This is a genomic window from Ruegeria sp. G12, from assembly GCF_056533565.1.
On sequence record NZ_JBQFOO010000001.1, the window covers coordinates 113,352 to 335,489 of the forward strand.

A 222,138-nucleotide genomic window follows, 5' to 3' on the forward strand; every position below is an offset into this window, starting at 1 on the left:
CGCGGGAAGAGGCCGAGAATGCGATGAAGTCGATGATCGACCGCTGGCTGGCCGACCGCGATTTCGTCACCCGCGAGGAATTCGATGCCGTCCGTGCGATGGCCCAGAAAGCGCGCGAGGAAAACGCGGCACTCGAAGCGCGCATTGCAGCGCTTGAGGCGAAACTGGACAAATAACGCCCTTTCCAAGGATTCGATGAGATCAAATCGCCGTGCAATCCGTGGTTGGATTGTGCGGCGACGTGAATCTTGCCGCCTTGCAGAATTTAATCAAGACAAAGCTGCACGGGACGCCAATATTTTGATCGGCGTTGCCATTCGTCCACAACTTATTGCTGTTATCCCCAATAATTAGGGTTGTCAGAACCAATCTTGCATCGCACCATATTTAGTACAAGCCTACGGGGGAAGCCCGGCTTGTAGAGCAGGCAACTAGCGCTGGGGCGCTGCCAGCCCCAAAATGCTAGAGAGTAGTGAGGTGGCATTATGGCCCTTTCCGAGCAGTTTCTAGAAGAAGACCTTCATCCAATCGATATTGTTGAACATCTGGCTGAACATCACGACTGGGATTTCGACCGCATCGGCGACGATCAGATCGCCATGGCGGTTGAAGGGCAGTGGCGGACATACTCCATCACTCTGGCCTGGTCCAATTATGACGAAACACTGCGCATGGTGTGCTCGTTCGAAATGGAACCGCCGAACGAGCGTGAATCCGAACTGTACGAATTGCTCAACAGAATGAACGACCAGTGCTGGGCGGGGGCCTTTACCTATTGGGCGAACCAGAAGCTGATGGTTTATCGCTACGGTCTGGTGCTTGCAGGCGGCCAGATGGCTAGCCCCGATCAGATCGACACGATGATCACCGCCGCCGTCATGAGCGCCGAGCGCTACTACCCGGCGATCCAACTGGTGACATGGGGCAACCGGACACCCGAAGACGCGATGCAAGTCGCCATTGCAGAGGCCTACGGCCGGGCGTAAAGCTTTGCCCCGAACCATTACGTCAGGGGAGGGGCAAACCAATGGACATGTCTCGCGTGGCCGAGCAGGGTCTGGTGCTTTTGGGGTGCGGAAAGATGGGGTCCGCAATGCTGGCGGGTTGGCTGGAACACGGCCTGCCCGCCGCTTCCGTTTGGGTGATTGATCCCTATCCCTCGGATTGGCTGAAAGCGCAGGGCGTCAATATCAACACACCTCTGCCAGAAGCGCCTGCTGTGGTGCTGGTGGCCGTCAAACCGCAGATGATGGGCGAGGCCTTGCCCGCCATTCAGGCGCTGGGCGGTGGCGGGAGCCTGTTCATTTCGGTGGCTGCGGGCACATCGATTGCCACTTTTGAGAAGGTTCTGGGTGCGGGTACACCCATCATCCGTGCGATGCCAAACACGCCTGCCGCGATACGTCAGGGGATCACCGCTGTGATCGGCAACGCCCGGTCTTCGGCAGATGATCTTGAGCTTGCCGAAAACCTTTTGTCAGCCATTGGCGAAACTGTGCGTTTGGATTCGGAAACACAAATGGATGCCGTTACCGGCCTCAGCGGGTCAGGTCCGGCCTATGTCTTTCACCTGATCGAAACGCTGGCCGCTGCCGGTCAGGCGCAGGGGCTGCCGCATGATCTGGCGATGAGGCTGGCCAAATCCACCGTGGCCGGGGCAGGGGCGCTGGCGATGGCGACCGAGGAAGACCCCTCGCAACTGCGCATTAACGTGACCTCGCCCAATGGCACCACGCAGGCCGCTTTGGAGGTGCTGATGCACGAGGAAGAGGGTTTTCCAGGCCTGCTGCACCGCGCGGTCAAAGCCGCAACCGACCGATCTAAGGAGCTGTCCCGTGAGTGAGATTACCTTTGACGAGTTCCTCAAGGTCGACATCCGCGTGGGCGAAGTCACCCGCGCCGAGCCCTACCCCGAGGCCCGTAAACCCGCGATCAAGATGTGGATCGACTTTGGCGATGAGATCGGCGAGCGCAAGACCTCAGCCCAGATCACCGCGCATTACGAACCGGCAACGCTGGTGGGAAAGCAGGTGATGGCGGTGGTGAATTTCCCGCCGCGCCAAATCGGCAAATTCATGTCCGAGGTGCTGGTGCTGGGCCTGCCGGATGAAAACAACGAAATCGTTTTGATCGGCCCGGATGGCAAAGTGCCAACCGGGGGAAGGATGCACTGATGAAGCTTCTGATCGCCCGCCCGATGACCGCCGCTGTCGAGACCCGCGCCAAGGCCGAGTTCGATGTCGAGTTCCGCAGCAATACTCTGCCAATGACGCCAGATGAAATGCGGCGCGCGTTGACCGAGTTCGATATTGTGGTGCCAACGCTGGGCGACTTGTTCTCGGCGCAGGTTTTTGCGGACGTACCGGAGCCCCGCTGCAAGCTGCTGGCCAATTTCGGCGTCGGGTACAACCATATCGACATGAACGCGGCCCGCGCCGCAGGCGTGGCCGTGACCAACACGCCGGGCGCCGTTACCGACGCCACCGCCGACATCGCCATGACCCTGCTGCTTTCCACCGCCCGCCGCACGGGCGAGGGCGAGCGGCTGGTTCGCAAGGGCGACTGGCAGGGCTGGCACCCGACGCAGATGCTGGGTCATCATGTAACCGGCAAGCGTGTCGGCATTGTTGGGATGGGACGCATCGGTCAGGCGATTGCACGACGGTGTCATTTTGGCTTCGGGATGTCGGTCGCCTATCATTCGCGCAACGCCAAGGATGTGGATTTCCCTGCCGAGTACGTCCCGGACTTGAACGCCCTGGCCGCAGCAGTGGATTTCCTTGTGATAGCGGTACCCGGAGGCGCAGAAACACAGCACCTGATCAACGCGCAGGTGCTGCAGGCCATGAATCCGACCGCCATTCTGATCAACATCGCACGCGGCGAAGTCGTGGACGAAGCCGCTCTGATTGCGGCTTTGCAGGCCAAACAAATCGCAGGTGCGGGTCTGGACGTCTATGAGTTCGAACCAAGCGTCCCCAAGACCCTGTGCGACATGGAAAACGTGACCTTGCTGCCGCATCTGGGCACCGCAACCGAAGAAGTACGCACCAGCATGGGGCACATGGCATTGGACAATGTGGCGGCCTTTATTGCGGGAACGGACCTGCCGAATCCGGTCTAGGCCCCCACAGCCTCGCGCCAGTGTTTGCGGCAGAGCGAGACATAGGTCTCGTTCCCGCCGATCTGGACCTGTTCGCCTTCGGTGATGGTGTTGCCGTTCTCGTCCTGACGAATCACCATCGTGGCCTTGCGCCCGCATTCGCAGATCGTGCGCACCTCGCGCATTTCATCGGACAGCGCCAGCAGGGCAGCGGAACCCGGAAACAGCTTGCCCTGAAAATCGACCCTCAAGCCATAAGCCAGAACGGGAACCTTCAGGTCATCTACCGCACGGGCCAGTTGCCAGACCTGATCCTCGGACAGAAACTGCGCCTCATCCACAAACACACAGGCAACGCGACCTTCGGCTATTCGCGTTTCGATCATCGAAAAAACGTCGTCATCGGGACGAAACGTATCCGCCTGCTCTGAAATCCCAATGCGCGAGGCGATCCGTCCGACACCCGCACGCTTATCCATGGCGGCGGTCATCAGATAGGTGTCCATGCCCCGCTCGCGATAGTTGTGCGAGGCCTGCAGCAACACGGTCGATTTGCCCGCGTTCATGGTGGAGTAGTTGAAATACAGCTTTGCCATGCGGCGGGTCTAGAACGCCGGGGACAAAGGAACAAGTCATCAATAGCTTGAGGGAAGCGACGTCGCCATTACAGCTGCGAAGACCGAGCACACGCTCTATGGGGATGGAGTCCCCGCGCTCGCAACAGCGACGCCGTCGGCCAACATGTGGCCTAAACGTTGTGAAGACTGAAATCCCGTCCCACTATCACTCGTTACCGGCAAGAACTGCCGCCACTCACTCACAAAATCCCCCGCATATCTGAGGGATAGTCAATTTATGGCATTTCAATTATGACTGGAGTATGGGAAATTTTCCTTCCCTTTCCCCTAAATCAAATGCGTGGGAAAGGGCGCGCGGGTAACAAAGGTAAAACGATGGCAGATATTGGGGCTTATCTGAAAAAACACACGGAATCCTTGGTGAAGGATGTCGGGATCGAGGCCGCGTGCGAGATCACGGGCAAGTCAAAGGCCACGTTGGGCCGGTATTATTCCGACAATGCCGAACATGCCGACCGGTTCATGCCCGTGGACGCGGTTGCCCGGCTTGAAAACGCGGCGAATTATCCGCATGTGACTTCGGCCCTGGCGGACCTGAAAAACATCACCTTGTCCTACGATGGCCGCAACACCGAAGCGCCCCGGACCGGAGGGGTGAACTCGGACGTTATCGCGCTGAGTCAGAGGTTTGCCATGCTGATGACCGAATATCAGGCCGCCATCGAGGACGGGATCATCACGGTGAACGAGGCCAAACGGCTGCTGAAGGAAACCAGCCTGCTGCAGCAGGTGCTGATCGAGATGAAGCTGCATCTGGAAGAAGAAAGCGTCAGCCAGCCCTGATTGTGGCGTTGGCAGAAGGGCAACCACTGACGGTGGTTCGGCAGTAAAGTTCTGCCTCAATTATGTCACTTCGGTCTCATAGACAGGCCTGCGAGCAATATCGCCAAGGCAGGATGACATGCAGAATGTCCCGTACAGACTCGTGACGGACAAAACCACGTGCAGGCTTTTCGTGGTCGCCTTTGTGGTGCTTGCCGGTCTGATGACGCTCGGCGGGTACGTTCAGGGCCCAGATGATATCATGCGCTGGGTCGCGGTGTCCGATCTGCTGGACGGGCAGGGTTGGTTCGATCCCTATCAGCATCGGCTGGGACCGGACGGTGGCACATTGATGCACTGGTCCCGCCTGATCGATGCGCCCATCGCTGGGATTTACGTGCTGAGCAGCGCGGTTTTGTCGCCCGAGGCTGCCTATCAGTTCACGGCCTTCCTGTGGCCAACATTGTTGGCCGGGTTGCTTTTGTGGGTTTTCGCGATCATCGGCGGCGCTCTAGGGGGCCGCGAGGGGGCCGTGTCCGCTCTGGTCATGGCTGTGATTGCGATCAACAGTTCGGGCAAATTCGATCAGTATTCCTTTGATCACCACGGGTTGCAGGTCTTGCTGTTTGTATCTGCGGTGATGTTTTTCACTCTCCGCAAGGATATCCGACACGCGGGCCTTGGGCTGGGCGTGTGTCTGGCATTGTCCCTGTCCATCGGCACGGAATCGCTGGCGCAAATCGGGCTGATCGGCCTGTTCGTTGGGGTTGATTGGATCTTGTCCGGCGAAACCAGCCGTCGCCGTACAATGGAATTCGGGGCCGCGATGGCCGGGACGCTGTTGGCGGCGGCGGTGGCGACAACAGCGCGCGAGAGTTTCTTTTTTCCTGGCTGCGATTCCTTGACACTCAGCGTAGCCTTGCCAGCAGGCGCGGCGGCGCTTGGGCTTTTGGGGGCTGCGGTCTTTGCTTCTGGCTGGTCGGTTTGGGCCCGGTTCTGGTGCTTTGCGGCGGTTGGCGCGCTTGCCGTGGGCTTGGCATACAGCGTCGCGCCCTATTGTCTTGAGAACCCGATCAACCAGATGTCGCCAGACATGCGCACCTTTTGGCTGAGCCAGGTGACCGAGGCCCAGAATGTCAGCGTCTTCATCCAGCGACATGCAGGGGAAACCGTTGCGCTGATCGCGATCTCTGTCTTCTCGATGATCGCTGCGGGGGTTTTTGCCTATGGGTCGGACAGAAAGTTGGAGTATCTCTTGCTGCTCGGCCTGATCGCCATCGCGTTTGTTCTGTTCCTGTACCAGTCCCGTATGATGACCTTTCTGGCCCTGTCGATGGTGGCCGTGCAGGCGCAGGTGTTGCGGGTGATCTACCAGAGATACCGGGCCAGTGGTCAAAGGCTGTTCGGCATCCTGCTGGTTGCGTTTGTCGTTCTGATGTCTCCGAAAACCGGGGCAAGCCTTGAAAAGCACTTTACCGCGCGAGCGGAAACCGTGCCGGAGACCGGCGCGGCACAGACCAGCGCGTATGCTTGCACCACAGTTCAGGCCACTCGCCCGTTGGGCGATCTGGAGCCCGGCCTGATCCTCGCCGATTTCGACTATGCCTCGTACATCCTGCGCGACACGGATCACTCGGTTCTGGGCGGGAATTACCATCGGAATGAGGCCGGAAACCTCGCGCAGATTGATCTGTTCCGGTCCGAATCTCGCGACACTGGCCCGCGCCTTGCCGAGTTGGGCATCGACTACATTCTGGTCTGCGAGGCCAATGCGCGGACAGAATACTGGTCGTCGGTGTCCGAAGGTGACGGGTTTCTGGCGGGGCTGCTAAGCGGCGATCTGCCGGACAATGTGACCGAACTGCCCCGCGCCGAAGGGGCCGTGTTTCGCATCTACGCCGTAAACGGCTAACCGCGCCGTTTCACAATCACCGACCCGACCGAATAGCCCGCTCCGAACGAACAGATCAGACCGATATCGCCATCGCTCAGATCATCCGAATATTGCGAAAAGGCAATGATGGACCCGGCGGACGAGGTGTTGGCGTAGTCCTGCAGAATGTTGGGCTGTTCGCCGCCTTCGGGCTCGCGGCCCAGAACCTTCTTGCCGATGAAATCGTTCATCGTTTTGTTGGCCTGATGCAGCCACAGGCGTTTCAGGTCGGTGTTGGCGACGCCCTCGGCCTGCATGTGATCGCTGATGTGTTTGCTGACCATGGGTAGCACTTCCTTGAACACCTTGCGCCCGTTCTGCATGAACTGCATGTCGCGCCTGTCGATCACCCCGTCGGGGCGCGAGCGGCGTAGGAAGCCGTTGTTATTGCGGATATTGTTGGAAAACGCGGTGGCGCAGCGGGTCGAGAGGACCTCGAAATGCGGGCCAGTTGCGTCTTCGATCCGTTCGATCAGCGTGGCTGTGGCCACATCGCCAAAGATGAAATGACAATCCCGGTCGCGCCATTCCAGATGGCCCGAACAAATCTCGGGGTTCACCACCAGCGCCGCCCGGACTGAACCGGACCGCACCATATCCGCCGCCGCCTGAATGCCGAAGGTGGCCGAGGAACAGGCAACATTCATGTCGAACCCGAACCCGCCGATCCCCAGCGCCTGCTGAATCTCGATGGCAATCGCCGGATATGCGCGCTCATGGTTCGACGCCGCGCAAATCACCAGATCGACGTCGTCGGCCTTGCGCCCCGCCTGCGTCAGCGCCTTGTTGCAGGCATCCACCGCCATTTCGGTCATGATCCCGGGCTCATCATCACTGCGTTGGCGCAGTAACGGGTGCATGACATCCGGGTCCAGCACGCCGGATTTGTCCATTACATACCGGTTCTGAATGCCCGAGGCTTTGAGGATGAACTCCTCTGACGAATGCTGCATCGGTTCCATCTGCCCCGCCGCAATCGCATCGGCGTTCCGCGCGTTCTGCTTGTCGGCATAGGCGTTGAAGGCCTCAACAAGCTCGGCGTTGGTGATGACGTTCTCGGGCGTGAAAACACCGGTTCCGGTGATGGCGGGCGTGTACATGGCGGGTCCTGACTCGCTTGGATTCGCTCAAAATGCAGCCTTGGCAGGGTTTGATCAAGGTATGTTGACCCGAGGGCAATGGGCGTGGCGGCAGGAATTCACCTTCATGTCTTGAATAGTTCAGAAAATGAAGTATATGGCGGCAGGACATTGCGCGAGAGGTCCCATGCCGGACGACACAAGCAACAGGCTGGATCAGCTGACGCCCGAGATACAGGCGATCATGGGGGTCTATGCCCTATATTGGAAACTGGAAGAGACGTTCGAGTGTATCGAAACCGAGCTTAGCCACCCGGAATGCCACATGCTGATCAAGCTGGATCAGCCCAAACGCATGGGCGTGTTGGCAGCCGATATGCTCAGCGTTCCGTCCACCATTACGGCCACCGCGGATGCGCTGGAGCAGGCCGGGTACCTGACCCGCGAGAAAGACCCCGCCGACCGCCGTGCCTTGCTACTGGTGCTGACCGACAAAGGCCATGACGCCCGCGACATGCTGGTGGCCGAGGCCGGAGAACTATTTCACCGGGCCTCCGGTCTGAATGCCGAAGAAACCGCCCAATTCGCGCAACTGGCGCGCAAAATCCGTGACAATGTTCTGAAAACCGGAATTCCCGAGGGATTAACAAAATGAAACTGCTGACCGCTCTGGGCCTTGCGATGGCCGTTCTGGCAACCCCGATGGCCGCGCAGGAGGTTTCGAAACCCGTGAAGCTGATGCTTGTGCGCGAGACCGAGCCCGGCTTTTCGCGCCAGTTCTTTGGCCGTGTCGCAGCGCGGCAGACGGTGGATTTGGCCTTTCAGGTGCCGGGTCAGATTGTCGAGATGCCCGTGACCGAGGGTTTTGTCATTCCCAAGGATGACCTGATCGCGCGTCTGGATCAGGAACCGTTCGAACTGCGCCTGAGCCGCGCGCGGCTGCAAAAGGAACAAGCCGACCGGACCGTCGCCCGACTGTCCCGCCTGCGGGGCACCACGGCCAGCCAGGTGGCGGTCGATGACGCCGAGACCGAGGCGCAACTGGCGGCCATCGCCCTGCGCGATGCCGAATACGAACTTGAACACGCCACGCTGACGGCCCCCTTCGACGCGCTGGTGTCCAGCCGCGCGGTCGAGGCGTTCACCACAGTGTCCGCAGGCACCCCGATTGTCCGCCTTCACGACATGTCCGAATTGCGGATCGAGGTGGACGTGCCCGAGATTCTGTTTCAACGCTCGGGCCAGCAGGATGACATAACTCTCACCGCCAAATTCCCGGTCAGTGATGAGGTATTTCCGCTGGAAATCCGCGAATTCGACGCCGAATCCTCCAGCGTCGGGCAGACCTATCGCATTCAGTTCGGGCTGACCCCGCCCGAGGGGTTGCAGATTCTGCCGGGGTCCTCGGTGACGGTCAACGCCAAGGTGCGGGACGGGCGCGTGGGCATCATCGTGCCCGCGACTGCCATCGTTGCCGATGCCGCTGGTGAGCTGGGGGTCATGGTCTTTGACCCGGTTGGCGCCGATGAAGGGACCGTGAAGCGTGTGCCTGTGACCATCGAGCCAACCCAGACCGGCGATGTGCGTGTGCTGAGCGGCCTGTCGGATGGCCAAGAGATTGTGGTGGCAGGCGGCGCTGCGCTGACCGATGGTCAGACCGTGCGCCGTTTTACCGGTTTTTCGAACTAAAGGGGCGGGCAGATGAAAATTGCGCGCGCTTCCATTGACCGGCCACTTTACACGTGGCTGATCATTCTGATCGCCCTGTTCGGTGGTATCTGGGGGTTTCTGTCGCTGGGGCGGCTGGAAGACCCGGCCTTTACCATCAAAAACGCGGTCATCATCACGCAATACCCCGGCGCCACCGCCGAGCAGGTCGCGCTGGAGGTCTCGGAACCGCTGGAATCGGCGATCCAGCAGATGGGAGAAGTAGATACCATCACCTCGGTTAATCAGCCGGGCGTGTCGCTGATTGAGGTTGAGATTCAATCTACCTATGACGGCTCTGAACTGCCGGACATCTGGACCCGCCTGCGCGCCAAAATCCGTGACGCGTCCCGCAGCCTGCCCTCGGGTGTCGGTGCGCCTTACGTCAATGACGGGTTCGGCGATGTGTTCGGCCTGTTTTACGCCGTCACCGCCGACGGCTTTTCGGACGCGGAAAAGCACGAACTGGCGACCTTCCTGCGTCGCGAGTTGCTGACCGTGGACGGCGTCGCCGACGTCGAGGTTCAAGGCCTGCCGGAAGAGGCGATTTTCATTGAACCGGATCTGGCGATCTCGGTGAACCAGAACGTGCCCATTCAGGCGCTGAATGAGGCCATCGCCAACGCGGATTCGGTCAATTCATCCGGTTCCCTGAGGTCCGGCAATGACCGAACGACCATCCTGACAGCAGAAGGCTCCGACAGCGTGTCGGCGATTGCGGGGTTGTCGGTCGGCTCGCAGGGGCAGGTGATCAACCTGTTCGACATGTCCAACGTGTACCGCGCCCGCCAGACCGATCCGCAGGTCATGATCCGGTTCAACGGGACCGAGGCGTTCACGCTGGGCATCGCAGGGCTTTCAACGGAAAACATCGTCGAGGTCGGAAAGCGCGCCGACGCCAAATTCGCCGAGCTTGATCCGAGCATCCCCTTCGGTGTCGAGATTCTGCCGATCTACCAGCAGCATGTCGTGGTCGAACAGGCCTCGAACGATTTTCTGGTCAACCTTGCGATGTCCGTGGCCATCGTGGTGGCCGTTCTGGGCATCTTCATGGGCTGGCGGGCGGCTATCGTGGTCGGCTCGACCCTGTTGCTGACCGTTGTGGGCACCCTGTTGTTCATGGCGCTTTTCTCGATCGAGATGGAGCGGATTTCGCTGGGCGCGCTGATCATCGCGATGGGCATGCTGGTGGACAACGCCATCGTCGTGGCCGAGGGGATGCAGATCGCCATGCTGCGCGGCAAATCCTCGCGCGATGCGGCGGAAGAGGTCGCCTCGAAAACGCAAATCCCGCTGTTGGGGGCGACGGTGATCGGCATCATGGCCTTCGCGGGAATTGGCCTTAGCCCGGATGCGACCGGCGAATTTCTGTTCTCGCTTTTCGCGGTGATCGGCATCTCCCTGCTGCTAAGCTGGGTGCTGGCGATCACCGTGACGCCAATGCTAGGGCATTACTTCTTCAAGCAGGGCAAGGCGGGTGACGTGGACGCATACAGCGGGATTCTGTTCCGCATCTACGGCGTCATCCTGCATTGGGCGCTTCGATTCCGCTGGCTGGTGGTCGCCGGGTTGGTTGCCGTTACAGTCGCCTGTTACGCCGGTTTCGGGCTGGTGAAACAGCAGTTCTTCCCGGATTCGAACACGCCGCTGTTCTTCGTGCATTACAAACTGCCACAGGGCACGCCGATTGCGCGCACAAGTCAGGATATGGCGGTTTTCGAAGACTGGCTGAACGACCGAGACGATGTGGTGTCCGTGACAACCTTTGTCGGGCAGGGCGCGACGCGGTTCATGCTGACCTACTCGGCCGAGGACCCGAATCCCAGCTACGGCCACATGATCATCCGGACCGAGACGCTGGACGATATCCCGGCGCTGCAGGCCGATCTGGAAGCCTTCGGAACCGGGCGCTTCCCCGAAGGTGAGTTCCGCACCAAGCGTCTGGTCTTTGGCCCCGGCGGCGGCGATCCGATCCAGGCGCGGTTCTCGGGCAGCGACCCGGTCGTGCTACGGCAACTGGCCGAAGAGGCGGTGCAACGGATGGCCGCAGCTTCCCCCAACGCGCTCAATATCTATCAGGACTGGCGCGAGAAAGAGCTGGCCGTGCGCCCGATCTACGCCACTGAACGGGCGCAGACGGCAGGTGTCAGCCGCGAGGATATCGCTGCCACCCTGCAGTTTTCGACCGATGGCATCAGCGGCGGTGTCCTGCGCGAACGCGACCGCCTGATCCCGATCATCATCCGGCGGGCGGCGGATGGGGATTATTCGATCGTCGATCAGGTGGTGTATTCCGATCAGTCCGAACGCTTCGTACCTGTCGAGCAGATGGTGGACGGGTTCGAATACGAGGCGCTGAATACGCTGGTGCATCGCAGGGACCGGGTGCTGACCATCACTGTCGGTGCCGATATCCCGCCCGGTATCACAGCGGCGCAGGTGCATGCCGAGGTGCGCGATGCCATCGAAGCCATCGACCTGCCGCCGGGCTACAGGATGGAGTGGGGCGGCGAGTATGAAAACTCGCGCGATGCGCAGGAGAGTCTGGGCAGGCAATTGCCGCTGAGCCTGCTGATCATGGTGCTGATCTCGGTGCTGCTGTTCAACGCGCTGCGTCAGCCGATCATCATCTGGCTGCTGGTGCCGATGTCGGTCAATGGCGTCGTCATCGGCCTGCTGGGAACCGGCCTGCCGTTTACCTTCACGGCATTGCTGGGGCTGCTCAGCCTGTCGGGGATGCTGATCAAGAACGGCATCGTTTTGGTCGAGGAGATCGACCTGGTCCGCGCCACCGGAAAACCCCTGCGCGAGGCGATTGTCGAAGCATCCGTCTCGCGTCTGCGCCCGGTCATGCTGGCGGCGATCACCACCATTCTGGGGATGGCACCGCTGCTGACGGATGCGTTTTTCGTGTCGATGGCGGTGACGATCATGGGGGGTCTGGCCTTTGCCACGGTGCTGACAATGGTGGCCGCGCCGGTGTTCTACCTGCTGTTTTTCGCGCGCGATGAACGGCGGGTGGCACAGGCCGCCTAAAGACCCGCTTTCGTCAGATCAGCGGGACAAACGGCACGTCACAGGCGGCTAGGGCGGTAAGAGCGGCGATAGCCAGTAGAATGCGCATCTTGGTGGTCCTTCTGCTCGATTAGCCAAAAAATGAGCGCCCGCTGACAAAACGTCAACGGGCGCAAATATTTTCCTGAATGATGCGCGCTTTGCGGCTCAATGCGCGTGGTTAACCCTGCAGCGACTGCACCTCGACATCCCCTTCGGCCTGGGCCTTGATCGCCAGCGCGGCGGCGTGGCTGGCGGCGGCGGTGGTGAAGTAGGGGATCTTGTCATACAGCGCGATTGAGCGGATGGACTTGCTATCCTCGACCGCCTGTGCGCCCTCGGTGGTGTTCATCAGCAACTGAACCTGACCGTCTTTCAGCATATCGACCACGTCTGGGCGGCCTTCATACACCTTGTTGACCACGTCGCAGGGCACGCCCTGATCCGCCAGCCAGCTTTGGGTTCCGCGGGTCGCGACCAGTGCGAAGCCTTGCCCGACCAGAACCTGCGCTGCCTCGAGCATAGCGGGTGTCTTGTCGGCGTCCTTGATCGAGATAAACGCACGGCCCGACGAAGGCAGCACCATGCCCGCCCCCATCTGCGCCTTGAGGAAGGCGCGCGGGAAGTCGTGATCCCAGCCCATCACTTCACCGGTCGAGCGCATCTCGGGGCCGAGGATCGTATCGACGCCGGGGAAGCGGGCGAAGGGTAGCACCGCCTCTTTCACCGAGAACCACGGCATGTTCGGGTCGGCCAGTGTCATCTGGTCGACGACTTTGTGGTCCTGTTCCTTGTTGTAGGCGGGACGCTGCGGGAAGTTCGACAGCGGCTCGCCCGCCATCACCCGCGCGGCGATCGAGGCGATGGCGCTGTCGGTGGCCTTGGCCACGAAAGGCACGGTGCGGCTGGCGCGGGGGTTGACCTCAATCAGGTAAATCTCGTCATCCTTGACCGCGAACTGCACGTTCATCAGGCCGACTACGTTCAGCGCGCGGGCCAATTTATGCGCCTGATCCTCGATCTGCGCCAGAATCTCGGGGCTGAGCGAATAGGGTGGCAGCGAGCAGGCCGAGTCGCCCGAATGCACGCCCGCCTCTTCAATATGCTGCATGATGCCCGAGACGTGAACATCCGTTCCATCACACAGCGCATCCACGTCCAGTTCCACCGCGCCGGACAGATAGCTGTCGAGCAGCACGGGGCTGTCGCCGGAGACCACCACGGCTTCGTTAATATACCGTTTCAACTGGTCCATATCGCGCACGATTTCCATCGCGCGGCCGCCCAGAACGTAAGAGGGGCGAATGACCAGCGGGAAGCCGATTTCCTCGGCAATCTCAAGTGCCTGTTCATCGGTCGAAGCGATGCCGTTCTTGGGTTGTTTCAGACCCAGCTCATTGACCAGCGCCTGGAAGCGTTCGCGGTCTTCGGCCAGATCGATCGCATCAGGCGTGGTGCCGAGGATCGGGATGCCTTCGTTTTCAAGCGCGTGGGCCAGTTTCAGCGGGGTCTGGCCACCGAACTGAACGATGACGCCGTGCAGGGTGCCGTTTTCCTGCTCTTTCATCAGGATTTCCATGACATGTTCAAAGGTCAGCGGCTCAAAATATAGACGATCCGAGGTGTCATAGTCGGTGCTGACCGTCTCGGGGTTGCAGTTGACCATGATGGTCTCGTACCCCGCATCGGTCAGCGCGAAACAGGCGTGACAGCAGCAATAGTCGAACTCGATCCCCTGACCGATCCGGTTCGGGCCGCCGCCGAGGATGACGACCTTTTTGCGGTCACTCGGGCGGGCCTCGCATTCAACTTCGCCCATCATTGGGGCTTCATAGGTCGAGTACATGTAAGGCGTCTGCGCTTCGAATTCGGCGGCGCAGGTGTCGATGCGTTTGAAGACGGCTGAAACGCCCAGATTGCGGCGGGCGCGGCGGACATTGGCTTCGTCGCGACCGGTCAGATTGCCCAGACGCGCATCGGTGAAGCCCAGCATTTTCAGCCTGCGGATGCCGTCTTCGGTCATCGGCAGACCATCTTTGCGGACCTGACGCTCGGCTTCGATGATTTCGCGGATACGGGCGAGGAACCACGGGTCGAACTTGGTGACGCCGAAGATTTCGTCGTCGGTCAAGCCATGACGCATCGCCTGAGCAATCGTGCGCAACCGGTCCGGCGTCTGTTGGCTGATCGCCTTGATCACGGCGGCTTTGTCGTCGGCCTCATCCCAAACGCCCACGCTCAGGCCGGGGATTTCGATTTCATCAAACCCGGTCAGACCCGATTCCATCGAGGCCAACGCCTTTTGCATCGATTCGTGGATGGTGCGGCCGATGGACATGGCCTCACCCACCGATTTCATCGCGGTGGTCAGGTAGGGTTCCGAGCCGGGGAATTTCTCGAACGCGAATTTCGGGATTTTTGTCACGACATAATCGATGGTCGGCTCGAACGATGCCGGGGTGACCTTGGTGATGTCGTTGTCCAACTCGTCCAGCGTGTAACCCACGGCCAGTTTCGCGGCGATCTTGGCAATCGGGAAACCGGTTGCTTTGGAGGCCAGAGCCGACGAGCGCGACACGCGCGGGTTCATCTCGATCACGACCATGCGGCCATCATCTGGGTTGATCGCCCATTGCACGTTCGAGCCACCGGTCTCGACGCCAATTTCACGCAGAACAGCGATCGAGCCATTGCGCATGATCTGGTATTCCTTGTCGGTCAGCGTCAGGGCAGGGGCCACGGTGATCGAGTCACCCGTATGCACGCCCATCGGATCGACGTTTTCGATGGAACAAACGATGATGGCGTTGTCGGCAGTGTCGCGCACCACCTCCATCTCGTATTCTTTCCAACCCAGCAGGCTTTCATCGACGAGGATCTGATTGACGGGTGAGGCATCCATGCCCGAGCGGCAGAAATGGATGTAATCCTCGCGGTTATAGGCCACACCACCGCCGGTTCCGCCCAAGGTAAAGGCAGGGCGGATGATCGCGGGCAGGCCGATCTCTTCCAGCTCATCCAGCGCCATCTGCACACCCGCATCCAGATCGGTCGAGCCGTCTTCCTTGCGGGGCGCGGTTACGATGGTCGCCTTGGGGTTTTCCAGCCCCAACCGATCCATCGCCTCGCGGAATAGCTTGCGATCTTCGGCCATTTCAATCGCGTCGCGCTTGGCACCGATCATCTCGACGCCGAACTCCTCGAGCACGCCCATCTCTTCCAACGCCAGCGAGGTGTTCAGGCCGGTCTGCCCGCCCATGGTGGGCAGCAGGGCGTCGGGGCGTTCTTTCTCGATGATCTTGGCGACCACCTCGGGCGTGATCGGCTCGATATAAGTCGCATCGGCCAGACCGGGATCGGTCATGATCGTCGCGGGGTTCGAGTTCACCAGAATGACCCGATAGCCTTCCTCGCGCAGCGCCTTGCAGGCCTGAGCGCCGGAATAGTCGAACTCACACGCCTGACCGATAACAATGGGGCCCGCCCCGATGATCATGATCGACTGGATGTCGGTTCTTCTCGGCATGGCCACGTTCCTTCGATTATCCGCGAGTCAGGGCACCGCCCCAGCGCCCAAATTGTCCTGCGTTATAGGGACCGCGCGAAAAGGTGCAAGAGGGATCGGAAACAGGGATGAAATTGCCGCTTTCCCCCCTTTCCCTTGGCGGCGTATTCTCTATACCGCGCAGCACGGCAAATGAGGATGCACTTGCGTATTCGATTTGATCAGGGGCCTGCCGGTCCGGGAACCTTTTTTGACCGGCCATCCCACATAATCCGCGCGGATCAGCCGGAGGACGTGCCCCAGGCCTTGGCGGCGCTGGATGCTGCACGCGCCGATGGGGCATGGATCGCCGGGTATGCCAGTTATGAGCTCGGTTATGCGCTGGAGCCGCGCCTGAACGCTCGCATGCCGCAGGATCGCCGGTTGCCGTTGCTGGTTTTTGGGGCGTATGACGCACCAGTGCAATCCGACCTACCCAAAACGGGTGGCGGGATTTCCAGCTTCAAGCCACGCTGGGACGAGGCGCGCTATAAGCATGCTTTCCAGACCGTACATGACGCCATCGGCGCGGGGGATATCTATCAGGCCAACCTGACCTTCCCGATTGATCTGACGGTCGATGGCAACAGCGGCGCGCTCTATTCCGCGCTGGCGGCGGGTCAGCCTGTCGGCCACGGTGCGCTGGTCGAACAGGACGGATTGCCGGACCTGCTGAGCCGTTCACCCGAACTGTTTTTTCGCACCGATGAAACCGGGCGTATCGAAACCCGCCCGATGAAGGGCACTCAGCCCCGAAGCGAGGATATGGCCGAGGACGCCCGGAACCGCAATTTCTTGTCGACCGATCCAAAGAACCGGGCTGAAAACCTGATGATCGTCGACCTGCTGCGCAATGATATCAGCCGCGTGGCATTGCCGGGCTCGGTCCATGTGCCGGAACTGTTCAAGGTCGAGACCTACGCGACAGTGCATCAGATGGTCTCGCTGGTGCGGGCGCAGTTACAAGTTGGGGCCGAACTATCGGAAATCCTGACGGCCCTGTTCCCCTGCGGGTCAATCACCGGTGCGCCCAAAATCCGCGCGATGGAGATTCTGGCCGATCTGGAGCCTTGGGCACGCGATATCTACTGCGGCACCATCGGTTGGGCCGCCCCCGATGGCCGGTCCGAGTTCAACGTGGCCATCCGCACGCTAATGGTCGAGGATGGACGCGCCACGCTGAACGTGGGCGGCGGTGTGGTCTGGGACAGCACAGCCGCCTCGGAATATGAGGAAGCCTTATGGAAAGCCCGCTTCGCCCGCCAGTTGAGCCTGATTTCCGCCTGATCGAGACGCTGGCCTATAGGCCGGATCAGGGATTTGTGCGCAAGACCCGGCACCTGGATCGCATGGCCCGGACGGCGGATGCTCTGGATCTGCCATTTTTGCGGGCGCAGGCTGAGGCGGCTCTGTCCCCGGTTTCCAGCGACGGCGATTTGCGCTGCAGGTTGACGATGGACGCCGCTGGCGCATTTGAGCTGACCACCGCTCGTTTGGCGGAAAATCCGGCCAAATGGAGATTGGGGATTGCCGACAAACGACTGAATTCTTCGGATATCTGGCTGCACCACAAAACCACCCGGCGCGCGGTCTATGATGACGCTCGCGCCGCGATGCCCCCAGAGATCGACGAGCTTTTGTTCCTGAACGAGCGCGATGAATTATGTGAGGGCACGATCACCAACCTGTTTCTTACGATGTCCGACGGGCGCTGCCTGACACCGGCGCTGTCCTGCGGCTTGCTGCCCGGTATTCTGCGCGAAGAAATGCTGGAAAAATACAACGTTACGGAAGCCAGATTGACCTTGACCGATCTGCGAAACGCACGAACTGTCCACATGGGAAATTCATTGCGCGGGCTGATCCCGGTGGAGTTGGTGAACCAGTGAGCAAAGACAGCACAATGGTCGGACCGCCGGTCGCGATGCTCCGGCTGCGGGTGGAGTTCGGCCTGTTTTACATCGCCGCCCCACTGGTTATTGCAGTGTTCTTCCCACCCGACTGGATGTTCCCGGCGCTCTTTGCCTTTACCGGGCTGGGGATTGTGCTGCTGAACTGGACGCCGGGGTTTCGCTGGGCGGAACTGCGATATGAATGGGCGAACTGGTCCTGGCGCGAGTTGCTCGCCTTTACGCTCATCATGGCGGCATTTTGCACGGTGCTCATTCAGATCACCCGGCCCGAGGCCGCCTTTTTCCTGCTGCGACACCGGCCCGAGATGCTGGCCATGATCTGGATCGGCTATCCGCTGGCCTCGGCCTTACCGCAAGAGCTGCTGTTCCGGTCCCTGTTCTTCCGCCGCTATCACGCAATCCTGCCTGATGGCCGCCGGGCCTATCTGCTGAACGCGTTCGTGTTTTCCTTCGCCCATCTGATGTACTGGAGCTGGATTGTCGCCGTGATGACCTTTGCCGGAGGGATGCTGTTTACATGGGCTTACCGTCAGCGCGGCTCGTTTGTATTCGCGGTGCTGCTGCACGCGATCGCGGGCAATATCATCTTTGCCGTCGGTTTGGGCGTCTATTTCTACTCGGGCAACGTGCAAAGGCCGTTTTGACGGCGCGACCCGCCTTGACTTTCCAGACCTGACAGGGTGTATCGGCGCGACGAATTCTGCGCCCGAAGGGATATCTCCATGCACGCCTATCGCAGCCACACCTGCGCCGCTCTGACCGCCGCCAATGTCGGTGAAACCGTCCGCCTGTCGGGATGGGTGCATCGGGTCCGAGATCACGGTGGCGTGCTGTTCATCGACCTGCGCGATCACTTCGGTGTCACGCAGGTTCTGTGCGATGGCGACAGCGCCGCCTTTGCCGAACTTGAGAAAGTTCGCTCCGAGTGGTGCATCCGCATCGATGGATCGGTCAAGGCGCGCGACCCGGAACTGGTGAACCCGAAACTGCCTACCGGCGAGGTCGAGGTTTACGTGCGCGAGTTGGAAGTGCTTGGTGCTGCCGACGAACTGCCGCTTATGGTCTTCGGCGATCAGGAATACCCCGAGGAAACCCGCCTGCGCTATCGCTATCTGGACCTGCGCCGCGAGGCGATGCAGCGCAACATGACCCTGCGCTCGGACGTTGTGGCCTCGATGCGTAAACGCATGTGGGATCAGGGGTTCCGCGAGTATCAAACGCCGATCATCACCGCCTCGTCCCCCGAAGGCGCGCGCGACTTTCTGGTGCCGTCGCGCCTGCATCCGGGCAAGTTCTACGCCCTGCCGCAGGCCCCGCAGCAGTTCAAGCAGTTGATCATGATGTCGGGCTTCGACAAGTATTTCCAGATTGCGCCCTGTTTCCGCGATGAAGATCCGCGCGCCGACCGCTCGCCCACCGATTTCTATCAGTTGGACCTTGAGATGTCCTTTGTCGAGCAGCAGGACGTGTTCGACACGATCCAGCCCGTTCTGACCGGCGTTTTCGAAGAGTTCGGCGGTGGCCGCAAGGTCGATCAGGAATGGCCGCAGATTTCCTACAAGGATTCGGCCCTGTGGTACGGCACCGACAAGCCCGACCTGCGCAATCCTATCAAAATGCAAGTGGTCTCCGACCACTTCCGCGATTCTGGCTTTGCGATTTTCGCAAAGCTGCTGGAGCAAGACGGTACTGAAATCCGCGCCATCCCCGCGCCGGGTGGTGGCAGCCGCAAATTCTGCGACCGCATGAACGCCTTTGCGCAGAAAGAGGGTCTGCCCGGGATGGGCTACATCTTCTGGCGCGATCAGGGCGAAGGCCGAGAGGCCGCAGGGCCTTTGGCCAAGAATATCGGGCCTGAGCGCACCGAGGCGATCCGCCAGCAACTTGGGCTGGATGTGGGTGATGCGGCGTTCTTCCTGGGCGGCAAGCCCAAGGCCTTTGAAAAGGTCGCAGGCAAGGCGCGGGATGTGATCGGCGATGAGCTAGGCCTGACCGAGAAAGACCGGTTCGCCTTTGCATGGATCGTGGATTTCCCAATCTATGAACAGGACGAGGAAACCGGCGCGATCGATTTTGAACACAACCCGTTCTCGATGCCGCAGGGTGGCATGGAGGCACTGCAGGGCGATCCGCTGGATGTACGTGGGTATCAGTACGACTTGGCGTGCAACGGCTATGAGCTGGTGTCGGGCGCAATCCGGAACCACAAGCCCGAGATCATGCTGAAAGCCTTTGAACTGGCAGGCTACGGCAAGGATGAGGTCAAATCCCGCTTTGGAGCCCTGTTCAACGCCTTCCACTACGGCGCACCGCCCCACGGGGGCTGTGCTGCGGGCATCGACCGGATCGTGATGCTGTTGGCGGATGAGGCGAATATCCGCGAGGTCATGATGTTCCCGATGAACCAGCGGGCTGAGGATCTGATGATGGACGCGCCGTCCGATCCAACCTCGGACCAGTTGATGGAACTGGGTCTTCGGATCATCCCGCAGGACTAAGAGAGCTGCCCGCCGCGTGCGGGCGGTTTGCTTTCTGGGGACCGGAAAAACGCTGTTTCAGACGAGTGCGCGTGAGACCGCGTCGGGCGGCAAAATGCCGCTGGCCCCGTACCCGTGCAACTTCTAAGGTCGAGAAACGCACTAACCTAGCTGTTTCCCCAACCCATTCCGGTTCTCCCGAATGGTACGGGCGGCTTTGCGTGTTTGACGGTAGAGCCACAGACATAGAAGCGATGCGGCGACGAGGTAGGCGGCGGCCATCTCAGATTGCCTCGCGCCGTTCCAGCCTGCTTTGCACGATCCCGGCCAGTTGCGCGGCCTCGGCGGTGATCGGCGTGCCCTGTGCCCGGGACACTGCAAGCTTTCGGGCGGCTTCAGCCAGAACGGCATCATCAGCCTCACGCGCGACGCCGCGCAGGAACTGTGTAGCGTAATCCAGGGTGCGTGGATCATTCGGGCCTGCCAGAATATCAGCGATATGGGCCATATCATCCTGGTACGCCATCGGGTCCGGGCGGATCACCTCATCCCGCACAGCATGAAGATCGCCGGGGCGGCGATCCTCGGGCAGAAGCTCCAGGATGGATTTCTGAAAATACGCCATTGATTTTAGCGGTTTGGGCAAAAACCCATCGGCCCCGGCCCGGCGCGCATCCGCCTTGGCGCAATCATCGCCGGACATGCCCAGAATGACGCCGATCCGGGGCGAGGCTTGGGTCAGTTCCTCAATCAGGTCCGCGCCCGAGCCATCCGGCAGGCCCATATCCACCAGAATGACCGACGGGCGGTAAATCTGCAGATGGCGTCGGGCCGATTTCAGGCAGTCGGCGCGCCGAATTCTGGCCCCGCTGTGTAGACACATAAGGCGGATCACGTCGCACGCATACCGGCTGTCTTCGACAACCAGAATGGTTTGGCCCAACAGGGGCCGCGTTGCGGTGGGCGTGGCGATAGTGGTGGCGAAAGGGCCCGAATCGTCCATGGCAGATCTCCTATCCAGCAGATGCCTTACGCTAGGAACTTCTGGCTAACACAGGGTTAACGGGCGATTTGGCGCACTTGTCCTTTGCCGGGTCTGCCCCCATAACCCATGCAACAAAGGACAGAGGAGAACATCATGATCGGTCGTCTTAACCACGTTGCCATCGCCGTGCCGGACCTTGAGGCCGCGTCCGAGCAGTATCGCAGCGCGCTGGGTGCCAGCGTGGGCGCGCCGCAGGATGAACCCGATCATGGCGTGACCGTTGTGTTCATCGAACTGCCCAACACCAAGATCGAACTGCTCTACCCTCTTGGCGATGACAGCCCGATCAATGGATTCCTCGAGAAAAACCCCGCCGGTGGCATCCACCACGTGTGCTATGAGGTCGAGGATATCCTCGCGGCCCGCGACCATCTGAAGGAAACCGGCGCGCGCGTGCTGGGCTCTGGCGAGCCCAAGATCGGCGCGCATGGCAAGCCCGTGTTGTTCCTGCATCCCAAGGACTTCAACGGCTGTCTGGTCGAACTGGAACAGGTTTAAACCCCTAACCCCGGAGGGTCCGACATGACGATCACAGCCGCCTTGGTTCTGTTCGCGGTCATCTGGTTCATGACCTTGCTTGTGGTGCTACCCATCCGCATCAAAACCCAAGGCGATCTGGGTGAGATCGTGCCGGGTACCCATGCGGGCGCGCCGGAGGTTCACCACATGAAGAAGAAGCTGTGGATCACCACCGGCATTTCTGTGGTGCTCTGGGCGGTGATTGCGGGGATTATCGTGTCGGGCGTGATCTCGGTGCGCGATTTCGACTGGCTGAATCAGTTGGAACCGCGCTAGGCGCTGTCAGGCCCTGCTGGCTGACAAGCTGTGGTAGATATGGGTGAATGTGGCGGCTCCGATGATCGGGATCACCAGATTTACCAAGGGAACCGACAGCGGGATGGCCATCAGCGTTCCCGCAATCCAGATGGTTGTCGAATGCTTTGCCCGCAACTTCCGCGCCCCGTCGCGGCCCAAACGGCGCATGGCGGCCAGCGTGAAGTATTCTCGGCCCAGCAGGAACCCGTTCATGGCCCAGAAGATGAACGGCGCAAGCGGGGTGAAGATCGCGTAAAGTATCAGCGCCAGCAGGTTTGCAACGATCAGAACGCCCAGAAAGCTCAGACCGTCCCGCACCGCCTCGGAGACCGGAATGCGGCGGGCCGGGGGCAGGGTTTTGTAGTGCTTGTCCTCGACCGCCTGCGCGACCTCGTCCAGAAAGATCGAGGTTATGGCCGAGGCGACCGGAACCATCAGAAACACCGGCAGCACAAGCACCAGAAAGATGCCCGAATAGTTCAGCACGTCGTTCAGCCACGGCACGACACCGACGAAGGGCAATGAGATTTCATTGCCCGATAGCGTGTTGATGAACCAGATCGCACCCGCGCAAGCGACCACCAGCAGCAGGATCGTCAAGCCGACACCGCGCAGCAGAACAGCGCGAAATTTGGGATCGCCGATTTGTCCCAACGCCGAGAAGAAGGCGTTCAGGATGATCATTCAGATACCCACTGAGTTAATGCCGCGACGTCCGGACGGGGACGCTCGGGTGGGGTCCTGCTTTCGGTCGCGATGTGGATCAGGCCCGCGACGCGTTCATTTTCGGCCAGACCAAGTGCCGTCCTGCAGAACTCGCGGTCATGCGCTTGCCAGCCCGACAGCCAGTTGGCCCCCCAACCAGCAGCCAGCGCAGCGTTCAGCAAGGCCAGACAGACCGCCCCTGCGGAATAGGTCTGTTCGATGGCCGGAACTTTGTCGCTGGGCTTTTGCACCTCGATCACCGCCACTGCCAGTTGCCCCATATCGAACTGACTGCGCGTTTTCGCGATATCCTCAGCGCTTTTGCCCAACGCGATGCCGCAGTCTTCGGTCAATTGCGCCAGACGCGGCATGGCCTCTTTTTCCAGCACAATAAAGCGCCAGGGTTCCAGCTTACCGTGGTCGGGGCTGCGCGCGGCAGCGGTGAGCAGGGGCAGCAGTTCCTCGCGTGTGGGTGCCGGAGCGATCAGCGTTTTGGCCGGGCGTGACCGGCGCGACTGCAGAAATTCCAGAGCGGCCGGGTTTTTCAGGGACATATGTTAACTTCCTTTACATGGGCAGTCTGTAAGTTGGTCAGCATGGCCCCCGATTCAAGGGCAAACTGGCGATTTGCCCAGATCATTTTCATTCCGGGACCGGTCATGCAAGGGTGTTGAAAAAAGCGGGGGCAATATGGCCAGGTCACGACTGCGAAATTTGCCGGACTTGCGCAGCCTGGCCCGACGGGGCGCTGAGCTTCCGGTCAGAGTGACGCCGAAAGCTGCGCAGGATCGGGCGACGCTAGAAGGTGAGCAACTACATATCCGGGTCACGGCACCGGCTGACAACGGCAAGGCCAATCAGGCCGTCCGCTCCATCCTGGCGCAATGCTTGGGTGTCGCCCCATCAACGCTGACTCTGAAACGGGGGCAGACCAGCCGCGACAAGGTTTTTGTCTATGACCCTTAGTCCTGCGTTTCCCGCAACTGATACACGCCCTCGGGCAGGTCCAACGCCGCGGCCAGATCGCGCACCTGTTCGGGCGAGAGGGTGATTTTCTGTACCTGATCCGTTCGCGGGTCCAGTTGTTCCAGCGTGACGCATTCGGCGAAGTTGTTGATGACCACATCCTCCTGCAAAGGCTTCTCGCCTTCGTCGATCAGAGTAATGACGGTCGAGTCGAATTCATGCTCAATCGAAAACATACGGGCAGAGTGCCGGTGGACGCCGCGCAATGCAACCCGTTGGCAACCGATCAGGCGTGGCCCCGCATGGATCACCGCGCTATGGTGGCTGGGCGGCAAGACTGACCGGAAGGGGTCCTGATGACACGTGCGATCTTCTTGGCAGTCCTGTTGCTGCTGGCAGCTTGCGATTCGGGGGTGCTACGCGTTCTGCCCGCCGAGGATTGGGAATCGCGTTCGGCGGATTCTCAGGTCACGACCGAGACGTTTCGCGAGGTCAGCCGCGCCATCGGGGCCGAGGCCCGCACCCAGTGTCTGCGTCAGGCGCCATCCGGGAATTGCGACTTTCGGATTTTAGTAGACCTGAACCCGCGCGCGCCTGCCAACGCCTTTCAGACTTTGGACGAAAACGACCAGCCCGCCATCATTTTCACCCGCTCGATGATAAGCTCGGCGCAGAATGCGGATGAGCTGGCGTTTGTAATGGGGCACGAGGCGGCGCATCACATCCTGGATCACATCGAACGGCAATCCCGAAACGCCAGTGAAAGTGCGGCCCGGTTCGGTGAACTGGCCCGATTGCACGGGGCTGATGAAGCCGGGGTGGAAGAGGCGCAGAAGCTCGGGGCGCAGGTCGGCGCGCAGATTTATTCCCAGGACTTTGAGCTTGAAGCGGATCAGTTGGGCACAATTATCACCTATAAAGCGGGTTATAACCCGTTGGTCGGGGCAAAGTTCTTTGACCGAATTCCAGATCCCGGTGACCGGTTCCTCAGTTCGCACCCGCCCAACGCAGACCGTGTTCAAATCGTTCTGGAAACAGCCGCGCAACTGGGGCTGACGCAATGACCACCCTGACGCGATTGGGGGTGATTCTGACCGATCGCGGGTCAAAATATGCGGTTTCGGGCGCGCATGTCACGAGTCGGGCCGAGATCGACGTGGTGCTAGGTGATCTGAAATCGGACAAAAGCTATGCAAAGGCCACGCATAACACCTGGGCCGCGACCCTGCCGACCGGGGCGTTGAAAGCGGATGACGGGGAAAGCGGTGCCGGCATGGTGATCCTGCGGATGATGGAGCGGGAAGGTCTGGACAATCACGTGATCATTGTCACGCGCTGGTCCGGTGGCAAAAAGCTGGGCGGCGACCGGTTCAGGCGCGTGCAGGACGCAACCCGCGCCTATCTGGACCGGGTCGGTAAGGTCAATTGACCTGAGTCAAAGGATCAGTCGAACAAAACCTGTACCCTGATCGTGACGCGAGACGTGAGAGGATTCCGCATGGCCAGTCAGAGTGTTCTGCGACTACACGCCGGTTTGGTCGATGATATGGCCAGAATGCTGGACGTTGATCTGGAACAGGCCGCGATTGGCGGTCAGGTGAGCATTGATCAGATTTCGGATGCGGTTTTGCGGTGCACTGACTGCCCGAACCCTGGCCATTGCCAGCAGCTTCTGGCGCAGGAACCCACCCTTGGACAAGCGCCAGAATACTGCCGAAACCGCGAGCTACTGCATAAGCTGATGCCATAGGGGACCCGCCATCATGCCGCATCTGGGAGAAGTCATGGCACATATCCGCCTTGTTTTGCGGATGGGTCAGGCGACCGGGACAGACATCGTCGCGGCGCACCGCAAGGGTCACCTGAGCCAGCAGGATTGGGCCGGAATGATCCGATCCTGCCAGGGATGCGCATGGGCCAGCCAGTGCCCCGAATGGCTGGATGAACACGAAACCGCTTTTGATGCGCCCGAACACTGCCCCAACCGGACCAGGTTCGCAGCGCTGAAAGCCTCAGGATAATGAGATCGATGATGCCAAAGGATACCCTTGGAGACGTCGAAAAACACTTTTGGCTGACCCGGTCCGTCGCCCGTTGCATCGGCGTGTCCCTGACCGAGGCGATGGCCGAAAAGCGGCTTTCGCCAGAATGCTATGCCGGGATGGTCACGAAGTGCCGGGCGTCGCAATGTAGCGCACACTGCGAAATCTGGCTATCCGAGCAACAGAATGTAGCCGCGTCCGCGCCCGAGTTCTGTGCCAACGCCGACCAGCTGAACGCGTTGAAATAACCCCTACAGCTTGGAATGCGACCCGTCGCAAAGCGGCGATTTCGACGAATGCTTGCAGCCGCAAAAGAAGACTTTTTTGCTGGCGTCGGCGGTAAACTTCACCGGCTCTATCCCAGTTCCCTTGTGCGATCCGTCGCAAAAAGGCTGGTTGCTGGACTTGCCACAGGCACACCAGAAATAGGTCTTCCCCTCGGTCACCTCGACTGGAAAAGGAGAGGTTTGGGCAATAATCGGTGTGTCGGACATGTGGCGTCTCCGTCTTTGGCTGATGTCTTTAATCCAGTGTAGAGCGCCGCGCCGAAAAGGGTAGCACGCGCGATGCAACCCAGCCTGATAACCGGAGATTCGAGCGTGGTTCCGCCTCAGATCACGGTTTCGTGATCAAGTCTGTTGCCAGAAAGACCAGCAAGTCTTATCCTGAGACTGGCCCCGAAAAACTGGTCAATATCAGAAAATTAATAGAGGATTGACGGACATGAAACTGAAATTCGCTGCCCTTGGCGCATTCGCTCTGATCCTGACGGCCTGCGCGCAGCAGGAAGAGCCGACCCCCGTTTTCGTTCAGCCCAGCTATGACAAGGCCGGCAACGCAAGCTGCCCGGGCGGGTATGAACTGGCCACGACCGAGGCAGGCCAGACCGTCTGTAACCCGGTTACCCAGTAAGCTCTTTCGCAGGCGGCCCGACTGTGGGCCGCCTGCCTGCTTCGGAAAGTAATGCCGCCTGTTGGGCGGTTTTTTCTTGCCTGATCGGAGTGCGGGCATGATCCTTCAATCCCAATGACACGCACCAATACCCAAGGCCGATGCAGTACTTTTTCACCCGACTAAAGGACCGTACCCGCTGGAGCTGGCAGGGCCTGCGCGCCACATGGCGCGATGAGTATTCCTTTCGCTCGTGGGGTTGGGCCAACCTTGTGTCAGTGGCGCTGGTTCTGTGGCTGCCCGTCGGGTCAGCCGAGCGGGCGCTGATCATCGTGCTGGGGCTTCTGGTGCTGGTGGCCGAGCTGTTCAACACCGCGATTGAGCGCGCGGTGGATTTCACCTCGACCGACCAGCACCCTCTGGCCGGTCAGGCCAAAGACGCCGCAAGCGCAGCGGTCGCCCTGACGGCCATTGCGGCCGGTGCAGCCTGGGTGGTGGCCCTGCTCGATTTGTTCTGACGGTGCCTGCCGGGTCAGTATTTTCTGAAACGGTACTTCTTCTTGATCCCAAGCGACCTGCGCCCGTAACGCTTGTTTGACTTGTGCGGATAGCGCCCGAACTTGTGCCGTTTCAACCCGGAACGATGGTGTTTCTTAACCGTCTTCCGGTGGTGAACCCCGTGCTTTTTAACGGAATGTTTGGTCTTGGGCACAAAATAGTGGCGTTTTATCGGGTGCTGACTGTGCAGCTTGATGCCCGCGTCCTTACCGCCCACGATGATAATGGCCGCGCTTTTCTTTTCGATATGATGCGCAACGGCGGCTGAGCCGGTAAGAGACGCAGCCAGCACAGACAGCGCGCATATTGAAGCGATTGGAAATCTGCTGAACATGACACCCTCCGTTTGGTTTCATGTCCAATATCGGTACGGGGGGCGGCGCTTACCAATAAACTCGGGTCACGCTTTTCTCAGACCGCTTGTTCAGACCAGTTTGCCCCACAGGTCGTATTCCCCGGCCTCGTCAACCTCGACCGAGACGATGTCGCCGGGTTTGAGATGCGCGAAACCCTCGTCGATGAACAGGTTTCCGTCGATCTCGGGCGCGTCTGCCTTGGTGCGGCAGGTTGCGGCCTCGTCATCGACCTCATCCACGATAACCTGGATGGTCTGACCGACCTTTGCCTGCAGTTTGGCCTCTGAGATCGCTTGCGCCTTTGCCATGAACCGGTCCCAGCGGTCCTGTTTGACCTCGGCAGGAACGTGATCGGGCAGATCGTTCGACCGCGCGCCATCGACGTTCTCGTATTGGAAGCAGCCGACGCGATCCAGTTGTGCCTCGTCCATCCAATCCAGCAAGGTCTGGAACTCGGCCTCGGTCTCGCCGGGATAACCCACGATAAAGGTCGAGCGCAGGGTGATATCGGGGCACACTTCGCGCCACGCGCGGATCTCATCCAGCGTTTTGGCCGCCGCTGCGGGGCGTGCCATGCGTTTCAGAACGTCCGGGTGGGCGTGTTGGAACGGGATATCCAGATAAGGCAGCACATTGCAGCCCGCATCCGCCATCAGCGGGATCAACTCGCGCACATGCGGGTAGGGGTAGACGTAGTGCAGCCGCACCCAGGCATCCAACCGCGCCAATTCACGCGCCAGATCGGTGATGTGGCTGCGAACCTCGCGGTCCTTCCACGGGTTCACATCGTATTTGCGATCCAACCCATAGGCCGAGGTATCCTGCGAGATCACCAGCAACTCGCGCACGCCGTTATCGACCAGCTTCTCAGCCTCGCGCAGAACCGCATGGGCCGGGCGGCTGGCCAGTTTGCCGCGCATGTCAGGGATGATGCAGAACCGGCATTTGTGGTTACAGCCCTCGGAAATCTTGAGGTAACTGTAATGGCGCGGGGTCAGTTTCACGCCGCTGGCGGGCAGCAGGTCGACAAACGGGTCCGGGTCGGGCGGAACGGCCACGTGAACCGCATCCAGAACCTGCTCGTATTGATGTGGGCCGGTGACGGCCATGATGCGCGGGTGGTGTTCACGGATATAGTCCGGCTCCGCCCCCAGGCAGCCAGTAACGATGACCTTGCCGTTTTCGACCAAAGCCTCGCCAATTGCATCCAGCGACTCGGCCTTGGCGCTGTCGAGGAACCCACAGGTATTCACGATCACGGCATCCGCCCCCGCATAATCGGGCGAAATGCCGTATCCTTCGGCACGCAGGCGGGTCAGAATACGCTCGCTATCGACCAGCGCCTTCGGACAGCCCAACGAGACCATGCCGATGGTCGGCTGGTTCGCGCGGGGCGCGTCGGAAATCCGGGCGGCGGGCGCCAGGTCGGGGCGGAGGTTCGGCGGGTTCGTGGTCATGGCGCGGCATATAGTGGGGAAAGCTTCCCCTTGCAAATGTCGCGCGCGGTTTGAATGATTAATTCAAACAAGCCAAAAGGCGGAGAGCAGAAAATGAAGTGGCTGTTGCGCATCCTGTTTATTCTTGTGGCCGTGTTCGGGCTGGTCGTCGGGGCGCTGCTTCTGATGCCGGGCGACAAGCTGGCCGCCATTCTGACTGAACAGGTGCGCGCCGAAACGGGCCGGGACCTGACCCTGTCCGGCGATGTGAAGATTTCCTTCTGGCCGATCCTTGGCATGGAGACCGGCCCCGTGACCTTTGGCAACGCCGAATGGGCCGGGCCCGAACCGATGCTGAGCGCCGACAGCCTTGCCGTTGGCGTCGATGCTGCCGCGTTGCTGTCGGGCGATCTTAAGATCAAACGCGTGTTTGCCGAGAAACCACTGCTGCGGCTGGAACTGTCGCGAGGGCGCGGCAATTGGGAGCTGCGCGTTCCTGTCGCCGCCACGACCACCTCTGCCGGTACAAGCAGCGCCGCGCCGCAGGACTCTCGCCCTGTGACTTTGGACCGGCTGGAACTGACCAACGCACGGCTGATCTATATCGAAAACGGCGTAACCAAGATGGATTTCGCCGGGGTCAACCTGTCGGCCAGTTGGCCGGATGTGACCGCCCCGATGGTGATGGCGGCAAATATGGCGGTGCCCGGCGGGGCAGTGCAAGTCGACCTGAAGCTGCCGGACCTGCCCGCGTTTTCTTCCGGTGCTGTCACGCCGCTTGACCTGAAACTGCAGGCCCCGGGCGGAGAAATCGGGTTTGACGGGCGCGTCAACATTGCCGGGGAGATGGACGGCAAAACGCAGGTCGTGGCCAGAAACACCGAAAGGATGCTGGCCGCGTTTGGTCAGGCCGGAGTCAGCGTTCCACTGGGGTTAGGGCGCGTTGCGGATGTCTCGGGGCAGATGACATACACCAAAGATGGCCGCGTCTCGCTGCGGGATATGGTGGCGAATCTGGACCATAACCGTTTTGCGGGTGAGGCCGATATCGTGATCTCGGACCCGCCGCATATCACGGCCCGTCTGGACGCCGGAGACCTCGATCTGTCCCGGTTTGCCGAACCCGCTGCAGGTTCAGGTGGGGGGTCGGGGGGCGCATCAACAGCCGATGGATGGTCAACGGCCCCGATCGACGCCTCTGCCCTTGCCCTGGCCAATGGCAACATCCGCCTGACGGCCAAATCCATCGCTGTCCCTGATCTGACCCTCGGCCCCAGCAATCTGACGCTGAGCCTCGACCGGTCGCGTGCGGTTCTTCAAATGCAGCCCGCCACGCTGTTTTCCGGGCAACTGACCGGGCAGGTCGTGGCCAACAACCGCAACGGCCTGTCCGTTGGCGGCAATTTTCAGGCCAGCGGGTTGGATATCCAACAGGCCCTGTCTGCGCTTGCTGGCGTCGAGCGCCTGTCCGGCACCGGATCGGGCAGCTTCGAGTTTCTGGGCGTCGGACAGACCGAGCAGCAGATCATGAACTCGCTGTCCGGCAAGGGACGTCTGGATGTGGGCAAGGGCGTGATCGCGGGTTTTGATCTGGACCGCCTGATGGGGCAGGGCGGCGGCTCGGGCGGAACCACTGTGTTCAACAGCCTGTCGGGCAGTTTCACCATCGACAAAGGTGTGATGACCAACAATGACCTGCTGATGCTGCTGAACAACTTCCGCGCCGATGGCACCGGAACCGTGGGGCTGGGCGCGCGCAACATCGACTACCTGTTTACCCCGGTTGCCCTGCGCGCCAATTCCGGCAAGGGCATATCCGTGCCCGTGCGCATCGTCGGCCCGTGGAGCAACCCGTCGATCCGGCCAGACCTGACCAAGGTCATCGAGGCCGCCGCCGAGGGCAAGATCAAAGAGCTTGAGGGCGACGCCAAGCAAAAGGTTCTGGACAAGGTCGGCAGCGAGTTGGACACCACGGTCACAGACACCGGTCAGATCGAAGACGCCCTTAAGAAAAAGCTTGAGGAAGAAGCCAAGAAAGGCCTGCTGAAATTGTTTGGTGCCGACTGAGCGGCACCAAACAGGTTCAAAGATCAGATGGTCTGGTCGTAGTCGCCAACACCGGGCTCGGTGCGGATGACAGCGTCGATATCGGCGAAAATCGCGCGCATCTCGGCCTCGCTCTCGCTGCTTTCGCAGACGACAACCAGATTAGGCGTGTTCGACGAGGCGCGCACCAGACCCCAGCTGCCATTGTCGAGAATGACCCGCGCGCCGTTGACGGTGACCACCTCTTTGATCGCCCGGCCCGCAAAGGGTTCACCTGCGTCGCCCTTGGCGACCAGCTTGTCGACGAGGCGCTTCAGGATGTCGTACTTCTCGGTATCGGCGGCATAGGGTGACATGGTGGGGGTGGACCATGTTTTAGGCAGCGCCTTGCGCAGGTCCGACATGCTTTTGTCCGGGTTGCGGTCCATCAGCTTGCAAATCTCGACCGCCACGCGCATGCCGCAGTCGTACCCGCGCCCGATGGGTTCGGCCAGAAAGTAGTGGCCCGACTTTTCAAACCCGGCCAGAGCGCCGATTTCCTTGACCCGCCGTTTCATATGGCTGTGGCCGGTTTTCCAGTAATCCGCCTTGACCCCATGCGCCTGCAACTCGGGGTCGCTGGCAAACAGGCCGGTGGATTTCACATCCGCCACAAAGGTCGAGCCCGGATGCAGCCGCGCCAGATCGCGCGCCATGATGACGCCGACCTTGTCGGCAAAAATCTCTTCCCCCTCATCATCGACAACACCGCAGCGGTCGCCATCCCCGTCAAAGCCAAGCGCCAGATCGGCCCCGCTGGATTTCACGGTGTCGGCCATGTCGTGCAGCATCTCCATGGCCTCGGGGTTGGGGTTGTAGTTCGGGAAGGTGTAGTCGAGCCGGTTGTGGCTGGGCACGACCTCAACCCCGATCCGTTCGAAAATCTCGGGCGCAAAGGCCGAGGCAGTACCGTTGCCCGTGGCGCAAACCACCTTGAGTGGGCGGGACATTTTGAAATCGCCGACCAGATCGTCGATATAGGCCTCTTTCACGCCCTCGACGAACTCATACGCGCCGCCGGGGCGGGTGACGCCTTCGCCGTTCAGGACGATGTCGCGCAGTTCCGACATTTCATCTGGGCCATGGGTCAGCGGGCGGTCGAATCCCATTTTTACACCGGTCCAGCCATTCGGGTTGTGGCTGGCCGTCACCATCGCCACCGCAGGCACATCCAGATGGAACTGCGCGAAATAGGCCATGGGGCTGAGCGCGGGGCCGATATCCTTGACCCGAATCCCCGCCTGCATCAGGCCGAGGATCAGCGCGTTTTTGATCGACAGCGAATAGTCGCGATAGTCATTGCCCACCGCAATCACCGGCGCGATCCCGCGCTTATGCATCTGGGTGCCCAGCCCCAGTCCAAGGGCGGTCATGCCGGGCAGGTTGATCTCATCGGGGTATTTCCAGCGCGCGTCATATTCGCGGAACCCGGTGGGTTTGATCATCGCGTCGCGCAGAAAGCTCCAGGTGTTGGGTGTCACCTCAGGCAAGGGTTTGGTCATAACTGGTCTCAATCGTTAAATTTGAATCGGATTCGCTTTGGCGAGCGCATCAAAGCGCATCAATGTGTCAATCAATTGGCCCATCTGATCCAGCGGGATCATGTTGGGTCCGTCCGAGGGCGCGGTGTCCGGGTCCTGATGGGTTTCGATGAAAACAGCGCCGATCCCCAAGGACACCGCCGCCCGCGCCATCACCGGCGCGAATTCCCGCTGCCCGCCCGAGGACCCGCCTTTGCCACCTGGCTGTTGCACCGAATGGGTTGCGTCCATGACAACCGGATAGCCGGTTTGCGCCATCTGCGGCAGCCCGCGCATGTCGGCGACAAGCGTGTTGTAGCCAAACGAGGTCCCCCGCTCGGTCAGCAGGATGTTCTGGTTGCCGGTGCTTTCGATTTTGGTGACGATATTCGGCATTTCCCACGGTGCCAGGAACTGACCCTTTTTGACGTTCACCGCCTTGCCTGTGTTCCCGGCAGCCAGCAGCATGTCGGTCTGGCGGCACAGGAATGCGGGGATTTGCAGAACGTCCACAGCCTCGGCCGCGATGGCGCATTGAGCTTCGGTATGGACATCGGTCAGCACAGGGATGCCCATCGTCTTACGGATATCGTCCAGCACCTTCAGCCCGGCGTCGATCCCCATACCGCGTTTGCCGGACAGCGAGGTGCGGTTGGCCTTGTCATACGAGGCCTTGAACACATACTGCGCCCCCACGGCATCGCAGGCCTCTTTCATGGTGCCAGCGATCATCTGGGCGTGATCCGCAGTTTCAAGCTGGCAGGGACCGGCGATGAGGGTCAGCGGAAGGTCATTGCCGACCGTCAGGTCGGAGATTTTTACATGTTTCATGTGTCTTACGAGGATACCTGTTCACGAAGGACCGACGCGGTAAGCGAGATCATCAGGTAGATACCAGCAAACAACAGGAAAGCCAAAATCGTATTTTCGAACTTGCGCGGATAGGTCGGTTCCTGACTGGGTACCGGGTTGACCGAGACGGTCAGATAGCGCACCTGCCGGTTGGCCTCGGTCCGGGTGGCCTCCATTTGCTGCATGGCGGTTTGCAGCATCAGGTCTCGGGCAGCCAGATCGGCCTGCGCCATTTGAATCCGGACGCTCAGCCGCGCCAGCGAGTTTTCGCCTGCCGAGGCGTCCAGCATCTCGGCATTCAGTTCCGCAAGCACCTTTTCCAGCCGGGCGATATCGGCGCTGACGCCGTCGACCTTGGCCTTGTTTGGGCGCAGGTTGTCATTCAGAGCGGCCAGTTCCAGTTCTTTGTCCTGCAGCAGGATCTCGATCTCATTGATGCGGCCTCGTAGGCCTGCAATCACGTTTTCAGGGTCCAGCACCGCGCCTTGCAATTGCAGTTCGATCAGATCCTCCTGCGCCTGCCTGCGGGCACCCTGAGCATCCTCAAAGCTTTGCAGAGCATCGCGCATCTGGTCCGAGCGCTTTTTCTCGGAGAGGGCATTCACACGCTCTTCGGCGTAAGAAATCAGCCGCTCGGAAAACGCGGTCGAGGTCAGCGCATCGGGGGCGGCGACCTCCATCCGGATGACGCCTTCGGTCGGGTCATAGCCGATGGTGATCATGTGTTTGAACAGTTTATAGGCGTCTTCCAGCGTCGCATCCGGGGCCAGCCGTTGGATCGGGTCGATCCAGTCCTGTTTGAACACTTCAGAGAATCCGGCGTCCTGATCCAGCAGCAGCAGCGCCTCTTTGGATTCCAGGAAGGACTGCACGGAAATCGAATCCTGCGTGGTGGCGAATTGGGTTCCGGCCAGAAGGCCCCCAATGCTGCCGGGGCCGCCATCCGCCTGCAGGATCAGAAATTCGGAATCGCTGGCGTACATCGGGGTCGCGATGCGGTAGAAATAGAAACCAACTATGAAGGTCGGCAGGAATACAAAGACAGCCAGACGCGCGAACAAGGCAAACAGCTTGCGGCGGCGACGCTTGGCAATGTCCTTCTGAATCTGGCCGATTTCCAGATTGCGGCGATCTGCCGGGCTCATTTCGGGCCCCGGCAGGTTTTTGGTTTCTTCCCGGATGGTTTGCGGCAGTTGGATATTTACCTTGTCTTTTGCCGCATCCTCGGGCCTTTTCTGCGCGGCAAGATCAAGCAAGTTTGTCCGTTCAAACGGGTCGATGCCCTGTTTCCGCAGCAGGCGCACCGCGTCATAGTCCGAGGTCGCCGCCAGCCCGTGTTTCTGCGCCAGCCGCCGGGCGACGCGCAATTGGCGGCCCGTCAGGCCCTCGCGCTTGATCTCATCCAGCTCGGAGCCTGCCTGCGGCTCATTCGCGGCGGCAGGGCCCTGCGTTGCACTGCGGATGCGCGCCATCGCCTCGGACCGCGCTTCGGCGCTGCCCTCGGTCTGCGCCTTGCGCCGCCAGTTGTATTTCTTAACCTTGGGTTTCGTAGTCATATAACTGTTTTGCCTCTTCCAAGGTTTCGAACATGTAAAGCTGCCCGTCCAGCAGAACCGCGGCCTGCTGGGCGAATTTTTCCAGCGTTGCGGGGCTGTGGGACACGATCACCAGCGTCGTGGTCCGCAGCCGTTCCTGCAGGATCGAACCCGCTTTCTTGTTGAACTCGACATCCGTTGTCGAGGGCATGCCCTCATCAATCAGGTACATGTCGAAATCCAGCGCCAGCATCAGCGAAAAGGTGAACCGCGCCCGCATGCCTGACGAATAAGTCGCCAGCGGTTGGTTGAAATACTCGCCAAGGCCGCACAGCCAGTTACAATAGGCCTCAACATAATCCGGGTCCATGCCGTAGATTTTGGCGATATAGCGTGCGTTTTCCAGCGCTGACATCTTGTTAGAGACGCCGCCGGTAAACCCCATCGGGAACGACACGCGGCAGTCGCGACGGATGACCCCTTCGTCGGGTTTCTCAAGCCCGGCCATCATGTTGATCAGCGTGGTTTTTCCGGTTCCGTTCGGGGCCAGCACGCCCAGCGATTTGCCAAGCTCGATCCGGAATGAGACCCTGTCCAGGATCACCTTGCGGCTGGTCCCGGTCCAGAAGGACTTGCTGACATTCTCGAACTCAAGCATTCACGGCCTGCTGCTCATTTTCTTTTTCGCTCTTATGGACGGCGATGAAGCGATAACCTTACCGGCCCATATTGGCCACATTATGTCGAATTTTGAAACAAATGATCAATGCGCTCGGCTGGTGTTGACCAATCGCTCATCGGGTCGGGTGTTGGACGACGGGGACATAGCGCTTATCTGTTTCAGGTACCATGCTCTGACCCTAGTTCAGGAAATCTTGAGATCAGATGAATTCTTTGGCCCGTGAGATCAGCGCCTGCCGGTTATGCGCCGACCAGTTCGCCGAAACAGCCACCGCCCACCAGCCCCGGCCTGTAGTTTGGTTTCGACCGGGCACTCCGATCCTGATCGCTGGTCAGGCCCCTGGCGCGCGGGTGCATGAGTCGGGCCAGCCCTTCACCGACCCGTCCGGGGATCGTTTGCGCGATTGGTTGGGGATTGATGACACGGTTTTCTACGACCGCGCGCGCGTTTCCATCGTGCCGATGGCCTTTTGTTTCCCGGGTTATGATGCGCGCAATGCCGACCTGCCGCCGCCTGCGATTTGCGGCAAGACGTGGCATGACCGGGTGATGCAGGAACTGGGACAAGTGCCCTTGACGGTGCTGGTGGGCGGACACGCGCACAAATACCATCTGGGTGCGCGCACCTCGGTCACTGAAACCGTTCGGAACTGGCGGGACCATGGGCCGCGGGTCTTTGCCTTGCCTCATCCCTCGTGGCGGAATACGGCATGGCTTAAGAAAAACCCGTGGTTCGAGGCCGAGTTGCTGCCGGTTCTGCGCGCTCGGGTGCAAGAGGTACTGAATGACTGAGACCACGGCGCTGGACACAGCCCATGCCGCGATGACGGCCACCCCACAGGACGATGCCGCCCGGCTGAGGTTCTTCGAACGGCTGGCCGACAGCGAGCTGTTCCTGATGCTGACGGAAGAGGCGCAGGGCGACAACATCTCACCCGAGCTGTTTGACGTGGCCGATGGGCGCTTTGTGCTGGCCTTCGACCGCGAGGATCGGCTGGCGCAGTTTGCCGGACGTCCAGTGCCCTACGTTGCGCTTTCCGGGCGGGTGTTGTCGGCGATGTTGGCGGGGCAGGGGATTGGGTTGGGGTTGAACCTTGAAACCGCGCCGTCCTCGATGCTGATCCCGTCCGAGGCGCTGGGCTGGCTGGCTGAAACACTACAGCATAGGCCGGAAGAGGTTCAGGAAAGACTTGCGGAATTCCTGCCGCCCGCCGGTCTTCCCGATACGCTTTTGGCGGCTTTGGATGCCAAACTCGCAACGGCGGGCGGTTTGGCGCAAGCGGCATATCTGGTGGCGACTAAATCGCAGGACGGTGCCGCCGGGCACATGCTGGGGTTCGTCGGGGTGGTCGAAGGCGCAGAACCCGCGCTGGCCAAAGCCGCGTCCGAGGCATTGACCTTTTCGGGCGTCGAGGCAGGCGCAATGGATGTCGGATTCTTCGCACCCGAGGACACTGTCGCCGCGTTGTTGGCCAAAACCGGTTTGCGGTTCGATCTACCGCAGCCCGAGCCAGCCAACCCGGTGCGCGAGGCGCCCGGAAGCAACCCGGACAAACCCCCAGTTCTCAGGTAAACCCACGCGGCACCTATCGCGCCGCGAGGTTCAGTGTCATTCCGCCGCCGGTTCCAGCTTGTCCTGTGTGCGGGTCTCGAAATCGCTGGCCTCGTGACGCTCGTGCAATTGCATGTGGGGCTCACCGAAGGACCGGTTGACCATACGGCCACGCTGCACTGCGGGGCGTTCGTCGATCATCATGGCCCAACGCATGACGTTCTTGTAGGACTCAACATCAAGAAACTCGGCTGCGCTGTAGAGACGCCCCAGAACCAGTTGCCCGTACCACGGCCAGATCGCCATATCTGCGATGGTGTAGTCTTCGCCCGCGATATAGGTTTTGTCGGCCAGTTCCCGATCCAGAACATCCAACTGGCGCTTGGCCTCCATCGCGAAGCGGTTGATCGGGTATTCCCACTTCTCGGGCGCGTAGGCGTAGAAATGCCCGAACCCGCCGCCCAGATACGGCGCGCTGCCCATCTGCCAGAACACCCAGTTCATGACCTCGGCGCGTTCGGGCCCCGATTTCGGCAGGAAGGCGTCAAACTTCTCGGCCAGATGAAACAGGATCGAGGCGCTTTCGAACACGCGCACCGGGTCATCACTGGACCGATCCCACAGGGCAGGGATTTTGGAATTGGGATTCGCCCCAACAAAGCCCGAGCTGAACTGGTCGCCTTCACCAATGTTGACCAGCCAGGCGTTGTATTCAGCGCCTTCATGGCCAAGGGCCAGCAGTTCTTCCAGCATGACGGTCACTTTGACGCCATTGGGGGTGGCCAGTGAATAAAGCTGCAAAGGGTGGCGTCCGACCGGCAGGTCCTTGTCATGGGTAGCACCGGCAATGGGCCGGTTGATATTTGCGAACCGCCCGCCGCTTTCGCTGTCCCATGTCCAGACCGCCGGGGGGGTGTAAGTGGTTTGATCGCTCATGTGGTGCCTTTCTTGCGACTGCCGGGGCCGCGAGCCCGGCCTTTCTAGAGCTAATGCCCTAAAAGCCAGAGTCCAACCCATCAATCGAGCCAGTTCTGTAATAAACCTCGCATAAAATACCCATCCCGGTCACAGCGGCGCGAGGGGGACTACGCAGCGGACAGGAATCGCTTATTGTCTTGTCAGTCATGCCGGTACGGCACTCTGAAACAAGTAAAAGGAATGACCCCATGAAACGCTTTGCCCTGTCTCTTGCGACGGCACTGGTTTTGGCCGTGCCGGCATTTGCTGGCCCGCAATATGTCGATGGCACCGGGTTTGCCGTGTCGGGATATGATGTTGTCGCCTATCGCGACCTTGATCAGGCTGCTGTTGGACAGGCCCAGCCCGAAGGTGTGCGCGGCAACGCCGATATCACCGCAGAATATAACGGTGCCACCTGGGCCTTTGCCACGGAAGAAAACCGTGACAAATTCCTGGAAAACCCGGCTTATTACGCGCCGCAATATGATGGCCATTGCGCCTATGGCGTATCGCGTGGCGGCAAGGTTCCGGCCAATCCGAACCTGTGGCGGATCGTCGATGACAAGCTTTACCTGAACATCACCGATGTCGTGGTCGGCTTCTTCGAAGAAGACATCCCCGGCAATATCAACCTGGCCGAAGGCAACTGGCCGGGCATTGAAGGCGCGGCGGCTTCGACCAATGTCATCCCTAAGTTTACCTCGGAAGGCCCCGTGGCCAACTAAGGCGCGGGTCGCCTGTCCCAGCCCGGCTCTCCCCCCGAAAGAGCCGGGCACTTTCGTGGCCGATCACGCGCTCAGCCAGAATTCGTCACGGGTTTCCTGATCGGCCTCGAACCTGATCCGTACGCTTTTTGCGCCCGGAAATTTTCGTTCCCGGATCGTGTCGGGCACAACCACCTCGCCTGAACCGGAATCTTTAGACTGGAAGCTCAGGACTTCAGTTTCGATGGTGCGCCCGCCGGTCAAAACCGAGGTCGGCAGCGCCACGCGGTTTGCACCAGTGCAGACCGGGGTGGTCACGAAATAGGTCAAGTGGCGGCCGAAACAGCCCACCGCGTCTGGCACGTGATCCGATGCGATTTGTGTCTGATCTTCCGATCCGGCGTTATTTGCCTCGGGGTTGTGCGCCAGGGCCCGGTCCGCGCCAAGCATGGCTTTGCAGGTCGCGATATCGTCCTGCGGCAATTCCACAAGACGTTTCTTCAAACGCGGTCTGCGCGGCATCCGCGCCGCAGACCCGGCCGCGCCTTTGACCGTCAGACCTTGCTTGCGCAGGAAATCATAGGCCGCCTTGGCGCGGGAGAAATTCGCACAATTCCCGCTGGTATGATCGGGATGTGCATGAAAGGCGATCTGTCGCCAGGCGTCCCGGATATCGTCCGCACTGGCATTGGGGTCCAACCCAAGATCCGCCAGCGCATCACGTCGCGCCCTGATCTTATCGACAGGTTCCATAACCAACTCACTCATTAAACAACACAATTTCACTTTGTCGAATGTTGGTGCTTTGTCAAATTTTGCCTGAAATTTAAGCAGTTGCAGAGAACAATGGCGCGGCGGCGCAGGGATTGTCAGCCACGCTCAGCAGACTAGCGCGCGCGGATGCAGGTGATTTGCCATTGTCGAACACAAAAAACACCCGGATCGCAGGGCGATCCGGGCAAGTACAGGGGAGTTCGGGGCTCAGGCGACGTTCTGCAGTTCGGCCTTGGGCGTGATTCCCAGCGCGAAACAGACGTCGCGGGTCAGCTCCGGGCGGTTCAGCGTGTAGAAATGCAGCTTGTCCACACCGCCTTCGATCAGGTCTGAACACAGCTCGGTACAGATTGCGGTGGCCAGCAGGTCTTCGCGATCATCGCGCACCGCTTTTCCGAAGGCATCTTCAAGCCAGCCCGGGACACGCGCGCCGCAGCGCTTGGCGAAACTGCGAGTGCCCTTCCAGTTCTCGATCGGCAGGATGCCGGGCACGATCGGCTTGTCGATCCCGGCCTTGGCGCAGGCATCGCGGAAGCGGAAAAAGGTCTCGGCCTCGAAGAAAAACTGGGTTAGCGCCTCGTCGGCGCCAGCATCCAGCTTGGCCTTTAGCCAGTCGACATCCGCCGCCGTGTCGCGGGCTTCGGGGTGTTTTTCAGGGTAGGCGCCCACGCGGATGTTGAATTTGCCGGTCTCGGCCAGCGCGGATATCAGTTCGATCGAGTTTGCAAACCCCTCGGGATGCGGCTTGAACCGGTCCTGACCGCTCGGCGGGTCGCCGCGCAAGGCCACGATGTCCTGAACGCCCGCTTTCGCAAAGGCATCGGCAATCTCCAGAGTTTCCTGGCGCGAGGCATCCACGCAGGTCAGATGCGCCGCAACCGGCAAGCCCGAAGACTTGTGCAGGGTCGCAACCGCATCTCGGGTCAGTTCCCGCGTGGCCCCGCCTGCGCCATATGTCACCGAGACAAAGCGCGGCTCCAGCGGGGCAAGGGTCTGAACCGTGTCCCACAGGCGGAATGAGGCCTCCAACGTCTTGGGCGGGAAGAATTCGAAAGAGATATCGGGTTTGATCATCGGTGCCTCACTGGATGCGCTTGCGCCCTTGTGCCATGGCGGGCAATGTGAGACAAACTCATATTCTTCAAGAACAACATGAGTCCGATGAGAGATGCATATTGAGTTTCGCCACCTGCGGACAATCAAGGCGATCCATGAATGCGGCGGTTTGGCCCGTGCGGCGGATCAGTTGAACATCACCCAATCCGCGCTGAGCCATCAGATCAAAGGGTTAGAGGATCAGGCCGGGGTCGAATTGTTTCTGCGCCGGTCAAAGCCGATGAAACTGTCCGCCGCGGGCCTGCGCCTGTTGCGTCTGGCCGAGCAAATTCTGCCGCAGGTCGAAGCGGCGCAACACGAGTTTTCCTCGCTGCGCGATGGGCGGACCGGCAGGATGCATATCGCCATCGAATGCCACGCCTGTTTCGAATGGCTGTTTCCGGTGCTCGAATCTTTTCGGAAATCCTGGGGCGATGTGGATGTCGATATCCGTCCGGGGCTCGCGTTCGACGCGCTGCCTGCGTTGCAAAAAGAAGAGGTCGATCTGGTGGTCTCGTCGGACCCCGAAGACCTGCCCGGTGTCGAGTTCGTGGAACTGTTCGACTATAACGCCGTGTTCGTCGCGGCCTCGGCGCATCCGCTGGCCGAGAAAGAATTCATCGAGGCCGAGGATTTCCGGGGGCAGACCTTGATCACCTATCCGGTTGAACGCACTCGGCTGGATGTGTTCAGCCAGTTGCTGATCCCCGCGCGGGTCGAGCCAGCCTCGATCCGGCAGGTGGAATTGACCGCCGTGATCCTTTTGCTAGTGGCGTCGAACCGAGGGATTTCCGTGTTGCCCGACTGGGTGGTGCGCGAGGTCAAGTACAACTCGGATTACGTGACGCGCCCGCTCACCAAAGAGGGCATCACCCGCCGCCTTTATGCCGCCGTCCGGACCGAGGATCTGGAAAAACCCTTTGTGCAGGAACTGGTGAAACTGGCCCGGGACGAGGCCCGCAAGCTACAGGCCCAGTAACAGCGTTTTCCGCCGGGCAGCTATGCGCATCATTCCTCTTGGCAAGGGCGCATTGCCCCAGTATACGCGCGGTTTGACCGGACAGGAGCCTTTGGACAATGGTTGGCAGTGCAAACCTCAACATCATGATCAAGGCCGCGCGCAAAGCGGGGCGTTCTTTGGTCAAGGATTTTCGGGAAGTCGAGAACCTGCAGGTGTCGATGAAAGGCGCGGGCGATTTCGTGTCAAAGGCCGATATCGCTGCCGAGGCTATCCTGAAGGAAGAACTGCTGGGTGCCCGCCCGACCTATGGCTGGCTGGGCGAAGAAGGTGGTGGTCAGGACGGTGAAGACCCGACCCGCCGCTGGATCGTCGATCCGTTGGACGGCACCACTAACTTCCTGCACGGCCTGCCGCATTGGGCGGTCTCCATCGCGCTGGAACATAAAGGCAAGATCGTCGCCGGTGTGATTTACGACGCCGCCAAGGACGAGATGTACTTTGCCGAAAAAGGCGAGGGCGCGTGGATGAACGACACCCGCATCCGCGTCTCTGGCCGTCATCGCATGATCGAGTCGATCTTTGCGACCGGTCTGCCCTTTGGGGGGCGGGCTGACCTGCCTGCTACGCTGCAGGATCTGGCCCGTCTGATGCCCACCTGCGCCGGTGTGCGCCGCTGGGGTTCCGCTGCGCTGGATCTGGCTTATGTCGCCGCCGGTCGGTACGAGGGCTACTGGGAGCGCCGCCTGAACGCCTGGGACGTGGCCGCCGGGATCATCATAGTCAAAGAGGCAGGCGGGTTTGTGCAATCGCTGAACTCTGACGGCAATGTTCTGGAAGACGGCGATATCATCTGCGCCAATGAACCGATCTTTGACACGTTCGCCAAGGTGATCCGCGGGTAATCCCCGGCGCTATCTGCGCGGCACCCGGGGGATACGGGATCGGGAGAGTCTGTATTTGGCCTCGGGGTGGGGCGGATGGCCATGCGTGCGGTTCCAGAACTGCGGGCCGCCGCGTTTCAGCCATAGCGGTACGCAAAGAACCAGCCCGACGATGAACCCTCCGGTATGCGCCCAATAAGCCACGCCGCCCTGATCCGGGTTGCTGGCCAGGCTGCCCACGAACTGCATGCCCAGCCAGACTCCCAGCATGACGAATGCCGGGATCGAGAAGACGCGGAAATAGACGATCAGGATCAGCAGGATATCCACCTGCGCCTTTGGGTAGAGCAAAAGGTATCCGCCCATGACGCCAGCGATGGCTCCGGACGCGCCGATTGTGGGGACGGTGGAATAGGGCGCGGTGATCACGTGGATCAGGCCCGCCCCAATCCCGGCAACGAGGTAAAAGAGCAGAAAGGGCAGGTGGCCCATCTCATCCTCAAGGTTGTCGCCGAAGATCCACAGAAACAGCATGTTCCCGGCCAGATGCATCCATCCGCCATGCAGGAACATCGAGGTCACGAAGGTCTCGAACGCCACGCCATCGCTAATCCGCGCTGGGATGATCGCATAGTCGAAATACAGCCGGTTGATCAGCGGAGCGTCATTCATGATCCCGACATAGCTGAGGAAGATCAGTATGTTCGCGGCCATCAGCGCGTAAACGACGTAAGGTGTCCGCCCCGAGGGGTTATGGTCGCGAATAGGAAACATGGCGCGACGCTGGGCTTTTCCCTGCCCAGCGTCAAGGTCTGCTTACGCCGCACCCCCAAGAAGGGCCGCATTGCCGCCAGCGGCTGTGGTATCGACGCACACGTGGCGTTCCCCCAGAACTCGGGCGCGATCCGGCAGGCCGGGGATCAGCGGCAGGATCGGGCCGTTTCGGCGGGACAGGTGCGCTTCGATCTGGCGCGCGGTTTCGTCGTCGCCCCACCAGAGAACCCCCGAGATGCCGGTCAGGTTTTCCAGTCGATGCAGGTCTGTCATCCCGGTCGCCTGAATGGCGGTTCCGCCGAGCGCCAACACGGCCTCAGCCTGCGCGCGGGCGGCGGTTTCGCCGGGTCCCATGCACAGCAGCGGCGGGCGCGGGAATTCCGTCAGCCGGTTCGATTCGCCGGTCGGCCCAGGCAGCAGGCGCGAGGTTTCGGGGGAGGGTTGCCCCTTCGGCGCGGGGATGTCTGCTGTGGCCTCCCATGTCTCGTCCGAGGTCTGACGATCCGGCGCGCAGAACCGCGCCATGTAGTTCGGACCGCCCGCTTTTGGACCGGTGCCCGAAAGACCTTCGCCTCCGAAGGGTTGCGAGCCGACAATGGCCCCGATCTGGTTGCGGTTGACATAGATGTTGCCCGCATGGATGGCCTCGGTCACGTGCTGCACCCGGTCGTCGATCCGCGTGTGAAGGCCGAAGGTCAGGCCGTAGCCGGTTGCGTTGATATCGGCGATAACCTGATCGATCTCTTGCGATTGGAAGCGGGCGACATGCAGGACGGGCCCGAAAACCTCACGCTCCAGCGCGGCGATGCCGGGAATTTCGATCAGCGACGGGGCAATGAAGGTGCCCTCGGGCGGGAGGCCAAGTTCCTTGAGCACGCGCCCCTCGGCGCGCGCCTTTGCGACGTGATCCGCAATCCCTTGTCGTGCCTGTTCGTCGATCACCGGCCCGCAATCGGTTGCGATAAGCCACGGGTCACCCACCTGCAGCGCATCCATCGCGCCTTTCAACATGGTCAACACATCGTCGGCGATATCCTCTTGCAGGTACAGGCAGCGCAGGGCCGAGCAGCGCTGACCGGCGGATTGGAACGCGCTTTCGATGATCGACTGGACGGCTTGTTCCGGCAGGGCGGTGCTGTCGACGATCATCGCATTCAGACCGCCGGTTTCCGCGATCAGCGGCGTGCCGGGGCGCATATGCTCGGCCATCGCCGCCCGGATTTTCAGCGCGGTCGCGGTTGAGCCGGTGAAGGCCACCCCGTTCACCCGATCGTCCGAGGTCAGGGCCGCGCCAACCTCCGGCCCGCCCGGCAGCAGTTGCAGCGCATCGCGCGGCACGCCGGCCTCGTGCAGCAACTGAATGGCCCGATGGGCTACCAGAGGAGTTTGCGGCGCAGGTTTGGCCAGAACCGCGTTGCCAGTGGCAAGGGCCGCCGAAATCTGTCCGGTAAAAATCGCAAGCGGAAAGTTCCAGGGGCTGATGCAGGTGAACAGCCCTGCGGGTTTCGCGTCGGGGATATTGGCGGCATAGTAGCGCAGGAAATCGACCGCCTCGCGCAATTCGGCCACGGCATCGGGCAGGGATTTTCCGGCCTCGCGCGCCAGCAGGGCAAAAAGCTCACCGTAATGTGCCTCATACAGATCGGCGGCGGCATTCAGGGCGCGGGCGCGTTCCTCGGCAGGCGCTTGCCACGGGCTGGCCGTGGCCAACGCCAGTTCAACATCCGTCGCGCTGGCCGGGGCAACCGAACCCGGCCTGTCCTGCGGTCGGGTCGGGTTGACAACAGGCTCATCTGCGCCCGGTTTCGCCTTTTCCGACAGCAACGGCCGCGCGTACCAGTGATGTGCCCGGAATGGGTCACGCGCACCATCGATCCGGTCGAGCGTCGGCGTGTGTTTCAGATCGAACCCGACAGAGTTGGGACGTTCGGGCTGGAACAGTTTCGGCCCCGTTGGCAGAGGGGCCGGGGGCGTCTGAACCCCAACAAAGGGGTCGGCGGCAACCTCCTCGGGCGGCACATTTTCATCGACGATCTGATTGACGAAAGATGAATTCGCCCCGTTCTCCAACAGACGGCGTACCAGATAGGCCAAAAGGTCCCGATGCGCACCGACCGGGGCGTAAATCCGGCAACGGGTGGTCTGCTTGTCCATCACGATCTGATGCAGCGTCTCGCCCATGCCGTGCAGGCGCTGGAACTCGAACGGCTGGTCATCGGCCATATGCAGGATCGCACTGACCGTGTGGGCGTTGTGGGTGGCGAATTGTGGATAGATGCGGTCGGTCATGCCCAGCAGCTTGCGGGCATTGGCGATATAGGACACATCCGTCGCCGCTTTGTGGGTGAAGACCGGAAAGCCGTCGACCCCTTCAACCTGCGCGCGCTTGATCTCGGTATCCCAGTAAGCGCCTTTGACGAGGCGGACCATCAGCTTGCGGTCATGGCGCTGTGCCATGTCATAGAGCGTATCCAGAACCAGCCCGGCGCGCGGGCCATAAGCCTGCACCACGATGCCGAAGCCGTGCCAGCCCGCCAAGGCGGGTTCGGCCATGACCTCTTCGATGACTTGCAGGGACAGCGACAGGCGGTCCGCCTCTTCCGCGTCCACGTTCAGGCCCATTCCGGCGGCCTTGGCCAGCAGCGCCAGCGCGCGCAGGCGGGGGACCAGTTCGTCCATCACCCGTTCTTCCTGCGCCAGCTCATAGCGGGGGTGCAGCGCCGACAGCTTCACCGAAATCCCCGGGTTGGCGCGGATGTCGTCGTGGGTGCAGGCCTCGGCAATCGCGGCAATGGCGCGGGAATAGGACAGGTGGTAGCGCGCCGCATCCGCCTCGGTCCGGGCGGCCTCGCCCAGCATGTCGTAGGAATAGGTGTAACCCTTCGCCTCCATCCCGCGGGCGCGGTCCATGGCAGACTGGATGGTTTCGCCCAGAACAAACTGACGGCCCATTTCCTTCATCGCGCGCCCGACGGCGGTGCGGATCACGGGCTCACCCAGCCGTTTGATCGCCCCGCGCAGCGCGCTGACGGGCGAGGTTTTGCCCTCGTCCAGAACCTTGCCCGTCAGCATCAGCGCCCAGGTCGAAGCGTTGACCAGCGAGGACGAAGATTGCCCCAGATGCTTGCCCCAATCGGACGGGGCGATCTTGTCCTCGATCAGCGCGTCGATGGTTTCCGCGTCGGGCACACGCAACAGCGCCTCGGCCAGACACATCAGCGCCACGCCTTCGTCGGTGGACAGGCCGTATTCCGCCAGAAACACCTCCATCATTCCCGGTGAGGTGCTAGAGCGGATGTCGCGCACAAGCTGGGCGGCGGCGTCGCAGATGGCGCTGCGGTCGGCGTCGGTCAGCGCGGATTGGGTGATCAACGCGTCAAGAACGGCGGCTTGATCCGCGTAGGTCTGGGAATCAATCTGGGTGCGCAGGCTGTGGGACATGTCTACTCCGAGGCTTTTTTGCACTATAGCCACCAATTGCCGGGACAATCGCCCTAAGAAGGTGATACCTTGGGCTAATCGACTGAAATTCAGGTGATAGGCAATGCAAAAAGACTTTCCGGGCCTCGACCGGTTCGATCAATCCATCCTTCGGGTGCTTGCGGAAGATGGCCGCGTGTCCGTCGCGGATCTGGCCCGCCGGATCGGGCTGTCGAAATCGCCGACACAGGCCCGGCTGAAACGGCTTGAGGCAGAGGGGTTCATAACCGGCTACCGGGCCATGCTCGATCCGATTCGCCTTGGACTGGACCACGTGGCCTTTGTAGAAGTGCGTTTGTCGGACACCCGTGAAAAGGCATTGCAGGAGTTCAACATGGCCGTCCGCCGGATCGCCGAGATTGAGCAGGCCCATATGATTGCGTCCAATTTCGACTATCTGCTCAAGATACGCACGGGGTCGATGTCGGAATACCGCACGGTTTTGGCCGAAAAGATTTCATCGCTTCCGCATGTCGCCAATACCTCGACCTTCGTGGCGATGGAGGCGGTGAAAGAGACCGGCTTGCTGGGGACACCCGACAGCCCGAGTTGACGGATGCAGATCAAGCGCCATCATAGGGGGATGAAGTGGATTGCCCCCATCCTGATCGCGCTGGCAACCGCAGCCGAGGCGCAGGACTGCCCCACCGCGCCGGACCATATCGGCGGCGTTGATGCGCTGATTGCGCAGGTTCAGCAGGCCGAGTCGCAGGGCGATGCCAGGCTGATCTCGCAAAAGATGTGGGAATTGTGGACCGACGCGCCGGACGCCAAATCCCAGACGTTGCTGGATCGCGGTATGGCGCGGCGCGAGGCGTGGGACCTGACTGGAGCCTTGGGCGAGTTGGATCAACTGGTCGCCTACTGCCCGAATTATGCCGAAGGGTACAACCAGCGCGCCTTTGTGAACTACCTCAGGCAGGATTTCGCCTCGGCCCTGATTGATCTGGATGCTGCGTTGGAATTGTCCCCGAACCACGTGGCGGCCATGAGCGGTCGGGCGCTGACCCTGCTGGGCCTGAACCGTCTGGCCGAGGCGCGCGATGCGCTGTCCGATGCGCTTGAGTTGAACCCGTGGTTGTCCGAACGGGCCCTGCTTGCGCCCGGAGGTCCGCTGGAGCCACCGGGGCAGGACATCTGAGCGTCCCGGCAGTGCTCGATGACCGGTGCTCGAAATGACCCCCGGATGCCATTTCGGTTCTTGACGCCCCTCAGAGCATGGATTACTCAGCCCAGACGCTGAGCGGGTATAGCTTAATGGTAAAGCCCCTGCCTTCCAAGCAGGCTATGTCGGTTCGATTCCGTCTACCCGCTCCACCTCAGCCCCTGAAAATCCTGCGTCAAATGGCCCTTGTCGGTCCTTGATTTGTGTCGTTCAGCTTGACCCGGCGAGTTGCTAAAGCCAAGAAGCATGCACCCGGAGAGAAACTCAGCGCAAAGGCCAGACATGGCTAGAAATACAGCCGCCAGCCCAGCAACCGCCCCAGCCCCCGGAGCCAGCGAGGAACGCGCGGGCTCAAAAAAGCTGGGCGTTCTGGCCTCGCTCTGGCCGTTCATGAAGCCCTACAAGCTGTTGATGGCGGGGGCGACGCTGGCGTTGATCCTGACCGCCAGCATGACGTTGACCCTGCCATTGGCTGTCCGCCGCGTGGTGGACAATTTCCGCATTCAGGATGGCGAACTGCTGGACTGGTACTTTCTGGCTGCGCTGGGCATTGCGGGCATTCTGGCCGTGGGCACGGGCATCCGCTACGCGCTTGTGACCCGGCTGGGTGAACGCGTGGTGGCCGATATCCGCAAGGCCGTGTTCGACCGTGTCATTGGCATGAGCCCGGAGTTTTACGAACGCATCATGACGGGCGAGGTGCTGAGCCGAATCACCACCGACACCACGCTGATCCAGTCAGTAATCGGGTCCTCGGTATCCATCGCGCTGCGCAACATGCTGATGTTTATCGGCGGGCTGGTTTTGATGCTGCTGACCTCGGCCAAGCTGACGGCGATGGTGTTGTTGCTGATCCCGCTGGTTGTCGTGCCGATCCTTGTGCTGGGCCGACGCCTGCGCGCGATCAGTCGCGAAAATCAGGACTGGATCGCAGCGTCCTCGGGCAATGCGGGCGAGGCGCTGGGCGCGGTGCAGACCGTGCAGGCCTTTACCCATGAACAGGCCAGCCGCAAGCAGTTCGGAGAGATGACGGAAACTTCGTACGAAGTTTCCCTGCGCCGCATACAGACCCGGGCGGTGCTGACCGTCATCGTGATCTTTCTGGTCTTCTCCGGCATTGTCGGCGTGCTGTGGATGGGCGCAAACGATGTGCGCAATGGTGTGATGACCGAGGGCGTTCTGATCCAGTTCGTGATCTATTCGATCATCATGGCCGGATCGGTGGCCGCCCTGTCAGAAATCTGGAGCGAACTTCAACGCGCCGCCGGGGCCACCGAGCGTCTGGTCGAGTTGCTGAATGCGCAGGATACCGTAACAGATCCCGCCAAGGCCGGAGCCTTGCCCGCCCCGGTGCGCGGGGAAATCCGGTTCGAGGATGTCACCTTCCACTACCCCTCGCGCCCCGATGTCGTGGCGCTGGATCATATGTCGCTGCAGGTCAGCCCCGGTGAGACGGTGGCCTTTGTCGGCCCCTCGGGTGCTGGCAAAACAACCGTGATCCAGATGATCCAGCGGTTCTATGACCCCAATGCGGGCCGTGTCACGCTGGATGGCCAGGACCTGCGCGACCTGGACCGTGCCGATTTCCGAACTCATATGGCGCTGGTACCGCAGGACCCGGTGATCTTTGCCGCCTCGGCGCGGGAAAACATCCGCTTTGGTCGTCTGGACGCCACAGATGCCGAGGTCGAAGCCGCCGCCCGCGCCGCCGCCGCGCATGAATTCATCGCAAAACTGCCCGAAGGCTATGACAGCTTTGTGGGCGAACGGGGCGTGATGTTGTCGGGCGGGCAAAAGCAGCGCATCGCCATCGCCCGCGCCATTCTGCGCGATGCGCCGGTGCTGTTGCTGGACGAGGCGACCTCGGCGCTCGATGCGGAAAGCGAACGCGCGGTGCAGGGTGCGGTGGATCAGATGCGCGCTGGGCGCACCACGCTTATCGTTGCGCATCGGCTTGCTACGGTCAAAAAGGCCGACCGGATCGTGGTGATGGATGCCGGGCGGATCGTGGCGCAAGGCACCCATGCCGATCTGGTAGCGCAGGATGGTCTCTACGCCCGTCTGGCCCGTCTGCAATTCACCGATGGTGTCGCGGCGGAATAACCTGACGTAGGGACAGCGCGCGTTTCGTCGCAGCGTCATTCTACTTTTTCCGCCAATCCCTCGCTAAACCCTTGCTTGCGCAACTTCAGATGTGGTCCCATCCCTTTGGACAACAGGACCACGCCGTGCGCGTGGGAGAATAATAACGGGGAGGAGCCACATGGCCTTTGTGGGTCTTGAAGACAAAACACGGATCGAGCAGGAGATGTCCTGGGAAGATCGCGACCTGCCGGTCACGTTCCATCAATTGCTGTCCCGGACAGCCGGGAAATTTCCAAACCACAAGGCGATCAGCTTCCAACTGCTGTCGGGGCCCAATGACAAGGCCGAGACGCTGACATGGTCCGATCTGCTGGGCAAGGTCAATCAGGCTGCGAACCTGTTCCGCTCGCTGGGTGTTGGGGAAAAGGATGTGGTAGCCTATGTGCTGCCCAATTGTAACGAAACACTTGTCACGATGATGGGCGGGGCCGTGGCCGGGATCGTGAACCCGATCAACCCGCTGCTTGAACCCGAACAGATCGCCGCCATCCTGCGGGAAACCGGGGCCAAGGTGGTGGTGACGCTGAAATCTTTCCCGAAAACGGATGTCGCGCAAAAGGTGGAAGAGGCGGTGCGTCACGCGCCCAAGGTCAACACGATCCTCGAGATTGACCTGAACCGGTATCTGACCCCTCCGAAATCCTGGCTGGTGCCGTTCCTGCGCCCGAAAATGGGTGACAAGGAAAAACTGGCCCATGCGGATTACAAGGATTTCAGTCAGGAGCTTGCCAAGCAGCCAACCACGCTGAGTTTTGAGGACAGCACTGAAGACCGCGTCGCCTGTTACTTCCATACCGGCGGCACAACCGGCATGCCCAAGGTGGCGCAGCACAAATATTCCGGCCTGATCTACAATGGCTGGCTGGGCAACACGCTGCTCTTTGACGAAAACGACGTGATCATGTGCCCGCTGCCGATGTTCCACGTCTTTGCCGTGCATGTGATCGTGATGGCTGCTGTGTCCTCGGGCGCGCATGTGATCTTCCCGACCCCTGCCGGGTATCGCGGCGACGGGGTGTTCGACAATTTCTGGAAGCTGATCGAACGCTGGAAGGTCAGTTTCATCATCACCGTCCCGACGGCGATTGCCGCCAAGATGCAGCGCCCGGTCGATGCGGATATCTCCTCGGTGAAAACCGCGTTTTCGGGGTCCGCCCCGCTGCCGGTCGAACTGTTCCGGCGGTTCGAGGAAGCAACCGGCGTGACCATCGTCGAAGGCTATGGCCTGACCGAGGCCACCTGTCTGGTGTCCTGCAATCCGGTGGATGGCGAGAAAAAGATCGGCTCGATTGGCATTCCGTTCCCCTACACGGATGTCAAAATCCTTCAGGACGGGCCGGATGGACCGGTGGAAGCCGCGGCGAATGAAATCGGCGAGATTTGTATCTCGAACCCCGGTGTCTATGCGGGCCACACCTATACCGAGGTGGATAAGAACACCAACCTCTATCACTACGACACATACCTGCGCACGGGCGATCTGGGCCGTTTTGACGAAGACGGCTACCTGTGGATCACGGGCCGCGCCAAGGACCTGATCATCCGCGGCGGGCACAATATCGACCCCGCCGAGATCGAAGAGGCGCTGCTGGGCCACGATGCCGTTGCCTTTGCCGGCGCGATCGGTCAGCCCGACGCCTATTCGGGTGAGGTGCCTTGCGCCTTTGTCGAACTGGTCGATGGTGCATCGGTGACCGAGAAAGAACTGATGGACTACTGCCATGTCCACGTGCACGAACGCGCGGCGCAACCCAAGCATATGACCATTTTGGATGAGTTGCCCAAAACCGCTGTCGGCAAAGTGTTCAAGCCGGACTTACGCAAACAGGCGATCACGCGTGTCTACAACGGCGCGCTGGAAACGGCGGGTGTCGATGCGCGGGTCGTCTCGGTCATCGACGACAAGAAACGCGGCCTTGTCGCGCAGCTTGACGCGAACGGCTCCTCCGAGGACGATGTCAGCAAAGTGCTGGGCACGTTCACCCGGCCGTGGGAGTGGGCTGCCTGACCGGGAGGGGCTATGGACTATGAACGTCTGATTGATGAGGACACCTGGGCGTTCATAAGGCGAACGGCTGAAAGCTATCCCGACGACGTGGTCGATCTGCCAATGGCCGAACAGCGCCGCGTCTATGAGAAGCTCTGTCAGGATTTTCGCCAGCCCCGGCCCAAAGGCGTTGCAACACAGGACCGGTCCGCCGATGGCGTGCCTGTCCGTGTCTACACCGCCGGAGACCCCACTCGAACCGTCGTCTATTTCCATGGCGGCGGTTTTGTTTTGGGCGGGTTGGACAGCCATGACGATATCTGCGCTGAAATCTGTGCGCAGACAGGGTATCGCGTCGTTTCGGTGGACTATCGCCTGTGCCCCGAACACCTCCACCCCGCGCAGTTCGACGACAGCCTGATCGCGGTGAACTGGGTGGCCAGTGAATTCAGGGACCCTTTGGTTCTGGCCGGAGACAGCGCCGGGGGGAACCTTGCCGCCGCAGTCGCTCATGCGACCCGAGGGGACCTGAACCATGTTCTGGGTCAGGTGCTGATCTACCCGCTTCTGGGGGGCGACACCGACAAGGGTTCTTACGTGGATCACGCCCATGCGCCATCGCTAAGCCGCGAGGATGTTCTGTATTACGAAAAAATCCGATGCGGTGGAGAGGTTCCGGTGAATGATCCGACCTTTGCCCCGTTACAGGATACCGATTTCTCGGGCCTGCCGCCGACGGTTGCCGTAACCGCCGATTGCGACCCGCTGCGCGATGATGGTGCGGTTTATTGCGAGAAGATCGTTGCCGCAGGCGGGCAGGCGCATTGGATCAACGAACAGGGCCTGATCCACGGCTACCTGCGCGCGCGAACGACGGTAGCGCGCGCCGCGGCCAGTTTTGAACGGATCTCGGTCGCGATTGAGGCGCTGGGGCAGGGCATCTGGTCCTACGACTAGATGTCCCGCGCGTTATCTCAGGAACGGTTCGGCCTTCATTGTGTCCGCAATCGGCGCGCCCAGTCTGCTCAGGATCGTGGGGGCCAGTTGCAACTGGTCGATCACTGCGTCCGCATCCGGCCCCGTCGCATCGCCGAAGTAATACAGCGCTGTTTCCTGCTGCAACGGACTGCGCCCGCCGTGATGCCCGCGCTCGTCCTGACCGTGATCGGCGGTGACGATGACCTCGTACCCCAACTGCCGCCAGCGAGGGATGAAGGGGGCCAGCATCTCATCCATGACGAAACAGGCGTGATCCATCTCTTCGCATTCGTGGAAGAACCGATGCCCCATGCTGTCCAGCGTCGAGGTATGCACGATACCGTAATCCAGCCCGAAGCGCAGGCACAGGTTGGTGAGCTGGGCGAACAGGTCCAGATCGCAGGGCGTCATCTGATTGGCCTTGCCATAGCCTGTCATGGTGTGAAACCGGCCATGGTTGATGGTCTTGCTGTCCGGCTCGTCATATTCGACGTCGCGAACGTAGTCGAAGGGATGACGGTTGAAGAACTGCGACCAGAAACTGTGGGTGACGGCGCCTGTCACGCCCTCGGCTTCGCGCACTTGACTGAACACATCCTTGTGGCTGAGGCGAAAGACGTTGCCATTGCCGGTGCACCCGTGCTCCTGCGGCGTGACGCCTGTGTGGATCGAGGCATAGCAGCTGGCCGAGGTCGACGGCAGGACCGAGCGCAGTTTCCACACCCGCGCCTCACCCGAGTCGACCCAACCTTCGAGGTTGCCGAACAGACGGCGAAAATTGCGCCACGGGACGCCGTCGAGGATGATCAGAAGCAGTTTGCGGTCCATGTCATGGCCCTTTGGTCAGAGGTCTTTCGGCCGACCATAGGCGGGGCTAATCCTGCATGGTCGCCAGTTCGCGCCTGCACTTGTCTGTTTCCGACGCGAACCGATGTTTGGAAAACAGACGGTTTACTGGCGTATCGCCACGACCAGATCCATTACGTTTGTACCTGTCGGCCCGGTGATCAAAAGCGCGCCCGCCTTGTCCAGAAAACTGCCGCTATCTGCCGCCTGCAAAGCCTGATCCGCGCCATCGCCCCAGGTTGATCCGTCGATGATCCCGCCAGCCGCGTTGGTCGGCCCATCGGTGCCGTCAGTGCCGCCGACGATCACCGTCAGCCCCTCGGTCCCCGATATCTCGCGTGCCAGCGCGAGGGCCAGCGCCTGATTGCGCCCGCCATTGCCGGGATTTTCCGGCAGAACCACGGTGGGTTCACCGCCAAACACCATCACACCTGCCTGCATCTCGCGTAGTTTCGGGCCAAGGCGCGCGGAAACCGCCAGATAGTCGTCATGCATCGCCTCTTCATCGGTCAACACAGTCAGCCCGTTCTCTTGCGCCGCTTTAGCGGCAGCCGCGCGGGCATGGGCGTTCGACGCGATGATCTGCGTTGTGGCCTGAAAATCATACGTTTCGGGCAAAGCGCCGATCCCCGACCCGATAACGCCAAGGTCATCGCCCGGCACGTCTGAAATGGCCAGAACGGTCGCGCGCGCGCCTTTGAAATGCGACAGCAGCCCGCCGCCCTTGATCCGCGACAGCTTGCGCCGTTCGGCGTTCATCGCCTCAATATCCAGGCCCTGTGACAGCAACTGTTGGTTCAAAACCTCCAGATCGGCCAGAGACTTTCCGTCGATCAAGTCCTCGGCCAGGGACGACGCGCCTCCGGACACCAGCAACAGCAGATGCGTACCAGGGCCCATGTCCTCGACCGCACGGCGCAGGGCGCGCCCACCGGCAAGGCTGCGGTCGTCGGGGACGGGGTGCGAGGCTTCGATGACCTCGACACCTTCGGGCAGATCGCGCCCGTGATCGTCCTTGGTCACAACCAGCGCAGGGATATCGCCAAAATGGTCCAGCGCGGCGCGCGCCATAGCTGCGGCGGGTTTGCCGACCGCCAGAATCCGGTCCGGTTTCGGAACGCCCGGCAATGCCGCCTTGGTCGCCGTGTAGCCGTCGACAGCCGCCACCCCGGCCCGCCAGAATTTGAGTGCTTGGTCCGCAAGGTTCATCACGTTTCCATCCAGATCGTTACCGGCCCGTCATTGACCAATTCGACGGCCATATCGGCCCCGAATTGCCCCGTTTCGACCGCAATACCATGTGAGCCCAGCGCTTGGGCAAAAACTTCATAAAGGTGCTGGCCCTGATCGGGCGGCGCGGCCTCGGAAAACCCGGGCCGGTTGCCGCTGGAGGTGTCTGCAGCAAGGGTGAATTGGCTGACCACAAGGGCCGAGCCGCCGACGTCCAGAATCGACCGGTTCATCTTGCCCGCCTCATCCTTGAAGATGCGCAGTTTGGATATCTTGGCTGCAAGCCTTTCGGCCTGTTCTTCCCCGTCCCCGCGCATGGCGCAGACGAGGATCATCAGGCCCGGTCCTGATTGCCCGATCACGGCCCCGTCGACCGAAACCTTGGCGTGCGAAATGCGTTGTAGTAGGGCGCGCAACGTGATCCTCCGATGGTGTGTTTTGGGTTGGCGGTGGCTATTCGCGCCAGTCCACGATCTCGGCCAGGGTGGCCCGATCCGTTCGAAAACTGTTGGCGGGGTGGTCCGTATCCGAATAGCCGAAGGAGATGGCGCACAGTATCAGCCGATCCTCGGGGATTTGGAAATAGCGCCGCAGAAACGGGCTGTAGCTGGCAATCGCCGCCTGCGGGATGGTCGCAACCCCAAGGGCCTGCGCCGCCAGAGTGAATGCGGTGACAAACCCGCCGCAATCCATCGCGCCGTAAGCGCCCAGTTCCGCCGGGCTTGAGACAATCGCACAATGCGGCGCGCCGAACAGCGAAAAGTTCTGCATCATCTGCCGGGCTGAGCCTTCCCGGTCGCCCCGTTCCACACCCACAGCCTCGTACAATGCCCACCCGCAAGCGCGGCGGCGGTATTGATAGACGCCGGAATAAGAGGTCGGAAAGGGCAGGTCCGGTGCCGGAGCGCCTGTTCGCGCCTCATTCTGCATCGCCTGGCGGAACCTGTCGGTTTCCTCGGCACTGGTGACCACAACGTGCCACGGTTGCGCATTGCACCAGCTTGGAACGCGGGCGGCACTGGTCAGGATTTGCTCGATCTGCGCCCGTGGCACGGGGTCAGGCCTGAACGCCCGGCAGGAATGCCGGCCCTCAAGAAGCGTATTCAAAACGGAAATCGTCACGACTGTTTTGCCCCCAATCCTTCGCGGCGGAGGATGGCGGCTGGCCCGGGGATGTTCAAGTGCTCGATTGGCCCTATTGCTGCCCTGTCGCCAGCAGATATCCGGCACCGGCGGCAACCAGAAGGCCCAGAACCACCGCGATGGTGATCTTGATCGCCGACCACGGCCGCTCTCCCTGCACGCGGCCGGTGCGGCCGTTCACCACGAAACGGAACGTCTGGCCGCGATACTTGTAGGCGGCCATCCAAACCGGCAGCAGGATATGTTTGAACGTCACATCCCGAACATCGGTTTCGAGCATATGGATACGCTGTCGATCCCCGCCGATGTCGAACCGCACGTCGCGTTCGATCACGCGGGCCATATGTTGCCGCGCCTCAGCGTAGCCGTCTTTCAGTTCGACCGTATAGGCCTCGGCCCGGAACCCGGCCAGATATTCCGGCTGATAGGGTTCGAGCGCGGGCAGGTCCCAGGGCTCCAAAGCGTCGGTATAGGTTTTGGGCAACGCGCGCGAGGCCAGCACCAGCACATCGTCAAACATCCGCGCAACCCGGCCCGATTTGGGCGTCCAGCGCACTTTTGGCACCATTTGCTGCACTTGTTTGCCATCGCGCATGACCGTGCGGGTTTCATGGTAAACAACGCCGCGCTCGCCGTGGTAGCGCGACTGTGTGTCGGCATCGAAGGTCCAGTAGGGAACATAGATCCCCTGCATCCTGCGCCCCTTTCGGGCGTAATCTTTCAACCCGTTGGGGGCAAACCACAGACCGCCCAGCCAGTCGCTCATGGCGGTGTGGGCCTCGCGTTCATCCAGGGCGAAGGGCAGCACGCCTTTGGGTTTGATATGCCGGTTCACGCCGGTATCCGTCACGACTGGCGTTGCGCAGAACGGACATTCGGCGGCGTGTGTGTTGGGGTCGAACTCGACCTGAGCGGCACAGTTCGGGCAATTCAGAACGCGGGTTTCCTCGATCTCACTGTCAGGCAGGCGGTCGGCGATGGCGGCGTCGAAATCCAGTTCGCGCAGGCTGGCACCGCCCCATGGACCCGCGTCAATCGGCTCGGAATGCCCGCAATGGTCGCAGGTGAGCGTGCCGTTCACGGGATTGAATCGGTAGTCACCGCCACATTGCTCGCAGGGGAAACGGTGTTCTTCGGTCATTAAGCGATACCTGCCAAATCGCGCGATCCGGGACCGATGAGGGCGCGAATGATTAGGGCGACGATGATGCAGGCCGCGATGAACCAGCCGGATTGCTGGGCCAGCAACCACCATCCATAGGGAGTGAGAATGCCATCTATCTGGCTGATCGAGTCTCCGCCGCCAATTTGTGACGAATAGTTTGGGTTCAGCGATTTCATCAGGCCCAACACCCTACCAAATCCAATGCTGATCAGCGTCAATACAAACCCTATACACGCCCCCCAGATAGCCGCGCGAAGATAAGAAATGTTTGTGGTCATCAGGCGCCGCATGAATGGAGCAACGACGACCCACGCCGCGATTAATGCAATGGGTAAGCCAAAGATTGCAAATAAGGGAAGCAGATTTCGAACACCGCTCCAGTCCCCAGCTCTGATGGCAGCAATGACAAAAGGCAAACCAATCGTAAACGACCAGCCCAAAATGGCGGACAGGTTGACCGCCCAAACATATTGACGATCAGTATAGGCCTTATGGACTGGCTTTGTCGTCACGCCTCATGCCCCCGGCGGAGGCGGCGGCAGGATGGTAAACAACTGCGCCAGTTCCTGCACGTCGCCCGCTTTCTTCCAACCGTCCTGCCCGGCGGTCCATACTTGGGTGTCGCGCGTTAACTGCCCCTCGGTGGCCATCCGCCCCATGCGGGCTTTGGAAAACGGGCCGCTGGTCTGTCCATCCACCGCGATATGCCAGACATGCTCAACCGGCGGCGGGGGCGGCGGTGCCGCATGTGCTGCCGGTTGCGGGGCAGCGGGGGCGGGCGGTCCCCACGGGCCGATTGGCTGACCCGCTGCCATGTTCGACATCTGCTGCGCCATCGCCATGCCCATTCCCATGCCAAGACCCGCGCCCATGCCACCGCCCTGACCGGGGTTGTTGGCGGCTGCGGTCATCGCCTCGGCTGCGGAATACTGGGTGAACTTGCCCAGATCGCCCGCCAACCCCATCGAGGTGCGCTTGTCCAGCGCGGCTTCGACGGCGGGGGGCAGAGAGATGTTTTCGATATAAAACTCAGGCATCTCCAACCCATAGCTGTCAACGACCGGAGACACCTCAGCAGCGATCAGTTTGCCCAGATCGGCGGTATTGGCCGCCATATCAAGCACCGGAATACCCGAGCCTGCGATCACGCGGCTGAATTCCTGCACGATGATGTTGCGGATCTGAAAGCTGATCTCGTCCATGGTGAATTCGCCATCGGTGCCGACGATCTCGATCAGGAACTTGGCCGGGTCCTTCACGCGCACGGTGTAGGTGCCAAAGGCGCGGATGCGGGTCGGGCCGAATTCCGGGTCGCGCAGCATGATGGGGTTCTTGGTGCCCCATTTCAGGTCGTTGAACCGGGTTGTATTGACGAAATAGATCTCGGACTTGAAGGGCGACTGAAACCCGTGATCCCAATGCTGCAGGGTCGTCAGGATCGGCATGTTGTTGGTTTCGAGCATATACAGACCCGGCGTGAACACATCCGCCAACTGCCCCTCGTGCACGAACACGGCAGCCTGACCTTCGCGGACGGTCAGCTTGGCGCCGTATTTGATCTCATGCCCTTCGCGCTCGAACCGCCAGACCATCGTGTCGCGGGTGTCGTCGACCCAATGAATGACATCAATGAATTCTCCGGTTAGAAAATCGAAAATTCCCATAAGGACTCTCCTTGTCTTGGGGTCAGAGCGGCTGCCCCATCAATTCGCGTGCAATGATCCGAACAACGGGCCGGGCCTGATCGACGGTTACGCCGGGTTCTAGCCGTTGATCGTAGAGCATTGTCAGAAGTTTCTCGTCATGACTGGTCAGCAGTGCAAACTCGTCATCATCATTGAAGATCGACGGTCTGGCCGCTGGGCTGTCATTGGGCAGGCCCAGGCCTTGGGCGATTTCCTCGTGAATGCAGCTTTGGCGCACCAGATCGGGCAGTTCCGCGCGGATCAACGTCACAGCGCGCACGTAGCGATAGGGCGAGGCGCTGGTGGCCGAGGCAAAGACAAAACAGTCGAAATTGGCGCGCGGGTTGGCCACCAGCTCCAGCGAGGCCTGACTGATATTCGGAATCAGCTGTTTCAGCCGCGACACCACATAAGCGCTGTCATCCTTACCTGCGAAAAACACGTGGAAATTTGCCTTGCGGCTAACGACCGAAACCGGGTGACCGGTCAGTCGGGCCAGACGGTCGGCATAGGATTGCACCTGCGCTGCGTCCTGATCCCGTGTGGCGGGGAGGACCGAGGGCCCGAACTCGGTCTGGATACGCACCGGCCCGGACCAACGGCTGAGCTGCCCGTCAGTCTGGCGCGATCCGACCGACACGGCATGATCGGGGTATTCGCTGTAAAAGGCGATGACCTCGAAATTGCGGGCCAAATCGTCGGCATCATAGGGCGTGTCCGGCCCTCCACCATCGGTGCGCAGCAGACCTCGGGTCACAAGGTCTCGTTCGACGCGCTTATAAAAGCGCGCCAGATCCTGACTGGCAGCAGAGGGCGGAACATAGGCATTGGGGGCCGGGGGAGGAGCCACGGGGCGCGGTTCCGGCACCAGCGACGCCGTGAGCGTTTCGTCGCAATTGGCCAGTGCCAAAAACGCAAGACACCCAAGGGTCAGTTTAAGGTACCGAAATGGCCGCACGCTTTGCCCGCCTTAGCCCGGCACTGCCGTACCGGAATTGTCACCGATCCCATCCTTGCGCGCCTTGGCAGCGGCCAGCGTGTCGCGCAGTTCGGTCTCCATCTTCTGCAATTCGACCTCGGCGGCGGCGCGTTTGGCCTTGCCCTCATCGGCGATGGCGAGGCTTTCGTTGATCGTGCCGATCAGGTCCGCATTGGCCTGTTTCACGGCTTCGATGTCGAACACGCCGCGCTCCATCTCTTCGCGGATCATCTTGTTCGACTCGCGAAGATTGGCGGCGTTCGAGGTCAAAAGCTCGTTGGTCAGATCGTTTGCCTCACGCACCGCGGCGGCGGCCTCGGCGCTGCGCTGGATGGTGACGGCCTGCGCCAGTTGCGTCTCCCACAACGGCACCGTGTTCACCAGTGTCGAGTTGATCTTGGTCACCAGCGACTTGTCGTTTTCCTGTACCAAACGGATCGACGGCAGCGACTGCATCGTCACCTGCCGCGTCAGTTTCAGGTCATGCACCCGGCGTTCCAGATCGTCGCGTGCCGCGCGCATGTCGCGCAGTTCCTGCGCCTTCATCACCTGTTCTTCTTCGGGCGCGGCCTGAACCTCGGCTTCTTTTTCGGGGATGTCGTGGCTGTCCAACTCGGTCAGCTTTTCCTCACCCGCCGCGATGTACAGCGCCAGCTCATCATAGAAGCCCAGCGTCTTTTCATAGAGCAAATCCAGCGATTTGATATCTTTCAGCAGGGTATGTTCATGGCCCAGAAGATCGTCGGTGATCCGGTCGATCTGCCCCTGCACCTGTTCGTACTGGGCGGTGAACTTGGCGAAAGGCGCGGCTTTGCCCATCAGCCGTTCCCACCAGCTTTGCTTGCGCCGCACGTCCAGTTCGCTGACTGAAAAGCCCCGGATCGTGGTCACAATATTGCGCAGGCTGTCCCCAGCGGGGCCCACATCCTTGTTGCGCACATCCGCCAGCATGGCCTGGCTGATCTCTTGCAACTCGGCCTGTGCCGATGACCCGAACGCAACGATCGAGTTGGTGTTGCCCATGTCGATCTCGTCCATCCGCTTGCGGATTTCGGCGCTGACCGGCTCGTCGGCTTCCTCAAGCGAGATAACCTCGGCCTGCGGTTCGGGCAGGGCAACAGCCGTGACTTCCTGCACGAGTGTTTCGGCTTCAACGGCTTTGTTCTTGATCTCATCGGACATGGGGATAATCCTCGCTCAAATATTGGCCGGTCAGTCCAACCGGACGCCTTCGCGTTGCAGCCTTTCGCGCAACACGTCAATTTCAACCGTCAGATCGCTGCGGTCATCCAAAAGCATCTTGCGCGTACGCGCGGCGAAATTCTGTTCCAGATCGTCAAGCAGCGCCGTGTAGTCCGCCAGCGCTTGCGCATCCCGCGTGCGGGCATAAACATCGGCGAACTTGACTGTCGCGTCGCGTGCACCCTGCAGATAAACAGTCAGGTATTTGCGCGCCCCGGCCAGATCGCGGGGGTCTTCTTCGACCGTGCGGAACAGGTCGCGGGCTGTGTCCTGAAACCGCTCGACCCGCGCCTCGACCCGGCGGTCGCCTGCGCGTTTGATGGCGTCCGTCATCTCGGACAGGTGCTTTTCGGCATCTTCGACCACGCGGGCGACGCGGTCTTGCTGAAAGGTATCGACGCCCTCCATGCCCTTGTCTTTCATCGGATCGAGGCCAAAGGACACCGAATGCAAAACCGTTGCTGCCGCGCCAAACAGGACCGGGGCCAGCAGGCTTACCTGTGCGACGGTTTCGGCGTTCAGGTATTCGGTCCGGTAAGAGGCCAGCGCCGCGCCCAGACCGGTCAACACGCTTGCAAAAATCTTTCGCGGAAAAGCGGGGCGTCGTGCTGTGCGTCGTGCGTTATAGGCGGCCTCGGCCCGCAACCCTTCGCGCAGCAGAAATGCCGCAGCCGTCAGCAGGCCCGCCGCGATCAGGCCGATGGTCATGCCAATCGCACCGTCATTCAGCGACAGGAACACCAGAGGGACTGCAGGCAGAAACAGGATGTTGACCCGCGCACCAGCAGGTTCGACGCGTGCGCCATCGAACTGCCCGCGTTGTGGCGGATCGCCGGGCGAGGCATCCCCTTGCGGGCTGTATTTGCCACCATACCGCTTGGCCATGCCTTACAAGCCCCCCAGAAGGCCAGTGCAGACGCCCAGCAACAGCACCAGCAGGGCCACGTAGGCCAGTTTTTGCACTCCGGTCCCGGACATGACGCCCCCCAATAGCAGCACTCACGGAAAATTTAGGGGATGCGAGGGCTTGGCGCTAGGGGGAAGGTTGCCTAACCCGCATCACTTGCGGGGTTTCTTGCCCACCGATGCCCGTTTTCGCTGCGGTCGGACAGGGCGTTTACCCGGGTTGTCGGGTTTGGCCTCGGCATCCAGCCCTAGCTGGTCGCGCATGACGCGGCGGCGAATCTCTTCCACCTCGCCGGGTTTCAGGTTGCCCAGTTGGAATGGACCGTAAGACACGCGCAGCAGGCGGTTTACGTTGAAACCGATATCCTCCATGGCGCGGCGAATCTCACGGTTCTTGCCTTCGCGCAGACCGATTGTCAGCCAGGCATTGGCCCCTTGCTGGCGATCCAGCGAGACCTCCATCGGCAAAAACCGCTCGCCTTCGATCACCAGCCCTTTGCGCAAGGGGGCAAAATCTTCGTCCTTGGGCCGCCCGTTCACCCTTACGCGGTATTTGCGCAGCCAACCGGTCGAGGGCAGTTCCAGCTTGCGCTTGATCCCGCCATCATTGGTCAACAGCAGCAGACCTTCGGAATTCAGGTCCAACCGCCCGACGCTCATGACGCGGGGCATGTCTTCGGGCAGGTTGTCGAAAATCGTCGCGCGGCCTTTTTCGTCGCGGGTCGTGGTCACTAGCCCCGACGGTTTGTGATAAAGCCACAGGCGCGACGGTTCAGGTTCGGACACCGGTTTGCCATCGACCGCGATCTTGTCCTTGGCGGTGACATTCAGCGCGGGGCTGTCGATGACCTTGCCGTTCACCGCAACGCGGCCTGCTTCGATCATGCGTTCCGCTTCACGGCGCGAGGCGACACCGGCGCGCGCCAGCACTTTGGCGATCCGGTCGCCGGGAGGAGGGGTTTTGTTCATCCGCAGCCCATAGCGCATCCCGTCGCCTTGCGAAAGCCGGGTTTCTGATGCAGTCAGGGGCATGGTGTTCAGATCGCATATGGACAAGGCGCTGGAACAGGCGCGCGCGGCCGCGGATCGTGGCGAGGTGCCGGTGGGTGCCGTCATCGTGCTGGGCGACCGGGTGGTCGCGGCGGCAGGCAACCGCACGCGCGAGTTGAACGACCCCACGGCGCATGCTGAGATTCTGGCTCTGCGCGCGGCCTGCGCCGAGGCCGGGTCGGAACGGCTGCCGGATCATGACCTATACGTCACGCTGGAGCCTTGTGCGATGTGCGCCGCTGCCTTGGCCGCCGCGCGCATCCGTCGGGTGTATTATGGTGCTGCTGACCCGAAATCAGGTGGCGTGGCCCATGGCGCGCGCGTGTTCACGCACCCGCAGACCCACCACAAGCCCGAGGTCTATGACGGGATTGCCGCCCAAGACTGTCAGGCTTTGCTGCTTGAGTTTTTCGCCGAAAAGCGGACGGTGAAGTGATCCGTCGCTAATCCCAGTCCAGACGGTAGATCGTCTGCTGCCCGCCGAACCCTTTCAACTGCACTGATTTTGGCGTGCTGAAATTCAGGCCGGGGACGGTTCCCAGCAGCAATCGGGTAACATCTGTCACGTGGATCTCGTTCGGCCCGCTTGCACTGGTCACCCGCGCCGCCTTGTTGACGACCGAGCCGAAGAAATCCTCATCGCGCTGGATGACATCGCCGGTATGAATGCCGATCCGCAGGCCCAAGGGCGTTTCCGTTGCCGCCTTGTTGTCCCTTTGGACCTCAATAGCCGCATGAACCGCGTCCTGAACCGACCGGAAAATCGACATGGTGCCATCGCCCAGCGATTTGACCAACCTACCCTGATGCCGGTCGATCATTGTCTCGGCCCGTTCGAAATGGCCCGAGATGACCTCGGTCCATTTCTGATCCCCCAATTGCCGCGTCATCGCGGACGACTCCGCAATGTCGGTGAACATGACCGAGGCTACCCCTTCGGTCTGATCTTGCGTGAATCCCTGTCGCGCGGCCTCGATCAGAGCGTTCAGGGCATCGTGGTCTACCCCCATCTTTTCAAAGTTCGAGGTCGGGTTCGAGACATGCAGTTGAACCAGTTTCCAAATGCCGTTTTCGAGATGCAGAACAAAGGTAAACCTGTGCCGAGACGAGATGCCGTTGGAGGCAAACGACAGCGTGGCCTCGCAGTGGGCCCAGCCCACGTCGCCGCATTCAAAGGCTTCCGTTGCATGTTCTTGCCAGTCGAACTCGGGTATCTCTTTTGTGTGATCGGCAAAGCCCTGACGGATCACTTGCCCGGACCAGGATTCATTGTCGTCCGACCCTTGATAACGCAAGTGCTCGGATGTCGAGAGCATGTTCACCAAAACCGCACGGTCCCTGGCATGAACCGCCTGATTCCACCGACGAACAACAGCGACCAGTTCTGGGGAAGGGGTGATTTTGCCGGTCATAACCGCGTTACAGCGTGATCGGCCGCATGATTTCCGGTTCAATCACGTCCACACCCGGCAACCCGTCAATCAATGCCTGCGCCGACTGCTCCAGAATGGGGAAAGTTTTGTAGTGGCACGGAATGACGGTTTTGAAGTTGAAATACCGTTTCGCCGCGTAGGCCGTCGCTTTCATGTCCATCGTGAAATGACCGCCAGCGGAGAGGATACCGATATCGGGTTTGTAGTAATCCCCCATCCACTCCATATCCGCCATGATGTCGGTGTCGCCCGAGACGTAAAGCATGTGACCCTCAGCCGCGATCATGAACCCGACCTCGCTGCCGCCGGTGCGTAAACCATCGGGGGTGGAAAACGTCGAGCTGTGCGACGCGGGCACCATCGTCACCTTGATGCCGTTCAGATCGACCGTGCCGCCCTTGTTGAAGCCCACGGTCTCGACGTTTTCGGTTTCGCTCCAGAACCCCATCAGGTCGTACTGGCCGACAATCGGAACGCTCAGGGTTTTGGCCAGCGACAGCACATCGGCCACGTGATCGAAATGCGTGTGGGTCAGCAGGATATGGGTCGCGCCCTGCAAAGCGGCGTCATGCTGCGCGTCTGACAGAACCGGGTTGCCCGTCAGCCATGGGTCGATCAGCAGCACCTGACCTTCGGTTTCGATGCGGAAACTGCCGTGGCCCAACCAAATGATGTTCATCAAAAAATTCCTCCCGAACTGACTGTTGGCACCAGCCTAGCATCCGCTATGTAAATTTCCATGGACTGGATGCAGCAAATCGACGGGTATTGTGAGCGTTTGTCGCCCACCTATTGGGCCGAGCCGGTGAACGCGGTGACAAACGCGGCGTTTTTGATCTCGGCCTTTGTGATGTGGCGACGGGTGCGGGGGCAGGCTATGCCGCTGGCGATGGCGCTGGTGGTTGTTTTGGCTTGCATCGGGATCGGCAGCTTTCTGTTCCACACCCATGCGCAGGTTTGGGCGGCGCTGGCCGATACCACGCCTATTCTGCTGTACATCCTGATCTACATTTTTGCGGTGAACCGGGACATTTTGCGGATGTCCACTGCGCGGGCCTTTCTTGTGACCTCGCTGTTCTTTCCCTACGCCGCCGCGACGCTGCCGCTGTTCCGGCTGGTGCCGGGGCTCGGGGGGTCGGCGGCCTATGCGCCTGTGCCTTTGCTGATCCTGATTTATGCGGCGTTTCTGCGCAAATCACAGCCCGATTTTGCGCGGGGGATGACGATCGGGGCGGGGATACTGATCGCTTCCATTACATTCCGCGCTCTTGACCTTCCGTCCTGCGATCAAATCCCGCTGGGGACGCATTTCATGTGGCATATCCTGAACGCGATCATGCTGGGCTGGATGATCGAGGTTTACAGGGTCGCGATAGTGAAATCCCGTTTTGGCGGCGCTAATCCGGCAACTTACGCGCAACGTAGAAGCCATAGCTGAAGTAGTCGGCGTAAGACTTGTACAAGTTGAATTCGGCCTCTTCAGTCACAACGATTGCCTTTGCCTGTTCCGAGTGATTGTGTCGTTGCAAAAATCCCTCGAAGCGCTGCTGCATGGGGTCGTAGTAGTTCCGCAGCCAGCAGTCTTTCGGAAGGGCGAAGTAGCCCAGCAAAGCATACCCGCAGGCCTCCAGTTGCGCGATCTTGGCCGATGCCGTCGCCACCCCGGCATACTGTTGTTTCCAATGCTGGGTTAGTTCCTGCGGGCGCTCTGCGGTCAGCCATGTCAGTTCCGACACCGCCAGAATACCGCCGGGTTTCAGGAACCGCCGCCAGCTTTGGATGCCGGTCTCGAACCCGATATTGTAGATCGCCCCTTCCGACCAGATGGCGTCCAGAGACCCATCGGAAAAGTGCAGGGCGTCCATCGAGGCTTCCACCGTATGGATGCGATCTGACAGACCGGCACCCTCGGCGCGGGTGGTCAGTTTGTCCAGAAACGGCTGTAGAAAATCCACTGCGGTAACCGTTGCGTCCAGGTCCTGCGTCAAAACCAAAGCGGCGGCACCCGTTCCACTGCCAATATCGGCGATCTGCAGATTGCGCCCAATGCCGAGGCCGGACAAGGCAATCGCCATCCGCGTCTGTTGCGCGCCGCCCGGTCCCTGCCGATCACCATCCCGATGCAGGTCCAGCAGCAGTTGGATTTCGTCCTCCACCCCGCGTCAGCTTTCAAACGCAGCGGCGAGGTCCTGCGGCAAATCGAACTCTGCCAGCACCCGCGCCCGCCCGTCCGCCGACATCTTGCGGGCGGTCTTCTCAACAATGCTCTGGATCTTCTCGGCTGAGTGCTTTTCCGCAAACGGGGCAAAATACCATTTCAGGAACACAAAGCAGATGACATCCTCCAGCGCCTGCACATCGGGGTCCCGCTTGATCCCCTCCTTCCGCAGCATCCGGCCCGCCGCCTGAACCTCATCGTCGGAATACCCGGTGTCCCCCATCATTCCCATGACCACCTCGGCATGATGCACGCCCTGCGCCCGCCGCCATGCCAGATAACCGGCGCGTCCTTCGGGGTATTCGTTGCGCGCCAGTTTCCAGCGTTCCACATGCTGCCCGCGCGCGGCGATCTGCAGCGGGTCCGATGCCTCGGGGAACAGGCGCTCCAACTCGGCGCTCATGCGCTGACCATAGAGCAGATTAGCAGGCTGGCCGTCTTCAACCGAGGGGTCTTTTTGGTTGGCCGCATCAATCGCGTCCAGAACTGCTTGCTTTTGCGCGCTCATTTTTGGCTCCGTTGGCTTGCCGGACCTGCGGTGCGGTCCGGTTGACATACAAGGTCATCGTAACGGGTGGCTGCGGCAAGCGCAGCACCCAATTGTTGAAATTGCGGGCGCTCGACCGCACAAAACGGCAGCGCAACCAATCCGAATTCAGCGCGGTGGCTTGACCCATGGCATAGTGGCCTTGCGGGTGCTGCGGCAGACGGGTAAACGCCCTGTCTAAGCGTATATGAGGTTTTCCGATGTCGATTGACCAAAGCACCGCCGCCAAGGTGGCCAAACTGGCCCGGATCAAGGTCGAGGATGACGCGCTGCCCGCGCTGGCGTCCGAATTCAACACCATCCTCGGGTTCATCGAGCAACTGAACGAAGTGGATGTGGACGGCGTCGAGCCGATGGTCTCGGTCGAGCCCATGCGCCTGAAACGGCGTGAGGATGTGGTGACTGACGGCAACCAGCAGGACAAGGTTCTGGCCAACGCCCCCGACGCCCGCGAAGGGTTCTTCGCAGTCCCCAAAGTGGTGGAGTAAGACATGAGCGATCTGAACAAACTGGGCCTGGCCGAGGCTCGCGATGCGCTCCGCAAGGGCGATGTGACCTCGGTCGAACTGACCGAATCCTGCCTCAAGGCAATCGATGGCGCCGATGCGCTGAACGCCTTCGTCCACAAGACGCCCGAGCTTGCGCTGGAACGCGCCAAGGCTGCGGATGAACGGATCAAGGCGGGCGACGCCCCGTCGATGTGTGGTCTGCCCATCGGCATCAAGGATCTGTTCTGTACCAAGGGTGTGCCGTCGCAGGCGGCGTCCAAAATTCTGGACGGGTTCAAGCCGGAATACGAATCCACCGTCTCGCAGCAACTGGCCGATGCCGGTGCGGTGATGCTGGGCAAGCTGAACATGGACGAATTCGCCATGGGCTCGTCCAACGAAACCTCGACCTATGGCAATGCTGTCAGCCCGTGGCGGCGCGGCAATGACGATGCGCAACTGACACCCGGGGGCTCGTCGGGTGGGTCTGCTTCGGCTGTGGCCGCTGATCTGTGTCTGGCCGCGACGGGCACCGATACCGGCGGCTCGATCCGTCAGCCCGCCGCTTTTGTCGGCATCACCGGGATCAAGCCCACTTATGGCCGCTGCTCGCGCTGGGGCATCATCGCGTTTGCGTCCTCGCTGGATCAGGCCGGTCCGATGACCAAGAACGTGCGGGACGCGGCGATCATGCTGGAAACCATGTGCGGCCACGACGCCAAGGACTCCACCAGCGCCGATCTGGCCGTCCCGAATTTCGAGGCGATGCTGACCGGTGACATCAAGGGCAAGAAGATCGGTATCCCCAAAGAATACCGCATGGACGGTATGCCCGCCGAGATCGAAAAACTGTGGTCCGACGGTGCCGCGATGCTGAAAGACGCAGGCGCTGAGATCGTCGATATCTCGCTGCCGCACACCAAATACGCGCTGCCCGCATACTATGTGATTGCGCCCGCCGAGGCGTCCTCGAACCTCGCCCGCTATGACGGCGTCCGCTATGGCCGCCGCGCGCATCTGGCGCAGGGCGACGGCATCACCGAGATGTACGAAAAGACCCGCGCCGAAGGCTTCGGTCACGAGGTTCAGCGCCGTGTCATGATCGGCACCTATGTACTGTCGGCAGGTTTCTACGACGCCTACTACAACCGCGCCCGCAAGGTCCGGACCCTGATCAAGAAAGACTTCGAAGACGTCTTCGCCGCAGGCATTGACGCCATCCTGACTCCGGCCACGCCCTCGGCTTCGTTCGGATTGGGTGAAATGACCGAGGCCGATCCGGTGCAGATGTACCTGAACGACGTTTTCACCGTGACGGTCAACCTTGCCGGTCTTCCGGGCATTTCGGTGCCTGCGGGTCTGGACAAGCAGGGCCTGCCGCTGGGTCTGCAACTGATCGGACGGCCCTGGGATGAAGGCGATCTGCTCAACACCGCTTATGCGTTGGAAGGCGCGGCGGGGTTTGTGGCCAAGCCCGGCAAATGGTGGTAAGCCTCGGGCAATGCACAGAACCGAAACGGAGCCAATGAATGCGGTTTAAGCTTCTGGTCCCAGCCGTCGCGCTGGTTGCTGCCTGCAATACGGTCGCGCCGGTCAGCAATCCCGGCTTCAACACGCCGGAATATCAGGCCCAGCGCGAGGCGCAGTTGGCCGGGCAGGGGGTTGGAGGCAATCCGTTGCTGTCGCCCGTTGATGTGTCGCAGGAACCGCTGGGCGCCCCGGGCTCCGTCTCGACCTTGCCGACGGCAACAGGTGAGAATGCGGATCTGGCAAACCAGACCGCCGCCGCTCTGGCCAGCACGTCCACACAGGTCACCGAGCCGGTCGCGACCCCCACCAACACCGCGATCTCGGACGAGCAGGACTTCGCAGCCGTCTCCGAACGCCGCAGCATCGAATCCGATGCCGCCCGGATCGAGCAGAATCGCCAGACCTACGAAGTTGTCGCGCCCACCGCAGTGCCCGAGCGCGGGTCCGACGGTCAGCCCAACATCGTGCAATACGCGCTGAACACGTCAAACCCGGTGGGCACCCAACTCTACAGCCGCGCCGGTTTCAACCTGCAGGCCAAGGCCCAGCGGAACTGCGCCCGCTTCCCCTCGCCGGATCAGGCCCAGATCGAGTTCCTGTCCAGCGGCGGCCCGCAGCGCGACCGTAAAGGCCTTGACCCGGACGGCGATGGCTACGCCTGTGGCTGGGACCCAAGTCCGTTCCGCAGTGCCGTCAGCAACTGAGCCGCTGCCACCGATCTGGCACCCGTCACCCAATTTCGGCCCGCGCCGGGATGGGCTGACCCCGTCGCTTGTCGTCCTCCACTACACCGCGATGAAAAGCGCTCAGGCCGCGCTGGACCGTCTATGCGATCCACAGGCCGAGGTTTCGGCCCATTACCTGATCGGCGCAGACGGCACTCTCTGGCAAATGGTGCGCGAAGAAGACCGCGCCTGGCACGCCGGGGCAGGGGAATGGCACAGCCAGACCGATATCAACTCCCGCTCTATCGGGATCGAATTGGATAACCGCGGCGATCACCCGTTCTCACACCCGCAAATGGCGCGGCTGGAACACCTGCTGCCCTCGATCATGAAACGCTGGTCCATCGCGCCTGAGGGTGTGATCGGCCATTCAGATATGGCTCCGGGCCGCAAATTCGACCCCGGCCCCCGGTTCGACTGGCAACGGCTGGAACATCAGAATCTCGCCGCCCGCCGCGGATTTGGCGAAGGCTCACACGCCCCTTCGACAGACCAATTCCGCAAACTTGCCTACGACGCAGGTTTCACCGCCGAAACTGACGACGATACTCTTCTTGCATCGGTCCGCCTCAGATACCGCCCATGGGCCAAAGGCCCGCTAACCCCAGCCGATCTCGCCCCGCTCAACCCCAAAACCTGATCCGCTCTTCATCTGGCCAAAAATATCCCGGGGATGAATTGACCGCAGGCCAAGAAGGGGCTGGCCCCTTCTCCTCGCCAGCCACCCTTGACGACGCCGGGCCCAAAGCCTACCCAACGCCTGCGCGGAGGGCCGGATGGCCGCTTGGGGTAAACCCGAGAGGAAAGTCCGGACTCCACAAGACAACGGTGCCGGGTAACGCCCGGGCGGGGCAACCCGACGGAAAGCGCCACAGAAATCAGACCGCCGCACGTTTGCGGTAAGGGTGAAACGGTGGAGTAAGAGCCCACCGCGCCTCTGGCAACAGGGGCGGCACGGCAAGCCCCACCGGGAGCAATGCCAAATAGGGTCCCCGCGCGGGCCGGTCGGTGCAAACCGATACCGCCGCTAAGCCTGTCTTGGCCCAGAGGGACCGGGTTGGCAGCTAGAGCCGCGCAGCAATGCGCGGCCCAGAGGAATGGTCATCGAAGGGGGCAACCCCGGAACAGGATCCGGCTTACAGGCCCTCCGCGCGTATCGGCCCTTTAGCGACCGGGCGGTGCATATGCGCCGGTCAGTTTCGCGGCCTTCTTGGTGACGGCGGCAAAATCTTTCGCCTTCCACGCACGTACCGTCTGCACATTCGATACAGCGCCCGAGGCTGCAACGGCCATGCCAATAGCCACTGCATCGGTCCCGTCCGGCACCTCGCTAATGACAACAACGTCGTTGTCTCCGGTGGTCATGTAAAACGCCAGGAGCTTGCCGCCGACCTTCTTCAGCAATGCCCTGACGGGCCCGGTCCGGTCCTTGGGCTTTTTCAGCATGCCCCGGACACCTTCCTGAGAATAGGACGCATAAGTGATGAAAATGGGCATAGATACCTCCTGTTACGCAATTTGACTGAGGACCTGTAATTCGGCCGGTCCCTTGGCCTTTACGGGCGCCACAGCGCGCCGCATCTCAATTGTCCGCGACCTGAAGAATGTCGCGGATCAGCATGTTTCATTCCTCTCAGGTGGGACAAACAACGCCCCCAATAAAACGCCGTGTGCAACAACTCTGCCGACAGAGGGTGATGCCTGTTGCTGATGCCTCGAAGATCAAGCCCGTCTGGCAAAATAAGAATAACACGCAGACATATCACGAAACCGTAATCTGTTCAATTGAACCTACCGATTTGCAAGCCTGGGCTGATCCGGCGCTAGGCAGCAAATCCCTCTGGTGGTTTGCTTCCCGAGCTGGATCAGCGCCGGGTTTCTCATAACTCATTCAGATGTTACCTTTTCAAGCAACGGACACAGTATTCATTGGGAGGATTGTCATGAGCTTTATGAAAGCGCTGGCCTCGGTCGCCGTTGGATTTGCCGCTGCAAAAGGGTTGGAAAAATACCAGAAAATGGGCGGTATGGCTGGCCTGCAGAATATGATGCAAGGGAGCGGTGGCGGCTTTGGCATGGATCAGCTTGGCAAGATGGCCGAGCAGTTCGGCATGCCCGGCGGTGCCGCTGGTCTGCAAGAGATAATGGGCAAGTTCGGCATGGCCAACCCTGCCGGGGCTGCCGGTTTGGGCGGGCTGATGAACGCCATGCAAGGCGCGGCCAAGACCGGTAGCCAGCAGACGTTGGACATGATGGAGACGGTTTTTGGCGGAACTCCGGGCGGGGCCGCGATGGAGGAGCAGGCCAAGCTGATGCTGCGCGCGATGATTCAGGCGGCCAAGGCCGACGGAGAATTGGACCAGCATGAAAAGGAAACCATCCTTGGCGAACTGGGCGACGATATCAGCGATGAAAAACGCGCCTTTGTTCAGGAGCAACTGGATGCGCCGATGGATGTGATGGGTTTGGCCGCCGATGCCGGGGCCCCGCTGAGAACGCAGATCTACGCGACCTCGCTGGCGGCGATTCGTCTGGATAACGCGCGTGAGGCCACATATCTGAAGCAATTGGCGACCGCTTTGGGCCTGTCGGATGCCGAACGGGACAAAATCCATACCTATATGGGGGCTCCGACCCTGCCCGGCTAAGGCAACTCAGCGCCCACTGGTTTCATGGGCGCGATTGCCCTTGACATGGGCGGTGCAGCGCGTAAAAGCGCACGCTCATAGGAATTCAACCGAAAGGCCCCTGCCTTTTCGGACGCAGGAGATAACCATGGCGAAGCCGACGACAATCAAGATCCGTCTGAACTCGACCGCGGGCACGGGCCACTTCTACGTGACCAAGAAAAACGCGCGGACCATGACCGAGAAAATGACCGTTCGTAAATACGACCCGGTCGCTCGGAAGCATGTCGAGTACAAAGAAGGCAAGATCAAGTAATCTGCCTTTTCCATCGAACATCAAAAAGGGTTCTGTCTTGGGCAGAACCCTTTTTCTTTGCGCCATTGCCGGTCACGCTGCGGCTGCTCGCCGGGTCACGCTTACATCTGTCCGTTGCACGGGCGCATCAGCGTCGGGCGTAATCGGTTTGCGGGTGGCTTGCTTTTTGCAACCGGCTGCCAGTACGGTTCAGCAACCCGCCACAAAATGTTGACCGCCATGAAAAAAATCTTGTTATCCACAGTCGTCATTCTGAGCCTTGCAGCCTGTGAGGACCCGTTCAACCGGGAAGGCGTCGGATTTACCGGAATTGATGGCGAACCGAGCACCATTTCCGATGTTCAAGGCGCAGTGGCCTTTGTCCCGCCCGAGATCAACATCCCGGCCGAACTGGCCCTGTTGCCCACCGTCAACGTCTCGTCCGACGAGGTTGATCCGTCGAAGCTGGCAAGCGTCGCCATCGACAATGGCGGGCGCACGGACACGACCGCGGTTCAGCTGTCCGGCAGCGACACCACCCTGTTCCTGAGCACGGTCAGCGTCAACGGTACGCTGTATGGGGTGCTGCGCACGCTGAACAACAGCACCCGCGTCGACAATTCGATTGGTGCGATCTTTGGCGAAGAGACCGAGCGCTTTACCGGGTGTCTGCCCGCTGGCGATGTCTTCCGCAAGGGCGGTTCCGAACGTAGCTCGGGTTTTGCGGTGCCGCTGAATTGTAGCTGACGCGATCTGAAGTTTTAAGAAAAAGCCCTCGCCGATGCTGGCGGGGGCTTTTTCTTTTGGAAGGTCGCTCGGGTAACGATACCCAAAAGAAAAGGGCGGGACCTGTCGGACCCGCCCTTTCTCAGTCGTATGAGTGTTCCGCGTTATTCGCGGTTGCCCAGCAGTTGCAGCAGGAACATGAACATGTTGATGAAGTCCAGGTACAGGCTCAGCGCGCCCATGATGGCGGCTTTGCCCAGCCATTCCTGATCCCCGGCATGTGCCATCTGCAGGTAGGTGGTCTTGATCTTCTGTGTGTCATAAGCGGTCAGGCCAGCAAAGATCAGAACGCCCAGAATGGACACGGCGAACATGATCGCAGGCGACTGCAGGAACAGGTTGATGATCATGGCGACCACCAGACCGATCACGCCCATCATCAGGAACGTGCCCATGCCCGACAGGTCTTTCTTGGTCACATAACCGTACAAAGACAGGCCCGCGAAGGCGATTGAGGTTACCAGAAAGACCTGAGCGATCGAGATGCCGGTGAAGGCCACGAAAATCCAGCTCAGCGACAGGCCCATGACCGCCGCGAAGACATAGAAGAACAGTTGCGCGCCAGCCGCGCTCAGGCGGTTGATGGCGGCACCGAAGCCAAACACCATGGCCAGCGGGGCGAACATGATGATCCAGCCCAGAAAGTTCGGGCTCAGCGTGACCGGGTCACGGAAAACCGACAGCAGTTGCGGGCTGGAGCCAACGGCCCATGCCACGGCAAATGTGATCAGCATGCCCACGGACATTGTGCCGTAGACTTTGTTCATATGGGCGCGCAGGCCCTCATCAATCTCGGCGGCGCGCGCGCCGGATGCCGTCCGGATCGTGTCGAATTGTGCCATCAAAGGGTCTCCCTTCACATAATTATAGTACGCCTCGGCGAGGCCAGGCGCTTTCCCTGCAAATATCGGCAACTGCAGGCGGTGTTTCAAGAGTTTCCGGGCCAAAACCGACTAAAATACGCAACAAAAATGGCGACCTGTGTCCACGGGTCGCCATTTATGCGCTACGGCTCTGATTTTCCGCTATTTCTGCCAGAATTGAGGGGCATCCCAAACCGGTCGCCGAAGTTCGGCTTCGACCTCTGCGCGGGTCACGCCGATGTCTTTCAGCGCGCGATCGTCCAGCCGGGCCAAGTGGCGACGCTGCCGCATGATCGCGAATGCGCGCTTGATCACGTTCAGACCGGACTTTTTCGCCGGCTTGCAGGGGCGTTGGATTGCAATTTGTGTCATTGAAATTGTCCTTTCCGCAATTTGAGATGATTCTTCCATCTATCATCAAGTTCCTTGATAAATATGAGGGGCTGTGACATATTTTAAAAACGAATATTTATGATAACATGCATAAAGGATCGTGAAGATGCGAAACCTGGACATCACCACCTTGCGCTCTTTCGTGGCTGTGGCGGATCAGGGCGGCGTCACCCGAGCGGCAGGGTTTCTGCACCTGACGCAGTCAGCGGTTTCGATGCAGCTGAAACGGCTTGAGGAATTGCTTGATCTGGAATTGCTGGACCGTAGTGGCCGGACCATTGCGCTGACCGCCTCGGGCGAGCAGTTGCTGGCCTATGCGCGGCGCATGATTGCCTTGAATGATGAGGTGATCTCAAAGCTCACCGATCAGGCCTATGAGGGTGAGGTGGTGCTGGGTGTTCCGCATGACATTGTGTACCCGGCGATCCCAAGGGTTTTGCAGCGTTTCAACGCGGATTTTCCTCGGGTGCGGGTGCACCTCGTGTCCTCGTACACGCTGCAACTGAAAGAGATGTACACGCGCGGCGAATGCGATCTGATCCTGACCACCGAAGCTGCCGCCAGCGACGAGGCCGAGACCATAGCGGAACTGCCCCTGCGCTGGATCGGGGCACCGGGCGGGTCGGCATGGCGCAAGCGGCCCATTCCTATTGCCCTGGGGCGGCGCTGCATGTTCCGCCCACAGGTGATCGCAGCGCTGGATGGGGCGGGCCTGTCGTGGGAATTGTCGGTCGAAACCGAAAACGACCGCACCATCGAGGCGACGGTCAGCGCGGATCTCGCGGTCTATGCCGCCCTCGACGGGACCGAGGCGGCGCATCTGGAGCAAATCGACTCGGGCGGCATTCTGCCTGAATTGCCGGGCCACGTGATCAACCTGTATGGCGGAAAACCCGGTCGCAACGCGGTGGTCGAGGCTCTGGCCGCGCTGGTGCGGCAGAATTTCCGCATGCTGGGAAGTGGGCAGCTTCGGGCCGTCGGATGAGAGCCGTCAGGGCGTAATCACGATTTTCCCGGTCGATTTCCGCTCTTTCAGTAGCCGCATGCCCTGTTCGACGTCGGTCAGGGGCAGCACATGGCTGATATGGGGGGAGATTTTGCCCTCGGCATGCCAGCGGAACAGGGTCTGAAAACTGTCCTGCACAATCTGGGGGCGGAAGTTCAGATAGCCGCCGATGTAGAAGCCGATGACAGTCAGGTTTTTGACCAGAAGGTGGTTCGCGGGTATCTGCGGCACATCCCCGCCCGCGAAACCGATGGGCAGAAGACGCCCCTCGGGGTTGGTGGCGCGAAAGGCGGCCTTGAACACGTCGCCACCGATGGCGTCATAGACCACATCTGCACCGCCCAACGCTTTGACCCGGGCGCGCAGGTCCTCCGAGTTGTCGATCAGGTGATCCGCGCCGGCCGCCTTGGCAACCGCCAGCTTGTCGTCGCCACGCGCCTGCGCAATCACCGTGGCCCCCATCAGCTTGCCGATCTCAACCGCAGTCAGCCCTACGCCGCCCGCCGCGCCTGTCACCAACAGGGTCTCACCCGGTTGCAACCGGGCCCGGTGATCCAGCGCGAGATGGCTGGTGCCATAGGCGATCTGTATGGCGGCGGCGTCTTCGAAACCGGTCGAATCGGGCAGGGGGATCACCCGGTCGGCGTCGAAGACCCCATACTCGGCCAGCCCGCCCTGTCCGCAATAGATTGCGACCCGGTCGCCTATGGTCAGGTGGGGCACGTCGGGGCCGAGCGCGTCGATGATGCCCGCGACCTCCATTCCTTGGGTAAAGGGCACGGGAGGGGTATCCTGATAAGTGCCTTTCTGCATCAACAGGTCCGCAAAGTTCAGCCCGCAGGCCCGAATGGCAACCCGCACCTGCCCCCGATCCGGCGTGGGGAGGTCAATGTTACATAGCTCCGGACCCGTTTCCGGGGACTGAATGCGATAAGCCAGCATCTGGGCGCTCCGTCCTGTTTTCCGGGGCATGGGGACGTGGCGCAGCGGCATTGTCAACACGTAAGCGGTGACAGGTTCCGGGCGGTGCGCGCCATGTGCAGACACGGCGCGCGTGCACGCAAACGGGTTGGTGTTTCAATGCGACACAACCCTAAACCTCAGTTCATTCGAGGCGATTCAACCAGCTTGAAAAAAAATCAAAAAGAGGCATTATAGGGTCTTAGTGCTGTTTCGGGGGGCGGTACGGTCCGGATTAGCGAGTGGTTAACTGCACCTCGCTAATGTTGCGATTACGGACATCGCGCATTCCCGTACAGATGTTTAGGTAGTAAAGGAGAATACCAATGACCCATCACGTCGATGTCCATGTGGGCAAGCGCGTCCGGCATCGCCGCTGGCTGATTGGCATGACCCAACAGCAGCTGGCGCAGCAAGTTGGTATCAAGTTTCAACAAATCCAGAAATACGAAACAGGTGCCAACCGGATCAGCGCATCCCGCCTTTGGGACATCGCCGAGGCATTGGACGTTCCTGTCAGTTTCTTCTTCGAAGGGCTGGAAGAAACGCAGAAGGGCGATTCGGACAAGAAGTCGGTGCCTGCCGATCTGATGGGGGATAAAGAGGCGCTGGATCTGGTCCGCTCCTACTACGCGATCCCGGAAAATCAGCGCCGCCGTCTGTTTGAACTGGCGCGGGTTCTCAGCGACGTCGCCTGACAGTAAACCCTTGACACTGCGGGGTGCAGGCCGCACGGGTGGCGTATGCAACAGAGCCCTTTAAGTGATCTGGAAACAGCCGAAGAAATGGCCGACGCAGCCCGCGCGGCCATTCTTCCGTATTTCCGGCAGAGCAATCTTGAAACCGCGAACAAACTGGCTGACGGGTTCGATCCCGTCACCGAGGCTGATCGCGGCGCGGAACAGGCCATGCGTGCGGTGCTGGCTCGCCACCGCCCGGATGACGGTATCTTTGGTGAAGAGTTCGGTCACACCCAAGGCAGCAGCGGGCGCACTTGGGTGCTGGACCCGATTGACGGAACCCGTGCCTTTATCAGCGGGACGGCCAGTTGGGGTGTTTTGATTGCACTTTCCGATCAGGACGGACCGGTCATGGGCGTGATTGATCAGCCCTATATCGGGGAGCGGTTCGTGGGCACGTCGGATGTCGCTCAGGTCACGGGCCCGCTAGGGACGACCGAACTGAAGACACGCCCAACAGAGACACTGGATCAAGCCATCCTGTTCACCACTTTCCCCGAAGTCGGCACACCCGAAGAAGGTGCAGGCTTCCGGGCCGTGTCTGAACAGGTGAAACTGACGCGCTATGGCTTGGATTGTTACGCTTATGCCCTGCTGGCCGCCGGTCAGATTGATCTGGTGATCGAGGCCGGGCTGAACGCCTATGACATTCAGGCCCCCATCGCGGTCATTCAGGCGGCGGGCGGTGTTGTCACCGATTGGCAGGGCGGCCCTGCCCATAACGGCGGCCGCGCTCTGGCGGCGGCCAACCCAGACATCCACTCCGCCGCGCTGGAGATCCTGCGCCGCTTCTGAAATCTGTTGCCGAACCGGGGACGGGCGGGTAGAAATCACCCGGTCGGTTCTTGGGCCCGTTTTCCGCCGACCTGAGCACTCCTTGCATGAGACGGGCAAATGCAGGAGGGCACAAATGTCTGAAATTCTGATTAAAAACGCCGATTTCATCCTGACGATGGATGACCAGCGGCGCGAACTGTCTGGCGCGGATATCCTGATCCGCGATGGGCAGGTCGCGCAGATCGGCGCTGGTTTGACGACGACGGGGGAAACTCACGATGCGTCAGGCTGCGTGGTAACGCCGGGGCTGGTGAACACCCATCATCACCTCTACCAAACCCTGACCCGCGCGGTTCCGGGCGGGCAGGACGCTCTGTTGTTCGGCTGGTTGCAGACGCTCTACCCGATTTGGGCGCGCTTCGGACCGGATGAGATGTTCACCTCGGCGCAGATCGGTCTGGCGGAGCTGGCCCTGTCCGGCTGTACCCTCAGTTCCGATCACCTGTATCTGTACCCCAACGGTGCGCGGCTGGAAGATACGATCCACGCCGCCGCAGAACTCGGGTTGCGGTTTCACCCAACCCGCGGCGCGATGAGCATCGGCGAAAGCGACGGAGGCCTGCCACCAGACAGTCTGGTTGAGGCGGAAGAGGACATCCTGAACGATATGATCCGCGTGGTGGATGCCTTTCACGACCCCGTCGAAGGATCAATGTGCCGGGTGGGTCTGGCCCCTTGCTCTCCGTTCTCGGTCAGTCGGGACCTGATGCGGGACACGGCGCTGTTGGCACGTGACAAAAGGGTGATGCTGCACACGCATCTGGCCGAAAACGATGAGGATATCGCTTACTCGCAAGCCCAGTTTGGCTGCCGCCCCGGCCAGTATGCCGAAGACCTGGGCTGGACCGGCGCGGATGTCTGGCACGCCCATTGCGTCAAGCTGGATGGGGCCGAGATCGCCCTGTTCGCCAAAACCGGAACCGGCGTGGCCCATTGCCCCTGTTCAAACTGCCGTCTGGGCTCCGGTATCGCGCCGGTGCGGGTTATGCGCGACAGCGGCGTGAAGGTCGGGCTGGGGGCAGATGGCTCGGCCAGCAACGACAATGGCAATCTAATGCTGGAGGCGCGGCAGGCGATGTTGTTGCAGCGCGTCGCGAACGGTGCCGATGCCATGTCCGCCCGCGAAGCGCTGGAGATCGCGACCCGAGGTGGTGCCGATGTTCTGGGCCGTCCCGATTGTGGGCGGCTGATGCCTGGTAAACGCGCCGACATCGCGATCTGGGATACGCGCAGCATCGAAAGCGCTGGCAGTTGGGATCCCGCCGCGCTGCTGCTAGCTGGGCCGATGAAGGTCAAACACCTGTTTGTCGAAGGGCGCCAGATCGTGCGGGACGGGCAGATCACAACAATCGACCTGCCGCGCGCCATCGAAACTCACAACCGCCTTGCGCGCGCGCTTGCACAATAGCGGGATCCGTCCTTCATCTGGCTAAAAATATCCCCGCCGGAGGCATGCGCCGCAGGCGCATTCAGCGCGCGACCTGCTGGCCGTTGATCCAGACCTCAGCAATGGACCGATCATCGCCCATCATGATGGTCGGGAACACCGCCTCCCACAGGGTCTCGGCATGGACCTCGCGCTGGGCGATGTCGGGGGTCGAGGCGAGGTCGAGGACCACCAGATCGGCCTCCATCCCCGGTGCGATATTGCCGATGCAATCCTCCATCCGCAACGTGCGGGCAGAACCGACAGTGCCCAGCCACAGCAGCTGCGCCGGATGCAGCGGGCGACCGCGTAGCTGCCCGATCTCATAGGCGGCGGCCATCGTGCGCAACATGGAAAAGCTGGACCCGCCACCGGTATCAGTGGCCAGACCGACGCGGTGGCCGTCATGGATCAGACCGTTCATGTCGAACAGGCCCGAGCCGATGAACGTATTCGACGTGGGGCAGTGGATCAGCGCCGCATCCACTTCGCGCAGACGATCCCGCTCGCGGTCTTCCAGATGGATCACGTGTCCATACAGGCCGTTCTGGCCCAACAGGCCGAATTTCTCATAGGTGTCCAGATAGTCACGGGCGTCAGGGAACAGGGACCGGACCCATTCGATCTCATCGGTCTGTTCGCTCAGATGCGTTTGCATCAGGCAATGGGGATGCTCGGCCCAAAGCGCGCCCATCGCCTCAAGCTGTTCCGGCGTGGAGGTCGGCGAAAACCGGGGTGTGATGGCGTAGGACAGCCGGTCGACGCGGTGCCATTTCTCCAGCAAGGCCTCGGATTGGTCATAGGCGGTCTGGGCGGTGTCGCGCAGGCCCTCGGGCGCGTTGCGATCCATGCAGGTTTTGCCCGCCACCACACGCTGGCCGCGCTGTTGTGCGACCGAGAAGAACGCATCGACGCTTTCGGGATGGATCGTGCAAAAGCTGCACATGGTCGTGGTGCCATGTGAAGTGGTCAGGTCCAGATACCGGTTGGCGATTTCCGTGGCATAGTCGAAATCGCCGAACTTCATCTCTTCGGGGAAGGTGTAGCTGTTCAGCCAGTCGATCAGGCGTTTGCCCCAACTGGCAATCATGGCGGTCTGGGGGTAGTGCACATGCGGGTCGACAAACCCGGCCATGATCAGCCGGGGGCCACAATCCCGAACATCAGTGTCGGGGTGCGCGCGGGTCAGCGCGTCGGCAGAGCCCAGCTCGGCAATGCGCCCGTCCTCGATCAGGACCGCCTCATCTATCCGGGTGGCATCGGTCGGTTCACCGTCGAACGGCGATCCGTCAAAACTCAGTACGCGCCCTTTCAAAAGCGTCTTTTGCGCCATGTGCCCTGTTCTCCGACTGTTTGGAACCGCTTGGCAGCATAGGGGGGCGAAAGATGTGGGTAAATCGGCGCATTGTCATTGTTTTTCGGTAGCTGCTTCTTCTAATTAGGGGCCAATGGCAAAGAAAACGGGAGCAGCACATGACAACCGGCATTGATGATCCCGTCACCGATCCTGCAAGCGACGAAGATGCCTATGCGCTGGACCAGCGGACCGTGGCCGCGATCTTGTACGCAGTGGATGTCGAGGATCGCGACAAGCTTGTCGAGTTGATGGAGCCGCTGCACGCGGCCGACATCGCCGACCTTCTGGAACAGATCAACCCCTATGACCGGGGCCGCCTGATCCGCCTGTATGACAAGGAATTCGACGGCGATATCCTGTCGGAACTGGATGAGGCCGTCCGGGAAGAAGTCATCGGCATCCTGAAACCGGACGTTCTGGCTGAAGCCGTGCGTGACATGGAAAGCGACGATGTCGTTGACCTGCTGGAAGATCTGGAAGAGCCGCAGCAGGAAACCATTCTGGACGCGCTTGAGGATTCCGAGCGGATTGCGGCGGAACAGGCGCTGTCTTACCCCGAGAACTCTGCCGGGCGTCTGATGCAGCGCGAGGTCGTCATGGCCCCCGAGCATTGGACTGTCGGGCAAGCCATTGATTTCATGCGCGCCAATGACGATCTGCCCGAGCAGTTCTACCATGTCGTTCTTATCGACCCGCGTCTGAAACCCGTTGCGCAAACTATGCTGGGCAAGCTGATGGCGAACCGGCGCGACGTGCCGCTGCTCGATATTACGGAAGAGGAATTCCATGTCATCCCTGTCGATCAGGATGAAGAGGATGTGGCCTATGCCTTTAACCAGTATCACCTGATCTCGGCCCCTGTGGTCGATGCGGATGGCCGTCTGGTCGGGGTGATCACCATCGACGACGCGATGGTCGTGTTGGATGAGGAATATGAAGAGGACATGCTGCGCCTTGCTGGTGTCAGCGACGAAAGTTCGATCTCGGACAGTGTCGCCGCGACCAGTCGGCGGCGGTTGCCTTGGCTGGCGGTGAACCTGTGTACGGCGATCTGCGCCTCATTGGTGATCTCGCAGTTTGAGGCCTCGATTGATCAGCTGGTGGCACTGGCGATTTTGATGCCGATTGTGGCGTCGATGGGGGGCAATGCGGGCACCCAATCCTTGACCGTCGCGGTGCGGGCGCTGGCGACACGCGACCTGACGCCTGCCAACGTGATGCGCGTGATCCGGCGGGAATTGCTGGTCGGGCTGCTCAATGGCCTGTGTTTTGCCATTGTCTTGGGAACAGTGGGGATGCTGTGGTTTGATTCACCGCTGCTTGGGGTCGTGATCGGGGCGGCACTGGTCGTAAACATGATCATCGCGGGCTTCGTGGGAACGGTAGTACCTGTGGTACTGGATCGTCTCGGCGCTGACCCGGCGCTGGCATCCGGTACCTTTGTGACAACGACGACCGACGTCATGGGGTTCTTCCTGTTCCTGGGGCTTGCAACTGTGGTGCTTCTTTGACCGATCTCACCGAAATCAAAGCGGCTGCGCGCAAGGCTGCGTTCGCGCGCCGCAAAGCCGCCTTCGATGCGCGCTTACCCGGCGGGGCTGGGCGTTTGTCCGAAGTTCTGGCGGGCTATCGTGGCGTGCCCCTGTCCGGCTACATGCCGATCCGGACCGAGATCGACCCGCTGCCCGCTATGGCCGAGGCCTCGGCCTATGGCCCAGTCGGCGTACCGGTGATACAGGCCGCCGGTCAGCCGCTGCGCTTTTCCCGCTGGACCCCGGACGGTACGCTGAAAGACGGCCCCTTCGGAGCCCGCGTGCCCGAGGTCGATGATTATTTCGACCCCGAGATTCTGATCGTGCCGCTGGTGGCTTTCGACGCGCGCGGCGGCAGGCTGGGCTATGGCGGCGGGTTCTATGACCGCACGCTTGAAGGGCTGCGCGCCAAACGATCCACACTGGCCATCGGCTTCGCCTTTGACGCGCAAGAGGCTGACGACCTGCCGCTGGAACCGACCGATCAACCGCTGGACATGGTTATCACGGAAAGCCGGGTGCTGACGTTCTAGTTTTCGAAATGGCTGCGCAGGTAGTCCCAGGCGTCTACCTCGGACCCGTCCTGCAGAACGCAGACGCCGTATTCGCTGCCATCGTCATTCTTGCGGATCTGATATTCTCCGCCGTTTTCAAGACAGAACGTGGCCGCCGGGTTTGCCATTGTAGTCGTGGTTTTTTGCTCAGCCAGAGCGGTCTGACCTGCCAGCAGGGCGAGTGCGGTTGCTGCGATGAATTTCATACCAATGCTCCTAACCGGAATGTTCTTGTTCAGATTGGCATTTCTGCATGTGATTGCAAGCGGCTTGCGCGGCGTAGAAATTGCACGGTTCCGCCTTGTTATTGCCCAGCACACCCCATAGGACCGCGATTATGAGGATTTTGTTTCTTGGCGACGTTATGGGCCGGGCAGGGCGCGCGGCCGTGCAACAGCATTTGCCGCGTCTGCGCGACGAATGGCGGCTGGATTTTGTTGTGGTCAATGGCGAAAACGCCTCGAACGGAATGGGCCTGACGGGGGACCACGCCAAGCTGCTGCTCGAGGCCGGGGCCGATTGTCTGACGCTGGGCGATCACGCGTTCGACCAGAAAGACATGCTGCAATTCATTGAGAAAGAACCGCGCATCGTGCGCCCGGTGAATTTCGCCAAAGGCGCGCCGGGCCGGGGGCATCGCCTGTACACCGCGCCAGGCGGGCGCAAGGTTCTGGTGGTTCAGGTGCTGGGTCAGGTGTTCATGAAACGGCCCTTTGACGATCCGTTTTCCGCGATCGAGCCGATCCTGAAATCCCATCCGCGCGGTGGGCAGGCCGATGCGATTATCGTGGACATGCATTGCGAGGCGACGTCCGAGAAAATGGCAATGGGCCACTATTGCGACAAACGCGCCAGTCTTGTGGTGGGCACGCATACCCACGTGCCCACCGCGGATTCTCAGATTTTGCCCGGCGGCACCGCCTATCTGACCGATGCGGGGATGTGCGGCGATTATGACTCGGTCATTGGCATGGACAAGGTCGAGCCGATGCGCCGCTTCATCACCGGCATGCCCAAGGCGCGGTTCACCCCGGCCAATGGTGAAGCGACGCTGAGCGGCGTGTTCGTTGAGACCAACGATCAAGACGGCAGTGCAAAATCTGTGCATATGGTACGCGTCGGCGGGCGGCTGGAGCAGGCGGGGCCGTAAAGGCTTGCTCTGCCCCGCGCAATGCGGGAAACTACCCGTCAGGCGCTTGGGCCAGGGTTCGGACAGAATACCACGAATGCAATTCCTTCCACTGACAGACACTGGTGGCGCAATTCTCGCGCTGATGATCGTCGCGGGCATGTTCATCATGTTCCTGCGCGAGGTCTACCCGACCGAGGTGGTGGCCATTGGCGGCGTGTCCCTGATGTTAGTCACCGGTATCCTGCCCTACCAAAGCGCCCTTGCGGTGCTGTCAAACCCCGCGCCGTGGACCATCGCCGCGATGTTCATCATCATGGGGGCGCTTGTGCGAACGGGCGCTTTGGACGCCTTTACCTCGACGGCGCAGAAACAGGCGCAGGTGAACCCGCGCATCGCCATTGGCTTGCTGATGGCTTTTGTCGTCGTGGCCTCGGCGGTGGTGTCGAACACGCCGGTTGTGGTGGTGATGATCCCGGTCTTCGTGCAGATCGCGCGAACGCTGAATGTCCCGGCTTCGAAACTGCTGATCCCGTTGAGCTATGCGGCTATTCTTGGTGGCACGCTGACCCTGATCGGGACCTCCACCAACCTGCTTGTGGATGGTGTGGCCCGCGCACAAGGCATGCAGGCCTTTACGATCTTCGAGGTCACGCCGCTGGGCATCGCTCTGGTCATCTATGGCATGATTTACTTGCGCTTCATCGCGCCGCGTTTGTTGCCGGACCGGGACAGCATGGCCTCGCTGCTCAGCGACCGGTCCAAGATGAAGTTCTTTACCGAGGCCGTAATCCCGCCGGAAAGCAACCTGATCGGGCGTGAAGTCACCGGCGTGCAACTGTTCAAACGCCCCGGCGTGCGCCTGATTGACGTGATCCGGGGCGATGACTCGTTGCGGCGCAATCTCAAGGGGGTTGAGCTGCAGGTGGGTGACCGCGTCGTTCTGCGGACCGAAATGACCGAATTGTTGAGCCTGCAGAGCAACAAGGAACTGAAACGCGTCGATCAGGTCTCGGCTGTCGAGACCAAGACGGTCGAGGTGCTGATCACCCCCGGCTGCCGCATGGTCGGGCGCACGCTGGGCATCCTGCGCCTGCGCAGGCGGTATGGTGTCTATGTGCTGGCGGTGCATCGCCGCAACCAGAATATCGGTCGCCAGTTGGATGATCTGGTGGTCCGGGTGGGCGACACGCTGCTGCTTGAGGGCTCGCCGGCGGATATTCAGAAACTGGCCGCTGATATGGATATGGTTGATGTGACACAACCGTCCGCCCGCGCATTCCGCCGTAGTCATGCGCCGATTGCAATTGGCGCGCTGGTCGGCATTGTCGCTTTGGCCGCGCTGGGTGTGGCACCGATCTTGCTGTTGTCGATCCTGGCGGTTGCCGTGGTTCTGCTGACGCGCTGCATCGACGCGGATGAGGCGTTTTCCTTTGTCGAGGGCCGCCTTCTGGCGCTGATCTTCGCGATGCTGGCCATTGGTGCTGCGCTGGACAGTTCCGGCGCTGTAATGCTGATTGTCGAGGCGGTCGCGCCGGGCCTGAGCGCCCTACCGCCGTTCCTGATCATCTGGGCGGTTTATCTGCTTACATCGGTGTTGACCGAACTGGTATCGAACAACGCGGTGGCTGTTGTGGTGACGCCGATTGCCATCGGGCTGGCGCAGGCGGTGGGGATCGATCCGCGCCCGCTGGTTGTTGCGGTGATGGTCGCGGCTTCGGCTTCGTTCGCGACGCCCATCGGCTATCAGACCAACATGATGGTCTACGGGCCGGGCGGGTACAGGTTCACCGATTTCATGAAGGTCGGCATTCCGCTGAACCTGACCGTTGGGCTGCTGGCCTCGTTTCTGATCCCGTTGATCTGGCCGCTGTGATATCGGCGCAGACCCGCCGGTTGCCCGCGTTCAGCCTTGTAAATGGCGACGGACACACAATCTTTTGTGAATATGATGCTTTAAACAGGAGTTGATCATGCTCGGAACCGGACGTGCCGTTGTGGCCAGTATCGCGATGTGGACGACCCTGGGCGGTGCAGGTGTCGCAGGAACGGTTGCGGGGTCGGCGACCTTTCTTGAACGCATCGCTGTGCCGCAGGATGCCACGCTTTATGTGCAACTTCAGGATGTCTCGCTGGCCGACGCCCCGGCCGTGACGCTTGCCGCACAGCGCTATGCGTTGGACGCAGTGCCCGCGCAGTTTGAACTGACTTACGATGACGCGCTGATCAGTCACAGCCAACGGTATGTCCTGCGCGCCTCAATCTCGCAGGGGCAGACCCTTCTGTTTACGACTGATACGGCCTATCCGGTTCTGACGGACGGGGCCGGGAACTCGGCCGATATGACGCTGGTGCAGGTTCAGGCGCAGGGGGCTGCGATGCTGGAAAACACGGAATGGGTTACCGCCGGATTGAACGGCACCCCGATTGAAACCGAGAAACGGCCCGAACTGTCCTTTGCACAAGGCGGGGCGTTTTCGGGCAGCGGAGGCTGCAACCGGTTTCGCGGCCAGGCCGAGATTTCGGGCAGCCGGATCGAATTCCCCGACAACATGGCCGCCACGCTGATGGCCTGCCCGCCACCGCTGGACGAGGTCGAGCGTCAGTTTATGCAGGCCCTGCAAAGCGTGACCACCTATGCGGTGCAGGGCGACGCTTTGGCGTTGCTGGATGCGCAGGGCGAGCCGGTTATCAAGATGGTGCGCAAGCCGTAAGCGTATCAGGCGACGGCGCGGGACCGTCCCGCGTTGCGGCCCGAGAAGATGCAGCCGCCCAGAAACGTGCCCTCCAGCGCGTTGTATCCGTGATAGCCGCCTCCGCCGAAGCCCGCGACCTCACCAGCGGCGAACAGGCCGGGGACGACCTTGCCGTCTTCGCCGATCATCTGGCTGTCGAGGTTGGTCTGCAACCCGCCCAGCGTTTTGCGGGTCAGCACGTGCAGCTTGACCGCGATCAGGGGGCCGTTGGACGGATCGAGGAACCGGTGCGGCTTGGCCGTCCGGATCAGCTTGTCGCCCCGGTAATTGCGCGCGGCCAAAATCGCCATCATCTGCGCGTCTTTCGAGAACGGGTTGTCGACCTGCGAATCCCGCGCCTCGATCTGGGCACGCAGATGCGCCTCGTCAATCAGGCCGCCGCCCAGATGGTTCATGCCGTTCACCAACTCGGTCAAGGTGTTGGCGACAACAAAATCCTCGCCCTTTTCCTTGAACGCCTCGACCGGCCCCGTCGATTTGGACCCTGACAGGACGCGTTGGCGGATCACCTCTTTCCAGCTTCCGGATGTGAGATCTGGGTTCTGTTCGGACCCCGACAGGGCGAATTCCTTTTTGATCACCTTCTGGGTCAAGACGAACCAACTGTATTCATAGCCGGTTTTCAGAATCTCGCGCAGCGTGGCCAGTGTGTCGAACCCCGGTAGGCAGGGAGGTTGCAGCCGGTTGCCACGCGCATCGAACCACATCGAACTTGGGCCGGGTATAATGCGGATGCCATGGGCGGGCCAGATCGGGTCCCAGTTCCGCACGCCTTCGGTATAATGCCACATGCGGTCGCCGTTGATCACATGCCCGCCGGCCTTTTCGCTGATGCCGATCATCCGGCCATCCACGTGAAACGGAACGCCGGCCACCATGTCTTTTGGCGGCTCACCCAATCGCTCTCGAGGCCAGTTCTTCCGCACCATCTCGAAGTTGCCGCCAATTCCGCCCGAGGTGACGATGACCGAGGGCGCGTAGACTTCGAACTCGCCGACCTCATCCCGGTTGGTCTTGCCGCCGCGTTGGGCGGTGTCATCGGCCAGAACCTCGCCCGAAACGCCTTTGGCTGCACCGTTTTGCATGATGATATGGCTGACCTGATGACGGAATTTCAGCTGGATCAGCCCGGCGCTGACATGTTCCTGCACCCGGCGGATGAAATGTTCCAGCACACCCGGGCCAGTGCCCCACGTGATGTGAAACCGAGGGACCGAGTTGCCATGACCATCCGCATAAGATCCGCCGCGTTCGGCCCAGCCCACCACGGGGAACCAGCGCAGACCCATCTGGTGCAGCCACGGACGCATCTCGCCAGCGGCGAATTCAACATAGGCCTGCGCCCATTTGCGGGGCCATGCGTCGTCGTCCCGGTCGAACTGTGCGCTGCCCAACCAGTCGCGCAGGGCCAGATCGTGGCTGTCGCGGATGCCCATGCGGCGCTGTTCGGGGGTGTCGACCATGAACAACCCGCCGAGGCTCCAGAACGCCTGCCCGCCAAGGAAATGTTCGGGCTCCTGATCCACGATGATCACGCGTTTGCCGCGATCACCCAGTTCTGCCGCCGCCGCCAGACCGGCAAGCCCGCCGCCGACCACAATCGCGTCTGCTGTGTTGTTGGTCATGGGCTGTCCTTTCAGCGGCTGCGGAACCAGAGGATGAAGGGGGTTACGACCACATACATTGTGATCCCATAGACGGCTGCAGGCACAGCCAGAGGGCTGAATCCGGTGGTGGTGCCAGTGATCAATGCCGCCAGTGTAATGCCGAGGGCCGAGTTCTGGATGCCGGTTTCAATCGACACTGTCTTGGCCTCATCCCATGACAGGTTGGCGGCGCGCGACAGCCCAAGGCCGATCAACAGCAGGGCGATGTTCAGGGTGATCAGAGCCGCGCCGATTGAGCTGAGGTTCTCGATAAAGAACTGCCAGTTTCCGGCCAAGGCGACGGCAACGATCAACACGAACAAGATCGCTGCAAGTTTAGACAGCGGCGCGTCGATCCGCAGTGCGAAATTGCGCGCAAAGTGGCGCAAGCTGACGCCAATCGCGACGGGCAGGGTGGTGATCAGGAACAGCGCGGTGGCCAGCGACCCGATCGAAACCTCGGGCGCGGCTTCGCCCATGAAATGCCCGATGGACCACGCCGCCAGCACCGGGACCGTCACCATCGACAGCAGGCTGATCACCGCGGTCAGGCTGACGGACAGGGCCACGTCGCCCCTGGCGAATTTCGACAGGATGTTGCTGGTCACGCCGCCGGGGCAAAAGCTTAGCAGCATGACGCCGACCGCGATCTCGGGCGACAGGCCAAACAGCTTGGCGGTGGCAAAGGCGGCCAGCGGCAGCAGCAGAACCTGACTGATCGCGCCGATGGCAAAGGGATAGCCGCGTGTCAGCACGCGGCGGAAATCAGCGGCCTCAAGCCCGAGGCCTAAGGACAGCATGATAATCGCCAACGACAGGGGCAGGCCGACATTGATAAGCAGGTCCAAGAACAACCCCTCCCAAAGCTGTTTGGATCAACCTATGCGAGGGGCCAAGCGACAGGCAACCGCTCCGTTAGGTCACCCGTACCGTTCGGCAAACCGCCGCAAGATCTCACCGGGTTGGGTGACGTCCGCCGCGTGGCACATATCTATCAAACCCTGCGCGTCTTCGGGCCGGAAATAGCCGTGATCCTTGTAGATATGGATGCGTTCTTCGAAATCATGCGCATCGGCCTCGGGGTGGAATTGCGTGGCATAGACGTTCTGCCCCCAGCGGATCATCTGAAACGGGCAGGGGTCCGAGGCGATCAGGTGCACGCAGCCGTCGGGTAGGGACTGCACGGCCTCTTTATGACCGACAAAGGCCTCGAATTCAGGCTTTAGGCCAGTGGTCAGAGGGTCCTGCGCGCCATCTTCAGTCAGGCGGCAATCGGAGGGGCCGACCGGCTCGCCATATTGCCGTTTGCTGACATCCCCGCCCAGATGCGCTGTGAGGATACCCAAGCCGTAGCAGCAGCCCATGAACGGGTGATCGCGCGCAGTGATCTGCGGCATCAGCCCCATGATCGCACCTTCGATCTTGGCATCCAGGCTGGATTTCGTCGCCGGATCGTCACTGACGCAACCGGGCCCGCCGCCGACGATGACGCCTGCATAGTCGGTCACGTCCAGACCGTCGGGCAGATCCTCGCAATCCAGACGGATACGATGGGTCTGTGCAGGGATAAGCCCGGTCTTGTCGAGAATCGAGGCATATTCGGCGTCCGAGGCATCCGTCTCGGGGCGCAGTTGCAGGATCAGAAAGCGTTTCATGTGCTGCCTTTACCCGTCAAAGCGGCCAGAACACAAGGATGGCCGGAACCGATACCGCGACTATCAAGATTTCAAGCGGCAGGCCCATGCGCCAGTAATCGCCGAACCGATAGCCTCCGGGACCCAGAACCAGCGTGTTGTTCTTGTGCCCGATGGGCGTAAGGAAGGCAGCCGAGGCCGCCACGGCGACGGTCATCAGGAACGGGTCGGGCGACACGCCCAGTGTCTGCGCCATCTGTATCCCCACCGGGGCTGCGACTATGGCCGTCGCGGTGTTGTTCAGAACATCCGACAGCGTCATGGTGACGACCATCAGGACGGTCAGAATGGCCCAGGCGGGCAGGCCGTCCGTCAGTTGCACCAGCGCATTGGCGATCAACTCGGTCCCGCCCGAGGTCTCGAGCGCGCTGCCCAAAGGGATCATCGAGCCCAGCAACACCACCACCGGCCATTCGATGTGGTTGTAGATGTCGGCGATGGGCATGATCTTGGTCAGCACATAGGCAATCACCACCAAACCAAGCGCAACGGGCAGATAGATCAACCCGACACTGGCCGCCAGAACAGCTGCCGCGAAAAGCCCGATGGCCAGCCACGCCTTGTCATTTGCGGTGACATTCAACCCGCGCTGCGCCAGCGGCAGGCAGCCCAGCCACTCGGTCACATCCGCGCCCCGGTCGCGGGGGCAGAGCAGCAGCAGGATGTCGCCCGGTTCGACCTCGGTCTTGCGCACCTGCTCGGTGATCCGGCGGCCTTGGCGGGAAATCCCCATCAGAACGGTGCTCTGCCGCCACGCAAGCCCCAATCCTTGCGCGGTGCGGCCTGTGATGCGGGCGCTTTCGGGGGCCACAACCTCGATCACTTCAAGGCCCTCACCCTCGGCGGTCAGCAACTCCTGACGGCGTGTGTCCGAGAAATCAAGGTTCAGCGCGGCGCGAAACTCGTCCAGCGCCTCGGGCCGGGCTTCCAGAACCAGCGCGTCGCCCTCTTTCAGCGTGGCATGGGCAGAGCGCCCATAGCGCCGCTTGCCGTCGCGGATCAGGCCGATGATGGCCACGTCAGACTTTTCGGCAGCCTCGTAAAGCTCACTGACGCGCTTGCCGATATGGGGCGACTCGGGCGGTAGGGTCAGCTCGGCGATATATTCGGCCAGCGCCTCGGACGTTTCATCCTGCGGCCCCCGGTTGGGGATCAGACGCCAGCCGATCAGCGAGACAAAGGCCAGCCCTGCGATGGCGGCCAGACCTCCGACCGGGGCGAAGTCAAACATGCGGAACGGCTCGCCCAGAGTTTCGGCCCGGATCGAGGCGATGACGATGTTGGGCGGGGTACCGATCAGCGTCGCCATGCCGCCCAGAATGGTGGCAAAGCTCAGCGGCATCAGCGTCAACCCCACCGACCGGCCCGCCTTGCGCGCGGTCTGAATGTCTACGGGCATGAGCAGCGCCAGCGCCGCGACGTTGTTCATGAAGGCCGAAAGCACTGCCCCGATCCCACCCATCAGCGCGATATGCGCGCCCAGGCCGCGCGAGGCATCGACCAGCGTTCGTGTGATCAGAAACACAGCCCCCGACCGGACCAGCCCGGCAGACACCACAAGCACCAGCGCAACAATGATCGTCGCGGGGTGGCCGAACCCGGCAAATGCGTTGTCGACGTGCACGACGCCCGTCACCACGCCCACCATCAGCGCCGCGAATGCCACAAGGTCATAACGAAACCGGCCCCACAGAAGCAGTCCAAACACGGCGATGAAAAGGGCAAAAAGAATGATCTGATCGGTCGTCATGCGGTCACCATACCGCGCGCCGAGGTCTGAGCAAGCCGCTCTCTTGATCCCGCCCCCCGCAAACGTCTATATGAGCGCCGAATACGCAATCACTATCACGAGGACGCAACATGGCAGGCCATTCCAAATGGGCCAACATCCAGCACCGCAAGGGGCGTCAGGACGCCGCGCGGTCCAAGCTGTTTTCCAAACTGTCGAAAGAAATCACCGTCGCCGCCAAGATGGGCGACCCCGATCCCGACAAGAACCCGCGCCTGCGTCTGGCCGTCAAGGAAGCCAAGTCGAACTCGGTCCCCAAGGACGTAATCGACCGGGCGATCAAGAAATCGGTTGCGGGCGAAGGCGACGATTACGAAGAAATCCGGTACGAGGGCTACGGCCCCAACGGCGTGGCGGTGATCGTCGAGACGATGACCGACAATCGCAACCGCACCGCATCTACCGTGCGCTCGACCTTTTCCAAGAACGGCGGCAATCTGGGCGAGACCGGCTCGGTCGGCTTCATGTTCGAGCGCAAGGGCGAGGTGGTGTACCCGGCGGAGGCAGGCGATGCGGACACGATCTTTGAAGCCGCTATCGAAGCCGGTGCCGAGGATGTCGAAAGCTCGGAAGACGGTCACATCATCTGGTGCGCCGATACCGATCTGAACGATGTGTCGAACGCGCTGGAAGGCGCGCTAGGCGAATCCGAATCCACCAAGCTGGTCTGGAGGCCCACCACCACGACCGAACTGGGGCTGGACGATATGCAAAAGCTGATGAAGCTGGTCGATGCGCTGGAAGATGACGACGACGTGCAGCGCGTCACAACCAATTTCGAAGCCACGGATGAGGTCATGGCGCAGCTTTAAGCCGTGTTCTACGCTTTTCGAAAGCCCGGCCCGTGCGGTCGGGCTTTTGCATTTGGCCGTCTGCGCCGAACTCGTTAAGTTTGAAACCGAAGACGCAGCGACATAAAAACACCGGAAATTGCGCGCAGATTGCAGGCTGATGGCGACGAGTACACCTGATACGGCAAAACGGAACGTCCCGGTTCTGACCGGGCAGAGCATCCTGTCCCAGGTCGCCTGGACGCTGGGCAGCCCCTCGGTCGTGTTGCCGTTTCTGGCTGTGTCTTTCGAATTGCCAATCTTCATCGCCGGGGCGCTGGTCTCGGTTCGGATGGTGGGCAGCATGATCGCGGATGTGTTTCTGGCCCAGACCATCGCGGCCCAGCCCCGGAAAAAGCGTGGCGTTGCCCTGACCGAGGTTGCAATCGGGGCCTGTCTGGTTCTGGCCATCCTGATCGCGGCAACGGGCGTGGTGCCGCTGATCGCCGTGGCGTTCATCGCCGTGTTCTTTCTGATCGGCCTGATTGACGAGACTCAGAACCTGATGCTCATGGATCTGCTGGGCGATCATGTCCAGTCGAAATCAAGAATGGTGATGCACTATATGCAGCTAGGGGCCGGAGGGCTGGGGGCCATTGGCCTTGCGCTGTTGCTCCATAAACTGACGGCAGAACACCCGCCCTTTGCGCGTCATTCCACCGTGATCGCCGTATCCGTTGCGTTCTTTATCCTGTCCGGCCTGACAATCATGGCCATGTCCGAGACCTCGGGACGGGCAGACAATACCGATGGTGACAAGACGCAAAAGCTCTCCCTTTCCGCCAGCTTCCGCGCAATCCGCAGCATGTTCGAGCACGCCTGGTTCCGGCGCTATTTGATTATGCGAATGCCGCTGGTCGTCGTGGCTTTGTCCGTGCCTTTCTTCGCCCTAATCGCAGCCGAGTCTCATCACAGTTCAGCCAAGGGCCTGACGGCTGTGATCGTGTCTTCGGCGTCGGGCTATCTGGTTTCAGCGCCCCTGTGGCATCTGGTCAACATGAAATCCCATCGCGCGGTCATGGTTACCGGGACGCTGATGGTGGCGGTGACGGGGATCGTGCTGCTGGTTTTCCACTATCTGCACCTGGATCACGACGTCCACCTGCATGCCATCGCCCTGTTCGTTGTCACGGTTGCGGTAACGGGGATCAGCAGCGCGCGCAAACTGTATTTCCTGGACGTAGCCCCCAAGGATCAGCGGGTGCAGGCCTCGGCGGCGATCAAGAGCCTGGCCCGGATCAGCGCGGTTGTCCTGTCGGCGGCGCTGGCGGGTATCGCTCATTTGAACGAGGTCGCACTGGCCGTCGCATTTATTGTTCTGGCCAGTGTTGTCGCCAGTTTCGCCTGCTATCGTGTCGTCGTACCGCAGGCCGGAAAAGCGGCGCAGGCGTAAGGGTATTACAGGGTTGGCGGAATCAGCGCACGTGCGGCCGCGTCCCGGACCGCCAGCGTCAGCGGGGCCAGTGCCGGGGCCAGAATGCGCCCCACCTGCCAAGTCAGGTCAACATCCAGCTCAGCATCGGGCACGATAGGGCGCAGTTGTCCGGCCTCTATCGCATCGCGGGCCAACTCTTCGGGGTTCATCCCCCATCCCATCCCGGCAATCGCCGCCTCGACGAAGCCCCGTGAGGAGGGCAGATAGTGCGAGGGTGGCGAGATGCGGCTGCCCGTCCATGCCTCCATCCACGCTTTCTGCAAGCTGTCTTTGCGGCTGAAGACAAGACAGGGCGCGCGGGCAAGGGTTTTGGCGGTCACGCCTTCGTTGAACCAGCGGTCGATGAAATCGGGGCTGGCGGTCGGCAGGTAGCGCAAAGCGCCCAGCGGGATGGCGTCGCATCCGGTGACCGACTGGCCACCGACAGTGACGGCGGCGCTCACCTCGCCGCGCCGCAACCATTCCGCCGAATGATCCTGATCATCGATCACCAGATCGAACAGCATGTCCGACACCTGCGCCATGGCTTTGATGAACCATGTGGCCAGACCGTCGGCAGGCACCGCGATCCGCACCCGCGTGGGTCCCGGCCCTCGCTGCAGCGTCAGCTCGCGGGCCAATTGCGCCTCGAGCAGGCCGATATCTTCGGCGTGCTGCGCGATGCGCAGACCTGCGTTGGTGCCGGTGCAGGGTGGGCCGCGGTGGATCAGGGACGTGCCGACACGGTCCTCCAGCGCTTTGATCCGTTGGGAAATAGCCGAAGGTGTGACGGATAGCTCAGCGGCGGCCGCATCGAAGCTGCCATGCCTCAGTATTGCAGAAAGCGCTCCGATATGGTGCGGGTCCAATAGCATTAGAACAACTTAATTCAGGTTAACATCTTTAATTTGATAGAACGCCTGCCGCGCTTTAGTCAATCGTTCTAAACGCAGGAGGTTGCATGTCCACATCCCTAATTGCCGGTTTTGCGCTTGGGTTTAGCCTGATCCTCGCCATTGGCGCGCAGAATGCTTTTGTATTGCGGCAAGGTCTGCGGCGCGAGCATGTCTTTGTCCTGTGTCTGACCTGCGCCGTCTCCGACGCCATACTGATCGCGGCCGGAGTGGCCGGGTTCGGAACGCTGGCGCAGGCCGCGCCCTGGTTTGAGCTGGTGATGCGCTATGGCGGGGCACTGTTTCTGACGTGGTATGGTCTGCGCAGCCTGTGGTCGGCGTGGCGCGGTGGCGCAGCGATGGATATTGGCGAAGGCCCCCGGACCAGCCTGCGCGCAGCCTTGTTGACGGTGCTGGCCTTCACCTGGCTGAACCCGCATGTCTATCTGGATACGGTTGTTCTGATCGGCTCGATCTCAGCGCAATATGACGACCGGCTCAGTTTTGCGATTGGCGCAATGCTGTCCAGCTTCGTCTTCTTCTTCTCGCTCGGATACGGGGCCCGAATATTGTCCCCGGTCTTCACGCGACCGCGCGCGTGGCAGGGTCTGGATGTCGGGATCGGCGTTGTGATGCTGAGCATTGCCGTCAAACTTGTTATCATGTGAAGGGTTGTCCCCGCCGGGGTTTCGGTGTTGAACCGATGGCATGACGACTGTCGCCGCCTCTCGACCGCTTGCGGGCATGTTCTGGATGTTCACCGCCGGGCTGTCCTTTGTCGGGATGACGGCGCTGGTCAAGTCACTGGGCACGTCGATGGACCCGATTCAGGCCGGGTTCCTGCGATATGTTTTGGGGCTGGTCTTTCTGCTTCCGGTTCTTCGGCTGATCGTGACCACACACCTGACGCGCCGACAACTTACCCAGTTCGGAGTGCGCGGGGCGGTTCACGCGGTGGGGGTCATGCTGTGGTTCTTCGCCATGACACGGATTCCCTTGGCCGAGGTCACGGCAATGAACTACATGACCCCGGTTTACGTCACCCTGGGGGCGGCGCTGTTTCTGGGCGAAAAGCTGGCCTTTCGCCGGATGGCCGCGATTATGGTGGCGCTGATTGGCGTTGTGATCATCCTCAGACCCGGTTTCCGAGAGGTCTCGGCCGGGCATCTGGCGATGCTGGGCACGGCTTTAATGTTTGGCGCGTCCTACCTGTTGGCCAAACGGTTGGTGCGGGATGTGCCGCCGTCGGTCGTGGTGGCGCATCTGTCGATCTGGGTGACGCTGGCGCTGACGCCTTTTGCGATTGCCGTGTGGACGCCGCCCAGCCTGCACGATCTGGGGGTGCTGTTTCTGGTCGCGTGCTTTGCTACCGCAGGCCACTATTTCATGACACTGGCCCTGCAGGCGGCCCCGGTTGCCGTGACGCAGCCGGTGACATTCCTGCAACTGATCTGGGCCACCGTGATGGGTGCGGTGGTGTTCCACGAAGGGGTCGACATTTGGGTCGTGGCAGGCGGGACACTGATTCTGGCCGCCGTCAGCTTTATCTCCTGGCGCGAGGCGGTGCTGAAACGCCGTGAGGTGACGCCTCCGAGCGTCGCCCCGAACTGCAGGCCCGGGCCTGAGATACGTTATTGATTGACGAGTCAATAAAGATTCCCTAGCCTGCCTTTCCGTAAAGTCTGGTCAGGGGAACGCGATGCCTAAAGTCGGAATGGAGCCGATCCGCCGCGAAGCGATCGTTCGCGCAACGATTGCCGAACTGGGCGTGCAGAAATCGCTGGATGTCACTGTCAGCCAGATCGCCAAACGCGCGGGCATGTCCAGCGCGTTGGCGCATCATTATTTCGGCGGCAAGGACAAGATATTTCTGGCCGCGATGCGCCAGATCCTGTCCGATTTCGGCGACGTAGCCCGGGCCGAGGTTAAATCTGCCCCACCCAATGAACGAGCGCAGGCGATCATCCGCGCTTGCTTTGCGCCCTCATGCTTTACGCCTGACGTGATCGCCGCGTGGATGACTTTCTATGTGCTGGCTCAGACCAATGATGACGCGTTGCGCCTGTGGCAGGTTTATCAGTCCCGCATCCGCTCGAACCTGATTTGCGCTTTGCGCCCCATCATCGACGATCCGGTCGAGGCGGCGGAAAACATGATCGCCATGATCGACGGGCTGTATATCCGCGCCGCCCTCAGCGCCCCGGAAGAGCCGCAACTGGCCGTGAACCACGCGATGCGTGTCCTCAACACTCTGCTCGAGGCTGGAAAATGACAAAACCGAACATTCTGATCCTGATGGTGGATCAGCTCAACGGCACCCTCTTTCCCGACGGTCCCGCCGACTGGCTGCATGCGCCGAACCTGAAGAAACTGGCCGAACGGTCAACGCGGTTTGCCAACGCTTACACCGCCTCGCCTTTGTGCGCTCCGGGTCGGGCCAGCTTCATGTCGGGCCAGTTGCCCTCGCGCACCGGAGTCTATGACAACGCCGCCGAGTTCCGCAGCGATATCCCCACCTACGCGCACCATCTGCGCCGCGCGGGTTACTACACCTGCCTCAGCGGCAAGATGCATTTCGTCGGCCCCGACCAGATGCACGGGTTCGAGGATCGCCTGACCACCGACATCTACCCCGCCGATTTCGGTTGGACGCCCGACTATCGCAAACCGGGTGAGCGGATCGACTGGTGGTATCACAACATGGGCTCGGTGACGGGCGCGGGCGTCGCCGAAATCTCGAACCAGATGGAATATGATGACGAGGTCGCCTATCACGCCAAAGCCAAGCTCTATGATCTGGCGCGTGGCAAGGACGGTCGCCCGTGGAGCATGACCGTCAGCTTCACCCACCCGCATGACCCTTACGTGGCACGGCGCAAATACTGGGATCTCTACGAGGATTGCGCGCATCTGGAGCCTGAGGTCGCGGACCTCGGCTATGACAACCAAGACCCGCATTCCAAGCGGATTTTCGATGCCAATGACTGGCGCAGCTTTGACATCACACGGGAAGACATCCGCAAATCCCGCCGCGCCTATTTCGCCAATATCTCTTATCTGGACGACAAGATCGGCGAAATCCTTGAGGTGCTTGAGACCACGCGGCAAGAGGCGATCATCCTCTTCGTCTCGGATCACGGCGATATGCTGGGCGAGCGGGGGCTGTGGTTCAAGATGACCTTCTTCGAAGGCTCCTCACGCGTGCCGCTGATGATTTCGGCCCCGGACATGCCCGCAGGACGTATCGAAACGCCGGTTTCGACAATCGACGTGACCCCGACGCTGGGCGCGCTGTCGGGCGTTGACATGGCCGAGATCGCGCCGTGGACGGACGGAGAAGATCTTGTGCCGCTGGCGCAGGGTGTTGAACGCACCGCGCCGGTCAAAATGGAATACGCCGCCGAGGCATCCTACGCGCCGCTGGTCTCGCTGCGCTATGGCAAATGGAAATACAACCGTTGCGCGCTGGACCCTGATCAGCTTTTCGACCTTGAAACTGACCCGCATGAACTGACCAACCTTGCGGACAAGACCGAACACGCTGGGACCCTGCAAACGCTGCGCGCCAAGTCCGAGGCTCGATGGGACCTTGACCGCTTTGATGCCGACGTGCGCGCCAGCCAGGCCCGCCGCTGGGTGGTGTACGAGGCGCTGCGGCAAGGCGGATATTACCCGTGGGATTACCAGCCGCTGCAAAAAGCGTCGGAACGGTACATGCGCAACCACATGGACCTGAACATCGTCGAGGAAAGCCAGCGCTTCCCGCGCGGCGAATAACCCCTTCATCTTTTCAAAAATACTCGCGCCCCGCGCGGGACCGGAGACACGATAATGGAAGCAGACTTTGTCATCGTCGGCGCGGGGTCCGCCGGTTGCGCGATGGCCTATCGCCTCAGCGAGGCCGGGGCGTCGGTGTTGGTGATCGAACATGGCGGTTCGGATGCCGGGCCGTTCATCCAGATGCCCGCCGCGCTGAGCTATCCGATGAACATGTCGATGTACGATTGGGGCTACAAGTCCGAGCCTGAGCCGCATCTGAATAACCGCGAATTGGCCTGCCCGCGCGGCAAGGTGATCGGCGGGTCGTCCTCGATCAACGGGATGGTCTACGTGCGCGGCCACGCCCGCGATTTCGACACCTGGGCCGAGATGGGGGCCGATGGCTGGTCCTATGCGGATGTGCTGCCCTATTACAAGCGGATGGAAACCTGGCACCATGGCGGTCACGGGGGCGACCCGACATGGCGCGGCACCGATGGTCCCTTGCATGTGTCGCGCGGCCCGCGCGAAAACCCGCTATTTCAGGCCTTTGTCGATGCGGGCCAGCAGGCAGGCTATGAGATCACCGGCGACTATAACGGCGAAAAGCAGGAAGGCTTCGGCCCGATGGAGCAGACCGTCTGGAAAGGGCGGCGCTGGTCGGCGGCAAACGCGTATCTGAAGCCCGCATTGAAGCGGAACAACTGCGATATTGTCCGCGGCCTGGCCGCGCGCGTCGTGATGGAAGACGGGCGTGCGACCGGAGTGGAACTGGTGCGCGGCGGTAAAACCGAAATCATCCGCGCCCGGCGCGAGGTGGTTCTGGCCGCCTCGTCGATCAACTCGCCCAAGTTGTTGATGCTATCGGGCATCGGCCCGGCTGCGCATCTGGCCGAGCACGGTATCGACGTGGTTACCGACCGACCCGGCGTTGGCGCCAACCTTCAGGACCATTTGGAGCTTTACATCCAGCAGGCCTCGCTGCAGCCGATCACGCTCTATAAGCACTGGAACCTGTTCAGCAAGGGTTTGATCGGGGCGCAGTGGCTGTTCACCAAAACCGGGCTTGGAGCCTCGAACCAGTTCGAAAGCGCGGCGTTTGTGCGATCGAAACCGGGGGTTGAATACCCGGATGTTCAGTATCACTTCCTGCCCATGGCCGTGCGATACGACGGTCAGGCGGCGGCAGAGGGGCACGGGTTTCAGGCCCATGTCGGCCCGATGCGCTCGCCTTCGCGCGGGGCGGTAACGTTGCGCTCGGCCCAGGCCGAGGACGCGCCGGTTATTCGTTTCAACTACATGAGCCATGAACAGGATTGGGAGGACTTCCGAACTTGCATCCGCCTGACGCGCGAAATCTTCGGCCAGGACGCGTTCAAGCCTTTTGCGGGCAAAGAGATCCAGCCGGGGGCCGAGGTTCAGACCGACGAGGATCTGAACAGCTTTATCGCCGAACATGCCGAAAGCGCCTATCACCCCTGCGGAACCTGCCGGATGGGTCGGGCCGACGACCGGTATGCGGTGGTTGATCCCAAAGGGCGGGTGATCGGAGTGGAAGGGCTGCGCGTCGCTGACAGCTCGGTCTTTCCGCAGATCACCAATGGCAATCTGAATGCGCCGTCGATCATGGTGGGCGAGAAAATCTCGGACCATTTGCTGGGTCGGGATGCCTTGCCGAAAGCCAATGACCGCCCGTGGATTCACCCGGCCTGGGCGACAGCCCAGCGTTAACCTTTCTTAACAGACCCAGTTGAATGCGCCCGCTTCCGGGCGCATATCAGGGATATGTTAAGACTTTGTTTGGTTTTTGTTCTGGCTTTTCCAACCTTTGCGGCTGCCGCTGATCTGCTCAAAGGGCAGGTGGATGTCATCGATGCGGATACGTGGGACGTTGGTGGCGTCCGGGTGCGCCTGCACGGCATAGATGCTCCGGAACTGGATCAGACCTGCCGTGATGAAAATGGCTCTGACTGGCCCTGCGGGGCGTGGGCGACCTCTGTCGTTCGTAAGCAGTTTCAGGGCAGCATGGCGCGGTGTGAACCGCTGGATCGGGATCGCTATGGCCGTGTCGTTGCGCGGTGTTACGTCGATGGCGCGGATGCAGGCCGGCAGTTGGTTCAGGGCGGTCTGGCCTTTGCGTATCGTAAATACTCGGATGCGTACGTGGCCGCCGAAAACGCCGCAAGGTCCCGCTCAGCTGGGCTGCATGCCTCGCAGGTTCTGTTGCCGTGGGTGCATCGGGCGGCGGGGCAGACGGTGACCCAGCCTTGCAAGATCAAAGGCAATATTTCGTCCAGGGGCGAGAAAATCTATCACGTGCCGGGCCAGCGCTATTATTCGAAAACCAAAATCAACGCCAGCAAGGGTGAACGCTGGTTCTGTTCCCGGGCCGAGGCTCGGGCGGCCGGGTGGCGGGCGTCCAAACGCTAAATTCCTTCGATGTCAGGGGCCATTTGATCCGGGTCAAGGTGACGGCTCCGAGATGCTATTACCATTGATTTGCAACGATAAATGAAGGAGCGAACAGGAATGTCCCACACCCCGCATGAACTGGCCGAAGAATTCCCCGACAAGGTCGAACTGATGAGCCAGCTCAAGCAGTCGGACGCGCATTTTGCCCGTCTGACAGACGAATATCACGAGGTTAATCGCGTCGTGCACAAGGCCGAAACCAATATCGAGCCGATGGAGGAACTGGCAGAGGTTGAACTGCGCAAGAAGCGGGCAGGTCTCAAGGATGAGATCTGGGCGATCTTGTCCAGGGCCTGAGCAAGGGGCGGGGGCTCTGCCCCCGTCGCGGCACGCCGCGACTCCCCCGAGGTATATTTGAACAGAAGAAGATCAGGTGACTTCGTAGGGCAGCGTGCCGCGGGTATGGGTGTCGATTGTCAGGCGGCGCTCCAGCGGCGGAACCGAGCGCTGGTGGCAGGTCTGCCGTTCGCAAATGCGGCACGAGATGCCGATGGGCTCGTATGCGCTGGCGTTGTTGATGTCGAGGTTGTCCGCATAAACCAAAGCCGGAGCGTGGCGCACTTCGCATCCCAGCGCGATGGCGTAGCGCCGGACAGGTGCGCCGAACGACCCGCCTGATTTCGACACGTCCCGCGCCAGAGAGATGTAGCGTACCCCGTCTGGTGTTTCGGCAAGTTGTTGCAGGAAGTGACCGGGGGTTTCAAAGGCGCGGTGCACGTTCCACAGCGGACAGGCCCCACCGAAGCGCGCGAACTGCAGGCGTGTGGCCGAGTGGCGTTTGGTGATCGTGCCCGCCTGATCGACGCGCACGAAGAAAAACGGAATGCCCTTTGCGCCGGGTCTTTGCAGCGTGGACAGGCGGTGGGCGACCTGCTCGATCGAGGCACCGAACCGGTTGCTGAGCAATTCGAGATCATGCCGGTCTTCCTGCGCGGCGGCCAGAAAGGTCGCGTAGGGCATCAGCGAAGCCCCGGCAAAGTAATTTGCCAGGCCGATCTTGGCGATTGACCGGGCTTCGTCACTCTGGAACTTGGCGAAGTCCAACGTTGCTTCCAGCAGTTGGTCCTGATTGATCAGCGCCATCTGCAGCAGCAACTGAAACACTTGCGTCTGAGGTGCTGCGCGTGAGGACAGGCGCAGGATTTTGCTTTCGGTGTCATAGCTCCGCAGCGGGGCCATATCCGTGAACATGACCTGAATGCCGCGCTCGGACAGGCCAGTCAGCGCCGCCTGACGGACGCCGCCAGAGCCGTCAGCGCGTCGTGCGAACAGTTCCGCCGCGCGGTCCACCGCGTCGATGTAGTTGTCGCAATAGTGAAAGAAGTCGCGCACCTCTTCCCAGGGGCTGGCCTGAATGCGGGCGTCTTCGCGGCCCAAAGCCTCGTCCAGTGAAGCAAGGCGTTCATGGGTCTGGCGGTAGGTCCTGTGCAGCTCGATAAAGGCGCGGGCAAGGGCGGGGGCATTGCTGGCCGTAAGGCGCAGGTCGGCAAGCGGTGGGATGGCATCGGCAAAGACCGGGTCCGCCAAAGCCTCGCGCATGTCCGACACCAGGCGTTCGCTGTCGCCGGTGCTGAGCTCGGTGACATCCATGCCGAATTCCTGCGCCAGCGCCAGTACGACCGTGGTGGATATCGGACGGTTATTGTTCTCCATTTGGTTGGCATATGGGAGCGACACGCCCAGCTTGGCGGCGAATTCTTTTTGAGTCAGGGCCAGGCGCGTGCGCATCTCGCGCAGTTTCGCCCCTGCATAGAGTTTCTGGGTTGCCATGCGGTGCCTTTGCAACTTTTCTTTGAGCGCAAGCTAACTTTGCAAAGCCCGAAGGGCAAGCGGCGTTACAAGCCCAGTTGCCGCTCGCGCCAGACAACGGTTGCAATGGCGCAGATGGCCAAAACAGCGGTGGCAAGCATAAGCCATAGCAGCGGCATGGCACCGGTCTCTCTGGTCAGTAACGCCCCGGCCAAGGCGCTCAACCCTGCGCCGCCGCCCAGCATGATCGCCCCGCTCAGCCCTGATGCTGTTGCCGCCAAATGAGGGCGCACGGACAGCGCGCCCGAGGTGGCGTTGGGAATGGTCATGCCGTTGCCGATGCCCACAAAGGTCATGAAGCCGAAAAAGCTGAGCGCGGTACCCATCCCGGCCAGAAACAAAACGGCCGAGATTGCCACGCCTGCCGCATTCAGCCAGCACCCCCAATACACCATCCGGTTCACGCCGAAGCGCACCGAATATCGTCCGCTGATGAAGTTGCCCAGAAAGTATCCCACCGCCGGTGCACCGAAATAGACGCCGACCTCAACGGCTCTGAGGCCGAACAACTCGGTGCCGATAAACGGCGCGCCGCCGAGATAGGCGAAGAACGCGCCCGAGGAAAACGCCGAGGACAGCGAATAGCCCCAGAACCTGGGGGAGGTCAGCAATTCGGGGTATTCCCGGAATTGCTGCAGAAGGGTCTTCCCGCTTTTGGCCGAGGTTTCTCCAAAATCGGTGAAGGTCAGGAATAAGGCCAGCGCGCCCACTGCGAAGGGCAGCCAGAAATTGGCTTTCCAGCCGAAGGATTCTTCCAATACGCCGCCGATAGCTGGACCGATCATGGGAACAACTGCCATTCCCATCGTGACATAGCCGATCATCGAAGCAGCCTGATCCTGATCATACAGGTCGCGCACAGCCGCCCGGCTAAGAACAATGCCGACCACGACAACGGCCTGGCACATTCGGAAGGCCAGAAAAACCTCGGCATTTGGGGCGTAGATGCAACCAAGGGTCGCCAGCAGAAACAGCGCCAGCCCCCACAGCAAAACCGGTCTGCGCCCGGCCTTGTCCGCAATCGGGCCGATCAGGATTTGCAGGGCTGCGTTCACCAGAAGATAGAGGGCGATCGACAGCTGCATGACCTTGTAATCGGTGTTGAAATACAGGGCCATGTTGGGCAGGCTTGGCAGGAACAGGTTCATGCTCAGGGCGGACAGCCCGGAAAGCAATACAAGTGTGGTTATTGTGGGTGGGGTACGGTGAACCGAGGACAAGCTGAACTGCATGGTTCACATGTATAGTCAGCGTGCTGACGAAAGCCAGACACCTAAGTTGTATCATGCTGAAACTTAGCAATTTTACACTTTTCACAAGTTGAATTGCTAAAATTATGCAAATTTGCCGAAAACTTCTTTGGGGTCCGGGGCGGAACAGGTAGGGTCCGTCCAAATTTCAAAGGGGACTATCGCCATGAAAGACATCCTTTCCGAGCTTGAAGACCGCCGCAATGACGCCCGGCTGGGTGGCGGGCAAAGGCGGATCGACGCGCAGCATTCGCGTGGAAAGCTGACTGCGCGCGAGCGGGTCGAGCTGTTGCTGGATGAAGGCAGCTTTGAAGAGTTCGACATGTTCGTCAGCCATCGCTGCACCGAGTTCGGAATGGAAAAACAACAGCATGCCGGGGATGGGGTCGTCACCGGCTGGGGCACGATCAACGGGCGCATGGTCTATGTGTTCAGTCAGGACTTCACGGTTTTTGGCGGCTCGCTGTCTGAAACTCACGCCCAGAAGATCTGCAAGATCATGGATATGGCGATGCAGAACGGCGCGCCGATCATTGGGATCAACGACTCGGGCGGGGCGCGAATCCAGGAAGGCGTGGCCTCGTTGGCCGGATATGCCGAAGTGTTCCAGCGCAATATCACCGCCTCGGGCGTGGTGCCGCAGATCAGCATGATCATGGGGCCATGCGCGGGTGGTGCGGTTTATAGCCCGGCGATGACCGATTTCATCTTCATGGTCAAAGACTCGTCTTACATGTTCGTGACCGGACCCGATGTGGTGAAAACCGTCACCAACGAGGTCGTGACGGCCGAAGAACTGGGCGGGGCTTCGACCCACACCAAGAAATCCTCGGTCGCCGATGGCGCATTCGAAAACGATGTCGAGGCACTGGCCGAGGTACGGCGTCTGGTCGATTTTCTGCCGCTCAACAACCGCGAGAAACCCCCGGTGCGTCCGTTCTTTGACCAGCCAGACCGGGTGGAAACGTCGCTGGACACGCTGGTGCCGGACAACCCGAATACGCCCTATGACATGAAGGAACTGATCACCAAAATTGCGGATGAGGGTGATTTCTACGAAATTCAGGAAGATTTCGCCAAGAACATCATCACCGGCTTCATCCGGCTGGAAGGTCAGACTGTCGGTGTTGTCGCCAACCAGCCGATGGTTCTGGCCGGGTGTTTGGATATCGACAGTTCGCGCAAGGCGGCGCGGTTTGTGCGCTTCTGTGACTGTTTCGAGATTCCGATCCTGACGCTTGTGGATGTTCCGGGCTTCCTGCCGGGAACGCAGCAGGAATATAGCGGCGTGATCAAGCACGGTGCCAAGCTGCTCTATGCCTATGGCGAGGCGACGGTGCCAAAGGTCACCGTGATCACCCGCAAGGCCTATGGCGGCGCATATGTGGTTATGGCGTCCAAGCATCTGCGCGGCGATTTCAACTATGCCTGGCCGACTGCTGAGATCGCGGTAATGGGTGCCAAGGGCGCGACCGAGATCATCCACCGCGCGGATCTGGCAGATGCGGAAAAGACGGCTCAGCACGTTGCGGACTACGAAGATCGTTTCGCGAATCCCTTCGTCGCCGCCGAGCGCGGTTTTGTGGATGAGGTGATCATGCCGCAGTCGACCCGCCGCCGTGTGTCCCGCGCGTTCGCAAGCTTGCGAGGCAAGCAGTTGAAGAACCCGTGGAAAAAGCACGACAATATTCCGCTGTAATCCTGTTTGGGGTGGCGGATGCCGCCCCAGACCAATCCCGGAAAGGTCAAGTGGGTTGTTAAACAAAAACCTCAGACTGAGGCATGTTTGACAACAGCCGCCAAATAGACGAATGATCCGTCTCGTCAGACATAGAACTGCGCAGGCCAACAGCACTGCGCGCGCGACCCCGGAAGGAGGAGCCTGCCAGTGGCGGGTCCGGGGTCGCGCCATATGTTTGATGATCTCGATTCTCGGCTCATCTGCGTCGGCCCAAGCCTTGCTGCCTGTCCCATCGGGGCAGCCTGTGGAGCTGAGCGACGTTCTGTTGGACAACAATCCCGGCGAGCTATGGCTGCGGTTCCGCTTTATCGCGCCTAAGATAGGTGCGCAGGTTGGTCGGATCGGTCATGACGTGGCCTCGAACGATATGGAGCATTTGTGCCAGACACTGGCCGTGGCCTATGTCGCAAAGCATCAACTGGAACCGGCGCGCGTGGTCATCTCTTTGTCTGATCGTCCGGTGGAATTTGGCGATGCCGCTCCGGATGCAACCCAGTTTTTCGAAACCTATCGGCTGGATCAGTCCGGATGCATCTGGGAGGGGCTTTGGTGACATACGTTCATGAGGCCATGACATTTCGGACAAGCGATGCAGCTTCGGAGGTGCGCGTTATGAATTCATCCCTGTGCGGCTGCCGTTTCTCTTTCAAGCTGAACCTATCGGGAATTGGGAAGCTGACATGCTGAAACATCGCGGATTTCCCGGACGTCTGCCCGGCACCGACTATCAGTTCACCATTCGTCGGGCTAATCCCAAAGGCGTCACGCCGCTAACCCGTCGCGAGCGGTTTCGCGACCGCAAACCGGCAGATCGACGCGCCGACGCGGCGTTCTTTGAGGCATTGTGGGAACATTTCGGCGATCAGCCATTCGAGCGGGGCAATCTGGATGCGGGCCGGCTGAGCTGGCTGTTCGAGCGCGAGGTTGTACCGGCCGAAGACCCCTTTGATGCCGCCAGCTACGACGCGCTGTTAGTGATTGATCTGGACGCGGCGCGGCAATCCTTCCCCGATATTTTCGACAGAATGGGCTGAGCGTGAACGCGGCTGTCGCATATCATCGCGCGGGCATCGCCCCGTCGAAGACCCCGCCCCAAAGGGGGCAGGGCCGTGTTATGCGTTCAGAAGTTCAACTGCGCCGCAACCTGAACCCGGCTGGCGTCAAAATCCTGACCCGAGATCGTGTCATTGCGTTCGCCATAGATGTACTCGGCGCTCAGTGTCAGCGACTCGGTGGCCTGGTAGAAGGCGTTGACGTGGATCGTCTCAAGCTCGGTAAAGGACAGGGTGCCGGTCGAGGTCGGCAGGTCGTAGTCCTCGTAGCCGTAGGCGATACCGACGTTCCATTTCTCACCCAGTTGTTGCCGCAGTTCGACGGTGAAACCGTCGACGTCGTTGGCCTCGCCACCGACAACCGCATCACCCAGACCGATCAGCCAGGGGCCAAGTGCCTCACCCGTAACGTAGTTGACCTGGAACAGGCCGCCTTCCCAAAGACGGGCCGAACCCGACAATGTCAGACCGGTTTGGTCAACCTCGACACCGCCACCTTCGGCTTTACCGTACAGCACGGCGCCACGGGCAATGTAGGTACCATCGTTGTATTCCGCAGAGGCGGTGAAAACGGGGTCATCCGAGTTCGAGCCGCCGACATTTTCTTCGATCGAGATTGCAAACTCGGCGTTGCTGCCGATTGTGTTGGTATAGCGAACCTGCGGGACACGGGCAAAAGCGATACCCACTGGACCGTTGAATTCAACCGAGGTCGGATAGGTGTCCAACGGTTGGAAGTTGGTCCAGAACTGACCGATCAGCCATTCGTCGCCAATGCGGATATTGGCATGGCGCAGACGCAGTTCGGCGGCACCACCGCCTGCGAACAGGTCAAGTTCCAACTGGCCGCCGATATCACCGATGGCACTGGGCGTTGTGGTCAGCAAACCGATCCGCGACTGACGGACGGTAGCACCAAACGTGCCGCTTGTGGCAGCCGAGGGCTCGCCCACAACGTTCACGAACGCAGTGTCGCCCTGGTCGAAGTCAAAGTCGTAGAAGAAGTCGGCTTTGACATAGCCGTACACGTCAAGCGTGGTGTTTCCGATCCTGAATTCGCCGGGGGTCGAACCGGGCCCTTGGGATTCGAGGGCTTCGATGCGCAGGCGCAACTCATCCAATTCGGCCTGAGTCCCTGCATCCTGGGCAAAAGCGAGCGTGCTGGTCACACTAAACGCAGAGGCAGCAAGCAGAATTGCCTTTTTTCTCTTTATAATCATATGGGTGTTTCCTTGTGTGCGAGTGTGCACACGCAAAATTTCACGCAAATGTCAGCGAGGGAAATCACGAGAACGGGACGAAAGTCACGCGACTTCTCAAGGAAAAGTGCATTGGAATCGCTTAGAAATCACGGCTGGGTGAACAGGTCGGTTAACCGTCTGCATGGTAATGAGATTTTTGTCGGAAGTCACAGCAAGCGCCGTGATGCTGCATGTGCAAAAGAGCGCTGTCACAGCTCTGCGTGTAACAGAAACGTGACAGATCAGGGCGGTTGCACCCGGTTCGGTTCACAAATCAGTGTCGGCACGAAGTTGCGCGGATTTCAGCCCAATGGGCGGTTTCCAGCCGGAAAATCTCTTGGAAACAATACTGTGTTTGCGGCTTCGATTGTGCTGTGCATTCTGATCGGGCCGTGCGGCTCTACTTTGCCTGCGTCGCACATGCACCTACTATTCCGTACCCCTTCCTTCCGCGGGCAGGCTTGTGTTCCCCACAATGTCCTGTCCGCGTTTTTCTTTGGGTGCGCCCCACGCCCGGACTGGCGTAATCCTGCGCAAAACCTGCGAATTCGGCCTCTGATATTGAATAACAAGGGCTTGTTCCGGCAAGTGCACGTCAGTGAATCAAGAAACCTGAAGGGGCAGATAACATGCAATTCTCACGACTCATTCTTGCCGTGGCGACCTGTGCGGGCCTTGCCGCCTGCGGCGACACCACGGGTGAGCAGGCAATTCTGGGCGGCGGCGCAGGCGCGGTTGGGGCGGCAGTCCTCAACGCCGATCCGCTGCTGGGCGCAGCCGTCGGTGCTGCGGGCAACGTGCTCTACTGCAAGACGCAGAACACCTGTAACTAAACCAAGTTTTTCCGGGGCGCGCGCCGTCCCGTCCGCCATCGCGCATCACGCCGTCGTGGGGTCACCGCCCCGTGGCGGCGTTTTGCGTTTCCAGAACACCAAGACAAAGGACGTTCCATGTTCAACAAGATCCTGATCGCCAACCGGGGCGAGATCGCCTGCCGGGTCATCAAGACCGCCCGCAAGATGGGTATCGGCACCGTCGCAATCTATTCGGATGCGGACAAGAACGCGCTGCATGTCTCGATGGCGGACGAAGCGGTGCATATCGGCCCGCCGCCGGCCAACCAGTCGTATATCGTGATCGACAAGGTCATGGATGCCATCCGTCAAAGCGGCGCGCAGGCGGTACATCCGGGTTATGGCTTTTTGTCCGAGAACTCGAAATTCGCCGAGGCGTTGGATGCTGAAGGTGTTGCGTTCGTCGGGCCTCCGGTCGGTGCGATCGAAAGTATGGGCGACAAGATCACCTCGAAGAAGATCGCGCAGGATGCGGGGGTTTCGACCGTGCCCGGTTATATGGGTCTGATCGAAGATGCCGATGAGGCCGTGAAAATCTCGAACGACATCGGTTATCCCGTGATGATCAAGGCCAGCGCTGGGGGCGGCGGCAAGGGGATGCGGATTGCGTGGAACGATGACGAAGCGCGCGAGGGCTTCCAGTCCTCCAAGAACGAGGCCGCGAATTCCTTTGGCGACGATCGGATCTTCATCGAGAAATTCGTAACCCAGCCGCGCCATATCGAAATTCAGGTTCTGTGCGACAGCCACGGCAACGGCATCTATCTGGGCGAGCGTGAATGTTCGATCCAGCGCCGGAACCAGAAGGTGGTGGAAGAGGCCCCGTCGCCCTTCCTTGACCCCGAGACCCGCAAGGCGATGGGCGAACAGGCGGTCGCCTTGGCCAAGGCCGTGAACTATGCCAGCGCCGGGACGGTGGAATTCATCGTCGATGGTGAGAAGAACTTCTACTTCCTTGAAATGAACACCCGCCTGCAAGTGGAGCACCCGGTGACTGAACTGATCACCGGCGTTGATCTGGTCGAACAGATGATCCGCGTGGCGGCTGGAGAAAAACTGACCATCACGCAGGACGACGTGACCCTGACCGGCTGGGCCATCGAAAACCGCCTCTATGCCGAGGACCCGTATCGCGGCTTCCTGCCCTCGATCGGTCGTCTGACCCGCTATCGCCCGCCGCAGGAAACGGCTGCTGGCCCGATGCTGGTCAATGGCAAATGGCAGGGCGATGCGCCCGAAGGGCCTGCGGCGGTGCGCAACGATACCGGTGTCTATGAAGGCGGCGAGATCAGCATGTATTACGACCCGATGATCGCCAAACTCTGCACATGGGCCCCGAGCCGTGATCAGGCGATCGAGGCGATGCGCGTGGCGCTGGACAGTTTTGAGGTTGAGGGCATTGGCCACAATCTGCCCTTCCTGTCGGCGGTGATGGATCATCCGATTTTCATCAAGGGTGACATGACCACCGCCTTCATCGCCGAGGAATACCCGGACGGCTTCGAAGGCGTCGAACTGCCCGAGGCTGACCTGCGCCGCATCGCCGCCTCCTGCGCGGCCATGCACCGGGTGGCCGAGATTCGCCGCACCCGCGTGTCGGGTCGGATGGACAATCACGAACGCAAAGTCGGCTCGGATTGGGTTGTGACCCTGCAGGGGCATGAGTTTGCGGTTGGTATAGATGCGGACAAGGACGGCTCGACCGTGACCTTTGCGGATGGCACCGCGATGCGCGTCGCATCGGATTGGACGCCGGGTGATCAACTTGCGGTGCTGGATGTGGACGGCAGCCCGCTGGTTTTGAAGGTGGGCAAGATCTCGGGCGGGTTCCGCATCCGCAACCGGGGCGCGGACGTGAAAGTGCATTTGCGCACCCCGCGTCAGGCCGAACTGGCCCGGCTGATGCCCGAGAAACTACCGCCGGATACCTCGAAAATGCTGCTCTGCCCGATGCCCGGCCTTGTTGTGACGGTCGATGTGGAAGTCGGTCAGGACGTGCAGGAGGGGCAGGCGCTTTGCACCATCGAGGCGATGAAGATGGAAAACATCCTGCGTGCCGAGAAGAAGGGCAAGGTCGCCAAGATCAACGCCGGTGCGGGCGACAGCCTTGCCGTGGACGACGTGATCATCGAGTTCGAGTGATCATGACCGCGCTTTTGTCATATCCCAGTTGCTTCCCGGCGCCTGTCGCCGGGGGCCGGGGGCGTGGCGAAAGCGCTCAGCCGCCCTCGCGTCGTTCGCGGATCTCGCGTTCGCGCAGGGGGGTCTTGTCGATGGACCGGCCAATCTCGCGCACGCTCCACGGGGAAGGTTTGCGCAGCTTGACCACCCCGTCCTTGTCGACAAACACCATCTGGAACCCGCGCGGGCGCAGCTGCGACCGGATCGGGGACCGCGCCGAAGGATCGGTATCGGTCAGCACGACCACATCGCGATCCCGCATGGCCGCCTCGCCTTGGGTCAGCATGTCGATCTGTTGCTGGAACCGGGGGTCTGCGGGGGTGTCGGCAAAGACCACAATGGGCCGGTTGACCCACAAAAACTCGTCCAGCGTGCTGTCACCTGCGGGGCGCACAAAAGCGTCGTCCGCAGGGGCAGACCCGTCCGCGGCCAGCGCGGCCAGAGGGAATAGTGCCGAGAAAACAAGGGCAAGCGTGCGTGTCATGTGGCCTCCTGTTCTATTGAATATAGCCACTGATCAAACGAATGCGACCGGCGAATTGCACGCATCGCTCAAAATTTCGCGCTTGGGCCAATTGGCTGGGCGTTTTTGAACATCTGCGGAAGGTATGACCCCGCGATCCGAACCGACGAGAGGAAGTTGAAATGACCGATATGAAGGACTGGCAAGCGCTGGCTGAGAAAGAGCTGCGCGGGAAACCATTGGACGATCTGACCAAGGAAACGCTGGAAGGCATCGACGTCAAACCACTCTATACGCAGGCCGATACCGCTGATCTGCCGCATATGGGGTCTTTGCCGGGGTTTGGTCCGTTCACACGCGGGGTCAAGGCCACGATGTATGCAGGCCGTCCGTGGACGATCCGGCAGTATGCGGGCTTTTCCACGGCTGAGGAATCCAACGCTTTCTACCGCCGCAATCTGGCCGCCGGGCAGCAGGGGGTTTCGGTGGCCTTCGATCTGGCGACGCACCGCGGCTATGACAGCGACCATCCGCGCGTTGTGGGCGATGTGGGCAAGGCTGGTGTGGCCATCGACAGCGTCGAGGACATGAAGATCCTGTTCGACGGCATCCCGCTGGACAAGGTCTCGGTCTCGATGACGATGAACGGCGCGGTGATCCCGATTCTGGCGAATTTCATCGTGGCGGGTGAGGAGCAGGGCCATGATAAATCTGTCCTGTCCGGCACCATTCAGAACGATATTCTGAAAGAGTTCATGGTGCGCAACACCTATATCTATCCGCCCGAGCCGTCGATGAAGATCATCTCGGACATCATCGACTATACCTCTAACGAGATGCCCAAGTTCAACTCGATCTCGATCTCGGGCTATCACATGCAAGAGGCCGGGGCGAACCTTGTGCAGGAACTGGCCTATACGCTGGCCGATGGGCGCGAGTATGTGCGGGCGGCGACGCAGGCCGGGATGGATGTAGACAAGTTCGCGGGGCGGCTGTCCTTCTTCTTTGCCATCGGCATGAACTTCTTTATGGAAATTGCCAAATTGCGGGCAGCGCGGACGTTGTGGCATCGGGTGATGACGGATTTCGGGGCGAAATCCGAGCGCTCCAAGATGCTGCGGACCCATTGCCAGACCTCGGGCGTCAGCCTGCAGGAACAGGACCCCTATAACAACGTGATCCGCACCGCCTATGAAGCCATGAGCGCGGTACTGGGCGGCACGCAAAGCCTGCACACCAATGCTCTGGACGAGGCGATTGCCCTGCCCACCGATTTCTCGGCCCGGATCGCGCGGAACACGCAGTTGGTTTTGCAAGAGGAAACCGGCGTGACCGATGTGGTCGATCCGCTGGCCGGGTCTTACTACATCGAAAGCCTGACCAACGAACTGGTCGAAAAAGCCTGGGCCCTGATGGAAGAGGTCGAGGAGATGGGCGGCATGACCAAGGCCGTGGCCAGCGGCATGCCCAAGCTGCGCATTGAAGAAAGCGCAGCGCGGCGTCAGGCGATGATCGACAAGGGCGACGAGGTGATTGTCGGCGTCAACAAATACCGCAAGGAGCAGGAAGACCCGATCGATATTCTGGATGTCGACAATGTCGCCGTGCGCGAGGCGCAGGTTGCCCGGTTGGAGCGCATTCGCGCGACCCGCGATGACGCGGCCTGCCAACAGGCTCTGGACAACCTCACCACCACCGCCCGCGAGGGCGGCAACCTTCTGGCCGCCGCGGTCGAGGCCGCCCGCGCCCGCGCATCCGTAGGAGAGATCAGCATGGCAATGGAGAAAGAATTCGGCCGCCACCGCGCCGAGGTGAAAACTCTGGCCGGCGTCTATGGCGCGGCTTACGAAGGCGACGAAGGGTTCGCGGCGATCCAGAAATCCATCGAGGATTTCGCCGAGGCCGAAGGCCGCCGCCCGCGTCTTCTGGTGGTCAAGATGGGGCAGGACGGCCATGATCGGGGGGCCAAGGTGATCGCCACGGCCTTTGCTGATATCGGGTTTGACGTGGACGTTGGCCCGCTGTTCCAGACGCCTGCCGAGGCCGCTCAGGACGCGGTGGATAATGATGTGCATGTGGTCGGAATTTCTTCGCAGGCGGCGGGCCACAAGACACTGGCTCCGCAACTGGTTGAAGAGCTGAAAAAGGCCGGGGCCGAGGATATCATCGTCATCTGCGGCGGAGTCATCCCGCAGCAGGATTATCAGTTCCTCTATGATCACGGGGTCAAAGCGATCTTTGGGCCGGGGACGAATATCCCCGAGGCGGCGCAGGATATTCTGCGTCTGATCGGCGAAGCGCAAGCGTAACGCGGGGCAGGGGGCTGTCTGCCCCCTCTTTGCCTTGCGACAAATTCACCCCCGAAAGTATTTTCAAACAGAAGAAAGGCGCGGCTGTGGCTTGCGCCCCTTTGTTTGATGGATAGGGTTGTTGGGGTGGAGGGTGTTATGGAACTGGATCATATTGCGGTGGCTGGGGCCACTCTGGCAGAGGCGGCGGCGTATGTGGAAGAGGCGCTGGGGGTTCCGTTGCAGGAGGGCGGAAAGCACGAGAAGTTCGGCACGCATAACCGGCTGCTTGGTCTGAAGGGTGGGCTGTATCTTGAGGCTATCGCCATTGATCCTGACGCGCCTAACCCTGAGCGGACCCGATGGTTTGATCTGGACCGGTTTGAAGGAGCGCCCCGCCTGACCAACTGGATCTGTCGGGTCAGTGATATTGAAGCCTCGCTGTCGGTGTTTCCCGATGGCACCGGGCAGCCTATTGATCTGAGCCGTGGTGCGTTGCGGTGGCGGATGGCTGTGCCGCCCAGTGGGCGTCTGCTGTTTGACAACCTGTTTCCTGCGCTCATTCAGTGGCAGGGCGATCTGCATCCGGCTCAGATGTTGCAGGACAGTCTGTGCCGGTTGCGTCGGTTGGTGGTGTATCATCCCGAGGCTCTGGCATTGGCGCGGCAATTGGGTGAACTGGACCATGTGGTGTTTGATACCGGCCCCACTGCTTTGCGGGCGGAATTCGAGACACCGCACGGCTTACGCGTGTTGGAATGAGCGTTCGTCAGGCCCGCGTCGGGGATGCTGAGGCGATTGCTCAGATCACCAACGCAATCATCCGCGATACGCTGGTGACATTCACAACGCAGGAACGCAGTGCCGAGAGCATCGCGGAGGATATCCGGGTGCGTGGCCCCGGTTATCTTGTCGCCGAATTGGACGGGCAGGTGGTGGGCTTTGCCAGTTATGGCCCGTTCCGCGCCGGTCCGGGCTATGCCCATTGCCGCGAGCATACGATCCAACTGGCACCCGAGGCACGGGGTCGTGGACTGGGGCGGGCTTTGATGGTGGCGTTGGAAGCTTCGGCCCGTGCGGAGGAAGTGCATGTTTTGGTGGCCGGGATTTCTTCGGCCAATCCCGGAGCCATAGGGTTTCACGCTGCAATTGGTTTTGCCGAAGTGGGTCGGATGCCCGAGGTCGGATTCAAATGGGGTCAGCGCCTGGATCTTGTGTTGATGCAGAAAATTATTGCGTCCGGGTGATCTGTCGCACCTGACAGTCCTGGATTGGAACGCTAGGGTACGCCCATGTCGATCTGGACCCGCATATCAGATGCGCTCAGCGCGCTTGCCCAGGGCGAGAGCCTTGCCGCTGTTTTCGAAAAACTGCGCTCACCGCCCGAACGGTCGGTGGCGTTTACCATCGCGGTGATCGCGCTTGGGGCTAAAATGGCCAAAGCCGACGGGCAGGTGACGCGGGATGAGGTCACGGCCTTTCGCGACGTGTTCCAGATCGCCCGTGAGGATGAAGAAGGCGCGGCGCGGGTCTTCAACATGGCCCGAACCGATGTTGCGGGCTATCAGGATTATGCCCGCAAGATCGCGCGGATGTTCAACGAGGACAGCACCACTCTGTGTGATCTCATGGAAGGTCTGTTCCATATTGCGATGGCCGACGGGTTCTATCACCCCAACGAGAATGAGTTTCTCGAGGAGGTCAGCCAGATTTTCGGCCAGACGGACGCTCAGTTTCAGGCGTTGCGGGCGCGGTTTGTGCCGGATGCGCCGAAAGACCCCTACACTGTTCTGGGTGTGCCGCATGACATGCCGCTGCCCGACATCCGCAAGGTCTGGCGGCAACTGGTTCGTGACACCCATCCCGACGCCATGATGGCGCGGGGTGTGCCCGAGGAGGCCATCCGACTGGCCGAGAAGAAGATGATCGACATCAACCGCGCCTGGGACGAGATCAACGGCGCACAGGCCTGATCGGATGCGGTTGGCGACCTACAATATCGAATGGTTCGCCAATCTGTTTGACCGGGATGACAAGCTGATCGTGGATGATAGCTGGTCCGGTCGGCACGACGTGACAAAGGCGCAGCAGGTCGAGGCGATTGCCAAGGTGCTGACCGCGATTGACGCGGATGCGGTTCTGATCGTCGAAGCTCCGAACACCGGAAAGCGCCAGAATACTGTCCGGGCGTTGCAGGAATTTGCCGAGGCGTTTGGTCTGCGTACCTCGAACGCGATCATGGGCTTTCCCAATAACACGCATCAGGAACTGGCGCTGCTTTACGATCCAGACGTATTGAACGCGCGTCACGATCCGCAGCAGAATCAGAATGCGCCCCGGTTTGACGGGGACTTCCGGATTGATCTGGACGTGGATGCGACCGAGGATGTGGTGCGGTTCTCAAAGCCCCCAATGGAACTGGCGGTGGAGACACGGGCGGGTTTCGCGTTCCGCTTGATCGGCGCGCATCTGAAATCCAAAGCGCCGCATGGGGCTGAAAGCCGGGATGAAGCCATCCGCATCTCGATCGCCAACCGGCGCAAGCAACTGGCGCAGGCGATCTGGTTGTCCCGGCGGGTTGCAGCGCATGTGGCGGCGGATGAGCCGGTGATCCTGTTGGGCGATCTGAACGACGGGCCCGGTCTGGATGAGTTCGAACATCTGTTCGGTCGTTCCTCGGTCGAAATTTTGCTGCAGGCCGGGCTGTTTGACCCCCACGCGGTCACGGCGCATGGTCCGCGTCCGGGCTCTGTGCCATCGACCGCGCGGTTTGCCCGACCGAAAGAGGGCAAATTTCTTGAGGCGCTTCTGGATTACATCATGGTCACGCAGAACCTGCGCGCGCGCCGCCCCGCGTGGCGCATCTGGCATCCGTTTCGCGATACCGGTTGTTGGTCGCAGCCGGAATTGCGGGAGGCGTTGCTGACGGCTTCGGACCACTTCCCCGTGACGCTGGATATTGACCTGTGACCTTTCAAGCCATCCCAAGCTGGCCTATATTTTAACCATGAGACATGTCCTGATGATCGGTGCCGTTTCCGCTGCCCTTGCCACGTCCACCCTTGCGCAGGAAGACAGCGGCAAATCCCTGATGGAGCAGGGGGCCGAACTGTTCTTTGAGGGCCTGCGGGAAGAGATGTCGCCCACCTTGGACGAATTGCTGGGGCTGGCCCAGAAATTCGGCCCGGCGATGCAGTCATTCTTTGAGGAAATGGGGCCCGCACTGGCCGACCTTGCCGGAGAGATCGAAGACTGGAGCGTCTACGAGGCACCCGAGATACTGCCGAACGGGGATATCATCATTCGCAAAAAACCTCCCGAAGAGCCCTCGGAGGAACCCGATCAGGCCGAAGAGGCCCCCGATGACGGTCTGACCGATATCTGACCCGGCTCTCAGCCCTTGATGATCACGCGGGTTTCGGATTTCAGCGCGGTGGACAGTGAATTCAGCCTCGCCTGGGCAACCTCGCTGAACAACGGGCCAGCGGCTTTGGGCAGGAACAGTTCAAGCTGCCGTTTCTTCGGGTAGAACCGCATGCGCGCCATATTGGCGTTGTTGTGCATCCAAAGCATCGCGCCGAACCGCATCGCCTTGCCCAGAATCTCGGCTTGTTTCTGCGCGGGTTCGTCCAGCAGGTCGTACAATTCGGTGAACCGGTTCCCCTCGCGTTTGTTGCGATAGCGGTGTTGCAGGGCCAGCCCGATGAAGATCCGTTCCGAGTGTTTCAATCCGCCCAGATTGGCACGGGTTACGTTGTCAAAGCACACCTCGGCCCGGTAGTCGGGGTGCGCGCGCCAGCTGACGTCATGCAACAGACAGGCCGCCTTGATCAGCCGGACCCGCGCCGGTGGGGCGGATTTGAACAGCGGCATCACGAACTCGTACAGATGGCGGCCAAAGCCGGGCAGGCGGGCATCTTTGGCTTCGGAGAACCGGCTGGCCTCGATCAACGGGTCGCGGTCGCGCTGTTCCTGCGACATCTGTTCATACAGCAGCCCTTCGCGGATACCGTAGCTTGAGATTGCGATGTCCTTGGGTTTAAACGTCCGGATCAAACGGGCCAGCACATCCATCGCGTAGGGGATCAGCGCCATGCGAGACCCCGAAACACCAGCCTTGCTGCGCAGTTTTTCGGGATCGTTGGCTTCGATGAATTTGATGGTCTGATGCACCTGTTTGGTGGTCATGCGGTACTCATGCAGCACGTTCAGCGGATACCCCCGGCGCAGCATATCCAGTCGCGCAAAGGCACGCCAACTGCCGCCGACAAGAAACAGGCGGTCCCGCTGCTTTCCCATCTCGCCACGCAGCTCTTCCATCGTGGATTTGATATGCGCCTTTCGGGCTCGCCGCCCGCCCTTGATGTCGCGCAGCTTGAGCGGACCAAGGGGCGAGGTCATGCGGCGGCCCACCTGACCGTCCCCGATCTCGGCCAGTTCCATCGACGATCCGCCGATATCGCAGATCAGGCCATAGGCACCGGGCCAGCCCAGCAGAACGCCTTGGGCAGAAAGGCGAGCCTCTTCCTGACCATCGATCGTTTCAACATCCAGACCGGTCTCGTCTTTCACCTGTTTGCAGAAATCGGGGCCGTCTTTCGCCTCGCGCACGGCGGCGGTCGCCACCACATGCAAACCGGGCAGGTCCAGATCGCGGGCGAGTTGCTGGAACCGCAGCAGCGCGGCCAGAGCACGTTCGCGCCCCAGCGGGTTCAGACGCCCCGTTTCGGACAGGCCCGCGCCCAGTTCGCACATGACTTTTTCGTTGTAGAAATAAGCGGGTGAGCGGGCAGCACCATCAAAGATCACCATCCGGACCGAGTTCGATCCAACATCGACAACCCCAACCCGCGAAAGCGCCCTTGCCCCCGGATCATCGAATAGAGGTTTTCCGAAAGGTCCCCAATCGGGAATGTCGGTTTCGACGGTCTGTTCCATGTCTTTCCCAGATGATCCGGCCTCAGGATGCGAAATCGCCGGTTGTGGGTCAATCATTCGTATCGTCCTTGTCGGGATCGGCATTCAGCACCCGAACCGCCAGCGCCCGGGTGATGTCGCGCTTTTCCGACAGGGCCAGGTGATCCAGTTGCGCGACCACATTGGCGGCGGTTTCAAAGCGGCGATCCATATGTTTGACCAGATAGGCGATCACCTCGGGGCCGGGGTTAAGCTGCCGGTCCAGAAAGAGTTTCGCCAGCACCGCGCCCAGCAGCGCATCGTCGGGCGGATCAAGTGCAACATGGTGCGCGCCTTCGACCCGGCTTTGCAGATCGGCCAGCGGCAACTGCCAGAATTTCGGAACCAGACGCCCGGTCATCAGAAGGGAATGCCCCTCGGCCAGAACAAGGTTGTGCAGGTGGAACAGAGTTTTCTGCTGCTCCATGTCATCCGCGATCATCGGCACGTCCTCGACCGCGATTGGCATGTGGCACAGGTCGGGCACATCCTCGTGGCGCAGGTCCGCGGCTTTGATGATCCGCCCGCCGGTTTCAGCCGCCCAGACATGGGCCAGATGGGTTTTGCCCGCGCCCGCCGGGCCGGTCAGAACCAGCTTGTTGCCGGGCCATGAGGTTGCCGAAATCATCGCCACTGCCAGCGCGTTGGCGGGGGAGACAAAGAAATCCTCTCGCCCCAGCGCGGTCTTGGCTGGCAGATCGAAGCTGAGTTGCAGGGCCATTTACGTGTCGTCCTGATCCTGACCTTCAAGCCCGGTATAAAGGCGGCTGTCCAGATAGACCGAGGTCGCAAACCGCGCCAGAACCCCAAGCGCCGCCGCGACCGGCACCGCGACAAGCATCCCGACAAAACCAAACAGCGCGCCGAAGACCGACAGTGCCAGCAGCAGCCAGACCGGGTGCAGGCCGACGGAACTGCCGACCAGTTTGGGGGTCAGGAAATTACCCTCGGTCACCTGACCAACGGCGAAGATACCGGCCACCAGTCCCACATGGGCCCAATCGCCCCAGAACTGGAACAGCGCCAGCCCGATGGCCAGCGTACCACCGATCAACGCGCCCAGATAGGGGATGAAGGTCACCAGCCCGGCGATGAAGCCGACGATCAGGCCGAATTGCAGCCCCACCAGCATCAACGCAACGGCGTAGTAGGTTCCGAGGATCAAACAGACCGTCCCCATGCCACGCACGAATGAGGCCAGAACCGCGTCAATCTCACTGCCCAGCCGTTTGATGGTCGGGGCGTGGTCGCGCGGCAGCAGTTCTCCGAGCCGGGCAATCATGCGATCCCAGTCCAGCAGCAGGTAGACCGCGACGACCGGCACGATGACCAGCAGGACCACCACATTGATGGCCGAACCAAGCGAGGTGACGACCGATTGCAGCACATCGCCGGTCTTGGATTTCAGCGTATTGCCCAAGGACACCAGAAACTGATGCGAACTGGACTCGCGGTCCAGAATGGACGGGAACTGTTTCTCGATAAAGGCGCGCAGCTCTTTGAACAGGCTGGGCATCACGTCGATCAGGTCAATCAACTGCGTCACCAGCGCGGGCACGACCGCCAGAATCGCAACCACAAAGCCCAGCACGCCGACCACGGTGATAATGCCGGTCGCCGCCATGCGGGACAGGCCCAGCTTTTCCAGCCGATCCGCGACCGGGTCCAGAAAATAGGCAATGGCTCCACCGATCACAAAGGGCAGCAGAACATCGCCAAGTGCCCACAGGATCAGAACAAAGATCACCGCAGCGATGCCCCAGTATCTGAGCTGATCCTTTACAGGCAAAGCCATGTCCGTCCCCTTGTTCAGGCGCTTCCAGATGTTCTTGGCCCAAGGGGCGAACCGATGCAAGCGGTTCATGGGGCCGTGTAGGGGCGATCCGTGGGGTGAGGGTTATAAGGACTGGCCTAAATCCGATCCAACAGGCCGGAACCTGTAAAAACGCCAATGCGCGATTGCCCCCGGCGGGGGTTTGGCATAATCACCTGAATGTTGAAGTTTCACCTAAAAGGTTACGAAATGCGCCTCAGCCGTTACTTTCTGCCCGTTCTCAAGGAAAACCCGTCCGAGGCTCAGATCGTCAGCCACCGGCTGATGCTGCGTGCCGGGATGATCAAGCAGGCATCCGCAGGGATTTATTCCTGGCTGCCGCTGGGCTTCAAAGTGCTGCGCAAGCTGGAAAACATCGTGCACGAGGAACAGGCGCGGGCAGGCCATATCGCGATCCAGATGCCGATCCTGCAATCGGCGGATCTGTGGCGCGAATCCGGGCGCTATGACGGGTACGGTCAAGAAATGCTGCGGATGAAGGACCGGCATGACCGGGATATGCTTTTCACGCCGACCGCCGAAGAACTGGTGACCGACATCTTCCGCGGCCACGTCAACAGCTACAAGGACCTGCCGCTGACGCTCTATCAGATTCAGTGGAAGTTCCGCGACGAAATCCGTCCGCGTTTCGGCGTGATGCGGGGGCGCGAGTTCTACATGAAGGACGGCTACAATTTCGACCTGACCAAGGAAGACGCGCTGCACGCATACAACCGCCATCTGGTCAGCTACCTGCGCACCTACGAACGCATGGGCCTGCAGGCAATCCCGATGCGCGCCGATTCAGGCCCCATCGGCGGCGACTACACGCATGAATTCCTTGTTCTGGCCGACACCGGTGAATCCGAGGTTTTCTATGACAGCGCCGTCACCGATCTGACCTTCGGCGACCGTGTGATTGACTATGACAGCCGCGCGCAATGTCAGGCGATCATGGATGAGTTTACCTCGAAATATGCCCGCACCGATGAGACGCATGACGAAGCCCTGTTCAACCAGATTCCGGAAGAGCGCCGCCGCGTGGCGCGCGGGATCGAGGTTGGGCAGATTTTCTATTTCGGGACCAACTACTCCGAGGCGATGGGCGCAACCGTGCAAGGCCCCGACGGCAAGCCGGTTCCGGTCCATATGGGCAGCCACGGCATCGGTGTCAGCCGCCTGATCGGCGCGATCATCGAGGCCAGCCATGACGACAAGGGCATCATCTGGCCCGAAGGCGTGACACCGTTCCACTGCGGCATCGTCAACCTGAAACAGGGCGATGAAGAGGCGGATGCGGCCTGCGAAAACCTCTACAAAGCGCTGACCGCGCTGGGGCTTGAGCCTTTGTACGATGACCGTAACGAACGGGCAGGGGGCAAGTTCGCGACGATGGACCTGATCGGTCTGCCCTGGCGCATCACTGTCGGGCCGCGCGGGTTGAAAAACGGCGTCGTCGAACTGACCAGCCGCCGCACCGGCGAAAGCGAGGAACTGAGCCCCGAGGCCGCCGTCACCAGAATCGCCGAGATTTATGAGCACATCGCCTGATCCAGTCGACGCGCCGCTGATCTCGGTCGTCACCGCGACCTACAACCTGCTGTCGCAAGGGCGACAGGACAGTTTTTGCCGCGTCATCGAGTGCATGGCGCGGCAGAATTGTGCGCAGGCGGAACATGTGATTCAGGATGGTGCCTCGTCGGATGGAACCGTCGGGTTCATTCAGGACCTGACCGCCGCCGCGCCGCGCACCCGGGTCATCACCGAACCCGATGCCGGGCTGTATGACGCGATGAACAAGGGCGCGCAGGTCGCGCGGGGCGAATACCTGCTATTTCTAAACTCCGACGACTCTCTGGCGTCGGATGGCATTCTGAACATCGCGGCAGACAGGCTGAAGGCGACCGGGCCTGATTTCCTGTACGGCTCGACCGTGCAACGGTTCGAGGACGGTACCGAAAAGCCCTTTCACCGGATGTCGCTGAAAGCGATCCTGCAACGCATGCCGTTCTGCCATAACTCGGTGTTCATCAAGCGGGATGTGTTCATGGCTCTGGGCGGGCATGACACGCAGTACCGCATTGCGGCGGATTACGACCTGATGCTGCGGATGATCGGGGCTGGGTATCGGGGCGAGCGGATGGAGGACGCGGTTTCCCTGTTCTGGGACAGGGGGGCGACCAGCGACGATACCACAACCGGTCAGGATTATGCGCGGGTCTGGGTGAATTACTACGCGGGGTTCAAAACTGCGCGCGGCCTGACCGAGCAGGATTTCCTAAAGTTCTACCAGCGCGGCCACATGCCCGCAAAACTGATGAATGAACTGTTGCGCCGATCCGATACGCTTGACGCCATCCGGGTGGCTGCTCGTCACAGCCTGTCAAAATCCCTGCGTCGGTCGGTTCAGTTCTGGCGCAGGTTTTAGCTGTGGCCGTTTGTCGGCCGAGAGATCAGCACCTCGCCATCCGCGCCGTTGCCGCGCGCCACGACGATGGGGCGTCCCATGCGTCTGACCAGATCCCGAAGTTCGAAGCCCAGAAAGCGTATCCCGCAGACCCGCGCGCCGGTGGCGCGATCGGTGATGCACAGCCGTCCTTCGCGGAAGGCGAGGCGGTATCCTTTGTCCTTGAGGACATCCGCCAAGTTCGCCCAACTTGCCGCGGTGGCAAATATCGGGCGGATGGCTGCGCGCAGCAGGGCTGCGCTTTCACAATCCAGTTCAGATGCTGCCTTGTGGGCCAAAATCGGGCCCGAACCTTTTGTACTCGTATGCACTAACATGAGCGACCCCCGCTCGTTAAATGTGTTCCCCCGCAAATAGGGTGACAAAGTTTCGCTAAATAAGCAAAAGACGAAATAAAATTGCTTATAAATATGTTGCAGTTTGAATTCAGTCGCTCACGCGACGGCTACATTGACTTCATAGCTGAAACAATACGGCCCTGTCTGTGAACGGCATCACAACCAGCGGTATAATCGCCGCCCTTAAATCTCTTTTTACCAGAACTGCCGTCAGCGACTGAAAACTGATTCGCAGCTTTTTTTTGCTCTGATTGCGGCGTCCATAGCGCGCCCGAAGCCGCTCGGGCCCACTACCGGCTTGACCATCCGGTGAAATGCCGAAAGGGTCCCCGCACGCAACAACCGCCGGAGCAGGCATGGCCAAGACCCCCCCGCCTTTTGCCCCTTTCGAATGGAAGATCGCATGGCGCTACCTGCGCGCGCGCCGCGCCGAGGGCGGGGTCAGCGTGATGACGTGGATTTCGCTGATCGGGATCACGCTGGCTGTCTTTGCCCTGATCGCGACGCTTGCGGTCCGGTCCGGGTTCCGGTCCGAATTCGTAGGCACCATTCTGGGGGCGAACGCCCATGTCACGGTCTATTCCTCGGGCGAGATCGACGCGCAGGGGCGGGTGGACCGCACCATGCCCGACTACGAACAGCAGGCCGAGCGCATCGCGCAAGTTCCGGGGGTTCAGCGCACCGCGCCGCTGGTCAAGGGGCAGGTGCTGATCACCAACCGTGACCGCAGCAGCGGGGTCGAGGTGTTTGGTATCCGCCCCGACGATCTGCGTGATCTGCCCGGCGTGGCCCAGAGCGAGCAGGCGGTCGGCGATCTGTCGCAGTTCCAGACCGGCGAGGATGTGATCGCCATCGGATCAGGCGTGGCGCGCAGTATCGGGGCGACGGTGGGGGATACGGTCAAGCTGACCTCGCCCAACGGGGTCAAAACCGCCTTTGGCACCTCACCGCGCGTGAATGCCTATCGCGTGGTCTATGTGTTCTCGGCGGGCCGCTATGACATCGACCGGACGCGCGTCTATATGCCGTTCTCTCAGGCACAGGGGTTTTTTAACCGCGAAGGCGTCGCCGATGAGATCGAGGTGATGGTCGAACGGCCAGAGAACCTGACCCCGATCCTGATCCCGATCATCGAGGCCGCAGGCGAACGCAGCCAGATTTGGACCTGGCAGGACGCCTCGGGCGGGTTCCTGCGTGCGTTAGAGGTCGAGGACAATGTGATGTTCATCATCCTGTCAATCCTCGTTCTGATTGCGGCGATGAACATCGTCTCGGGCCTGATCATGCTGGTGAAAAACAAGGGCCGCGATATCGGCATTCTGCGCACCATTGGTCTTAGCGAAGGCTCGGTCCTGCGGGTCTTTTTCATCTGTGGCGCGTTCACCGGCATTATCGGCACGGCGATGGGGGTCATCCTTGGGTGCCTGTTTGCGATCTATATCGATCCGATCTTTTCCTTCGTGAACTACGTGATGGGCGGCGGCGTTTGGGACCCGTCAATTCGCGGCATCTATGCCTTGCCGGCCGAGTTGCATCTGAGCGATGTGCTCAAGGCGATCGGGCTGTCGCTGGGTCTGTCCTTCCTTGTCACCTATTTCCCCGCCCGCCGCGCGGCGCGGCTGAACCCGGTCGAGGCGCTGCGCTATGAATGAAGTGACATTGCGGCTGAGCGGCCTGACCAAGACCTATCTCAAAGGCACGCCCGGCGAAGTTCAAGTCCTGCGCGGCGTCGATCTGGACCTGCGCGCCGGTGAGGCGGTTGCGCTGGTGGCCCCCTCTGGTGCGGGCAAATCCACCCTTCTGCACATCGCCGGGCTGCTGGACACGCCGGATGAGGGCGCGGTCGAGATCGTGGGCCAAAGCGCGACGGGCAAGGGTGACCGGACCCGCACGGCGCTGCGGCGTCAGGATGTGGGCTTTGTCTACCAGTTCCACCACCTGCTGCCGGAATTCACCGCGTTGGAGAATATCACGCTGCCGCAACTGGCCAACGGTGTGTCCGAAAAGGCGGCGCACGAAAGGGCGATGGCTTTGCTTGATCGCGTTGGCGTTGCGCCACGCGCCGGACACCGGCCAGCGGCCTTGTCCGGCGGTGAACAGCAGCGCGTTGCTTTTTGCCGCGCGTTGGCAAATGCGCCGCGGGTTCTACTGGCGGATGAACCCACTGGCAATCTGGACCCCGAGACCTCGGATCAGGTGTTCGACGCGCTGATGTCGCTGGTCCGGGACGAAGGCCTGTCGGCTCTGATCGCCACCCACAACATGGATCTGGCGGCGCGGATGGACCGGATGGTGCGGCTTGAAGGCGGCATGCTTAGGCCAATTGAGTGATCGCCACGCCAACCGCCATCACCGTGATCCCGCCCGCGCGCATCCATGTCAGCGGCGTGACCTGAGCACCGAACAACCCGAAGTGATCAATCGCCGCCGTGCTGATCAACTGGCCCAGCAGGACAAAGAACACCGCGTTTCCAACCCCGAAATGCGGGGCGACATGGGTGATCGACAGAACGTAGAAGGCGATCAGAACACCCGCCAGCAACAGGTGCTTGGGGGCCTGCGCCACTTTGGACAACGCTTCGATTCCCGGAAAAAGCAGCATCACGATCGCGGATGAGCCAAAGGCGATGGCAAACAGAACCACAGCCGCTGCGGTGGGTGAGCCGATCAGCTTCCCCAACGCGGCGTTCAATGCGGCAAGGATCGGAACGCCGATTCCGGCGGCCAGCATAATGGCTGCGTATTGTGTCATGGCCCGAACCCTCTCGCGTTGCCTTCGTTGATCTGGATCATTGCGCCAAGCCGGTCGTCGGGCAAGCCTGCAAATGTCAATCTTGACAGGAGGATGCGATGATCAGAGCGGTACTTTGGGCAGGTCTAATCGGTTGCGGGACAATGGCAGCAGCACAGGAGGCGGACACGGGGGCCGAGCTGTATCAGCACTATTGCGCAACCTGTCACGGGATCGAGGCGACAGGCCATGGTCCGATGGCGGGCGTTCTGGTGATCCAGCCGACCGATCTGACCAAGCTGGCCGGTGAAGATGGCGTGTTCCCCACCGCCCGCGTTGTCGCCCGGATTGACGGGCGCGATCCGCTGGTCAGTCACGGCAGCCCGATGCCGGTCTATGGGCCGTACTTCGACGGGCAGGACACCGCGATCAAAACACCCGAGGGCCAGCCGATCCTGACCAGCCAGCCCATCGTCGATCTGGTCGCCTATCTGAAAACCATTCAGGTGAATTGAAGCCTTAGCTGCAGATGCCCTGAATTTCGGCATCGCTCCAAGGAATGACCACATCGCGCTCGCGGCCCTTTTCGGGCAGCGGCGACAGGTCGAAATGCGCGCCCAGCATCTCGTGCAGCCTTTGCGTCCGCTTGGCCTGCGGGTCCAGCGCGCGGCAGCACACATATTCCTCGACAATCGCACCCTGCTGCTCGAACCCGTAGGACAGGAAATCGGGCGAGGTATCCAGATCGAACAGATAGGGGTCCTTGCGCCCGCCATGTTCAAATGCCGCGCGCAACGGGTGATAGCCGGTGGTCTTGCGGTTCTGCCACTGCCAGACATGGGTCAGTTCATGGGCCAGCAGCATCGCGGCGACCAGATTCATCTCGTCCGGAAAATCGGACATGTAGTCTTCTACATACCACCCGTCAGAGAAATAGACCTTGTTGAACAGCGCGACGGCTGCGGGTTTGCCGGTGAATTCACCCTCTTCCATCGGTGGCAGGATGCGTTCGCGGCAAGCCAGTCTTGGCCGCGCCTCGCGGAAATAGGTGATCTCGGCCACTGGCGCGCCATCGACCAGCCGGACGCGATCCAGGTTCAGCGTGTCGCCCTGCACGGTGGTGGCAAACGCGCGTTCCTGCTCTGTCAGCGGGCGACCGCAGGACGACAAAAGCAACAGGGCCATAAACAGCACGCGCAAAACCATGGGATCAACCCTAGTGCGAGGCAGTCAATCCGCAAGCCGATTTCATAAACTCATCGCGATGACGCGGCTTATTTCCGTGAGGCCCCGCCCGGACTGATCCATCCATGTATTGAACGCCTCCTGCACGGCGGCCATCGCTTTTTTCGAGGTCGCAGGCTTATCGATCACGCCCTCGGCAATCAGACGGGCGGTGACATCCTGCGACAGGATGAAACTGTCGCGCCCGGCAAACCGCATCGCATATTGGGCCGAGGCCCCGCCCAGCCGCGATCCACGCTTGGCGAGCATGTCCAGCAGGCCGATGTAATCGGTTGAGGGCCAGCCGCCCAGCACCTGACCGACCCCGCCTTCATCGCGCAGTTCCAGTAGGAAGGCTGCATTGTCGCGGACGGTGGCGATCTTGGTTCCATTGCGCACGATGCGGGTGTCCTGCAGGAGCGAGTCGAACTTTTCGTCATCCATGAAGGCGCAACGCCCGACGTCGAAGCCGTCAAAGGCGGTTTCGAACCCGTCCCATTTGTTTTCGATGACCTTCCAGTTGAAACCCGCCTGAAAGATGCATTTGGTGAGTATCGACAGCCAGCGATCCTCGGGCATCGCCGCAAGTTCCGCTGCGCTTTTGGGTTTGCTCAGCTTTTCGGCCAACGCCTCCGGTCCGCCGTGGCGGTTTGCGGCCATTTCGAAAATCTCGTCAAATGAATGCATGATCGTCACCCTCCGTCATAAATGTTTTCCTTTTGTTCCCCATTAGCAAGCATTATTTTGGCTGCGTGCAGGTGAAAGCCACCGGTGCGCTGGGCGAATGTCAGAATTTGTCAAAGAAAACCTCGACAAATGGGCGTAAACAGGTTTGATTGACTCGTCAGTCAATATTTCTTGCCGAACGGTTGGGGATTGCGACGGGCCGGGGGGACAGTATCGCGCGGGGCGTCAGTAATTGGGTCCGGCGGGATTTTGCGGGCGTAAGAAAACTGATCGCTTTCCTTTTCCGGCAAAAATTGTGCATGTTGCGACATGGTAATGTCGCAAGGCAGATCTGCCGATGGGCTGTGCTTGCCGGGATGTGCAAAAGAAAGAAGAAGACAGGGAGAAAAGCCATGAAAAAGTTAAGCGTAAGCCTTCTGGCCATCGCCGTCGCCGGGTCGGCCCATGCCGCCGACATGGGCGCGGTGGACGAGCCGATCAAACTGGCGATCAACGAATGGACCGGTCAGCACGTCACCACCCATGTGGCGGGAGAGATGCTGAAGGCCGCAGGATACAACGTCGAATACGTCACCGCCGGGATGATGAACCAATTCCAGGCGCTGGCCGATGGCGACATCGACGCAACGCTGGAAATCTGGTCGTCCAACGTGTCCGACGAATATGCCAAGAAGATCGACGAAGGCACCGTGGTCGAGATCGGCGATCTGGGCCTCGACGCCAAGGAAGGCATCGCCTACCCGGCGCATGTCGCCGACCTGTGCCCGGGCCTGCCCGCATGGGAGGCGCTGAAAGACTGCGCGCAGGTCTTCGCCACAGCAGAAACCCTGCCCGGAGGCCGTCTGGTCGACTACCCGGCCGATTGGGGCACCCCCGGCGCGGATCGCATGACCGGTTTGGAATTGCCGTTCAAAGCGGTGCCTGCGGGCTCCGAGGGCGCTTTGATCGCCGAACTCCGCGCCTCGACCGAGCGCAAGTCGCCGCTGTTGATCACCTTCTGGCAGCCGCATTGGGCGATGTCGGCCTATGACGTGCAGTTCGTCGACCTGCCTGCGGGTGAAGAGGCCTGTTTCAACGATCCGGCATGGGGCCCGAACCCCAACGCGGTCAACGATTGCGACTTCTCGCCCTCGCGCATCTTCAAGGCCGGTTGGAGCGGTATGGCCAACAAATGGCCTGCCGCCTATGAAATCCTGTCGAACTACCAACTGGCGGTCGAAGACCAGCAGCCGATGATGGGCGCAATCGACGTCGACGGCGGCTCGGTCGAAGAGGTCGTCGCTGCTTGGATGGCCGAGAACGAGGGCAAATGGCGCCCCGTCGTTGACGCGGCAACCCAGTGAGCTGACATCAGTGACTGACGCAAAAACGCCAGCCATCGCCTGCCGGAACCTCTGGCAGGTGTTTGGCCCCGGCGCAGACAAGGCCCTGACCGACGCGCTGTCTCGGTCAGGGAATGACGCCGACCAAGCCGCCGCCGACTTGCGAGAAGGTGGGTTCATTCCCGCCGTTCAGGATGCCAATTTCGAGGTGCAGGAAGGCGAGCTGTTCGTCATCATGGGCCTTTCCGGCTCAGGCAAATCGACCCTGATCCGCTGCATCTCGCAACTGCTGCCCGGTACGGGCGGAGAAATCCGAGTGGATGGCGAGAATGTCATGGGCGCGTCCAAGAAGGTGCTAACCGATCTGCGGCGCAAAAAGCTGGGCATGGTGTTCCAGCATTTCGGCCTGTTCCCGCATATGACCGTGGCCGAGAACGTGGCCTATCCGCTGCGCGTGCAGGGTATCGGCAAAAAGGAACATCTGGCGCGGGCGCAGGAAGTGATCTCGCTGGTCGGTCTTGAGGGACGCGAAGACAGCTTTCCCCGGCAGCTTTCGGGCGGTCAGCGGCAACGCGTCGGCATCGCGCGGTCTTTGGCCGTGAATCCCGATATCTGGTTTCTGGACGAGCCGTTCAGCGCCCTCGACCCCCTGATCCGCCGCCAGTTACAGGATGAATTCCTGCGCATTCAGGCGACGTTGAAGAAATCCATCGTCTTCATCACTCATGACATTCAAGAGGCCCTCAAGCTGGCCGACCGCATCGCCATCATGCGTGACGGAAAGATCGTCCAGATCGGCACGCCCACGGATATCGTGCTGCGCCCGGTGGATGATTATGTGCGTGAATTCTCGAAGGACGTGGCCAAGGGCCAACACGCCAAGGTCGCCTCGGTCATGCGGGATGAGGCTGAATGCGGACCGGATGATCCCGGTCTGACGACCTCAATGACGCTGGACGCGGCGTTGGCGCATTGCATGGAATTGTACGAACCCGTGCCAGTGCGTGACGCTGAGGGCAACATCGTCGGCACCGTGCACCCCTCTGATCTGGCGGCTGCATTGCAGGTGGACGACGCATGACGGCGCTGGACATCCCCGCGCAGCAGGCGCGCCTGACCGCAGGGGCGCAGGCGGCGCTGTTCACCGTGATCGTTGGCGCGGTATGTCTTGCGCTGGAGGGCGTAGCCCCGTGGCTGGTCAAATGGCCCGCCGCATGGGAGCTGCCCGCAACCCAATGGGTCGGGGTGTTTCTGGACTGGTTCCTGAACGGTATCAAACCGGCCATGCGGTTGTTCTCGGACCTGATGACCTATCCGATGAATGCCGCCAACTATGTGCTGGGCAACACGCCTTGGCCGATCCTGATCGGCATCGTCACCGCGCTGGGTTGGTATCTGGGCGGCTTGCCGATGGCGGCGCTGGGCTTTATCGGCCTCAGCTTCGTATTGGCCTCGGGCTATTGGGCCCAGAGCATGAACACGCTGGCCCTTGTCGCTGTGTCTGTGCCCGTTGCTCTGATCATGGGCGGCGCGATTGGCATTCTCGCCAACGAAGTGCCACGGGTGAAAGCGTTCGTGCAGGCCGTGCTGGACATCATGCAAACCGTGCCGACCTTTGCCTATCTGACGCCGCTGCTGCTGCTCTTTGGCTTCGGCCCGGTGGTCGGTCTGATCGCCTCGGCTATCTACGCCGCGCCGCCCATGGCGCGCAATGTGATGCTGGGGCTGGAACGGGTTGAGCCCGAGATCAAAGAGGCCGCCATCATGTCCGGCGGCACCCGATTCCAGCAACTGTTCCAAGTCGAAATCCCCGCCGCCACGACGCAGATCATGGTCGGTGTGAACCAATGCCTGATGGCCGCCCTGTCCATGGTAATCATCGCAGCCGTCATCGGAGGCTTCAACGATATCGGGTGGGAGGTCCTGCTGACCATGCGCAAGGCGCAGTTCGGCGAATCCCTCATGGCCGGTCTGGTCATCGTGGTCTTTGCCGTGGTGATCGACCGGATGAGCGGCACTCTGGCGACCGAGCGCAAGCGCTATGACAGCCGCGTGGTCTGGGCGATGCTGGGCTTTGCCGTGTTGTTCACCGCCGCCTTCTGGGCGTGGTTGCCGAACCCGTCCGAACTGACCGTGTTGGACCCGATGGCCGCGGCCATCGACAGCGGCCTGACCGCGTTCACGCAGGCCAACGGGCCGTGGCTGGATGCGCTCAAGAACAACTCGCTGTTCTACGTGCTGCTGCCGCTTCGGATCGGGCTGGATCAGGCGGTACTGCCCTTCACTTGGGGCTTTGCTTGGACGCCCACGATGAGCTACGCGCTCTTTGCCGGTGCTGCCACCATCGCGCTGCTGATGGCATGGCGCGGGCATCTGACCGGAGGCCTGATCGTTCTGATCCTGATCGGCATGCTGGAAACCGGCATCGCAAACCTGCCATGGCCCTTCGTCCTGACCGGTGCTGCCGCGCTGGGCTGGGTCGCGGGCGGCTGGCGTCTGGCCGCACTGTCGGTGGGTCTGCTCTGCACCATCCTTGTCTCAGGTCTGTGGGAGCGTGCCCTGCTGTCGCTCTACCTCAGCGGCGCGGCGGTGTTTTCCTGCGCTGTGGTCGGCGGGCTGATCGGTCTGGCCAGCGCGGTCTGGAAACCGGTCTGGACCATCGTGCGCCCGATCTGCGACATGCTGCAGACCATCCCTCTGTTCGTCTTCCTGATCCCGGTGCTGATGGTGTTCCAGATCGGAGAGTTCTCGGCCTTCCTTGCCATCTGCGCCTATGCCATCGTCCCGATGATCCGCTACACGCGGCACGGGCTGGTCAATACACCGGACGAGATGATGGAGGCCGCCATCTCCAGCGGCGCGACTGAGTGGCAGATCATGCGCGACGTGCGCGCGCCCTATGCCGCGCCGACCATCCTGCTGGGGCTGAACCAGACCATCCTCTATGCCTTTGCGATGCTGGTGATCGCGGCGCTGATCGGCACTACCGGTCTGGGCCAGTCGATCTATCTGGCGCTGGGGCAGGCGGATGTGGGGCTTGGTATCTCGGCCGGGGCGGCCATGGCGATCCTCGCGCTGATCGCCGACCGCATGGTGCAGGGCTTTGCCGAAGAACGCCGCAAGGCGCTGGGCCTCTAGGACAGGGGGCATCCCCCCTGTTCCCACTTGATTTCGAACAAAGACCAGCGCTCGGGCATCCCCTAAAACCGGGCGCAACACGTTCGGAGACAACCATGACCGGCTGGGGCCTATTCCTCGCAGCACTTGCCACGTTCCTGCTGAGCCACATGATCCCGGCCCGCCCGGCGGTGCGCGGCTGGCTGATTGGCACGTTGGGCCGTACCGGCTATTTCACCGCCTATTCGCTGGTCTCGCTGGCCGTACTGGGCTGGCTGATCATCGCCGCCGCCAACGCGCCCCATGTCGAGGTCATCCCGCCGCTGACCCTCTTTCGCTGGGCCCCGTTGCTGATCATGCCCGTCGTCTGCTGGCTGGCCATCGCAGGCCTGTCGATCCAGAACCCGTTTTCCTTCGGAGGGTTAGGGCACCGCCCCTTCGACCCCGAAAACCCCGGCATCCTGCGCACCACCCGCCATCCGATCCTTGCGGCGCTGATGCTCTGGGCCATTGCGCATCTGCTGGCCAATGGCAGCCTGTCGCATGTCATCCTGTTTGGCCTGTTTGCCGGTTTCGCCGCGATGGGCATGGCCCTGATCGACCGCCGCACGGCGCGGCAGATGGGGTCAGAATGGCATCGCCTGTCCCGCAACACCGCGCGCCTGTCCTTGCGCGCGCCCCGCCCGTGGCCGCACCTCTGGGTGTGGCTGACCGCCATCGCCGCCTATGCGGTTCTGCTTCACCTGCACGCACCTGTGATCGGTCTTTCCCCCTTGCCATAAGCAGGGGAGTGGTCGGGCGGGTCCTGGCGTGCTATCTGGAATGTCACACTTTACTATGGGGTCTCTGAATGTACCTGGCCTATGTCACAACAACCGATCGCGGCGCGACTGACCTTTTGCTCAGCGCGGTTGCCGAAGACTTGCAGAATTCCGGTGCCAAACTTGCCGGAGTGGTGCAAACTAACACTGAATGCGTTGACAGCACCAAATGCGACATGGATGTCCGGGTGTTGCCCGAGGGTGAGACGATCCGTATTTCCCAATCTCTGGGCACCCAATCGCGCGGCTGCCGTCTGGACCCTGCGGCGCTGGAACAGGCGGTTGGGTATGTCACCGCTTCGCTGGACGATGGGCCGCAACTGCTCATCATCAATAAGTTCGGCAAGCATGAGGCCGACGGGCGCGGTTTCCGCCCTGTCATCGCTGATGCACTGGCACGGGACATTCCTGTTCTGGTCGGTGTGAACGGGCTGAACCTCGATAAGTTTCAAGAGTTCACTTGCGGTGAAGCCGAGTTGCTTGCTTCGGATCGGAAGACCATCACGGAATGGTTCAACCGTATTGCCGTGGAACGCACGCAGGCGGCCTGAGACGCTGACGGGCAATCTGTTCGGGCGCGTTGCACCCTGTCTAAATCCATCTCTCAAAGTTGATGGGTGGCATCCTGCCGTCTATTGATTTTTGCCGCGCGCAAAGATTATGTAAAATTAAGGCAAGATCGCCGCGGTACTGAGGACGATGACCAAGATAAAGAACATGGAAGAATTTGCGGCGGTCAGCGGAATATCCCGCCCGACCGTGTCGAAATACTTCCACGACCCCGACAGCGTGCGGGCGACGACACGGGCGCGGATCGAGGAAGCGTTGGAACGCTTTGACTATCGCCCGAACATCTATGCCATCAATCAGAACAGAAAACTGACCAAGAATATCGGCATCGTGGTGCCCTATCTGGCCGATCCCTTCTTTGCCGAGATCGCCCGATATCTGGAGCAAAGCTGTATCGCTGCGGGGTACCGTCCGTCGCTGTTCAGTTCGCATGGCGAGCAGAAGCTTGAGAATGAAATCCTTGACAGCCTCCGGTCGCTGAAGCCTGCTGGCGTGCTGCTTGCGCCTTTGGGCCGGGCCTCGGACCGGGCGCAAATCGAGAAGTTTTGTGACAATGTGCCAACCGTTCTGTTCGACAGCAACCTCGATGGGCTGGGGGCGGCGTTTGTCGGGTCGGACAATTTCAGCTTTGTCTCGCAGACTGTGGAATACATGACCCGCACCGGTGAACCGCCGTCGTTTTTTGAAATGCGCACCCCGGCGAATCCCAACGCCAACAAGCGGCGCAAGGCCTATGAAGACGTGATGCAGCGCCTCGGGTTTGAGCCGCACGTGATCAAGATCGACGGTGAGGGCTGGGCCTTTGAAGAGATCGGACGCCGGGGCGCGGCAAAAGTTCTAGAAGCGGGCGAACTGAGAACGGATTCCGTTCTGTGCAGCAATGATCGCCTGGCGATCGGGTTCCTTGCCGCCTGTTACGAGCAGGGGATTCGGGTCGGCAGAAAGAAGGATTGCTCGTTACGTGTCGCCTCGAATGACGATCATCCGTTCGCGAAATTCACCTGCCCGTCGCTGACCACCGCCGCGCATGACTACGACAATGTGGCCGGACGCAGTGTCGAGACTCTGTTCGAACTCATTGAAAGCGGGGGGAAATTCGACGAGAGGGCGGAGACTCTGTTTCCGGCTCGGCTGGTTTTGCGGGAGTCGGCTTAGTCAAAATTTAACGCGCGTAAAGTTTTTATTGACGCCGCGACAAGTTCCAGTCTACCCTTCCTGTACAGCATCCAAGCTCAGGGAGGACAGGGATGTATCTGAAGAACGCACTTCGTGCGGCGACAGCGTTGACTTTCGTCGCAACGGCAGCGGCCCACGCGCAATCCATCACAATCGCCACCGTGAACAACGGCGATATGATCCGGATGCAGGGCTATACCGACAAATTCACCGAGGCGACCGGTATCGACGTCGAATGGGTGACGCTGGAAGAAAACGTGCTGCGTCAGCGCGTGACCACCGACATCACCACCAAGGGTGGTCAGTTCGACATCATGACCATCGGCATGTACGAAACGCCGATCTGGGGCGCGAATGGCTGGCTGGTGCCGCTGGAAGGCATGTCCGCCGAATATGACGTGGACGACATCCTGCCTGCTATGCGCAACGGCCTCAGCAATGACGGCACGCTTTATGCCGCCCCATTCTACGGCGAAAGCTCGATGGTGATGTATCGCACCGACCTGATGGAAAAGGCCGGCCTTGAAATGCCAGATGCTCCGACATGGCAGTTCATCCGTGAAGCGGCGGCGGCAATGACCGATCGCGACAACGACATCAACGGCATCTGTCTACGCGGCAAGGCTGGTTGGGGTGAGGGCGGCGCCTTCATCACCGTGACCGGAAACTCGTTTGGTGCGCGCTGGTTCGACGAGGACTGGAAGCCACAGTTCGATCAACCCCAGTGGAAAGAGGCTCTGACCTTTTTCGTGGACATGATGAATGAGTCTGGCCCGGCGGGATATGCCACAAACGGTTTCAACGAAAACCTGTCGCTCTTCCAGCAGGGCAAGTGCGGCATGTGGATCGACGCCACTGTTGCAGCGTCTTTTGTGACAAACCCTGATGACTCGACCGTGGCCGATCAGGTTGGCTTTGCGCTTGCACCAAATTCAGAAGGTGTTGACAAGCGCGCCAATTGGCTTTGGGCATGGGCGCTGGCCATCCCGGCAGGCACGCAGCAAGAGGACGCCGCCAAGCAGTTCATCGAATGGGCAACGTCCAAGGATTACATCGAACTGGTGGCTGAAAACGAAGGTTGGGCCAATGTGCCTCCGGGTGCGCGGACATCGCTGTATGAGAACCCCGAATACCAGAAGGTGCCGTTCGCCCAGAAAACGCTGGATTCGATCCTTGCAGCCGATCCGGATAACTGCTGCGCACAACCGACGCCCTATGTTGGCATCCAGTTCGTCGCGATCCCGGAATTTGCAGGTATCGCCACGCAAGTGAGCCAAGAGTTCTCGGCGGTCTACGCCGGACAGCAAACGGTGGAAGAGGCGTTGGAAAAAGCGCAGGCCTTCACCGCTGAAGAGATGGAAGCCGCAGGGTACTGAGGCATCCTCCCACGCGGGTGGACAGGTTTCTGTCCCCCGCTCCCCACTTCCACAACGCGCATTTTTCTCGCAGGCTTGTATGTGCCTGAACAGAGAGGTCTTGTCTCATGGCTACTCAACATTCCCGATCCGTTGCGCGCCTGATGATGGCACCTGCAGTTGTACTGCTTCTGGGCTGGATGCTCGTGCCGCTGACGATGACGCTGTATTTTTCCTTCAAGAAGTATCTGCCGCTGCGCGGGGGTGATCTGGGCTGGGTCGGGTTCGACAACTACGTCCGATTTGTCTCATCCAGTTCGTTCTGGCCTGCGGTGCAGGCGACGCTGATGATCGTTGGCGGCGTGCTGGTGATCACTGTGGTTCTGGGCGTCCTGCTGGCCATGCTGCTGGATCAGCCGATGTGGGGGCAGGGCGTTGTTCGTATCCTTGTCATTGCGCCCTTCTTCGTGATGCCGACCGTGTCCGCGCTGGTCTGGAAGAACATGTTCATGGACCCGGTCAATGGCCTTTTGGCGCATCTGTGGCGCTTCTTCGGGGCCGAGCCGATCTCGTGGCTCTCTGAGGCATCCATGACCTCGATCATCATGATCGTATCGTGGCAGTGGCTGCCCTTTGCGACGCTGATCCTGTTGACGGCTATTCAGTCGCTGGACAGCGAGCAACTCGAAGCCGCTGAGATGGACGGCGCGCCGGTGCTGAAACGCTTCTACCATATCGTCCTGCCGCATCTGAGCCGCGCGATCACCATCGTGATCCTGATCCAGACGATCTTCCTTCTGTCGATCTTCGCCGAGATTTTCGTGACCACCGGCGGTGCGTTCGGCACCCGTACACTCACCTACCTGATCTTCCAGCGCGTACTGGAAAGCCAGAATGTCGGCCTGGGATCAGCCGGAGGTGTCTATGCCATCATCCTTGCCAATATCGTTGCGATCTTCCTGATGCGCATCGTCGGCAAAAACCTGGACGCGTGAGGAGGTAACGATCATGGCCCGCGCCGTCACAACACAACGTAAAACAATCAACACCGCCATTGCCTGGGGTATCGGTCTGCTGATCTTCTTTCCGATCCTCTGGACCATCCTGACCAGCTTCAAGACCGAGGCGCAGGCGATCGCGAGCCCGCCCCTGTTCCTGAATTTCGACTGGACGCTTGAGAACTATGCCATCGTGCAGGAACGTTCGGACTATATGCGGTTCCTGTGGAACTCGGTCATCATCGCAGGCGGCTCGACCATTCTGGGGGTGATTATCGCGGTGCCCGCCGCATGGGCGATGGCCTTTGTGCCCTCGAAACGCACCAAGGACATTCTGCTGTGGATGCTGTCCACCAAGATGTTGCCTGCGGTCGGCGTGCTGTATCCGATCTATCTGTTGTTCATCCGTCTGGGTCTGCTTGACACGCGCGGGGGGCTGGTCGTGGTACTGATGCTTATCAACCTGCCGATCATCGTCTGGATGCTCTACACCTATTTCCGCGAAATTCCGGGAGAAATCCTTGAAGCCGCTCGGATGGACGGGGCGACGTTGAAAGAGGAAATCCTCTACGTCCTGACGCCCATGGCCATCCCCGGCATCGCCTCGACTGTGCTGCTGAACTTCATCCTGGCGTGGAACGAGGCGTTCTGGACCCTCAACCTGACTGCCGTCGACGCGGCCCCGCTAACCGCCTTCATCGCCAGCTATTCCAGCCCCGAGGGCTTGTTCTTTGCCAAGCTCAGCGCGGCCTCGACCATGGCGATTGCTCCAATCCTGATCCTCGGCTGGTTCAGCCAGAAACAACTTGTCCGCGGCCTGACCTTCGGCGCTGTGAAATAAGGAACACGATACATGGGACGCATTCAACTCAAGTCCGTGACCAAAAGCTTCGGCGACGTACAGGTCATTCCCCCTCTGGATCTGACCATTGAAGATGGCGAGTTCACTGTCTTCGTCGGCCCCTCGGGCTGTGGTAAATCCACGCTTCTGCGCCTGATCGCGGGATTGGAGGATATCACCTCAGGCTCCATCGACATTGACGGGGCGGATGCCACCGACGTACCACCTGCCAAGCGGGGGCTGGCGATGGTGTTCCAGTCCTACGCCTTGTATCCGCACATGTCTGTCCGTAAGAACATCGCCTTTCCGCTGCGCATGGCCAAGCTGGATCAGGCCGAAATCGACAAACGCGTCGAAGGGGCGGCCAGTGTCCTGAACCTGTCCGACTATCTGGACCGCCGCCCTGGTCAACTGTCAGGCGGTCAGCGCCAAAGGGTTGCCATCGGTCGGGCCATCGTGCGCGAACCGGCCGCGTTCCTGTTTGACGAGCCGCTGTCAAACCTCGACGCCGCCCTGCGCGTGGGCATGCGGCTTGAGATCAGCGAATTGCACGAACGTCTTGAAACCACGATGATCTACGTGACTCACGATCAGGTCGAGGCGATGACCATGGCCGACAAAATCGTGGTCCTGCAGGCCGGTGTGATCGAGCAGGTCGGCAGCCCGCTGGAGTTGTATCGCACCCCGCGCAACCTGTTCGTCGCGGGCTTCATCGGCTCGCCAAAGATGAACTTCATCGAGGGTGAAGAGGCCGCGAAACACGGCGCGCATACCATCGGCATACGCCCCGAGCACATTGCTGTCTCCGAAAGCGAGGGTGAGTGGTCCGGGGTTGTCAGCGTCTCTGAGCATCTGGGGTCCGACACCTTCTTCCACGTCCACGAAACCGGTCTGGCCGAAACCATCACAGTCCGGGCTGATGGCGAGGTCGGTTTCCGCCACGGAGATCGCATTCACCTGACCCCGCGCGCGGACGTCATCCACCGGTTTGATGCGCAAGGGCTGAGGATCGAATGAAGCGGCTGGCCGGCAAAACCGCCCTTATCACAGGTGCCGCGCGTGGCATCGGGCTGGCTTTTGCCAAAGCTTACGTTGCCGAAGGCGCACGTGTAGCGCTTGGTGATGTCGACATCGACCGGGCGCAACAGGCGGCTGCTGAAATCGGCGAGGCCGCCTTGGCCGTCGAGATGGACGTGACTGATCAAAGCAGCATCGACCGGGCGGTCGCGCAAACGGCTGCCGCGTTTGGGCCCATCGACATTCTGATCAACAACGCGGCGATTTTCACCGCCGCGCCAATCGTAGAAATCGACCGCGCCGACTATCAGCGCGTCTTCGACATCAACGTCGCGGGCACCCTGTTCACGCTGCAAGCGGTCGCGCGTCACATGATCGACCACAAGGTCAAAGGGCGGATCATCAACATGGCCTCGCAGGCAGGGCGGCGCGGGGAACCCTTGGTCGCGGTCTACTGCGCCAGCAAGGCGGCTGTAATCTCGCTGACGCAATCGGCGGGTCTGAACCTGATTGGGCAGGGGATCAACGTGAACGCCATCGCTCCGGGCGTTGTGGATGGCGAGCATTGGGATGGCGTCGATGCGTTCTTTGCAAAACACGAGGGCAAGCAGCCGGGGCAAAAAAAGCGCGAAGTTGGCGCGGCGGTGCCCTATGGGCGCATGGGCCGCGCGGACGACCTGACCGGGATGGCGGTGTTTCTGGCATCGGACGAGGCCCGTTACATCGTCGCCCAAACCTATAATGTCGATGGCGGAAACTGGATGAGCTGATGACACCGGCGGCGCACGTACATACTCCGATCAGGCTGGGGCGCAGCCGGTTGTCCGATCTGTCCGCGACCGTCAAAACGCCGCGCTACCGGCGCGAGGACCTGACGCCGGGCATCGTCCATATCGGTCTGGGCAACTTCCACCGCGCCCATCAGGCTTGGTACATCCATCAACTGATGCAGCAAGGCAGGGCGCAGGACTGGGCCATCATCGGCGCAGGCGTGCGCGCCTATGACGCCGGGATGCGGGACAAGCTGATCCGGCAGGATTGTCTGACGACCCTGATCGAACTGGACCCGGCGGGCATCTCAGCCGAAGTCACCGGGTCGATGATCGACTATCTGCCGATTGAGGCCGGAAACGACACCTTGATCCGCCAGATGTCCGATCCGGCCATCCGGATCGTGTCGCTTACCGTGACGGAGGGCGGCTATTATCTGGACGCCAATTCAGGTGAATTCGACACCGATCACGAAGACATCCGCCATGACGCGCAAAACCCCCGACAGCCCAAGACGGTGTTCGGGGCCATCGTGGCGGCTCTGACGCTGCGCCGTTCTGCGGGTCTGCCGCCCTTCACCGCAATGAGCTGCGACAACCTGCAGGGCAACGGGGTGATCCTGCGCAAATGCGTTCTCGGCCTCGCCCGGCTGTCGGACCCCGATCTCGCCGATTGGATTGAGGAAAACGGGGCCTTCCCGAACTCGATGGTGGACTGCATCGTGCCCGCCACCACGGATCAGGTCTTTGCCCAATGCCGGGATCTGGGTATCGATGATCTGGCACCGGTCACGCATGAGAATTTCCGCCAATGGGTTATCGAGGATGATTTCTGCGCCGGGCGGCCACCTTTGGAAGAGGTCGGAGTTACGGTCACGAACTCCGTCCACGCCTATGAGGCGATGAAGCTGCGCATTCTAAATGGCGGCCATCAGCTTCTGGCCAATGCTGGGGAGATTCTAGGCGTCCCAACTATCTCGGCCTGCATGCAGGATGCTGGAATCTCAGGGTTTTTCCGCAAGGTTCAGATCGACGAAATCGCGCCGTATGTTCAGGCGGTTCCGGGTATGCCTCCGTCAGACTACCTGAAGCTGGTCGAACGCCGCTTTGCGAATACGGCCATTCACGACACAACCCGCCGCGTCGCCTTCGACGGCTCGGCCCGCCACCCGGGTTTCCTGCTGCCATCGCTGCGCGATGGGCTGGCGGCCGGGGCCTCTGTCACCGGACTGGCCCTGGCCGAAGCGCTCTGGGCCCGGATGTGTGTCGGGGTGCGAGAGGACGGAAGCGAGATCGCGCCCAATGATCCGATGTGGGCCGATTTGCAGGCTGCAGCACAGGCCGCCAAACAGGACCCGCAGGCTTGGATGGCGGGAACAAACCTTTACGGCGAATTGGAAAGCGATGCCCGTTTTGCTAAGGCGTTCGCGACGTGGCTGCCCGAGATTTGGCGGGATGGCTGTCGGGCAGTAATCGAAAGATACCTGCAAAAGGCTCACTGACGGACCGGCCTTAACCCTCCTGCGCAGGCCGCGCACGCACTTGATTGATCGCACAGGCGGTATCTTCCAACGCTTCAACGAGCGGCAGGCAGCGTGCTTTGACGCAGCCGAGTGCGATTGCGGCCGCCATAAAACGACATTCTTGTATCGAAGCTGCGTGAAGAATGGTGGGCGACCCTGGAATCGAACCAGGCGTGCGTCTCCGCGAGGGAGTTACAGTCCCCTGCCACACCTTGCGGCCTGTCGCCCACTGTCAGGCGTTGCACCTGACGTGGAGGCGTGATTACTAGCGCACCAAAGGAGCGTCAACAGGAAAATTTCGCTTTGGCGCAGGAAACCGAATTCCCGGCCCGGAGGCCTTGAAATGAAGAAACCCAAGTGGGTCGTCGAGAAGGAACAGGCGCGCAAAGCTGCCGCAGCAGAGACCGTCTGGCTGTTCGGTCTCCACGCCGTGCGCGACGCGCTGATGAACCCGAAACGGCAGAAATTGCGCCTGATCGTGACCCGCAATGCGCGGGATAAACTGGCTGATGCCATTGATTTTGCGGGGATTGAAGCGGAAATGGTCGATCCGCGCAAATTCACCGCTCCGATCGATCCGGGCTCAGTCCATCAGGGGGCCGCGCTTGAGGTCAAGCCGCTGGACTGGGGTGGGCTGGCCGAGAATTGCATCGGGCGCGAACACCCTCGGATCATTCTGCTGGACCGGGTGACCGATCCGCATAATGTGGGGGCGATTCTGCGCTCGGCCGAGGTGTTGGGGGCCAGTGCCGTGATTGGCACCCGCCACCACTCGGCGCCTGAGACCGGGGCGCTGGCCAAAACCGCGAGCGGCGCGTTGGAACGTCAGCCGTATCTGCGGGTGCGCAATCTGGCGGACGCCATTGTCGAACTGCAGAACATGGGGTTCTTGGTTCTTGGACTTGATGGCGAGGCCGATGAGACCATCGAAACCACTCTGGGCGACCAGCGCGACCGCCCGGTGGCGCTGGTGCTGGGGGCGGAGGGGCCCGGGTTGCGGCAGAAGACCAAAGAAACCGTGGATCATCTGGTGAAAATTGACGCAGCCGGAGGGTTCGGGTCGCTGAACGTCTCAAACGCGGCGGCAATCGCCCTATATGCATCCCGACACAGGTAACAGGAGGTCGCCATTCCCAGCCCCAAGAAAATCGCCACCTGCTGCTATTGCGGGACCCGCGCCGCGCTGGTTTTGAAAGGCAAGGAACGGCACGAGCTAAGCTGTTCCAATTGCGGCGCGCCCTTGCATGACCTGAAGATGCTGCCTCGGAAAAAGGTGGCTGAACGCCCGCAATATGTGGAAGGCGTTGGGCTTAGAAGGCCAAAACCCAAGAAGAAAAAGAAGAAGAAAAGCCTTTGGTCGCGCGCGATGGAGGAAGCCTGGGACGTGGTCGAAGATATCTTTGACTGAACAGAATCGGGCGGGGTCAAAAAGCGTTCACAACCCTGTTAACGGGGGTTTAATGCAGCCTAAAAAGTTGCAGTTTGTTGGCCTGATATCGTGATTCTGAACTTGTTATGCTGACCCGACGTTCTCTTTCCGGCGCGCTATTCGCCCTTTTCCTTGGTTCTGCGGCCTTTGCGCAGGATGTCCCTGTTTACTTCGCGTCCGAAGGGGCCGCGATGGACGGGTACGATCCTGTGTCCTATTTCAGCGGCGATACTCCGGTCAGGGGGCAGCCCGAAATTGCGGTGACGTGGAAAGGAGCCGAATGGCATTTCGCGTCGCAGGAGAACCGGGAGTTGTTCGAGGGCAACCCGCGCGCCTTTGCGCCTCAGTTCGGGGGATACTGTTCCTACGCCATGGCCTATGGGATGCTCAAAAGCACCGACCCACAGGCGTGGCAGGTTGTGGATGGGCGCTTGTACCTGACGCATTCGCCCGAGATCGAGCAGATGTGGCAGGACGATCGCGCCGCATACATCCACATGGCCGAGGAAAACTGGCCGTCGGCCCTGTATGCCGAGTAGGCGAATCTCCGCTTTTCGTGACTTGTCATCACAAAAATGCGCACCCCCTCTTTTTTTCGCCCAAATTATGCCTAAATGTCACAGTGACCGCGGAACGGAACTGCCGCGGGTCATTTCACTGTCCCTCGTTCCAACAACTGGCGCCCAAGGTATCTTGGGCGCTTTTTTCTTTTCGGGACAGTGCTTAGGATGCGGCCATGCCTGAGTATTCCGACGAGTTCCTGAAAACCATCCTGACGCGCACCAAAACCGTAGCGGTAGTCGGCGTGTCGATGAACCCGGTGCGGCCCAGCTACTACGTGGCGCGGTATCTGTCGCTGAAAGGGTTCACGGTCATTCCCGTCAATCCCGGTCATGCGGGCAAGGACCTGTTTGGTCAGACGGTTCGGGAAAGCCTGTCCGCGATCAGTGAGCCGGTCGACATGGTGGATATTTTCCGCCGGTCCGAAGCGGTCCCGCCCATTGTCGATGAGGCGCTGCAGGCCTTTCCCGACTTGCAGACGATCTGGATGCAAATCGGCGTCGAACATGACGGGGCAGCATCCACGGCGCAGGCGCGAGGCGTCGATGTGGTCATGAATCGGTGTCCCAAGATCGAATATCAGCGCCTGTTCGGAGAGTTGCGGATGGGCGGGTTCAGCACCGGGATCATATCCTCAAAGCTGCAGACTTAACCCTCGTAAGGCTTCAGCCGCGCTACCTGTTCCTGACGGCGCTTTTCCAGAACAACGTCACGCGGTACCCAATCATACCGGGTGTCTTCGGCCAGCGGTGACCAGTGCAAAACCCCCCCATAGCGCCATGGGTCCAGTACCACGCCTTCGTACATCGAGTCGCCCTTGCGACTGATGATGGCGGTGCTGTGGTCGATGCGGAACGGGTTGTCCGCGTTGGCGATGGCGCGGTGGAGGGTCAGCGTGTCGAAGTTTTCCTGGCTCAGGCGCCGTTCGATATCTTCGGCCCAATGCCAGCACAGGCCCCGTGGCCGCAGGCCATTGTTGACCTTGGCATTGTGGATCAGCGGCGGGTCGGTGATTTCGTATTCCTGCACCAGTTGCGCGGTATATGCATAGGCGATGCGGGCAGCACGGTCCGCTTCCTCGGGATCAATGCCCGGGCCAAGGTCGCGAATCTCAACCGCCAGTCGTTGCACCTCATCCCCGGTTGGAGGCGGCGGCGTGGCGCATGCCCCCAGCAGGGCAAGGGCCACCACTAGCGCCAAAGCTCTGATCATTGCGATGCCCTTTGCCTTTTGAACCGCGAGCCCCGATCATAGAGGGCAGGGCGGTTTGACGAAAGCCTGCCGCTTATCCTTTTGGGCGGGCGGCCTTTTCGGCGATCCCGCTGGTGCCCTGCCGACGGGCCAGTTCAGCCAGCACATCATCCAGCGCCACGTCGCGCGCGGCCAGCATGACCAGCAGGTGATAGAGCACGTCTGCCGCTTCCGAGGTCAGCTTATCGCGGTCTCCTTTGACCGCTTCGATGATCGCCTCGATGGCCTCTTCCCCGAATTTCTCTGCACATTTCTCGGGGCCTTTGGCCAGCAGCTTGGCGGTCCAACTAGAGTCCGGGTCAGTGCCTTTGCGGGCCTCAATCGTGGTGGCCAGATCGTGCAGGATGCTCATGTCAGCCTCATCGGAATGCCAGCGGCGGCCATGTGTTCCTTGGCCTCGCGGATGGTGTATTCGCCGAAATGAAAGATCGAGGCCGCCAGCACCGCGCTCGCCCCGCCCTTGGTCACACCCTCGACCAGATGGTCCAGAGTGCCCACGCCGCCCGAGGCGATCACCGGCACGTCAACCGCGTCGGAAATCGCACGGGTCAGAGGCAGGTTGAACCCCGCCTTGGTCCCATCCCGGTCCATCGACGTCAGCAGGATTTCCCCCGTACCCTTGGCCACAACGGTCCGGGCGAACTCCACCGCATCAATGCCGGTGGGTTTGCGCCCGCCATGGGTGAAAATCTCCCACTTGCCGGGGCTGACGGTCTTGGCGTCGATGGCGCAGACGATGCACTGGCTGCCGAACTGGTCTGCGGCCTCGGCAATAACATCCGGGTTCGCCACGGCGGCCGAATTAAAGCTGACCTTATCCGCCCCCGCCAGCAGCAAGGCGCGCACGTCATCCTTGGTGCGCACGCCACCGCCTACGGTAAGCGGCACAAAGCACTGTTCCGCCGTCCGCTGGACGACGTCGAACATGGTGCCCCGGTTTTCATGGGTCGCGTGAATGTCCAGGAAACAGATCTCATCCGCGCCGGCGGCGTCATAGGCCTTGGCCGATTCCACCGGATCGCCCGCATCGCGCAGGCCGACGAAATTGACGCCCTTGACCACGCGGCCATCGGCGACATCCAGACAGGGAATGATGCGGGTTTTCAGCATGATGTGTCCTTTGTTCGGGGGCACCTCTACCGGCAAAGCCCCGCCGATGCCAGACTTGTGATTGTGATCTGCCGCGAAGCCATGGAAATTAGAGGTGAAATTCACGAAAAGGAATTCTGTTATGCGACATCTTCTGCTGGCATCACTCTTCACAATCGGAGGCACCCTGTCCGCCATGGCTGACGACATCATCAAGGTCCAGACAAACAAATCCGTGGTCGAGGCGCTGGACGCGCTGGAAGCCGCCGTTGGCAATGCGGGCGCGACCGTCTTTGCCCGCATCGACCATGCAGCAGGGGCCGAAAAGGTTGGCACGCCGATCCCGCCCAATCAGGTGCTGATCTTCGGCAACCCGGCTTTGGGCACCCCCGCCATGCAGATCGACCCGCGCGCCGGGCTGTTCTTGCCGCTGAAAGTGCAGGCCTATCAGGACGCAGATGGTCAGGTCTGGCTGGCCTATGAAGACCCGAAAGAGACGATGGATGAGCTTGACGAGGTCGAGAAATCCCCTGTCATCGAGAAAATGCGCGGTGCTTTGGCGAAACTGACCGGTGCTGCCGCGCAGTAACTCAGCTCAGGGCGCGAATGGCCTCAGCCAGGTCAATCGCGCCGTCATACAGCGCGCGGCCTGATATCGCGCCGTCCAGCGCGACGCCGCAATCGCGCAGGGCGATCAGGTCGTCCAGCGAACTAACGCCCCCCGATGCGATCACCGGGATCGAGACCGCCTGCGCCAGCGCCGCCGTAGCCTCGATATTCGGGCCCTGCATCGCGCCGTCGCGGTTGATATCAGTGTAGATGATCGCCGCGACGCCTGCGTCCTCGAAGCTGCGCGCCAGATCGGTGACTTGCACGTCGGTTTCCTCGGCCCAGCCCTTGGTGGCGACCAAGCCGTTGCGCGCGTCAATGCCGACGGCGACCTTGCCCGGGAAGGCGCGGGCCGCTTCTCGCACCAGATCGGGGTTCTCGACCGCGACGGTGCCCAGAATGACCCGGGCCAGCCCCTTGTCGATCCAGGTCTCGATCGTCGCCATATCGCGGATGCCGCCGCCCAGTTGTGCGGGCACGTCGCAGGCTTTCAATATCGCCTCGACGGGTGCTGCATTGACCGGTTCCCCCGCAAAGGCTCCGTTCAGATCGACCAGATGCAGCCACGCGCACCCTGCCTCGACAAAGGCGCGGGCCTGCGCCGCCGGGTCTTCGTTAAAGACGGTGGCCTTGTCCATTTCACCGCGCAGCAGGCGCACGGCATTGCCGTCTTTCAGATCGATAGCGGGGTAGAGGATCATGTCGGGCGGCCCTATATCACTGTTACACGCCGGCGATATCGCACAGGCGGGGCAGGGGCGCAACGCGACGCAAAGTCAGTCTTGCCCGGTGCCCAACCGCAGGCCAGACTGGCCGGAAATACAGGGAGAAAACTATGAAGACTATTACTCTTGCCGCAGCGTTTGCCGCGATGGCCACTGCAGCCATTGCGGATGATCCGGTGGATGGCCTTTGGAAAGTCGGGCCGGGCGACTCGGGTGGATTTGTACACGTAACCATCTCGGAATGCGGCAGCGCAATCTGTGGCACCATCGATACCGCCTTTGATAAGGATGGCAATGAGGTGCTGGATTACCCCAATTTGGGCAAGCAACTCATCTGGGACATGATTCCCGAAGGCGACGGGACCTATGACAACGGCAAGATATGGAACCCGGACAACGACAAGACCTACACGTCAAAAATGACGTTGGATGGCCAGAACAAACTGACCGTCAAGGGCTGTGTCGCGGGTGGTCTGATCTGCAAAGGGCAAACCTGGACGCGAATTCAGTAACCGCTTAGGGGGCCCAGGTCAGGAAATTCCCGATCATCCGCAGGCCCACATCCTGACTTTTCTCAGGGTGGAACTGCATCCCAACCATCGTGTCGCGGCCGACCACGGCCGTGACCTCTTGCCCATAATCCACATAAGCCAGCCGCTGCGCCGGGTCGGTGACGCGGAAATGGTAGGAATGCACGAAATAGGCGTGATCGCCGGATGTCACGCCGCCGAACACCGGATGGTCGCTTTCCAGCACCAGATCGTTCCAGCCCATATGCGGCACCTTCAGCGCAGCATCTGACGGCTCGATCCGAACCACATCCCCGGCAACCCAGCCCAGTCCATCAGTTTCGGCATACTCATGGCCCTTCGAGGCCATCAACTGCATGCCAACGCAAATGCCCAAAAACGGACGGCCTTTCTGCTCGACCGCCTCGACCATCGCATCATAGATGCCCTTGTGGCCCCGCAACTCTGCCGCGCAGGCTGGAAAAGCCCCGTCGCCAGGCAGCACCAAACGGTCCGCCCGCGCCACGACATCAGCGTCCGAGGTCACGACAACCTCGCCCGCATCGACCTCACGCGCCATGCGCTGAAACGCCTTTTCTGCCGAGTGCAGATTGCCCGACTCATAATCAATGATCGCAGTCAGCATGGTACGGCCCAGTTCTTCTTCTTGTTCCAAATACGGCGGGGTGAATTGGCCGAAGGCCAAGAGGGGCAGCGCCTCTCACGCCAACAACCTACAAAGCGCCCTTGGTCGACGGAATCGCATCCGCCTTGCGCGGGTCGGTCTCGACCGCGTCGCGCAACGCGCGGGCGACGGCCTTGAAGGCGGCCTCGGCGATGTGGTGGCTGTTGAAGCCGTGCAACTGGTCGATATGCAGGGTGATGCCGCCATGGGTCGCCAGCGCCTGAAAGAACTCGCGCACCAGTTCGGTGTCGAAACTGCCGATCTTCTGCGTCGGCAGGTCCACATTCCAGATCAGGAACGGACGCCCCGACAAGTCCAGCGCACAGCGCACCTGTGCGTCGTCCATGGGCAGGTGGCATTCTCCGTACCGGCGGATACCCTTCTTGTCGCCCAAAGCCTGCGCCAAAGCCTGACCCAGCGCGATGCCGGTATCCTCGACCGTGTGGTGATCGTCGATGTGGTAATCGCCCTTGGCCCGGATCGTCATGTCGATCAGCGAATGACGCGCCAACTGGTCCAGCATGTGATCAAAGAACCCGACGCCGGTCTCGTTGTCATACTGGCCGGTGCCGTCCAGATTGACCTGAACCGAGATCTCGGTCTCGGCGGTCTGACGGCTGATCTGAGCGCTGCGCATGGGCGAATTCCTTTTGCTACAGGGGCGCTTATAGACGCGGACGGGCGGCCTATCCAGACCGGTTTCAGCCTTCGCCGCAAACTGTTGCAGGGGATTGCACCTGCGCCCGCCCCGTGCCAGCCTGCGGGCAACTCAAATCAACAAGGTCCGGCCCATGTCCACCTGCGTTTTCATCCAGATCCGCTGCAAACCCGGCTCTACCTACAAGGTGGCCGAAGACATAGCCCTGCGCGAGATCCACTCAGAGCTTTATTCCACCAGCGGCGAATATGACTTGCTGCTGAAACTCTACATCCCCGAGACCGAAGATGTGGGTCATTACATCAACGAAAACCTGCTGGTGATTCCGGATATCGAACGATCCTTGACCACGATGACCTTCAAGGCGTTCTAGCCCAGCTCAAACGTCGTCACGCCGAAAATCCGGTCCAGATCGATATCCGGCTGATGATCGGAATACATCCGGGCGGTTTCGAACACCTTCTCAAGCCCCAGCGCATCCGCCAGCGCAAAGGCGGCGGCGTTGGGCTGCGGCATGTCGATGAACACGTCATGCGCGGCGTGATCGTCGGGGATGGCTTGCAGCACCGAGGCCAGCAGGGCCTGCGCAATCTCGGCGTTATCCGCAAATAACGGCCCGATCTTGTACCCGCTCTGACAGGGGCGCAGGGTCGCATAGCCCCTGATCACCCCACCCTCGGCAAACACGCGCGAGGCATGGCGGGACGCGCTCAGCCAGTCGCGCAGGAAGATGTCGCGCGGGGCCGGGAACATCTGCCGGTCATAGGCGGCCAGATCGTCCGACAGCCCGTCCAGCGCCGTGACCTGCGCCGACGGTTGCGCCCCAAGCGCGGCCAGAATCCCGCGTTTGGTTCCGCCAAAACGATAGTTGTTATAGGCAAAGGTAAACCCGGATTTGCGATAATTGTCCTGCTGCTCGACCACCCCGTCCAGACCCATATTGCGGCCCTTGCAATGGGCCAGCGCATGGCCTGCGATCTCAAGCCCGTGGCCGTGATGGCGGAACTCGGGCTTGACGATGTAGAACCCCAGAAACGAGAACGCATCGTCATAATTCACCGCCGAGACCGAGGCGATCATCTCGTCCTCAAGAAATCCGCCCAGAAACCCCTCGGGGTCCGTTGGGCGAAAACACTCGGCATCGTGGACACCCGGGTTCCACCCCTCGCGGCCCGCCCAATCGACGGCGTGCTGCACTTCGGTGGCGGTGAGGGGGCGAATGACATAATCCGACATGAGCGTAGCCTTGCAATCTGCGTTGCAATCAACATGGCGCAACGCTCAGCAAAGAACCAGCATGTTCGGGAATGGTTGGTATCTGGAGCGGGCGAGGCGATTCGAACGCCCGACCCTAACCTTGGCAAGGTTATGCTCTACCCCTGAGCTACGCCCGCATCAGATACTATGTCGGTCCAAAGACCTCTCAATGGAGCGGGCGAGGCGATTCGAACGCCCGACCCTAACCTTGGCAAGGTTATGCTCTACCCCTGAGCTACGCCCGCGCCGTTGAGTGAGGAGGGATTTATAAAGTCCCACGCAAGCCTGCAAGCGGAAAACGCACCTGCAGGAAAATTTCTTTTCTTGCGACGGAATTCAGCCGGACCTGCGTTGAACCTCTAGACAGGGCTAAAAAGTTCGAGGTGACAGGTGAAAAACAAAGAGACATTCAAAATCGCGACCTTGGCTATTCTGATGGCCGTCGCCGCGATTGTGACCCATGTTGTGCCGGAACCGGAGGCCAACGTTCAGTTGTGGCAATCGGCGAGTACGGTGATGTCCGGGCGTCTGGCGGGGTGATACCCTGCCACCCGACCGACCATCGTTCAGAGCGCCATCACCAGATTGATGATGGCTGCAATCAGGATGGCTGTGAAGGTCAGCACCATGCCGATCTGGCGCAGAATGACGACCTGAGGGGTCTTGCCAAACCCATAGGCATGGCACAGCCGCCCGGCCAACAGGCACAACCCCAGCAGGTTCACCAGCAGGCCGCCGGCCCCCTGCAACTCGACCATCGCGATCAGCAGCAGCGCGAAGGGCGCGTATTCGGCAAAGTTGGAATGGGTCCGCATCGCCTTGAGCATCGCAGCATCGCCAGAATCGCCATAGGAAATCTTGTGGCTCCGCCGGGTATTGATGACCCAGCCGCTGAGGCCGACATAGATGATCGCCAGCAGCGCGGCGTAGATCGGAGTGATCGACAGCATTTTTCCCTCCCTGGTCACGAAACAGGCCGCCCGGATGTCCGGACGGCCCGCAGATCAGTCATTAAACTAGATCGGTCACTCCAGTTCGACCAGTAGGTCCTTGGCGTCAATCTGGCCGCCCGGCTGCACGTGGACGGCTTTGACAACCGCGTCACGCTCGGCGTGGATGCCGGTTTCCATCTTCATCGCCTCGATGGTCAGCAGCAGGTCGCCCTCGTGTACTTCCTGACCGGCGGTCACGGCCACGGTGGCCACAACCCCAGGCATCGGCGCGCCGATATGGTTGGGATTGCCTACCTCGGCCTTGGGCCGTTGCGCCGTTGACGCCTTGACCAGACGGTTCGGCACCCGGATCACGCGGGGCTGGCCGTTGAGTTCGAAGAATACTTTGACTTCGCCTTTCTCATCGGTCTCGCCAATGGCCTGACAGCGGATTTCCAGCGTCTTGCCGGGGTCGATCTCGGCGGTGATCTCTTCGCCCGGCTCCATGCCGTAGAAGAAGGTGCGCGTGGGCAGGGTGCGGACCGGGCCGTAGGTCCGGTGGCGGCCCATGTAATCCAGGAACACCTTAGGGTACATAAGATAGCCGTTCAGGTCTTCGTCATCGACCTCTTTGCCTTCCATCTGCTTGGACAGATCGGCGCGCGTTGCCTCAAGATCGACCGGCGCGACATCCTTGCCGGGGCGCTCGGTGTTGGGAACCTCGTCTTTCAGCACCTTCCGGATGATCGTGTCAGGGAACCCGCCCGGAGGCTGACCCAGATTGCCGCGCATCATATCGACGACCGAGTCAGGGAAGGCCACGTCCGTCGTCGGGTTCTCAACATCGTCGCGGGTCAGGCCCTGGCTGACCATCATCAGCGCCATGTCACCAACAACCTTGGATGAGGGCGTCACCTTGACGATATCGCCGAACATCTGGTTCACGTCCGCATACATCTGAGCGACCTCGTGCCAGCGTTCCTCAAGCCCCAAGGACCGCGCCTGTGCCTTGAGGTTGGTGAACTGGCCGCCGGGCATTTCGTGCAAGTAAACCTCGGAGGCCGGGGCCTGCAGGCTGGATTCGAACGCCGCGTACTGGCCGCGCACGGCCTCGAAATAATCGCTGATCTCGCGGATCGCCTTGATGTCCAATCCGGTGTCACGCTCGGTATGGCGCAGGGCCTCGACCACCGTGCCCAGCGTTGCCTGGCTGGTGTTGCCCGAGAAGCTGTCCATCGCGCAATCCACCGCGTCCACACCCGCCTCGGAGGCCGCCAGAATGGTGGCACTGGCGATGCCTGCAGTGTCGTGGGTGTGGAAGTGGATCGGCAGGCCAACCTCTTCCTTCAGCGCCCGGATCAGGATGCGGGCCGAGGCCGGTTTCAGCAGACCGGCCATATCTTTCAGACCCAGCACATGCGCGCCTGCGTCGCGCAGTTCCTTCGCCATGCCGACATAGTATTTCAGGTCATATTTGGCGCGATCCGGATCGAGGATATCCCCGGTGTAACAAACGGTGCCTTCACAGATCTTGTCGTTCTCGACCACCGCATCCATCGCCACGCGCATGTTCTCGACCCAGTTCAGCGAGTCGAAGACGCGGAACACATCGATATTCTGCGACGCCTGACGGACAAACTCCTGCACTACGTTGTCGGGATAGTTGGTATAGCCAACCCCGTTCGCCCCGCGCAGCAGCATCTGGGTCATCAGGTTCGGCATCCCTTCGCGCAGGTCGCGCAGGCGTTGCCACGGGCATTCCTGCAGGAACCGATAGGCCACATCAAAGGTCGCACCGCCCCAGCATTCAACGCTGAACAACTGCGGCAAGTTCGCCGCATAGCTGGGCGCGACCTTGATCATGTCGATCGAGCGCATCCGGGTTGCCAGCAGCGACTGGTGGCCGTCCCGCATTGTGGTGTCGGTGATCAGCAACTGTCGCTGCGCCTTCATCCAGTCGGCCACGGCCTGCGGGCCCTTCTGCTCCAGCAGGTTGCGGGTGCCCATTTTGGGCTCACCCTTCAACGCTGGGGGCTTGGCCTCTTTCAGGTCCGGCCGGGGCATCGGGCGGTCCTTGGTTTCAGGATGCCCGTTCACCGAGATGTCGGCGATATAGGTCAGAACCTTGGTGCCCCGGTCGCGGCGCTTCTTGAACTGGAACAGGTCTGCCGTCTCGTCGATGAACTTGGTAGTGTATTCATTCGACAGAAAAGTCGGGTGTTTCAGCAGGTTCTCGACAAAGGCGATGTTGGTGGAAACGCCGCGCACGCGGAATTCGCGCAGCGCGCGGTCCATCCGCGCAATGGCCTTTTCGGGGGTCGGAGCCCATGCGGTGACCTTGGTCAGGAGCGAGTCATAATACCTGGTGATTACCCCGCCCGCATAAGCGGTGCCGCCGTCCAGACGAATGCCCATGCCGGTGGCCGAGCGATAGGCGGTGATGCGGCCATAATCGGGGATGAAGTTGTTCAGCGGGTCCTCGGTGGTCACGCGTGTTTGCAGGGCGTGGCCGTTCAGGCGGATGTCGTCCTGGCTGGCTTTGCCGGTGGCTTCGGCCAGGGTCTTGCCTTCGGCGATCAGAATTTGCGCCTGAACGATATCGATGCCGGTGACTTCTTCAGTGACGGTATGTTCCACCTGCACCCGGGGATTGACCTCGATGAAGTAGAATTTGCCCGAGTTCATATCCATCAGGAACTCTACCGTGCCTGCGCATTCATAGTTCACATGGGCGCAGATGCGGCGGCCAAGTTCGCAAATCTCGGTCCGCTGTTCGTCGGTCAGATACGGGGCTGGGGCGCGTTCAACCACCTTTTGATTGCGGCGCTGGACCGAGCAGTCGCGTTCATAGAGGTGATAAATCTCACCATGTTTGTCGCCCAGAATTTGCACCTCAACATGGCGGGCGCGGGTGATCATCTTTTCGAGATAGCCCTCGCCGTTGCCAAAGGCGGCCTCGGCCTCGCGGCGGCCTTCCAGCACTTTTTCTTCCAATTCGTCTTCCGACAGGATCGGGCGCATGCCGCGCCCACCGCCACCCCAGGACGCTTTCAGCATCAGCGGATAGCCGATCTCGGCGGCTTCTTTGCGAATGGCATCCATGTCATCGCCCAGAACCTCGGTCGCGGGGATGACCGGAACGTCAGCGGCAATTGCCACCTTCCGCGCGCTGGCCTTGTCGCCAAGCGCGCGCATGGTTTCGGCCTTGGGACCAATGAAGGTGATGCCGTTTTGCACACAGGCGTCCACGAAATCGGGGTTTTCTGACAGCAGGCCATAGCCGGGATGGATCGCGTCTGCGCCACATTCCTTGGCGACACGGATGATTTCATCAATGCTCAGATAGGCGGCAACCGGCCCCATTCCTTCGCCAATCCGATAAGCCTCATCCGCTTTGAACCGGTGCAGGCCCAGCTTGTCTTCTTCGGCAAAGACAGCCACGGTGCGTTTGCCCATCTCATTCGCGGCGCGCATGACGCGGATGGCAATCTCGCCCCGATTGGCGATCAGGATCTTTTTGAAGTCAGTCATTTCTCGTCCCGGTCCTGTTAGTTTGGCCGTATTGGTGGGCGGACAATACGCGCAGGTACAAGGGTTCTTCTGGGCAGAACCGGCATGTTACCGCTCGCAAACGCCGCTTATATGCGCAAGCTTAATACACACGCTGCGCTGCAGCATCAATCCTGATGTCCGGGCAGCGCATCTTTTCCAAGGTTTGAACACCCAATTGGCCCATATTGGCGAGGATATCCTGACGCAGGATATCTGTAACATGTGCTGGCCCATGCTGCCCCAGCGCCGCCAGCCCATACAGAAACGCTCGGCCCAGCATGACGAAATCCGCCCCCAGCGCAAAGGCGCGCAGAAGGTCCAGCCCGCCCTCGACGCCGCTGTCGAAGATCAGGGGCAGGTCCGTGGCCGAACGGATTGCGGGCAGGACGTCGATGCTTGCCGGAGCTCCGTCAAATTGCCGCCCACCGTGATTCGATATCCACAGGGCGTCAATTCCAGCCTGTTTCAGCCTGTCGGCATCCTCGGCGCGCAAAACGCCTTTGACTATGAAGGGCCCTTCCCAGTTGTCCCGCAACCACTTGACATAGTCCATGTCCGGAGATGTGCGCAGCAGATATCCGATATGCGCCGTCGGGGGCAGATCCACCGAGTTGTCGATGTATTTGTCCAGCGTGCGCATATGCGGCACCCCGCTTTGCGCCATCCCGATGGCCCAGGCCGGGCGCAGGGCAATCTGGGCCAGCAGGCGGGGCGTCAGTTTGGGCGGCTGCCGTAGGCCCGAACGGGTTTGCCGCTCACGCCGTGAGGCCACGGGAACATCCGCCGTCAGAACCAACGTGCGGAACCCGGCCTCTTTGGCCCGGCGCAGCATGTCGGTGCGTATCTCCGGGTCTCGCGGTGGATAAAGCTGAAACCAGGCGTCCTCACCGATATGCGGGGCCAGATCCTCGGGTGTCTGACTGGCGACGGTGGATAAGGTATAGGGAATTCCCGACGATTTGGCGGCGCGCGCCAGATGCCCTTCTGCATCCGGCCAGACCAGCCCGGACATGCCAATCGGTGCAATGCCGAAGGGCAGGGGATAATCCTGTCCCAAAAACTGCACCCTGGTACTGTAATCCAGTTCGCCATGCAGGATCGATGGTGTGAACCCGACCCGGTCCAACGCATCGCGATTTCGTTGCCGGGCCTGTTCCGCCCCGGTTCCGCTGTCAATGTAGTCCCAGACAAACCGAGGCAACCTGCGCCGCGCGCGGCGCTTCAAATCTGCGATACCGGGATAAACACTGTGCAGGTCCATGGGGATTGATCCGACCTGCACCGCGATTCGGCAAGGTCTCAGGCGGCAGACGCCGGAGGCCGGGTCTTTGTTGCCACGTTTTCATGGGTCTTGGCTTGGTCTTCCGGGCCCGATCCGTTGGCCACCTGAACCTGGTTGCGCCCCTTGTCCTTGGCGGCATACAGCGCATCATCCGCGGCCCGCATCAAATCCTGCGGCATCGCCCCATGCACCGGATAGTGCGCCACCCCGACCGAGATGGTGATGCGCGGCAGCGACTTCTCGCCATACCGGACCGAGACCGCCTCGACCGCCTGCCGCAGCTGCTCGGCGCGGGTCATGGCGTCGTCGGGGCTGTTGTCGGGCAGGATCAGCATGAACTCTTCCCCGCCGATGCGGCAGGCGATCTCATCCCGATCGCAGCCCTGTTCCAGTGCCGAGCCCACCGCCCGCAGGACCATATCGCCCGCGTCATGGCCGTGTGTGTCGTTGAATTTCTTGAAATGATCCACATCCACCGCAATCAAGCTCAGCGCGGCGCCTGTCTGCTGGCTGCGGCTAATCGATTTGCGCAGCGTGTCGGTCATGTGGCGACGGTTGAACAGCCCGGTCAGCGGGTCGCGCACCGACTGGTCATGCAACTGATCGCGCATCTGCACATTGGCAATTGCCATGCTGATCTGTTCCGCGCACAGCCGCGCCAGCTTCTTGCTGTCGTGAAACGCCGTGCCGCTGCCTTCATGCGCGCGCAGATGCAGCAAGCCCACCGTTTCACCATGGGCGAGAATGGGGAAGCAGAAATAGGGCCGCCCGTCATGCGGTTCGGCATGTTCGCAGACGAAATCAATCTCGGACGCTCCGAATTCATAGGTCCGCCCGCGGCGCAGGCCCCAGCACCCCTCGGGGTGGATATGCGCCTTGTGCGACCCGCCATTCCAACTGGCACAGCCATCCAGCACATCGCGCGAGTTCGAGTACACATACACGCTGCCCTCGGCCTCGGGCAGGATATGGGTCATGAAACGTGACACCATATCAAAGAGCTCATCCAGAGACCGGCTGGATTGCAGCCATTCATTCAACTCTCCCAGCAAGCGCACCTCGCGCGCCAGCCGCAACTGATCGTCCATCAGCTCCCGCTCTTTGATCGCGCGGTTTTTCAGGCCGCGCAGCTGCAGCCGGTTGCTGCGAAACACCACCGCCGCAACCGTCAGGATGGTGCCGATCATCAGGCAACCGACCAGCGCCAGCAGCGGGCGGATCTGCCCCAGAAGCGCAACCCGCAGGTCGCTGACATCGGTGAAGAACTGCACCGCGCCCAGATAGGCCCCGCCATTGGTGACCGGGGCCACCGTCTCGGCCACGTCCCGGGTCTGGTCCGACCGGCTGAGCGCGGCGGTCTCGGCATGCAGCACCTCCAGCGCGGATTGCTGCGACAGCGCGTAGAAAATACGCCCTTTCAGCGTGTCGTCGCGGCGGTCGACCGTCAGGGCGGGCGCGTGGCTGTGCGGTCCGGCCGAGGACCAGATGGCGCGCCCGGTCGCATCATAGACTTGCATCCGGAACACATCCGTCGCCCCCAGAAACCGTTTGAGGATGGTGGCCTCATCCGCGTTGATCTGGCCGGTCGAGAACTCAAGCTGAAAATCGGGCATCAGCACCGAGATATGGCTTTCCCAGACCTCGGCCCGGTGCCGCACCTCGGCCTCGATCATGCGATCGACCAGCGGATCGGCCCCTTTGACCGAGATCCACCCGGCAAGCCCGACAACACACAACAGGCCCGCGCCCGTGATCAGACGTACAAAGACACGCCCCAGAGTTTCTTTCTTTCGACCGTCCACCGAACCAATCCCCATATGCTCCTGCCCACAAGGTCGGGGGTTTTCTTTGAAAAATCGTTAAGGTGCGGCCTTGCCCGGGCCATCCGGTTGCGAAATTTTATGAAATTGAGCGCGAACAAGCCGTGAACAAACCCTTCCCCTCGGCGCTGATCCGGCGTAGTTTGGACCCATGAGCAGTTTTGACGAAATGGACGCCTTCGAGGGCGCATCGCTGTCGGCGCGGGCGATGCCTGCGGCCTCGGTGGACTATCTGAGCGACCTCAACCCGGCGCAGCGCGAAGCGGTGGAACGGCTGGATGGCCCGGTGCTGATGCTGGCGGGTGCCGGGACGGGCAAGACCAAGGCGCTGACCGCGCGGATCACCCATCTGCTCAGGACCCATCGGGTGCGCGAGAATGAAATCCTCGCCGTGACTTTCACCAACAAAGCCGCGCGCGAGATGAAACAGCGCGTTGGCCGCATGCTGGGCCGCCCCGCCGAAGGGATGCCGTGGCTGGGCACATTCCACGCGATCTGCGTCAAGCTGCTGCGGCGTCATGCGGAACTGGTGGGGTTGAAATCGAACTTCACCATTCTGGACACAGACGACCAGAAGCGGTTGCTGAAACAGCTGACGCAGGCGGCCAATATCGACGACAAACGCTGGCCAGCGCGGATGCTGGCCGGGATCATCGACGATTGGAAAAACCGAGCGCTCACGCCCGACAAAGTGCCCGCCGCGGATGCGGGGGCCTTCAATCACAAGGGCATCGAACTTTACGCCCAATACCAGACGCGCCTGCGCGAGTTGAACGCGGTGGATTTCGGCGACCTGCTGCTGCACATGGTCACGATTTTCCAGACCCACCCGGACGTGTTGGAGCAATACCAGCGCTGGTTCCGCTACATCCTAGTGGACGAGTATCAGGATACCAACGTCGCCCAGTACCTCTGGCTGCGCCTGCTGGCCGGGGGGCACAAGAATATCTGCTGCGTGGGCGATGATGATCAGTCGATCTATGGCTGGCGCGGGGCCGAGGTGGGCAACATCCTGCGGTTTGAAAAGGATTTTCCCGGCGCTTTTGTGGTCCGGCTGGAACAGAACTATCGCTCGACCCCGCATATTCTGGCGGCTGCGTCGAATGTGATTCGTGGCAATGAAAGCCGCTTGGGCAAAGAGCTTTGGACTGACCGACAAGAAGGCGAAAAGGTTCGCCTGATCGGCCATTGGGATGGCGAGGAAGAGGCGCGCTGGATCGGCGAGGAAATCGACGCGATGCAGGGCGGGACGCGGGGTGTGCGGCCGATGAACCTCGATGAGATCGCCATTCTCGTGCGCGCCTCGCATCAGATGCGGGCGTTTGAGGATCGGTTTCTGACCATCGGCCTGCCGTATAGGGTGATCGGCGGCCCTCGGTTCTATGAGCGGATGGAGATTCGCGATGCCATGGCCTATTTCCGGCTGGTGGTCAGCCCCGAGGATGATCTGGCCTTCGAGCGGATCGTAAACACGCCCAAACGCGGCCTTGGCGACAAGGCGCAGCAGACCATTCAGGTGGTGGCGCGGGAAAACGGTGTGTCCTTGGTCGAGGGCGCGCGGATTGCGGTCGATAACGGGTTGATCAAGGGCAAAGGCGGCAAGGCGCTGCGCGAGTTGATCGACGGGTTGGCGCGGTGGAATGCGATGACGCGCGGACCTCGGATCGAAGTGGATGATGATACGGTGATCGACGATGGCGTCTCGCCCATCCGCTATGGCGCGCCCGAACACACGCATATCGAGCTGGCGCAGATCGTTTTGGACGAATCCGGCTATACGGCCCATTGGCAGAACGAAAAGACGCCCGAAGCCCCGGGGCGGTTGGAGAACCTCAAGGAACTGGTCAACCAGTTGGACAATTTCGAGAACCTGCAAGGGTTCCTGGAGCATGTCAGCCTGGTGATGGACAATGAGCAGGACGGCGACGGGGCCAAGGTCTCGATCATGACGCTGCATGCGGCCAAGGGGCTGGAGTTTCCCGCCGTGTTCCTGCCGGGGTGGGAGGACGGGTTGTTCCCGTCTCAGCGCTCGATGGACGAATCCGGGCTCAAGGGTTTGGAAGAGGAACGGCGGCTGGCCTATGTGGGCATCACCCGCGCGGAAGAGGTCTGCACCATTTCCTTCGCGGCCAACCGGCGGGTGTTTGGCCAGTGGCAGAATTCCATGCCCTCACGCTTTATCGACGAATTGCCCGAGGATCATGTGGAGGTCCTGACGCCTCCGGGCCTTTATGGCGGCGGGCAGGTTACAGCCAGTATCGAGACCCGCGCAGCCGAGGCGAACGTCTATAACTCGCCCGGCTGGAAGCGGATGCAGGCGCGGCAGGGGCAGTATGGGATGTCTCAGCCCAAGGAAAGCCGCAATACGGTGATTGATGCGACCGCGGTGGCCAGTTTCACGCTGGGCGAGCGGGTGTTTCATCAGAAATTCGGCTATGGCGCGGTGACGGGGATCGAGGGCGACAAGGTCGAGGTCGATTTCGACAAGGCAGGGACGAAGAAAGTGGTGTCCCGTTTCCTGGCGGCCAAGGACGACGTGCCGTTCTGACCTCTAGAGTCCTTCGACCAGCACCAGATTCGCCGTTGCTGTCTTTTGCCTGATCTTGGCCAGCGCAACATAGTCCGGATCGTCTTTCCACGCGCGGGCTGCGGCCATGTCCGGGAATTCCATCAGGACGATTCCGTTTTCTGCCCAACTGCCTTCGATCACCTCGACGGGTTTTGACGAAATGGTCAGCAGGCGACCGCCGTGCCTGTCAAAGATCGGCATGAAGCCTTCCAAGTATTTCTGATAGCCGTCCGGGTCGTGAATGGAAATCTGGGCGATGAAATAGGCGGCCATGAGAGACTCCTGATAAATCGTTCACGGCCCCAGCTTACATCTTGTGTGCAAAAAACGAAAAACGGCGGTTCCCAGGGAGGAGGAAGGGGAACCGCCGTTCTTTTCTACATCAAGGCAGGGAGGAGGAGAGCCCCGATGTATACGAACCCGGGTTTGAGCCCGGTATGAGGAAGACGCGGCGACGTCAGGGAGGAGGAGACGTCGCCGCGTGCTTTCAACATCAGGGCAGGGAGGAGGAAGCCCCGATGTGTCAGGTTCCGGCGATCAAGGCCGGTATAAGGTGCGGCAACGTCAGGGAGGAGGAGAGACGTTGCCGCTGATTACAGACCCAGGGAGGAGGAGGGTCTGATCTCAGTTGTCTTGCTGGCGCTTAGCGCGCCGAGAAGTCTTCGACCGCCTGAACGGCCAGGCTGCGGATCATCGAACGGTTCAGGCCCAGGTCGGCCAGTTCGCGGTTTGACAGCGAAGACAGTTCGTTAACCGTCTGGCGGTACAGGCGATACCGTGCGATCCGTGTTTTTGCCGCCTCGATCACCGATGCAAACCCGCTTGCATGTGTGCCCTTCAGCACCGAGGTATTGGTTGCCACTGCCATGTCCGTCATCCGTAAAACTTGTTGTTGCCGGTTCAGTCCGGCGCTTGCTTGAGATTGAAAATAGGCAAATGCTGCAATTGCACAATAGGCCGCGTTATCAATGCTGCTATGCAGCAAATGCATGGTTATCATGGGGTTGAGCGTCGCTGACTGAATAAGCCTTAAAAATATATGATTTCTGGTCCGTAGGTGAGGTCTGGATGTTCAGTGATTTCTGTTGGCGCAAACAAAACGCCCCATGTTTGGGCGCATTTTTCTAAAATTTGTGCATGTCGAATGCAGGGATTTTGACCAGCTTACGTAAGGTAAATCCGCGTCCTGAGCTGTGTGGGAAACCATGGGCCGAGGTTCTGAGTCGTGCTTTTTCGCGCGTTGAGGGCTCTTGATTCGGGTGATTTCGGGTGGGAATTGTCCGCTCAGGCTAACCTTTTTCACGGGTTCTCAGATTTTCGGGAATTTATGGGAAAAATTGGTCACGCGACTTTAGTCCCATATGTTGTGTTTAAAGTTCCACTTCTGCACATATAAGGTGTATTGGTTTAAGTTTCCTTTTGAAATGGGAGTGTTTAAACTGACTCTGTGCTCATGTGGAATAAAAATTCCTGTTGATTTCCATGATTTCCCATGTCATCCCTTAGATACCCGATGAGGGCGAGGACAGTTAAAGGGGCACCAAACGACCCCGGACCAAAAGAAAAACAGGTTTCGTACAGGCATCTCGCTTTCATCACTCAACAGATCCGGCGCGCGGGCGAGCAGACATCCCCCCAGGTGGCGCGTGCAGCTGGACATCCCGCTTAGCGGGTCAATGCGGCGGGTTGATCAGTGGCAGCAGATCAACCCGCCGTTTTTCATCCGGGGGGAACGTGAATTTTAAGGTGGGGCGCAAGCGAAAGGGACAGTCGTCTTGGCGCGCAGGTTCAGAGGTGAAAGCCACCATAAGGTGGACACGAAGGGCAGGGTCTCGATCCCGGCCTCGTTTCGCCGTGTGCTTGAAGCGTCCGATCCCAACTGGCAGCCCGGTGACAATCCTGAGCTTGTGATTGTCTATGGCGACCATCGCCGCAAATACCTTGAATGCTATACCATGCAGGCGATTGACGAGGTCGACGCCAAGATCGACGCTTTGCCGCGGGGCTCGATGCAGCGCCGGATGCTGCAGCGTCTGTTCCACGGTCAGTCCTTCCCGACCAATGTTGATGAAACCGGTCGTCTGGTCCTGCCCGCCAAGCTGCGTACCAAGATCGGCCTTGAGGGCGAGGCGTTCTTTATCGCCGCCGGGGACACGTTCCAGATCTGGAAACCCGAGACCTATGAGGCCGACGAACTGGCTGCGACCGAGGAATGGCTGGACGATCTGCCTGAGGATTTCGATCCGATGCAGTATCTTGACGGCATCGGGGATGGGTGACGGCATGGCCGGCGCTCAGACCTCATCGAACCCTCACATCCCTGTTCTATTGCGTCCGTTGCTGGCTGCCGTGGCACCCGTGTCTGGCGTCTGGCTGGACGGCACATTCGGCGCGGGCGGCTATACGCGGGGTTTGCTTGAGGCCGGGGCCGAGAAGGTCATCGGGGTGGATCGCGACCCTCTGGCTTTTGACATGGCCGCCGATTGGGTCGGGGATTATGGCGACCGGCTGGTGATGCAGCAGGGTGTGTTTTCGCGGATGGATGAGTATGCGCAGGACCTCGATGGCGTGGTGCTGGACCTTGGTGTCTCGTCCATGCAGTTGGATCAGGCCGAACGCGGCTTTTCTTTCATGAAAGACGGCCCCCTGGATATGCGTATGAGCCAGCAGGGCGAAAGCGCCGCTGATCTGGTGAATACGGCGACCGAGGTGCAACTGGCTGATATCCTGTTCCATTTCGGCGAGGAACGCGCCAGCCGTCGCATCGCCAAATCCATCGTCAAGGCGCGGGCCGAGGAACCGATCACCACGACTCTGCGTCTGGCCGAGATCATCGAATCCTGCCTGCCGCGTCCGAAGCCGGGCCAATCGCACCCGGCAACGCGCAGCTTTCAGGGGCTGCGGATCGCGGTCAACGCTGAATATGAAGAACTGTTTCAGGGCCTTATGGCGGCTGAGCGCGCTTTAAAGCCGGGCGGGCAGTTGGCCGTTGTGACCTTTCATTCTATCGAGGATCGGATGGTCAAGCGGTTCTTCCAATCGCGCGCAGGCAAGACGGGTCGGGCCAACCGCTATGCGCCTGAGATGGAACAGGAACTGCCGCAATTCACGCTCAAGACCCGCAAGGCCGTGGGTCCGGATGAGCCGGAATTGCAGGAAAACCCGCGCGCGCGCTCGGCCAAGCTGCGCGTGGCGATACGAACTGAGGCTCCGGCGGGGGAAATTGAGGCCCGCGCCATCGGGATGCCGCAACTTGGGGGAAGGGCGAGATGAAGAGTGTTTTGTATGTGTTGACTGCCTTGGCCGTGTTCGGACTGGCGCTGTGGGCGTATCAGGAGAATTACCGGACCCAGCAGGTGGTGAAAGAAACCCAGAAGCTGCAGCGCGAGATCGGCGTGGCGCAGGTGCGGCTGGCGGTTCTGAACGCCGAATGGGCCTATCTGAACCGCCCCGACCGTCTGCGCGAACTGGCCGATCTGAACTTTGAACGTCTGGGCCTGTTGCCCCTGCGCGCCGAACAGTTTGGCCGGGCCGACCAGATCGCTTATGCCGAGGACCCGGACCTGCCCATTGTCGATCCGATTGAATTGCAGGCCATCACCAATATTCAGGCGCTGGGCGAGGTGCAGATCCCATGACCCGCACGCCGTTGCGCCCTCTGGCCCGTGTCCTCGACGCCCGCGCGCGGGGGGAGAACCCCAAGGCCATTGAGCGCGAGAACATTCGCCAGCGCCACGAGGATATGAAAGACCGCGCCCGCGCCCGCGCCGAGGGGCGGTTGCTGGTTCTGGGCCTGTTCTTCTTCTGCGCCTTCTCCGTAGTCGGTGTTCGCATGGGTATGCTGGCAACATCCGAGGCGCAGGAGCCTCTGGCCAGCGCGCCGGGTGCCGCCATCGCCATGCAGCGCGCCAATATCGTGGATCGTGAGGGGCGCATTCTGGCGACCAATCTGGATACCTATTCCGTCTATGCCCAGCCGCCCTTGATGATTGACCCGGTGGCCGCTGCCGATCAACTGGTTGCAATCTTCCCCGATCTGGAAAAAGAGCGTCTGGTCAAAGACTTCACTGGCGAACGCAAGTTCCTGTGGATCAAGAAGCGCATCTCTCCCGAACAGAAGCAGGCCGTCCACGACATCGGCGATCCAGGCATTCTGTTTGGCCCACGTGAGATGCGCCTGTACCCGAACGGTCGTCTGGCGGCGCATATTCTGGGAGGTTCGGGTTTCGGCCGCGAAGGTGTGAGCGCCGCTGAAGTGATCGGCGTCGCAGGCGTCGAGAAACAGTTCGACGACTACCTGCGCGACCCGGCCAACGGCAACAAACCGCTGCAACTGTCGCTGGACCTGACCATTCAGGCCGCTGTTGAGCAAGTGCTGTATGGCGGCATGAAGATCATGAACGCCAAGGGCGCGTCGGCGGTTCTGATGAACGCGCATACCGGCGAAGTTGTCTCGGCGGCTTCGCTGCCCTCCTTTGATCCGAATGACCGCCCGCGCCCGCCGACCTCGGGCTTTGATCCGTCGGACAGCCCTCTGTTCAACCGCTATGTACAGGGCGTGTACGAGTTGGGCTCGGTGTTCAAGATTTTCACCGCTGCGCAAGCGGTGCAACTGGGCCTGGTGAACTCGAACACCATCATCGACACGTCCGGCCCGATGAAGATCGGGCGGTTCCCGATTGGCGAGTTCAACGGCAAGAACTATGGCGAGATCAGCGTCGCGGACGTGATTGTCCACAGCTCGAACAGGGGCACCGGTCGGCTGGCACTGCAGATCGGCGCAAAACGCCAGCAGGAGTTTCTGCGCGCGCTGGGCATGTTCGAACCCACGCCGTTCGAGATTGTCGAGGCGAAGGGCGGGGAACCGCTCAAGCCCAAGAAATGGGGTGAGTTGAGCACCGTCACCATCTCCTACGGCCACGGCCTGTCGACCAGCCCGATGCATCTGGCCGCCGGATACGCGGCGATTGCCAATGGCGGGCATTATGTCAGCCCGACGATTCTGCGGAAGAACGGCCCTCAGTACGGGCCGCGGGTGCTGTCGGATAGCGCGGCATCTCAGGCGCAGAAGATGTTGCGCAAGGTTGTCACCGACGGCACTGCCAGCTTCGGCGATGTGGCGGGCTATGACGTGGCGGGTAAGACCGGCACGGCAGACAAGCCCAAGCCGCGCGGGGGTTATTATGATGACAAGGTGATTGCCACTTTCGCCACGATCTTCCCGGCTTACGATCCGAAATTTGTGCTGATCGTTACGCTGGATGAACCCTCGATCGTCGCTTATGGCGAAAAGCGTCGGACGGCTGGCTGGACGGCGGTGCCGGTGGCGGCGGAACTGATCGGGCGCATCGCCCCGTTGCTGGGTTTACGTCCCCGGCTTGAGCCTGAGGCGGGCGCTGCTATAACCCTGACCTCAAATTAGGCTGTCCAACAGAGGTGGGTCATGGGCGCAAGGACAAAGAAACTAAGCCAACTGGCCCTGACCGCGCGCGGCGGTGCCAATCCTGACATCACCGGGCTGGCCGTTGACAGCCGCGAGGTCAAAGACGGCTACCTGTTCGCAGCGCTCCCCGGCACGCGGGTTCATGGCGGCGAGTTCATTCAGTTCGCATTGCGCATGGGTGCAGCCGCAATCCTGACCGATGCCGACGGGGCTGCGATTGCTGCCGACGAACTGGCCAATTCGGACGCCGCGCTGATCGTGGTCGAAGACCCACGTCAGGCGCTGGCCGGATGCGCTGCGCTGTGGTTTGGCGCGCAGCCGCAGACCATCGTGGCCGTGACCGGAACAAACGGAAAAACCTCGGTCGCGTCCTTCGTGCGGCAAATCTGGACCGAGCTTGACCACGCCGCCGTCAACCTCGGCACCACCGGGGTCGAGGGCGCATGGACCGCTCCGCTGGCCCACACCACGCCCGAGCCGATCACCCTGCATCGCTGCCTTGCAGAGGCGGCCGAGAACGGCGTGACCCACGCGGCGATGGAGGCGTCATCGCACGGGTTGGAACAGCGCCGTCTGGACGGGGTGCATCTGACGTCGGCGGGGTTCTCGAACTTCACGCAGGACCATCTGGACTATCACGAAACGTTCGAGGCTTACTTTAATGCCAAGGCGGGTCTGTTCGACCGGGTTCTGCCGCAGGACGGAACGACTGTGGTTAACCTCAGCGATCCCAAGGGCGCGCAGGTTCGGAAAATCGCCGAGGCGCGCGGGCAGGAGGTTCTGACCGTTGGGCTGGGCGATGCCGACTTGTGCCTGATCCGCCAAAGGTTCGATGCCACTGGTCAAGACTTGCGCTTTTCGTGGCAGGGCAAACCCTTCCAGACTCGCCTGAATCTGATCGGAGGGTTTCAGGCCGAGAACATTCTGCTGGCCTGTGGTCTAGTGATCGCCACCGGGGATGATCCGGAGCGGGTGTTCGAGACCCTGCCGCACCTGACAACCGTGCGGGGCCGGATGCAACTGGCCGCGACCCGCGAAAACGGCGCGGCGGTGTTCGTGGATTACGCCCACACGCCCGACGCGGTGGCCACCGCGCTGAAAGCGCTGCGCCCGCATGTGATGGGTCGCCTGATTGCCATCGTCGGCGCAGGCGGCGACCGCGATGCCACCAAGCGCCCGCTGATGGGGCAGGCGGCAGCAAGGCATGCCGATGTGGTTTTTGTCACCGACGACAACCCCCGCAGCGAAGACCCCGCCACCATCCGCGCCGCCGTTATGGAAGGCGCGCTCGGGGTGGACGCGACCGTCAGTGTGACCGAGGTCGGCGACCGCGCCGAGGCTATTCTGCGCGGCATCGACGCCCTGCAACCCGGCGATGCGCTGCTGATCGCTGGCAAGGGCCATGAAACCGGCCAGATCGTCGGCGATCAGGTGCTGCCCTTTGACGATGTTGAACAAGCCAGCATCAGTGTCGCGGCTTTGGATGGGAGAGTCGCATGACGCTTTGGACTGCCGCCGAGGCTGCTGAGGCGACCGGAGGACGCGCCACAACCGACTGGCAGGCCAATGGCGTGTCGATTGACACCCGGACTCTGCAACCCGGTGACCTGTTCGTCGCCCTCAAGGCCGCGCGGGACGGGCATGATTTCGTGGCTCAGGCGTTGGAAAAGGGCGCGGGGGCGGCGCTGGTGTCGCGTGTTCCGGAAGGCGTTTCCGAGGACGCGCCGTTGTTGATCGTTGAGGACGTGCAGACGGGGCTTGAGGCGCTGGGGCAGGCCGCCCGTACCCGCACTGATGCGCGGGTGGTTGCGGTGACCGGCAGTGTCGGCAAGACCTCGACCAAAGAAATGCTGGCCAACATACTGGAGACGCAAGGAAAAACCCATGCCAGCGTGGCAAGTTACAACAATCATTGGGGCGTGCCGTTGACGTTGGCGCGGATGCCCCGTGATACGGAATTCGCCGTGATCGAGATCGGCATGAATCACCCCGGCGAGATCGCTCCGCTGGCCCGTCAGGCTCGCCCGCATGTGGCGCTGGTTACGACGGTTGCGGCAGTGCATCTTGAGGCGTTCGACTCGGTTGCCGGTATCGCCCACGAAAAGGCGGCAATCTTCGATGGGCTGGAAACTGGCGGTGCGGCCATCGTAAACGCGGATATCGAACACGCGGACATCCTGCGCCAGATTGCGCGGGAGCAGGGCGCGGGGATCGTCGATTTTGGTCGTGAGGCCGCGGTCTATCGTCTGAAGGATGTGACGCAAGGATCGGATTCGGTGCACGCGAATGCGTCGGTCGGAGACGCGCAGATCAGTTTCGACGTTCAGTCGGCGGGCATGCATTTCGCCATGAACGCGCTGGGTGCGCTGGCGTCTTGCGTCGAATTGGGTGTCGATCTGGAGGAGGCCATCGACGGCCTGCGCCAGTGGTCGCCCGTCAAAGGGCGCGGCGTGCGCGAGACGCTGCCGCTTGCAGGTGGGCAGATCGAGCTGTTGGATGACAGCTATAACGCCAATCCAACCTCGATGGAGGCTGCGCTGGACGTGCTGGCCGTGTCGCAAGGCGACCGCCGGATCGCTTTTCTGGGGGACATGAAAGAACTGGGCGCGCAGGAACACGCTATGCATGCGGATATGGCAAAGGTCGGGGCGATGGCGAAGGTCGATCAGGTTCACTGCATCGGTCCACTGATGCAGGCGTTGCACGACGCGCTGCCGGACGACAAGCGCGGTCTTTGGTTCGACACCAGCGCCGAGATGGCCGAACACTTACCGGAGCTTATTCGGCCGGGCGATACTGTTCTTGTCAAAGGCTCGCTCAGCATGGCGCTGGCGAAGATTGTTGACGCTCTGCGGAAAATGGGGCAAGGGGGCGCGCTTGATTGATGCCCGTACCCGCGACCGCTGCGTGAGAAAGGTTTTGCGATGCTCTATTGGTTGACCGCCTTGTCGGACGGAGGGGATTTCTGGAACCTCTTCCGTTACATCACGTTCCGCGCTGGTGGTGCCTTTATGACCGCGCTGGTCTTTGGGTTCCTGTTCGGCAAACCGCTGATCAACGTGCTGCGCAAGAAGCAGGGCAAGGGCCAACCGATCCGCGATGACGGGCCAGAGGGGCATTTCTCGAAAGCCGGAACGCCGACGATGGGCGGTTTGCTGATCGTGGGCGCGCTGGTGACATCGACGCTAATCTGGGCGCGGTGGGACAATCCCTATGTCTGGATGGTGCTGTTCGTGACGCTGGCATATGCCGCCATCGGGTTTGCTGACGATTACGCCAAGGTGTCGAAGCAGAATACCCAAGGCGTATCCGGCAAGATGCGGCTGGCGCTGGGCATCATCATTGCGGCGCTGGCGGCGTTGTGGGCCACTTTGCATCACCCTGACGCGCTGCAAAGTCAGTTGGCGGTGCCGGTGCTGAAAGATACGCTGATCAATCTGGGGATTTTCTACATCCCGTTCTCGATTGTGGTGATCGTCGGGGCCGCGAATGCGGTGAACCTGACTGACGGGCTGGACGGGCTGGCGATCATGCCTGCGATGATCGCGGCCTCGACCCTCGGGATCATCGCCTATGCGGTGGGCCGCGTCGACTTTACCGAATATCTGGACGTGCACTACGTGCCGGGAACGGGTGAGATTTTCATCTTCACCTCGGCGCTTTTTGGCGCGGGGCTTGGATTCTTATGGTACAACGCCCCTCCGGCGGCTGTGTTCATGGGCGATACCGGGTCACTGGCGCTGGGTGGTGCCTTGGGCGCAATCGCCGTTGCCACCAAGCACGAGCTTGTGCTGGCCGTGGTGGGCGGCTTGTTCGTGGTCGAGGCGCTGAGCGTGATCATCCAGGTGCTTTACTTCAAACGAACCGGCAGGCGCGTGTTCCTGATGGCCCCGATTCATCACCATTATGAGAAAAAGGGCTGGGCCGAGCCGACGATTGTGATCCGGTTCTGGATCATCTCGCTGATCCTGGCGATGGTTGGGTTGGCGACGCTGAAAGTCCGGTAGCTCTCCCGCCAGGTTCGGCGGACCTGCGGTCCGCTTGCCACCTGTTGGGCCGGGCTCGCGCTGGCGCGCGAGCCTTTGGCGCTCTTGCCAATCCGCGTGTCTTCGGTGCAGTGTCGCGGCGCATTCGAATACATGGACAAGGTGGGCAGCATGATCCCGGTCAAAGGGTTTTCAGGGCAGAAGGTTGCGGTTCTGGGGCTGGGCCGGTCGGGTCTGACGACGGCGCGGGCATTGCGCGCAGGCGGGGCCGAGGCGATCTGCTGGGATGACAACCCCGCGGCAAGAGAGGCGGCAGAGGCCGAGGGCTTCCACTGTGCCGATCTGCGCCGACACGGCGCGTTTGACGGGATCGCGACGCTGATCGTGTCGCCGGGTATTCCGCATCTCTACCCCGAACACAACCCGGTTGTGGCCGCCGCGCTTGAGGCGGGCGTGCCGGTGGACAACGATATCGGCCTGTTCTTCCGCTCGTTCTCTGGCCCGGAGTGGAACAACTTTGATACGCCGCCCCGGGTGATTGCCGTGACGGGTTCGAACGGTAAATCCACCACGGCGGCGCTGATCCATCACATTCTGACCGCAGCCGGGCGCGAGGCGCAGCTGGCCGGGAATATAGGGCGCGGGGTTCTGGATATCGACCCGGGCTCGGACGGGTCGGTGGTGGTTCTTGAACTCAGCAGCTATCAGACCGAACTGGCGCGCTCTCTGACGCCGGATGTGGCGGTTTTCACCAATCTCTCGCCGGATCATCTGGACCGCCATGGCGGGATGGGTGGGTACTTCGCCGCCAAGCGCCGCCTGTTTGCCGAAGGCGGACCCGACCGGGCCGTGATCGGTGTGGATGAGGCTGAGGGGGCCTTTCTGGCCGGGCAATTGTCCGAAGGGCCAGCGGATGACCGGGTGATCCGTATCTCGGTCGCGCGCAAACTGACCGGGCCGGGATGGCAGGTTTTCGCCCGCAAGGGATTTTTGTCGGAGTACCGCAAGGGCCGCCAGACCGGATCGATCGACCTGCGCGCGATCAAGGGACTGCCCGGTACTCATAACCACCAGAACGCCTGCGCGGCCTATGCGGCCTGCCGGTCGCTGGGTCTGGCACCGCGCGTGATCGAGGATGCGCTGCACAGCTATCCGGGCCTTCCACACCGCAGCCAGATCATCGCCGAGGCCAAGGGTGTGACCTATGTGAACGACTCCAAGGCCACCAATGTGGACAGCGCGGCCAAGGCGCTCAGCGCGTTCAAAAAGATCCGCTGGATCTGCGGTGGGCTGGAGAAAGAGGGCGGGATTGCCGCCTTGAACGGGGCCGCGACCGAGGTTCTGAAAGCCTATGTGATTGGCCGCGAGGCCGCGAAATTCGCCATGCAGCTTGAGGCGGACGCGCAGGTCTGCACCACGATGGAGGCCGCCGTCGAACAGGCCATGGCGGATGCAGAGCCGGGCGAAACTGTGCTGCTGGCCCCGGCTGCGGCCAGCTTTGACCAGTACGACAGTTTTGAAAAGCGCGGGGACGACTTCACGGCGCAGGTGCGACAAAGGTTGGCATAGTCCCGTTCTTGCAATCACTTGCCGGTCACTTAAGTTTTTTAGCTATCAGCTTGACGCGCATCGGGATTTGGGATTGCGTCAAAGGCAGTTCAAAAAAGGGGTGCCGGATATGTCTGCACGCAAGTTTTTCTTTGTCCTTCCTGTGGTTGCGCTGGCCGGGGCCTGCGCCAATACCGGGGCGAATTATGTCCCGATCATCGACGGTCCGGTCGGGCCGAACTATCAGTCCGATCTGGCGAACTGTCAGGCTTTGGCGCGCACGCAGCCGACGCTGGACAGCAATACCGCAGGTGCTGCGGCCATTGGCGCGGCCGGTGCGGCAGCAACCACGGCGATTATCGACAACAGCGCCAGCGATCTGGGTCGCGCAGCGGCTGCTGGCGCGCTGATCGGTGCCGGGGCAAGCGCGGTCAACAACACGCAGAACCAGGCCGTGATCGTGCGCAACTGCATGCGCGGACGGGGCTACAACGTCGTAGGTTAACGCGCCGCGATGGCCGTTCCGGCGGCGTGGCCCGAGGACCACGCCCACTGGAAGTTGTAGCCACCCAGCCAGCCGGTGACATCCACCGCTTCGCCAATGACATAGAGGCCGGGGACCTCCCTGGCCTCCATCGTTTTCGACGACAGATCATCGGTGTCGATCCCGCCCAGCGTGACCTCGGCGGTGCGGTACCCTTCGGTGCCCGATGGGGTTAGCTGCCAGTCGGACAAAGCGGCGGTGAAGTCGGTCAGCGCCGCGTCGGACTGGTCGGCCAGATTGCCCTGCATGGAGATTTCATTGCTCAGGTACTCCACCAGCCGCGCGGGCAGGTGACGAGCCAGTTCGGTAGTCAGCGCCTTGCGGCCACCGCTTTGTCGCTGATCGCGCAGCAGGTCGTAGAGCGGCAGGTTGGGGATCAGGTTGACCCGGATCGCTTCACCCTCGCGCCAGTAGGAGGACAATTGCAGCACCGACGGGCCGCTGAGGCCGCGATGGGTGAACAGCAGCGCCTCGTCAAAGCTGGTGCGGTCGTTTGACAGCCGCGCGGGCAGAGAAACGCCGGACAGGTCCTTGAACCGGCCCTCGGAAAAAGTGAAGGGCACCAGCGCGGCGCGTGTCTCGGTCAGGCGTAGTCCGAATTGTCGCGCGATGTCATAGGCCAATCCGGTCGCGCCCATCTTGGGGATCGATTTGCCGCCGGTGGCCAGCACCAGATTGCGGCAAGTGAGGGGGACGCGCTGCTCCTCACGCTCGACCTCCAATGCGAAGCTGTCTTCGGTCTTTCGCAAGTCCTTCAATTCAGTCCGAACCCATAGCTTAGCCCCGGCACGGTCCATTTCATCCAGCAGCATCTGGATGATCTGTTTCGAGGACGCGTCGCAGAACAATTGTCCCAGCGTTTTCTCATGCCACGCGATGCCATGGCGGTTCACCAGATCAACAAAATCCCACTGGGTGTACCGCGCCAGAGCGGATTTGCAGAAATGCGGGTTCTGCGACAGGAAGTTGGCAGGCCCCGCATACATATTGGTGAAATTGCACCGCCCACCGCCCGAGATGCGGATCTTCTCACCCGGAGCCTTGGCGTGGTCGATCACCAAAACACGCCCGCCGCAATGGGCCGCGCACATCATACCGGCTGCCCCGGCCCCTAGGATGATCGTGTCATAGGTCATGCGCGGGGGATGGCGGGGATTGCAGCGGAAGGCAAGGAAAAGTCGCGGACATCATGTGGTCTGGCCGCGGTTGCTGAACTCAGCGTGTTTGCCAGCCGTTGGAACAAGCGACAGCCACCGTGAACCGCCAGCCATCCTCTGTTTTTCGGGCCACATAATGCCCATCAATAGCCTCAAGCAGCGATCCGTCGTGCTTCAACCTGTTGACGTCTTTTGCGTCCACAATGGCGATTCCGTCACCGCAAAGTTGGGCCTCAACGGCACCAATTGTTGTGTGGCTAAACCCGGCCTGTTCCAGCCCGTCGAACACCTTGGTAAGTAGCGCGACCAAAGCTGCCCGGTCGGGCAGGGCGATGGCCCCTGCGGGAAGAATGAACATTGCAGGTTCGTCAAAACAGGCCGCAACACCTTCCAGATCACGGTTATTCCAGCAGGTCAGGTACTCAGAGAACAAATTTTGCGCTTCGCTGGAAATACTGCCCATATGAACCTCCGGTAACAAACTAACTTGTGAGGTTTACTGTACCGGGAGTGTCCCACAGGAACAACGCAGCGCAATTTCTCCGATCCCCGTCATTTCCCTAGCCGAAACCCCAAAACCCCTGTAAACTCTCAAACAGATCCCGAAAACGGGACGTGAACGAGGCAGAGAGTGGCGGTATCTCATGACTGAGATGGTGTATGGCGCGGTCCGGGACACGCGCGGCGAACCGATTCTACCAAAGTGGTGGCGGACGATTGATCGCTGGACGATGTCCTGCGTGCTGATCCTGTTTGTCATCGGGCTGTTGCTGGGGCTGGCGTCATCACCGCCGCTGGCCGGGCGCAACGGGTTCGATCCGTTCCATTATGTCGAACGGCAGGCGCTGTTTGGTGGGCTGGCGTTGATTGCGATGCTGCTGACCTCGATGATGTCGCCGACACTGGTGCGACGTCTGGCGGTGCTTGGCTTTTTGGGGGCCTTTGTGGCGCTGGCCTTTCTGCCAGTTTTTGGCACCGATTTCGGTAAGGGCGCGGTGCGGTGGTACTCGCTGGGTTTCGCTTCGCTGCAACCGTCGGAATTCCTTAAACCCGGCTTTGTGGTCGTCGCCGCTTGGCTGCTGGCTGCTTCGCAAGAGATCAATGGCCCGCCGGGACGGCTTTGGTCCTTTGCGCTGTGCATGGCGATTGTGGCGATGCTGGTGCTGCAACCCGATTTCGGACAAGCCTGTCTGATCCTGTTCGGTTGGGGCGTGATGTACTTCGTGGCAGGCGCGCCGATGCTGCTGCTGGTTGGCATGGCGGGCGCGGTCGTGCTGGGCGGCATGCTGGCCTATTCGAACTCGGAACACTTTGCGCGCCGGATTGACGGGTTTTTGAACCAAGAGGTCGATCCGACCACCCAGCTTGGCTACGCCACCAACGCCATCCGCGAAGGTGGGCTGTTTGGTGTTGGCGTGGGTGAGGGGCAGGTGAAATGGTCTCTGCCCGATGCCCATACGGATTTCATCATCGCTGTCGCGGCCGAGGAATACGGGCTGATCCTGGTGCTGATCATCATCGCTCTTTACTCGCTGATCGTTGTGCGGTCGCTGCTGCGGCTGATGCGGGAACGCGATATGTTCATCCGACTGGCCGGGACCGGTCTGGCCTGCATGTTCGGCGTGCAGGCGATGATCAACATGGGCGTCGCCGTGCGCCTGCTGCCCGCCAAGGGCATGACGCTGCCCTTCGTTAGCTATGGCGGCTCGTCGCTGATCGCAGGCGGCATCGCGGTGGGCATGTTGCTGGCCTTCACCCGCACCCGCCCGCAGGGCGAGTTGGGCGATATTCTGCGTGGACGCGGCTGATGCCCTACCTTCTGATCGCGGCGGGCGGCACTGGGGGGCATATGTTCCCCGCGCAGGCTTTGGCCGAGGCGATGCTGCACAAAGGCTGGCGCGTGCGTCTTTCCACCGACCCGCGCGGCGCGCGCTATACTGGCGCGTTTCCAAAAGGCGTCGAAATCGTCGAGGCCTCTTCGGCCACCTTCGCCCGTGGCGGTCTGGCCGCCAAGGCGTTGGTGGGGCCAAGGATCGCCGGTGGCGTCACCAGCATGGCAATTCAGATGATGCGAGACTGGCCAAATGCGGTAGTCGGGTTTGGCGGATACCCCTCGATCCCCGCGCTGGGGGCGGCGACGCTGCTGAAAGTCCCACGCATGATCCATGAACAAAATGGCATTCTGGGGCGGGTGAATCAGTTGTTTGCAAACCGTGTCGCCCAGGTGGCCTGCGGCGTCTGGCCCACCGACCTGCCCGAGGGCGCAAAGGGTATTCACACCGGCAACCCCGTCCGCGCCGCCGTGCTGGAACGCGAGGCGGCCCCCTATATTCCGCCGGGCGAATACCCGATGTCGGTTCTGGTGATGGGCGGCTCGCAAGGTGCGCGCATCCTCAGCGACGTCGTGCCGGGGGCCATTGCTGCCTTGCCCGAGTTCCTGCGGTCCTACATCCGCGTTTCACATCAGGCCCGCGATGAGGACGGTGAGAGGGTCACAGAATTCTACCGCGAAAACGGCATCATGGCCGATGTTCAGCCGTTCTTCGATGACGTCCCCCGCCGCATGTCCGAGGCACAACTGGTGGTCAGCCGCTCGGGCGCGTCGAGTGTTGCCGATATCTCGGTCATTGGCCGCCCGTCGATCCTGATCCCCTTTGCCGCCGCCGCAGGCGACCACCAAACCGCCAATGCGCGCGGGCTGGTGCAGGCGGGTGGGGCGATCATGATCCCCGAAAACGCCCTTGACGTTCCCGCGCTGACAGAGCAAATGACCACGGTTTTCACCAACCCCGAAGCCGCACAGAAAATGGCCCACGCTGCCTTGTCGGTCGGGGCGCCTGACGCGACCGAGCGTCTGGTCGCCCTTGTCGAGCAACTGGCGCAGAAGGAGACCTCATGAATCCAGCAACCAAACTGCCGCAGGACGTCGGGCCGATTCACTTTGTGGGCATCGGCGGGATCGGGATGTCGGGCATTGCCGAGGTGCTTTTGAACCTGGGCTACCGGGTGCAGGGGTCAGACCTGAAGACCTCGAAGATCACTGACCGGCTGGCCGCGCTGGGGGCCGAGATTTTCGAAGGCCAGCGCGCTGAAAACCTGCAGAACGCTGCCGTTGTCGTGGTCTCGACTGCAATCAAGCCAGGCAACCCGGAACTGGATGAAGCCCGCGCCCAAGGCCTGCCGGTGGTGCGCCGCGCCGACATGCTGGCCGAACTCATGCGCCTGAAATCCAACATTGCCATCGCCGGAACCCATGGCAAGACCACCACCACCACGATGATGGCCGAGCTGATGGTTGCCGGGGACTTTGACCCCACCGTCATCAATGGCGGCGTCATCCACGCCTACGGCTCGAATGCCCGCATGGGGCAGGGCGAGTGGATGGTGGTCGAGGCTGACGAATCCGACGGCTCGTTCAACCGCCTGCCGGCCACCATCGCCATCGTCACCAATATCGATCCCGAGCATATGGAACACTGGGGCGATTTCGACCTGCTGCGCGCGGGCTTTGATGAGTTCGTCTCGAACATTCCGTTCTACGGCCTTGCCGTCTGCTGTACCGACCATGCCGAAGTGCAGGCGCTGGTCGGGCGCATCACCGACCGTCGCGTGCGCACCTATGGCTTCAACGCGCAGGCCGATGTGCGGGCCGAAAACCTGACCTATAAGGGCGGCGTCGCGCATTTTGACATTCACCTGCAATACGAAGACAAGGTGATCGAAGGTTGCACCCTGCCGATGCCTGGTGACCACAACGTCTCGAACGCGCTGTCCGCCGTGGCCGTGGCCCGCCATCTGGGCATGAAAGCCTCGGAAATCCGCGACGCGCTGGCCAATTTCGGCGGCGTCAACCGCCGCTTCACCAAGGTCGGAGAGGTGGGCGGCGTCACCATCATCGACGATTACGGCCACCACCCGGTCGAGATTGCCGCCGTATTGAAAGCGGCACGACAGGCGACCGAAGGCCGTGTGATCGCCGTGCACCAGCCGCACCGCTATTCCCGCCTGTCCAACCTGTTCGAAGACTTCTGCACCTGTTTCAATGATGCCGATGTGGTCGCCATCACCGATGTCTTCGCCGCCGGAGAGGACCCGATTGAAGGGGCCTCGCGCGATGATCTGGTGCAGGGCCTGATCCGCCACGGCCACCGCCATGCGCGCGGACTGCTGGACGAAAACGACCTTGCCCGCCTTGTGCGCGAACAGGCCCGTCCGGGGGATATGGTCGTCTGCCTCGGGGCCGGTACGATCAGCGGCTGGGCCAATGGATTGCCGGATAGATTGCTGGAAAAACAAGCGGTTTGACCGCCTTCTTCGCATGGCGCTCAACCTGAGAGTGTGATACTCTTACCGCAGAGCCTCAGCCCCCGGAGCGAGCGTATGGACTATTCGATGATCTTTGCTGCCCTCTGGGTCATCTGCGCCACCGTGGTTGCCTTGCTGCCGATGCGCCTGCAGTTCCCACCGGGGTTTGCTTTGCTGATCTGCGCACCGGCGCTGATCGTCTGGCTGGGCTATGATCACGGCTGGGTCTGGTCGGTTGTGGCGTTGGGCGGCTTTGTTTCGATGTTCCGCCATCCCATCCGCTATTACTGGCGCAAATGGTCAGGCCGAGAGATCGCGGAATGAGCTGGTCCATCACCCTCGCCGCCGCTTGGGGGATTGCTGCGAATGTGCTGGCGATGATCCCCAGCAAAGACAACCACTGGACGCGGGCGTATATCCTGATTGCCGTGGGCATCCCCATTCTCGGCTATGTCACCTACGAGAACGGCCCCTGGATCGGCCTGATCGTGCTGGTCGCAGGCATGTCCGTGCTGCGCTGGCCGGTGATTTACCTGACCCGTTGGACAAAGGCGAAAATGCAGGGCATGAAGGCGGCCAGAAAGTAACGGCCAGTCTCAGGAGGGCCCCCATGGTCGACATCGCCACCTTCGCCTATCTGCCGCTGATCGCGCTGATCTTCGGGGCCGTTGCAGGCTTCGTTGCGGGGCGCTGGATTGGCCTTAGGGGTGTGCTGTCGCTGATTGGGTTGGCCTCTGCCGTTGCGCTGGTGCTGATCGTGATGCTGGCCGGTGTCGGAACCGGCGAAGAAGAACAGGCCTTCGGCCCCTTCGTCTGGCTGACCGGCGCGGTTCTGCCCTTCCTCTTTGCCGCCATCATGGGCGGCGTAGGCGGGCGCAGTCTTGCGGCGCGGGCAGGCGGATGAGTGATCTGCCCACCGTCCGGGGTCGCCTGACTAAGGCGCGCCCGCTCAACGACCTCACATGGCTGCGTGTCGGGGGGGTTGCGGATTACCTGTTCCAACCCGCCGACATCCAAGACCTGCAGGATTTCTTGCGCGACCTGCCTGCCGATGTGCCGGTCTTCCCCATGGGCGTTGGCTCGAACCTGATCGTCCGCGACGGAGGCCTGCGCGCCGTGGTGATCCGGCTGGGGCGTGGGTTCAACACGATGGCCATCGACGGCAATACCGTCACCGCCGGGGCTGCCGCGCTGGACGCGCATGTGGCGCGTAAGGCGGCGGATGCGGGGGTTGACCTGACCTTCCTGCGCACCATCCCCGGGTCCATCGGCGGCGCGGTGCGGATGAACGCAGGCTGCTATGGCAGCTACACCGCAGACGTTCTGCAAAAGGCCACCATCGTCACGCGGGGCGGAGAGGTCAGAGACCTCTCACCCCAAGACCTCAACTTCCGCTACCGCCAATCCGACCTGCCGGAAGGCGCGGTGCTGATCTCGGCCACGTTCCAAGGCCCCAGCAGCGACCCCGCCGAGCTACACGCCCGCATGGAAGCGCAACTTAAGAAACGCGACGAAACCCAGCCCACCAAAGACCGCAGCGCTGGTTCGACCTTCCGCAACCCCGCCGGGTTTTCCTCGACCGGAAAAGCCGACGATGTGCATGACCTCAAGGCGTGGAAAGTAATTGACGACGCGGGCATGCGCGGCGCCACCAAAGGCGGCGCGCAGATGAGCCCCAAGCACTCGAATTTCCTGATCAACACCGGTGACGCCACCGCCGCAGACCTTGAAGGACTGGGCGAAGAGGTGCGAAAAAAGGTTTACGAAACAAGCGGCATCACGCTAGAGTGGGAAATCATGCGGATCGGCGATCCGCTGACAGAATAAAGCCCCAGCCGTCAGACCAAAACAGGCAAATTCAGGCGACGGAACAAAGGCATAAACGCAGTACGGACCACCACATAAGGTCCGGGGACATTGAGGCGCACGTTGGGTATGTCGAGCAGGACAAACCCCAAAGTGGCGGTATTGATGGGCGGCCCCTCGGCGGAACGCGAGGTGTCTCTCAGCAGCGGGCGCGAATGCGCAGCCGCCCTTGTGGGACAAGGCTTTGAAGTGGTCGAGCTGGACGCAGGTCCCGACCTCTATGCGCGCCTATTGGACATCAAACCAGATGTGGTTTTCAACGCCCTGCATGGCCGCTGGGGCGAGGATGGCTGTGTGCAGGGCCTGCTGGAATGGATGCGCATTCCATACACCCATTCCGGCGTTCTGTCCTCGGCCTTGGCGATGGACAAGCAGCGCAGCAAGGAAATCTACCAGACCGAGGGCCTGCCCATTGTGCCCAGCGTGATCGTGCCCAAGGTCGAGGTGATCGAGGTCCACGTGATGGAACCGCCTTACGTGGCCAAACCCAACAACGAAGGCTCCAGCGTCGGTATCTATATCGTGCACGAAGGCTCGAACGGACCGCCGCAACTGTCCGATGATATGCCCGACCACATCATGGTCGAGAAATACGTCGCAGGCCGCGAACTGACCGTGACCGTGATGGGCGACCGCCCCCTGACCGTGACCGAGATCATGACCGATGGCGGCTGGTACGATTACGACGCCAAATACAAACCCGGCGGCTCGTGGCACGTGCTGCCCGCTGACATCCCGCAAGATATCTTTGACCGCTGCATGGACTATGCGGTCAAGGCCCACAATGCTCTGGGCTGTCGCGGCGTGACCCGCACGGATTACCGCTGGGATGACAGCCTCGGCGCGGATGGTCTGTTCCTGCTGGAAACCAACACGCAGCCGGGCATGACCCCGACCTCGCTGGTGCCCGAACAGGCCGAGCACATCGGCATGAGTTTCGGCCAGCTCTGCGCCTGGATGGTGGAGGACGCCTCATGCGACCGCTGACCGCCACCCGCGCGCCGGTGATCCACCGGACCAAGGCCCTTGCCGGGCCAGATGCCGAATTCGAAACCGCCGAGACGCATGAGGCGCAGCCCCTTCTGCGCTTGCGGGGCGCGAAGATGTTTGGCCGCAATGGAGGTCGGTCTGACCCTGCGCCGTCACGGCTCAGCTACCGGTTCCAACGCTGGATGCTGACGCCTGGTATTCGTCTGGGCGTCAAGCTGGGCGTGCCGATCTGCGCCGTTGCGGCAGCGATTGGCATCTACTTTGCGTCCCCGGACCGGCGCGAGGCGGTCAGCGCCTATATCGCCGACATCCGCACCTCGATTCAGGAGCGGCCGGAATTCATGGTCAACCTGATGGCCATTGACGGCGCGGGCACCGATCTGGCCGATGATATTCGTGAGGTCGTGCCGCTGGATTTCCCGATCAGTTCCTGGGATCTGGATGTCGAACATATGCGCGATACGATTTCCGGTCTGGACCCGGTGAAATCCGCGACCGTGCGCATCCGCCCCGGCGGCATCCTGCAGATTGACGTTGTCGAGCGGCAGCCGGTCATTGTCTGGCGGACCCGCGACGGGACCGAGTTGCTGGACGAAACCGGCGTACATGTGGATCAGACCGCCTCGCGCAAGGAACACGCGCATCTGCCCCTGATCGCAGGCAAGGGCGCTGATCAGCATGTGGGCGAAGCACTGGACCTGTTCCGAACCTCGCGCAGCCTTGGCGACCGCGTGCGCGGTCTGGTGCGCGTGGGTGAACGGCGTTGGGATCTGGTGCTGGATCGCGGGCAACGCATCATGCTGCCCACCGATCAGCCGGTACGGGCGCTGGAACGCGTGCTGGCAGTGAACGAGGTGCAAGACCTTCTGGAACGCGACGTGGCGGTGGTTGACATGCGCCTTGGGCAGCGGCCGACGATCAGAATGACCAAAGCCGCCAGCGAAGACTGGTGGAATACAAAAACAGATGTGAGTAGCGGGCAGTAACGACCATGATGACCGATCTTTATCAGTCCCAACGGGCCATGCGGCAGATGCGCAGACAGGCGATGCAGCGGGGCGTTGTCGCCATTCTGGACATCGGCAGCTCGAAAATCTCGTGCCTTGTGCTGCGTTTTGACGGCACCGGACGGCTGAGCGACGATAACAGCATCGGGTCATTGGCAGGCCAGACCGGGTTCCGCGTGATCGGGGCCAGAACCACCCGCTCGCGCGGTGTGAAGTTCGGCGAGGTCACCGCCATGCAAGAGACCGAGCGCGCCATCCGCACCGTTCTGCAGGCGACCCAGAAGATGGCCGATATCCGCGTGGATCACGTGATCGCTTGTTTCTCGGGCGCGAACCCGCGTTCTTACGGGCTGGACGCTCAGGTCGATCTGGAAGGCCAGGTGGTGTCCGAGGCCGAGGTTGGTCGGGTTCTGAATGCCTGCGACGTGCCGGATTACGGCGCGGGGCGCGAGGTGCTGCATGCCCAGCCGGTGAATTTTGCACTCGACAACCGATCGGGCCTGATCGACCCGCGCGGGCAGATGGGGCAATCGCTGGCTGTGGATATGCACATGCTGACCGTGGATGCGGTGGCGATCCAGAACATCGTGCGCTGCATCAAGCGCTGTGATCTGGAACTGGCGGGGATTGCGAACTCGGCCTATGTGTCCGGCATTTCGTCGCTGGTCGAGGATGAGCAGGAATTGGGCGCGGCCTGTATCGACATGGGGGGCGGTACGACCAGCGTGTCGATCTTCATGAAGAAACATATGATCTATGCCGATTGCGTGCGCATGGGCGGCGATCACGTGACCGCCGATATCTCGATGGGGCTGGGCGTGCCGACAGCGGTGGCCGAACGCATCAAGACCTTCAACGGCGGGGTGCACGCCACAGGTGCCGATGACCGCGACCTGATCGACATCGGCGGCGATACCGGCGATTGGGAACATGACCGCCGCACCGTCAGCCGCGCCGAGTTGATTGGCATCATGCGCCCTCGGGTCGAGGAAATTCTGGAAGAGGTCCGCGTGCGTCTGGATGCCGCCGGGTTCGACCATATGCCCAGCCAGCAGATCGTTCTGACCGGCGGCGGCAGCCAGATCATGGGGCTGGACGGGCTGGCCACCCGTATCCTGGGGCAGCGTGTCCGGCTAGGCCGCCCGCTGCGTGTGCATGGCCTGCCGCAATCGGCAACCGGGCCGGGGTTCTCATCCGCCGTGGGCCTCAGCCTGTTTGCGGCGCATCCGCAGGATGAATGGTGGGATTTCGAGATCCCGGTCGATACCTACGCGGCGCGCCCGTTCAAGCGCGCCGTCCGGTGGTTCCGTGACAATTGGTGAGACACTGCGCCGCGGCCTCCTCGGCGCTTGCTTACTGCCGGGATGGGCTGCGGCGCAAACCGTGATCTCGCCCGAGGCGTTTCTGGACGCCGTCCTTGGCAAAACGGTGACGTTTTACGAAATCCGCAGCGGTGATCTGGTGGGGACCGAGCAGTTCCTGACCCGCACAACCTCGGTCTGGCGGGAAGAGGGCAGGGGCTGCGTCTATGGCCAGATCACCACGCCACACGGCCAGATCTGCTTTCTCTATGACAATGATCGCGACGGTGTCCCGGTGTGTTGGTGGCCATTCGTGCATGAAGATCGGCTTATGGTCCGGCTCGCCTCGCTTACCGATGGAGAAATCCAGGAGGTGCGCAGCATCACCGAAAACGGCCTGAACTGCCCGAGCGCCCCGATAAGCTGAAGAAACCGGTTGCAGCCCTTGGATTTATCCCTAAAAATATCCACAAGGCCCGTCAGAGGCCCCGCGGCAGGACTTTGAGCAGTTTTCCGCAGTAGTAATGCCAAGGATTGCAGCGTGACGCAGTGGGTGAAACTGCGCACCGATCTGGTTTGTCTTGTAGTGATCCGCGTTGTTTCCGCTATATCTCGCGGCGGTCGCGAAATGCCGCTGTCCGATGCCTTATTTCCTCCATATTTTGTGGAATCACGCGATTTTTGACGTGACCTTTTTGCATATCAGCGGTAGGATCGAAGGCGGATAGGTAAGAAAAACACCGCTTTGGCGGGACATAAATACAGGCGGACAGAGCATGACATTGAATCTTTCGATGCCCGGGCACGACGAACTGAAGCCTCGGATTACAGTATTTGGCGTTGGCGGCGCGGGTGGGAACGCTGTCAACAACATGATTGAGAAACAACTGGACGGCGTTGATTTCGTTGTCGCCAACACCGACGCGCAGGCGCTGCAGCAAAGCCAGTCCTCGGCACGGGTGCAACTGGGCGTGAAAGTCACCGAAGGTCTGGGGGCAGGGGCCCGCCCGACCGTTGGGGCGGCCGCCGCAGAAGAAAGCATCGAACAGATCGTCGATCATCTGGCCGGTGCGCATATGTGTTTCATCACCGCCGGTATGGGCGGCGGCACCGGCACCGGGGCGGCTCCGATCATCGCGCAGGCCGCGCGTGAACTGGGCGTGCTGACTGTTGGCGTTGTCACCAAACCCTTCCAGTTCGAAGGCGCCAAGCGGATGCGTCAGGCCGAGGACGGCGTTGAATCGCTGCAAAAGGTCGTCGACACGCTGATCATCATCCCGAACCAGAACCTGTTCCGTCTGGCCAACGAAAAGACAACGTTTACCGAGGCGTTCTCGATGGCCGATGACGTTCTATATCAGGGCGTTAAGGGTGTGACCGACCTGATGGTGCGTCCGGGCCTGATCAACCTCGACTTTGCGGACGTTCGCGCCGTTATGGACGAAATGGGCAAGGCGATGATGGGCACTGGTGAGGCGACCGGCGAAGACCGCGCCATTCAGGCCGCCGAGAAAGCGATTGCCAACCCGCTGCTGGACGAAATCAGCCTCAAAGGGGCCAAAGGCGTTCTGATCAACATCACCGGTTCGCACGACTTGACCCTGTTCGAACTGGACGAGGCCGCCAACCGCATTCGCGAGGAAGTGGACCCCGAGGCCAACATCATCGTGGGCTCGACCCTCGACACTGCAATGGAAGGCGGCATGCGCGTTTCCGTTGTGGCCACCGGCATCGACGCCACTGAAAAGACCGAAGATGTTCCGGTTGCGCGCCGGTCCATGTCGGCCCCGCTGACCCGCACGGTTTCCGCAGAAGAGCCTGAGCAGGAAGAGGTAGCTGCCGCCGAGCCCGAAGAGAAATCGGACATCGCACCGTCGCTCTTTGAAACCGTTGATGAGCCCGAGCGTGACGATAGCTGGCACGCAGATAAGGTTGCGTCCGCCAAGCAGGACGATGACGGCCTGCCGCCCCCGGCCTATCAGCCGCGCGTGGCCGAGTTTGAACCGCAGCCCGAGCCTGCTGAACCCGCGCCGGAAAGCTATGTCGCGCAGCGCACCAATACCGCTGGAAACCCCTCGCCCGAGGCACTGCAGCGTTTGCAGGCTGCGGTCCAGAACACCCCTGCGGGCCAGCAGCGCATGACCACACCCCGGTCGCCGGAACCCGCGCCGCAACCGCAGGCCGGGCAGCAAGAACGTCGCGGTTTCGGCTTCAATAAGCTGATCGACCGGATGACCGGCCATGCCCCGGATACCCCTGCGCAACCGCCTCGTCAGCAGCCCACAATGCGCCAGGCTGACGCTACGGCACCTGCGCATGATGAGGCTGACCCGGATCAGGAGCGGATCGAAATTCCGGCCTTCCTGCGCCGCCAGGCCAACTGATCGCGGTAACAAATTAGGGTCAAAGGGTCGCCGTTTGGCGGCCCTTTCTCGTTTGTTTCCATCGTCTTACACTGTTGTCAGCAGGGTTTTGCCGATCTGTCACATTCATGTTTCATTCGGTTGCAAAGAGTGAGTTGAGCCTGAGCCGACACTTCCTTAACTGAGTGTCCAACACAGCCCTCGCTGGCTGCACACCACTCGCTGAGGCCAATTTTGCAACATACGCTCAAATCTCCGGTTACGTTCAAAGGCGTCGGCCTGCATGGCGGTCAGCCTGCAACCATGGTTCTGAAACCGGCTGCTGCCGGTCACGGCATCTGGTTCAAACGGACGGATATCGAGCTTGGCAATGCCCTGATCCCCGCGATCTATGATGTGGTCGAACGCACTCCGCTGTGCACCCGTCTGGTGAATGATGCGGGGGTTTCGGTTTCTACCATTGAACATATCATGGCTGCCCTGGCCGGTTGCGGTGTGCATAACGCGCTGATCGAGATTGACGGGCCGGAAGTGCCGATCATGGACGGGTCGTCCATCGATTTCGTGCGCGGGATCATGGCTAAGGGTGTCCGCCGTCAGGCCAGCCCGGTTCTGGCGTACGAAGTGCTGAAACCCGTGACCGCATCGCGCGAGGGGGCAAGCGCGTCGATTGCGCCGGCAGACGGTTTGATAATTGATTTCCACATCGATTTCGAAGACGACGCCATCGGCAACCAGACCAAGACACTGGACATGCGCAATGGATCCTTTGCCCGTGAGCTGAGCGATTGCCGCACCTTCTGCCGCCGCATCGATGTCGAAGCGATGCGTGAAAACGGGTTGGCCCTGGGCGGTACGCTGGATAACGCCGTGGTCGTGCAAGGGGACGAGGTTTTGACTCCGGGCGGTTTCCGCCGCACGGATGAGGCCGTGCGCCACAAGATGCTGGACGCTCTGGGCGACCTGTATCTGGCAGGCGGTCCGATTCTGGGGCATTTCACCGGCGACAAGTCGGGTCATTCGATGACCAACACGCTGCTGCGTAAATTGTTCGAAACACCCGGCGCGGTGCGCCCGATCCTGTGCACGCCGGAACAGGCGGCGCGTCTGCCGGGGCAGGGTCTTGTTCTGGACGAAATTCCGGAAGTTGCCTGACCTGATCAACTCTGACGACATTTACGCCAGAGCGTGGATAAGGCGTTTTGCACCGGAAATATCTATGCTAGACCAAGGCCTGATCCGGGGCGCGCCCCGTTAGGTAAGACGACAAGGATGGGCGGTATGGTTGGCAGCAAAGCGGCAGTCAGATTCGCAGGTGCGATTCTTCTGGCAGCAGTGTTGGCGGCGTGCAGCAGCAAAGGTGCGGACCGCGATCAAAATCTTGAAGGCTTCACGCCGGAACAGATTTTCACCCGAGGCGAATTCGAACTGTCGCAGAATCGGTCAGACGACGCGGCGTGGTATTTTTCCGAGGTCGAACGCCTTTACCCCTATTCCGACTGGGCCAAACGCGCGCTGATCATGCAAGCGTTCTCGTATCACAACGACAAGAATTACGAAGAAAGCCGCGCCGCCGCGCAGCGGTACATCGACTTCTACCCAACCGACGAAGATGCGGCCTATGCGCAGTACCTGCTGGCGCTCAGCTATTACGACCAGATCGATGAAGTGGGCCGCGATCAGGGCCTGACCTTTCAGGCGCTGCAGGCCCTGCGGACCGTGATCGAGGTGTATCCGGACAGCGAATACACCACCTCGGCCGTTTTGAAATTCGATCTGGCCTTTGACCATCTGGCAGGCAAAGAGATGGAGATCGGACGCTATTACCTGCGTCAGGATCACTACACCGCCGCCATCAACCGCTTCCGCGTGGTTGTTGAGGATTTCCAGACCACATCACACACGGCTGAGGCGCTGTACCGTCTGGTCGAGGCCTATCTGTCACTGGGCCTGCTGGATGAGGCGCAGTCGGCGGGTGCGATTTTGGGCTACAACTACCAGTCCACGGAATGGTATGACGATGCCTACAAGCTGCTGACCTCGCGCGGGTTGGACCTCAAGAGCCGTGGCAACAACTGGCTGTCCACGATCTACCGTCAGACCATCAAGGGTGAGTGGTTGTAACCGCCATGGCTAAGGCCGAGGGACGCTAAAGACCCGATGCTGCGCGCCCTTGATATCCGCGACATGCTGATCATCGACCGGTTGGAGCTGACCTTCCAGCCGGGCCTGAACGCGCTGACCGGCGAGACCGGCGCGGGCAAGTCGATCCTGCTGGATTCTCTGGGCTTCGTGCTGGGCTGGCGCGGACGCGCCGAACTGGTCCGTCAGGGGGCCGCTCAGGGCGAGGTCGTGGCCGAATTCGAACTGCCGGAAGATCACCCCGCCCATGTGGTTCTAGCCGAGGCCGGACTGCCCGGCGGCGACGAATTGATCCTGCGCCGCATCAACACCGCCGAGGGCCGCAAGACCGCATGGGTCAATGACCGACGCTGCTCGGGCGAGGTGCTGCGTGCGCTGTCGGAAACCCTGATCGAACTGCACGGCCAGCACGATGACCGCGGCCTGCTGAACCCGCGCGGCCACCGCGCCATGCTGGACGCTTATGCCGGGGCCGGGGACCATCTGACCACTGTCCGCGAGGCGTGGACCCAGATGTCCCGCGCCCGCAAGGCACTGGCCGAGACCGAGGCCACGCTGGCCACCATGCGCGCCGAGGAAGAATTCCTGCGCCATTCCGTGGGCGAACTTGACCAGCTTGACCCGCAACCGGGCGAGGATGCCGACCTCGACGCCCGCCGCCGCATGATGCAAGGGGCCGAGCGCATCCGCGACGACGTGGCCCGCGCCTTTGCTCTGCTGGGCGGCGACGGGGCCGAAGGCGCGATGGCCGACGCCGTGCGCTGGCTCGAAGGCGTCTCGGACAATGCGGGAGGGCAGCTTGAGGAACCCATCGCCGCGCTGGGTCGCGCCCTGATCGAACTGGGCGAGGCGCAGGACGGCGTCAACACCTGCCTGCAGGCGCTCGATTTCAATCCCGCGGAACTGGAACAGGCCGAGGAACGCCTGTTCGCCATCCGCGCGCTGGCCCGCAAACACGACGTCGCCCCCGACGATCTGGGTGCCTTTGCCGATACCCTGCGCGACCGCCTGAACCGTCTGGACGCGGGCGACGCTGACCTCAGCGACAAACGCGCCGCCGTCGACGCGGCGCAGGCGGCGTATGACAAAGCCGCCACCGCGCTAAGAACCGCGCGCCAGACAGCGGCCAGCGCGCTGGACCAAGCAGTCATGGCCGAACTCGCGCCCCTGAAAATGGAACGCGCCGTGTTCCGAACCGAGATCACGCCCGCCGACCCCGGCCCCGAAGGCACCGACGCCGTGGCCTTCACCGTCGCCACCAACCCCGGCGCGCCCTCGGGTCCGCTGAACAAGATCGCCTCGGGTGGTGAACTCAGCCGCTTTCTGCTGGCGCTCAAAGTCTGCCTGACCGGCGAGAATAGCGCCCGCACCATGATCTTTGACGAGATCGACCGCGGCGTCGGTGGTGCTACGGCAGATGCGGTGGGCCGCCGTCTGGCATCGCTGGCGCAAGGCGGGCAGGTGCTGGTGGTCACGCATTCCCCACAGGTCGCCGCCCGCGCCGCGCATCATTGGCGGGTGCAGAAACAGGTGACGGGCGATCAGACCCTGTCCACCGTCATCCCGCTGGCGGATCCCGACCGCGTCGACGAAATCGCCCGCATGGTCGCTGGCGACACCATCACGGATGAGGCCCGCGCCGCCGCCCGCGCCCTGCTCGATGCCTGAGGCGTAACACCCGCCAACAATCCCCCGTGAACCGACTTTTCTAAGGCCGCCGAGTGGCTTACTAAGGGATATGTATTGATCTCCCGAGGGCCGATGACCCAGTCAACCCGCACCGTTCTGCGCAACCAGTTGAATCAGGCTTTGGCCGCGATCCGGGATGCGTGGCAGGTTATGCGCCGACGTGGGCCCAGCCAGATCCAATTCTGGTTCATCGCTCTGGCCATCGGGGTTGCGGCCGGGTTCATGGCGCTTGGGTTTCGCAAGGGCATCCAGGCTTTGCAGGCCTATATCTACCGCTCCGAAGATGTCTTTTTGCTGCATAGCCATGCCGAGAAGCTTCCGTGGATTCTGGTGTTCATCACCCCGGTAATCGGGGGGCTGGTTGTGGGGATTATCCTGCATAAATTCACCGATGATGGCCGCGTGCGCTCAGTTGCCGACGTCATTGAAGGATCCGCCGTCACCGATGGCCGGGTAGAGACCAAGGCCGGGATCGCGTCTTTCTTTGCCTCGCTGATCACGCTTAGTTCCGGCGGCTCAACGGGGCGCGAGGGGCCGGTGGTGCATATGGCCGGGGTCATCTCGACCTGGGTCAGCAACCGCATCCATGCCGACGGGATCACGGGGCGAGACCTGCTGGGCTGCGCGGTGGCCGCCGCCGTTTCCGCCAGTTTCAACGCGCCCATCGCTGGGGCGATTTTCGCGCTTGAGGTTGTGCTGCGCCACTTCGCCGTTCACGCCTTTGCGCCGATTGTCATCGCCTCGGTCGCGGGGACGGTGATCAACCGGCTGGAATATGGCGACGTGACCGAGTTCGTTCTGGAAACCCCCGGTTCGCTGCAGTTCTACGTTGAACTGCCCGCGTTCCTGATCCTCGGGCTGATCTGTGGGCTGGTTTCGCTGATCCTGATGCGCTCGATCTTCTTTGCCGAGGATATCGGCTCCCATGTTCAGGCCCGCCTGTCCCTGCCGCGCTGGCTGCGACCCGCTGTGTCCGGGGCCATGCTGGGCCTTCTGGCGATCTGGTTCCCGCATATTATCGGCGTTGGGTATGAGACGACGATCCGTGCGCTAACCGGCGATTTGGTGCTGACCACGGCCATCCTGTTTGCCGTTGTCAAGACGGTGGCTGTTGCGATCACGATGGGTGGACGCATGGGCGGAGGCGTCTTCTCGCCCTCGTTGATGATCGGAGCCCTGACCGGGCTGGCCTTTGGTCTGATCGCCACCGGTTTGTTGCCAGATGTGTCGGGCACCCATACGCTCTATGCCTTTGCCGGGATGGGCGCCGTAGCCGCAGCGGTTCTGGGTGCGCCGATCTCGACCACGCTGATCGTGTTTGAACTGACTGGGGACTGGCAGATCGGTTTGGCCGTGATGGTCTCGGTCTCGATGTCCACCGCGCTGGCCTCGCGCCTAGTGGACCGGTCGTTCTTCCTGACCCAGCTCGAGCGGCGCAATGTGCATTTGGCTGCCGGACCGCAAGCCTATCTGCTGGCGATGCTGCGGGCGGGGACGGTGATGCGGCCGATTGGCGATGCCCGGTCCATCACAAAGGACGAGGCGCTTGAACTGATCAATCAGGGCCTTTGCGTCAAGGCCAGTGCCACGCTTGAGGCTGCGATGCCCTATTTCGACCGCGAGGATATCCCCTGCATTCCCGTTGTCATCGTGGACAGTGACGGGCAGGAGGAACCGGTGGGCGCGCTCTATCACATCGACGCGCTCAAGGCGTATAACCGCGCGCTGGCAGCTACCGCGGCCGAGGAGCACTCCTAGCCCCGATACACGCTCGCGGCGTCTCCCAGGTAATTGTCCCACGCAAACCAGTACGAGATATGGCCCGCCACCCGTGGCAGCCGCGTTCCGTCGGGGCCGATTAGTGCCTCTTCGGTCATGGTCCACTTGCCGCCTGCCTGATCCACCAGACCTCCATCTGCAGCCTTGAAGCGGTTTGATTTGCGCTCATAGGCCCGCACCGCGCGTTTGTCGGGGTTGCCAACCAGAACCAGCGGGCGGTCGGCGATCGCGTCGTTGATCACGCGGGTCCGGCTGAACGCGTCCAACGGCCACGCCCGCGCGGCACCAAACTGGCGGATGGCGAAGATGTAGTCCTTTTGCCGATGCTGGGACTGATCCACCAGCGCCGGGAACATCAGGTTGGGCGAGGCGAAGTAGTCGCGATACACCACCCCCGAGCCATAGTTGCGCCTATGACCGGTCCTGAGCGACAGAACCCTGGTGTCGGGATGCGAGCTCTTCCAGCTTTCCCATGTGGTAATCACAACCGGGCGCTGTTTCAGCGTGATGCCGCTGCCCACCAGCGGGCCGACAACCGGCTTGCCGGTGTACTGGTTCCACAGCGAATGCGTCTGCCGGTCAAACATCAGCTTGTTCGAGCGATACAGGAACCCGGACGAGCCAAAGACAAAGGGCTTCCGCCGTGCCTGCACCTGTGTTTCGAACAGGATGCCAGACCCGCAGAGCGTGCAATAGGCCAGCGCCACGGGAACGCCGCCGATCACCTCGTTGAACATCTCGTGCCAGCCCATGATCCGCAGCGGATAGGCGCGCACATCGCCGTTGATGGCGACCCCGAAGACAAGATCGCCGTCCTTCAGGTAGCTGGCATCAGAGGCGGAGATCAGCGCCGGATTGTCCAGCGAAGGGATGCCGTCCTTATGCACCCCGCCCCATGTAATCTCCTCCAGCCGGATTTTCATCTTGTCACGCTGCAGGTATTGCGGCCGCAGGAACAGGTCGAAATCCGAGTCGATCCCCAACAGAACCTCACGCTTGAACGGGATCAGCGAGGGGTGAGGCACCACCTGCGGGTTACGTTCCTGCCAGAGCATCCATTCAAACCAGTCGGTACCGAGGTTTTGCCCGCTCAGCGCCTCCATCACCTCGGCGATGTCGTCCCGCCGCCGGTCGGAATAGCGCATCGCCGTCAGCAGGCCCGGAACCACATCCGGGTTCCCGCGATCTTTCAGATAGGCCATGCTGTCTTCGAACTGGGTTCTGCTCAGGAACAGCGTGCTGCGCAGCGCCTCGAGCACCGGGTCCTGCTGGGCCCAAAGCGCGCCCGGCATCAAGGCCCCGGCACCCACCATTCCTGCAAAGCCACGACGTGAAATATCCATGACACCCTCCGATCACATCCCACGCCAGTTTGCCCTCTGTCGCGATCACGTGCATGCAACAGGTGCGTGAGCGGGACGCAAGCCAGCCATTTCACCGCGCCGGGGCATGCGGCGGTTGCATCCCGTAGCTAAATTTGAAACACCAACCATGTCGTTGACAGGGTCGAGATACATGCCCAACAGCCAGATCGCTGCACGTCTTCTGTTCTTACTCCTGTTGTTCTGCGGGACGATTTGCAGTTCGATGATCATCCCGTTCATGGGCTTTTTTCTGGTCGAAGGGTTGGGATATCAGCCCTGGATCATAAGCGTGTATTCAGTGCTGGCTGTCAGCCTGACAATCGTTGCCAACAGGCAATTCGCCCGGCGCATTGATGATGGGGCCCGCGTCTTCCCCCTGATCGGGCTCGCCGCGCTGGGGTTTCTGACGGCCTGCCTCGCCCTGTCCTTGTCGCCCGCGCTGTGGACCGTGATGACCGTCGGCGTGATCGGCTTCGGCATCAGCTCCAGCGCCGTTTCGACGATGTTCAGCCTGGGCGGCAGCATCGCCGAGCGCCACAATATCGAGCGCAGCCGTTTCAACGCCTATATGCGCGCCACCACATCGACGGCCTGGATGATCGGGCCAGCGGTGACGTTTCTGGTCGCCGATCGGTTCGGGGCCAACAAAGTGTTCATGGTCGCGCTGAGCGTCGCCCTGATCTGGCTGGCCTTGTGGTGGACAACGCTGCCACGCTACATTGCGGCGAAGGCCAAACCGGCCTCAGCCACGTCCGGCGCTGCGGCACCGTCGCGGGGCCTGTGGCTGGCAGCAGGGTTCGTGTTCTGCCTGTCGCTGGCGCATTCGCTGACATTCACATCCCTACCGATCTTCTACGTGCAAGAGGTCGGTTTGCCCGGCTACGCCCCCGGTTTGGCCTTCAGCATCAAAACCTTTGTCGAGGTTTTGGCCATTTTCAGCACACCGATGATCATCGCGCGGTTCGGCATGCGCCCGGCGCTGATCGCAACAACCCTGCTGGCGGTGGTGACGATCCAGTTGCTGGCCGCCGTGCAGACCTTTCCACAGATGCTCGCCGGGGCAGCGCTAGAGGGGCTGTATTATGGCTTCTACGCCAGTCTCGGCATCAGCTACGTGCAGTCCTTCGCCAAGGACCGTCCCGCGCATGCGACGGCTGTTTACTGGAATACGCTGATGATCACCGGTCTGCTGGCGGGCCCTGCGGTGGGGCTGATCGCGCAAGCCTATGATTTCCAGATGGTGGTACGCGTTGCGTCTGGCGTTGCCCTGGTGGCTGCGGTCACCCTGATCGCGAGTCGCCCAAAGGAGAAGATGACGGTTTAGATTTGCTCGACCTTGACCGAATCCGCCGGGTAAAAGGCCAGATACTCTTTGATCTCGCCAACCGCCGGGATCGGGTCCTCATAGCTCCACGCGGCATTTTCAGTGACCGAAGACTTGTTCACGATGGAAAAATGCACCGCATCCCCTTTGTGAGGGCAATGGGTGACCTTGTCCGTCCGGTCCAGAAAGGCCATCGCAATGTCCGAGCGGGGAAAATAGATAACAGGCTTCAGATCGCCTTCTTCCAGCACCAGAGCGTTGCTCGTTTCCCCCAGAATTGCGCCGCCGGAACGGACGCTCCATTTGCCTGCTGCCTTTTGGATCGTAATCTCGGTCATATATGCTCCTTCCCTCGCGAATGTCTGGCCTTTCGTCTGCCCATTCTATGTTACAGTTTGGTGTCAGATCGGCGCAGTTGCGGCATCCAACCACAGTTGCGCGTCAAGGCCCAGCCTTGGTCTGACTTTTTCCGCAACGTCGCTGTGATAGGCGTTCAGCCAAATGCGCTCTTGGGCCGTCAGCAAATCGGCTACGATCAGGCGGCGGTCGATGGGCACATAGGTCAACGTGCGCCAGTTCAGCATCGCGCGCTCGGTGTCGCCACTGGGCAGGGCGGGGGCCTCTTGCACGACCACAAGGTTTTCGATGCGGATGCCAAAGGCCCCCTCGCGGTAGTAGCCCGGTTCGTTCGACAGGATCATACCCGGTTCCAGAGGTACGTGGCTGACCTTGGACAGGCGCTGCGGGCCCTCATGTACGCTCAGGTACGCGCCGACCCCGTGCCCGACGCCGTGGTTGAAATCCTGCCCGGCCAGCCACAAGGGCGCGCGGGCGATGCATTCGATGTCGCGACCGGCCAGACCCACCGGCCAGCGCTGCATCGACAAGGCGATCATGCCCTTCAGAACGCGGGTGAAACAGGCTTTTTCCTCGTCGCCGACCTCGCCAATGGCAATGGTGCGCGTAATGTCTGTGGTCCCGTCCAGATACTGTCCGCCACTGTCCAGAACCAGCAGATGGCCGTTCTGCAGCTTGCTGTCGGTTTCCTCGGTCACGCGGTAATGCATGATCGCGCCGTTGGGTCCGGTGCCCGCGATGGTATCGAACGAGATATCCTGCAGGACGTTGTCCTTTCGGCGGTTATCCTCAAGCCGAGTGACAACCTGCGTTTCGGTCAGGCTGCCCGGTGCCTGCCCATCCAGCCAGCACAGGGTTTCGACCACCGCCACCGCGTCGCGCAAATGCGCCTCGGCGCTGCCCGCGATCTCAGCCGGGTTCTTGCAGGCCTTGGGCAGCGCGCAAGGGTCGCCGCCGCCTTCCATCCGGTCCCCCAGAGCATCGGCCACGATCTGAGGCAGGGTGTTGAGATCGACCTGCACCTTGCCTTCCAGCGCTGCAACCGCGCCCAGAAAGCTCTCGGGGTCGATGACCGAGACCTGCTCGCTAAGATGATCCCGCACCTCGGTCAGCTTGGCGGCGGCCATGAACAGATCGACCCGCCCATCGGCATGCAGAATGGCAAACCCGTGCGCGACGGGGTTATAGGCAATGTCCGAGCCGCGAATGTTCAGCAGCCACATGATCGAATCCGGCAGCGTGATCACCGCATAGGATTTCCCCGCCTCTCGCAAAGCCTTCGCCAGTCGCGCAATCTTGCTTTCAGCCGTCTCGCCGGCAAACTCAATCGGATGCGCCTTGACCGGGTTCATCGGAGGGGCAGGCTGATCCGCCCACACCCGGTCCACCAGATTGTCACAGGGCACAAGCTGGACGCCGGAGCCTTCCAATTCCTTGCGGGTGCTGGAGATCTGACCTGCGGCATGCAGCCAGGGATCAAAGCCTACCTTGCCGCCGTCCGGCAGTTGCTCGTTCAGCCAGGCGCTCAGGCTGACATCCGGCCACGGCACCGGCGTAAAGTCGTCGGCTACCTGAGCCTTGACCTGCGTGCGATACCGCCCGTCGATGAACACGCCGGCCACGTCTTTCAGAGCAACGCAGAACCCGGCTGATCCGGTAAACCCGGTCAGCCACGCCAACCGCTCGTCCCGAGGGGCCACATACTCACCCTGATGCGCATCCGCACGCGGGATCAGAAACCCGTCCAGACCTTCACTTGCCAATTCCGCCCGCAGCGCCGCCAACCGAGGCGGGCCCTGTTCCGGGCGCGCAGTCACTTTGAAGGATTGGAACATCTCACACCTCATGCAAATGGGGGGCTGACCCCTTCATCTTTTTGGAAAATACTCCAGCCGGAGGCAAGGCCAGCTCTAGCTGGCCTTTTTCATTCCCATCACCCGCGCTCGCGCTCGCGGATCGCTGTCGAACAGGGCGGCCAACTGTTCCGTCATCGCGCCCGCCAGTTGCTCGACATCCGTGATCGTCACCGCGCGGTCATAATACCGGGTCACATCGTGCCCAATCCCGATTGCCAGCAACTCGACCATTTTGCGCTTTTCCACCATCGCGATCACGTCACGCAGGTGCTTTTCCAGATAATTCGCCGGGTTGACGCTGAGCGTTGAATCATCGACCGGAGCGCCATCCGAAATCACCATCAGGATCTTGCGCTGCTCACGCCGCGCCAGCATCCGGCGATGGGCCCATTCCAGCGCCTCACCGTCGATGTTTTCCTTCAGCAGGCCCTCTTTCATCATCAGGCCCAGATTGTCCCGCGCCCGCCGCCAGGGCGCATCCGCGCCCTTGTAGATGATGTGGCGCAGATCGTTCAGACGTCCCGGTTGCTGCGGGCGGCCGTCGTTCAGCCACGCTTCACGAGCCTGCCCACCCTTCCACGCGCGGGTGGTAAAGCCCAGAATCTCGACCTTCACATTGCACCGCTCCAACGTCCGAGCCAGAACGTCGGCGCAAATCGCCGCGATGGAAATCGGACGCCCGCGCATCGACCCGGAATTGTCCAAAAGTAGCGTCACCACCGTATCGCGGAACTCGGTATCCTTCTCGACCTTGAAGCTCAGCGGCGTGGTGGGGTTGGCGACAACCCGCGCCAGACGACCGGCATCCAGAATGCCTTCCTCACGATCGAACTCCCACGACCGGTTCTGCTGCGCCTGCAACCGGCGTTGCAGCTTGTTGGCCAGACGACTGACGGCCCCCTTCAACGGTTCAAGTTGCTGATCCAGATAGGCCCGCAATCGCTCCAGTTCTGCCGGTTCTGCCAGATCCTCGGCTGCAATTTCCTCGTCATAGGCGTTCAGATAAACCTTGTAATCCGGATCAGCCTCGGAGGCAGGCGGCGGTGCGGGCGGTTCCAGAGGTGCCTCGCCTTCGGGCATCTCGGCCTCATCGCCCATCTCATCCTCGGCCATCTCATCCATCGAGACTTGGGCCTGAGATTGGTCCTGTTGCTCCTCCTGCGTCTGTTCGGGCGTGGCGTCGGGGTCCTGTTCCTCCTGATCATCCTGACCGGTGCTGTCGGGATCGGGCTGTTCTTCGGCGTCTTCCTCGGCCTGATCCTCCTGCTCGTCGTCCAGTTCATCGGGGTCATCGCCCAACTGGTCGCCGTACCCCAGATCCTTGATCATCTGGCGCGCGAACCGCGCAAACTCCGCCTGATCCGACAGAATCTCCTGCAGATTTTCCAGAGTGCCCCCGGCCTGTTCCTCGATAAACCCGCGCCACAGGTTCATGACATTCTCCGCCGCCGCAGGCAGGTCGCGCCCGGTGGCCAGATGGCGGATCAGATAGCCTGCCGCCACCGACAGCGGGGCCTCGGCGGGCTGCTTGCACTGGTCATAACCGCGCCGGATCGCCTCATGTCCGATCTTAACGTCGATATTGCTGGCGGTGCCGGGCATATCCCGCGCGCCCATCGCCTCGCATCGGGCCACTTCCATCGCTTCATACAGGTCACGCGCCATATCACCCGGAGGCGCATACCGCGCATGGGTCGCGTCGTCATGATATTTCCGCTGCAACGCCAAAGCATCCGCCGTGCCGCGCGCCAGCAAAACCTCTTCCCGCGTCATCCGACGGCTGACCTGCGGCAACCGCATCGACTCGCCCGTCATACCTGACGGATCAACCGTATAGGTGACGTTCAGTTCGGGATCGTCGGCCATCACCTTGGTGGCCTCGGCCAAGGCCTTCTTGAACGGATCGGCAGGGTTGTCGTTCTTCTGCACCATGTTCAAACGCCCTTTGTGTTGCGCAGACCCGCCGTTTCAAAGCGAAACCGGATCCCCCTTCATCTGGCCATAAATTTCCCCGCCGGAGGCATTGCGCCCGGCACGGGCGCAATTCAGCGCGTTATCCCAAACTCGCAGAGGCTGCACTTTCAGGCAATTCTTCATCAAAGCAACGCTGATAGAACTCGGCCACCGTCTGGCGCTCCAACTCATCGCATTTGTTCAGGAAGGACAGGCGGAACGCATAGCCCACGTCGCGGAAAATCTCGGCATTTTGCGCCCAGTTGATCACTGTTCTGGGGCTCATCACCGTACTCAGATCGCCGTTCATGAAGGCGGTTCGGGTCAGGTCGGCCACGGTCACCATCTGGCTGACGGTCTTGCGGCCTTTTTCGGTGTTGTAATGGGGCGCCTTCGACAGAACGATCATCGTCTCAGCATCGTGGCTCAAGTAGTTCAGTGTCGAGACCAAAGACCAGCGGTCCATCTGCGCCTGGTTGATCTGCTGAGTGCCGTGATACAGCCCGGTCGTGTCGCCCAGACCCACAGTGTTTGCGGTGGCGAACAGGCGGAAATTGGGGTTGGGCGTGATGATCTCATTCTGGTCAAGCAGAGTCAGTTTGCCGTCATGCTCCAGTACCCGCTGGATCACGAACATCACGTCCGCGCGGCCTGCGTCGTATTCGTCGAATACGATGGCGACGGGGTTGCGCAGGGCCCAGGGCAGGATACCTTCGTGGAACTCGGTCACCTGCTTGCCGTCGCGCAGCTTGATCGCGTCCTTGCCGATCAGGTCGATCCGGCTGATGTGGCTGTCCAGGTTCACCCGCACCGCAGGCCAGTTCAGACGCGCGGCGACCTGTTCGATATGGGTCGATTTGCCGGTGCCGTGATAGCCTTGGATCATCACCCGGCGGTTATGGGCAAAGCCTGCCAGAATCGCCAGCGTGGTTTCCGGGTCGAATTTGTAGGTCGGATCGACGACGGGCACGCGGTCGCTGCGGTCGGCAAAGCCCTTGACCGCCATGTCCGTATCAATGCCGAACACGTCCCGGACCGAGATATCATCGGTAGGTTTCGCGTTGATGTCGATCGATCCGTCAGCCATGCGCCTTGTCCTTATCCTTTGGCCCGAATTGCCGGGTTTGAACCTGTGTGTGGTGCAACATATTGCGGGCAAGGGCAAGGGAAAGCCGCCTGTGCCGCGACCTCGGCGGATGTTTCTTTGAAACTGGCCTTATCGGCGCGTGATCTGTTGATGGATCAACCGTTTCCGGGTGGCTCGAACCTCAGCCTGACCAGAAACGGTTCCGGTTGGGCCGAACGCTGCATCTGAAAGACGCGGATTTCGAGATGTCCGGGCAAATCGCCAAGGAACTGCCTTTCGATGCGCGCGTCATAGTAACCGGGAACCGAGATCGCGACATTCCTGCCGCTGGCAAGCTCGATGCTCATGTTCTGGCCGCGCGGGAACGACAGGTCATAGCAGATGAAGCCTTCGGGAGGGGCATCGCCGGGGATGTCGCCGATAACGAATGTGCTGTCCAAATCCAGACGCAGACAACCCTGGGCTTGCCCTTGATGGGGCACAAGGCAGAGTATTCCCAACAGGATCAATGGAATGAAACGCATACCCCTCGCCTTTCTTGAATGCAGCAATGCAAAAACAGACCGCATAGGTCGATCAAAATGACATGCCAGGAATAGCCGGTCCGGCAGAGAAAATCACCCCAATGCCCTAAGACTGCGGCGGCTGCCGCGTTTTCAAATCGGACGCTACTTAAAGTTCCGGCTGTCCTTGATCTGATCCCAGGCCCACACAACCTCTTGCAACTGTTCTTCCTGAGACCGGTCGCCGCCATTCATGTCCGGGTGAAGCACCTTGATCAGTTTTTTGTACGCCTTGCGCACCTCGGCCTTGGTCCAGCTGTCATTGGCTTCCAGAATCTCAATCGCGCGACGTTCGGTCGGGGGCAGGCGGCGACCGCCACCGCCCGAGGTGCGGCCCTTGTTCTGCGTGCTGTTCGCGCCCAAAACCTGATGCGGGTCCTCGATGCCCAGACGGGCCCAAGCGCGGGCCTCGGGGTCGCCCATCGGCTTGGTTTCGCGCTCCCAGACCTTGTCCTTCGAGCGTTGCGCGTTCAGTTCAGCCTCGGTCGTGCCGTCGAAGAAGTTCCATTTCTGGTTATATTCGCGCACGTGTTGCTGGCAGAACCAAAAAAAGTCGTCCAAGACGTCAGGTGCCTTGGGCGCGCGGAATTTGCCCGCCTCTTCGCAGCCTTCGTGATCACAGATTCGGACCGAGGTTTCAGACGCGCCCGACATGCCCCGACGCCCGCGCGGGTTCTTTTTCTTGGCGCTGGAAACGGACATATCGAATCCAAAGGGGTCTGACTTGGCCATATACTGATCCTCACGAACGTGTCTTTTCGACTCGGAGGCAGCAGTTTAATCTAAGCAGCCGAAAGTAGAAGAGGGGGGCGGCAAAAATTTTGCCGCTGAGCAGAAAAATGACCGTGACTGATGAAATCCGCGACCGCCTGCAAGCTGCCTTTGATCCGCGCGAGTTGGAGGTGATTGATGACAGCGAAAGCCATCGCGGTCACGCAGGGTATCAGGACGGCGGAGAGAGCCATTTCAACGTGCGCATTCGTGCTGCGGCGTTCGAGGGCCAGTCCCGCGTCGCCCGCCACCGGGCGGTTCACAAGGCGCTGGGCGATATTGTTCCTCGGATACATGCGTTGGCACTGGATATCGATGATTGACGTCTAATCTGGTGCCGTCGCACCTTAACGGGGCCGGTGGGTTCGGCCCCGTTTGCGAAGCACTTTTTTCCAGCCTCAGAACTCGAGCTTCGTGTTGAAAAACGAACCCGGTCGCTCAACGCTCAGGCTGATGGAGCGTTGACCTCGTGCAATCGCCGCATTGACGCGCTCGCTCAACTCCGTGAGGTTTTTGACCGGCGCGTTATCCGCACGATAGATGATGTCGCCATCCCGCAACCACCCGGTTTTGTAGGCCGCGCTGTTGGTATCCACCGATTGCAGCTTTAATGGGCCGTCCGAGTTTATGTTGGCCGTCATGCCAAGATAGACACCTAGTTCCGGTGGCGTGGTGTCCTTTTTCATCTTGCTTTCAATCAGTGCGATTTTCTTGACGACCAGCTCTTCGAATTCTGGATCGGTTTTCAGATTTCGGCTATGGCAGGTGATGTTCAGACCCTTCAACTCGGTCTGCTCTTTTTCGGGAAGGGCGTCATAGTCGACAGTCAGAACACTGGGATAAGCGTATGAATGGCGCTCAGGTGCAACAGAAAGCTCGGCCGCGGTTGCGTAACAGGTGCATGTGAACAGTGCTGTACTCTGAGAGTGGGCATAGCGAGAGATCAGATCGGGAATGCACTGCAAAATATAGTCCTCCCACTTTGTCAGATCTGCCTCCAGCTTGGGCGACGCGGCGAAACCGGGGTCCGGCAACGTGGCGGGCACCGAACTTACGTCAATCGTCACATTGGAGTCGGAAAGCCCTGGGTTCATCATGATCGAAACAGGAACCTGCGCGCTTGGACCTTGCGGGCAGGTTCGGGACAACTCGCTCTGGCTGAGAGTGCCGCGGCCAAAGTCGCTGCCGTCCTTGGTTACGCAAACCTCGGTGATTGCGGGTGGCGGACCCCAGCGGTTGAACTGACGGCTGGGAGTATATTTGAAAGGCTTGAAGCCGTCATTCACACCGACCGAAAAGACCAGTCCACCCCAGTGATCGGTGATGCGCCCGGCATAACCGCATTTTCCGGCCGGGAACTTGAGCCATCCCTGCACCCTCCAGACCAAATTGCCCTGATGCCGATATTGCTTGAACAATGCAGCCCTAAACGGGTTTTCCGACCGGTTGCATATAGTTATCGAAACATCCGCCGCCTGAACCTGTGTCACACTCAAACTCAAGGCCAGACCAAGGCACACCAACAACAATCTCGACACAATAATTCTCCTAAGGCTGACCAACTGAAACTCAAAAATGTCTTGCAGTCATGTAATAGGAAAAACCCGCGCCTGACAATTTTGTGCGGATTACATTTTCTGTCAGTTTTGGGCCGCGTTCGGAGGCTCCCGTAACGCGGCTCGACGCTGTATCATCCATCCATCTGAGCCGATGGGGTGGATTTCGAGATATCGCGCTCCTCTTCCGTCATCTCTTCCTCAATCCCTTCAAACAGCGGGGTCGACAGGTACCGCTCGCCCGTGTCGGGCAGCATGACCAGCATGACCGAGCCTTCGGGCGCGTCTTCGGCCAGTTTCATCGCCACCGCAAAGGTCGATCCGCCTGAGATTCCGGTGAAGATGCCTTCTTCCGCAGCCAGACGGCGGGACCAGGCGATGCCCTTGGGGCCGGGAACGGGGATCATTTCATCGTAGTAGGCATTGTCGATTGCCTCTTGCAGCACCCACGGGATGAAATCCGGCGTCCAGCCCTGAATCGGGTGGGGTTCGAAATTGGGGTGGCTTTCGGTGGGTTGATGCGCGTCGTTACGCGTGTTGGTGTAGCCCGACGACACGATGGCGGCGTTGGCGGGTTCCGTCAGGATGATCTTGGTGTCCGGGCGCTCTTTCCGAAGAACGCGCGCGACGCCTGACACAGTCCCGCCCGTCCCATAGCCGGTGACCCAATAGTCGAGCTTACCGCCATCGAAATCGGCAAGGATTTCCTGCGCCGTGGTGGCTTCGTGAATATCCGCATTTGCGGCTGTTTCGAACTGGCTGGCAAGGAACCAGCCATTCTGCTCGGCCAATTCCTTGGCCTTGGTGTACATGCCAAAGCCCTTTTGCGCCCGTGGGGTCAGTAAGACCTTTGCGCCCAGAAACCGCATCAGCTTGCGACGTTCGACGGAAAAACTGTCGGCCATGGTCACCACCAGCGGATAGCCCTTGGCGGCACACACCATCGCCAGCCCGATCCCGGTGTTGCCCGAGGTCGCCTCGACCACCGTTTGACCGGGTTTCAGGGACCCGTCCCGTTCCGCCGCTTCGATGATATTGAGCGCCAGCCGGTCCTTGACCGAGCCTGCTGGGTTAAAAGCCTCGAACTTAACATAGACTGTCACGTGGTCCGGTGCGATCCGGTTAACGCGGATACAGGGCGTATCGCCGACCGTGTCCAGAATACTGTCATACAGGCGCTTGCGCCCGTGTGTCTGCCGAATTGCCATTTCAAAGCCCCCCTTTGTTGCCTCGTTAACATGCCACAGAGGGGGAGAAATTGATAAGACTCTTTACCGCGGGCGAGGGGCGCGGCATGACACAAGCCCAAAAGGGCCCGCTTTCGCCTAGGGCTTTTCAGGCTCTTCCGTGCTGTCCTCGGGCGTTTTCAGCGTCAAAGGCGGCTCCTTCGCCTCTTCCGCAATCGGCTCGGGGGCCTGAACCGCCTCGGGGCCCGGAACCGGCTGGGCCAGCGGCACGCCCTCGGGCGTTTCTGTGGGCGTTGGGGTGGGGACTACCGCCTGTTCCACCGCGCGCCGGAACACCAGCACATTGCGCCAGTTCGTGGTTGATCCGGTCAGGCCCGAGCGCTCCTCGCTCGGCAGCAACTCAGCCCGCTGGTACTCCCAGCCGTCCTGTCCCATCTGGTTCAGCACCTGCTCGACCGAGGCGGCGAACCGGCCCTCGGCGGTTTTCACACCCTTGGCCTTGACCACTTTTTGCGGGGCGGGGACGACCTTGTATTCGTAGCGCTGCATCAACTGATCCTTAGTGCCTGTTGCCGCCAACTTAACAGGTTGATCCCGGTGGGAAAGAGACCTTGGCCCACCGGCACATTTCAGCCCTTGGTCTGCGCCGCTTTGGCCACAACCGAGAGGCACAGTTCGGTCGCCTGTGCCATGTCCTGCACCGAGATCCACTCCAGCGGCCCGTGAATGCACTGCATCCCGGTGAAGAGGTTGGGGCAGGGGGTGCCGAACTCGGTCAGGCGCGAACCGTCGGTGCCGCCGCGGATCGGGACGGACAGCGGTTCGATCCCCAACTCGCGGCAGGCGTCGCGGGCCAGGTCGACCGGGGTCATGTCCTTTTCTAGCCAATAGCGCATGTTGCGGTACTGGTGGCTTATGTCACAGGTGATTTGCGCGCGCGGTTCGGTGGCCTGCACGGCGTCGCAGACCTGACGCACGATGTTGCGCTGTGCCTCCAGCCCGTCCATCTCGAAATCGCGCAGGATCAGCTTGATCTCCATCTCTGACGACCCGCCGCTCATGTCGGTGACGTGGATGAACCCCTGGCGATCATCGGTAGTCTCGGGCGTCATGGTGGCCTGCGGCAGCGTCTGCACGATTTTCGCCGCCAGATGCGCTGCGTTCACCATCTTGTCCTTGGCCAGTCCGGGGTGGATCGAGACGCCTTTGACCCGGATCACCGCCTGATCGGCCGAGAAGCTTTCATATTCGATCTCACCCACTTCCTGACCGTCCAGCGTAAAGGCGAAATCCGCGCCGAGGTCTTTCGGCAGTTGCTCCGTCACGCCGCGCCCGATCTCTTCATCCGGAGTGAAGGCGATGCGGATCGGGCCGTGGGGGATGTCTTTGTTTTCCAGCAGGTGTCGCGCCATTGTCATCAGGATCGACACGCCCGCCTTGTCATCTGCACCCAGCAGGGTGGTGCCCGAGGCGGTGATCAGATCATGGCCGATCTTCTCGGCCAGATAGGGGTGTTCCTCGGGCGACAGAACCAGATCGGGATCGTCGGGGAAGGTGATATCGCCGCCGTTATACCCTTTGATGACCCTTGGCTTGACGCCGGTTGCGTTGAACTGAGGCGCGGTGTCCACATGGGCCAGAAAGCCGACCGTTGGCCCCTCAGCCGTGCCTGGGATTGTCGCTACGACAACGCTGTCGCCAGTCAGTTCAACGTCCTGCGCGCCAATCCCGGTCAACTCATCGCGCAGCAGGTTCAGCATGTCGAACTGAATGTCGCTGCTGGGGGTCGAGGGCGACGTCTCATCGCTTTGGCTGTCGATGGCCGCATAGCGCATCAGCCGGGTTTCGAGTTCCTGATCAAATCTGTTCTGCATGGCACCTTACCTCTCTGGTGCCGAAGAAAGAGCGGAAACAAAAACGGAGTCAAGCCGATGGCCTGACCCCGTTCTGTTTGGGCAGCCGGGGACTTACGATCCCAGCTTTTTGCTCACCAATTCGTTCACGGCCTTGGGATTGGCCTTGCCACCGGTCGCCTTCATCACCTGACCGACAAACCAGCCCGCCAGTTTCGGGTTCACCTTGGCCTTTTCGACCTGCGCCGGGTTTGCGGCAATGATCTCATCCAAAGCGGCCTCGATAGCGCCGGTGTCGGTCACCTGTTTCATGCCGCGCTCTTCGACGATCTGCGCCGGATCACCGCCTTCGGTATAGACGATTTCAAACAGGTCCTTGGCGATTTTGCCCGAGATGGCATCCGAGGCGATCAGGTCGATGATCCCACCCAATTGCGCCGGAGACACGGGCGAGTCGGTGATGTCGTGGTCTTCTTTCTTCAAGCGGCCAAACAACTCGTTGATGACCCAATTCGCAGCCAGCTTGCCGTTGCGGCCTTTGGCGACGTCTTCGAAGTAAGCAGCGCTTTCGACCTCGGCGGTCAGGACCGAGGCGTCATAGTCGGTCAGGCCGAACGCTTCGATGAACCGCGCCTTTTTCTCGTCGGGCAGTTCAGGCAGCTTGGCGGCGATGTCATCGACCCATGCTTGCTCGATTTCCAGCGGCAGCAGGTCGGGGTCGGGGAAATAGCGGTAATCATGCGCTTCTTCTTTGGAGCGCATCGACCGCGTTTCGCCCTTGTCCGGATCGTACAGGCGGGTTTCCTGATCAACCGTGCCACCACCTTCGACAATGGCGATCTGACGACGTGCTTCGACCTCAATCGCCTGCTGGATAAAGCGCATCGAGTTCATGTTCTTGATCTCGCAGCGCGTGCCCAGATGCGAAAAGTCCTGTGTTTCCTGATACTTCTCATACGCGCCCGGCAAACAGATCGAGACGTTCACGTCCGCCCGCAGGTTGCCGTTTTGCATGTTGCCGTCGCAAGTGCCCAGATACCGCATGATCTGGCGCAGCTTGGCGATATAGGCGGCAGCCTCTTCCGGCCCGCGAATATCGGGGCGGCTGACGATCTCCATCAGGCAAACACCGGTGCGGTTCAGGTCAACAAAGGACATATGCGGGTCCATGTCGTGGATCGATTTGCCCGCATCCTGTTCCATGTGAATGCGCTCGATCCGGACCATGCGTGCGGTGCCGTCGCCCATCTCGACCAACACTTCGCCTTCGCCCACGATGGGGTGATACAGCTGAGAAATCTGGTAGCCCTGCGGCAGGTCGGGATAGAAATAGTTCTTGCGGTCAAAAGCCGATTTCAGGTTGATGTCCGCCTTCAGTCCCAGCCCGGTGCGCACAGCCTGTTCCACGCAATACTCGTTGATCACTGGCAGCATTCCCGGCATCGCCGCATCAACGAACGCCACATTTGAATTCGGCTCGGCCCCGAATTGGGTCGAAGCGCCTGAAAACAGCTTGGCATTGGATGAGACCTGAGCGTGCACCTCCATCCCGATCACCAGTTCCCAATCGTGCTTGGCCCCGGCAATGGTTTTGACTTTGGGCATGTCGTAGGTCAGGTCGAGCATGGCGCGCCTCATATCCGCAGAAATCTAAGCCTGCGTATTAGGCGCGCCGCGCCAAAGGGGCAAGGGGGAATCAGTGCTGCGACAGGCGCAGGCCCGCAGGGGTAAAGGTCACATCCATCCCGCTGTGCAACTCGTCACGGAACAGATCGCCAATGGCCCGCAAAGCGCAGCGGTGCCCACGGGCGGCAAAACGCTCGGGCGAGTTGATGCGCAGGCTGTTGTTGAACCCGTTGGCCGCATGGGCCCAGATCAGCGGGTAGAGCTCGGTCAGGTGATCGCGGATCAGCCAGTTTGCTGCCTCGCGCATCTGGGCGCGGACCGCGTTGGCTTGCGGGCTCAGGCCGGTGCCGTTCTGCATCGTGATCGCGCAATAGGCCGAAAGGGTGTTGATCATCGGCTGATCGGGGCGCAGCCGCACGATGTCGTGCAGACCTTCGAGGAAATACTCGACATCCAGCCGCGCGCAGGCGTCTTCGTCCAGTGCGATGGCGTCGAACTGAACCCAGGTATAGCCGCCCGCGCCCCAGATCTTCTGTGTCCGGGCCGCGTTGCGCAGGGCCTGAATTTCCAGTTCCTCATAGCTGCCGAACCAACGCGGCAGCAGATGGCTGCCCATGGCACGCATATGGCGTTGGTTGTTCGGGTCCAGATCGATCAGACGTTCATATTCATCCCCGACCCGAGCCGAGGTCTTGCGCTGACCCGCCAGCAGCGAACAACCGGCGGCTGCGATCAGCGGGCTGTCCGGCGCGGCCTCGCGGCATTTGGGCAAGATCGCTGCGGCGCGGTCAAAATGCGCCGCGCAGCGCGAGCAATGAAGCGGCGGCAGGGCGCTGTCAGACGCGTTTCCGCGCCATGCCCAGGCAAGATCGATATGCGACAGGGCGACTACGGCAGACATCATCGGGTCATCGGGACGTTCCGCCATCTCGCCTTCCAGTTCCGAGATACCGCCCAGCAGGTCATAATCAGAGATCGCCTTGCCATCGGACAGGGCATGTTCTGCGGCCATCACAACGTCTGAGCGTGCACCAAAGGCCAGCAGATCGGCGATGGGCATGCCATCCGGGGCAGCCTCGCGCGCTGCATCCGCGTTGCGCATTTCCGAAGACAGTTCTTCCCAGCGGTCCTGGCGCGCCAGATAGCGGCCATGTTCGATGGTGGAGTGACTCAGCAGATCGCCGGATTCGGATTTCGCGACGGGGATATTGATCTGTCCCTGATCGGGCAGGGCGGCGGCCAAGGCGGCCTCGGTCGCGCAGATTTCCGATGTGGGTTGCGTGGAAGAAGCTGATAATCTGGCTGAAAGCGCCTGAAAAACCCGGAACATGGTGAAACTCGAAACTGAAAAACTGGTAACTTAGATGTAAACTTTGGCCGCTATCCCCGTCCAAATCAAGTTAAATACGGGAGATTGCGCAAAAATGCGGGCCAATGTTGCGGACCCGAGGGGGATCGTTTCAGAAAACAGTGAAATGATGCCGTTTGACGCGAAAGCCCGCCTGCTGCAGCACATCTTCGAACGCACGGTGGGGGGGAATCGACTCGTCCGGAAGGCGAACGCGCTTTCCGTTGGTCAGAACCATCGAAACGCGGACCGAGAAATCCCAGCGGGTGTCGAAGCGGAAGAAATCCACGTCGCTCAGGTCGATCTGACCCTGCCGTTTGCCGGAAAACCAGTGCAGCTGCTCCTTATCCAGTTGCAGCCCCGCGCTGCTGTCCTGAAATACGTCCCACACCGCAGGCAGAGTGGTCAGGGCCAGCGCCCCGACAATCCACCATGCGGCGTTAAACAGGATCATCAGCGCCAGCAGGGCGGCATAGACCCCGATCAGGATGAACACGGTGCGCGAATTCCTGTGGTGGCGCGTGAACGTGTAGGGGGTCATGCGCCGAGGATACGGGACACCATCTCGGTCGTGTCGCGCGACAGGTTTGGTGTTTCCGCGATACGCGTGAGTTGCGCGCGCATCAGGTCTTGCCGCCCAGCGTCATAGCGTTTCCAGGTTTGGAAGGCCGAACACATCCGCGCAGTGGTCTGCGGGTTCACCGGGTCCAGCCGGATCAGCCAGTCGGCCAGCACCTGATAGCCCGCGCCATCCGCCTGATGGAACCCGGCGTGGTTCATTGCCAGCCCGCCCATCACAGCCCGGAAGCGGTTGGGGTTTTTCCAGTTAAAATCGCGGTGTTCGGTCAGGCGGTGCGCGGTTTCTGGCGTCGCCTCGGGCGCGGCCATTGCGACCTGCAGTCCGAACCATTTGTCCATGACAAGCCGGTCATGTTGCCACTGATCGTAGAATGCGGCCAGTTCCGCCTCGCCCTTGCGGGCCCGCAGCAGGCAGGACAGGGCGGTCAGTTGCAGGGTCATGTTGTTGGCCTTGGCATAAGCCTCGACCGCCATCGCCCCGCCATCCAGCCGCGAGGTCAGGGCCAGCGCCGCGCTGCCCAAGGCGCGTTTGCCCGATTGGTCGGCGTCGGGCGCGTAGGGGGCTTCGACCAACGCCTCGCTATGCAGCCTTGGCAGCAGGTCCTGCATGTGCTGCGCGGTTGCCTGTCGCAAAGTCTCCACGGCGGTCCAGATCGCCATTGGGTCGGGCGTGGTGCCCCCTTCGTGCAGGGCCGCGGCCAGTTCCGATTGGGTCGGCAGACCCAGCATCAAAGCACGATAGGCCGGGTCCAGCGTCGCATCGCGCAGAACCGCCAGCAGGCCGTCCAGATATTCGGCGTCCGGGGCGGCCTCATCCGTGATCATGCGCAGTAACGTGTCCTGCGCCAGCGACCGTCCGGCCTGCCAGCGGTTGAACGGATCGGTGTCATGGGCAAGCAGGAACGCACGTTCGGCGTTTGAGGGTGCGTGTTCAAGGATCACCGGGGCCGAGAATTCCCGCAGGATCGAGGGCACGGGTTTGGCGGCCAACCCGGTGAAGGTGAAGCTCTGCTGCGCCTCGGTCAGTTCCAGCACTTGCGTTTCGCGCACCTCATCCCCGTTGGAGCCCAGCAGGCCAACGGCGACCGGGATCACCTGCGGCTGCTTGCTGTCCTGACCGGGCGTAGGCTCAGTGCGCTGGCCAAGGGTCAGGGTGTAGGTGCCATCGACCCAATCCTCGGACACCGTCACCCGAGGGGTGCCGGATTGGCTGTACCAGCGCATGAACTGGCTCAGATCGCGGCCTGTCGTGTCCTCGAACACCTGTATCCAGTCCTCGATGGTGCAGGCCTGCCCGTCATGGCGGTCGAAATAGAGGTCCAGCGCCTTGCCATAAGCCTCATCCCCGACCAGACGTTTCAGCATACCGATCACCTCGGCACCTTTCTCGTAGACGGTTGCGGTGTAGAAGTTGTTGATCTCCTGAAAGCTTTCGGGCCGCACCGGGTGGGACAGTGGGCCATTGTCTTCGGGGAACTGACGTGCGCGCAGGTCGATGGCGTCGTGAATACGTTTGACCGGCGCTGAGCGCACGTCGGATGTGAACTGCGCGTCGCGGAAGACGGTCAGCCCCTCTTTCAGGCAAAGTTGGAACCAGTCGCGACAGGTGATGCGGTTGCCGGTCCAGTTGTGGAAATACTCATGCGCTATGATCGCTTCGATCCGTTCGAAATTGGCATCGGTCGAGGTCTCGGGGCTGGCCAGCACAGCCGAGGAGTTGAAGATGTTCAGCCCCTTGTTTTCCATCGCGCCCATGTTGAAATCGTCGACGGCCACGATGTTGAACACGTTCAGATCGTATTCGCGGCCATAGACGTCTTCGTCCCATTTCATCGACTTCTTCAGGGCTTCCATGCCAAAGGCGCATTTGCCTTCGTCACCGGGGCGGACCCAGAGATTCAGTTCGACCTCGCGCCCCGACTTGGTGGTGAACTGGCCGGGATGGGCAAGCAGCTCGCCTGCGACCAGTGCGAAAAGGTAGGCGGGTTTGGGCCATGGGTCAGTCCACTCGGCCCAGCCATCGCCCTTGCCCGAGGGGTTGCCGTTCGACAGCAGCACCGGCAGATCGCCGTTGATGCGCACGGTGAAGGTGGACATCACATCGGGGCGGTCGGGGTAATAAGTGATCTTGCGGAACCCTTCAGCCTCACACTGGGTGCAATACATGCCGTTCGACATATAAAGCCCTTCGAGTGCCGTGTTGTTGCCGGGATCGATTTCGACTTCGGCCTCCCAAACAAAGGGCGCGTCGGGCACACCGACAGTCAGGCCTTTGTCGGTGACATCCGGCGTGATCTCGGCCCCGTCAATCGACGCACGGATCAGGGTCAGGTCTTCGCCATGCAGGAAGAATGTCTTGTCGGTCGCCTCGGGGTTGGGTCGGAAAGCGATGCGCGAGATGACGCGCGTGGCATGGGCGGCCAGATCGAAAGTCAGATGCACGCTGTCCACCAGATAGCCAAAGGGCGTGTAGTCTTTCAGATAGATCGTTGTGGGGGCAGCGTCGCGCATCGGGGGCCTCGCATCGGTTGGGGTTTGGCGCGACGTTATGGGGATCGGGGCAGGGCTGCAACCGTCAGAACGTACGCGACTTTGGTAATATTTTTTGACCAAATATAAGGCGGCAATGTTGCCTATCGGAAACTTTCGTCCTAACTGATGAGCGCATACAATCGCACACAAAGCGGGAGAATCGGAACATGAGCGGCAGAATAAGCCGGAACGGGCTGCAGATTGCTGAGGAACTGGTGGATTTCATCGACACGCGGGCCTTGCCGGAAACCGGTGTGTCATCCGAGGCATTCTGGGCGGGGCTTGCCCGCATGGTGGAAGAGCTGGGGCCGAAAAACCGCGAATTTCTGAGCAAACGTGCAGATATCCAAAGCCGCGTCGATGCCTGGCACGAGTCTCTCAAAGGGCAGGCGCATGATGACGCTGCCTACAAGGCTTTCCTGCAAGAGATCGGTTATCTGGTCGACGAAGGCCCGGATTTTCAGATCGAGACCGCAAATGTCGACCCCGAGATTGCGCTGACGCCCGGACCTCAGTTGGTGGTGCCGATCACCAATGCCCGCTTTGCGCTCAACGCCGCCAATGCGCGGTGGGGCAGTCTGTATGACGCGCTATATGGCACCGATGCAATGGGCGATTTGCCCGATGCGGGTGGGTATGATCAAGCGCGCGGCGCGAGGGTGATCGCGTGGGCGAAAGCGTTTCTGGACGATGCTGTACCGCTGGCCCAAGGGTCTTGGGCGGACGTTTCTAATGTGAGCGTTACAGACGGCGTGCTCAGCCCGGCTCTGGCCGATCCGGCGGCCTTTGCAGGCTTTGGCGGTGCGGCTGAAAACCCGGACTTCGTGCTGCTTAAGAACAACGGTCTGCATATCCAGATCATGATCGACCCCAGCAGCGATATCGGTGCCTCGGACCTGGCAGGCATCTCAGATGTACGTTTGGAATCTGCCCTGTCCACCATCATGGACTGCGAGGATTCCGTGGCATGCGTCGATGCCGCTGACAAGGTGGTGGCCTATGACAATTGGCTGGGCCTGATGCGCGGCGATCTGGCCGAAGAGGTCACGAAGGGCGGCAAAACCTTCACCCGCAAGCTGGCAGGCGACGTGGCCTATACCACCGCTGGCGGTGAACAGGCCACGCTGAAGGGACGCTCTCTGATGCTGATCCGCAATGTGGGCCACCTGATGACCAACCCCGCCGTTCTGGACGGGCAAGGCAATGAGATCGGTGAGGGGCTGATGGATGCGCTCTGCACCACGCTGATCGCGATGCATGATCTGAAACGTGCGGGCGGCAACTCGGTCGAGGGATCGGTCTATGTGGTCAAGCCCAAGATGCATGGCCCCGACGAGGTCGCGTTCTCGGTCGAAATCTTCGACATGGTCGAAGAAATTCTGGGCCTGCCGCGCAACACCGTGAAACTGGGTATCATGGATGAGGAGCGTCGAACCTCGGTCAACCTGAAAGAGTGCATCCGGGCGGCGAAATCGCGTGTGGCCTTTATCAACACCGGGTTCCTGGACCGGACCGGTGATGAGATTCATACCTCGATGGAAGCCGGGCCGATGCTGCCGAAGGGCGACATCAAGAACACGCCGTGGATCGCGTCCTACGAGGATCGCAATGTCGATATCGGTCTGGCCTGCGGGCTGAAAGGCAAGGCGCAGATCGGCAAGGGCATGTGGGCCATGCCGGACCGGATGGGCGATATGCTCGAGGCCAAGATCGGCCACCCGATGGCAGGCGCGACCTGCGCATGGGTACCGTCGCCGACCGCTGCAACCCTGCACGCGACGCATTATCACAAGGTGGACGTGCTGGCCCGTCAGGACGAGCTTGCCGCCGGTGGCGCACGCGGCACGTTGGCGGATTTGCTGACCATTCCGCTACTGGGTGGGCGCAACCTTGGGGACGAGGAAATCGCGCGGGAAATTGAAAACAATGCGCAGGGTATTCTTGGCTATGTCGTGCGCTGGGTCGATCAGGGTGTTGGTTGCTCGAAAGTGCCCGATATCAACGACATCGGCCTGATGGAGGATCGTGCCACCTGCCGGATCTCCTCGCAGGCGCTGGCCAACTGGCTGCATCACGGCATCGTTGATGAGGCGCAAGTGATGGCCGCGATGCAAAAGATGGCCGCCGTTGTGGATCAGCAGAATGCGGGCGATCCGGGGTACATGCCAATGGCCCCTGCCTTTGACGGCATCGCTTTTCAGGCGGCCTGTGATCTGGTGTTCAAGGGGCGGGTTCAGCCCTCGGGCTATACCGAGCCGGTATTGCACGCGCGCAGGCTGGAACTGAAGGCAAGCGATCAACCGGCAGACCAAAAGGTCAGTGCGTAACGCCGACATCAACCACTCCGGCAAGAGGAAGCCCATATGACAGTGTCACTGCGCAAGGCGCGAACAATCATCCGGAAAGCCCTTGAAAAAGGACGAGAGATGGAGCTGAAACCCTTGTCCGTCGTCGTTTTGGACGCAGGGGGCCATGTGATTGCGTTCGAGCGAGAGGACGGGGCAGCGCCCGGTCGGTTCGCGATTGCGCAGGGCAAAGCTTACGGCTCGGTCATGTTGGGCATGGCAGGCACCGCGCAGATGCAACGGGCCGAGGCTCAGTCCTATTTCATGGCCTGCGTGAACGGTGTCTATGGCGGTCAGGTGGTGCCGGTGCCGGGGGGCGTTTTGTTGCGCAACCGCAAGGGCGACATTATCGGTGCCGTGGGCGTGACCGGAGACACATCCGACAACGACGCGATTGCGGCAATGACCGGAATTGAGGCAGCTGGCCTGGCAGGTGAGATTTAATCTCTGACCGCCTATTGCGGGAAGGTTTCCTAAGTTTTCGATGAAATTAGGAACTATTTTCCGAAATTGAGCGCGAATTTAGAACGATGCGTGCAAATTCGAACACATTCCTGCGCTATGGCGCAGGGCGTGTTCTGTTGCACGTTCCCGACTCTGCAGATAGCTTTCTTGCTAATCAAGTTAACTGCAAGGAAAGCGGAATGGCTCGGCCCGTCGTCGGAATTATCGGCAACTCTTACCTGATGAACGATCAGTATCCGACGCATGCGGGCGGAACGATGAATTCGGATGCGGTGGCCAACGTGTCCGGATGCCTGCCGCTGCTGATCCCGGCCGATCCGCGTTACGTCTCGGTCGATGAGTTGCTTGAGGTCTGCGACGGCTTCCTGCTGACAGGCGGGCGGCCCAATGTGCACCCCGAGGAATACGGCGAAACCGCCACCGACGCGCATGGCGATTTCGACCGGGCGCGCGATGCGATCACGCTGCCGCTGGTCCGGGCCTGTGTTGAGCGTGGCCAGCCCTTCATGGGCATTTGCCGCGGCTTTCAGGAGGTCAACGTGGCGATGGGCGGGACGCTCTATCCCGAAATCCGGGACCTTCCGGGCCGGATGAACCACCGCATGCCCCCCGATGGCACGCTGGAGGAAAAATTTGCCCTGCGCCACGTGGTGTCGCTGACCGACGGTGGCGTGTTCCACCAGTTGTTCGGCGCATCCGAGGTGATGACCAACACCCTGCACGGGCAGGGTATCAAGACCATCGGCCAGCGCATTGTGATTGACGGCCACGCGCCCGACGGCACGCCCGAGGCGATGTATATCAAGGGTGCGCCCGGCTTCACCTTGTCGGTGCAGTGGCACCCCGAATGGGACGCGATCAACGACCCGGTTTCACGCCCGCTGTTCGAGGCGTTTGGTGAGGCCGTCCGGGCGTGGTCAACGGGGTCTGGCGCGCGTTTTCTGCAGCAAACCGCGTAGCTTAGGCACCGACCCGACCGATGTTCCGGTGCGTCGTGATCAGACCAGCAGGTTGAACTGGTGGCTGAGCGGCAGGCTGCGGGCGCGTTCTCCGGTCAGATCAAACAGCGCATTGCCAAGCGCGGGCATGGAGGGGGGCGTGCCGGGCTCACCTGCGCCGCCCATATGGCGGTTGGTCTCAAGAACGCGCACCTCGACCTGCGGGGCGGTGTGCATGCGCAGCGCGTCATAGTCGGGGAAGTTGAACTGCTCGACCTCGCCTTCGGCAAAGGTGATCTCGCCGTAGCAGGCCGCTGACAGGCCGTACATCATGCCGCCGAACATCTGGGCTTTGACGTTTTCCGGGTCCAGCGCGATCCCCATGTCGCAGGCAATCCACGCTTTGCTGATGCGGATGGTGCCGTCTTCGTCCACAACCTCGATCACCTGCGCGACGGGCGTGCCGAAGCTGTAGGTGAACGCAACGCCGCGTCCGACGCCATCGGGGGTCTTGCCCGTCCAGCCGGACATGTCGCGGACGGCCTCAAGACACCCGGCAGAGGGCGCATGTTCGGATTTCATCAACTCCAGCCGGAATTCAAGCGGGTCGCGGGCTGCGGCATGGGCCATCTCGTCCATGAACGTCTCATGGAAGAACCCGTTGTGGCTGTTGCCGACCGAGCGCCAGAACCCGACCGGGACGGCCAGATCGGCGATATGGCCGCTCATGCGGTAATTGGGCACGGCGTAGGGCTGGTTGAAGAACCCTTCGACCAGCACCTTGTCCGGACCCGCGCCGGGCAGGCCGGTGTAGCGCGTCACGGCTTGTTGGGTGCAGGATTGCGATGCAACCTTGCCGTCGATCAGAACCGCCTTGCCGTCCCGCACCGCGCCGCGCATCCGGGCGATTGCGCCGGGGCGGTAGAAGTCATGGCGCATGTCTTCCTCGCGGCTCCAGGTCGTCTGAACCGGCGTGCCGGGGACGGCCATTGCAACCTTGGTGGCAATCTCGCCAAAGTCCAGCTCTCCGCGACGGCCAAAACCACCGCCTAGATAAGTGGTGTGGATCTGCACCGCCTCGGTGTCCAAACCGGCGGTATTGGCAACCCGGAACTGGATCAGGGTTGGGGCCTGATTGCCGCACCACAGTTCCAGCGCCTCGCCAGTGTACAGCGCGGTTGCGTTCATCGGCTCCATCGTGGCGTGGGCCAGATAGGGCGCCTGGTATTCGGCGGTAATCTCGGTCGCGCCGTCGGGCGTGACACTGACGTCGCCATCATCGCGCATGGTTGAATTGGGCGCGTCGTCAAAGGCCTCGGCAATCTTTGCGAAGATTGCGTCGGTCTCGGGTGGGTAGGGGGCATCGCCCCAGTCGACCTCGATTGCCTCGACCGCCTGATTGGCCAGCCAAGTGTTGGAGGCGATGACCGCGACACCGGTGCCCAGATCGACGATTTTCTCGACGCCGGGCATGGTTTTGGCCGCGCTGTCATCAAAGCCGTTCAACGCACCACCCAGTTTCGGGTTCATGCGCACGCTGGCGAATTTCATGCCCGGCAGGCGGACATCCACGCCGAACTCGGCGGTGCCGGTGGCTTTTTCGACCATGTCCAGTCGCGGCTGCGTCTGGCCAAGATAGCGCCATTCCGACGGATCGCGCAGCGGGGCCTCGATGGGGTCAAGCAGCGCAACCTCGGTGGCAAGGTCGGTGTAAGCAATGCTGGTTCCATCGGGCGCGATCACATGGCCTGAGGCCGTTTTCAACTGATCCCGCTCAACCCCCAACCGATTGGCCGCCGCCTGTTTCAGCGTCTCACGGGCCGAGGCTCCGGCCTCGCGCATCCGCTCGAACCCGTCCTTCATCGAGGTCGAGCCGCCGGTGACCTGCAGGCTCAGAACCTTGCCGACCACACCCAGAGCATCCCCCAGATTGTGCTGGAAATCCGAGATGTCGTAGCCCTTGTTGGGCAAGCCTTCCCCCACAAGCGCCGAATTGTAATAGGCCGCAGCCGCAGGGCCGTGCAGAACAGTGATCTGGTCCAGATTCACATCCAGTTCCTCGGCAATCAGGGCGGCCCATGTGGTTTTGACGCCCTGACCCATTTCGGCGCGCGGCGCAAAGAGCGTGACGCCGTTCTGGTCAATCAGAACAAAGGGATTCAGCGCCGCCTCGCCTTCGCCGGGTTTTAGCGGATTCGGGGCCGGGCGGTTCACGTAATACACACCGAAAGCCACCCCGCCCGCGATCGCGGCAGAACCAATCAGGAAGGTGCGGCGCAGGATTTTACCGATACGAGCCATCGCTTACACCTTTTTCAGTTTTGAGGCCGCGTCATGGATCGCGGCGCGGATGCGCGGGTAGGTGCCGCAGCGGCACAGGTTGCCCTGCATGGCGTCGTCGATATCCGCATCCGATGGGCTGGGGTTTTCTGCCAGCAGCGCGGCGGCCTGCATGATCTGGCTGGACTGGCAATAGCCGCACTGTGCCACCTGGTGATCGACCCAGGCCTGCTGGATGGCCGCCATCGCGTCCGGAGTGCCAACGCCCTCGATCGTGGTCACATCCCCCCAGACATCTGACAGGGCGACCTGGCACGAGCGCACCGCCTCACCATCAATGTGAACCGTGCAGGCCCCGCAGGCGGCAACGCCGCAGCCGAATTTGGTGCCGGTCAGGCCGATCTCGTCCCGCAGCACCCAAAGCAGGGGAACATCGTCAGGCAGGTCTACCTGATGTTGCTTGCCGTTGATTTTCAGGCCCGTCGCCATGGCGCACCTCTCGTAGCTGTAGCTGGTTTCTGACATATTTAGCGTAAAGTGTCAGCATGTCAATTGACAAAATGAGCAAAAAGTGTCAGAGGTTTCTTCATGACGGAAACCACTGATGACTCTCGACAAACAGCGATCCTGAACTCGGCCTTTCAGGCCTTCGCGAGCTATGGATTCCGCAAAACCTCGATGGACGACATTGCGCGCGGTGCGGGCATGTCCCGACCCGCCGTCTATCTGCACTACAAGAATAAAGAAGCGATTGTCCGCAAGCTCACCGAACTGCACTATGAGGGGAAGATCGCCGCCGTCAGTCAGGCGCTGGTGGGCGACGGGCCTGTGTCCCGAGTTCTGAAAGATGCGGTCGACGCCCAAAGCGAAGGCATGGCCGCCATTCTGGCCTCGCCACACGGGTTGGAGATGTTGGACACCACCAAATCCATGTCGACTGATATTGTCGAAAAGGGCGAGGCAAAGCTGACGGCGCTTTACTCCGCATGGCTGACACGAGAGGAGGCGGCTGGACGGGTGAAGCTGACGGCGGGGCCGGATGAGACCGCTCAGACCATTACTGCCTCGCTCAAGGGCATCAAGTTGACAGCGGCGAGCGCCGAGGATTTCGAGACGCGAACAACGCAGTTGGCGGCGCTGCTTGGGGCGGGGTTGGAGGTTCGGTAGGTCACTGACGCCGATCAAATCAGACCAGCCAAACGTGTATCCTCGGTGATGCGACATCCTGTTTTTTGCCATTGCGGCCTGAAACCGGTAGGACGTGTCGCAGAAGCGACATGTGCCATGCGTGTCGTCACCCAAAAGGATCGCGCATGCGCCGGATCGACATACCGCCTGTCTGGCTTTTGGGATTTGCCCTGCTGGCCTGGCTGCAGGCGAATTACCTTGGCCTCGGGTTATCCCTGTCAGGTGGCGTAACGCAACTGCTGAGCGGTATTCTAATCGGCGGCGGCATATTGCTTGCCGTGCTCGCCGTTCTGGAATTCCGCCGTCACCGGACCACGGTCATCCCGCACGAGACGCCCTCGGCCATGGTGCAGACGGGCATCTATAAACGCAGCCGCAATCCGATCTACGTGGGCGATGTTCTTATCCTTGCTGGATTGATTTTGCGCTTTGACGCCGTGGTGTCGCTGGTGCTGGTCCCGATATTTGTCTGGGTGCTGGAACGGCGCTTCATCCTGCCGGAAGAGGATCGTTTGCGGCGGACCTTTCGGATGGATTTTGCCAGATACGAACAGCAAACAAGGCGATGGATATGAGGTATGCAACTGATGACCTAATGCGTAAAATGCCGCGCTTGCGAAATAATCTTGCGCGAGATACATGAATGCTTAACAAACAATGCTGACCACCCGCTCGGCCTGAGTGAAAATTAGGGGGAACTGCCAGTGAAGATAGGCACACCGAAGGAAATACTGGACGGAGAGAATCGGGTGGCAATGACCCCGGACTCGGCTGTTCAGCTACAGAAACTGGGTTATGACTGCGCCATTGAGAAAGGTGCAGGTGCCGCTGCCGGCTTTTCCGATGCGGCATACGAGGCCGTCGGCGTCGAGATTGTCAAAACCGCCGCTTCGCTTTGGAAAACCGCTGACATCGTCGCCAAGGTCCGGGTGCCGACCGAAGTCGAGCTCAAGCGCCTGACCAAGGGCAAGACGTTGATCTCGTTCTTCAACCCTGCGGGGAACGAAGAAGGGATGGAACTGGCCAAATCCAAGGGTGCCAATGTCATCGCCATGGAGATGGTGCCGCGGATCAGCCGCGCGCAGAAGATGGACGCGCTGTCCTCGATGGCGAACATCGCGGGGTATCGTGCCGTTATCGAAGCGGGCAACAACTTTGGTCGTTTCTTCACCGGTCAGGTGACAGCGGCAGGCAAGGTGCCGCCTGCCAAGGTGCTGATCGTCGGGGCCGGTGTGGCCGGTCTGGCCGCTATCGGAACCTCGACCTCGCTTGGTGCGATCACCTATGCGTTCGACGTGCGCCCGGAAGTGGCCGAGCAAGTCGAATCCATGGGGGCCGAATTCGTCTATCTGGACTTCGAGGAAGAACAGCAGGACGGCGCATCAACCGGCGGCTATGCCTCGGTCCAGTCGGAAGAGTTCCGCAATGCGCAGCTGGCCAAGTTCCGTGAACTGGCGCCTGAGATGGACATCGTGATCACCACCGCGCTGATCCCGAACCGCGAGGCTCCTGAGCTGTGGACCAAGGATATGGTCGAGGCGATGAAGCCGGGCTCGGTTATCGTGGACCTTGCGGCGGAAAAGGGCGGCAACTGCAAGCTGACTGTGGCGGATGAGAAGATCGTGACCGACAATGGCGTGACCATCATCGGCTATACCGATTTCCCCAGCCGGATGGCGGCGCAGTCGTCGTCGCTCTACGCTACCAATATCCGTCACATGATGACTGATCTGACGCCCGAGAAGGACGGTCAGATCAATCACGACATGGAAGATGACGTGATCCGCGGTTCGACTGTGACCTTCGAGGGTGACATCACCTTCCCGCCGCCGCCGCCCAAGGTGCAGGCGATTGCGGCGCAGAAGAAACCGGAAGTCAAGGAACTGACCCTGGAAGAGAAAAAGGCGCAGGAAATCGCGGCCTTCAAGGCGCAGACCAAGCAGCAGGTCACTCTGTTAGGGGTCGGTGGCGCGCTGATGCTGCTGGTGGGGCTGGTTGCTCCGGCCAGCTTCATGCAGCACTTCATCGTCTTTGTGCTGGCGATCTTCGTGGGCTTCCAGGTGATCTGGAATGTCTCGCACAGCTTGCACACACCGTTGATGGCGATCACCAACGCGATCTCGTCGATCATCATCGTTGGGGCGTTGATGCAGATCGGATCGGGATCGTTCCTGGTCATTCTGCTGGCGGCGCTGTCCGTGTTTATGGCCGGGATCAATATCTTCGGCGGCTTTCTTGTCACCCGGCGCATGCTCGCCATGTTCCAGAAATCTTAAGGAGGCCGGGTAGATGATTGGCTTCACCACTGCCGCTTACGTCGTTGCGGCTGTCCTTTTCATCCTTTCACTCGGCGGTCTGTCGAACCAGGAAAGCGCCAAGCGCGCGGTCTGGTATGGCATCGTCGGTATGGCACTGGCGGTCTTTGCCACGCTGGTCGGCCCCGGTTCCGGTCTGTGGCTGCTATCGATCCTGCTGATCATCGGTGGCGGTCTGATCGGCCAATACGTTGCGAAACGCGTACAGATGACCGAGATGCCGCAATTGGTGGCCGCGATGCACTCGCTGGTCGGTCTGGCGGCCGTGTTCGTCGGTTTCAACGCGCATTTCGAGATTCAGAATGTTGCCGAGGTCTTTGCCATCGCCGACGCGGCGAAAGAGGTCGAACTGACCGGTCTGGGCGAATTTGCCAAGCTGATCGCAAAGAAGACGCCAGCCGAACTGGCAATCCTGCACGTGGAACTGTTCCTGGGCATCTTCATCGGTGCGATCACCTTCACCGGCTCGGTCGTGGCTTACGGCAAGCTGGCGGGCAAGGTGACTTCGGCGGCAACCAAGCTGCCCGGTGGCCACGCGCTGAATGCGGCGGCGGCTGGCCTCTCGCTGATCTGTCTGATTTGGTACACCAGCTCGGGTGGCTTCTTCCCGTTGCTTCTGATGACGCTGGCGGCGCTGTTCATCGGCTATCACCTGATCATGGGCATCGGCGGGGCCGACATGCCGGTGGTTGTGTCGATGCTGAACAGCTATTCGGGCTGGGCGGCGGCAGCAATCGGCTTCTCGCTGGGCAACGACCTGCTGATCGTGGTCGGTGCGCTGGTTGGTTCCTCGGGTGCGATCCTGTCCTACATCATGTGTAAGGCGATGAACCGGCACTTTGTCAGCGTGATCCTGGGCGGCTTCGGCGGCACTTCGGGCCCGCAGATGGAGGTCGAGG

The 222,138-nt window shown here is 61.0% G+C and carries 221 protein-coding genes, 4 tRNA genes and 1 other RNA gene (2 of these 226 running past the window's edge); 135 read left to right on the plus strand and 91 right to left on the minus strand.

All coding sequences use genetic code 11. The features are described from left to right. The 5 genes from ACR0JN_RS00535 to ACR0JN_RS00555 all read left to right on the plus strand — a co-directional run. Positions 1–176, plus strand: partial view of an accessory factor UbiK family protein gene (locus ACR0JN_RS00535; RefSeq protein ID WP_050604795.1) — the 3' portion only. 73 nt of this gene lie to the left of the window's left edge; the window shows 176 of its 249 coding nt (coding positions 74–249); its start codon lies beyond the left edge, outside the window; the stop codon is at positions 174–176. 309 nt (positions 177–485) lie between these two features. Beyond that, positions 486–986 carry a type III secretion system chaperone family protein gene (locus tag ACR0JN_RS00540; protein WP_480816733.1) on the plus strand — a complete coding sequence of 167 codons (501 nt, stop codon included), beginning with the start codon at positions 486–488 and terminating at the stop codon, positions 984–986. 41 nt (positions 987–1,027) lie between these two features. After that, complete coding sequence (gene proC, locus ACR0JN_RS00545) at positions 1,028–1,843, plus strand: pyrroline-5-carboxylate reductase (protein ID WP_480883412.1); 816 nt, start codon at positions 1,028–1,030, stop codon at positions 1,841–1,843. Next, on the plus strand, positions 1,836–2,174 hold the full coding sequence (locus ACR0JN_RS00550; protein WP_480883414.1) for a tRNA-binding protein: 339 nt from the start codon (positions 1,836–1,838) through the stop codon (positions 2,172–2,174). Before proC ends, ACR0JN_RS00550 begins: the two co-directional genes overlap by 8 nt. Next, a complete protein-coding gene (locus ACR0JN_RS00555) occupies positions 2,174–3,124 on the plus strand; it encodes a 2-hydroxyacid dehydrogenase (RefSeq protein WP_480883415.1) in 951 nt (316 codons plus the stop codon). The genes ACR0JN_RS00550 and ACR0JN_RS00555 overlap by 1 nt, the downstream gene beginning before the upstream one ends. Here the strand turns inward: ACR0JN_RS00555 and ACR0JN_RS00560 are convergent. Then, a complete protein-coding gene (locus tag ACR0JN_RS00560; protein ID WP_480883417.1) occupies positions 3,121–3,699 on the minus strand; it encodes a thymidine kinase in 579 nt (192 codons plus the stop codon). The two genes, ACR0JN_RS00555 and ACR0JN_RS00560, sit on opposite strands and share 4 nt — an antisense overlap. 357 nt (positions 3,700–4,056) lie before the next feature. Here ACR0JN_RS00560 and ACR0JN_RS00565 point away from each other — a divergent pair, with 357 nt between their 5' ends. Together ACR0JN_RS00565 and ACR0JN_RS00570 are read left to right on the plus strand one after the other, a co-directional pair. Further along, positions 4,057–4,524 carry a hypothetical protein gene (locus ACR0JN_RS00565; RefSeq protein WP_480816728.1) on the plus strand — a complete coding sequence of 156 codons (468 nt, stop codon included), beginning with the start codon at positions 4,057–4,059 and terminating at the stop codon, positions 4,522–4,524. Between the two features lie 118 nt (positions 4,525–4,642). Beyond that, positions 4,643–6,415: a hypothetical protein gene (locus ACR0JN_RS00570; RefSeq protein ID WP_480883419.1), complete on the plus strand. Its 1,773-nt coding sequence runs from the start codon at positions 4,643–4,645 to the stop codon at positions 6,413–6,415. Here ACR0JN_RS00570 and ACR0JN_RS00575 read toward each other — a convergent pair. Then, positions 6,412–7,536 carry a beta-ketoacyl-ACP synthase III gene (locus ACR0JN_RS00575; protein WP_480883421.1) on the minus strand — a complete coding sequence of 375 codons (1,125 nt, stop codon included), beginning with the start codon at positions 7,534–7,536 and terminating at the stop codon, positions 6,412–6,414. The genes ACR0JN_RS00570 and ACR0JN_RS00575 overlap by 4 nt on opposite strands. Before the next feature lie 166 nt (positions 7,537–7,702). On the opposite strand from ACR0JN_RS00575, the gene ACR0JN_RS00580 reads away from it, so the two are divergent. Genes ACR0JN_RS00580 through ACR0JN_RS00590 form a run of 3 tightly spaced genes read left to right on the plus strand, consistent with a single transcriptional unit; the run spans position 7,703 to position 12,258 of the window. Beyond that, on the plus strand, positions 7,703–8,170 hold the full coding sequence (locus ACR0JN_RS00580) for a MarR family winged helix-turn-helix transcriptional regulator (RefSeq protein ID WP_480816725.1): 468 nt from the start codon (positions 7,703–7,705) through the stop codon (positions 8,168–8,170). Further along, positions 8,167–9,204, plus strand: coding sequence for an efflux RND transporter periplasmic adaptor subunit (locus ACR0JN_RS00585; protein ID WP_480883423.1), 1,038 nt, complete (start codon positions 8,167–8,169; stop codon positions 9,202–9,204). Before ACR0JN_RS00580 ends, ACR0JN_RS00585 begins: the two co-directional genes overlap by 4 nt. A 12-nt stretch (positions 9,205–9,216) precedes the next feature. Then, positions 9,217–12,258, plus strand: a complete 3,042-nt coding sequence (locus ACR0JN_RS00590) for an efflux RND transporter permease subunit (protein ID WP_480883425.1) — start codon at positions 9,217–9,219, stop codon at positions 12,256–12,258. Positions 12,259–12,457: 199 nt separating this feature from the next. On the opposite strand, the gene carB is transcribed toward ACR0JN_RS00590, so the two are convergent. Continuing rightward, positions 12,458–15,802, minus strand: coding sequence for a carbamoyl-phosphate synthase large subunit (gene carB / locus ACR0JN_RS00595; protein ID WP_480883427.1), 3,345 nt, complete (start codon positions 15,800–15,802; stop codon positions 12,458–12,460). A gap of 177 nt (positions 15,803–15,979) precedes the next feature. On the opposite strand from carB, the gene ACR0JN_RS00600 reads away from it, so the two are divergent. From ACR0JN_RS00600 to aspS, 4 genes are all read left to right on the plus strand, one after another. Beyond that, on the plus strand, positions 15,980–17,107 hold the full coding sequence (locus ACR0JN_RS00600; RefSeq protein ID WP_480883429.1) for an aminodeoxychorismate synthase component I: 1,128 nt from the start codon (positions 15,980–15,982) through the stop codon (positions 17,105–17,107). Next, complete coding sequence (locus ACR0JN_RS00605; RefSeq protein WP_480883431.1) at positions 17,062–17,709, plus strand: aminotransferase class IV family protein; 648 nt, start codon at positions 17,062–17,064, stop codon at positions 17,707–17,709. The genes ACR0JN_RS00600 and ACR0JN_RS00605 overlap by 46 nt, the downstream gene beginning before the upstream one ends. Positions 17,710–17,723: 14 nt before the next feature. Next, positions 17,724–18,377 carry a CPBP family intramembrane glutamic endopeptidase gene (locus ACR0JN_RS00610; protein WP_480883433.1) on the plus strand — a complete coding sequence of 218 codons (654 nt, stop codon included), beginning with the start codon at positions 17,724–17,726 and terminating at the stop codon, positions 18,375–18,377. A gap of 78 nt (positions 18,378–18,455) precedes the next feature. Then, positions 18,456–20,231, plus strand: coding sequence for an aspartate--tRNA ligase (gene aspS, locus ACR0JN_RS00615; protein WP_480883435.1), 1,776 nt, complete (start codon positions 18,456–18,458; stop codon positions 20,229–20,231). A gap of 262 nt (positions 20,232–20,493) precedes the next feature. On the opposite strand, the gene ACR0JN_RS00620 is transcribed toward aspS, so the two are convergent. Further along, positions 20,494–21,213 (minus strand): response regulator, encoded by a 720-nt coding sequence (locus ACR0JN_RS00620; RefSeq protein WP_480883437.1) that lies wholly within the window; start codon positions 21,211–21,213, stop codon positions 20,494–20,496. Between the two features lie 135 nt (positions 21,214–21,348). On the opposite strand from ACR0JN_RS00620, the gene mce reads away from it, so the two are divergent. After that, entirely contained in the window at positions 21,349–21,753 is a 405-nt protein-coding gene (mce, locus tag ACR0JN_RS00625) for a methylmalonyl-CoA epimerase (RefSeq protein WP_480883439.1), read from the plus strand. A 24-nt stretch (positions 21,754–21,777) separates the two neighbouring features. After that, on the plus strand, positions 21,778–22,050 hold the full coding sequence (locus ACR0JN_RS00630; RefSeq protein ID WP_480816715.1) for a DUF1467 family protein: 273 nt from the start codon (positions 21,778–21,780) through the stop codon (positions 22,048–22,050). A 6-nt stretch (positions 22,051–22,056) separates the two neighbouring features. Here the strand turns inward: ACR0JN_RS00630 and ACR0JN_RS00635 are convergent, their stop codons facing one another. Together ACR0JN_RS00635 and ACR0JN_RS00640 are read right to left on the minus strand one after the other, a co-directional pair. Continuing rightward, the gene (locus tag ACR0JN_RS00635) at positions 22,057–22,755 is read right to left on the minus strand and encodes an EI24 domain-containing protein (protein ID WP_480883440.1); all 699 of its coding nucleotides are present in this window, start codon (positions 22,753–22,755) and stop codon (positions 22,057–22,059) included. Further along, positions 22,752–23,330: a nitroreductase family protein gene (locus tag ACR0JN_RS00640; RefSeq protein WP_480883442.1), complete on the minus strand. Its 579-nt coding sequence runs from the start codon at positions 23,328–23,330 to the stop codon at positions 22,752–22,754. The genes ACR0JN_RS00635 and ACR0JN_RS00640 overlap by 4 nt, the downstream gene beginning before the upstream one ends. A 136-nt stretch (positions 23,331–23,466) precedes the next feature. On the opposite strand from ACR0JN_RS00640, the gene ACR0JN_RS00645 reads away from it, so the two are divergent. Then, positions 23,467–23,742: a DUF167 domain-containing protein gene (locus ACR0JN_RS00645; protein ID WP_480883444.1), complete on the plus strand. Its 276-nt coding sequence runs from the start codon at positions 23,467–23,469 to the stop codon at positions 23,740–23,742. Here ACR0JN_RS00645 and ACR0JN_RS00650 read toward each other — a convergent pair. Then, positions 23,739–23,978 carry a hypothetical protein gene (locus ACR0JN_RS00650; RefSeq protein ID WP_480612476.1) on the minus strand — a complete coding sequence of 80 codons (240 nt, stop codon included), beginning with the start codon at positions 23,976–23,978 and terminating at the stop codon, positions 23,739–23,741. The genes ACR0JN_RS00645 and ACR0JN_RS00650 overlap by 4 nt on opposite strands. Before the next feature lie 120 nt (positions 23,979–24,098). On the opposite strand from ACR0JN_RS00650, the gene ACR0JN_RS00655 reads away from it, so the two are divergent. From ACR0JN_RS00655 to ACR0JN_RS00675, 5 genes are all read left to right on the plus strand, one after another. Beyond that, positions 24,099–24,806 carry a M48 family metallopeptidase gene (locus tag ACR0JN_RS00655; RefSeq protein ID WP_480883446.1) on the plus strand — a complete coding sequence of 236 codons (708 nt, stop codon included), beginning with the start codon at positions 24,099–24,101 and terminating at the stop codon, positions 24,804–24,806. Further along, positions 24,803–25,171, plus strand: coding sequence for a YigZ family protein (locus tag ACR0JN_RS00660; RefSeq protein ID WP_480883448.1), 369 nt, complete (start codon positions 24,803–24,805; stop codon positions 25,169–25,171). Before ACR0JN_RS00655 ends, ACR0JN_RS00660 begins: the two co-directional genes overlap by 4 nt. A 69-nt stretch (positions 25,172–25,240) precedes the next feature. Then, entirely contained in the window at positions 25,241–25,492 is a 252-nt protein-coding gene (locus ACR0JN_RS00665) for a DUF6455 family protein (RefSeq protein WP_480883450.1), read from the plus strand. Between the two features lie 13 nt (positions 25,493–25,505). After that, complete coding sequence (locus ACR0JN_RS00670) at positions 25,506–25,763, plus strand: DUF6455 family protein (protein WP_480883451.1); 258 nt, start codon at positions 25,506–25,508, stop codon at positions 25,761–25,763. 11 nt (positions 25,764–25,774) lie between these two features. Continuing rightward, positions 25,775–26,032 (plus strand): DUF6455 family protein, encoded by a 258-nt coding sequence (locus ACR0JN_RS00675; RefSeq protein WP_480816707.1) that lies wholly within the window; start codon positions 25,775–25,777, stop codon positions 26,030–26,032. A gap of 3 nt (positions 26,033–26,035) precedes the next feature. Here the strand turns inward: ACR0JN_RS00675 and ACR0JN_RS00680 are convergent, their stop codons facing one another. Beyond that, complete coding sequence (locus tag ACR0JN_RS00680) at positions 26,036–26,278, minus strand: CDGSH iron-sulfur domain-containing protein (protein ID WP_480816706.1); 243 nt, start codon at positions 26,276–26,278, stop codon at positions 26,036–26,038. 229 nt (positions 26,279–26,507) lie between these two features. On the opposite strand from ACR0JN_RS00680, the gene ACR0JN_RS00685 reads away from it, so the two are divergent. Together ACR0JN_RS00685 and ACR0JN_RS00690 are read left to right on the plus strand one after the other, a co-directional pair. Continuing rightward, on the plus strand, positions 26,508–26,696 hold the full coding sequence (locus ACR0JN_RS00685; protein WP_480816705.1) for a hypothetical protein: 189 nt from the start codon (positions 26,508–26,510) through the stop codon (positions 26,694–26,696). Positions 26,697–26,836: 140 nt separating this feature from the next. Further along, positions 26,837–27,193, plus strand: coding sequence for a diacylglycerol kinase (locus ACR0JN_RS00690; protein ID WP_480816704.1), 357 nt, complete (start codon positions 26,837–26,839; stop codon positions 27,191–27,193). Positions 27,194–27,207: 14 nt separating this feature from the next. Here the strand turns inward: ACR0JN_RS00690 and ACR0JN_RS00695 are convergent, their stop codons facing one another. Beyond that, the gene (locus ACR0JN_RS00695) at positions 27,208–27,567 is read right to left on the minus strand and encodes a hypothetical protein (protein WP_480883453.1); all 360 of its coding nucleotides are present in this window, start codon (positions 27,565–27,567) and stop codon (positions 27,208–27,210) included. A gap of 90 nt (positions 27,568–27,657) precedes the next feature. After that, the gene (gene rimO / locus ACR0JN_RS00700) at positions 27,658–29,046 is read right to left on the minus strand and encodes a 30S ribosomal protein S12 methylthiotransferase RimO (RefSeq protein ID WP_480883454.1); all 1,389 of its coding nucleotides are present in this window, start codon (positions 29,044–29,046) and stop codon (positions 27,658–27,660) included. 93 nt (positions 29,047–29,139) lie between these two features. On the opposite strand from rimO, the gene ACR0JN_RS00705 reads away from it, so the two are divergent. After that, positions 29,140–31,092, plus strand: a complete 1,953-nt coding sequence (locus ACR0JN_RS00705; protein ID WP_480883456.1) for an AsmA family protein — start codon at positions 29,140–29,142, stop codon at positions 31,090–31,092. 23 nt (positions 31,093–31,115) lie between these two features. Here the strand turns inward: ACR0JN_RS00705 and ACR0JN_RS00710 are convergent, their stop codons facing one another. The 4 genes from ACR0JN_RS00710 to ACR0JN_RS00725 are packed head-to-tail and all read right to left on the minus strand — an operon-like array spanning position 31,116 to position 35,675. Further along, positions 31,116–32,612 (minus strand): phosphomannomutase/phosphoglucomutase, encoded by a 1,497-nt coding sequence (locus ACR0JN_RS00710; RefSeq protein ID WP_480883458.1) that lies wholly within the window; start codon positions 32,610–32,612, stop codon positions 31,116–31,118. 15 nt (positions 32,613–32,627) lie between these two features. Further along, the gene (gene kdsA, locus ACR0JN_RS00715; RefSeq protein WP_480883460.1) at positions 32,628–33,461 is read right to left on the minus strand and encodes a 3-deoxy-8-phosphooctulonate synthase; all 834 of its coding nucleotides are present in this window, start codon (positions 33,459–33,461) and stop codon (positions 32,628–32,630) included. 5 nt (positions 33,462–33,466) lie between these two features. Next, positions 33,467–35,038: a KpsE/RkpR family capsule polysaccharide export protein gene (locus ACR0JN_RS00720; RefSeq protein ID WP_480883462.1), complete on the minus strand. Its 1,572-nt coding sequence runs from the start codon at positions 35,036–35,038 to the stop codon at positions 33,467–33,469. Beyond that, positions 35,016–35,675, minus strand: a complete 660-nt coding sequence (locus ACR0JN_RS00725) for an ABC transporter ATP-binding protein (RefSeq protein WP_480816697.1) — start codon at positions 35,673–35,675, stop codon at positions 35,016–35,018. Before ACR0JN_RS00725 ends, ACR0JN_RS00720 begins: the two co-directional genes overlap by 23 nt. Before the next feature lie 227 nt (positions 35,676–35,902). On the opposite strand from ACR0JN_RS00725, the gene ACR0JN_RS00730 reads away from it, so the two are divergent. Further along, positions 35,903–36,490, plus strand: coding sequence for a uracil-DNA glycosylase family protein (locus ACR0JN_RS00730; RefSeq protein ID WP_480883464.1), 588 nt, complete (start codon positions 35,903–35,905; stop codon positions 36,488–36,490). Next, complete coding sequence (locus tag ACR0JN_RS00735) at positions 36,483–37,271, plus strand: SseB family protein (RefSeq protein WP_480883466.1); 789 nt, start codon at positions 36,483–36,485, stop codon at positions 37,269–37,271. The genes ACR0JN_RS00730 and ACR0JN_RS00735 overlap by 8 nt, the downstream gene beginning before the upstream one ends. A gap of 36 nt (positions 37,272–37,307) precedes the next feature. On the opposite strand, the gene yghU is transcribed toward ACR0JN_RS00735, so the two are convergent. Beyond that, positions 37,308–38,186, minus strand: a complete 879-nt coding sequence (gene yghU / locus ACR0JN_RS00740; RefSeq protein WP_480883467.1) for a glutathione-dependent disulfide-bond oxidoreductase — start codon at positions 38,184–38,186, stop codon at positions 37,308–37,310. Between the two features lie 230 nt (positions 38,187–38,416). Here yghU and ACR0JN_RS00745 point away from each other — a divergent pair, with 230 nt between their 5' ends. After that, the gene (locus ACR0JN_RS00745; RefSeq protein WP_480816693.1) at positions 38,417–38,935 is read left to right on the plus strand and encodes a YHS domain-containing (seleno)protein; all 519 of its coding nucleotides are present in this window, start codon (positions 38,417–38,419) and stop codon (positions 38,933–38,935) included. 63 nt (positions 38,936–38,998) lie between these two features. Here the strand turns inward: ACR0JN_RS00745 and ACR0JN_RS00750 are convergent, their stop codons facing one another. Further along, on the minus strand, positions 38,999–39,667 hold the full coding sequence (locus tag ACR0JN_RS00750; protein WP_480883469.1) for a J domain-containing protein: 669 nt from the start codon (positions 39,665–39,667) through the stop codon (positions 38,999–39,001). A gap of 228 nt (positions 39,668–39,895) precedes the next feature. After that, the gene (gene metF, locus ACR0JN_RS00755; protein WP_480883471.1) at positions 39,896–40,762 is read right to left on the minus strand and encodes a methylenetetrahydrofolate reductase [NAD(P)H]; all 867 of its coding nucleotides are present in this window, start codon (positions 40,760–40,762) and stop codon (positions 39,896–39,898) included. Between the two features lie 94 nt (positions 40,763–40,856). Between metF and ACR0JN_RS00760 the strand changes: the two genes are divergently transcribed. Both ACR0JN_RS00760 and ACR0JN_RS00765 read left to right on the plus strand, forming a co-directional pair. Beyond that, the gene (locus ACR0JN_RS00760) at positions 40,857–41,762 is read left to right on the plus strand and encodes a LysR family transcriptional regulator (protein WP_480816690.1); all 906 of its coding nucleotides are present in this window, start codon (positions 40,857–40,859) and stop codon (positions 41,760–41,762) included. Positions 41,763–41,860: 98 nt separating this feature from the next. Then, positions 41,861–42,646: an inositol monophosphatase family protein gene (locus ACR0JN_RS00765; protein ID WP_480883473.1), complete on the plus strand. Its 786-nt coding sequence runs from the start codon at positions 41,861–41,863 to the stop codon at positions 42,644–42,646. A 9-nt stretch (positions 42,647–42,655) separates the two neighbouring features. Here ACR0JN_RS00765 and ACR0JN_RS00770 read toward each other — a convergent pair whose 3' ends face one another. Together ACR0JN_RS00770 and putA are read right to left on the minus strand one after the other, a co-directional pair. Further along, a complete protein-coding gene (locus ACR0JN_RS00770) occupies positions 42,656–43,399 on the minus strand; it encodes a rhomboid family intramembrane serine protease (RefSeq protein WP_480883475.1) in 744 nt (247 codons plus the stop codon). 42 nt (positions 43,400–43,441) lie between these two features. Continuing rightward, the gene (putA, locus tag ACR0JN_RS00775; protein WP_480883477.1) at positions 43,442–46,840 is read right to left on the minus strand and encodes a bifunctional proline dehydrogenase/L-glutamate gamma-semialdehyde dehydrogenase PutA; all 3,399 of its coding nucleotides are present in this window, start codon (positions 46,838–46,840) and stop codon (positions 43,442–43,444) included. A 103-nt stretch (positions 46,841–46,943) separates the two neighbouring features. Here putA and ACR0JN_RS00780 point away from each other — a divergent pair, with 103 nt between their 5' ends. The 6 genes from ACR0JN_RS00780 (at position 46,944) to ACR0JN_RS00805 (ending at position 53,133) form a co-directional block, all read left to right on the plus strand. Next, positions 46,944–47,432, plus strand: coding sequence for an Lrp/AsnC family transcriptional regulator (locus ACR0JN_RS00780; RefSeq protein ID WP_480883479.1), 489 nt, complete (start codon positions 46,944–46,946; stop codon positions 47,430–47,432). A 30-nt stretch (positions 47,433–47,462) separates the two neighbouring features. Beyond that, positions 47,463–48,020 (plus strand): tetratricopeptide repeat protein, encoded by a 558-nt coding sequence (locus ACR0JN_RS00785; protein WP_480883481.1) that lies wholly within the window; start codon positions 47,463–47,465, stop codon positions 48,018–48,020. Between the two features lie 102 nt (positions 48,021–48,122). Continuing rightward, positions 48,123–48,196: transfer RNA gene (locus tag ACR0JN_RS00790), tRNA-Gly, on the plus strand. Positions 48,197–48,326: 130 nt separating this feature from the next. Further along, positions 48,327–50,147: an ABC transporter transmembrane domain-containing protein gene (locus ACR0JN_RS00795; RefSeq protein ID WP_480883483.1), complete on the plus strand. Its 1,821-nt coding sequence runs from the start codon at positions 48,327–48,329 to the stop codon at positions 50,145–50,147. A 160-nt stretch (positions 50,148–50,307) separates the two neighbouring features. Next, complete coding sequence (locus ACR0JN_RS00800; protein WP_480883485.1) at positions 50,308–52,197, plus strand: acyl-CoA synthetase; 1,890 nt, start codon at positions 50,308–50,310, stop codon at positions 52,195–52,197. A 12-nt stretch (positions 52,198–52,209) separates the two neighbouring features. After that, positions 52,210–53,133: an alpha/beta hydrolase gene (locus ACR0JN_RS00805; protein ID WP_480883487.1), complete on the plus strand. Its 924-nt coding sequence runs from the start codon at positions 52,210–52,212 to the stop codon at positions 53,131–53,133. 12 nt (positions 53,134–53,145) lie between these two features. Here ACR0JN_RS00805 and ACR0JN_RS00810 read toward each other — a convergent pair whose 3' ends face one another. From ACR0JN_RS00810 to ACR0JN_RS00860, 11 genes are all read right to left on the minus strand, one after another. Then, the gene (locus tag ACR0JN_RS00810; RefSeq protein WP_480883489.1) at positions 53,146–53,982 is read right to left on the minus strand and encodes an alkaline phosphatase family protein; all 837 of its coding nucleotides are present in this window, start codon (positions 53,980–53,982) and stop codon (positions 53,146–53,148) included. Between the two features lie 123 nt (positions 53,983–54,105). Further along, positions 54,106–55,209, minus strand: coding sequence for a glycerate kinase type-2 family protein (locus tag ACR0JN_RS00815; protein WP_480883491.1), 1,104 nt, complete (start codon positions 55,207–55,209; stop codon positions 54,106–54,108). After that, complete coding sequence (dtd, locus tag ACR0JN_RS00820) at positions 55,209–55,646, minus strand: D-aminoacyl-tRNA deacylase (protein WP_480883493.1); 438 nt, start codon at positions 55,644–55,646, stop codon at positions 55,209–55,211. The genes ACR0JN_RS00815 and dtd overlap by 1 nt, the downstream gene beginning before the upstream one ends. A 37-nt stretch (positions 55,647–55,683) precedes the next feature. Beyond that, entirely contained in the window at positions 55,684–56,352 is a 669-nt protein-coding gene (locus ACR0JN_RS00825) for a nitroreductase (RefSeq protein ID WP_480883495.1), read from the minus strand. Between the two features lie 73 nt (positions 56,353–56,425). Continuing rightward, positions 56,426–57,514 carry a TFIIB-type zinc finger domain-containing protein gene (locus ACR0JN_RS00830; protein WP_480883496.1) on the minus strand — a complete coding sequence of 363 codons (1,089 nt, stop codon included), beginning with the start codon at positions 57,512–57,514 and terminating at the stop codon, positions 56,426–56,428. Continuing rightward, positions 57,514–58,050, minus strand: coding sequence for a hypothetical protein (locus tag ACR0JN_RS00835; protein WP_480883498.1), 537 nt, complete (start codon positions 58,048–58,050; stop codon positions 57,514–57,516). The genes ACR0JN_RS00830 and ACR0JN_RS00835 overlap by 1 nt, the downstream gene beginning before the upstream one ends. A 3-nt stretch (positions 58,051–58,053) precedes the next feature. Continuing rightward, positions 58,054–59,202 carry an SPFH domain-containing protein gene (locus ACR0JN_RS00840; RefSeq protein ID WP_480883500.1) on the minus strand — a complete coding sequence of 383 codons (1,149 nt, stop codon included), beginning with the start codon at positions 59,200–59,202 and terminating at the stop codon, positions 58,054–58,056. 22 nt (positions 59,203–59,224) lie between these two features. Continuing rightward, positions 59,225–60,181 carry a DUF2927 domain-containing protein gene (locus ACR0JN_RS00845; protein WP_480883502.1) on the minus strand — a complete coding sequence of 319 codons (957 nt, stop codon included), beginning with the start codon at positions 60,179–60,181 and terminating at the stop codon, positions 59,225–59,227. Between the two features lie 12 nt (positions 60,182–60,193). Then, positions 60,194–61,384: a toxic anion resistance protein gene (locus tag ACR0JN_RS00850; protein ID WP_480612806.1), complete on the minus strand. Its 1,191-nt coding sequence runs from the start codon at positions 61,382–61,384 to the stop codon at positions 60,194–60,196. A gap of 30 nt (positions 61,385–61,414) precedes the next feature. Then, positions 61,415–62,329 (minus strand): 5-bromo-4-chloroindolyl phosphate hydrolysis family protein, encoded by a 915-nt coding sequence (locus ACR0JN_RS00855; protein WP_480883504.1) that lies wholly within the window; start codon positions 62,327–62,329, stop codon positions 61,415–61,417. A gap of 174 nt (positions 62,330–62,503) precedes the next feature. After that, positions 62,504–63,382 (minus strand): pseudouridine synthase, encoded by an 879-nt coding sequence (locus ACR0JN_RS00860; protein WP_480883506.1) that lies wholly within the window; start codon positions 63,380–63,382, stop codon positions 62,504–62,506. On the opposite strand from ACR0JN_RS00860, the gene ACR0JN_RS00865 reads away from it, so the two are divergent. After that, positions 63,381–63,836: a nucleoside deaminase gene (locus ACR0JN_RS00865; RefSeq protein ID WP_480883508.1), complete on the plus strand. Its 456-nt coding sequence runs from the start codon at positions 63,381–63,383 to the stop codon at positions 63,834–63,836. The two genes, ACR0JN_RS00860 and ACR0JN_RS00865, sit on opposite strands and share 2 nt — an antisense overlap. Before the next feature lie 7 nt (positions 63,837–63,843). On the opposite strand, the gene ACR0JN_RS00870 is transcribed toward ACR0JN_RS00865, so the two are convergent. Continuing rightward, the gene (locus ACR0JN_RS00870) at positions 63,844–64,812 is read right to left on the minus strand and encodes an adenylate/guanylate cyclase domain-containing protein (protein WP_480883510.1); all 969 of its coding nucleotides are present in this window, start codon (positions 64,810–64,812) and stop codon (positions 63,844–63,846) included. Between the two features lie 7 nt (positions 64,813–64,819). Then, the gene (locus ACR0JN_RS00875) at positions 64,820–65,512 is read right to left on the minus strand and encodes a metal-dependent hydrolase (RefSeq protein WP_480883512.1); all 693 of its coding nucleotides are present in this window, start codon (positions 65,510–65,512) and stop codon (positions 64,820–64,822) included. 60 nt (positions 65,513–65,572) lie between these two features. Here ACR0JN_RS00875 and ACR0JN_RS00880 point away from each other — a divergent pair, with 60 nt between their 5' ends. Then, a complete protein-coding gene (locus ACR0JN_RS00880; RefSeq protein ID WP_480883513.1) occupies positions 65,573–66,271 on the plus strand; it encodes a ceramidase domain-containing protein in 699 nt (232 codons plus the stop codon). On the opposite strand, the gene ACR0JN_RS00885 is transcribed toward ACR0JN_RS00880, so the two are convergent. Together ACR0JN_RS00885 and ACR0JN_RS00890 are read right to left on the minus strand one after the other, a co-directional pair. Beyond that, positions 66,231–66,989 (minus strand): class I SAM-dependent methyltransferase, encoded by a 759-nt coding sequence (locus tag ACR0JN_RS00885; protein ID WP_480883515.1) that lies wholly within the window; start codon positions 66,987–66,989, stop codon positions 66,231–66,233. The genes ACR0JN_RS00880 and ACR0JN_RS00885 overlap by 41 nt on opposite strands. Positions 66,990–66,995: 6 nt before the next feature. Continuing rightward, positions 66,996–67,559, minus strand: a complete 564-nt coding sequence (locus tag ACR0JN_RS00890) for a DUF4202 domain-containing protein (protein WP_480883517.1) — start codon at positions 67,557–67,559, stop codon at positions 66,996–66,998. Between the two features lie 239 nt (positions 67,560–67,798). Between ACR0JN_RS00890 and gatC the strand changes: the two genes are divergently transcribed. The 5 genes from gatC (at position 67,799) to rnpB (ending at position 71,496) form a co-directional block, all read left to right on the plus strand. Then, the gene (gatC, locus tag ACR0JN_RS00895; RefSeq protein WP_039536649.1) at positions 67,799–68,086 is read left to right on the plus strand and encodes an Asp-tRNA(Asn)/Glu-tRNA(Gln) amidotransferase subunit GatC; all 288 of its coding nucleotides are present in this window, start codon (positions 67,799–67,801) and stop codon (positions 68,084–68,086) included. 3 nt (positions 68,087–68,089) lie between these two features. Then, positions 68,090–69,577: an Asp-tRNA(Asn)/Glu-tRNA(Gln) amidotransferase subunit GatA gene (gene gatA / locus ACR0JN_RS00900; protein ID WP_480883519.1), complete on the plus strand. Its 1,488-nt coding sequence runs from the start codon at positions 68,090–68,092 to the stop codon at positions 69,575–69,577. 38 nt (positions 69,578–69,615) lie between these two features. Continuing rightward, a complete protein-coding gene (locus tag ACR0JN_RS00905) occupies positions 69,616–70,320 on the plus strand; it encodes a hypothetical protein (RefSeq protein ID WP_480883520.1) in 705 nt (234 codons plus the stop codon). Then, positions 70,304–70,981, plus strand: coding sequence for an N-acetylmuramoyl-L-alanine amidase (locus ACR0JN_RS00910; protein ID WP_480883522.1), 678 nt, complete (start codon positions 70,304–70,306; stop codon positions 70,979–70,981). Before ACR0JN_RS00905 ends, ACR0JN_RS00910 begins: the two co-directional genes overlap by 17 nt. A gap of 124 nt (positions 70,982–71,105) precedes the next feature. Further along, an RNA gene (rnpB, locus tag ACR0JN_RS00915) (RNase P RNA component class A) lies at positions 71,106–71,496 on the plus strand. 9 nt (positions 71,497–71,505) lie between these two features. On the opposite strand, the gene ACR0JN_RS00920 is transcribed toward rnpB, so the two are convergent. Then, positions 71,506–71,838, minus strand: a complete 333-nt coding sequence (locus ACR0JN_RS00920) for a GYD domain-containing protein (protein WP_480883523.1) — start codon at positions 71,836–71,838, stop codon at positions 71,506–71,508. Positions 71,839–72,284: 446 nt separating this feature from the next. Between ACR0JN_RS00920 and ACR0JN_RS00925 the strand changes: the two genes are divergently transcribed. From ACR0JN_RS00925 to ACR0JN_RS00935, 3 genes are all read left to right on the plus strand, one after another. Then, complete coding sequence (locus ACR0JN_RS00925; RefSeq protein ID WP_480883525.1) at positions 72,285–72,989, plus strand: DUF533 domain-containing protein; 705 nt, start codon at positions 72,285–72,287, stop codon at positions 72,987–72,989. 127 nt (positions 72,990–73,116) lie between these two features. Next, entirely contained in the window at positions 73,117–73,284 is a 168-nt protein-coding gene (gene rpmG, locus ACR0JN_RS00930) for a 50S ribosomal protein L33 (RefSeq protein ID WP_005630270.1), read from the plus strand. 219 nt (positions 73,285–73,503) lie between these two features. Further along, entirely contained in the window at positions 73,504–74,010 is a 507-nt protein-coding gene (locus tag ACR0JN_RS00935) for a hypothetical protein (protein WP_480816659.1), read from the plus strand. Between the two features lie 143 nt (positions 74,011–74,153). Here ACR0JN_RS00935 and ACR0JN_RS00940 read toward each other — a convergent pair whose 3' ends face one another. Together ACR0JN_RS00940 and ACR0JN_RS00945 are read right to left on the minus strand one after the other, a co-directional pair. Then, positions 74,154–74,891, minus strand: coding sequence for a Bax inhibitor-1/YccA family protein (locus tag ACR0JN_RS00940; RefSeq protein WP_480883527.1), 738 nt, complete (start codon positions 74,889–74,891; stop codon positions 74,154–74,156). Between the two features lie 183 nt (positions 74,892–75,074). Then, positions 75,075–75,284 carry a DUF1127 domain-containing protein gene (locus ACR0JN_RS00945; RefSeq protein ID WP_480816657.1) on the minus strand — a complete coding sequence of 70 codons (210 nt, stop codon included), beginning with the start codon at positions 75,282–75,284 and terminating at the stop codon, positions 75,075–75,077. Positions 75,285–75,411: 127 nt separating this feature from the next. Between ACR0JN_RS00945 and ACR0JN_RS00950 the strand changes: the two genes are divergently transcribed. Then, positions 75,412–76,290: a LysR family transcriptional regulator gene (locus ACR0JN_RS00950; protein WP_480816656.1), complete on the plus strand. Its 879-nt coding sequence runs from the start codon at positions 75,412–75,414 to the stop codon at positions 76,288–76,290. Positions 76,291–76,296: 6 nt separating this feature from the next. On the opposite strand, the gene ACR0JN_RS00955 is transcribed toward ACR0JN_RS00950, so the two are convergent. Continuing rightward, the gene (locus ACR0JN_RS00955; RefSeq protein WP_480883529.1) at positions 76,297–77,253 is read right to left on the minus strand and encodes an NADPH:quinone oxidoreductase family protein; all 957 of its coding nucleotides are present in this window, start codon (positions 77,251–77,253) and stop codon (positions 76,297–76,299) included. Between the two features lie 344 nt (positions 77,254–77,597). On the opposite strand from ACR0JN_RS00955, the gene ACR0JN_RS00960 reads away from it, so the two are divergent. From ACR0JN_RS00960 to ACR0JN_RS00970, 3 genes are all read left to right on the plus strand, one after another. Next, positions 77,598–77,969, plus strand: coding sequence for a helix-turn-helix domain-containing protein (locus ACR0JN_RS00960; RefSeq protein ID WP_480883531.1), 372 nt, complete (start codon positions 77,598–77,600; stop codon positions 77,967–77,969). A 45-nt stretch (positions 77,970–78,014) separates the two neighbouring features. Then, complete coding sequence (gene hisN, locus ACR0JN_RS00965) at positions 78,015–78,806, plus strand: histidinol-phosphatase (RefSeq protein ID WP_480883533.1); 792 nt, start codon at positions 78,015–78,017, stop codon at positions 78,804–78,806. A gap of 115 nt (positions 78,807–78,921) precedes the next feature. Next, entirely contained in the window at positions 78,922–80,256 is a 1,335-nt protein-coding gene (locus tag ACR0JN_RS00970; protein WP_480883535.1) for an 8-oxoguanine deaminase, read from the plus strand. Between the two features lie 61 nt (positions 80,257–80,317). Here the strand turns inward: ACR0JN_RS00970 and guaD are convergent, their stop codons facing one another. Then, positions 80,318–81,607, minus strand: a complete 1,290-nt coding sequence (gene guaD, locus ACR0JN_RS00975; protein WP_480883537.1) for a guanine deaminase — start codon at positions 81,605–81,607, stop codon at positions 80,318–80,320. Positions 81,608–81,747: 140 nt separating this feature from the next. Between guaD and mgtE the strand changes: the two genes are divergently transcribed. After that, a complete protein-coding gene (gene mgtE / locus ACR0JN_RS00980; RefSeq protein WP_480883539.1) occupies positions 81,748–83,142 on the plus strand; it encodes a magnesium transporter in 1,395 nt (464 codons plus the stop codon). Continuing rightward, complete coding sequence (locus ACR0JN_RS00985; RefSeq protein ID WP_480883541.1) at positions 83,139–83,696, plus strand: 5-formyltetrahydrofolate cyclo-ligase; 558 nt, start codon at positions 83,139–83,141, stop codon at positions 83,694–83,696. Before mgtE ends, ACR0JN_RS00985 begins: the two co-directional genes overlap by 4 nt. On the opposite strand, the gene ACR0JN_RS00990 is transcribed toward ACR0JN_RS00985, so the two are convergent. Further along, positions 83,693–83,923, minus strand: a complete 231-nt coding sequence (locus ACR0JN_RS00990) for a putative hemolysin (RefSeq protein ID WP_480883542.1) — start codon at positions 83,921–83,923, stop codon at positions 83,693–83,695. The two genes, ACR0JN_RS00985 and ACR0JN_RS00990, sit on opposite strands and share 4 nt — an antisense overlap. A 131-nt stretch (positions 83,924–84,054) precedes the next feature. Here ACR0JN_RS00990 and ACR0JN_RS00995 point away from each other — a divergent pair, with 131 nt between their 5' ends. The 3 genes from ACR0JN_RS00995 (at position 84,055) to ACR0JN_RS01005 (ending at position 87,560) form a co-directional block, all read left to right on the plus strand. Further along, positions 84,055–84,867: a TIGR00282 family metallophosphoesterase gene (locus ACR0JN_RS00995; protein ID WP_480883544.1), complete on the plus strand. Its 813-nt coding sequence runs from the start codon at positions 84,055–84,057 to the stop codon at positions 84,865–84,867. 76 nt (positions 84,868–84,943) lie between these two features. Continuing rightward, the gene (locus tag ACR0JN_RS01000; protein WP_480883546.1) at positions 84,944–86,722 is read left to right on the plus strand and encodes an SLC13 family permease; all 1,779 of its coding nucleotides are present in this window, start codon (positions 84,944–84,946) and stop codon (positions 86,720–86,722) included. Positions 86,723–86,819: 97 nt separating this feature from the next. After that, positions 86,820–87,560, plus strand: coding sequence for an META domain-containing protein (locus ACR0JN_RS01005; RefSeq protein ID WP_480883548.1), 741 nt, complete (start codon positions 86,820–86,822; stop codon positions 87,558–87,560). 5 nt (positions 87,561–87,565) lie between these two features. On the opposite strand, the gene ACR0JN_RS01010 is transcribed toward ACR0JN_RS01005, so the two are convergent. The 4 genes from ACR0JN_RS01010 to ACR0JN_RS01025 all read right to left on the minus strand — a co-directional run bounded on the left by ACR0JN_RS01010 (position 87,566) and on the right by ACR0JN_RS01025 (position 92,692). Beyond that, positions 87,566–89,227 (minus strand): FAD-binding dehydrogenase, encoded by a 1,662-nt coding sequence (locus ACR0JN_RS01010; RefSeq protein ID WP_480883550.1) that lies wholly within the window; start codon positions 89,225–89,227, stop codon positions 87,566–87,568. Positions 89,228–89,238: 11 nt separating this feature from the next. Then, entirely contained in the window at positions 89,239–90,096 is an 858-nt protein-coding gene (locus ACR0JN_RS01015) for a bile acid:sodium symporter family protein (protein WP_480883552.1), read from the minus strand. A 72-nt stretch (positions 90,097–90,168) separates the two neighbouring features. Continuing rightward, positions 90,169–90,903 carry a glutamine amidotransferase gene (locus ACR0JN_RS01020; RefSeq protein ID WP_480883554.1) on the minus strand — a complete coding sequence of 245 codons (735 nt, stop codon included), beginning with the start codon at positions 90,901–90,903 and terminating at the stop codon, positions 90,169–90,171. A gap of 16 nt (positions 90,904–90,919) precedes the next feature. Continuing rightward, on the minus strand, positions 90,920–92,692 hold the full coding sequence (locus ACR0JN_RS01025; RefSeq protein WP_480883556.1) for an SLC13 family permease: 1,773 nt from the start codon (positions 92,690–92,692) through the stop codon (positions 90,920–90,922). 110 nt (positions 92,693–92,802) lie between these two features. On the opposite strand from ACR0JN_RS01025, the gene ACR0JN_RS01030 reads away from it, so the two are divergent. Then, entirely contained in the window at positions 92,803–93,543 is a 741-nt protein-coding gene (locus tag ACR0JN_RS01030; protein ID WP_480883558.1) for a YebC/PmpR family DNA-binding transcriptional regulator, read from the plus strand. 139 nt (positions 93,544–93,682) lie between these two features. Next, entirely contained in the window at positions 93,683–94,954 is a 1,272-nt protein-coding gene (locus ACR0JN_RS01035) for an MFS transporter (RefSeq protein ID WP_480883560.1), read from the plus strand. Positions 94,955–94,959: 5 nt separating this feature from the next. Here ACR0JN_RS01035 and ACR0JN_RS01040 read toward each other — a convergent pair whose 3' ends face one another. Continuing rightward, entirely contained in the window at positions 94,960–95,850 is an 891-nt protein-coding gene (locus ACR0JN_RS01040; protein WP_480816638.1) for a LysR family transcriptional regulator ArgP, read from the minus strand. A gap of 86 nt (positions 95,851–95,936) precedes the next feature. Between ACR0JN_RS01040 and ACR0JN_RS01045 the strand changes: the two genes are divergently transcribed. The 7 genes from ACR0JN_RS01045 to ACR0JN_RS01075 all read left to right on the plus strand — a co-directional run bounded on the left by ACR0JN_RS01045 (position 95,937) and on the right by ACR0JN_RS01075 (position 102,396). Continuing rightward, positions 95,937–96,536, plus strand: coding sequence for a LysE/ArgO family amino acid transporter (locus tag ACR0JN_RS01045; protein ID WP_480883563.1), 600 nt, complete (start codon positions 95,937–95,939; stop codon positions 96,534–96,536). A 40-nt stretch (positions 96,537–96,576) separates the two neighbouring features. Continuing rightward, positions 96,577–97,506: a DMT family transporter gene (locus ACR0JN_RS01050; protein ID WP_480816636.1), complete on the plus strand. Its 930-nt coding sequence runs from the start codon at positions 96,577–96,579 to the stop codon at positions 97,504–97,506. 61 nt (positions 97,507–97,567) lie between these two features. Next, positions 97,568–98,140 (plus strand): choline-binding transcriptional repressor BetI, encoded by a 573-nt coding sequence (betI, locus tag ACR0JN_RS01055; protein WP_480816635.1) that lies wholly within the window; start codon positions 97,568–97,570, stop codon positions 98,138–98,140. Next, positions 98,137–99,645 carry a choline-sulfatase gene (betC, locus tag ACR0JN_RS01060; RefSeq protein WP_480816634.1) on the plus strand — a complete coding sequence of 503 codons (1,509 nt, stop codon included), beginning with the start codon at positions 98,137–98,139 and terminating at the stop codon, positions 99,643–99,645. The genes betI and betC overlap by 4 nt, the downstream gene beginning before the upstream one ends. Positions 99,646–99,699: 54 nt before the next feature. Next, positions 99,700–101,358, plus strand: a complete 1,659-nt coding sequence (betA, locus tag ACR0JN_RS01065; protein ID WP_480883565.1) for a choline dehydrogenase — start codon at positions 99,700–99,702, stop codon at positions 101,356–101,358. Between the two features lie 69 nt (positions 101,359–101,427). Continuing rightward, the gene (locus tag ACR0JN_RS01070) at positions 101,428–102,057 is read left to right on the plus strand and encodes a thermonuclease family protein (protein WP_480883567.1); all 630 of its coding nucleotides are present in this window, start codon (positions 101,428–101,430) and stop codon (positions 102,055–102,057) included. Positions 102,058–102,156: 99 nt separating this feature from the next. Next, on the plus strand, positions 102,157–102,396 hold the full coding sequence (locus ACR0JN_RS01075; protein WP_480816631.1) for an HP1242/YdcH family protein: 240 nt from the start codon (positions 102,157–102,159) through the stop codon (positions 102,394–102,396). Positions 102,397–102,468: 72 nt separating this feature from the next. Here the strand turns inward: ACR0JN_RS01075 and ACR0JN_RS01080 are convergent, their stop codons facing one another. Then, complete coding sequence (locus tag ACR0JN_RS01080; RefSeq protein WP_480883569.1) at positions 102,469–103,869, minus strand: helix-turn-helix domain-containing protein; 1,401 nt, start codon at positions 103,867–103,869, stop codon at positions 102,469–102,471. Positions 103,870–103,934: 65 nt separating this feature from the next. Beyond that, positions 103,935–105,140, minus strand: coding sequence for a multidrug effflux MFS transporter (locus tag ACR0JN_RS01085; protein WP_480883571.1), 1,206 nt, complete (start codon positions 105,138–105,140; stop codon positions 103,935–103,937). A 184-nt stretch (positions 105,141–105,324) separates the two neighbouring features. On the opposite strand from ACR0JN_RS01085, the gene ACR0JN_RS01090 reads away from it, so the two are divergent. From ACR0JN_RS01090 to ACR0JN_RS01100, 3 genes are all read left to right on the plus strand, one after another. Next, positions 105,325–106,857 carry an acyl-CoA carboxylase subunit beta gene (locus ACR0JN_RS01090; protein WP_480883573.1) on the plus strand — a complete coding sequence of 511 codons (1,533 nt, stop codon included), beginning with the start codon at positions 105,325–105,327 and terminating at the stop codon, positions 106,855–106,857. Between the two features lie 220 nt (positions 106,858–107,077). After that, the gene (locus ACR0JN_RS01095; protein WP_480883575.1) at positions 107,078–107,452 is read left to right on the plus strand and encodes a DUF6497 family protein; all 375 of its coding nucleotides are present in this window, start codon (positions 107,078–107,080) and stop codon (positions 107,450–107,452) included. Positions 107,453–107,579: 127 nt separating this feature from the next. Continuing rightward, positions 107,580–107,933 carry a hypothetical protein gene (locus tag ACR0JN_RS01100; protein ID WP_480883577.1) on the plus strand — a complete coding sequence of 118 codons (354 nt, stop codon included), beginning with the start codon at positions 107,580–107,582 and terminating at the stop codon, positions 107,931–107,933. Between the two features lie 86 nt (positions 107,934–108,019). On the opposite strand, the gene ACR0JN_RS01105 is transcribed toward ACR0JN_RS01100, so the two are convergent. Continuing rightward, entirely contained in the window at positions 108,020–109,120 is a 1,101-nt protein-coding gene (locus ACR0JN_RS01105; RefSeq protein WP_480816625.1) for a DcaP family trimeric outer membrane transporter, read from the minus strand. A gap of 701 nt (positions 109,121–109,821) precedes the next feature. Here ACR0JN_RS01105 and ACR0JN_RS01110 point away from each other — a divergent pair. Both ACR0JN_RS01110 and ACR0JN_RS01115 read left to right on the plus strand, forming a co-directional pair. Further along, positions 109,822–110,025 carry a hypothetical protein gene (locus ACR0JN_RS01110; RefSeq protein ID WP_480816624.1) on the plus strand — a complete coding sequence of 68 codons (204 nt, stop codon included), beginning with the start codon at positions 109,822–109,824 and terminating at the stop codon, positions 110,023–110,025. Between the two features lie 117 nt (positions 110,026–110,142). Then, positions 110,143–112,188, plus strand: coding sequence for an acetyl-CoA carboxylase biotin carboxylase subunit (locus tag ACR0JN_RS01115; protein WP_480883579.1), 2,046 nt, complete (start codon positions 110,143–110,145; stop codon positions 112,186–112,188). Positions 112,189–112,264: 76 nt separating this feature from the next. Here ACR0JN_RS01115 and ACR0JN_RS01120 read toward each other — a convergent pair whose 3' ends face one another. Further along, positions 112,265–112,711 (minus strand): DUF4174 domain-containing protein, encoded by a 447-nt coding sequence (locus tag ACR0JN_RS01120; protein WP_480883581.1) that lies wholly within the window; start codon positions 112,709–112,711, stop codon positions 112,265–112,267. A gap of 161 nt (positions 112,712–112,872) precedes the next feature. Here ACR0JN_RS01120 and scpA point away from each other — a divergent pair, with 161 nt between their 5' ends. From scpA to ACR0JN_RS01150, 6 genes are all read left to right on the plus strand, one after another. Then, on the plus strand, positions 112,873–114,999 hold the full coding sequence (gene scpA, locus ACR0JN_RS01125; RefSeq protein WP_480883583.1) for a methylmalonyl-CoA mutase: 2,127 nt from the start codon (positions 112,873–112,875) through the stop codon (positions 114,997–114,999). 138 nt (positions 115,000–115,137) lie between these two features. Next, positions 115,138–115,740, plus strand: coding sequence for a VOC family protein (locus ACR0JN_RS01130; protein ID WP_480883585.1), 603 nt, complete (start codon positions 115,138–115,140; stop codon positions 115,738–115,740). Further along, positions 115,737–116,225 carry an N-acetyltransferase family protein gene (locus ACR0JN_RS01135; RefSeq protein ID WP_480883586.1) on the plus strand — a complete coding sequence of 163 codons (489 nt, stop codon included), beginning with the start codon at positions 115,737–115,739 and terminating at the stop codon, positions 116,223–116,225. Before ACR0JN_RS01130 ends, ACR0JN_RS01135 begins: the two co-directional genes overlap by 4 nt. Before the next feature lie 45 nt (positions 116,226–116,270). Continuing rightward, positions 116,271–116,951 carry a TerB family tellurite resistance protein gene (locus ACR0JN_RS01140; protein ID WP_480883587.1) on the plus strand — a complete coding sequence of 227 codons (681 nt, stop codon included), beginning with the start codon at positions 116,271–116,273 and terminating at the stop codon, positions 116,949–116,951. Between the two features lie 4 nt (positions 116,952–116,955). Further along, on the plus strand, positions 116,956–117,948 hold the full coding sequence (locus ACR0JN_RS01145) for an endonuclease/exonuclease/phosphatase family protein (RefSeq protein ID WP_480883588.1): 993 nt from the start codon (positions 116,956–116,958) through the stop codon (positions 117,946–117,948). A 52-nt stretch (positions 117,949–118,000) separates the two neighbouring features. Further along, positions 118,001–118,363: a hypothetical protein gene (locus tag ACR0JN_RS01150; RefSeq protein ID WP_480883590.1), complete on the plus strand. Its 363-nt coding sequence runs from the start codon at positions 118,001–118,003 to the stop codon at positions 118,361–118,363. An 8-nt stretch (positions 118,364–118,371) separates the two neighbouring features. Here ACR0JN_RS01150 and ACR0JN_RS01155 read toward each other — a convergent pair whose 3' ends face one another. Genes ACR0JN_RS01155 through ACR0JN_RS01165 form a run of 3 tightly spaced genes read right to left on the minus strand, consistent with a single transcriptional unit; the run spans position 118,372 to position 121,729 of the window. Then, positions 118,372–119,916, minus strand: coding sequence for a Ppx/GppA family phosphatase (locus tag ACR0JN_RS01155; RefSeq protein ID WP_480884344.1), 1,545 nt, complete (start codon positions 119,914–119,916; stop codon positions 118,372–118,374). Between the two features lie 49 nt (positions 119,917–119,965). Continuing rightward, positions 119,966–120,655 (minus strand): P-loop NTPase family protein, encoded by a 690-nt coding sequence (locus ACR0JN_RS01160; protein ID WP_480883592.1) that lies wholly within the window; start codon positions 120,653–120,655, stop codon positions 119,966–119,968. After that, the gene (locus tag ACR0JN_RS01165; protein ID WP_480816614.1) at positions 120,656–121,729 is read right to left on the minus strand and encodes an AI-2E family transporter; all 1,074 of its coding nucleotides are present in this window, start codon (positions 121,727–121,729) and stop codon (positions 120,656–120,658) included. A gap of 228 nt (positions 121,730–121,957) precedes the next feature. On the opposite strand from ACR0JN_RS01165, the gene proS reads away from it, so the two are divergent. Both proS and ACR0JN_RS01175 read left to right on the plus strand, forming a co-directional pair. After that, a complete protein-coding gene (gene proS / locus ACR0JN_RS01170; RefSeq protein ID WP_480816613.1) occupies positions 121,958–123,298 on the plus strand; it encodes a proline--tRNA ligase in 1,341 nt (446 codons plus the stop codon). Beyond that, positions 123,282–124,175, plus strand: a complete 894-nt coding sequence (locus tag ACR0JN_RS01175; protein ID WP_480883594.1) for a glycosyltransferase family 2 protein — start codon at positions 123,282–123,284, stop codon at positions 124,173–124,175. Before proS ends, ACR0JN_RS01175 begins: the two co-directional genes overlap by 17 nt. Here the strand turns inward: ACR0JN_RS01175 and ACR0JN_RS01180 are convergent. Then, positions 124,172–124,531, minus strand: a complete 360-nt coding sequence (locus ACR0JN_RS01180) for a hypothetical protein (RefSeq protein ID WP_480883596.1) — start codon at positions 124,529–124,531, stop codon at positions 124,172–124,174. The genes ACR0JN_RS01175 and ACR0JN_RS01180 overlap by 4 nt on opposite strands. A 377-nt stretch (positions 124,532–124,908) precedes the next feature. On the opposite strand from ACR0JN_RS01180, the gene ACR0JN_RS01185 reads away from it, so the two are divergent. Then, positions 124,909–126,204: a lipoprotein-releasing ABC transporter permease subunit gene (locus ACR0JN_RS01185; RefSeq protein ID WP_480883598.1), complete on the plus strand. Its 1,296-nt coding sequence runs from the start codon at positions 124,909–124,911 to the stop codon at positions 126,202–126,204. Continuing rightward, positions 126,197–126,883, plus strand: coding sequence for an ABC transporter ATP-binding protein (locus tag ACR0JN_RS01190; RefSeq protein ID WP_480883600.1), 687 nt, complete (start codon positions 126,197–126,199; stop codon positions 126,881–126,883). Before ACR0JN_RS01185 ends, ACR0JN_RS01190 begins: the two co-directional genes overlap by 8 nt. Here the strand turns inward: ACR0JN_RS01190 and ACR0JN_RS01195 are convergent. Next, a complete protein-coding gene (locus ACR0JN_RS01195) occupies positions 126,867–127,304 on the minus strand; it encodes a DMT family transporter (protein WP_480816608.1) in 438 nt (145 codons plus the stop codon). The two genes, ACR0JN_RS01190 and ACR0JN_RS01195, sit on opposite strands and share 17 nt — an antisense overlap. A 143-nt stretch (positions 127,305–127,447) precedes the next feature. Here ACR0JN_RS01195 and ACR0JN_RS01200 point away from each other — a divergent pair, with 143 nt between their 5' ends. Continuing rightward, positions 127,448–127,798 (plus strand): c-type cytochrome, encoded by a 351-nt coding sequence (locus ACR0JN_RS01200; protein WP_480883602.1) that lies wholly within the window; start codon positions 127,448–127,450, stop codon positions 127,796–127,798. 4 nt (positions 127,799–127,802) lie between these two features. On the opposite strand, the gene ACR0JN_RS01205 is transcribed toward ACR0JN_RS01200, so the two are convergent. After that, on the minus strand, positions 127,803–128,489 hold the full coding sequence (locus tag ACR0JN_RS01205) for a hypothetical protein (RefSeq protein ID WP_480883604.1): 687 nt from the start codon (positions 128,487–128,489) through the stop codon (positions 127,803–127,805). Between the two features lie 42 nt (positions 128,490–128,531). Beyond that, complete coding sequence (locus tag ACR0JN_RS01210) at positions 128,532–129,194, minus strand: DNA-3-methyladenine glycosylase I (protein WP_480883606.1); 663 nt, start codon at positions 129,192–129,194, stop codon at positions 128,532–128,534. 392 nt (positions 129,195–129,586) lie between these two features. Here ACR0JN_RS01210 and ACR0JN_RS01215 point away from each other — a divergent pair, with 392 nt between their 5' ends. The 12 genes from ACR0JN_RS01215 (at position 129,587) to ACR0JN_RS01270 (ending at position 142,683) form a co-directional block, all read left to right on the plus strand. Continuing rightward, positions 129,587–130,537, plus strand: a complete 951-nt coding sequence (locus ACR0JN_RS01215; RefSeq protein WP_480883608.1) for an ABC transporter substrate-binding protein — start codon at positions 129,587–129,589, stop codon at positions 130,535–130,537. Between the two features lie 10 nt (positions 130,538–130,547). Beyond that, positions 130,548–131,597: a quaternary amine ABC transporter ATP-binding protein gene (locus ACR0JN_RS01220; protein ID WP_480883610.1), complete on the plus strand. Its 1,050-nt coding sequence runs from the start codon at positions 130,548–130,550 to the stop codon at positions 131,595–131,597. Next, positions 131,594–133,654: an ABC transporter permease gene (locus tag ACR0JN_RS01225; protein WP_480883612.1), complete on the plus strand. Its 2,061-nt coding sequence runs from the start codon at positions 131,594–131,596 to the stop codon at positions 133,652–133,654. The genes ACR0JN_RS01220 and ACR0JN_RS01225 overlap by 4 nt, the downstream gene beginning before the upstream one ends. 95 nt (positions 133,655–133,749) lie before the next feature. Continuing rightward, positions 133,750–134,415: an NnrU family protein gene (locus ACR0JN_RS01230; RefSeq protein ID WP_480883614.1), complete on the plus strand. Its 666-nt coding sequence runs from the start codon at positions 133,750–133,752 to the stop codon at positions 134,413–134,415. A 68-nt stretch (positions 134,416–134,483) separates the two neighbouring features. Next, positions 134,484–135,005, plus strand: a complete 522-nt coding sequence (locus ACR0JN_RS01235) for a DUF2478 domain-containing protein (protein ID WP_480883615.1) — start codon at positions 134,484–134,486, stop codon at positions 135,003–135,005. Between the two features lie 148 nt (positions 135,006–135,153). Next, the gene (locus ACR0JN_RS01240) at positions 135,154–136,179 is read left to right on the plus strand and encodes a LacI family DNA-binding transcriptional regulator (protein ID WP_480883617.1); all 1,026 of its coding nucleotides are present in this window, start codon (positions 135,154–135,156) and stop codon (positions 136,177–136,179) included. A gap of 92 nt (positions 136,180–136,271) precedes the next feature. Continuing rightward, complete coding sequence (locus ACR0JN_RS01245) at positions 136,272–137,576, plus strand: ABC transporter substrate-binding protein (protein WP_480883619.1); 1,305 nt, start codon at positions 136,272–136,274, stop codon at positions 137,574–137,576. 107 nt (positions 137,577–137,683) lie between these two features. After that, positions 137,684–138,550, plus strand: coding sequence for a carbohydrate ABC transporter permease (locus ACR0JN_RS01250; protein WP_480816597.1), 867 nt, complete (start codon positions 137,684–137,686; stop codon positions 138,548–138,550). 13 nt (positions 138,551–138,563) lie between these two features. Beyond that, positions 138,564–139,394, plus strand: a complete 831-nt coding sequence (locus ACR0JN_RS01255; RefSeq protein WP_480816596.1) for a carbohydrate ABC transporter permease — start codon at positions 138,564–138,566, stop codon at positions 139,392–139,394. A gap of 12 nt (positions 139,395–139,406) precedes the next feature. Further along, the gene (locus ACR0JN_RS01260) at positions 139,407–140,411 is read left to right on the plus strand and encodes an ABC transporter ATP-binding protein (protein WP_480883621.1); all 1,005 of its coding nucleotides are present in this window, start codon (positions 139,407–139,409) and stop codon (positions 140,409–140,411) included. Further along, positions 140,408–141,181 (plus strand): L-iditol 2-dehydrogenase, encoded by a 774-nt coding sequence (locus ACR0JN_RS01265; RefSeq protein WP_480883623.1) that lies wholly within the window; start codon positions 140,408–140,410, stop codon positions 141,179–141,181. The genes ACR0JN_RS01260 and ACR0JN_RS01265 overlap by 4 nt, the downstream gene beginning before the upstream one ends. Further along, positions 141,181–142,683: a mannitol dehydrogenase family protein gene (locus tag ACR0JN_RS01270; RefSeq protein ID WP_480883624.1), complete on the plus strand. Its 1,503-nt coding sequence runs from the start codon at positions 141,181–141,183 to the stop codon at positions 142,681–142,683. The genes ACR0JN_RS01265 and ACR0JN_RS01270 overlap by 1 nt, the downstream gene beginning before the upstream one ends. A gap of 165 nt (positions 142,684–142,848) precedes the next feature. Here ACR0JN_RS01270 and ACR0JN_RS01275 read toward each other — a convergent pair. Next, positions 142,849–142,932 (minus strand) — tRNA-Tyr (locus ACR0JN_RS01275). Positions 142,933–143,047: 115 nt separating this feature from the next. Between ACR0JN_RS01275 and rlmB the strand changes: the two genes are divergently transcribed. The 4 genes from rlmB (at position 143,048) to ACR0JN_RS01295 (ending at position 145,346) form a co-directional block, all read left to right on the plus strand. Beyond that, complete coding sequence (gene rlmB / locus ACR0JN_RS01280; protein WP_480883626.1) at positions 143,048–143,821, plus strand: 23S rRNA (guanosine(2251)-2'-O)-methyltransferase RlmB; 774 nt, start codon at positions 143,048–143,050, stop codon at positions 143,819–143,821. A gap of 12 nt (positions 143,822–143,833) precedes the next feature. Continuing rightward, positions 143,834–144,112, plus strand: a complete 279-nt coding sequence (locus tag ACR0JN_RS01285; protein ID WP_480884346.1) for a hypothetical protein — start codon at positions 143,834–143,836, stop codon at positions 144,110–144,112. 107 nt (positions 144,113–144,219) lie between these two features. Then, positions 144,220–144,672 carry a YHS domain-containing (seleno)protein gene (locus ACR0JN_RS01290; protein WP_480883628.1) on the plus strand — a complete coding sequence of 151 codons (453 nt, stop codon included), beginning with the start codon at positions 144,220–144,222 and terminating at the stop codon, positions 144,670–144,672. A gap of 197 nt (positions 144,673–144,869) precedes the next feature. Beyond that, positions 144,870–145,346 (plus strand): CoA-binding protein, encoded by a 477-nt coding sequence (locus tag ACR0JN_RS01295; protein WP_480883629.1) that lies wholly within the window; start codon positions 144,870–144,872, stop codon positions 145,344–145,346. Here ACR0JN_RS01295 and ACR0JN_RS01300 read toward each other — a convergent pair. From ACR0JN_RS01300 to hisF, 3 genes are all read right to left on the minus strand, one after another. Continuing rightward, positions 145,343–145,906: a hypothetical protein gene (locus tag ACR0JN_RS01300; protein WP_480883631.1), complete on the minus strand. Its 564-nt coding sequence runs from the start codon at positions 145,904–145,906 to the stop codon at positions 145,343–145,345. The genes ACR0JN_RS01295 and ACR0JN_RS01300 overlap by 4 nt on opposite strands. 73 nt (positions 145,907–145,979) lie before the next feature. After that, the gene (locus tag ACR0JN_RS01305) at positions 145,980–146,297 is read right to left on the minus strand and encodes a phosphoribosyl-ATP diphosphatase (protein WP_480883633.1); all 318 of its coding nucleotides are present in this window, start codon (positions 146,295–146,297) and stop codon (positions 145,980–145,982) included. Beyond that, positions 146,294–147,055, minus strand: coding sequence for an imidazole glycerol phosphate synthase subunit HisF (hisF, locus tag ACR0JN_RS01310; protein ID WP_480883635.1), 762 nt, complete (start codon positions 147,053–147,055; stop codon positions 146,294–146,296). Before hisF ends, ACR0JN_RS01305 begins: the two co-directional genes overlap by 4 nt. A gap of 121 nt (positions 147,056–147,176) precedes the next feature. Here hisF and ACR0JN_RS01315 point away from each other — a divergent pair, with 121 nt between their 5' ends. Then, positions 147,177–147,623 (plus strand): DUF302 domain-containing protein, encoded by a 447-nt coding sequence (locus ACR0JN_RS01315; RefSeq protein ID WP_480883636.1) that lies wholly within the window; start codon positions 147,177–147,179, stop codon positions 147,621–147,623. A gap of 1 nt (position 147,624) precedes the next feature. Here the strand turns inward: ACR0JN_RS01315 and hisA are convergent, their stop codons facing one another. After that, entirely contained in the window at positions 147,625–148,344 is a 720-nt protein-coding gene (gene hisA, locus ACR0JN_RS01320) for a 1-(5-phosphoribosyl)-5-[(5-phosphoribosylamino)methylideneamino]imidazole-4-carboxamide isomerase (protein ID WP_480883638.1), read from the minus strand. A gap of 134 nt (positions 148,345–148,478) precedes the next feature. Between hisA and ACR0JN_RS01325 the strand changes: the two genes are divergently transcribed. Then, positions 148,479–148,880, plus strand: coding sequence for a DUF2147 domain-containing protein (locus ACR0JN_RS01325; RefSeq protein ID WP_480883640.1), 402 nt, complete (start codon positions 148,479–148,481; stop codon positions 148,878–148,880). 4 nt (positions 148,881–148,884) lie between these two features. Here the strand turns inward: ACR0JN_RS01325 and hisH are convergent, their stop codons facing one another. Together hisH and hisB are read right to left on the minus strand one after the other, a co-directional pair. Further along, positions 148,885–149,523: an imidazole glycerol phosphate synthase subunit HisH gene (hisH, locus tag ACR0JN_RS01330; protein WP_480883642.1), complete on the minus strand. Its 639-nt coding sequence runs from the start codon at positions 149,521–149,523 to the stop codon at positions 148,885–148,887. A gap of 88 nt (positions 149,524–149,611) precedes the next feature. Then, positions 149,612–150,199 carry an imidazoleglycerol-phosphate dehydratase HisB gene (hisB, locus tag ACR0JN_RS01335; protein WP_480883644.1) on the minus strand — a complete coding sequence of 196 codons (588 nt, stop codon included), beginning with the start codon at positions 150,197–150,199 and terminating at the stop codon, positions 149,612–149,614. Positions 150,200–150,353: 154 nt separating this feature from the next. On the opposite strand from hisB, the gene ACR0JN_RS01340 reads away from it, so the two are divergent. Then, positions 150,354–150,593 (plus strand): Lrp/AsnC ligand binding domain-containing protein, encoded by a 240-nt coding sequence (locus tag ACR0JN_RS01340; RefSeq protein ID WP_480816581.1) that lies wholly within the window; start codon positions 150,354–150,356, stop codon positions 150,591–150,593. Here ACR0JN_RS01340 and ACR0JN_RS01345 read toward each other — a convergent pair. The 3 genes from ACR0JN_RS01345 to ACR0JN_RS01355 form a co-directional block, all read right to left on the minus strand. Then, positions 150,590–151,456 carry a GNAT family N-acetyltransferase gene (locus ACR0JN_RS01345; protein ID WP_480883646.1) on the minus strand — a complete coding sequence of 289 codons (867 nt, stop codon included), beginning with the start codon at positions 151,454–151,456 and terminating at the stop codon, positions 150,590–150,592. The genes ACR0JN_RS01340 and ACR0JN_RS01345 overlap by 4 nt on opposite strands. 83 nt (positions 151,457–151,539) lie before the next feature. Next, a tRNA-Gly gene (locus tag ACR0JN_RS01350) sits at positions 151,540–151,614 on the minus strand. A 33-nt stretch (positions 151,615–151,647) separates the two neighbouring features. After that, positions 151,648–151,722: transfer RNA gene (locus ACR0JN_RS01355), tRNA-Gly, on the minus strand. A 145-nt stretch (positions 151,723–151,867) separates the two neighbouring features. On the opposite strand from ACR0JN_RS01355, the gene ACR0JN_RS01360 reads away from it, so the two are divergent. After that, on the plus strand, positions 151,868–152,017 hold the full coding sequence (locus tag ACR0JN_RS01360; protein ID WP_480883647.1) for a hypothetical protein: 150 nt from the start codon (positions 151,868–151,870) through the stop codon (positions 152,015–152,017). A gap of 26 nt (positions 152,018–152,043) precedes the next feature. Here the strand turns inward: ACR0JN_RS01360 and ACR0JN_RS01365 are convergent, their stop codons facing one another. From ACR0JN_RS01365 to ACR0JN_RS01380, 4 genes are all read right to left on the minus strand, one after another. Next, complete coding sequence (locus ACR0JN_RS01365) at positions 152,044–152,427, minus strand: MAPEG family protein (RefSeq protein ID WP_480883649.1); 384 nt, start codon at positions 152,425–152,427, stop codon at positions 152,044–152,046. A 75-nt stretch (positions 152,428–152,502) separates the two neighbouring features. Continuing rightward, positions 152,503–155,940, minus strand: a complete 3,438-nt coding sequence (locus tag ACR0JN_RS01370) for a pyruvate carboxylase (protein WP_480883651.1) — start codon at positions 155,938–155,940, stop codon at positions 152,503–152,505. Between the two features lie 121 nt (positions 155,941–156,061). Next, positions 156,062–157,222, minus strand: a complete 1,161-nt coding sequence (locus tag ACR0JN_RS01375) for an alpha-hydroxy acid oxidase (RefSeq protein ID WP_480883653.1) — start codon at positions 157,220–157,222, stop codon at positions 156,062–156,064. A gap of 38 nt (positions 157,223–157,260) precedes the next feature. After that, the gene (locus ACR0JN_RS01380) at positions 157,261–159,060 is read right to left on the minus strand and encodes a sensor domain-containing diguanylate cyclase (protein WP_480883655.1); all 1,800 of its coding nucleotides are present in this window, start codon (positions 159,058–159,060) and stop codon (positions 157,261–157,263) included. Between the two features lie 154 nt (positions 159,061–159,214). Between ACR0JN_RS01380 and ACR0JN_RS01385 the strand changes: the two genes are divergently transcribed. Beyond that, entirely contained in the window at positions 159,215–161,611 is a 2,397-nt protein-coding gene (locus ACR0JN_RS01385; RefSeq protein WP_480883657.1) for an ATP-dependent helicase, read from the plus strand. A 3-nt stretch (positions 161,612–161,614) separates the two neighbouring features. Here the strand turns inward: ACR0JN_RS01385 and ACR0JN_RS01390 are convergent, their stop codons facing one another. Continuing rightward, positions 161,615–161,905, minus strand: a complete 291-nt coding sequence (locus ACR0JN_RS01390) for a DUF1330 domain-containing protein (protein ID WP_480816574.1) — start codon at positions 161,903–161,905, stop codon at positions 161,615–161,617. 370 nt (positions 161,906–162,275) lie between these two features. Next, positions 162,276–162,500 (minus strand): DUF1127 domain-containing protein, encoded by a 225-nt coding sequence (locus tag ACR0JN_RS01395; protein ID WP_480816573.1) that lies wholly within the window; start codon positions 162,498–162,500, stop codon positions 162,276–162,278. Positions 162,501–163,407: 907 nt separating this feature from the next. Between ACR0JN_RS01395 and mraZ the strand changes: the two genes are divergently transcribed. The 9 genes from mraZ (at position 163,408) to ACR0JN_RS01440 (ending at position 173,114) form a co-directional block, all read left to right on the plus strand. Next, the gene (gene mraZ / locus ACR0JN_RS01400; protein ID WP_480816572.1) at positions 163,408–163,911 is read left to right on the plus strand and encodes a division/cell wall cluster transcriptional repressor MraZ; all 504 of its coding nucleotides are present in this window, start codon (positions 163,408–163,410) and stop codon (positions 163,909–163,911) included. 4 nt (positions 163,912–163,915) lie between these two features. After that, positions 163,916–164,905, plus strand: coding sequence for a 16S rRNA (cytosine(1402)-N(4))-methyltransferase RsmH (gene rsmH, locus ACR0JN_RS01405; protein WP_480883658.1), 990 nt, complete (start codon positions 163,916–163,918; stop codon positions 164,903–164,905). Beyond that, the gene (gene ftsL, locus ACR0JN_RS01410; protein WP_480612991.1) at positions 164,902–165,270 is read left to right on the plus strand and encodes a cell division protein FtsL; all 369 of its coding nucleotides are present in this window, start codon (positions 164,902–164,904) and stop codon (positions 165,268–165,270) included. The genes rsmH and ftsL overlap by 4 nt, the downstream gene beginning before the upstream one ends. Next, positions 165,267–167,054 carry a peptidoglycan D,D-transpeptidase FtsI family protein gene (locus tag ACR0JN_RS01415; RefSeq protein WP_480883660.1) on the plus strand — a complete coding sequence of 596 codons (1,788 nt, stop codon included), beginning with the start codon at positions 165,267–165,269 and terminating at the stop codon, positions 167,052–167,054. Before ftsL ends, ACR0JN_RS01415 begins: the two co-directional genes overlap by 4 nt. 21 nt (positions 167,055–167,075) lie before the next feature. Further along, positions 167,076–168,575 carry a UDP-N-acetylmuramoyl-L-alanyl-D-glutamate--2,6-diaminopimelate ligase gene (locus tag ACR0JN_RS01420; protein ID WP_480883662.1) on the plus strand — a complete coding sequence of 500 codons (1,500 nt, stop codon included), beginning with the start codon at positions 167,076–167,078 and terminating at the stop codon, positions 168,573–168,575. After that, positions 168,572–169,960, plus strand: a complete 1,389-nt coding sequence (locus ACR0JN_RS01425; RefSeq protein WP_480883664.1) for a UDP-N-acetylmuramoyl-tripeptide--D-alanyl-D-alanine ligase — start codon at positions 168,572–168,574, stop codon at positions 169,958–169,960. The genes ACR0JN_RS01420 and ACR0JN_RS01425 overlap by 4 nt, the downstream gene beginning before the upstream one ends. Positions 169,961–169,999: 39 nt before the next feature. Beyond that, positions 170,000–171,082: a phospho-N-acetylmuramoyl-pentapeptide-transferase gene (gene mraY / locus ACR0JN_RS01430; protein WP_480816567.1), complete on the plus strand. Its 1,083-nt coding sequence runs from the start codon at positions 170,000–170,002 to the stop codon at positions 171,080–171,082. 150 nt (positions 171,083–171,232) lie between these two features. Then, a complete protein-coding gene (gene murD / locus ACR0JN_RS01435) occupies positions 171,233–172,630 on the plus strand; it encodes a UDP-N-acetylmuramoyl-L-alanine--D-glutamate ligase (protein WP_480883666.1) in 1,398 nt (465 codons plus the stop codon). Positions 172,631–172,739: 109 nt separating this feature from the next. Then, entirely contained in the window at positions 172,740–173,114 is a 375-nt protein-coding gene (locus tag ACR0JN_RS01440; RefSeq protein WP_480816565.1) for a glycine zipper family protein, read from the plus strand. Here the strand turns inward: ACR0JN_RS01440 and ACR0JN_RS01445 are convergent. Next, entirely contained in the window at positions 173,111–174,289 is a 1,179-nt protein-coding gene (locus ACR0JN_RS01445) for a BaiN/RdsA family NAD(P)/FAD-dependent oxidoreductase (RefSeq protein WP_480883668.1), read from the minus strand. The genes ACR0JN_RS01440 and ACR0JN_RS01445 overlap by 4 nt on opposite strands. A 79-nt stretch (positions 174,290–174,368) precedes the next feature. Continuing rightward, the gene (locus ACR0JN_RS01450) at positions 174,369–174,773 is read right to left on the minus strand and encodes a nuclear transport factor 2 family protein (protein WP_480883670.1); all 405 of its coding nucleotides are present in this window, start codon (positions 174,771–174,773) and stop codon (positions 174,369–174,371) included. Positions 174,774–174,954: 181 nt separating this feature from the next. On the opposite strand from ACR0JN_RS01450, the gene ftsW reads away from it, so the two are divergent. The 16 genes from ftsW (at position 174,955) to ACR0JN_RS01530 (ending at position 191,731) form a co-directional block, all read left to right on the plus strand. Then, positions 174,955–176,118: a putative lipid II flippase FtsW gene (gene ftsW, locus ACR0JN_RS01455; protein WP_480613007.1), complete on the plus strand. Its 1,164-nt coding sequence runs from the start codon at positions 174,955–174,957 to the stop codon at positions 176,116–176,118. Beyond that, complete coding sequence (locus tag ACR0JN_RS01460) at positions 176,118–177,209, plus strand: UDP-N-acetylglucosamine--N-acetylmuramyl-(pentapeptide) pyrophosphoryl-undecaprenol N-acetylglucosamine transferase (RefSeq protein WP_480883672.1); 1,092 nt, start codon at positions 176,118–176,120, stop codon at positions 177,207–177,209. The genes ftsW and ACR0JN_RS01460 overlap by 1 nt, the downstream gene beginning before the upstream one ends. Then, entirely contained in the window at positions 177,206–178,615 is a 1,410-nt protein-coding gene (gene murC, locus ACR0JN_RS01465; protein ID WP_480883674.1) for a UDP-N-acetylmuramate--L-alanine ligase, read from the plus strand. The genes ACR0JN_RS01460 and murC overlap by 4 nt, the downstream gene beginning before the upstream one ends. A gap of 75 nt (positions 178,616–178,690) precedes the next feature. Continuing rightward, positions 178,691–178,939 carry a DUF2484 family protein gene (locus ACR0JN_RS01470; RefSeq protein WP_480883676.1) on the plus strand — a complete coding sequence of 83 codons (249 nt, stop codon included), beginning with the start codon at positions 178,691–178,693 and terminating at the stop codon, positions 178,937–178,939. Next, positions 178,936–179,202, plus strand: coding sequence for a DUF2484 family protein (locus tag ACR0JN_RS01475; protein WP_480883678.1), 267 nt, complete (start codon positions 178,936–178,938; stop codon positions 179,200–179,202). Before ACR0JN_RS01470 ends, ACR0JN_RS01475 begins: the two co-directional genes overlap by 4 nt. 23 nt (positions 179,203–179,225) lie before the next feature. Continuing rightward, positions 179,226–179,519: a hypothetical protein gene (locus ACR0JN_RS01480; RefSeq protein WP_480883680.1), complete on the plus strand. Its 294-nt coding sequence runs from the start codon at positions 179,226–179,228 to the stop codon at positions 179,517–179,519. Continuing rightward, positions 179,516–180,442, plus strand: coding sequence for a UDP-N-acetylmuramate dehydrogenase (gene murB / locus ACR0JN_RS01485; RefSeq protein WP_480883682.1), 927 nt, complete (start codon positions 179,516–179,518; stop codon positions 180,440–180,442). The genes ACR0JN_RS01480 and murB overlap by 4 nt, the downstream gene beginning before the upstream one ends. Before the next feature lie 108 nt (positions 180,443–180,550). Continuing rightward, positions 180,551–181,468: a D-alanine--D-alanine ligase gene (locus tag ACR0JN_RS01490; RefSeq protein ID WP_480883684.1), complete on the plus strand. Its 918-nt coding sequence runs from the start codon at positions 180,551–180,553 to the stop codon at positions 181,466–181,468. Further along, a complete protein-coding gene (locus ACR0JN_RS01495; RefSeq protein WP_480883686.1) occupies positions 181,456–182,457 on the plus strand; it encodes a cell division protein FtsQ/DivIB in 1,002 nt (333 codons plus the stop codon). Before ACR0JN_RS01490 ends, ACR0JN_RS01495 begins: the two co-directional genes overlap by 13 nt. Before the next feature lie 8 nt (positions 182,458–182,465). Then, positions 182,466–183,800, plus strand: a complete 1,335-nt coding sequence (gene ftsA / locus ACR0JN_RS01500; protein ID WP_480884348.1) for a cell division protein FtsA — start codon at positions 182,466–182,468, stop codon at positions 183,798–183,800. Then, on the plus strand, positions 183,787–184,206 hold the full coding sequence (locus ACR0JN_RS01505) for a hypothetical protein (protein WP_480883688.1): 420 nt from the start codon (positions 183,787–183,789) through the stop codon (positions 184,204–184,206). Before ftsA ends, ACR0JN_RS01505 begins: the two co-directional genes overlap by 14 nt. Before the next feature lie 349 nt (positions 184,207–184,555). Further along, positions 184,556–186,163 (plus strand): cell division protein FtsZ, encoded by a 1,608-nt coding sequence (gene ftsZ, locus ACR0JN_RS01510; protein ID WP_480883690.1) that lies wholly within the window; start codon positions 184,556–184,558, stop codon positions 186,161–186,163. A gap of 213 nt (positions 186,164–186,376) precedes the next feature. Beyond that, on the plus strand, positions 186,377–187,297 hold the full coding sequence (gene lpxC / locus ACR0JN_RS01515; protein WP_480883691.1) for a UDP-3-O-acyl-N-acetylglucosamine deacetylase: 921 nt from the start codon (positions 186,377–186,379) through the stop codon (positions 187,295–187,297). 126 nt (positions 187,298–187,423) lie between these two features. After that, positions 187,424–188,266 (plus strand): outer membrane protein assembly factor BamD, encoded by an 843-nt coding sequence (locus ACR0JN_RS01520; RefSeq protein ID WP_480816550.1) that lies wholly within the window; start codon positions 187,424–187,426, stop codon positions 188,264–188,266. Between the two features lie 36 nt (positions 188,267–188,302). Further along, positions 188,303–189,952: a DNA repair protein RecN gene (gene recN, locus ACR0JN_RS01525; protein ID WP_480883693.1), complete on the plus strand. Its 1,650-nt coding sequence runs from the start codon at positions 188,303–188,305 to the stop codon at positions 189,950–189,952. A 93-nt stretch (positions 189,953–190,045) separates the two neighbouring features. Next, positions 190,046–191,731, plus strand: coding sequence for a chloride channel protein (locus ACR0JN_RS01530; protein WP_480883695.1), 1,686 nt, complete (start codon positions 190,046–190,048; stop codon positions 191,729–191,731). Here ACR0JN_RS01530 and ACR0JN_RS01535 read toward each other — a convergent pair. Next, positions 191,728–193,095, minus strand: a complete 1,368-nt coding sequence (locus ACR0JN_RS01535; protein WP_480883697.1) for a DUF3179 domain-containing protein — start codon at positions 193,093–193,095, stop codon at positions 191,728–191,730. The two genes, ACR0JN_RS01530 and ACR0JN_RS01535, sit on opposite strands and share 4 nt — an antisense overlap. Positions 193,096–193,267: 172 nt before the next feature. Here ACR0JN_RS01535 and ACR0JN_RS01540 point away from each other — a divergent pair, with 172 nt between their 5' ends. Continuing rightward, positions 193,268–194,440, plus strand: a complete 1,173-nt coding sequence (locus ACR0JN_RS01540) for an MFS transporter (RefSeq protein ID WP_480883699.1) — start codon at positions 193,268–193,270, stop codon at positions 194,438–194,440. Here the strand turns inward: ACR0JN_RS01540 and ACR0JN_RS01545 are convergent. From ACR0JN_RS01545 to ACR0JN_RS01570, 6 genes are all read right to left on the minus strand, one after another. Further along, positions 194,437–194,778: a DUF427 domain-containing protein gene (locus tag ACR0JN_RS01545; RefSeq protein ID WP_480883701.1), complete on the minus strand. Its 342-nt coding sequence runs from the start codon at positions 194,776–194,778 to the stop codon at positions 194,437–194,439. The two genes, ACR0JN_RS01540 and ACR0JN_RS01545, sit on opposite strands and share 4 nt — an antisense overlap. Positions 194,779–194,841: 63 nt before the next feature. Continuing rightward, the gene (locus tag ACR0JN_RS01550) at positions 194,842–196,632 is read right to left on the minus strand and encodes an aminopeptidase P family protein (RefSeq protein WP_480883703.1); all 1,791 of its coding nucleotides are present in this window, start codon (positions 196,630–196,632) and stop codon (positions 194,842–194,844) included. A 75-nt stretch (positions 196,633–196,707) separates the two neighbouring features. After that, positions 196,708–198,585 carry a cobaltochelatase subunit CobT gene (cobT, locus tag ACR0JN_RS01555; protein WP_480883705.1) on the minus strand — a complete coding sequence of 626 codons (1,878 nt, stop codon included), beginning with the start codon at positions 198,583–198,585 and terminating at the stop codon, positions 196,708–196,710. A gap of 121 nt (positions 198,586–198,706) precedes the next feature. Next, entirely contained in the window at positions 198,707–199,693 is a 987-nt protein-coding gene (cobS, locus tag ACR0JN_RS01560) for a cobaltochelatase subunit CobS (protein ID WP_480883707.1), read from the minus strand. A gap of 155 nt (positions 199,694–199,848) precedes the next feature. Continuing rightward, complete coding sequence (locus tag ACR0JN_RS01565; protein WP_480883709.1) at positions 199,849–200,217, minus strand: hypothetical protein; 369 nt, start codon at positions 200,215–200,217, stop codon at positions 199,849–199,851. Between the two features lie 144 nt (positions 200,218–200,361). Then, positions 200,362–200,988, minus strand: coding sequence for a J domain-containing protein (locus tag ACR0JN_RS01570; RefSeq protein WP_480816540.1), 627 nt, complete (start codon positions 200,986–200,988; stop codon positions 200,362–200,364). A 107-nt stretch (positions 200,989–201,095) separates the two neighbouring features. Here ACR0JN_RS01570 and ACR0JN_RS01575 point away from each other — a divergent pair, with 107 nt between their 5' ends. Next, a complete protein-coding gene (locus tag ACR0JN_RS01575) occupies positions 201,096–201,350 on the plus strand; it encodes a BolA family protein (RefSeq protein ID WP_480883711.1) in 255 nt (84 codons plus the stop codon). Positions 201,351–201,425: 75 nt separating this feature from the next. Here the strand turns inward: ACR0JN_RS01575 and ACR0JN_RS01580 are convergent, their stop codons facing one another. The 8 genes from ACR0JN_RS01580 to pepN form a co-directional block, all read right to left on the minus strand. Beyond that, positions 201,426–202,313 carry a PDZ domain-containing protein gene (locus ACR0JN_RS01580; RefSeq protein ID WP_480883713.1) on the minus strand — a complete coding sequence of 296 codons (888 nt, stop codon included), beginning with the start codon at positions 202,311–202,313 and terminating at the stop codon, positions 201,426–201,428. Between the two features lie 404 nt (positions 202,314–202,717). Then, a complete protein-coding gene (locus ACR0JN_RS01585; RefSeq protein WP_480883715.1) occupies positions 202,718–203,791 on the minus strand; it encodes a PLP-dependent cysteine synthase family protein in 1,074 nt (357 codons plus the stop codon). 117 nt (positions 203,792–203,908) lie between these two features. Continuing rightward, on the minus strand, positions 203,909–204,319 hold the full coding sequence (locus ACR0JN_RS01590) for a DUF4177 domain-containing protein (protein WP_480883717.1): 411 nt from the start codon (positions 204,317–204,319) through the stop codon (positions 203,909–203,911). Positions 204,320–204,399: 80 nt separating this feature from the next. Further along, positions 204,400–205,644 carry a peptidase T gene (pepT, locus tag ACR0JN_RS01595; RefSeq protein ID WP_480883719.1) on the minus strand — a complete coding sequence of 415 codons (1,245 nt, stop codon included), beginning with the start codon at positions 205,642–205,644 and terminating at the stop codon, positions 204,400–204,402. A 93-nt stretch (positions 205,645–205,737) separates the two neighbouring features. Continuing rightward, positions 205,738–207,249 (minus strand): Asp-tRNA(Asn)/Glu-tRNA(Gln) amidotransferase subunit GatB, encoded by a 1,512-nt coding sequence (gatB, locus tag ACR0JN_RS01600; protein ID WP_480883721.1) that lies wholly within the window; start codon positions 207,247–207,249, stop codon positions 205,738–205,740. 70 nt (positions 207,250–207,319) lie between these two features. Next, the gene (locus ACR0JN_RS01605) at positions 207,320–208,579 is read right to left on the minus strand and encodes a hypothetical protein (RefSeq protein WP_480883723.1); all 1,260 of its coding nucleotides are present in this window, start codon (positions 208,577–208,579) and stop codon (positions 207,320–207,322) included. 130 nt (positions 208,580–208,709) lie between these two features. After that, on the minus strand, positions 208,710–209,138 hold the full coding sequence (locus ACR0JN_RS01610; protein ID WP_480883725.1) for a hypothetical protein: 429 nt from the start codon (positions 209,136–209,138) through the stop codon (positions 208,710–208,712). Beyond that, positions 209,135–211,687, minus strand: coding sequence for an aminopeptidase N (gene pepN / locus ACR0JN_RS01615; RefSeq protein WP_480883727.1), 2,553 nt, complete (start codon positions 211,685–211,687; stop codon positions 209,135–209,137). The genes ACR0JN_RS01610 and pepN overlap by 4 nt, the downstream gene beginning before the upstream one ends. Before the next feature lie 188 nt (positions 211,688–211,875). Here pepN and ACR0JN_RS01620 point away from each other — a divergent pair, with 188 nt between their 5' ends. From ACR0JN_RS01620 to ACR0JN_RS01630, 3 genes are all read left to right on the plus strand, one after another. After that, the gene (locus ACR0JN_RS01620; protein ID WP_480883729.1) at positions 211,876–214,035 is read left to right on the plus strand and encodes a malate synthase G; all 2,160 of its coding nucleotides are present in this window, start codon (positions 211,876–211,878) and stop codon (positions 214,033–214,035) included. A gap of 36 nt (positions 214,036–214,071) precedes the next feature. Next, positions 214,072–214,497: a GlcG/HbpS family heme-binding protein gene (locus tag ACR0JN_RS01625; protein ID WP_480816529.1), complete on the plus strand. Its 426-nt coding sequence runs from the start codon at positions 214,072–214,074 to the stop codon at positions 214,495–214,497. A gap of 200 nt (positions 214,498–214,697) precedes the next feature. Further along, on the plus strand, positions 214,698–215,477 hold the full coding sequence (locus tag ACR0JN_RS01630; protein WP_480883731.1) for a gamma-glutamyl-gamma-aminobutyrate hydrolase family protein: 780 nt from the start codon (positions 214,698–214,700) through the stop codon (positions 215,475–215,477). 39 nt (positions 215,478–215,516) lie between these two features. On the opposite strand, the gene ACR0JN_RS01635 is transcribed toward ACR0JN_RS01630, so the two are convergent. Together ACR0JN_RS01635 and ACR0JN_RS01640 are read right to left on the minus strand one after the other, a co-directional pair. Next, on the minus strand, positions 215,517–217,757 hold the full coding sequence (locus ACR0JN_RS01635) for a xanthine dehydrogenase family protein molybdopterin-binding subunit (protein WP_480883733.1): 2,241 nt from the start codon (positions 217,755–217,757) through the stop codon (positions 215,517–215,519). A 3-nt stretch (positions 217,758–217,760) separates the two neighbouring features. After that, positions 217,761–218,225, minus strand: a complete 465-nt coding sequence (locus tag ACR0JN_RS01640; protein WP_480883735.1) for a (2Fe-2S)-binding protein — start codon at positions 218,223–218,225, stop codon at positions 217,761–217,763. A 99-nt stretch (positions 218,226–218,324) separates the two neighbouring features. Here ACR0JN_RS01640 and ACR0JN_RS01645 point away from each other — a divergent pair, with 99 nt between their 5' ends. The 4 genes from ACR0JN_RS01645 to ACR0JN_RS01660 all read left to right on the plus strand — a co-directional run. After that, positions 218,325–218,903, plus strand: a complete 579-nt coding sequence (locus ACR0JN_RS01645) for a TetR/AcrR family transcriptional regulator (protein ID WP_480883737.1) — start codon at positions 218,325–218,327, stop codon at positions 218,901–218,903. Positions 218,904–219,049: 146 nt separating this feature from the next. After that, positions 219,050–219,499 (plus strand): methyltransferase family protein, encoded by a 450-nt coding sequence (locus ACR0JN_RS01650; RefSeq protein ID WP_480883738.1) that lies wholly within the window; start codon positions 219,050–219,052, stop codon positions 219,497–219,499. 129 nt (positions 219,500–219,628) lie between these two features. Beyond that, on the plus strand, positions 219,629–221,200 hold the full coding sequence (locus ACR0JN_RS01655) for a Re/Si-specific NAD(P)(+) transhydrogenase subunit alpha (protein WP_480883741.1): 1,572 nt from the start codon (positions 219,629–219,631) through the stop codon (positions 221,198–221,200). A gap of 13 nt (positions 221,201–221,213) precedes the next feature. After that, positions 221,214–222,138 carry the 5' portion of an NAD(P)(+) transhydrogenase (Re/Si-specific) subunit beta gene (locus tag ACR0JN_RS01660; protein WP_480816523.1) on the plus strand. Its footprint extends 527 nt past the window's final position, so only the first 925 of its 1,452 coding nucleotides appear in the window; the start codon lies at positions 221,214–221,216; the stop codon falls past the right edge of the window.

Bases quoted from the DNA above. Each gene is read 5' to 3' on its own strand.
- ACR0JN_RS01080 (WP_480883569.1), bottom strand. From the start codon at position 103,869: ATGGCAACCCAGAAACTCTATGCAGGGGCGAAACTGCGCGAGATGCGC.
- ACR0JN_RS00630 (WP_480816715.1), top strand. From the start codon at position 21,778: ATGACGATCACAGCCGCCTTGGTTCTGTTCGCGGTCATCTGGTTCATG.
- ACR0JN_RS01370 (WP_480883651.1), bottom strand. From the start codon at position 155,940: ATGACTGACTTCAAAAAGATCCTGATCGCCAATCGGGGCGAGATTGCC.
- ACR0JN_RS01550 (WP_480883703.1), bottom strand. From the start codon at position 196,632: ATGTTCCAATCCTTCAAAGTGACTGCGCGCCCGGAACAGGGCCCGCCT.
- ACR0JN_RS01570 (WP_480816540.1), bottom strand. From the start codon at position 200,988: ATGGCCAAGTCAGACCCCTTTGGATTCGATATGTCCGTTTCCAGCGCC.
- rlmB (WP_480883626.1), top strand. From the start codon at position 143,048: ATGAAGAAACCCAAGTGGGTCGTCGAGAAGGAACAGGCGCGCAAAGCT.
- ACR0JN_RS01240 (WP_480883617.1), top strand. From the start codon at position 135,154: ATGACCAAGATAAAGAACATGGAAGAATTTGCGGCGGTCAGCGGAATA.
- ACR0JN_RS00665 (WP_480883450.1), top strand. From the start codon at position 25,241: ATGGCCAGTCAGAGTGTTCTGCGACTACACGCCGGTTTGGTCGATGAT.
- mce (WP_480883439.1), top strand. From the start codon at position 21,349: ATGATCGGTCGTCTTAACCACGTTGCCATCGCCGTGCCGGACCTTGAG.
- ACR0JN_RS00925 (WP_480883525.1), top strand. From the start codon at position 72,285: ATGAGCTTTATGAAAGCGCTGGCCTCGGTCGCCGTTGGATTTGCCGCT.
- ACR0JN_RS00575 (WP_480883421.1), bottom strand. From the start codon at position 7,536: ATGTACACGCCCGCCATCACCGGAACCGGTGTTTTCACGCCCGAGAAC.
- ACR0JN_RS01225 (WP_480883612.1), top strand. From the start codon at position 131,594: ATGACGGCGCTGGACATCCCCGCGCAGCAGGCGCGCCTGACCGCAGGG.
- ftsZ (WP_480883690.1), top strand. From the start codon at position 184,556: ATGACATTGAATCTTTCGATGCCCGGGCACGACGAACTGAAGCCTCGG.
- ftsW (WP_480613007.1), top strand. From the start codon at position 174,955: ATGACTGAGATGGTGTATGGCGCGGTCCGGGACACGCGCGGCGAACCG.
- ACR0JN_RS01380 (WP_480883655.1), bottom strand. From the start codon at position 159,060: ATGGGGATTGGTTCGGTGGACGGTCGAAAGAAAGAAACTCTGGGGCGT.
- betI (WP_480816635.1), top strand. From the start codon at position 97,568: ATGCCTAAAGTCGGAATGGAGCCGATCCGCCGCGAAGCGATCGTTCGC.
- ACR0JN_RS01460 (WP_480883672.1), top strand. From the start codon at position 176,118: ATGCCCTACCTTCTGATCGCGGCGGGCGGCACTGGGGGGCATATGTTC.
- ACR0JN_RS01315 (WP_480883636.1), top strand. From the start codon at position 147,177: ATGCGACATCTTCTGCTGGCATCACTCTTCACAATCGGAGGCACCCTG.
- ACR0JN_RS00750 (WP_480883469.1), bottom strand. From the start codon at position 39,667: ATGGAACCTGTCGATAAGATCAGGGCGCGACGTGATGCGCTGGCGGAT.
- putA (WP_480883477.1), bottom strand. From the start codon at position 46,840: ATGTCCCACAGCCTGCGCACCCAGATTGATTCCCAGACCTACGCGGAT.
- ACR0JN_RS01010 (WP_480883550.1), bottom strand. From the start codon at position 89,227: ATGACCAACAACACAGCAGACGCGATTGTGGTCGGCGGCGGGCTTGCC.
- ACR0JN_RS01365 (WP_480883649.1), bottom strand. From the start codon at position 152,427: ATGCTGTCGATCACTCCGATCTACGCCGCGCTGCTGGCGATCATCTAT.
- ACR0JN_RS00760 (WP_480816690.1), top strand. From the start codon at position 40,857: ATGCATATTGAGTTTCGCCACCTGCGGACAATCAAGGCGATCCATGAA.
- ACR0JN_RS01245 (WP_480883619.1), top strand. From the start codon at position 136,272: ATGTATCTGAAGAACGCACTTCGTGCGGCGACAGCGTTGACTTTCGTC.
- murB (WP_480883682.1), top strand. From the start codon at position 179,516: ATGAGTGATCTGCCCACCGTCCGGGGTCGCCTGACTAAGGCGCGCCCG.
- aspS (WP_480883435.1), top strand. From the start codon at position 18,456: ATGCACGCCTATCGCAGCCACACCTGCGCCGCTCTGACCGCCGCCAAT.
- ACR0JN_RS00585 (WP_480883423.1), top strand. From the start codon at position 8,167: ATGAAACTGCTGACCGCTCTGGGCCTTGCGATGGCCGTTCTGGCAACC.
- ACR0JN_RS01050 (WP_480816636.1), top strand. From the start codon at position 96,577: ATGACGACTGTCGCCGCCTCTCGACCGCTTGCGGGCATGTTCTGGATG.
- ACR0JN_RS01120 (WP_480883581.1), bottom strand. From the start codon at position 112,711: ATGACACGCACGCTTGCCCTTGTTTTCTCGGCACTATTCCCTCTGGCC.
- ACR0JN_RS00735 (WP_480883466.1), top strand. From the start codon at position 36,483: ATGACTGAGACCACGGCGCTGGACACAGCCCATGCCGCGATGACGGCC.
- ACR0JN_RS01565 (WP_480883709.1), bottom strand. From the start codon at position 200,217: ATGCGTTTCATTCCATTGATCCTGTTGGGAATACTCTGCCTTGTGCCC.
- murC (WP_480883674.1), top strand. From the start codon at position 177,206: ATGAATCCAGCAACCAAACTGCCGCAGGACGTCGGGCCGATTCACTTT.
- ACR0JN_RS00995 (WP_480883544.1), top strand. From the start codon at position 84,055: ATGAGGATTTTGTTTCTTGGCGACGTTATGGGCCGGGCAGGGCGCGCG.
- hisA (WP_480883638.1), bottom strand. From the start codon at position 148,344: ATGATCCTCTACCCCGCTATCGATCTGAAAGACGGCAATGCCGTGCGC.
- ACR0JN_RS01075 (WP_480816631.1), top strand. From the start codon at position 102,157: ATGTCCCACACCCCGCATGAACTGGCCGAAGAATTCCCCGACAAGGTC.
- ftsL (WP_480612991.1), top strand. From the start codon at position 164,902: ATGAAGAGTGTTTTGTATGTGTTGACTGCCTTGGCCGTGTTCGGACTG.
- ACR0JN_RS00935 (WP_480816659.1), top strand. From the start codon at position 73,504: ATGAAAAAAATCTTGTTATCCACAGTCGTCATTCTGAGCCTTGCAGCC.
- ACR0JN_RS01470 (WP_480883676.1), top strand. From the start codon at position 178,691: ATGGACTATTCGATGATCTTTGCTGCCCTCTGGGTCATCTGCGCCACC.
- ACR0JN_RS00875 (WP_480883512.1), bottom strand. From the start codon at position 65,512: ATGAACATCATTTGGTTGGGCCACGGCAGTTTCCGCATCGAAACCGAA.
- cobT (WP_480883705.1), bottom strand. From the start codon at position 198,585: ATGGTGCAGAAGAACGACAACCCTGCCGATCCGTTCAAGAAGGCCTTG.
- ACR0JN_RS01300 (WP_480883631.1), bottom strand. From the start codon at position 145,906: ATGATCAGAGCTTTGGCGCTAGTGGTGGCCCTTGCCCTGCTGGGGGCA.
- ftsA (WP_480884348.1), top strand. From the start codon at position 182,466: ATGACCGATCTTTATCAGTCCCAACGGGCCATGCGGCAGATGCGCAGA.
- ACR0JN_RS00580 (WP_480816725.1), top strand. From the start codon at position 7,703: ATGCCGGACGACACAAGCAACAGGCTGGATCAGCTGACGCCCGAGATA.
- ACR0JN_RS01520 (WP_480816550.1), top strand. From the start codon at position 187,424: ATGGTTGGCAGCAAAGCGGCAGTCAGATTCGCAGGTGCGATTCTTCTG.
- ACR0JN_RS01620 (WP_480883729.1), top strand. From the start codon at position 211,876: ATGAGCGGCAGAATAAGCCGGAACGGGCTGCAGATTGCTGAGGAACTG.
- ACR0JN_RS00600 (WP_480883429.1), top strand. From the start codon at position 15,980: ATGCACTTGCGTATTCGATTTGATCAGGGGCCTGCCGGTCCGGGAACC.
- ACR0JN_RS00860 (WP_480883506.1), bottom strand. From the start codon at position 63,382: ATGCCCCTGACTGCATCAGAAACCCGGCTTTCGCAAGGCGACGGGATG.
- ACR0JN_RS01530 (WP_480883695.1), top strand. From the start codon at position 190,046: ATGACCCAGTCAACCCGCACCGTTCTGCGCAACCAGTTGAATCAGGCT.
- ACR0JN_RS01575 (WP_480883711.1), top strand. From the start codon at position 201,096: ATGACCGTGACTGATGAAATCCGCGACCGCCTGCAAGCTGCCTTTGAT.
- ACR0JN_RS00905 (WP_480883520.1), top strand. From the start codon at position 69,616: ATGCGGTTTAAGCTTCTGGTCCCAGCCGTCGCGCTGGTTGCTGCCTGC.
- ACR0JN_RS01305 (WP_480883633.1), bottom strand. From the start codon at position 146,297: ATGAGCATCCTGCACGATCTGGCCACCACGATTGAGGCCCGCAAAGGC.
- ACR0JN_RS00555 (WP_480883415.1), top strand. From the start codon at position 2,174: ATGAAGCTTCTGATCGCCCGCCCGATGACCGCCGCTGTCGAGACCCGC.
- ACR0JN_RS01420 (WP_480883662.1), top strand. From the start codon at position 167,076: ATGGGCGCAAGGACAAAGAAACTAAGCCAACTGGCCCTGACCGCGCGC.
- ACR0JN_RS00770 (WP_480883475.1), bottom strand. From the start codon at position 43,399: ATGTTTCCTATTCGCGACCATAACCCCTCGGGGCGGACACCTTACGTC.
- gatA (WP_480883519.1), top strand. From the start codon at position 68,090: ATGAGCGATCTGAACAAACTGGGCCTGGCCGAGGCTCGCGATGCGCTC.
- ACR0JN_RS01200 (WP_480883602.1), top strand. From the start codon at position 127,448: ATGGCAGCAGCACAGGAGGCGGACACGGGGGCCGAGCTGTATCAGCAC.
- ACR0JN_RS00680 (WP_480816706.1), bottom strand. From the start codon at position 26,278: ATGTCCGACACACCGATTATTGCCCAAACCTCTCCTTTTCCAGTCGAG.
- rpmG (WP_005630270.1), top strand. From the start codon at position 73,117: ATGGCGAAGCCGACGACAATCAAGATCCGTCTGAACTCGACCGCGGGC.
- ACR0JN_RS00540 (WP_480816733.1), top strand. From the start codon at position 486: ATGGCCCTTTCCGAGCAGTTTCTAGAAGAAGACCTTCATCCAATCGAT.
- ACR0JN_RS01640 (WP_480883735.1), bottom strand. From the start codon at position 218,225: ATGGCGACGGGCCTGAAAATCAACGGCAAGCAACATCAGGTAGACCTG.
- ACR0JN_RS00695 (WP_480883453.1), bottom strand. From the start codon at position 27,567: ATGTTCAGCAGATTTCCAATCGCTTCAATATGCGCGCTGTCTGTGCTG.
- hisN (WP_480883533.1), top strand. From the start codon at position 78,015: ATGCAACAGAGCCCTTTAAGTGATCTGGAAACAGCCGAAGAAATGGCC.
- ACR0JN_RS01480 (WP_480883680.1), top strand. From the start codon at position 179,226: ATGGTCGACATCGCCACCTTCGCCTATCTGCCGCTGATCGCGCTGATC.
- ACR0JN_RS00650 (WP_480612476.1), bottom strand. From the start codon at position 23,978: ATGTTTTCGATTGAGCATGAATTCGACTCGACCGTCATTACTCTGATC.
- proC (WP_480883412.1), top strand. From the start codon at position 1,028: ATGGACATGTCTCGCGTGGCCGAGCAGGGTCTGGTGCTTTTGGGGTGC.
- ACR0JN_RS01165 (WP_480816614.1), bottom strand. From the start codon at position 121,729: ATGGCTTTGCCTGTAAAGGATCAGCTCAGATACTGGGGCATCGCTGCG.
- ACR0JN_RS00950 (WP_480816656.1), top strand. From the start codon at position 75,412: ATGCGAAACCTGGACATCACCACCTTGCGCTCTTTCGTGGCTGTGGCG.
- ACR0JN_RS01230 (WP_480883614.1), top strand. From the start codon at position 133,750: ATGACCGGCTGGGGCCTATTCCTCGCAGCACTTGCCACGTTCCTGCTG.
- ACR0JN_RS01295 (WP_480883629.1), top strand. From the start codon at position 144,870: ATGCCTGAGTATTCCGACGAGTTCCTGAAAACCATCCTGACGCGCACC.
- ACR0JN_RS01100 (WP_480883577.1), top strand. From the start codon at position 107,580: ATGCTGAAACATCGCGGATTTCCCGGACGTCTGCCCGGCACCGACTAT.
- mgtE (WP_480883539.1), top strand. From the start codon at position 81,748: ATGACAACCGGCATTGATGATCCCGTCACCGATCCTGCAAGCGACGAA.
- ACR0JN_RS01415 (WP_480883660.1), top strand. From the start codon at position 165,267: ATGACCCGCACGCCGTTGCGCCCTCTGGCCCGTGTCCTCGACGCCCGC.
- ACR0JN_RS01215 (WP_480883608.1), top strand. From the start codon at position 129,587: ATGAAAAAGTTAAGCGTAAGCCTTCTGGCCATCGCCGTCGCCGGGTCG.
- ACR0JN_RS00620 (WP_480883437.1), bottom strand. From the start codon at position 21,213: ATGGACGATTCGGGCCCTTTCGCCACCACTATCGCCACGCCCACCGCA.
- ACR0JN_RS01035 (WP_480883560.1), top strand. From the start codon at position 93,683: ATGGCGACGAGTACACCTGATACGGCAAAACGGAACGTCCCGGTTCTG.
- hisF (WP_480883635.1), bottom strand. From the start codon at position 147,055: ATGCTGAAAACCCGCATCATTCCCTGTCTGGATGTCGCCGATGGCCGC.
- ACR0JN_RS00855 (WP_480883504.1), bottom strand. From the start codon at position 62,329: ATGGCCAAGCGGTATGGTGGCAAATACAGCCCGCAAGGGGATGCCTCG.
- ACR0JN_RS01645 (WP_480883737.1), top strand. From the start codon at position 218,325: ATGACGGAAACCACTGATGACTCTCGACAAACAGCGATCCTGAACTCG.
- ACR0JN_RS01635 (WP_480883733.1), bottom strand. From the start codon at position 217,757: ATGGCTCGTATCGGTAAAATCCTGCGCCGCACCTTCCTGATTGGTTCT.
- ACR0JN_RS00590 (WP_480883425.1), top strand. From the start codon at position 9,217: ATGAAAATTGCGCGCGCTTCCATTGACCGGCCACTTTACACGTGGCTG.
- ACR0JN_RS00660 (WP_480883448.1), top strand. From the start codon at position 24,803: ATGACCACCCTGACGCGATTGGGGGTGATTCTGACCGATCGCGGGTCA.
- ACR0JN_RS01190 (WP_480883600.1), top strand. From the start codon at position 126,197: ATGAATGAAGTGACATTGCGGCTGAGCGGCCTGACCAAGACCTATCTC.
- ACR0JN_RS01045 (WP_480883563.1), top strand. From the start codon at position 95,937: ATGTCCACATCCCTAATTGCCGGTTTTGCGCTTGGGTTTAGCCTGATC.
- ACR0JN_RS01390 (WP_480816574.1), bottom strand. From the start codon at position 161,905: ATGGCCGCCTATTTCATCGCCCAGATTTCCATTCACGACCCGGACGGC.
- ACR0JN_RS01610 (WP_480883725.1), bottom strand. From the start codon at position 209,138: ATGACCCCCTACACGTTCACGCGCCACCACAGGAATTCGCGCACCGTG.
- ACR0JN_RS00810 (WP_480883489.1), bottom strand. From the start codon at position 53,982: ATGGACCGCAAACTGCTTCTGATCATCCTCGACGGCGTCCCGTGGCGC.
- ACR0JN_RS00560 (WP_480883417.1), bottom strand. From the start codon at position 3,699: ATGGCAAAGCTGTATTTCAACTACTCCACCATGAACGCGGGCAAATCG.
- ACR0JN_RS01590 (WP_480883717.1), bottom strand. From the start codon at position 204,319: ATGCAGCGCTACGAATACAAGGTCGTCCCCGCCCCGCAAAAAGTGGTC.
- ACR0JN_RS00725 (WP_480816697.1), bottom strand. From the start codon at position 35,675: ATGCTTGAGTTCGAGAATGTCAGCAAGTCCTTCTGGACCGGGACCAGC.
- rimO (WP_480883454.1), bottom strand. From the start codon at position 29,046: ATGACCACGAACCCGCCGAACCTCCGCCCCGACCTGGCGCCCGCCGCC.
- ACR0JN_RS00685 (WP_480816705.1), top strand. From the start codon at position 26,508: ATGAAACTGAAATTCGCTGCCCTTGGCGCATTCGCTCTGATCCTGACG.
- ACR0JN_RS00610 (WP_480883433.1), top strand. From the start codon at position 17,724: ATGGTCGGACCGCCGGTCGCGATGCTCCGGCTGCGGGTGGAGTTCGGC.
- ACR0JN_RS01650 (WP_480883738.1), top strand. From the start codon at position 219,050: ATGCGCCGGATCGACATACCGCCTGTCTGGCTTTTGGGATTTGCCCTG.
- ACR0JN_RS01115 (WP_480883579.1), top strand. From the start codon at position 110,143: ATGTTCAACAAGATCCTGATCGCCAACCGGGGCGAGATCGCCTGCCGG.
- ACR0JN_RS01290 (WP_480883628.1), top strand. From the start codon at position 144,220: ATGCTGACCCGACGTTCTCTTTCCGGCGCGCTATTCGCCCTTTTCCTT.
- ACR0JN_RS01030 (WP_480883558.1), top strand. From the start codon at position 92,803: ATGGCAGGCCATTCCAAATGGGCCAACATCCAGCACCGCAAGGGGCGT.
- ACR0JN_RS01440 (WP_480816565.1), top strand. From the start codon at position 172,740: ATGTCTGCACGCAAGTTTTTCTTTGTCCTTCCTGTGGTTGCGCTGGCC.
- ACR0JN_RS01540 (WP_480883699.1), top strand. From the start codon at position 193,268: ATGCCCAACAGCCAGATCGCTGCACGTCTTCTGTTCTTACTCCTGTTG.
- ACR0JN_RS00970 (WP_480883535.1), top strand. From the start codon at position 78,922: ATGTCTGAAATTCTGATTAAAAACGCCGATTTCATCCTGACGATGGAT.
- scpA (WP_480883583.1), top strand. From the start codon at position 112,873: ATGACCGATATGAAGGACTGGCAAGCGCTGGCTGAGAAAGAGCTGCGC.
- ACR0JN_RS01395 (WP_480816573.1), bottom strand. From the start codon at position 162,500: ATGGCAGTGGCAACCAATACCTCGGTGCTGAAGGGCACACATGCAAGC.
- ACR0JN_RS01040 (WP_480816638.1), bottom strand. From the start codon at position 95,850: ATGCTATTGGACCCGCACCATATCGGAGCGCTTTCTGCAATACTGAGG.
- ACR0JN_RS00865 (WP_480883508.1), top strand. From the start codon at position 63,381: ATGGTGTTCAGATCGCATATGGACAAGGCGCTGGAACAGGCGCGCGCG.
- ACR0JN_RS00565 (WP_480816728.1), top strand. From the start codon at position 4,057: ATGGCAGATATTGGGGCTTATCTGAAAAAACACACGGAATCCTTGGTG.
- ACR0JN_RS01625 (WP_480816529.1), top strand. From the start codon at position 214,072: ATGACAGTGTCACTGCGCAAGGCGCGAACAATCATCCGGAAAGCCCTT.
- ACR0JN_RS01535 (WP_480883697.1), bottom strand. From the start codon at position 193,095: ATGGATATTTCACGTCGTGGCTTTGCAGGAATGGTGGGTGCCGGGGCC.
- ACR0JN_RS01150 (WP_480883590.1), top strand. From the start codon at position 118,001: ATGATCGGTGCCGTTTCCGCTGCCCTTGCCACGTCCACCCTTGCGCAG.
- murD (WP_480883666.1), top strand. From the start codon at position 171,233: ATGATCCCGGTCAAAGGGTTTTCAGGGCAGAAGGTTGCGGTTCTGGGG.
- ACR0JN_RS01445 (WP_480883668.1), bottom strand. From the start codon at position 174,289: ATGACCTATGACACGATCATCCTAGGGGCCGGGGCAGCCGGTATGATG.
- ACR0JN_RS01495 (WP_480883686.1), top strand. From the start codon at position 181,456: ATGCGACCGCTGACCGCCACCCGCGCGCCGGTGATCCACCGGACCAAG.
- ACR0JN_RS00795 (WP_480883483.1), top strand. From the start codon at position 48,327: ATGGCTAGAAATACAGCCGCCAGCCCAGCAACCGCCCCAGCCCCCGGA.
- ACR0JN_RS01545 (WP_480883701.1), bottom strand. From the start codon at position 194,778: ATGACCGAGATTACGATCCAAAAGGCAGCAGGCAAATGGAGCGTCCGT.
- ACR0JN_RS00890 (WP_480883517.1), bottom strand. From the start codon at position 67,559: ATGAGCGCGCAAAAGCAAGCAGTTCTGGACGCGATTGATGCGGCCAAC.
- betC (WP_480816634.1), top strand. From the start codon at position 98,137: ATGACAAAACCGAACATTCTGATCCTGATGGTGGATCAGCTCAACGGC.
- ACR0JN_RS00720 (WP_480883462.1), bottom strand. From the start codon at position 35,038: ATGACTACGAAACCCAAGGTTAAGAAATACAACTGGCGGCGCAAGGCG.
- ACR0JN_RS01140 (WP_480883587.1), top strand. From the start codon at position 116,271: ATGTCGATCTGGACCCGCATATCAGATGCGCTCAGCGCGCTTGCCCAG.
- ACR0JN_RS00605 (WP_480883431.1), top strand. From the start codon at position 17,062: ATGGAAAGCCCGCTTCGCCCGCCAGTTGAGCCTGATTTCCGCCTGATC.
- ACR0JN_RS01260 (WP_480883621.1), top strand. From the start codon at position 139,407: ATGGGACGCATTCAACTCAAGTCCGTGACCAAAAGCTTCGGCGACGTA.
- ACR0JN_RS01195 (WP_480816608.1), bottom strand. From the start codon at position 127,304: ATGACACAATACGCAGCCATTATGCTGGCCGCCGGAATCGGCGTTCCG.
- gatC (WP_039536649.1), top strand. From the start codon at position 67,799: ATGTCGATTGACCAAAGCACCGCCGCCAAGGTGGCCAAACTGGCCCGG.
- pepN (WP_480883727.1), bottom strand. From the start codon at position 211,687: ATGCGCGACGCTGCCCCCACAACGATCTATCTGAAAGACTACACGCCC.
- yghU (WP_480883467.1), bottom strand. From the start codon at position 38,186: ATGAGCGATCAAACCACTTACACCCCCCCGGCGGTCTGGACATGGGAC.
- ACR0JN_RS01090 (WP_480883573.1), top strand. From the start codon at position 105,325: ATGAAAGACATCCTTTCCGAGCTTGAAGACCGCCGCAATGACGCCCGG.
- ACR0JN_RS00990 (WP_480883542.1), bottom strand. From the start codon at position 83,923: ATGAAATTCATCGCAGCAACCGCACTCGCCCTGCTGGCAGGTCAGACC.
- ACR0JN_RS01325 (WP_480883640.1), top strand. From the start codon at position 148,479: ATGAAGACTATTACTCTTGCCGCAGCGTTTGCCGCGATGGCCACTGCA.
- hisH (WP_480883642.1), bottom strand. From the start codon at position 149,523: ATGCTGACTGCGATCATTGATTATGAGTCGGGCAATCTGCACTCGGCA.
- ACR0JN_RS00645 (WP_480883444.1), top strand. From the start codon at position 23,467: ATGGCCAGGTCACGACTGCGAAATTTGCCGGACTTGCGCAGCCTGGCC.
- ACR0JN_RS00675 (WP_480816707.1), top strand. From the start codon at position 25,775: ATGCCAAAGGATACCCTTGGAGACGTCGAAAAACACTTTTGGCTGACC.
- ACR0JN_RS00640 (WP_480883442.1), bottom strand. From the start codon at position 23,330: ATGTCCCTGAAAAACCCGGCCGCTCTGGAATTTCTGCAGTCGCGCCGG.
- ACR0JN_RS00815 (WP_480883491.1), bottom strand. From the start codon at position 55,209: ATGAACCTTGCGGACCAAGCACTCAAATTCTGGCGGGCCGGGGTGGCG.
- ACR0JN_RS01005 (WP_480883548.1), top strand. From the start codon at position 86,820: ATGCTCGGAACCGGACGTGCCGTTGTGGCCAGTATCGCGATGTGGACG.
- ACR0JN_RS00710 (WP_480883458.1), bottom strand. From the start codon at position 32,612: ATGACCAAACCCTTGCCTGAGGTGACACCCAACACCTGGAGCTTTCTG.
- recN (WP_480883693.1), top strand. From the start codon at position 188,303: ATGCTGCGCGCCCTTGATATCCGCGACATGCTGATCATCGACCGGTTG.
- ACR0JN_RS01155 (WP_480884344.1), bottom strand. From the start codon at position 119,916: ATGGAACAGACCGTCGAAACCGACATTCCCGATTGGGGACCTTTCGGA.
- ACR0JN_RS01205 (WP_480883604.1), bottom strand. From the start codon at position 128,489: ATGGTTTTGCGCGTGCTGTTTATGGCCCTGTTGCTTTTGTCGTCCTGC.
- ACR0JN_RS01605 (WP_480883723.1), bottom strand. From the start codon at position 208,579: ATGTTCCGGGTTTTTCAGGCGCTTTCAGCCAGATTATCAGCTTCTTCC.
- ACR0JN_RS01490 (WP_480883684.1), top strand. From the start codon at position 180,551: ATGTCGAGCAGGACAAACCCCAAAGTGGCGGTATTGATGGGCGGCCCC.
- ACR0JN_RS01235 (WP_480883615.1), top strand. From the start codon at position 134,484: ATGTACCTGGCCTATGTCACAACAACCGATCGCGGCGCGACTGACCTT.
- ACR0JN_RS00960 (WP_480883531.1), top strand. From the start codon at position 77,598: ATGACCCATCACGTCGATGTCCATGTGGGCAAGCGCGTCCGGCATCGC.
- carB (WP_480883427.1), bottom strand. From the start codon at position 15,802: ATGCCGAGAAGAACCGACATCCAGTCGATCATGATCATCGGGGCGGGC.
- ACR0JN_RS00945 (WP_480816657.1), bottom strand. From the start codon at position 75,284: ATGACACAAATTGCAATCCAACGCCCCTGCAAGCCGGCGAAAAAGTCC.
- ACR0JN_RS00840 (WP_480883500.1), bottom strand. From the start codon at position 59,202: ATGGGAATTTTCGATTTTCTAACCGGAGAATTCATTGATGTCATTCAT.
- ACR0JN_RS01160 (WP_480883592.1), bottom strand. From the start codon at position 120,655: ATGGCCCTGCAACTCAGCTTCGATCTGCCAGCCAAGACCGCGCTGGGG.
- ACR0JN_RS01475 (WP_480883678.1), top strand. From the start codon at position 178,936: ATGAGCTGGTCCATCACCCTCGCCGCCGCTTGGGGGATTGCTGCGAAT.
- betA (WP_480883565.1), top strand. From the start codon at position 99,700: ATGGAAGCAGACTTTGTCATCGTCGGCGCGGGGTCCGCCGGTTGCGCG.
- metF (WP_480883471.1), bottom strand. From the start codon at position 40,762: ATGATCAAACCCGATATCTCTTTCGAATTCTTCCCGCCCAAGACGTTG.
- ACR0JN_RS00635 (WP_480883440.1), bottom strand. From the start codon at position 22,755: ATGATCATCCTGAACGCCTTCTTCTCGGCGTTGGGACAAATCGGCGAT.
- ACR0JN_RS00940 (WP_480883527.1), bottom strand. From the start codon at position 74,891: ATGGCACAATTCGACACGATCCGGACGGCATCCGGCGCGCGCGCCGCC.
- ACR0JN_RS01450 (WP_480883670.1), bottom strand. From the start codon at position 174,773: ATGGGCAGTATTTCCAGCGAAGCGCAAAATTTGTTCTCTGAGTACCTG.
- ACR0JN_RS01385 (WP_480883657.1), top strand. From the start codon at position 159,215: ATGAGCAGTTTTGACGAAATGGACGCCTTCGAGGGCGCATCGCTGTCG.
- pepT (WP_480883719.1), bottom strand. From the start codon at position 205,644: ATGCAGAACAGATTTGATCAGGAACTCGAAACCCGGCTGATGCGCTAT.
- gatB (WP_480883721.1), bottom strand. From the start codon at position 207,249: ATGCTCGACCTGACCTACGACATGCCCAAAGTCAAAACCATTGCCGGG.
- ACR0JN_RS00670 (WP_480883451.1), top strand. From the start codon at position 25,506: ATGCCGCATCTGGGAGAAGTCATGGCACATATCCGCCTTGTTTTGCGG.
- ACR0JN_RS00705 (WP_480883456.1), top strand. From the start codon at position 29,140: ATGAAGTGGCTGTTGCGCATCCTGTTTATTCTTGTGGCCGTGTTCGGG.
- ACR0JN_RS01630 (WP_480883731.1), top strand. From the start codon at position 214,698: ATGGCTCGGCCCGTCGTCGGAATTATCGGCAACTCTTACCTGATGAAC.
- ACR0JN_RS00570 (WP_480883419.1), top strand. From the start codon at position 4,643: ATGCAGAATGTCCCGTACAGACTCGTGACGGACAAAACCACGTGCAGG.
- ACR0JN_RS01025 (WP_480883556.1), bottom strand. From the start codon at position 92,692: ATGACGACCGATCAGATCATTCTTTTTGCCCTTTTCATCGCCGTGTTT.
- ACR0JN_RS00955 (WP_480883529.1), bottom strand. From the start codon at position 77,253: ATGCTGGCTTATCGCATTCAGTCCCCGGAAACGGGTCCGGAGCTATGT.
- ACR0JN_RS00655 (WP_480883446.1), top strand. From the start codon at position 24,099: ATGACACGTGCGATCTTCTTGGCAGTCCTGTTGCTGCTGGCAGCTTGC.
- ACR0JN_RS00830 (WP_480883496.1), bottom strand. From the start codon at position 57,514: ATGACCGAAGAACACCGTTTCCCCTGCGAGCAATGTGGCGGTGACTAC.
- ACR0JN_RS00850 (WP_480612806.1), bottom strand. From the start codon at position 61,384: ATGTCCGATGAGATCAAGAACAAAGCCGTTGAAGCCGAAACACTCGTG.
- ACR0JN_RS01000 (WP_480883546.1), top strand. From the start codon at position 84,944: ATGCAATTCCTTCCACTGACAGACACTGGTGGCGCAATTCTCGCGCTG.
- ACR0JN_RS01110 (WP_480816624.1), top strand. From the start codon at position 109,822: ATGCAATTCTCACGACTCATTCTTGCCGTGGCGACCTGTGCGGGCCTT.
- ACR0JN_RS00745 (WP_480816693.1), top strand. From the start codon at position 38,417: ATGAAACGCTTTGCCCTGTCTCTTGCGACGGCACTGGTTTTGGCCGTG.
- guaD (WP_480883537.1), bottom strand. From the start codon at position 81,607: ATGGCGCAAAAGACGCTTTTGAAAGGGCGCGTACTGAGTTTTGACGGA.
- kdsA (WP_480883460.1), bottom strand. From the start codon at position 33,461: ATGAAACATGTAAAAATCTCCGACCTGACGGTCGGCAATGACCTTCCG.
- ACR0JN_RS01250 (WP_480816597.1), top strand. From the start codon at position 137,684: ATGGCTACTCAACATTCCCGATCCGTTGCGCGCCTGATGATGGCACCT.
- hisB (WP_480883644.1), bottom strand. From the start codon at position 150,199: ATGCGCAGCGCTCAGATCAGCCGTCAGACCGCCGAGACCGAGATCTCG.
- ACR0JN_RS00870 (WP_480883510.1), bottom strand. From the start codon at position 64,812: ATGACCGGCAAAATCACCCCTTCCCCAGAACTGGTCGCTGTTGTTCGT.
- ACR0JN_RS00785 (WP_480883481.1), top strand. From the start codon at position 47,463: ATGAAGTGGATTGCCCCCATCCTGATCGCGCTGGCAACCGCAGCCGAG.
- ACR0JN_RS01175 (WP_480883594.1), top strand. From the start codon at position 123,282: ATGAGCACATCGCCTGATCCAGTCGACGCGCCGCTGATCTCGGTCGTC.
- ACR0JN_RS01255 (WP_480816596.1), top strand. From the start codon at position 138,564: ATGGCCCGCGCCGTCACAACACAACGTAAAACAATCAACACCGCCATT.
- ACR0JN_RS01425 (WP_480883664.1), top strand. From the start codon at position 168,572: ATGACGCTTTGGACTGCCGCCGAGGCTGCTGAGGCGACCGGAGGACGC.
- cobS (WP_480883707.1), bottom strand. From the start codon at position 199,693: ATGGCTGACGGATCGATCGACATCAACGCGAAACCTACCGATGATATC.
- ACR0JN_RS01585 (WP_480883715.1), bottom strand. From the start codon at position 203,791: ATGGCAATTCGGCAGACACACGGGCGCAAGCGCCTGTATGACAGTATT.
- ACR0JN_RS01085 (WP_480883571.1), bottom strand. From the start codon at position 105,140: ATGCAGTTCAGCTTGTCCTCGGTTCACCGTACCCCACCCACAATAACC.
- ACR0JN_RS00765 (WP_480883473.1), top strand. From the start codon at position 41,861: ATGGTTGGCAGTGCAAACCTCAACATCATGATCAAGGCCGCGCGCAAA.
- ACR0JN_RS01180 (WP_480883596.1), bottom strand. From the start codon at position 124,531: ATGTTAGTGCATACGAGTACAAAAGGTTCGGGCCCGATTTTGGCCCAC.
- mraY (WP_480816567.1), top strand. From the start codon at position 170,000: ATGCTCTATTGGTTGACCGCCTTGTCGGACGGAGGGGATTTCTGGAAC.
- ACR0JN_RS00880 (WP_480883513.1), top strand. From the start codon at position 65,573: ATGGACTGGATGCAGCAAATCGACGGGTATTGTGAGCGTTTGTCGCCC.
- ACR0JN_RS00730 (WP_480883464.1), top strand. From the start codon at position 35,903: ATGAATTCTTTGGCCCGTGAGATCAGCGCCTGCCGGTTATGCGCCGAC.
- ACR0JN_RS01020 (WP_480883554.1), bottom strand. From the start codon at position 90,903: ATGAAACGCTTTCTGATCCTGCAACTGCGCCCCGAGACGGATGCCTCG.
- ACR0JN_RS01130 (WP_480883585.1), top strand. From the start codon at position 115,138: ATGGAACTGGATCATATTGCGGTGGCTGGGGCCACTCTGGCAGAGGCG.
- ACR0JN_RS00780 (WP_480883479.1), top strand. From the start codon at position 46,944: ATGCAAAAAGACTTTCCGGGCCTCGACCGGTTCGATCAATCCATCCTT.
- ACR0JN_RS01210 (WP_480883606.1), bottom strand. From the start codon at position 129,194: ATGCATTCATTTGACGAGATTTTCGAAATGGCCGCAAACCGCCACGGC.
- ACR0JN_RS01145 (WP_480883588.1), top strand. From the start codon at position 116,956: ATGCGGTTGGCGACCTACAATATCGAATGGTTCGCCAATCTGTTTGAC.
- ACR0JN_RS01270 (WP_480883624.1), top strand. From the start codon at position 141,181: ATGACACCGGCGGCGCACGTACATACTCCGATCAGGCTGGGGCGCAGC.
- ACR0JN_RS01185 (WP_480883598.1), top strand. From the start codon at position 124,909: ATGGCCAAGACCCCCCCGCCTTTTGCCCCTTTCGAATGGAAGATCGCA.
- ACR0JN_RS01095 (WP_480883575.1), top strand. From the start codon at position 107,078: ATGATCTCGATTCTCGGCTCATCTGCGTCGGCCCAAGCCTTGCTGCCT.
- ACR0JN_RS00805 (WP_480883487.1), top strand. From the start codon at position 52,210: ATGGACTATGAACGTCTGATTGATGAGGACACCTGGGCGTTCATAAGG.
- proS (WP_480816613.1), top strand. From the start codon at position 121,958: ATGCGCCTCAGCCGTTACTTTCTGCCCGTTCTCAAGGAAAACCCGTCC.
- ACR0JN_RS00920 (WP_480883523.1), bottom strand. From the start codon at position 71,838: ATGCCCATTTTCATCACTTATGCGTCCTATTCTCAGGAAGGTGTCCGG.
- ACR0JN_RS00690 (WP_480816704.1), top strand. From the start codon at position 26,837: ATGCAGTACTTTTTCACCCGACTAAAGGACCGTACCCGCTGGAGCTGG.
- ACR0JN_RS01345 (WP_480883646.1), bottom strand. From the start codon at position 151,456: ATGTCGGATTATGTCATTCGCCCCCTCACCGCCACCGAAGTGCAGCAC.
- ACR0JN_RS01375 (WP_480883653.1), bottom strand. From the start codon at position 157,222: ATGGACCTGCACAGTGTTTATCCCGGTATCGCAGATTTGAAGCGCCGC.
- rsmH (WP_480883658.1), top strand. From the start codon at position 163,916: ATGGCCGGCGCTCAGACCTCATCGAACCCTCACATCCCTGTTCTATTG.
- ACR0JN_RS01135 (WP_480883586.1), top strand. From the start codon at position 115,737: ATGAGCGTTCGTCAGGCCCGCGTCGGGGATGCTGAGGCGATTGCTCAG.
- ACR0JN_RS01265 (WP_480883623.1), top strand. From the start codon at position 140,408: ATGAAGCGGCTGGCCGGCAAAACCGCCCTTATCACAGGTGCCGCGCGT.
- ACR0JN_RS01340 (WP_480816581.1), top strand. From the start codon at position 150,354: ATGTCCACCTGCGTTTTCATCCAGATCCGCTGCAAACCCGGCTCTACC.
- ACR0JN_RS00800 (WP_480883485.1), top strand. From the start codon at position 50,308: ATGGCCTTTGTGGGTCTTGAAGACAAAACACGGATCGAGCAGGAGATG.